Annotated in this window: 210 protein-coding genes, 1 tRNA gene and 1 pseudogene (2 of these 212 cut by a window edge); 97 read left to right on the forward strand and 115 right to left on the reverse strand. The window is 68.6% G+C overall.

The window, feature by feature from the left end:
- Positions 1–305, forward strand: the end of a protein-coding gene (locus ICG51_RS06865; protein ID WP_190282236.1) for a hypothetical protein. The gene continues 379 nt to the left of window position 1, outside the view; the window shows 305 of its 684 coding nt (coding positions 380–684); its start codon lies beyond the left edge, outside the window; its stop codon occupies positions 303–305.
- 237 nt (positions 306–542) lie between these two features.
- Positions 543–1,808, forward strand: a complete 1,266-nt coding sequence (gene cls, locus ICG51_RS06870) for a cardiolipin synthase (protein ID WP_190282237.1) — start codon at positions 543–545, stop codon at positions 1,806–1,808.
- A gap of 46 nt (positions 1,809–1,854) precedes the next feature.
- Here cls (ICG51_RS06870) and ICG51_RS06875 read toward each other — a convergent pair whose 3' ends face one another.
- Positions 1,855–2,409 carry a DUF2058 domain-containing protein gene (locus ICG51_RS06875; protein WP_190282238.1) on the reverse strand — a complete coding sequence of 185 codons (555 nt, stop codon included), beginning with the start codon at positions 2,407–2,409 and terminating at the stop codon, positions 1,855–1,857.
- A gap of 169 nt (positions 2,410–2,578) precedes the next feature.
- On the opposite strand from ICG51_RS06875, the gene ICG51_RS06880 reads away from it, so the two are divergent.
- The 5 genes from ICG51_RS06880 (at position 2,579) to ICG51_RS06900 (ending at position 7,857) form a co-directional block, all read left to right on the forward strand.
- The gene (locus ICG51_RS06880) at positions 2,579–4,006 is read left to right on the forward strand and encodes an MATE family efflux transporter (RefSeq protein ID WP_190282239.1); all 1,428 of its coding nucleotides are present in this window, start codon (positions 2,579–2,581) and stop codon (positions 4,004–4,006) included.
- 88 nt (positions 4,007–4,094) lie between these two features.
- Complete coding sequence (locus ICG51_RS06885) at positions 4,095–4,355, forward strand: DUF2789 domain-containing protein (RefSeq protein ID WP_190282240.1); 261 nt, start codon at positions 4,095–4,097, stop codon at positions 4,353–4,355.
- 5 nt (positions 4,356–4,360) lie between these two features.
- A complete protein-coding gene (locus ICG51_RS06890) occupies positions 4,361–4,912 on the forward strand; it encodes a YdeI/OmpD-associated family protein (protein WP_190282241.1) in 552 nt (183 codons plus the stop codon).
- A gap of 124 nt (positions 4,913–5,036) precedes the next feature.
- A complete protein-coding gene (gene chrA, locus ICG51_RS06895) occupies positions 5,037–6,200 on the forward strand; it encodes a chromate efflux transporter (protein WP_255428745.1) in 1,164 nt (387 codons plus the stop codon).
- A gap of 34 nt (positions 6,201–6,234) precedes the next feature.
- A complete protein-coding gene (locus ICG51_RS06900; protein WP_190282243.1) occupies positions 6,235–7,857 on the forward strand; it encodes an acyl-CoA dehydrogenase family protein in 1,623 nt (540 codons plus the stop codon).
- A gap of 10 nt (positions 7,858–7,867) precedes the next feature.
- Here the strand turns inward: ICG51_RS06900 and ICG51_RS06905 are convergent, their stop codons facing one another.
- Positions 7,868–9,385, reverse strand: a complete 1,518-nt coding sequence (locus ICG51_RS06905; RefSeq protein WP_190282244.1) for an acetyl-CoA hydrolase/transferase family protein — start codon at positions 9,383–9,385, stop codon at positions 7,868–7,870.
- Positions 9,386–9,519: 134 nt separating this feature from the next.
- Here ICG51_RS06905 and ICG51_RS06910 point away from each other — a divergent pair, with 134 nt between their 5' ends.
- The 6 genes from ICG51_RS06910 (at position 9,520) to ICG51_RS06935 (ending at position 14,208) form a co-directional block, all read left to right on the forward strand.
- The gene (locus ICG51_RS06910) at positions 9,520–10,542 is read left to right on the forward strand and encodes a TIGR00266 family protein (RefSeq protein WP_190282245.1); all 1,023 of its coding nucleotides are present in this window, start codon (positions 9,520–9,522) and stop codon (positions 10,540–10,542) included.
- Positions 10,543–10,738: 196 nt separating this feature from the next.
- Positions 10,739–11,197: a hypothetical protein gene (locus tag ICG51_RS06915; RefSeq protein WP_190282246.1), complete on the forward strand. Its 459-nt coding sequence runs from the start codon at positions 10,739–10,741 to the stop codon at positions 11,195–11,197.
- Between the two features lie 95 nt (positions 11,198–11,292).
- Positions 11,293–11,901: a GTP cyclohydrolase I FolE gene (gene folE, locus ICG51_RS06920; protein WP_190282247.1), complete on the forward strand. Its 609-nt coding sequence runs from the start codon at positions 11,293–11,295 to the stop codon at positions 11,899–11,901.
- A gap of 64 nt (positions 11,902–11,965) precedes the next feature.
- Positions 11,966–12,559, forward strand: a complete 594-nt coding sequence (locus ICG51_RS06925) for a DUF2239 family protein (protein WP_223809550.1) — start codon at positions 11,966–11,968, stop codon at positions 12,557–12,559.
- A gap of 52 nt (positions 12,560–12,611) precedes the next feature.
- Positions 12,612–13,886 carry a TCR/Tet family MFS transporter gene (locus ICG51_RS06930; protein ID WP_223809551.1) on the forward strand — a complete coding sequence of 425 codons (1,275 nt, stop codon included), beginning with the start codon at positions 12,612–12,614 and terminating at the stop codon, positions 13,884–13,886.
- A gap of 85 nt (positions 13,887–13,971) precedes the next feature.
- A complete protein-coding gene (locus ICG51_RS06935) occupies positions 13,972–14,208 on the forward strand; it encodes a hypothetical protein (RefSeq protein ID WP_190282250.1) in 237 nt (78 codons plus the stop codon).
- Between the two features lie 21 nt (positions 14,209–14,229).
- On the opposite strand, the gene ICG51_RS06940 is transcribed toward ICG51_RS06935, so the two are convergent.
- Positions 14,230–14,526 (reverse strand): I78 family peptidase inhibitor, encoded by a 297-nt coding sequence (locus tag ICG51_RS06940; RefSeq protein WP_190282251.1) that lies wholly within the window; start codon positions 14,524–14,526, stop codon positions 14,230–14,232.
- A 133-nt stretch (positions 14,527–14,659) separates the two neighbouring features.
- Between ICG51_RS06940 and ICG51_RS06945 the strand changes: the two genes are divergently transcribed.
- The gene (locus tag ICG51_RS06945) at positions 14,660–16,555 is read left to right on the forward strand and encodes a M61 family metallopeptidase (RefSeq protein ID WP_190282252.1); all 1,896 of its coding nucleotides are present in this window, start codon (positions 14,660–14,662) and stop codon (positions 16,553–16,555) included.
- 85 nt (positions 16,556–16,640) lie between these two features.
- On the opposite strand, the gene ICG51_RS06950 is transcribed toward ICG51_RS06945, so the two are convergent.
- Both ICG51_RS06950 and ICG51_RS06955 read right to left on the reverse strand, forming a co-directional pair.
- Complete coding sequence (locus ICG51_RS06950; protein ID WP_190282253.1) at positions 16,641–17,570, reverse strand: hypothetical protein; 930 nt, start codon at positions 17,568–17,570, stop codon at positions 16,641–16,643.
- Positions 17,571–17,714: 144 nt separating this feature from the next.
- Positions 17,715–21,419: an indolepyruvate ferredoxin oxidoreductase family protein gene (locus ICG51_RS06955; RefSeq protein ID WP_190282254.1), complete on the reverse strand. Its 3,705-nt coding sequence runs from the start codon at positions 21,417–21,419 to the stop codon at positions 17,715–17,717.
- A gap of 198 nt (positions 21,420–21,617) precedes the next feature.
- Between ICG51_RS06955 and ICG51_RS06960 the strand changes: the two genes are divergently transcribed.
- Together ICG51_RS06960 and ICG51_RS06965 are read left to right on the forward strand one after the other, a co-directional pair.
- The gene (locus tag ICG51_RS06960) at positions 21,618–22,778 is read left to right on the forward strand and encodes a hypothetical protein (RefSeq protein WP_190282255.1); all 1,161 of its coding nucleotides are present in this window, start codon (positions 21,618–21,620) and stop codon (positions 22,776–22,778) included.
- A gap of 83 nt (positions 22,779–22,861) precedes the next feature.
- Entirely contained in the window at positions 22,862–24,805 is a 1,944-nt protein-coding gene (locus ICG51_RS06965) for a cytochrome c/FTR1 family iron permease (RefSeq protein ID WP_190282256.1), read from the forward strand.
- A 3-nt stretch (positions 24,806–24,808) separates the two neighbouring features.
- On the opposite strand, the gene nagA is transcribed toward ICG51_RS06965, so the two are convergent.
- From nagA to ICG51_RS07015, 10 genes are all read right to left on the reverse strand, one after another.
- A complete protein-coding gene (nagA, locus tag ICG51_RS06970; RefSeq protein ID WP_190282257.1) occupies positions 24,809–25,942 on the reverse strand; it encodes an N-acetylglucosamine-6-phosphate deacetylase in 1,134 nt (377 codons plus the stop codon).
- 20 nt (positions 25,943–25,962) lie between these two features.
- On the reverse strand, positions 25,963–26,640 hold the full coding sequence (locus ICG51_RS06975; RefSeq protein WP_190282258.1) for a DUF484 family protein: 678 nt from the start codon (positions 26,638–26,640) through the stop codon (positions 25,963–25,965).
- A gap of 2 nt (positions 26,641–26,642) precedes the next feature.
- Positions 26,643–27,491, reverse strand: coding sequence for a diaminopimelate epimerase (gene dapF, locus ICG51_RS06980; protein ID WP_190282259.1), 849 nt, complete (start codon positions 27,489–27,491; stop codon positions 26,643–26,645).
- Positions 27,492–27,498: 7 nt separating this feature from the next.
- Entirely contained in the window at positions 27,499–27,690 is a 192-nt protein-coding gene (locus ICG51_RS06985; RefSeq protein ID WP_190282260.1) for a lipoprotein, read from the reverse strand.
- Positions 27,691–27,716: 26 nt separating this feature from the next.
- The gene (locus tag ICG51_RS06990) at positions 27,717–28,079 is read right to left on the reverse strand and encodes a YbaN family protein (RefSeq protein WP_190282261.1); all 363 of its coding nucleotides are present in this window, start codon (positions 28,077–28,079) and stop codon (positions 27,717–27,719) included.
- A gap of 117 nt (positions 28,080–28,196) precedes the next feature.
- Positions 28,197–30,314 (reverse strand): S9 family peptidase, encoded by a 2,118-nt coding sequence (locus tag ICG51_RS06995; protein ID WP_223809572.1) that lies wholly within the window; start codon positions 30,312–30,314, stop codon positions 28,197–28,199.
- Between the two features lie 250 nt (positions 30,315–30,564).
- Entirely contained in the window at positions 30,565–32,670 is a 2,106-nt protein-coding gene (locus ICG51_RS07000) for a prolyl oligopeptidase family serine peptidase (RefSeq protein ID WP_190282263.1), read from the reverse strand.
- Between the two features lie 83 nt (positions 32,671–32,753).
- Entirely contained in the window at positions 32,754–33,026 is a 273-nt protein-coding gene (locus ICG51_RS07005; RefSeq protein ID WP_190282264.1) for a hypothetical protein, read from the reverse strand.
- 96 nt (positions 33,027–33,122) lie between these two features.
- Positions 33,123–34,022 carry a patatin-like phospholipase family protein gene (locus tag ICG51_RS07010; RefSeq protein WP_190282265.1) on the reverse strand — a complete coding sequence of 300 codons (900 nt, stop codon included), beginning with the start codon at positions 34,020–34,022 and terminating at the stop codon, positions 33,123–33,125.
- Positions 34,022–34,993, reverse strand: coding sequence for a YafY family protein (locus ICG51_RS07015; RefSeq protein WP_190282266.1), 972 nt, complete (start codon positions 34,991–34,993; stop codon positions 34,022–34,024). The genes ICG51_RS07010 and ICG51_RS07015 overlap by 1 nt, the downstream gene beginning before the upstream one ends.
- An 81-nt stretch (positions 34,994–35,074) precedes the next feature.
- Here ICG51_RS07015 and ICG51_RS07020 point away from each other — a divergent pair, with 81 nt between their 5' ends.
- Complete coding sequence (locus ICG51_RS07020; RefSeq protein WP_190282267.1) at positions 35,075–35,707, forward strand: DUF481 domain-containing protein; 633 nt, start codon at positions 35,075–35,077, stop codon at positions 35,705–35,707.
- 119 nt (positions 35,708–35,826) lie between these two features.
- On the opposite strand, the gene hemC is transcribed toward ICG51_RS07020, so the two are convergent.
- From hemC to ICG51_RS07075, 11 genes are all read right to left on the reverse strand, one after another.
- Positions 35,827–36,738 carry a hydroxymethylbilane synthase gene (hemC, locus tag ICG51_RS07025; RefSeq protein ID WP_190282268.1) on the reverse strand — a complete coding sequence of 304 codons (912 nt, stop codon included), beginning with the start codon at positions 36,736–36,738 and terminating at the stop codon, positions 35,827–35,829.
- 46 nt (positions 36,739–36,784) lie between these two features.
- Positions 36,785–38,143 carry a DNA recombination protein RmuC gene (gene rmuC / locus ICG51_RS07030; protein WP_190282269.1) on the reverse strand — a complete coding sequence of 453 codons (1,359 nt, stop codon included), beginning with the start codon at positions 38,141–38,143 and terminating at the stop codon, positions 36,785–36,787.
- Between the two features lie 43 nt (positions 38,144–38,186).
- The gene (locus ICG51_RS07035) at positions 38,187–38,894 is read right to left on the reverse strand and encodes a VIT family protein (protein WP_190282270.1); all 708 of its coding nucleotides are present in this window, start codon (positions 38,892–38,894) and stop codon (positions 38,187–38,189) included.
- 49 nt (positions 38,895–38,943) lie between these two features.
- Positions 38,944–40,173, reverse strand: a complete 1,230-nt coding sequence (locus tag ICG51_RS07040) for a TolC family protein (protein WP_190282271.1) — start codon at positions 40,171–40,173, stop codon at positions 38,944–38,946.
- Positions 40,170–40,475, reverse strand: a complete 306-nt coding sequence (locus ICG51_RS07045; protein ID WP_190282272.1) for a DUF3240 family protein — start codon at positions 40,473–40,475, stop codon at positions 40,170–40,172. The genes ICG51_RS07040 and ICG51_RS07045 overlap by 4 nt, the downstream gene beginning before the upstream one ends.
- Positions 40,472–43,549 (reverse strand): CusA/CzcA family heavy metal efflux RND transporter, encoded by a 3,078-nt coding sequence (locus ICG51_RS07050; protein WP_190282273.1) that lies wholly within the window; start codon positions 43,547–43,549, stop codon positions 40,472–40,474. Before ICG51_RS07050 ends, ICG51_RS07045 begins: the two co-directional genes overlap by 4 nt.
- Before the next feature lie 4 nt (positions 43,550–43,553).
- Positions 43,554–44,654 (reverse strand): efflux RND transporter periplasmic adaptor subunit, encoded by a 1,101-nt coding sequence (locus ICG51_RS07055; protein WP_190282274.1) that lies wholly within the window; start codon positions 44,652–44,654, stop codon positions 43,554–43,556.
- 98 nt (positions 44,655–44,752) lie between these two features.
- The gene (locus ICG51_RS07060; RefSeq protein WP_190282275.1) at positions 44,753–46,060 is read right to left on the reverse strand and encodes a histidine kinase dimerization/phospho-acceptor domain-containing protein; all 1,308 of its coding nucleotides are present in this window, start codon (positions 46,058–46,060) and stop codon (positions 44,753–44,755) included.
- 16 nt (positions 46,061–46,076) lie between these two features.
- Positions 46,077–46,742 (reverse strand): response regulator transcription factor, encoded by a 666-nt coding sequence (locus tag ICG51_RS07065; protein ID WP_190282276.1) that lies wholly within the window; start codon positions 46,740–46,742, stop codon positions 46,077–46,079.
- Positions 46,743–46,830: 88 nt separating this feature from the next.
- Positions 46,831–47,901 carry a DUF5694 domain-containing protein gene (locus ICG51_RS07070; RefSeq protein WP_190282277.1) on the reverse strand — a complete coding sequence of 357 codons (1,071 nt, stop codon included), beginning with the start codon at positions 47,899–47,901 and terminating at the stop codon, positions 46,831–46,833.
- Between the two features lie 65 nt (positions 47,902–47,966).
- On the reverse strand, positions 47,967–49,136 hold the full coding sequence (locus ICG51_RS07075) for a class I SAM-dependent rRNA methyltransferase (RefSeq protein WP_190282278.1): 1,170 nt from the start codon (positions 49,134–49,136) through the stop codon (positions 47,967–47,969).
- A 227-nt stretch (positions 49,137–49,363) separates the two neighbouring features.
- Between ICG51_RS07075 and ICG51_RS07080 the strand changes: the two genes are divergently transcribed.
- Together ICG51_RS07080 and ICG51_RS07085 are read left to right on the forward strand one after the other, a co-directional pair.
- Entirely contained in the window at positions 49,364–50,317 is a 954-nt protein-coding gene (locus ICG51_RS07080; RefSeq protein WP_190282279.1) for a TerC family protein, read from the forward strand.
- Between the two features lie 80 nt (positions 50,318–50,397).
- Positions 50,398–51,165 carry a rhomboid family intramembrane serine protease gene (locus tag ICG51_RS07085; RefSeq protein WP_190282280.1) on the forward strand — a complete coding sequence of 256 codons (768 nt, stop codon included), beginning with the start codon at positions 50,398–50,400 and terminating at the stop codon, positions 51,163–51,165.
- Between the two features lie 22 nt (positions 51,166–51,187).
- Here ICG51_RS07085 and ICG51_RS07090 read toward each other — a convergent pair whose 3' ends face one another.
- The gene (locus tag ICG51_RS07090) at positions 51,188–51,832 is read right to left on the reverse strand and encodes a DUF2238 domain-containing protein (protein ID WP_190282281.1); all 645 of its coding nucleotides are present in this window, start codon (positions 51,830–51,832) and stop codon (positions 51,188–51,190) included.
- A gap of 142 nt (positions 51,833–51,974) precedes the next feature.
- Between ICG51_RS07090 and ICG51_RS07095 the strand changes: the two genes are divergently transcribed.
- Complete coding sequence (locus tag ICG51_RS07095; protein ID WP_190282282.1) at positions 51,975–52,985, forward strand: patatin-like phospholipase family protein; 1,011 nt, start codon at positions 51,975–51,977, stop codon at positions 52,983–52,985.
- A 12-nt stretch (positions 52,986–52,997) separates the two neighbouring features.
- Here the strand turns inward: ICG51_RS07095 and ICG51_RS07100 are convergent, their stop codons facing one another.
- From ICG51_RS07100 to folE (ICG51_RS07115), 4 genes are read right to left on the reverse strand one after another with little or no spacing between them, the layout of a single operon-like run.
- Complete coding sequence (locus ICG51_RS07100; protein WP_190282283.1) at positions 52,998–53,426, reverse strand: DUF2231 domain-containing protein; 429 nt, start codon at positions 53,424–53,426, stop codon at positions 52,998–53,000.
- Positions 53,423–53,749 (reverse strand): hypothetical protein, encoded by a 327-nt coding sequence (locus ICG51_RS07105; RefSeq protein ID WP_223809552.1) that lies wholly within the window; start codon positions 53,747–53,749, stop codon positions 53,423–53,425. Before ICG51_RS07105 ends, ICG51_RS07100 begins: the two co-directional genes overlap by 4 nt.
- Positions 53,750–53,804: 55 nt before the next feature.
- Positions 53,805–54,515: an RNA polymerase sigma factor gene (locus ICG51_RS07110; RefSeq protein WP_190282284.1), complete on the reverse strand. Its 711-nt coding sequence runs from the start codon at positions 54,513–54,515 to the stop codon at positions 53,805–53,807.
- Between the two features lie 13 nt (positions 54,516–54,528).
- Positions 54,529–55,152, reverse strand: a complete 624-nt coding sequence (gene folE, locus ICG51_RS07115; RefSeq protein ID WP_190282285.1) for a GTP cyclohydrolase I FolE — start codon at positions 55,150–55,152, stop codon at positions 54,529–54,531.
- 128 nt (positions 55,153–55,280) lie between these two features.
- Between folE (ICG51_RS07115) and ICG51_RS07120 the strand changes: the two genes are divergently transcribed.
- The gene (locus tag ICG51_RS07120; protein ID WP_190282286.1) at positions 55,281–56,783 is read left to right on the forward strand and encodes an FAD-dependent oxidoreductase; all 1,503 of its coding nucleotides are present in this window, start codon (positions 55,281–55,283) and stop codon (positions 56,781–56,783) included.
- Positions 56,784–56,795: 12 nt separating this feature from the next.
- Here the strand turns inward: ICG51_RS07120 and ICG51_RS07125 are convergent, their stop codons facing one another.
- Positions 56,796–57,278 carry an Lrp/AsnC family transcriptional regulator gene (locus ICG51_RS07125; protein WP_190282287.1) on the reverse strand — a complete coding sequence of 161 codons (483 nt, stop codon included), beginning with the start codon at positions 57,276–57,278 and terminating at the stop codon, positions 56,796–56,798.
- 103 nt (positions 57,279–57,381) lie between these two features.
- Between ICG51_RS07125 and phhA the strand changes: the two genes are divergently transcribed.
- The 6 genes from phhA (at position 57,382) to ICG51_RS07155 (ending at position 62,938) form a co-directional block, all read left to right on the forward strand.
- Positions 57,382–58,278: a phenylalanine 4-monooxygenase gene (phhA, locus tag ICG51_RS07130; RefSeq protein WP_223809387.1), complete on the forward strand. Its 897-nt coding sequence runs from the start codon at positions 57,382–57,384 to the stop codon at positions 58,276–58,278.
- A 68-nt stretch (positions 58,279–58,346) separates the two neighbouring features.
- Complete coding sequence (locus ICG51_RS07135) at positions 58,347–58,520, forward strand: DUF1328 family protein (RefSeq protein WP_190279726.1); 174 nt, start codon at positions 58,347–58,349, stop codon at positions 58,518–58,520.
- A gap of 100 nt (positions 58,521–58,620) precedes the next feature.
- On the forward strand, positions 58,621–59,643 hold the full coding sequence (locus tag ICG51_RS07140) for a class 1 fructose-bisphosphatase (RefSeq protein ID WP_190279727.1): 1,023 nt from the start codon (positions 58,621–58,623) through the stop codon (positions 59,641–59,643).
- A gap of 98 nt (positions 59,644–59,741) precedes the next feature.
- Entirely contained in the window at positions 59,742–61,556 is a 1,815-nt protein-coding gene (locus ICG51_RS07145) for an SLC13 family permease (RefSeq protein ID WP_190279728.1), read from the forward strand.
- 25 nt (positions 61,557–61,581) lie between these two features.
- Positions 61,582–62,445 (forward strand): pirin family protein, encoded by an 864-nt coding sequence (locus ICG51_RS07150; RefSeq protein WP_190279729.1) that lies wholly within the window; start codon positions 61,582–61,584, stop codon positions 62,443–62,445.
- A gap of 88 nt (positions 62,446–62,533) precedes the next feature.
- Complete coding sequence (locus ICG51_RS07155; protein ID WP_190279730.1) at positions 62,534–62,938, forward strand: hypothetical protein; 405 nt, start codon at positions 62,534–62,536, stop codon at positions 62,936–62,938.
- A 1-nt stretch (position 62,939) separates the two neighbouring features.
- On the opposite strand, the gene ICG51_RS07160 is transcribed toward ICG51_RS07155, so the two are convergent.
- Positions 62,940–64,058 (reverse strand): PA0069 family radical SAM protein, encoded by a 1,119-nt coding sequence (locus ICG51_RS07160; RefSeq protein WP_190279731.1) that lies wholly within the window; start codon positions 64,056–64,058, stop codon positions 62,940–62,942.
- 64 nt (positions 64,059–64,122) lie between these two features.
- Between ICG51_RS07160 and cls (ICG51_RS07165) the strand changes: the two genes are divergently transcribed.
- From cls (ICG51_RS07165) to ICG51_RS07175, 3 genes are read left to right on the forward strand one after another with little or no spacing between them, the layout of a single operon-like run.
- Complete coding sequence (gene cls, locus ICG51_RS07165) at positions 64,123–65,550, forward strand: cardiolipin synthase (protein ID WP_223809573.1); 1,428 nt, start codon at positions 64,123–64,125, stop codon at positions 65,548–65,550.
- A 48-nt stretch (positions 65,551–65,598) separates the two neighbouring features.
- Entirely contained in the window at positions 65,599–65,856 is a 258-nt protein-coding gene (locus ICG51_RS07170) for a hypothetical protein (protein WP_190279733.1), read from the forward strand.
- The gene (locus tag ICG51_RS07175; protein WP_190279734.1) at positions 65,853–66,611 is read left to right on the forward strand and encodes a pyridoxine 5'-phosphate synthase; all 759 of its coding nucleotides are present in this window, start codon (positions 65,853–65,855) and stop codon (positions 66,609–66,611) included. The genes ICG51_RS07170 and ICG51_RS07175 overlap by 4 nt, the downstream gene beginning before the upstream one ends.
- Positions 66,612–66,757: 146 nt before the next feature.
- Here the strand turns inward: ICG51_RS07175 and ICG51_RS07180 are convergent, their stop codons facing one another.
- The 10 genes from ICG51_RS07180 to dnaA all read right to left on the reverse strand — a co-directional run bounded on the left by ICG51_RS07180 (position 66,758) and on the right by dnaA (position 77,951).
- Complete coding sequence (locus ICG51_RS07180; protein ID WP_190279735.1) at positions 66,758–67,168, reverse strand: biopolymer transporter ExbD; 411 nt, start codon at positions 67,166–67,168, stop codon at positions 66,758–66,760.
- Positions 67,169–67,180: 12 nt separating this feature from the next.
- The gene (locus tag ICG51_RS07185) at positions 67,181–67,612 is read right to left on the reverse strand and encodes a biopolymer transporter ExbD (protein WP_223809388.1); all 432 of its coding nucleotides are present in this window, start codon (positions 67,610–67,612) and stop codon (positions 67,181–67,183) included.
- A 36-nt stretch (positions 67,613–67,648) separates the two neighbouring features.
- Positions 67,649–68,407 (reverse strand): MotA/TolQ/ExbB proton channel family protein, encoded by a 759-nt coding sequence (locus tag ICG51_RS07190; protein WP_190279736.1) that lies wholly within the window; start codon positions 68,405–68,407, stop codon positions 67,649–67,651.
- A gap of 83 nt (positions 68,408–68,490) precedes the next feature.
- On the reverse strand, positions 68,491–69,162 hold the full coding sequence (locus ICG51_RS07195) for an energy transducer TonB (RefSeq protein WP_190279737.1): 672 nt from the start codon (positions 69,160–69,162) through the stop codon (positions 68,491–68,493).
- Between the two features lie 153 nt (positions 69,163–69,315).
- Positions 69,316–70,440 carry a hypothetical protein gene (locus tag ICG51_RS07200; protein ID WP_190279738.1) on the reverse strand — a complete coding sequence of 375 codons (1,125 nt, stop codon included), beginning with the start codon at positions 70,438–70,440 and terminating at the stop codon, positions 69,316–69,318.
- Between the two features lie 98 nt (positions 70,441–70,538).
- Entirely contained in the window at positions 70,539–71,351 is an 813-nt protein-coding gene (locus ICG51_RS07205) for a M48 family metallopeptidase (RefSeq protein WP_190279739.1), read from the reverse strand.
- Between the two features lie 72 nt (positions 71,352–71,423).
- The gene (gene gyrB / locus ICG51_RS07210; protein WP_190279740.1) at positions 71,424–73,886 is read right to left on the reverse strand and encodes a DNA topoisomerase (ATP-hydrolyzing) subunit B; all 2,463 of its coding nucleotides are present in this window, start codon (positions 73,884–73,886) and stop codon (positions 71,424–71,426) included.
- Positions 73,887–74,042: 156 nt separating this feature from the next.
- Positions 74,043–75,128 (reverse strand): DNA replication/repair protein RecF, encoded by a 1,086-nt coding sequence (recF, locus tag ICG51_RS07215; protein WP_190282398.1) that lies wholly within the window; start codon positions 75,126–75,128, stop codon positions 74,043–74,045.
- Positions 75,129–75,265: 137 nt separating this feature from the next.
- Positions 75,266–76,366, reverse strand: coding sequence for a DNA polymerase III subunit beta (gene dnaN, locus ICG51_RS07220; RefSeq protein ID WP_190279741.1), 1,101 nt, complete (start codon positions 76,364–76,366; stop codon positions 75,266–75,268).
- 256 nt (positions 76,367–76,622) lie between these two features.
- Entirely contained in the window at positions 76,623–77,951 is a 1,329-nt protein-coding gene (dnaA, locus tag ICG51_RS07225; RefSeq protein WP_190279742.1) for a chromosomal replication initiator protein DnaA, read from the reverse strand.
- A gap of 207 nt (positions 77,952–78,158) precedes the next feature.
- Here dnaA and rpmH point away from each other — a divergent pair, with 207 nt between their 5' ends.
- From rpmH to ICG51_RS07250, 5 genes are all read left to right on the forward strand, one after another.
- Positions 78,159–78,299, forward strand: coding sequence for a 50S ribosomal protein L34 (rpmH, locus tag ICG51_RS07230; protein WP_028840469.1), 141 nt, complete (start codon positions 78,159–78,161; stop codon positions 78,297–78,299).
- 58 nt (positions 78,300–78,357) lie between these two features.
- On the forward strand, positions 78,358–78,852 hold the full coding sequence (rnpA, locus tag ICG51_RS07235; protein ID WP_190279743.1) for a ribonuclease P protein component: 495 nt from the start codon (positions 78,358–78,360) through the stop codon (positions 78,850–78,852).
- Positions 78,849–80,486, forward strand: a complete 1,638-nt coding sequence (gene yidC / locus ICG51_RS07240; protein ID WP_190279744.1) for a membrane protein insertase YidC — start codon at positions 78,849–78,851, stop codon at positions 80,484–80,486. Before rnpA ends, yidC begins: the two co-directional genes overlap by 4 nt.
- A gap of 167 nt (positions 80,487–80,653) precedes the next feature.
- Positions 80,654–81,982: a tRNA uridine-5-carboxymethylaminomethyl(34) synthesis GTPase MnmE gene (gene mnmE, locus ICG51_RS07245; protein ID WP_190279745.1), complete on the forward strand. Its 1,329-nt coding sequence runs from the start codon at positions 80,654–80,656 to the stop codon at positions 81,980–81,982.
- Positions 81,983–82,060: 78 nt separating this feature from the next.
- Positions 82,061–83,089, forward strand: a complete 1,029-nt coding sequence (locus tag ICG51_RS07250; protein ID WP_190279746.1) for an energy transducer TonB — start codon at positions 82,061–82,063, stop codon at positions 83,087–83,089.
- 73 nt (positions 83,090–83,162) lie between these two features.
- Here the strand turns inward: ICG51_RS07250 and ICG51_RS07255 are convergent, their stop codons facing one another.
- The 7 genes from ICG51_RS07255 to ICG51_RS07285 are packed head-to-tail and all read right to left on the reverse strand — an operon-like array spanning position 83,163 to position 88,123.
- The gene (locus tag ICG51_RS07255) at positions 83,163–84,356 is read right to left on the reverse strand and encodes an ABC transporter permease (RefSeq protein WP_190279747.1); all 1,194 of its coding nucleotides are present in this window, start codon (positions 84,354–84,356) and stop codon (positions 83,163–83,165) included.
- The gene (locus ICG51_RS07260; protein ID WP_190279748.1) at positions 84,353–85,108 is read right to left on the reverse strand and encodes an ATP-binding cassette domain-containing protein; all 756 of its coding nucleotides are present in this window, start codon (positions 85,106–85,108) and stop codon (positions 84,353–84,355) included. The genes ICG51_RS07255 and ICG51_RS07260 overlap by 4 nt, the downstream gene beginning before the upstream one ends.
- A gap of 24 nt (positions 85,109–85,132) precedes the next feature.
- On the reverse strand, positions 85,133–86,695 hold the full coding sequence (locus tag ICG51_RS07265) for an alpha/beta fold hydrolase (RefSeq protein ID WP_190279749.1): 1,563 nt from the start codon (positions 86,693–86,695) through the stop codon (positions 85,133–85,135).
- A gap of 45 nt (positions 86,696–86,740) precedes the next feature.
- Positions 86,741–86,938 carry a helix-turn-helix transcriptional regulator gene (locus tag ICG51_RS07270; protein ID WP_190279750.1) on the reverse strand — a complete coding sequence of 66 codons (198 nt, stop codon included), beginning with the start codon at positions 86,936–86,938 and terminating at the stop codon, positions 86,741–86,743.
- Positions 86,935–87,360 carry a hypothetical protein gene (locus ICG51_RS07275; protein ID WP_190279751.1) on the reverse strand — a complete coding sequence of 142 codons (426 nt, stop codon included), beginning with the start codon at positions 87,358–87,360 and terminating at the stop codon, positions 86,935–86,937. The genes ICG51_RS07270 and ICG51_RS07275 overlap by 4 nt, the downstream gene beginning before the upstream one ends.
- Positions 87,357–87,953, reverse strand: coding sequence for a hypothetical protein (locus tag ICG51_RS07280; RefSeq protein WP_190279752.1), 597 nt, complete (start codon positions 87,951–87,953; stop codon positions 87,357–87,359). Before ICG51_RS07280 ends, ICG51_RS07275 begins: the two co-directional genes overlap by 4 nt.
- A complete protein-coding gene (locus ICG51_RS07285; protein WP_190279753.1) occupies positions 87,950–88,123 on the reverse strand; it encodes a hypothetical protein in 174 nt (57 codons plus the stop codon). The genes ICG51_RS07280 and ICG51_RS07285 overlap by 4 nt, the downstream gene beginning before the upstream one ends.
- A gap of 329 nt (positions 88,124–88,452) precedes the next feature.
- Between ICG51_RS07285 and ICG51_RS07290 the strand changes: the two genes are divergently transcribed.
- Positions 88,453–89,217: a hypothetical protein gene (locus ICG51_RS07290; protein WP_190279754.1), complete on the forward strand. Its 765-nt coding sequence runs from the start codon at positions 88,453–88,455 to the stop codon at positions 89,215–89,217.
- A gap of 153 nt (positions 89,218–89,370) precedes the next feature.
- Here the strand turns inward: ICG51_RS07290 and ICG51_RS07295 are convergent, their stop codons facing one another.
- Positions 89,371–90,522 carry a GGDEF domain-containing protein gene (locus ICG51_RS07295; protein ID WP_223809389.1) on the reverse strand — a complete coding sequence of 384 codons (1,152 nt, stop codon included), beginning with the start codon at positions 90,520–90,522 and terminating at the stop codon, positions 89,371–89,373.
- Positions 90,523–90,671: 149 nt separating this feature from the next.
- Positions 90,672–91,442 carry a ferredoxin--NADP reductase gene (locus ICG51_RS07300; protein ID WP_255428751.1) on the reverse strand — a complete coding sequence of 257 codons (771 nt, stop codon included), beginning with the start codon at positions 91,440–91,442 and terminating at the stop codon, positions 90,672–90,674.
- 83 nt (positions 91,443–91,525) lie between these two features.
- Here ICG51_RS07300 and ICG51_RS07305 point away from each other — a divergent pair, with 83 nt between their 5' ends.
- From ICG51_RS07305 to ICG51_RS07320, 4 genes are all read left to right on the forward strand, one after another.
- Complete coding sequence (locus ICG51_RS07305; RefSeq protein ID WP_190279755.1) at positions 91,526–92,482, forward strand: ABC transporter ATP-binding protein; 957 nt, start codon at positions 91,526–91,528, stop codon at positions 92,480–92,482.
- Entirely contained in the window at positions 92,479–93,249 is a 771-nt protein-coding gene (locus ICG51_RS07310) for an ABC transporter permease (RefSeq protein WP_190279756.1), read from the forward strand. The genes ICG51_RS07305 and ICG51_RS07310 overlap by 4 nt, the downstream gene beginning before the upstream one ends.
- Before the next feature lie 77 nt (positions 93,250–93,326).
- Positions 93,327–94,019 (forward strand): hypothetical protein, encoded by a 693-nt coding sequence (locus ICG51_RS07315; RefSeq protein WP_190279757.1) that lies wholly within the window; start codon positions 93,327–93,329, stop codon positions 94,017–94,019.
- A 116-nt stretch (positions 94,020–94,135) separates the two neighbouring features.
- Positions 94,136–94,624: a hypothetical protein gene (locus ICG51_RS07320; protein WP_190279758.1), complete on the forward strand. Its 489-nt coding sequence runs from the start codon at positions 94,136–94,138 to the stop codon at positions 94,622–94,624.
- 62 nt (positions 94,625–94,686) lie between these two features.
- Here ICG51_RS07320 and ICG51_RS07325 read toward each other — a convergent pair whose 3' ends face one another.
- A complete protein-coding gene (locus ICG51_RS07325) occupies positions 94,687–95,493 on the reverse strand; it encodes a TatD family hydrolase (RefSeq protein WP_190279759.1) in 807 nt (268 codons plus the stop codon).
- A gap of 96 nt (positions 95,494–95,589) precedes the next feature.
- Between ICG51_RS07325 and hrpB the strand changes: the two genes are divergently transcribed.
- Positions 95,590–98,076 carry an ATP-dependent helicase HrpB gene (gene hrpB, locus ICG51_RS07330; protein WP_190279760.1) on the forward strand — a complete coding sequence of 829 codons (2,487 nt, stop codon included), beginning with the start codon at positions 95,590–95,592 and terminating at the stop codon, positions 98,074–98,076.
- A 61-nt stretch (positions 98,077–98,137) separates the two neighbouring features.
- Positions 98,138–98,461, forward strand: a complete 324-nt coding sequence (locus ICG51_RS07335) for a hypothetical protein (protein ID WP_190279761.1) — start codon at positions 98,138–98,140, stop codon at positions 98,459–98,461.
- Here the strand turns inward: ICG51_RS07335 and ICG51_RS07340 are convergent.
- From ICG51_RS07340 to ICG51_RS07385, 10 genes are all read right to left on the reverse strand, one after another.
- Positions 98,449–99,582: a hybrid sensor histidine kinase/response regulator gene (locus tag ICG51_RS07340; RefSeq protein WP_190279762.1), complete on the reverse strand. Its 1,134-nt coding sequence runs from the start codon at positions 99,580–99,582 to the stop codon at positions 98,449–98,451. The genes ICG51_RS07335 and ICG51_RS07340 overlap by 13 nt on opposite strands.
- Positions 99,583–99,659: 77 nt before the next feature.
- Positions 99,660–100,202 (reverse strand): pseudouridine synthase, encoded by a 543-nt coding sequence (locus ICG51_RS07345; RefSeq protein ID WP_190282401.1) that lies wholly within the window; start codon positions 100,200–100,202, stop codon positions 99,660–99,662.
- Positions 100,203–100,331: 129 nt separating this feature from the next.
- Positions 100,332–101,147, reverse strand: a complete 816-nt coding sequence (locus tag ICG51_RS07350) for a class I SAM-dependent methyltransferase (RefSeq protein ID WP_190279763.1) — start codon at positions 101,145–101,147, stop codon at positions 100,332–100,334.
- 102 nt (positions 101,148–101,249) lie between these two features.
- On the reverse strand, positions 101,250–103,463 hold the full coding sequence (locus tag ICG51_RS07355) for an NADP-dependent isocitrate dehydrogenase (RefSeq protein ID WP_190279764.1): 2,214 nt from the start codon (positions 103,461–103,463) through the stop codon (positions 101,250–101,252).
- A 146-nt stretch (positions 103,464–103,609) separates the two neighbouring features.
- Positions 103,610–104,104, reverse strand: a complete 495-nt coding sequence (locus ICG51_RS07360) for a hypothetical protein (protein WP_223809391.1) — start codon at positions 104,102–104,104, stop codon at positions 103,610–103,612.
- Between the two features lie 38 nt (positions 104,105–104,142).
- The gene (locus ICG51_RS07365; RefSeq protein WP_190279765.1) at positions 104,143–104,445 is read right to left on the reverse strand and encodes a LysM peptidoglycan-binding domain-containing protein; all 303 of its coding nucleotides are present in this window, start codon (positions 104,443–104,445) and stop codon (positions 104,143–104,145) included.
- A gap of 83 nt (positions 104,446–104,528) precedes the next feature.
- Positions 104,529–105,350, reverse strand: coding sequence for an NADPH-dependent 7-cyano-7-deazaguanine reductase QueF (queF, locus tag ICG51_RS07370; RefSeq protein ID WP_190279766.1), 822 nt, complete (start codon positions 105,348–105,350; stop codon positions 104,529–104,531).
- Positions 105,347–106,450: a cell division protein ZapE gene (gene zapE / locus ICG51_RS07375; protein WP_190279767.1), complete on the reverse strand. Its 1,104-nt coding sequence runs from the start codon at positions 106,448–106,450 to the stop codon at positions 105,347–105,349. Before zapE ends, queF begins: the two co-directional genes overlap by 4 nt.
- A complete protein-coding gene (locus ICG51_RS07380) occupies positions 106,447–107,121 on the reverse strand; it encodes an alpha/beta fold hydrolase (protein ID WP_190279768.1) in 675 nt (224 codons plus the stop codon). Before ICG51_RS07380 ends, zapE begins: the two co-directional genes overlap by 4 nt.
- A gap of 100 nt (positions 107,122–107,221) precedes the next feature.
- Positions 107,222–107,743: a c-type cytochrome gene (locus tag ICG51_RS07385; RefSeq protein ID WP_190279769.1), complete on the reverse strand. Its 522-nt coding sequence runs from the start codon at positions 107,741–107,743 to the stop codon at positions 107,222–107,224.
- 288 nt (positions 107,744–108,031) lie between these two features.
- On the opposite strand from ICG51_RS07385, the gene ICG51_RS07390 reads away from it, so the two are divergent.
- The 7 genes from ICG51_RS07390 (at position 108,032) to ubiA (ending at position 118,494) form a co-directional block, all read left to right on the forward strand.
- Positions 108,032–113,320: a hypothetical protein gene (locus tag ICG51_RS07390; protein WP_190279770.1), complete on the forward strand. Its 5,289-nt coding sequence runs from the start codon at positions 108,032–108,034 to the stop codon at positions 113,318–113,320.
- 59 nt (positions 113,321–113,379) lie between these two features.
- The gene (locus tag ICG51_RS07395; protein WP_223809392.1) at positions 113,380–114,594 is read left to right on the forward strand and encodes a TIGR03032 family protein; all 1,215 of its coding nucleotides are present in this window, start codon (positions 113,380–113,382) and stop codon (positions 114,592–114,594) included.
- Complete coding sequence (locus tag ICG51_RS07400; protein ID WP_190279771.1) at positions 114,591–115,028, forward strand: EF-hand domain-containing protein; 438 nt, start codon at positions 114,591–114,593, stop codon at positions 115,026–115,028. Before ICG51_RS07395 ends, ICG51_RS07400 begins: the two co-directional genes overlap by 4 nt.
- A complete protein-coding gene (locus ICG51_RS07405; protein WP_190279772.1) occupies positions 115,025–115,564 on the forward strand; it encodes a hypothetical protein in 540 nt (179 codons plus the stop codon). The genes ICG51_RS07400 and ICG51_RS07405 overlap by 4 nt, the downstream gene beginning before the upstream one ends.
- 62 nt (positions 115,565–115,626) lie before the next feature.
- Entirely contained in the window at positions 115,627–117,276 is a 1,650-nt protein-coding gene (locus ICG51_RS07410; RefSeq protein WP_190279773.1) for a M4 family metallopeptidase, read from the forward strand.
- 121 nt (positions 117,277–117,397) lie between these two features.
- Positions 117,398–117,474 (forward strand) — tRNA-Arg (locus ICG51_RS07415).
- A 96-nt stretch (positions 117,475–117,570) separates the two neighbouring features.
- Positions 117,571–118,494 (forward strand): 4-hydroxybenzoate octaprenyltransferase, encoded by a 924-nt coding sequence (gene ubiA, locus ICG51_RS07420; protein WP_190279774.1) that lies wholly within the window; start codon positions 117,571–117,573, stop codon positions 118,492–118,494.
- Between the two features lie 16 nt (positions 118,495–118,510).
- Here the strand turns inward: ubiA and ICG51_RS07425 are convergent, their stop codons facing one another.
- Positions 118,511–119,233 (reverse strand): ComF family protein, encoded by a 723-nt coding sequence (locus ICG51_RS07425; RefSeq protein ID WP_190282404.1) that lies wholly within the window; start codon positions 119,231–119,233, stop codon positions 118,511–118,513.
- Between the two features lie 49 nt (positions 119,234–119,282).
- Between ICG51_RS07425 and bioB the strand changes: the two genes are divergently transcribed.
- Both bioB and bioF read left to right on the forward strand, forming a co-directional pair.
- A complete protein-coding gene (gene bioB, locus ICG51_RS07430; RefSeq protein ID WP_190279775.1) occupies positions 119,283–120,317 on the forward strand; it encodes a biotin synthase BioB in 1,035 nt (344 codons plus the stop codon).
- A gap of 1 nt (position 120,318) precedes the next feature.
- Positions 120,319–121,539 (forward strand): 8-amino-7-oxononanoate synthase, encoded by a 1,221-nt coding sequence (bioF, locus tag ICG51_RS07435; protein ID WP_190279776.1) that lies wholly within the window; start codon positions 120,319–120,321, stop codon positions 121,537–121,539.
- 39 nt (positions 121,540–121,578) lie between these two features.
- Here bioF and ICG51_RS07440 read toward each other — a convergent pair whose 3' ends face one another.
- Positions 121,579–123,051, reverse strand: coding sequence for an NAD-dependent succinate-semialdehyde dehydrogenase (locus ICG51_RS07440; protein ID WP_190279777.1), 1,473 nt, complete (start codon positions 123,049–123,051; stop codon positions 121,579–121,581).
- A 117-nt stretch (positions 123,052–123,168) separates the two neighbouring features.
- Between ICG51_RS07440 and bioH the strand changes: the two genes are divergently transcribed.
- From bioH to ICG51_RS07475, 7 genes are read left to right on the forward strand one after another with little or no spacing between them, the layout of a single operon-like run.
- A complete protein-coding gene (bioH, locus tag ICG51_RS07445; protein WP_190282405.1) occupies positions 123,169–123,936 on the forward strand; it encodes a pimeloyl-ACP methyl ester esterase BioH in 768 nt (255 codons plus the stop codon).
- Positions 123,933–124,853 carry a malonyl-ACP O-methyltransferase BioC gene (gene bioC, locus ICG51_RS07450; protein ID WP_190279778.1) on the forward strand — a complete coding sequence of 307 codons (921 nt, stop codon included), beginning with the start codon at positions 123,933–123,935 and terminating at the stop codon, positions 124,851–124,853. The genes bioH and bioC overlap by 4 nt, the downstream gene beginning before the upstream one ends.
- Positions 124,850–125,842 carry a multidrug resistance efflux transporter family protein gene (locus tag ICG51_RS07455; RefSeq protein ID WP_190279779.1) on the forward strand — a complete coding sequence of 331 codons (993 nt, stop codon included), beginning with the start codon at positions 124,850–124,852 and terminating at the stop codon, positions 125,840–125,842. The genes bioC and ICG51_RS07455 overlap by 4 nt, the downstream gene beginning before the upstream one ends.
- Before the next feature lie 54 nt (positions 125,843–125,896).
- A complete protein-coding gene (locus tag ICG51_RS07460) occupies positions 125,897–128,995 on the forward strand; it encodes a response regulator (protein WP_190279780.1) in 3,099 nt (1,032 codons plus the stop codon).
- Positions 128,968–129,816, forward strand: a complete 849-nt coding sequence (locus ICG51_RS07465) for a CheR family methyltransferase (protein ID WP_223809575.1) — start codon at positions 128,968–128,970, stop codon at positions 129,814–129,816. Before ICG51_RS07460 ends, ICG51_RS07465 begins: the two co-directional genes overlap by 28 nt.
- On the forward strand, positions 129,813–130,391 hold the full coding sequence (locus ICG51_RS07470) for a chemotaxis protein CheB (protein ID WP_190279781.1): 579 nt from the start codon (positions 129,813–129,815) through the stop codon (positions 130,389–130,391). Before ICG51_RS07465 ends, ICG51_RS07470 begins: the two co-directional genes overlap by 4 nt.
- Positions 130,388–131,548 (forward strand): hybrid sensor histidine kinase/response regulator, encoded by a 1,161-nt coding sequence (locus ICG51_RS07475; protein ID WP_190279782.1) that lies wholly within the window; start codon positions 130,388–130,390, stop codon positions 131,546–131,548. The genes ICG51_RS07470 and ICG51_RS07475 overlap by 4 nt, the downstream gene beginning before the upstream one ends.
- A 3-nt stretch (positions 131,549–131,551) precedes the next feature.
- Here ICG51_RS07475 and ICG51_RS07480 read toward each other — a convergent pair whose 3' ends face one another.
- The gene (locus tag ICG51_RS07480; RefSeq protein WP_190279783.1) at positions 131,552–132,529 is read right to left on the reverse strand and encodes a pyridoxal-phosphate dependent enzyme; all 978 of its coding nucleotides are present in this window, start codon (positions 132,527–132,529) and stop codon (positions 131,552–131,554) included.
- Between the two features lie 457 nt (positions 132,530–132,986).
- On the opposite strand from ICG51_RS07480, the gene mnmG reads away from it, so the two are divergent.
- Positions 132,987–134,876 carry a tRNA uridine-5-carboxymethylaminomethyl(34) synthesis enzyme MnmG gene (gene mnmG / locus ICG51_RS07485; RefSeq protein WP_190279784.1) on the forward strand — a complete coding sequence of 630 codons (1,890 nt, stop codon included), beginning with the start codon at positions 132,987–132,989 and terminating at the stop codon, positions 134,874–134,876.
- Positions 134,877–134,927: 51 nt separating this feature from the next.
- Positions 134,928–136,205, forward strand: a complete 1,278-nt coding sequence (locus tag ICG51_RS07490) for a sialidase family protein (protein ID WP_190279785.1) — start codon at positions 134,928–134,930, stop codon at positions 136,203–136,205.
- A 63-nt stretch (positions 136,206–136,268) separates the two neighbouring features.
- Here the strand turns inward: ICG51_RS07490 and ICG51_RS07495 are convergent, their stop codons facing one another.
- The 5 genes from ICG51_RS07495 to glyQ all read right to left on the reverse strand — a co-directional run bounded on the left by ICG51_RS07495 (position 136,269) and on the right by glyQ (position 145,806).
- Complete coding sequence (locus ICG51_RS07495; protein WP_223809393.1) at positions 136,269–140,183, reverse strand: translocation/assembly module TamB domain-containing protein; 3,915 nt, start codon at positions 140,181–140,183, stop codon at positions 136,269–136,271.
- Between the two features lie 22 nt (positions 140,184–140,205).
- Complete coding sequence (locus ICG51_RS07500; protein ID WP_190279786.1) at positions 140,206–142,068, reverse strand: autotransporter assembly complex family protein; 1,863 nt, start codon at positions 142,066–142,068, stop codon at positions 140,206–140,208.
- 67 nt (positions 142,069–142,135) lie between these two features.
- Complete coding sequence (locus ICG51_RS07505; protein ID WP_190279787.1) at positions 142,136–142,597, reverse strand: bacteriohemerythrin; 462 nt, start codon at positions 142,595–142,597, stop codon at positions 142,136–142,138.
- 77 nt (positions 142,598–142,674) lie between these two features.
- Positions 142,675–144,798 carry a glycine--tRNA ligase subunit beta gene (gene glyS, locus ICG51_RS07510; RefSeq protein ID WP_190279788.1) on the reverse strand — a complete coding sequence of 708 codons (2,124 nt, stop codon included), beginning with the start codon at positions 144,796–144,798 and terminating at the stop codon, positions 142,675–142,677.
- 111 nt (positions 144,799–144,909) lie between these two features.
- Positions 144,910–145,806: a glycine--tRNA ligase subunit alpha gene (gene glyQ, locus ICG51_RS07515; RefSeq protein ID WP_190279789.1), complete on the reverse strand. Its 897-nt coding sequence runs from the start codon at positions 145,804–145,806 to the stop codon at positions 144,910–144,912.
- Positions 145,807–145,888: 82 nt separating this feature from the next.
- Here glyQ and ICG51_RS07520 point away from each other — a divergent pair, with 82 nt between their 5' ends.
- Positions 145,889–146,602, forward strand: a complete 714-nt coding sequence (locus tag ICG51_RS07520) for a glutamine amidotransferase (protein ID WP_190279790.1) — start codon at positions 145,889–145,891, stop codon at positions 146,600–146,602.
- A 42-nt stretch (positions 146,603–146,644) separates the two neighbouring features.
- The gene (locus tag ICG51_RS07525; protein WP_190279791.1) at positions 146,645–147,574 is read left to right on the forward strand and encodes a DUF2189 domain-containing protein; all 930 of its coding nucleotides are present in this window, start codon (positions 146,645–146,647) and stop codon (positions 147,572–147,574) included.
- A 15-nt stretch (positions 147,575–147,589) separates the two neighbouring features.
- Here ICG51_RS07525 and tatC read toward each other — a convergent pair whose 3' ends face one another.
- The 4 genes and pseudogenes from tatC to ICG51_RS07545 form a co-directional block, all read right to left on the reverse strand.
- Positions 147,590–148,339 carry a twin-arginine translocase subunit TatC gene (gene tatC, locus ICG51_RS07530; protein WP_190279792.1) on the reverse strand — a complete coding sequence of 250 codons (750 nt, stop codon included), beginning with the start codon at positions 148,337–148,339 and terminating at the stop codon, positions 147,590–147,592.
- Positions 148,326–148,640: a Sec-independent protein translocase protein TatB gene (tatB, locus tag ICG51_RS07535; protein ID WP_190279793.1), complete on the reverse strand. Its 315-nt coding sequence runs from the start codon at positions 148,638–148,640 to the stop codon at positions 148,326–148,328. The genes tatC and tatB overlap by 14 nt, the downstream gene beginning before the upstream one ends.
- Positions 148,641–148,664: 24 nt before the next feature.
- Positions 148,665–148,898, reverse strand: a complete 234-nt coding sequence (gene tatA, locus ICG51_RS07540; RefSeq protein ID WP_190279794.1) for a twin-arginine translocase TatA/TatE family subunit — start codon at positions 148,896–148,898, stop codon at positions 148,665–148,667.
- Between the two features lie 169 nt (positions 148,899–149,067).
- Positions 149,068–149,757, reverse strand: a pseudogene (locus ICG51_RS07545) (lipid-binding SYLF domain-containing protein); the annotation flags it as partial.
- 121 nt (positions 149,758–149,878) lie between these two features.
- Between ICG51_RS07545 and hemH the strand changes: the two are divergent.
- Together hemH and ICG51_RS07555 are read left to right on the forward strand one after the other, a co-directional pair.
- Positions 149,879–150,847, forward strand: a complete 969-nt coding sequence (gene hemH / locus ICG51_RS07550; protein WP_190279796.1) for a ferrochelatase — start codon at positions 149,879–149,881, stop codon at positions 150,845–150,847.
- Positions 150,847–151,704, forward strand: a complete 858-nt coding sequence (locus tag ICG51_RS07555; RefSeq protein ID WP_190279797.1) for an alpha/beta hydrolase — start codon at positions 150,847–150,849, stop codon at positions 151,702–151,704. The genes hemH and ICG51_RS07555 overlap by 1 nt, the downstream gene beginning before the upstream one ends.
- 115 nt (positions 151,705–151,819) lie before the next feature.
- Here the strand turns inward: ICG51_RS07555 and ICG51_RS07560 are convergent, their stop codons facing one another.
- From ICG51_RS07560 to ttcA, 4 genes are all read right to left on the reverse strand, one after another.
- Positions 151,820–152,335: a hypothetical protein gene (locus ICG51_RS07560; RefSeq protein WP_190279798.1), complete on the reverse strand. Its 516-nt coding sequence runs from the start codon at positions 152,333–152,335 to the stop codon at positions 151,820–151,822.
- 46 nt (positions 152,336–152,381) lie between these two features.
- Entirely contained in the window at positions 152,382–153,167 is a 786-nt protein-coding gene (locus ICG51_RS07565) for a SprT family zinc-dependent metalloprotease (RefSeq protein ID WP_223809576.1), read from the reverse strand.
- A gap of 49 nt (positions 153,168–153,216) precedes the next feature.
- Complete coding sequence (locus tag ICG51_RS07570) at positions 153,217–154,119, reverse strand: recombination-associated protein RdgC (protein ID WP_190279800.1); 903 nt, start codon at positions 154,117–154,119, stop codon at positions 153,217–153,219.
- A 75-nt stretch (positions 154,120–154,194) separates the two neighbouring features.
- On the reverse strand, positions 154,195–155,136 hold the full coding sequence (gene ttcA / locus ICG51_RS07575; RefSeq protein WP_190279801.1) for a tRNA 2-thiocytidine(32) synthetase TtcA: 942 nt from the start codon (positions 155,134–155,136) through the stop codon (positions 154,195–154,197).
- Positions 155,137–155,192: 56 nt separating this feature from the next.
- On the opposite strand from ttcA, the gene ICG51_RS07580 reads away from it, so the two are divergent.
- The gene (locus ICG51_RS07580) at positions 155,193–155,411 is read left to right on the forward strand and encodes a DUF465 domain-containing protein (RefSeq protein ID WP_028840415.1); all 219 of its coding nucleotides are present in this window, start codon (positions 155,193–155,195) and stop codon (positions 155,409–155,411) included.
- 21 nt (positions 155,412–155,432) lie between these two features.
- Here ICG51_RS07580 and plsB read toward each other — a convergent pair whose 3' ends face one another.
- The 5 genes from plsB to ICG51_RS07605 all read right to left on the reverse strand — a co-directional run bounded on the left by plsB (position 155,433) and on the right by ICG51_RS07605 (position 165,328).
- The gene (gene plsB / locus ICG51_RS07585) at positions 155,433–158,066 is read right to left on the reverse strand and encodes a glycerol-3-phosphate 1-O-acyltransferase PlsB (protein ID WP_223809577.1); all 2,634 of its coding nucleotides are present in this window, start codon (positions 158,064–158,066) and stop codon (positions 155,433–155,435) included.
- A gap of 174 nt (positions 158,067–158,240) precedes the next feature.
- Entirely contained in the window at positions 158,241–161,198 is a 2,958-nt protein-coding gene (locus tag ICG51_RS07590) for a GGDEF and EAL domain-containing protein (protein ID WP_190279803.1), read from the reverse strand.
- Positions 161,199–161,311: 113 nt separating this feature from the next.
- Positions 161,312–162,226: a hypothetical protein gene (locus ICG51_RS07595; protein WP_190279804.1), complete on the reverse strand. Its 915-nt coding sequence runs from the start codon at positions 162,224–162,226 to the stop codon at positions 161,312–161,314.
- Between the two features lie 216 nt (positions 162,227–162,442).
- The gene (locus ICG51_RS07600; RefSeq protein ID WP_190279805.1) at positions 162,443–163,276 is read right to left on the reverse strand and encodes a DUF2608 domain-containing protein; all 834 of its coding nucleotides are present in this window, start codon (positions 163,274–163,276) and stop codon (positions 162,443–162,445) included.
- Positions 163,277–163,333: 57 nt separating this feature from the next.
- Positions 163,334–165,328, reverse strand: a complete 1,995-nt coding sequence (locus ICG51_RS07605; protein ID WP_190279806.1) for a UvrD-helicase domain-containing protein — start codon at positions 165,326–165,328, stop codon at positions 163,334–163,336.
- A gap of 108 nt (positions 165,329–165,436) precedes the next feature.
- On the opposite strand from ICG51_RS07605, the gene ICG51_RS07610 reads away from it, so the two are divergent.
- On the forward strand, positions 165,437–166,057 hold the full coding sequence (locus ICG51_RS07610; RefSeq protein WP_190279807.1) for a thymidine kinase: 621 nt from the start codon (positions 165,437–165,439) through the stop codon (positions 166,055–166,057).
- A gap of 22 nt (positions 166,058–166,079) precedes the next feature.
- On the opposite strand, the gene hslU is transcribed toward ICG51_RS07610, so the two are convergent.
- Both hslU and hslV read right to left on the reverse strand, forming a co-directional pair.
- On the reverse strand, positions 166,080–167,453 hold the full coding sequence (hslU, locus tag ICG51_RS07615) for an ATP-dependent protease ATPase subunit HslU (protein ID WP_223809394.1): 1,374 nt from the start codon (positions 167,451–167,453) through the stop codon (positions 166,080–166,082).
- Between the two features lie 115 nt (positions 167,454–167,568).
- A complete protein-coding gene (hslV, locus tag ICG51_RS07620) occupies positions 167,569–168,120 on the reverse strand; it encodes an ATP-dependent protease subunit HslV (protein WP_190279808.1) in 552 nt (183 codons plus the stop codon).
- 64 nt (positions 168,121–168,184) lie between these two features.
- On the opposite strand from hslV, the gene ICG51_RS07625 reads away from it, so the two are divergent.
- Together ICG51_RS07625 and ICG51_RS07630 are read left to right on the forward strand one after the other, a co-directional pair.
- A complete protein-coding gene (locus ICG51_RS07625) occupies positions 168,185–168,967 on the forward strand; it encodes a glycosyltransferase (RefSeq protein WP_190279809.1) in 783 nt (260 codons plus the stop codon).
- Entirely contained in the window at positions 168,964–169,719 is a 756-nt protein-coding gene (locus ICG51_RS07630) for a hypothetical protein (RefSeq protein ID WP_190279810.1), read from the forward strand. The genes ICG51_RS07625 and ICG51_RS07630 overlap by 4 nt, the downstream gene beginning before the upstream one ends.
- On the opposite strand, the gene ICG51_RS07635 is transcribed toward ICG51_RS07630, so the two are convergent.
- Both ICG51_RS07635 and xerC read right to left on the reverse strand, forming a co-directional pair.
- Positions 169,713–169,979 carry a hypothetical protein gene (locus ICG51_RS07635; protein WP_190279811.1) on the reverse strand — a complete coding sequence of 89 codons (267 nt, stop codon included), beginning with the start codon at positions 169,977–169,979 and terminating at the stop codon, positions 169,713–169,715. The two genes, ICG51_RS07630 and ICG51_RS07635, sit on opposite strands and share 7 nt — an antisense overlap.
- A gap of 56 nt (positions 169,980–170,035) precedes the next feature.
- A complete protein-coding gene (gene xerC / locus ICG51_RS07640) occupies positions 170,036–170,902 on the reverse strand; it encodes a tyrosine recombinase XerC (RefSeq protein ID WP_223809395.1) in 867 nt (288 codons plus the stop codon).
- 101 nt (positions 170,903–171,003) lie between these two features.
- On the opposite strand from xerC, the gene ICG51_RS07645 reads away from it, so the two are divergent.
- The 9 genes from ICG51_RS07645 (at position 171,004) to ICG51_RS07685 (ending at position 181,377) form a co-directional block, all read left to right on the forward strand.
- Entirely contained in the window at positions 171,004–172,200 is a 1,197-nt protein-coding gene (locus ICG51_RS07645) for an EAL domain-containing response regulator (RefSeq protein WP_190279813.1), read from the forward strand.
- A gap of 45 nt (positions 172,201–172,245) precedes the next feature.
- Entirely contained in the window at positions 172,246–175,152 is a 2,907-nt protein-coding gene (locus ICG51_RS07650) for an ATP-binding protein (RefSeq protein WP_190279814.1), read from the forward strand.
- 72 nt (positions 175,153–175,224) lie between these two features.
- Positions 175,225–175,698 carry a histidine phosphatase family protein gene (locus ICG51_RS07655; protein ID WP_190279815.1) on the forward strand — a complete coding sequence of 158 codons (474 nt, stop codon included), beginning with the start codon at positions 175,225–175,227 and terminating at the stop codon, positions 175,696–175,698.
- Positions 175,699–175,725: 27 nt separating this feature from the next.
- A complete protein-coding gene (locus tag ICG51_RS07660) occupies positions 175,726–177,696 on the forward strand; it encodes a phospholipase D family protein (protein WP_190279816.1) in 1,971 nt (656 codons plus the stop codon).
- 95 nt (positions 177,697–177,791) lie between these two features.
- Positions 177,792–178,400 carry a YkvA family protein gene (locus ICG51_RS07665; RefSeq protein WP_190279817.1) on the forward strand — a complete coding sequence of 203 codons (609 nt, stop codon included), beginning with the start codon at positions 177,792–177,794 and terminating at the stop codon, positions 178,398–178,400.
- Between the two features lie 5 nt (positions 178,401–178,405).
- Entirely contained in the window at positions 178,406–178,849 is a 444-nt protein-coding gene (locus ICG51_RS07670; protein WP_190279818.1) for a hotdog fold thioesterase, read from the forward strand.
- Between the two features lie 94 nt (positions 178,850–178,943).
- On the forward strand, positions 178,944–179,681 hold the full coding sequence (locus ICG51_RS07675) for a lysophospholipid acyltransferase family protein (protein WP_190279819.1): 738 nt from the start codon (positions 178,944–178,946) through the stop codon (positions 179,679–179,681).
- A gap of 15 nt (positions 179,682–179,696) precedes the next feature.
- Positions 179,697–180,692 carry an alpha/beta fold hydrolase gene (locus ICG51_RS07680; protein WP_190282409.1) on the forward strand — a complete coding sequence of 332 codons (996 nt, stop codon included), beginning with the start codon at positions 179,697–179,699 and terminating at the stop codon, positions 180,690–180,692.
- 73 nt (positions 180,693–180,765) lie between these two features.
- Positions 180,766–181,377 (forward strand): YbhB/YbcL family Raf kinase inhibitor-like protein, encoded by a 612-nt coding sequence (locus ICG51_RS07685; RefSeq protein ID WP_190279820.1) that lies wholly within the window; start codon positions 180,766–180,768, stop codon positions 181,375–181,377.
- A gap of 21 nt (positions 181,378–181,398) precedes the next feature.
- On the opposite strand, the gene ICG51_RS07690 is transcribed toward ICG51_RS07685, so the two are convergent.
- Genes ICG51_RS07690 through mutM form a run of 3 tightly spaced genes read right to left on the reverse strand, consistent with a single transcriptional unit; the run spans position 181,399 to position 185,715 of the window.
- Complete coding sequence (locus ICG51_RS07690) at positions 181,399–184,227, reverse strand: serine/threonine-protein kinase (RefSeq protein ID WP_190279821.1); 2,829 nt, start codon at positions 184,225–184,227, stop codon at positions 181,399–181,401.
- A 31-nt stretch (positions 184,228–184,258) separates the two neighbouring features.
- Positions 184,259–184,837, reverse strand: coding sequence for an ECF-type sigma factor (locus tag ICG51_RS07695; RefSeq protein WP_190279822.1), 579 nt, complete (start codon positions 184,835–184,837; stop codon positions 184,259–184,261).
- Between the two features lie 50 nt (positions 184,838–184,887).
- Entirely contained in the window at positions 184,888–185,715 is an 828-nt protein-coding gene (mutM, locus tag ICG51_RS07700) for a bifunctional DNA-formamidopyrimidine glycosylase/DNA-(apurinic or apyrimidinic site) lyase (protein WP_190279823.1), read from the reverse strand.
- Between the two features lie 94 nt (positions 185,716–185,809).
- On the opposite strand from mutM, the gene ICG51_RS07705 reads away from it, so the two are divergent.
- From ICG51_RS07705 to ICG51_RS07715, 3 genes are all read left to right on the forward strand, one after another.
- Positions 185,810–187,012: a fatty acid desaturase gene (locus ICG51_RS07705; RefSeq protein WP_190279824.1), complete on the forward strand. Its 1,203-nt coding sequence runs from the start codon at positions 185,810–185,812 to the stop codon at positions 187,010–187,012.
- A 55-nt stretch (positions 187,013–187,067) separates the two neighbouring features.
- The gene (locus ICG51_RS07710; RefSeq protein WP_190279825.1) at positions 187,068–187,379 is read left to right on the forward strand and encodes a hypothetical protein; all 312 of its coding nucleotides are present in this window, start codon (positions 187,068–187,070) and stop codon (positions 187,377–187,379) included.
- Positions 187,380–187,607: 228 nt separating this feature from the next.
- Complete coding sequence (locus ICG51_RS07715) at positions 187,608–187,820, forward strand: cold-shock protein (RefSeq protein ID WP_028840395.1); 213 nt, start codon at positions 187,608–187,610, stop codon at positions 187,818–187,820.
- Between the two features lie 140 nt (positions 187,821–187,960).
- Here ICG51_RS07715 and ICG51_RS07720 read toward each other — a convergent pair whose 3' ends face one another.
- Positions 187,961–190,078: a M13 family metallopeptidase gene (locus ICG51_RS07720; protein WP_190279826.1), complete on the reverse strand. Its 2,118-nt coding sequence runs from the start codon at positions 190,076–190,078 to the stop codon at positions 187,961–187,963.
- 154 nt (positions 190,079–190,232) lie between these two features.
- Here ICG51_RS07720 and ICG51_RS07725 point away from each other — a divergent pair, with 154 nt between their 5' ends.
- The gene (locus ICG51_RS07725; RefSeq protein WP_190279827.1) at positions 190,233–192,050 is read left to right on the forward strand and encodes a putative nucleotidyltransferase substrate binding domain-containing protein; all 1,818 of its coding nucleotides are present in this window, start codon (positions 190,233–190,235) and stop codon (positions 192,048–192,050) included.
- Between the two features lies 1 nt (position 192,051).
- A complete protein-coding gene (locus ICG51_RS07730; RefSeq protein ID WP_190279828.1) occupies positions 192,052–192,666 on the forward strand; it encodes an exonuclease domain-containing protein in 615 nt (204 codons plus the stop codon).
- Positions 192,667–192,810: 144 nt separating this feature from the next.
- Here ICG51_RS07730 and ICG51_RS07735 read toward each other — a convergent pair whose 3' ends face one another.
- From ICG51_RS07735 to chrA (ICG51_RS07785), 11 genes are all read right to left on the reverse strand, one after another.
- The gene (locus ICG51_RS07735; RefSeq protein WP_190279829.1) at positions 192,811–193,182 is read right to left on the reverse strand and encodes a hypothetical protein; all 372 of its coding nucleotides are present in this window, start codon (positions 193,180–193,182) and stop codon (positions 192,811–192,813) included.
- 222 nt (positions 193,183–193,404) lie between these two features.
- Positions 193,405–193,836, reverse strand: coding sequence for a YqaA family protein (locus ICG51_RS07740; protein ID WP_190279830.1), 432 nt, complete (start codon positions 193,834–193,836; stop codon positions 193,405–193,407).
- Between the two features lie 44 nt (positions 193,837–193,880).
- A complete protein-coding gene (locus tag ICG51_RS07745) occupies positions 193,881–195,215 on the reverse strand; it encodes an MFS transporter (RefSeq protein ID WP_190279831.1) in 1,335 nt (444 codons plus the stop codon).
- A gap of 61 nt (positions 195,216–195,276) precedes the next feature.
- On the reverse strand, positions 195,277–195,519 hold the full coding sequence (locus ICG51_RS07750) for a hypothetical protein (protein ID WP_190279832.1): 243 nt from the start codon (positions 195,517–195,519) through the stop codon (positions 195,277–195,279).
- Positions 195,520–195,597: 78 nt separating this feature from the next.
- Positions 195,598–196,239: a transmembrane anchor protein gene (locus tag ICG51_RS07755; RefSeq protein WP_190279833.1), complete on the reverse strand. Its 642-nt coding sequence runs from the start codon at positions 196,237–196,239 to the stop codon at positions 195,598–195,600.
- Positions 196,240–196,257: 18 nt separating this feature from the next.
- A complete protein-coding gene (locus ICG51_RS07760; protein ID WP_223809578.1) occupies positions 196,258–196,896 on the reverse strand; it encodes a HupE/UreJ family protein in 639 nt (212 codons plus the stop codon).
- Positions 196,897–197,021: 125 nt separating this feature from the next.
- The gene (locus ICG51_RS07765; RefSeq protein ID WP_190279835.1) at positions 197,022–200,231 is read right to left on the reverse strand and encodes a CusA/CzcA family heavy metal efflux RND transporter; all 3,210 of its coding nucleotides are present in this window, start codon (positions 200,229–200,231) and stop codon (positions 197,022–197,024) included.
- Positions 200,232–200,241: 10 nt separating this feature from the next.
- Positions 200,242–201,480 (reverse strand): efflux RND transporter periplasmic adaptor subunit, encoded by a 1,239-nt coding sequence (locus ICG51_RS07770; RefSeq protein WP_190279836.1) that lies wholly within the window; start codon positions 201,478–201,480, stop codon positions 200,242–200,244.
- Positions 201,477–202,700, reverse strand: coding sequence for a TolC family protein (locus tag ICG51_RS07775; RefSeq protein WP_190279837.1), 1,224 nt, complete (start codon positions 202,698–202,700; stop codon positions 201,477–201,479). The genes ICG51_RS07770 and ICG51_RS07775 overlap by 4 nt, the downstream gene beginning before the upstream one ends.
- Positions 202,701–202,796: 96 nt before the next feature.
- Positions 202,797–203,177 carry a hypothetical protein gene (locus tag ICG51_RS07780; protein ID WP_190279838.1) on the reverse strand — a complete coding sequence of 127 codons (381 nt, stop codon included), beginning with the start codon at positions 203,175–203,177 and terminating at the stop codon, positions 202,797–202,799.
- Positions 203,178–203,220: 43 nt separating this feature from the next.
- Entirely contained in the window at positions 203,221–204,453 is a 1,233-nt protein-coding gene (chrA, locus tag ICG51_RS07785) for a chromate efflux transporter (protein ID WP_190279839.1), read from the reverse strand.
- Between the two features lie 238 nt (positions 204,454–204,691).
- Between chrA (ICG51_RS07785) and ICG51_RS07790 the strand changes: the two genes are divergently transcribed.
- Positions 204,692–205,791 (forward strand): IS3 family transposase gene (locus tag ICG51_RS07790; RefSeq protein WP_152907487.1). Its coding sequence is split into 2 segments (ribosomal slippage): positions 204,692–204,950 and positions 204,950–205,791, totalling 1,101 coding nucleotides; the frame shifts between segments, so codons are not numbered across the junction.
- Here ICG51_RS07790 and ICG51_RS07795 read toward each other — a convergent pair.
- The 5 genes from ICG51_RS07795 to ICG51_RS07815 all read right to left on the reverse strand — a co-directional run bounded on the left by ICG51_RS07795 (position 205,769) and on the right by ICG51_RS07815 (position 210,489).
- Entirely contained in the window at positions 205,769–206,380 is a 612-nt protein-coding gene (locus ICG51_RS07795; RefSeq protein WP_190279840.1) for a tyrosine-type recombinase/integrase, read from the reverse strand. The two genes, ICG51_RS07790 and ICG51_RS07795, sit on opposite strands and share 23 nt — an antisense overlap.
- A gap of 187 nt (positions 206,381–206,567) precedes the next feature.
- Positions 206,568–207,083: a DUF305 domain-containing protein gene (locus tag ICG51_RS07800; RefSeq protein WP_223809396.1), complete on the reverse strand. Its 516-nt coding sequence runs from the start codon at positions 207,081–207,083 to the stop codon at positions 206,568–206,570.
- Between the two features lie 57 nt (positions 207,084–207,140).
- Positions 207,141–207,647, reverse strand: coding sequence for a hypothetical protein (locus ICG51_RS07805; protein ID WP_112927454.1), 507 nt, complete (start codon positions 207,645–207,647; stop codon positions 207,141–207,143).
- A complete protein-coding gene (locus tag ICG51_RS07810) occupies positions 207,644–210,094 on the reverse strand; it encodes a heavy metal translocating P-type ATPase (RefSeq protein WP_190282411.1) in 2,451 nt (816 codons plus the stop codon). Before ICG51_RS07810 ends, ICG51_RS07805 begins: the two co-directional genes overlap by 4 nt.
- Entirely contained in the window at positions 210,091–210,489 is a 399-nt protein-coding gene (locus tag ICG51_RS07815) for a heavy metal-responsive transcriptional regulator (protein ID WP_112927452.1), read from the reverse strand. The genes ICG51_RS07810 and ICG51_RS07815 overlap by 4 nt, the downstream gene beginning before the upstream one ends.
- A 193-nt stretch (positions 210,490–210,682) precedes the next feature.
- Between ICG51_RS07815 and ICG51_RS07820 the strand changes: the two genes are divergently transcribed.
- Positions 210,683–211,081 (forward strand): DUF305 domain-containing protein, encoded by a 399-nt coding sequence (locus ICG51_RS07820; protein ID WP_223809579.1) that lies wholly within the window; start codon positions 210,683–210,685, stop codon positions 211,079–211,081.
- Between the two features lie 97 nt (positions 211,082–211,178).
- Here the strand turns inward: ICG51_RS07820 and ICG51_RS07825 are convergent, their stop codons facing one another.
- From ICG51_RS07825 to ICG51_RS07860, 7 genes are all read right to left on the reverse strand, one after another.
- On the reverse strand, positions 211,179–211,700 hold the full coding sequence (locus ICG51_RS07825) for a DUF411 domain-containing protein (RefSeq protein ID WP_190282412.1): 522 nt from the start codon (positions 211,698–211,700) through the stop codon (positions 211,179–211,181).
- A 64-nt stretch (positions 211,701–211,764) separates the two neighbouring features.
- The gene (locus ICG51_RS07830; protein ID WP_223809397.1) at positions 211,765–212,292 is read right to left on the reverse strand and encodes a nuclear transport factor 2 family protein; all 528 of its coding nucleotides are present in this window, start codon (positions 212,290–212,292) and stop codon (positions 211,765–211,767) included.
- A gap of 19 nt (positions 212,293–212,311) precedes the next feature.
- Positions 212,312–213,094, reverse strand: a complete 783-nt coding sequence (locus ICG51_RS07835) for a cytochrome c (RefSeq protein WP_190279842.1) — start codon at positions 213,092–213,094, stop codon at positions 212,312–212,314.
- Between the two features lie 12 nt (positions 213,095–213,106).
- Positions 213,107–214,306 carry a copper resistance protein B gene (locus tag ICG51_RS07840; protein WP_223809398.1) on the reverse strand — a complete coding sequence of 400 codons (1,200 nt, stop codon included), beginning with the start codon at positions 214,304–214,306 and terminating at the stop codon, positions 213,107–213,109.
- Entirely contained in the window at positions 214,303–216,204 is a 1,902-nt protein-coding gene (locus ICG51_RS07845) for a copper resistance system multicopper oxidase (protein ID WP_190279843.1), read from the reverse strand. Before ICG51_RS07845 ends, ICG51_RS07840 begins: the two co-directional genes overlap by 4 nt.
- Positions 216,205–216,870: 666 nt before the next feature.
- Positions 216,871–217,491, reverse strand: coding sequence for a tyrosine-type recombinase/integrase (locus tag ICG51_RS07855; RefSeq protein WP_190279845.1), 621 nt, complete (start codon positions 217,489–217,491; stop codon positions 216,871–216,873).
- A 99-nt stretch (positions 217,492–217,590) separates the two neighbouring features.
- Entirely contained in the window at positions 217,591–218,541 is a 951-nt protein-coding gene (locus ICG51_RS07860) for an integron integrase (protein ID WP_190279846.1), read from the reverse strand.
- 327 nt (positions 218,542–218,868) lie between these two features.
- Between ICG51_RS07860 and ICG51_RS07865 the strand changes: the two genes are divergently transcribed.
- The 13 genes from ICG51_RS07865 to ICG51_RS07930 form a co-directional block, all read left to right on the forward strand.
- Positions 218,869–219,444: a hypothetical protein gene (locus ICG51_RS07865; protein ID WP_190279847.1), complete on the forward strand. Its 576-nt coding sequence runs from the start codon at positions 218,869–218,871 to the stop codon at positions 219,442–219,444.
- A 57-nt stretch (positions 219,445–219,501) separates the two neighbouring features.
- Positions 219,502–220,023 (forward strand): hypothetical protein, encoded by a 522-nt coding sequence (locus tag ICG51_RS07870; RefSeq protein WP_190279848.1) that lies wholly within the window; start codon positions 219,502–219,504, stop codon positions 220,021–220,023.
- A 59-nt stretch (positions 220,024–220,082) separates the two neighbouring features.
- Positions 220,083–220,439: a PDZ domain-containing protein gene (locus tag ICG51_RS07875; RefSeq protein WP_190279849.1), complete on the forward strand. Its 357-nt coding sequence runs from the start codon at positions 220,083–220,085 to the stop codon at positions 220,437–220,439.
- 905 nt (positions 220,440–221,344) lie between these two features.
- The gene (locus ICG51_RS07880; RefSeq protein ID WP_190279850.1) at positions 221,345–221,776 is read left to right on the forward strand and encodes a hypothetical protein; all 432 of its coding nucleotides are present in this window, start codon (positions 221,345–221,347) and stop codon (positions 221,774–221,776) included.
- An 84-nt stretch (positions 221,777–221,860) separates the two neighbouring features.
- On the forward strand, positions 221,861–222,205 hold the full coding sequence (locus tag ICG51_RS14445; RefSeq protein WP_190279851.1) for an excalibur calcium-binding domain-containing protein: 345 nt from the start codon (positions 221,861–221,863) through the stop codon (positions 222,203–222,205).
- A 71-nt stretch (positions 222,206–222,276) separates the two neighbouring features.
- On the forward strand, positions 222,277–222,687 hold the full coding sequence (locus ICG51_RS07890) for a hypothetical protein (protein WP_190279852.1): 411 nt from the start codon (positions 222,277–222,279) through the stop codon (positions 222,685–222,687).
- Between the two features lie 84 nt (positions 222,688–222,771).
- Positions 222,772–223,317, forward strand: a complete 546-nt coding sequence (locus tag ICG51_RS07895) for a hypothetical protein (protein ID WP_190279853.1) — start codon at positions 222,772–222,774, stop codon at positions 223,315–223,317.
- Between the two features lie 91 nt (positions 223,318–223,408).
- Positions 223,409–224,179 carry a hypothetical protein gene (locus ICG51_RS07900; RefSeq protein ID WP_190279854.1) on the forward strand — a complete coding sequence of 257 codons (771 nt, stop codon included), beginning with the start codon at positions 223,409–223,411 and terminating at the stop codon, positions 224,177–224,179.
- A 105-nt stretch (positions 224,180–224,284) separates the two neighbouring features.
- The gene (locus tag ICG51_RS07910; protein WP_190282510.1) at positions 224,285–224,731 is read left to right on the forward strand and encodes a hypothetical protein; all 447 of its coding nucleotides are present in this window, start codon (positions 224,285–224,287) and stop codon (positions 224,729–224,731) included.
- 90 nt (positions 224,732–224,821) lie between these two features.
- Entirely contained in the window at positions 224,822–225,418 is a 597-nt protein-coding gene (locus tag ICG51_RS07915; RefSeq protein WP_190279855.1) for a hypothetical protein, read from the forward strand.
- A 59-nt stretch (positions 225,419–225,477) separates the two neighbouring features.
- Complete coding sequence (locus tag ICG51_RS07920) at positions 225,478–225,984, forward strand: DUF2199 domain-containing protein (protein WP_190279856.1); 507 nt, start codon at positions 225,478–225,480, stop codon at positions 225,982–225,984.
- A 76-nt stretch (positions 225,985–226,060) separates the two neighbouring features.
- Entirely contained in the window at positions 226,061–226,540 is a 480-nt protein-coding gene (locus ICG51_RS07925) for a hypothetical protein (protein ID WP_190279857.1), read from the forward strand.
- 79 nt (positions 226,541–226,619) lie between these two features.
- On the forward strand, positions 226,620–226,811 hold the 5' portion of the coding sequence (locus tag ICG51_RS07930; RefSeq protein WP_190279858.1) for a hypothetical protein. The gene runs 282 nt beyond the window's last position; the window shows 192 of its 474 coding nt (coding positions 1–192); its start codon is at positions 226,620–226,622; its stop codon lies beyond the right edge, outside the window.

Below are 226,811 nucleotides of genomic sequence, written 5' to 3' on the forward strand. Positions count from 1 at the left end.
AGCGGCGCGGGCGGTCCGATTGGCACAAGCGGCTGATCTTCATCGGCACCTTCTTCATGCTGGGCCCGGTGGTGGACCGCGTGTACGACCCGCTGGTCATGTCGTGGGCCAAGCCGCTGTTTTCCACGCTCTACACCAGGCAGGTAGACGAGGCCGCCTACCTCGTGTTCCGGTGGGGCAGCTGGATCGGCTTCTTCCTGTCCCTGTGGCTTTACGACCGGAAACAGATCGGGCGCATCCATCCCGTGACACGCACGGGATGCACATGGTTCGCACTGGTGGTGCTGATCAGCGAATTCTCCTGAGCGCACAAACGGCAAGCAACGGGTCAAGTTCACCCAATCGTGCATCGCGCAGGAAACAGGCGCGCCGCTCAAGCGTTTTTTGAACTCGATCCACAAGGCCCGGCGCGGGGCGTAGCCGGCGACCGAAGACTGGCCAGGGTGGCGTTCACACGATCCTGAACCGGGCCCCGCGATGCTGTGCGCCGCATTCGTGCAAAGCGAATCGAGCCAATGCCACGACGCTGGAGCCGCAAGTCCATGATCTGGGCCGTCATCACCACCGTGTTGCTGACCGCGCTGGCGATCGTCCTGGCCGCCAACTTCAAGACCCCGGAGAAGGCGCTGGAACGCAAGCTGGAACACCGCTATGCGGTGGCCGACCCGCAGTTCCGCCGCGAGATGGGGGTGATGCTGGGGCCGGGCATCGTCCCGGGCAACCACGTCGACGACCTGCAGAACGGCGACGAGATCTTCCCGGCGATGCTGGCGGCCATCCGCGCCGCGCAGCACACCATCACCCTGGAAACCTACATCTACTGGTCGGGCGAGGTGGGCCGCCAGTTCGCCGAGGCGCTGTCGGAGCGCGCCCGCAGCGGCGTGGCGGTGAAGGTGATGGTGGACTGGGCCGGCAGCATCAAGATGGAGGATGCGCTGATCCAGACCATGCGCGATGCCGGGGTGGAGCTGCACCAGTACCGCCCGCTGCACTGGTACAACATCACCCGCCTCAACAACCGCACCCACCGCAAGCTGCTGGTGGTGGACGGCAGGATCGGGTTCACCGGCGGGGTGGGCATCGCCGACCTGTGGTCCGGCCACGCGCAGGATCCGAAGCACTGGCGGGACCTGCATTTCCGCATCGAGGGCCCGGTGGTGGCGCAGATGCAGGCGGCGTTCAACGACAACTGGATCAAGACCACCGGCGTGGTGCTGAACGGCGAGGCCTATTTCCCGCCGCTGCAGCGGGTGGGCGACACCGATGCGCACGTGTTCGTGGCCTCGCCCGCCGGCGGCAGCGAATCCATGCATCTGATGTATCTGATGTCGATCGCGGCGGCGGAGCGCAGCATCGACCTGCAGGCCGCCTACTTCGTACCTGACCCGCTGATCATGAAGGCGCTGCTGGCGGCGCGGCAGCGCGGCGTGCGCGTGCGGGTGGTGGTTCCGGGTAAGTTCATCGACTCCGACACCGTGCGGCTGGCCTCGCGCGCGCAGTGGGGCGACTTGCTGCAGGCGGGCGTGGAGATCCACGAGTACCAGCCCACGATGATGCACAACAAGCTGCTGATCGTGGACGGGCTGATGGTGTCGGTGGGCTCCACCAATTTCGACGTGCGCAGCTTCCGCTTGAACGACGAGGCCAGCCTCAATGTCTACGACGCCGGCTTCGCCGCGCGCATGACCGAAGTGTTCGAGGACGACCTGAAGCACACCGTCCGCTACACCCACGAGATATGGGCCCGCCGGCCGCTGAAGGAAAAGCTGGTGGAGAAATTCATCCGGCCGCTGCGCTCGCAGCTGTAAGGGCCGCGCGCGTCGGCCCCCACAGGCGGCGGTGTGCCGCGGCGAACTACCAGACCAGGTCGTCCGGCACCTGGAACTGCGCGTAGTAGGCATCGTCCTCGGAGCTGGCGGCGGCGGGCTCGGCGTCCGCGGACAGGCCGTGGTCCAGCACGATCATGCCGGCGTCGCGTTCGCGCACCTTGTCGGCGGCGGCGCGCGGCAGCAGGCCGAAGCCCTCGCCCACGCGGACGATCACCAGCGAACCTGCGGCCAGCTTCCTGCGCTGGTCGTCGTTGACCAGGATGGTGCGGATGGCGGCATCGACGGTGAAGCGGTATTCGATGTCGCCGGCCGCGGCCAGCTTGCGGTCCTGGATGATCTGCCGCGCCTGCGCGCGCAGCTCGGCCACCTGCGCCTGCGCCTTGCGCTCGCGTTCCAGCGCGCGGTCGCGCTCCGCCTTTTCGGCGCGCGCGCGCTCGGCTTCCAGCGTGGCCTCGCTGGGCGCGGCCTGCGCCTTGGCGTGCTTGGCCACGTGTTGCTCGCGCGCCACCGCGGCCACCTTGGATTTCTTCACCAGCCCTGCCTTGAGCAGCTGTTCCTGCAGGGGATTTGCCTTGGCCATCGCGCGGCTTCTTCTGTGGGTGGATGCGCGACCATGATACGGCGCCCGGCAACCGCCATTCCGTGCGGACGCTGCGGCGACCCACCCACATGGGCACGAATCGACGCCGTGTCGATTGCGCGCCCCGTCATCCGTCGCAGGTAGGATCGCCACACCACGGGAGCCCGCCATGCAGCCCACGCCTTCGCCCGACAGCCCCGCCGACGCGCCGCCCGAATCGCTGTGGGGCGGCCTGCGCGATGCCATCCGCGGCACCAGCGCGGACTACACGCGCATTCCGCTGCGGCGCGCGGTGTTCCTGCTGGCGGTGCCGATGGTGCTGGAGCTGGTGCTGGAATCCACCTTCGCGGTGGTGGACATCTTCTTCGTGGCGAAGCTGGGGCCGTCGGCGGTGGCCACCGTGGGCCTAACCGAGAGCTACCTGTTCCTGCTGTATTCCATCGCGATGGGGCTGGCGATGGCGGTCACCGCGCTGGTGGCGCGACGGGTGGGCGAGGGCGCCTCGGAGGAAGCCTCGGTCACCGCCGCGCAGGCCCTGTGGGTCGCGGTGCTGGCGTCGGTGCCGTTCGCCATCGCCGGCATCGTGTGGGCGCGCGAGCTGCTGGCGCTGATGGGCGCGGATGCGTGGACGCTGCAGCACGGTGTGGGCTACATGCAGTGGATGCTGGGCGGCAACGTGGTGATCCTGCTGCTGTTCGTGATCAACGCGATCTTCCGCGGCGCCGGCGACGCCGCCATCGCCATGCGCGTGCTGTGGGTGGCCAACGGGTTGAACATCCTGCTGGACCCGCTGCTGATCTTCGGCTGGGGCCCGGTGCCTGCGTTCGGCGTGGAGGGCGCAGCCATCGCCACCACCATCGGACGCGGCACGGGCGTGCTGCTGCAGCTGTGGATCCTGTTCCACGGCGGCAAGCACATCCGCCTGCAGGCGGCGCAGCTGGCGTGGCGCGCCGGCGTGGTCTGGCAGATCGTGCGCACCTCGCTGGGCGGCGTGGGCCAGATGCTCGTGTCGATGACCTCGTGGATCTTCCTGATGCGCATCCTCGCCAGCATCGGCAGCGAGGCGGTGGCCGGCGCCACGATTGCCATCCGGGTGATGATGTTCACCATGATGCCGGCCTGGGGCATGTCCAACGCCGCCGCCACGCTGGTGGGACAGAACCTCGGTGCGCGGCAGCCGGAGCGCGCCGAGGCGTCCGTATGGCAGATCGGCCGCTACAACATGGGCTACCTGCTGTGCATCGCGCTGCTGTTCTTCCTGCTGCCGCGCGAGCTGGTCGGCTTCTTCAGCAGCGATGCACAGGTGGTGGACATCGGCGGCGAGTGGCTGCGCATCCTGTCGTACTCGCTGTTCGTGTACGGCTGGTGGATGGTCAGCGTGCAGGCCTTCAACGGCGCCGGCGACACCGCCACGCCCACCTGGATCAACGTGGTGTTCTTCTGGCTGATCCAGATCCCGCTGGCCTGGCTGCTGGCGCTGCACCTGAAGCTGGGGCATTCGGGCGTGTTCTGGGCGGTATTCGTCTCCGAGACGGCGGTGGGCCTGTTCACCCTGTGGCTGTTCAGCCGCGGGCGCTGGAAGACAGTGCAGGTGTAGGCGCGCCCGCGCCCGTGCCTGTCGATCCGGCGTTTACATGCTTGCGGCCACACTTTGCCCACACATCCGCAGCGCAAGGAGTCGCTCGATGGACACCACCGAATCCTGCATGACCAACCTGTTCCTGCAGCTGGGCCTGCCCGCGGGCAAGGACGACATCGCCCGCTTCATCCGCGAGCACCAGCTGCCGGAAGCCCTGCTGATCTCCGAGGCGCCGTTCTGGAACGACGGCCAGCGCCAGTTCATCCGCGAGGAATGGCGGGAGGACGCCGACTGGGCGATCGTGGTGGACGAATTGAACGAGGCGCTGCACGCCGATGCGGTGGCCGCGCGCGTGGCACAAGGCTGACGGCGATGCCCGCGCCCGGCTTCGCCATCCGCTGCAAGGCCACGCTGCTGCGCCCGGCCAAGCCGAGGAACGCGAGCTGGCGGTTCCTGCGCCTGCCGCAGGCCGCCAGCGACTTGCTGCCGTCGCGCGGGATGGTGGCGGTGGACGGCACGCTGGAAGGCCAGGCCTTCACCGCGACCCTGGAACCGGATGGCGAAGGCGGCCACTGGCTGAAGCTGCCGCGCGCGCTGCATGAAGCCGCCGGCGTGGCGGTGGGCGACAGCGTGGCGCTGTCGTTGGCTCCCACGGAGAAGGCGCCGGAGCCGCGGGTGCCGGCCGATCTGCGCGGCGCGCTGGCGGACGCGCCGGAGGCGCTGGCGCAATGGAAAACCCTGACCCCGGCCGCGCGCCGCGATTTCATCCAGTGGCTGGGCACCGCCAAGCAGGCCGAAACCCGCGAACGCCGGATCGGCAATGCCTGCGACATGCTGGCGGCGGGCAAGCGGCGGATCTGCTGCTTCGACCGTTCCGGGATCTACGGCAAGGGCATGGCCGCACCGCAGGCGGCCGGGGCCTGAGGGTCGCGGCAAACGCAACATCCGCCGGGTATCGTGGCCGCCGCCGAACCGCCGCGCCCTCCCTGCCTTGATGCCTACTGCCGTCCCGCCAACCCGATCGAATCCGCCCGGCAACACGGGCGAGGTGTTCGTCGCCTTCCTGCGGCTGGGGCTGACCGCGTTCGGTGGCCCCATCGCCCACATTGGCTACATGCGCGAGGCCTTCGTGCGTCGCCGCGGCTGGCTGGACGATGCCCACTTCGCCCAGCTGCTGGCGGTCTGCCAGTTCCTGCCCGGGCCGGCTAGCAGCCAGATGGGGTTTGGCATCGGCCTGGCGCGCGCCGGCTGGCGCGGCGCGCTGGCGGCATTCGCCGGGTTCACCCTGCCGTCGGCGCTGCTGATGCTGGGGTTCGCCGCGCTGGCACCGCGGCTGGGCGCGGGCGCGGCGGCACTGCACGGGTTGAAGCTGGTGGCGGTGTCGGTAGTGGCGCATGGGTTGCTGGGCATGGCGCGGCAACTGGCGCCGGACCTGCCGCGGCTGCTGGTCGCAGCCGGCGCGGCAGCGCTGGTGCTGGCCACCGGCAATGCGTGGCTGCAGCTGGCGGCGATCGCGCTGGGCGCAGTGCTGGGAACGTGGTGGCGCCGGCAGGCTGCGGCGCCGGCGGCGGCGCTGTTCCCGTTCGGCGGTGGCCGGCGGATCGCCGCCGTCTGCCTGGCGCTGTTCCTGCTGGGGCTGCTGGCCGCGCTGCTGCTGCCGGCCAGCGCCACGCCCTCGCTGGCCGGGGTGGCGGCGGCGTTCTATCGCGCCGGTGCGCTGGTCTTCGGCGGTGGCCACGTGGTGCTGCCGCTGCTGCAGCAGTCGCTGGTGGCGCCCGGCTGGCTGCCCGCGGACAGCTTCCTGGCCGGCTACGGCGCGGCGCAGGCGGTGCCGGGGCCGATGTTCTCGCTGGCGGCGTTCCTCGGCGCGGAAATCCCGCTGGGCGGCCTGCCGCCGGCAGTGGGCGCGCTGGTGGCGCTGCTGGCGATGTTCCTGCCCGGCTTCCTGCTGCTGGCCGGGATGCTGCCGCTGTGGGCCGGGCTGGTGCGGCACCGCCGCGCGGCCAGCGCAATGGCCGGCATCAACGCCGCCGTGGTCGGCCTGCTGGCGGCGGCGTTCATCGACCCGGTCTGGAGCGGCGGCGTGCGCGCGCCGGTGGACGCGGCGATTGCCGTGGTCGGCTTCGCGCTGCTGGCCGGGCTGCGCTGGCCGGCATGGACCGCGGTGCTGTGGTGCGTGGCCGCGGCGGTCGGGATCGGCGCATTGGCTTGAGCGCAGAATGGGCCGACCCGGCAGGAGCAAGGCGATGACCCACGCAGGCGCAAGCGACGTCCTCAACCAGCCGCCCGCGCCCGGGCCGTTCGACCTGTGGGGCGACGATCCCGGCCTGCGCGAAGCGGTGCTGCGCGAGAGCGGCGCCAGCTTCGTGGCCCGGCTGGCCGGCTACGGCGCACTGGCCGGCGACACCCTGCTGCGGCTGGCCGACGAAGCCCACCGCGATCGTCCGCGCCTGCAGACGCACGATGCCTACGGCCGCCGCGTCGACCGCGTCGCCTTCAACCCCGCCTGGCACGAGGTGATGGGCACCGCGATCGCGCACGGCGTGGCTGGGCTGTCCTGGGCGCAGCCGCAGCCGGGCGCGCAGGTGGCGCGCGCGGCGCTGAGCTACCTGCACTACCAGGCCGAGCCGGGCAGCAGCTGCCCGCTGACGATGACCCACGCCGCGGTGCCGGTGCTGCGACAGGCGCCGGCGCTGCGCGAATGGGCGGATAAGGCGTGCATGTTCGACTACGACGGCCGCGACGTGCCGCTGGCGCACAAGCGCGGCGTCACCCTCGGCATGGGCATGACCGAGAAGCAGGGCGGCAGCGACGTGCGCGCCAACACCACCCGCGCGATGCCTCTGGGCGCGGACGGCGAATACGCGCTGGCCGGGCATAAATGGTTCTTCTCGGCGCCGATGTCGGACGCCTTCCTGGTGCTGGCGCAGGCACCCGGCGGGCTGAGCTGTTTCCTGCTGCCGCGCTGGTGCCCGGACGGGACGAAGAACGCGCTGCGGCTGATGCGCCTGAAGGACAAGCTGGGCGACTGGTCGAACGCGTCCAGCGAAGTGGAGTTCGACGATGCCTGGGCGTTCCGCGTCGGTGACGAAGGCCGCGGCGTGGCCACCATCCTCGAGATGGTGATGCTGACCCGGCTGGACTGCATGCTGGGCTCGGCCGGGCTGATGCGGATGGCGCTGCGGCAGGCGCTGCACCATGCGCGTCATCGCCACGCATTCGGCAGGCGCCTGCTCGACCAGCCGCTGATGCGCAACGTGCTGGCCGACCTGGTGCTGGAGTCGGAAGCCGCCACCGCCCTGGCGCTGCGGGTGGCCGGCGCGGTCGACCGCGCGCCGCAGGACCCACGGGAGGCGGCGCTGGCGCGGATCGCCACAGCCATCGGCAAGTACTGGATCTGCAAGCGCGCGCCGGTCTTCGCCAACGAGGCGCAGGAATGCCTGGGCGGGCTCGGCTACATCGAGGAGACGCTGCTGCCGCGGCTGGCCCGGCAGGCGCCGCTGAATTCGATCTGGGAAGGTTGCGGCAACATCCAGTGCCTGGACGTGCTGCGCGCGCTGGCGCGCGACCCCGACACCGGCGCCGCGTTGCGCAGCGAATGGCAGGCGGCGGCGGGCCTCGACGTGCATTTCGATGCGGCGCTGGAAGCCGGCCTCGCCCTGCTGGATGCAGGCTGCGACGAAACCGGCGCACGCGGCTTCGTCGAACGGCTGGCGCTGCTGCTGCAGGGCGCCACCCTGCTGCGCGCCAACCACCCGCTGGCGCAGGCCTGGTGCGCCAGCCGGTTGGGCGCGCCGCACGCGGCGACATTCGGCACCCTGCGCGAGGCCGCGCATATCGACGCCGCGCTGGCCCGCTGCGAGGCCTGACGCCGCCGGCTCAGCCGGCCTGCATCGTCCCGCTGTCCAGCCAGCGCTGGTGCCAGGACAGCGCCTCGGGCAGCAGGTGCGGCGTGTGCTTGCCGAAGCTGTCGCGGCAGGCGCGGTCGAAATAGTCCTGCAGCGCGTCGCGGTAATCCGGGTGCGCGCAATGGGCAATCACTTCGCGCGCGCGCTGCTTGGGCGAGAGCCCGCGCAGATCGGCCAGACCCTGCTCGGTGACGATCACCGCCACGTCGTGCTCGGTGTGGTCGACGTGGCTGACCATCGGCACGATCGAGGAGATCGTGCCGTTCTTGGCGGTGGAGGCGCTGAGGAAGATCGACAGGAAGCCGTTGCGGGCGAAATCGCCGGAGCCGCCGATCCCGTTCATGATGCTGCTGCCCATGACGTGGGTGGAATTGATGTTGCCGTACAGGTCGGTCTCGATCATCCCGTTCATGCCGATGCAGCCCAGCCGCCGCACCATCTCCGGATGGTTGGAGATTTCCTGCGTGCGCATCACGATGCGGCTGCGGTAGAAGTCGAGGTGGCGGCGGAACTCCTCGTTCGCCGCGGGGCTCAGCGCGAAGCCGGTGCACGAGGCGTAGCGCAGCACGCCCGATTTCAACAGATCCAGCATGCCGTCCTGGATCACCTCGGTGTAGGCCTCCAGGTCGCGGAAGCCGCTGCTGGCCAGCCCTGCCAGCACCGCGTTGGGGATGTTGCCCACGCCCGACTGCAGCGGCAGCAGGTTGGCCGGCAGGCGGCCGCGCGCCACTTCGTGCTTGAGGAACTCGATCAGGTGGCCGGCGATGCGCTGGCTGTCGGCGTCGATGGGGCTGAACGGGCTGTTGCGGTCGGGCGCGTCGGTCAGCACCACCGCGGCGATCTTGTCCGGGTCGCAGCGCAACGTGGTCTGGCCGATGCGCTCGTCGCCGCGGGTCATCGGGATGGGCTTGCGGTGCGGCGGCAGCGCGGTGCCGTAGTAGATGTCGTGCATGCCCAGCAGCTCCACCGGCTGCCACTGGTTGACCTCGATGATGACCCGCTGCGCCAGGTCCAGCCAGGTCTTGTTGTTGCCCACCGAGGTGGTGGGCACCAGCGAGCCGTCTTCGAGGATCGCCGCCACTTCCACCACCGCGGTGTCGATCTGGTTGTAGAAGCCGAACCAGACGTGCTGGGCCACGTGCGAGAGGTGGAGGTCCAGGTAGTCCAGCTTGCCGGCGTTGATCTGCTTGCGTGCGTTGGGGTCGCTCTGGAACGGCATCCGCATCGCCAGCCCGTCCACCTGCGCCAGCGCGCCGTCCAGTTCGGGCGCGGTGGAGGCGCCGGTGAGCAGGTTGATGCGGAACGCCTCGCCGCGCGCATGCGCCGCCTCGATGTGGCTGGCCAGCGCCTGCGGCACCGCCTTGGGGTAGCCGGAGCCGGTGAAGCCGCTCATCGCGACGGTTTCGCCGGGCCGGATCAGCGCCGCGGCCTGGGCGGCACTGGTCACGCGTTCGCGCAGGCCGACGTGGAGGATGCGTTGTTCGGGCATGTCGTTGTACGCGGAAACGGGTGTCCATTATCCGCCGTGGCGACCCCGCCGGGCGCGGCCCGGACCGTGACGGTGTGTCCCGCAAACGGCCGCGATTACACTGGCGCCTCACCCCCACCGCCAAGGAAAGCGCCATGAGCCAGTGGTTCCTGCACGACCCGTCCGCCAACCGCCGCCTCGGCCCGATGGACGCCGACGCCGCGCGCGCCGAGGCCGCCCGCAATCCCTCGCTGCTGGCGTGGAAGGAAGGCATGGGCGACTGGCTGCCGGTGCGCAACATCGCCGAGCTGTACGACGCTGCCCCCGGCGGCGTGGCCGGCGCGCCGCCGCCGCCGCCGCGCAATGGCGGCAAGGGCCGCAGCGACGAGATCGATTTCAAGATCCACGGCCAGGAAATGCAGTTCGTCGAGATCGAACTGGATCCGGGCGAAAGCGCGATCGCCGAAGCCGGCGCACTGATGTTCAAGGACAGCGCGGTGCAGATGGACACCGTGTTCGGCGACGGCTCGGCCTCCGGCCAGGCCGGCGGCTTCATGGACAAGCTGCTGTCGGCCGGCAAGCGCGTCATCACCGGCGAAAGCCTGTTCACCACGCTGTACACCCACGCCGGCAGCGGCAAGGCCAAGGTCGCGTTCGCCGCGCCATATCCGGGCACGGTGATGGCGATGAAGCTGGACGAGCACGGCGGCCGCATCATCTGCCAGAAGGACAGCTTCCTGGCCGGCGCGCGCGGCGTGCAGGTGGGCGTGCACTTCCAGAAGAAGATCCTCACCGGCCTGTTCGGCGGCGAAGGTTTCATCATGCAGAAACTCGAAGGCGACGGCTGGGTGTTCATCCATGCCGGCGGCTGCGTGGTGGAGCGCGAGCTGGCCGCAGGCGAGCGCATCGACGTCGACACCGGCTGCGTGGTCGGCTTCCATGCCAGCGTCAACATGGACGTGCGCCCGGTCGCCGGCCTGAAGTCGATGTTCTTCGGCGGCGAAGGCGTGTTCCTGGCCACCCTCACCGGCCCCGGCAAGGTGTGGCTGCAGTCGCTGCCGTTCTCGCGCCTGGCCGGCCGCATGCTGGCGGCGGCACCGCAGAACGGCGGCAGCCGTGGCGAGGGCTCGGTACTGGGCGGACTCGGCCGCATCCTCGACGGCGACAATTCCTTCTGACCCTGATCGCGGCCGCCGCGTGCGATAGCGGCGGCCGCGCATTGCGGTTCGTGCAGTCGCCTTCACCACCATGAGCGGTTCATGAGCCTCCACATGGGGCTAACGGAAAGTTCATCGCCTGAAGACAGCGCCGGGTGCAACTTGGCCCGGTCGGCAACAGCCGGCTCCCCCAACGGAAACATCCAAGGAGCGCGACATGACTGTCAAGAAGGATCACAGCATCGGTGAAGGTACGGGCGCGGTTGCGGGCGCGATCACGGGCGCGGCCGTCGGTTCGGCTGCCGGCCCGGTCGGCACCGTGGTCGGTGCTATCGCCGGCGGTGCACTGGGCGCCAAGGGCGGCGGCGCGGTGGCGGAGGCCATCAACCCGACCGAATACTCCCGTCACTTCGAGAGCAACTACAAGAGCGCTCCGTACTACGTGAGCGGTAGCGAATGGCGCGACTACGAGCCGGCCTACAAGTACGGCTACGACACCTACGGCCAGTACCGCGGCCGCAAGTTCGAGGACGTGGAAACCGACCTCGAGCGCAACTGGGAGGCCACCAAGGCGAACTCGCGCCTGGCCTGGTCCGAGGCCAAGGGTGCGGTGCGCGACGGTTGGCACCACATCGAGCGCGCCATGCCGGGCGATGCGGACCGCGACGGCCGCTGAGTCCTGCCACGAGCGATGACAAGGCCGCCTCCGGGCGGCCTTTTTGCTGGACGCGTTAACATGCGCGGCCGTCCACGCCCGATCCTGGAGCCACGATGTCCGACGCCCCCCGCGAGGATTCCCGCCACGACGTCACCCGCCAGCAGGCCGAGGATGCCGTACGCACGCTGCTGCGCTGGGCCGGCGACGACCCGACGCGCGAAGGCCTGCTGGACACGCCGCGACGGGTGGCCAAGGCCTACGAGGACTGGTTCAGCGGCTATGCGCTGGATCCGGACGACTACATGGCCCGCACCTTCGAGGAAGTGGGCGGCTACGACGAGATGATCGTGCTGCGCGACATCGAGTACGAAAGCCACTGCGAACACCACATGGCGCCGATCATCGGCAAGGTCCACGTGGGCTACCTGCCGGACGGCAAGGTGGTGGGCATCAGCAAGCTGGCGCGCGTGGTCGAGGCGTATGCGCGCCGCTTCCAGGTGCAGGAGAAGATGACCGCGCAGATCGCCGGCTGCATCCAGCGCGCGCTGCAGCCGCGCGGGGTGGGCGTGGTGGTGGTGGGCGCGCACGAATGCATGACCACGCGCGGCATCCACAAGCGCGGCGTCAGCATGGTGACGTCGAAAATGCTGGGCAGTTTCCGCGACGATGCGCGCACCCGCGCGGAGTTCCTGCGCTTCATCGAGGTCGGCCCGGGCCGCTGAACACAACGCTTGTTTGAGCTCATTTAATCCGGGTAATATTGACCTTCCCGCCCGGAGATCCGCCGTGGTCAGCCCGTCCCTGCGTTGCACTGCCTTTTCCGGCAACTACCGGATCGCCAGCGGCGAACTGCGCCACGTCGCGCTGAAGGCCAAGCAGGCCTTCGACGCGCATCCGGAACGGCCGGTGCTGGTGTTCGACGACGCCGACGCGCGCACCCTGGAGCTGCCACTGGAACTGCCGCCGGCCGACCTGCTGGCCTGGCTGTCCCGCCCGCAACGCCTGGGCGAGGCCACGGCCGAGCCGGAGCGGCCGCGCCGGCCCGGGCGCCCGAAGCTGGGGGTGGTACCGCGCGAGGTGACCCTGCTGCCGCGCCACTGGGAATGGCTGGCGGCCCAGCCCGGCGGCGCCTCGGTGGCATTGCGCCGGCTGGTGGATGCGGCCCGCAAGGTGTCCGCCGGCGACGACCGTCGCCGCGCCGCGCAGGAGGCCACCTACCGCTTCATGCAGGCGATGGCCGGCAACGAGGCGGGTTTCGAGGACGCCGCGCGCGCGTTGTACGCCGGCGATGACGGCCGCTTCCAGGCCTGCATCGCGCGCTGGCCGGATGACCTGCGCGAACACGTGGAATGGCTGGCGACGGACGCCTTCGTCGCCTGATGCACCGCCCGCCGCGCGCGGCGCGGCAACAACAGGACCCAGGGATTCCCGCTTGAACGCCACCCATGCTCCCGGCGCGCGCAAGGCCGCGCTCGCCTTCATCTTCGTCACCGTGCTGATCGACGTGATCGCGTTCGGGGTGATCATCCCGGTGCTGCCGCACCTGGTCGAACAGATGGTCGGCGGCGATCTGTCCACTGCCGCCTACTGGACCGGCGTGTTCGCGTTCGCGTTCTCGATCGTGCAGTTCTTCTGCACGCCGATCCAGGGCGCGCTGTCCGACCGCTTCGGCCGCCGCCCGGTGATCCTGCTGTCCTGCTTCGGGCTGGCCGCGGACTTCGTGTTCATGGCGCTGGCGCCCACGCTGGCGTGGCTGTTCGTGGGCCGACTGCTGTCGGCGGCGACTTCGGCCAGCTTCTCCACCGCCAATGCCTACATCGCCGACGTGGTGCCGGCGGAACAGCGCGCGAAAAGCTTCGGCATGATCGGGGCGGCGTTCGGGCTGGGCTTCATCGTCGGCCCGCTGATCGGGGGCGTGCTGGGCGACATCAACCACCGGCTGCCGTTCTGGTTCGCCGCCGGGTTGGCCCTGCTGAACTTCCTGTACGGCCTGTTCGTGCTGCCGGAATCGCTGCCGCGGGAACGCCGCACCGCGCGCTTCGACTGGAAGCACGCGCGCCCCATGGGCGGCGTGCGCATGCTGCTGGAGCACCCGCGCATCTGGGCGCTGGTGGCGGTGGTGTTCATCGCCAACTTCGCCCACTACGTCTATCCCAGCACCTTCGTGCTGTTCGCCGACGCCGCGTTCGGCTGGAAGGAGAAACAGGCCGGCTACGTGCTGGCGGCGGTGGGCGTGTGCAGCGTGATCGTCAACGTGGCGCTGGTGGGGCGGCTGGTGAAGGCGCTGGGCGAACGCCGCGCGATGCTGCTGGGGCTGGCCTGCGGCACCGCCGGCTTCGTGCTGTACGGGCTGGCCGGGGCGGGCTGGGTGTTCCTCATCGGCCTGCCGATCAGCGCGCTGTGGGCGGTGGCGGGGCCGGCGACGATGGCACTGATCACCCGCCAGGTGCCGGCCAACGAACAGGGCCGCATCCAGGGCTCGCTGGGCAGCCTGGTGTCGCTGGCCGGAATCGTGGCGCCGGCGCTGTTCGCCAGCTCGTTCGGGTTCTTCATCGGCCCGCGCACGCCGGTACACCTGCCCGGCGTGGCCTTCCTGATCGCCGCGCTGCTGCTGGCGACCGCCGCGTTCGTGGCGTGGCGTTTCGCCGACCGCGCGCAGCGCGCGCCCGGCACTGACCAGGACGCGACCGCGGCAGGGTCCCCCTGAGCCGCGCGCGGATAACGCACGCTTCACCCATCACTCACCGCACCGCGCGCAAGACTGGCGGGACATCCACGACAGGAGTCCCGCGATGGCGAAGTGCGCGATGTGCGGCAACGACTACGACAAGGCCTTCACCCTGACCACCGCCGACGGCCGGCAGCAGGTGTTCGATTCCTTCGAATGCGCGATCCACGCGGTGGCGCCGACCTGTGCGCACTGCGGCTGCCGGGTGATCGGCCACGGCGCCGAACACGCCGGGAAGTTCTACTGCTGCGCGCACTGTGCGCAGGCATCCGGCGTGCAGGGCATCGAAGACCGCGTGTAAGCGGCGCCCCGGTACGGACGGTCAGCCGCAGCTGATGCGTTCAATGACGCCGGCGCTGTCCTGCAGCACGTTCACCCGGTCACCGCGGTATTCCAGCGTCACCATCTGGTCGGGTTTGAGCACGCGGATCACGACCGCGCCGGTGGCCTTGCGCACCGCCTCGATATTGGCCGCGGTCGCCGGCTCCCCGACCCAGCGCCTGGCCGCATCGGCATTGCAGGCCATCGGCGCTTCCGCGGCCGGCGGCGGCGTGGCGGGCGGGCTGGCGCAGGCGGCCAGCAACAGCAGCGGGGACAGCAGGGACAGGCGCATGGACATGGTCAGGCTCGCGGAAATGTGACGCGCCCATCATGTCGCCGCGCCGATGAATCCTCCGTGCATGCCTTTCGGCAGGGGGGCCTGCCCGGTGCGGCCAGTAGCATGCGGGTTTGACCGTCCTAACGGAGTTGCCATGACCCGCCGCCGCCTGCTGCCCCTTGCCCTCTCCCTCGTGCTTGCCGGTGGCGCACATGCGCAGGCCTCGGTCCCGCAGCCGCAGGACGTGCCGTATGCGCCGGGCATGATGAAGGTCGAGGTGGACGCCACCAATCTTTCGCAGCGCATCTTCAGGATCAAGCAGACCATCCCGGTGCAGGCCGGCCCGCTGACCCTGCTGTACCCGCGCTGGGTGCCGGGCGGCCATTCGCCGCGCAACGGGCTGGACGACATCGCCGGCCTGACCTTCAAGGCCAACGGCCTGAAGCTGGACTGGAAGCGCGACACGCTCGAAGTGGGCGCGTTCCATCTGGTGGTGCCGGACGGCGTCACCGAGATCACCGCCGAGTTCGACCTGCTCACCGCCACCGGTCCCGGCCAGGGCCGCGTGGTGATGACGCCGAACATGCTCAACATCCAGTTCATCTCGACCTCGCTGTACCCGGCCGGCCACTACATGAGCCGGATCATGGTCGACCCGCGCGTCACCTATCCGGCCGGCTGGACCGCGTTCACCGCCCTGCACGAGGACGGCCGCAGCGGCGATACCGTCGATTACGAGAACGTGCCCTACGACATCTTCGTCGACTCGCCGGTGTACGCCGGCCGCCACGCTAAGAACATCGACCTGACCCCGGCCGGCAAGCCGCAGGTGAAGCTGGGCGTGGTTGCGGATGCGCCGAAGTACCTGGAAGCCAAGCCGGAACAGGTGGCGATCCACAAGAAGATGGTCGATCAGGCGATGAAGCTGTTCGGCGCGCAGCACTACGACCACTACCAGTTCCTGTTCTCGTTGTCCGACCAGATGGGCGGCAACGGCCTGGAGCACCAGCGCAGCAGCGAGAACGGCGTCGGCACCGACTACTTCACCGGCTGGAAGGAGAAGCAGGGCTTCACCGACCTGCTGGCGCACGAGTTCGTGCATTCCTGGAACGGCAAGTACCGCCGCGGCAAGGATCTGTGGGTGCCCAACCTCAACACGCCCATGCAGAACAGCCTGCTGTGGGTGTACGAGGGCCAGACCCAGTACTGGGGCAACGTGCTGGCCGCGCGCAGCGGCATGCGCCCGCTGCCGGCGTCGATCGACGCGCTGGCGCTGGTCGCCGCCGCCTATGCCGACAATCGCCCGGGCCTGTCCTGGCGCGGCATCCAGGACACCACCAACGACCCGATCGTGGTCGGCCGCGCGCCGCGCGCCTACCTCAACTACCAGATGAGCGAGGACTACTACCGCGGCGGCCAGATGATCTGGCTGGAAGCCGACGCGCTGATCCGCGCCGGCAGCAACGGCAAGCGCTCGCTGGATGATTTCGCCAGGGCGTTCTTCGGCGTCAACGACGGCGAATGGAAGGTGCAGAACACCTACACCTTCGAGGACGTGGTGGCCACGCTCAACGGCGTGCATCCGCACGACTGGGCGACCTTCCTGCGCGATCGCCTGGACGGCAAGACCGGCCTGGCCGGCGGCATCGAGGCCAGCGGCTGGAAGCTGGTCTACAAGGACGAACCCAACGCCTATGCCAAGGGCGCGGGCAACCGCGGCGGCGCCGACTTCACCTATTCGATCGGCCTGTCGCTCGGTAAGGATGGCGCCATCGGCGACGTGCGCTGGGACGGCCCGGCCTTCAACGCCGGCATTGGCAGCGGCACCCAGGTGGTCGCGGTCAACGGCATGGCCTACGACGCGGACGTGCTGGAAGATGCGATCAAGGCGGCAACCAACAGCAAGGCGCCGATCGAACTGCTGGTCAAGGAGTTCGACCGCTACCGCACGGTGAAGCTGGATTACCACGGCGGCCTGCGCCATCCGCACCTGGTGCGCATCGAAGGCAAGCCGGATTACCTGACGCCGATCCTCAGCGCGCGCAAGTAAGCGCGACGTGGCGGGAACGCGCGGGCGGCCATCCGCCTGCGCGCGGGCCGCGCTGGGCCAGCGCTGCCCGGCCCAGCCGGGGGGCCTACTGCGCGGCGAGCCACTCCACGTAGGATTCGAAGTGGTGCACCGCGAAACCGCCGAAGCCAGCGTGCCCGGCATAGGCGCTGGCGGTCTGCGCTAGCGCCAGTTCCAGCTGCGCGTCGGTGTTGTCGAAGAAGGTCACCTTGGCGATCTCGTTGTCGGCGGTCTCCACCCCGATCACCACGCGCTTGCCGCGCAGCGCCGCCGCGTCGATCTCCGCGCGGGCGTGGGCGATGATGCCGTCGCTGCCATCGGCGTGGTCGCGGTAGTCCATCAGCACCGCGTGGTCGAACACGTCCAGCACGTGTTCGTGCATGTACTGGGTGCGCCGGTTCCACTTCACGCGCAGGCCGTCGTACCAGAACGGAATCGCCGGACCGACCTGCAGTGCCGATTGCCCGGAGCGCCGCTTCATGTCCATCAGGCTGCGGCCGAGGTCGAGGAACTGCACCAACAGCGTGGCCTGCTTGTTCGACCAAGCCTTGAGCAGGTGAGGCTCGATATCCAGGCTCACGCCCTCGAAACGCTCCGCGGGCAGCGCGCTCGCGTTGTAGTCCAGCACGCCCTGGAACTGCGCCTCCGCGATCGCGCGCCGCTGCGCGGCGGTGTAGGCGTCGCTGTTGAGGTGGCCCGACCCCAGCAGCGCGTGCGGGTGGATGCCGTTGGCCCGCAGGCGCGACAACAGCACGCGGTACGCGGCCGGGTCGTTCGCCAGCCGGTTGCTGGCCGGGTAGGGCTCCACGTAGAGGTAGACGGTGGAAATGCCACGCCCGCGCAGGAAGGCGATGGCGTCGCCGGCGTATGCGGGGTCATCCAGCCAGCCGGTGCTGGCATCTTCCCAGACCCAGACCGCGCGCTCGGCGGCGTGCAACGCCGGGGCGGACAACAGGGCAAGCAACGCAAGCAGCAGGGCGCGAACATGGGTGCGCATCGTCGTGTCCCGGGAGTTGACCCGGGATCACGCTAGCACCGCGAATCCTTGCACCGTCGTGACGCCCTCCACGTTTCGGCACGGTGGGCCGCCGCCCGTCGGCAAAGCGACGCTGCCCGGGTTTCCGGCCCAGCCTCCGCGAGCTTACGCCGCCTGCACGATCCGCAGCGGGTTGTCCCACTCCTTGAGCAGCCGCGCCAACTGGGCACGCGCCTGGTGCAGGTGTGCTTCCTTGACGTGGCCGAAGCCGCGGATGTGTTCCGGCACGCTGGCGATCTGCGCGGCCAGGTCGACGTTGCCGGCATCCAGCTTGTCCAGCAGCGCAGTCACGGTCTGCGCGTACTCGCCGATCAGCGCGCGCTCGCCGCGGCGCTCGGCGGTGTAGCCGAACACGTCCAGCGGGGTGCCGCGCAGGCCCTTCAACTTGGCCAGCACGCGGAACGCGGTGAACACCCACGGCCCGTATTCCTTCTTCACCAGCTGGCCCTGCGCGTTCTTCTTCGCCAGCAGCGGCGGGGCGAGGTGGAACTTCAGCTTGAAGTCGCCTTCGAACTGCGCCTCCAGCTGCTTGCGGAAATCGCCGCTGGTGTACAGGCGCGCCACTTCGTATTCGTCCTTGTAGGCCATCAGCTTGAAGAAGTAGCGGGCCACGGCTTCCGACAGGTCGCTGCTGCCCGGCGCCTTCGCGGTTTCCGCGGCGCGCACCTTGGCCACGAAGTCGCTGTAGCGGCGCGCATAGCCGGCGCTCTGGTAGCTGGTGAGGAAAGCGACGCGGCGCGCGATCACCTCGTCCAGCGAACGCGACAGCCGCGCGTCGTCCAGCGGCGCGAAGACGCTGCCGGCATCGCCGCTGGCCGGTACGTGGCGCAGCGCATCCTCGTCGCGCAGGTCGGCGGCCTGCGGCATCAGGCCGGACTCGGCCGCCTCGTTGGCGGTGGCGCCAAGCATCGGCAGCGCATGCGCGGTGGCCTCGCTGCGGGTGGGCAGGTTGCGCACGATGCCGGCAGCCTCGACCACCGCGGCCAGGTCCACCACCGCCAGGCGGCCCCAGGCGAACGCGGTCTTGTTCATCTCGATGGCGGCGCCGTTGAGCTCGATGGCGCGCATCAGCGCCTCGAACGAAATCGGCACCAGCCCCTGCTGCCACGCATAGCCGAGGATGAACAGGTTGGCGGCGATGGCGTCGCCGATCAGCGCGGTGGCAATCTGGGTGGCATCGATCTGCAGCGGTGCCTGTCCGCCCAGCGCGGTGCCGATCGCCTTGACGATGTCGGCGGCCGGGAACTGCATGTCCGGTCGGGTGGTGAAGGTGCCCGGCATCGCCTCGTTGGTGTTGACCACCACCGTGCTGCGCTCGGGGCGGATCTTCGACAGCACCCAGTAGTCGTTGACCACCACCATGTCGCAGCCCAGCACCAGATCGGCCTCGCCGGCGGCGATGCGCACGGCGTGGATGTCGGCGGGGGTTTTCGCAATGCGGATGTGGGTGGTGACGGCGCCGCCCTTCTGCGCCAGCCCGGTCTGGTCGAGCACCGTCGCGCCCTTGCCCTCCAGATGGCCGGCCATGCCCAGCAATGCGCCGATGGTCACCACGCCGGTACCGCCGACGCCGGTGATCAGGATGTTCCATGGCTGGGACAGGTCGGTGCGGGCGGCGGGCGCGGGCAGGTTGGCCAGCAGGCTGGCGGCATCGACCTTCTTGCCCTTGCGCACCTTGCCGCCGTGCACGGTCACGAAGCTGGGGCAGAAGCCCTCGACGCAGCTGAAGTCCTTGTTGCAGTCGCTCTGGTTGATCGCGCGCTTGCGGCCGTATTCGGTTTCCTTCGGCGTGACCGACACGCAGAAACTCTTGGCACCGCAGTCGCCGCAACCCTCGCAGACCAGCGAATTGACCATCACCCGCTTCTGCGGATCGACCAGCTTGCCGCGCTTGCGGCGGCGGCGCTTCTCGGTGGCGCAGGTCTGGTCATAGATCAGGATGGACGTGCCCTTCACCTCGCGCAGCATCTTCTGCACCGCGTCCAGGTCGCGGCGGTCGTGGAAGCTGGTGCCGGCCGGGAAGATCGACGGATCGGTCCACTTGTCGATGTCGTCGGACACCAGCGCAATGGTCTGCACGCCCTCGGCGCGCATCTGGTGGGCGATCTGCGGCACGGTCAGGGTGCCGTCCACCGGCTGGCCGCCGGTCATCGCCACCGCGTCGTTGTAGAGGATCTTGTAGGTGATGTTGACGCCGGCGGCGATGGCCTGGCGGATCGCCAGCGAACCGCTGTGGAAATAGGTGCCGTCGCCGAGGTTCTGGAAGATGTGCTGCGTGTCGGTGAACGGTGCCTGCCCCGCCCACGTCACGCCTTCGCCCCCCATGTGGGTGAAGGTGTCGGTGCTGCGGTCCATCCACGTCACCATGTAGTGGCAGCCGATGCCGCCCTGCGCGCGCGAGCCCTCCGGCACCTTGGTGGAGGTGTTGTGCGGGCAGCCGCTGCAGTAATGCGGCACGCGCGGGAAGTTGGCGCGCGGCAGCGCCAGCTCGCCCTCCTTCTGCGCCATCCACGCCAGCACCGCGTCGATCTTCTCGCTGCGGTGGAAGCGCTGCAGACGGCGGCCGATCACCCCGGCAATCGTGGCCGGGGTGAGCTCGCCGGTGGACGGCAGGATCCAGTTGCCGGCCTCGTCGTACTTGCCGACGATCGACGGCCGGGCGCCCCAGCTGTCCGGCCAGTTGTAGAACTGTTCCTTGAGCTGGCGCTCGATGAAGGCCTTCTTCTCCTCGACCACCAGGATGTCTTCCAGCCCGCGCGCGAAGCGTTCGATCCCGACCGGCTCCAGCGGCCAGGTCATCGCCACCTTGTACACGCGGATGCCGAGGTCGGCGCAGGCGGCCTCATCGAGTCCCAGGTATTCCAGCGCCTGCAGCACGTCGAGGTAGGACTTGCCGGTGGTGACGATGCCCAGCCGCGCCTTCGGTGAATCGATCACCACCCGGTCGAGCTTGTTGGCGCGCGCGAACGCCTGCGCCGCCTTCACCGCGTAGCGGTGCAGGCGCATCTCCTGCTCCATCGGCGGATCCGGCCAGCGGATGCCGAGGCCACCGGTGGGCATTTCGAAATCGTCGTCGCCCGGCAGCACGATTTGCAGCGCATGCGGATCGACATCGACCGAGGCGGAGGATTCCACCGTCTCGGCGATCGTCTTGAAGCCCACCCAGCGCCCGGTGTAGCGGCTCATCGCCCAGCCCAGCACGCCCATGTCGAGGATGTCCTGCACGCCGGCCGGGTTGAGCACCGGCATCATCGCGCTGACGAATTCATCCTCGCTGCCGTGCGGCAGGGTGGAGCTGCGGCAGGCGTGGTCGTCGGCGGCCAGCGCCAGCACGCCGCCGTAGGCGGAGGTGCCGGCGGCGTTGGCGTGCTTGAACACGTCGCCGCAGCGGTCCACGCCGGGGCCCTTGCCGTACCACATGGCGAATACGCCATCGTGCTTCGCCCCCGGGAACAGGCCCGGCTGCTGGGTGCCCCAGACCATGGTGGCGCCGAGGTCCTCGTTGAGGCCCGGGGTGAACTTCACCGACGCGCCTTCCAGGTACTTCTTGGCCCGCCACAGCTCGAGGTCGAAGCCGCCCAGCGGGCTGCCGCGATAGCCGGAAACGAAGCCGGCGGTGTTCAGCCCGGCGCGCTCGTCGCGCAGCTTCTGCACCAGCGGCAGCCGCACCAGCGCCTGCACGCCCGACAGGTAGATCCGGCCCTGGGTGCGGCGGTATTTGTCCTCCAGCGTGTAGTCGGTGTCCAGCACGTCGTGCGTCAGCAGCGACTTGGCGGATTCGGGCGAGGACAGTTCGGCGGTGCTGGTCATGGCGGACTCCGGAAACGACAGAACGCCGCGGCTTGGGCGGCGTTCGAGCAAAGACTCGGTATTTTAGCAGCCCAACCGCCCCGCCCCGGGCGACGGTCGGAGGCGGCCATCCATCGCTGCGCGTCCCGCACGCCACAGCCCCATCGCCGCATGTCAGTGATGGCGCGCCGACGCGGCCACACCGGATAGCATCTGTCCATGCACCCTTCGCCGCGCCTTGCCGCCAGCATCGTCCTTGTCGTGTTGCTGCTTGCCTGCGCGATGGGCGGATGGTGGCAATGGGGTCGTTCCCCGACCAACCAGCAAGCGGCGGTCGCCGCGCGGGCTGTCCCTACTGCCGTCCCCGCACGCGACAGGGGGGCGCCGGCCAGTCCGCCGACGATGGCAGGAGCATCGGCCGCGGAAGATGCCTGCGCGAAGGAGGTATATGCGATGCACAGGCGGCGCTTCGAGGAGCTGGCCGGGATCGGTTCTCCAGACGCGGTGATCGGCCGATCCATGCTGGAGCCTATGCTGCTGACCCTCCCCGTGGGAGCGGTCACCCCGCCACTGCTGGAAACGGACGCGGAGCTGGCGGCGGCGGTGCGGGCGTATCCGCAGGATCCCGATCTCGCCTGGTATCACGCCAATCGCTGCCTTAACGATCCAGCGTGCGATGCCGGGCCGGCCGTCGACCACCTGCTGGCGGTCGAGCCGGACAATCTGGCGGGTTGGTTGCTGGCCGTCCGTGAAGCCGCGCGCGCTCGTGATGAGGCCGTCATCCAGGCAACGTTGGAGGCCGCGGCAAATGCGACCGACTACCAGCCCCGCATCGTCGATGGATTCCAACGCATGCGCGACGTACTGAAGGACGTGCCGCTGCCCGCGTCGTGCGACACGCCCAAACTTCGACGGGAGTGGGCGGCGACCCAGCGATCCACTGCACCCCCGACCCCGTCCGATCTGGCGGCTGTCGTTGCCATCGCGGTGTCCGCGGCTCAGGTGCCAGCCTACGTGGAGGCGCGCGGCGCCTGCGTTGACCAACCGGCCGGGACTCGGTCACAGGCGCGGCTGATGGCGTGCCGCCAGGTTTTTTCAAAGATCGCCGACGGCAACGCGCTCATCGATCACAGCATCGGCACCTCGGTGATGGCGGAACTGACGGCCGGCACCGCGGAACACGCGCGCTGGCAGGAACAGAAGCGCCGGGTCGCGTGGCTGTTCACCAACCAACCGGCGCTCGACAGAAGCGTTGCAGCCGCCGTGCAGCGCTGGAACGAAGGGGAAGTCTCCGCCATGCAGCGGGAGCTTGCCGCCAAGGGCCTGTGGCCACCGCCTTCGTCGTGGTCCTCGGAAGCCGGCGGTGCCCGCCCCCGATGATCCGGACGATCACGTTTAAATAATATTGATTCTTATTTGCGACTGGACTAGAGTGGACGGGCTCCCTTCCGGCTGTCCGCGCCATGGTCCCCGCCTTCCTCCGTCGCCTGCTACTGGCCACCCTGCTGGTCGCCGCCGGGCTGTCCCCGGTTGCGGCGCAGGACGGCAGCGACGTGCGCCAGGCCTGGCAGCTGCTGGACTACATCGCGGTGGACTACGGCGGCGCGGTGGCCGATGGCAAGGTGGTGAGCGACGGCGAATACGCGGAAATGCGCGAGTTCTCCGCCACCGCGCGCGAACGCATCGGCGCGCTGCCGGACAATCCTCGGCGTGGTGTGCTGCTGGCGCAGGCGGATGGGCTGATCGCGCTGGTGCAGCGCCGGGCCGATGCGGCTCAGGTCGCGCAGGCTGCGCATGCGCTGGCTGACGGGCTGCTGGCGGCCTACGGGGACGGCAGCGCGGCGATGCCGACGCCGGATCCGGCCGGCGCGGCCGGCCTGTATGCCGCGCAGTGCGCCGGCTGCCACGGAGCCACCGGACGCGGCGACGGCCCGGCGGCCGCGGGCATGGTGCCGGCGCCGATCGATTTCACCGACCTCACGCGCGCGACCCAGCGCAGCCCGCTGGCGCTGTATGAGGCGATCAGCCGTGGCGTGGCCGGCACCGCCATGCCGGCGTATGCGCAGCTGGACGAAGCGCAGCGGTGGGCGCTGGCGTTCCACGTCGGCGGCATGGCCTTCGATGCCGCCAGCCGCCGCGAGGGCGAAGCGCTGTGGGCACGGGACGATGGCCGGCTGCACGCCGCGCTGCCCTCCCTGCAGGCGCTGGTGCGCAGCAGCCCGGCGCAGCTGGCGCAGGTACTGGACGCCCGCCAGGCCGCCGCCATCACCGCGTTCCTGCGCGCACAGCCGCAGGCGCTGCGGCAGGCAGGCGAGGCCAAGCCGGCGACGCTGGCGCTCGCGCGCAGCCAGCTGCAGGCCGCCCTGCGGGCGTATGCCGACGGTGATCGCAAGCGGGCGTCGGCACTGGCGCTGTCGGCCTACCTCGATGGGGTGGAGCCGGTGGAGCCGCTGCTGGCCGCACGCGATACCCCGCTGCTGCGCGGGATCGAAACCGCGATGGGCAAGCTGCGCTCGGACATCGCCGCGGGCGCCGGCATCGACGCGATCCGCCAGGACGCGGCGCAGGCAGTGCTGCTGTTCGACCGCGCCGACCGAGTGCTGCAGGAAGGCCGCGGCGACGTTACCGCCGCCTTCCTCGGCAGCTTCGCCATCCTGCTGCGCGAAGGACTGGAGGCGATGCTGGTGGTGATCGGCATGATCGCCTTCCTGCGCAAGAGCGGCCGCTCCGAAGCACTGCCGTGGGTGCACGCGGGCTGGACGCTGGCACTGGCAGCGGGCGGCATCACCTGGGCGCTGGCCACCTGGCTGGTCGACATCAGCGGCGCCAGCCGCGAGTTGACCGAAGGCCTGTCGTCGCTGTTCGCCGCGCTGGTGCTGCTGGGCGTGGGCATCTGGATGCACCAGAAGAGCCTGGCCGGCCGCTGGCAGCACTACCTGCGCGAGCGGGTCTCGGCCGCGCTGGGGCGGCGCTCGATGGTGTTTCTGTTCGTGCTGGCCTTCGTGGCGGTATACCGCGAGGTGTTCGAAACCATCCTCTTCTATGCCGCGATGTGGTCGCCGGACACCGCGCGCGCGATCCTCGCCGGCATGGCCACCGGCGTGGCGCTGCTGGCACTGGTGGCATGGGCGCTGCTGCGGCTGGGCATGCACCTGCCGATCGGCAAGTTCTTCGCCTGGAGCTCGGCGCTGATCGCGGTGCTGGCGGTGGTGCTGGCCGGCAAGGGCGTGGCCGCACTGCAGGAGGCGGGCTGGATCGGGCTGGGCGCGGTGGCCGCGCCGCGGGTCGACTGGCTGGGCGTGTTCCCGACCTGGCAGACGCTGCTGGCACAGCTGCTGGTGCTGCTGGTCGCCGCATTGGGCTTCTGGATCAACCAGCGCGGCGGGCGTCCCGCAGCCGCGGCGTAGCACTCATTCGTCGCCGCCGATCCAGCAGCGCCGCACGTTCACCCCGGCATCCAGCAATACCAGGTCGGCGCGATAGCCGGGCGCGATCCGCCCCCGTTCGCCGCCCAGGCCAAGGAACTCGGCCGGGTACTGCGACGCCATCCGGCAGGCTTCATCCAGCGACAGGCCGAGCAGGCGCACGGTGTTGCGGACGGCGCTGGTCATGTCCAGCGCGGAGCCCGCCAGCGCGCCGGCGGCATTGCGCACCACGCCGTCGACGGCGGTGATGGTTTCGCCATAGAGGTCGAAGCTGGGCGTGGCGCCGCCGACCATCGGCATCGCGTCGGTCACCAGCAGCACCTTGCCCTGCGGCTTGGCGGCAATGGCCACCTTCAGGCTGGCCGGATGCACGTGCACGCCGTCGACGATCACCCCGACCCAGCTGTCGGCATCCTCCAGCGCCGCACCGACCACGCCGGGCTCGCGGCCCTGCAGTGGGGTCATCGCGTTGTAGAGGTGGGTGAAGCCGGTGATGCCCGCAGCGAGGCCGCCCCGGACTTCCTCGTAGCTGGCGGCGCTGTGGCCGGCGCAGACGATCGCGCCGCGCGCCACCAGCGCGCGGATCGTTCCCGCCGGCACGCATTCCGGCGCCAGCGTGATGACGGTGATGCCGCTGTCCAGCGACGTCGCCATCGCGATTTCCGCCGCATCCGGTACGCGGAACTTGCCGGCATCGTGGGTGCCCCTGCGCGCCGGCGCGAGGTACGGCCCTTCCAGATGGATGCCGAGCACACCGGGCACACCCTGCGCGATGGCGCTGCGGGTGGCATCGATCGCGCGCTGCATCACCGCGGCGTCATCGCTGATCAGGGTGGGCAGGAAACCGGTGGTGCCGAAGCCGCGATGCGCGCGGCCGATGGCGGCAATCGCCTCGACGCTGGGGTCGTTGTTGAACAGGAAGCCACCGCCGCCGTTGACCTGCACGTCGATGAAGCCGGGCACCAGCCAGCCGCCCTGCAGGTTGATGCGTTCGCCGCGCGCCGGCGGCTCGCCGTGCAGCAGCGCGACGACGTGGCCGTCCTCGACCACCACGCAGGCATCGCGCTCGAAGCCGCGCGCGGTGAGGACGTGGCCGTTGTGGAAGATGCGGGTGGTCATGCGCAGCGCCCGCAGGCGTCTCAGCCGAAGCGCCGCAGTCCCGCCGCCAGCGCCTCGCCCATCATGCGCAGGAACAGCGTGCCCATGCCGGGGAAGAACCGGTTGGCGTCACGGCTGCCCACCGCCACCAGGCCCACGCCCGGCAACGCCAGCAGCGCGGAACTCTGCACTTCGTCGGCACGCACGCCGTACAGCAGCGCGTTCTTGTCCGGGTGCAGGCGGCCGCAGACCGGCTCGCCGGCGGCGAGGATGTCGCGGAAACCTTCCACCCGCGGATGATCCTCGGCGATGTGCTGGAACCAGTCCGCATCCTCCAGCCCGTCAACGGCGCGGAAGCCGATGATGCGCACCAGATCGCCGTGGAAGTCCTCGGCCAGCGCCGCCGCCATCGCGCGCAGGGTGCTGGCCGCGCTGTCCTGCTTCAGCAGCGCCAAGGTGAGCTGGTGCGTGCGCACCGCCAGCCGCTCGTTTTCCTGCGCGTTGGCGAACAGCTCGTGCAGGCGCTTGGTCAGCTCGCGGTTCTTCTCGCGCAGGATGTCCAGCTGGTAGCTGGCCAGCGAGGCGGTGGGACCGTTCTCGCGCGGCACCACCAGGGTCAGCGCCAGGTCCGGGAACTGCTGCAGGAAGGCCGGGTGTCGGCGCAGCCAGGCCGCCACTTCGTGCGCGCCGAGCTTCTCGGTGGCGTCGTTGAAATCCATCGTCACGGTTGCTCCTGGAAAAGCAGGTTGCCTTCGAACACGAATGCGGCCGGGCCGGCCATGAACACGCTGTTGGCGGCGGTATCGTTGCGGATGCGCAGGGTGCCGCCGGGCAGGTCCACCGCCACCTCGGCATCCGCCTGCACGCGGCCGCGCCGCGCCAACACCGCCACCGCCGCGCAGGCGCCGCTGCCACAGGCCAGCGTCTCGCCGACGCCACGCTCGAACACGCGCAGGCGGATGCGGTCCGGCGCCAGCACCTGGGCGAAACCGACGTTGGCCGACGCCGGGAACATCGCGCTGGCCTGTACGGCCTGGCCGATGCGGGCGACATCCGCGGCGTCGACGTCGGCGACCTCGATGACCGCATGCGGGTTCCCCATGGACACCGCGCCGAAGCACAGGGTTTCGCCGTCGATGGCGAGCGTGTATTCGGCGTGTTCGCCGTCGACGCCGGCCAGCGGGATATCGGCCGGTGCGAAGCGCGGCGCGCCCATGTCGATGATGAAGCCGCCCACGCCGTCATGCCGCACCGGATGCACGCCGGCCGGGCTTTCGATGGCGAAGCCGGCATCCGCGGGCGCAGCGCCATCGCGCACCAGCCAGGCGGCGACGCAGCGCGCGCCGTTGCCGCACTGGCCGGAGGCCGAACCATCGGCGTTCCAGATGCGATAGGCGGCGATGCTGCCGGCATTGCGCGGCGGCTCGATGGTCAGGATCTGGTCGCAGCCGACGCCGAAATGGCGGTCGCCCAGGCGCGCGCACAGCGCGGGCGTGGGCACAGGCAGGCCGCCGCGCAGGTCCAGCACGACGAAGTCGTTGCCGGCACCGTGCATCTTGGTGAAACGCATGGCCGGCTCAGGGCTGGCTGGTAGGCGTGCCGGCGTCCCCGTTGGCCGGCGGTTCCGCCGCGGGCGCTGGCGGGGTTTCGGCCGGGGTTTGCTCTGCCGGCGCAGCGGCGGGCTGTTCCGGCAATACCAGCGGCCCCTTGTTGCCGCAGGCGGCCAGCAGGCAGGAAAGGAGCGAGAGCAGGACGAGGCGCTTGGTCATCGCCGCAGTGTACCCGCGCGCCCGCATCACTGTCGCGGCTCGGGGCGCCGCCACAGCCATACCGATACCAGCGCCATCACGCCGATGCCGATCGCAGCCATCCACCAGCGCGGCGCAAAGATCGCCATCGATATCGACGACACGCACATCATGCCGATCGCGAAACGCTTGGCCTGCCGCGACACCGTGCCGTTCTGCTCCCAGTCGAGGATGGCGCGGCCGAACTTCGGGTGCTCCACCAGCCAGCGCCGCAGGCGATCGGAGCCGCGGGTGGCGGCGAACGCCGACAGCAGCACGAACGGCACCGTTGGCATCACCGGCAGGAACGCGCCGATGATGCCCAGCGTCAGGCTGGTCCAGGCCAACGCGGCCCATAACCAGCGGGTCATGGGGTCACTGCCATTGCTGTCGTAGGAGCGCGCCGCAGGGGCGCGATCGTGCTGTACGGAATCATGCAGAAAGCATCGCGCCCTTTCAGTGCGCTCCTACAGGTGTGTGTGCGGAGGTTATTCCACGCCCAACCGATCCAGCATGAAGGCGTACATTTCCGCCTGCTCGCGATAGCGGCGGAAGCGGCCGGACTTGCCGCCGTGGCCAGCTTCCATGTTGGTGCGGAAGATGACCGGTTCGGCCGAGGTATTGAGGTCGCGCAGCCGCGCCACGTACTTGGCCGGTTCCCAGTACTGCACCTGCGAATCCCACAGCCCGGTACCGACGAACATCGCCGGATAGGCCTTGGCTTCCAGGTTGTCGTAGGGCGAGTAGGTGACGATGTAGTCGTAGAACGCCTTCTGTTCCGGGTTGCCCCACTCGTCGTATTCGTTGGTGGTCAGCGGAATCGTGGGGTCCAGCATGGTGGTGACCACGTCCACGAACGGCACCTGCGACAGGATCACGCGGTACCTGTCGGGCGCCATGTTGGCGATCGCGCCCATCAGCAGGCCGCCGGCGCTGCCGCCGTGCGCGGCCACGCGATCAGGTGCGGCATAGCCTTCCTTGACCAGGAAATCGGTGACGTCGATGAAGTCGGTGAAGGTGTTCTTCTTGTGCAGCAGCTTGCCGTCCTCGTACCACTTGCGGCCCATTTCCTGGCCGCCGCGGATATGCGCGATGGCGTAGGCCATGCCGCGGTCCAGCAGGCTCACCGTGGTGACCGAGAAGCCCGGATCCATCGACATGCCGTAACTGCCGTAGGCGTACTGCAACAGCGCGGCCTTGCCGTTCTTCTCGAAGCCTTTCCGGTAGACGATGGAGACGGGAATCTTCGTGCCGTCGCGGGCGGTGGCCCACAGCCGCTCGGTGACGTAGTTGGCCGGGTCATAGCCGCCCAGCACCGGCTGGCGCTTGAGCAGGCGGCGCTCGCCGGTCTTCACGTTCAGCTCGTACACGGTGGCCGGGGTGGTCATCGAGGTATAGCTGTAGCGCACCCAGTCGGTATCCGGCTCGCTGTTGACGTCCAGGCCCATCGAGTAGGCGGACTCGTCGGCCTTGATGTATTCCTCGCCGTTCGGCTTGAGCAGGCGCACGCGTTCCAGCCCGCCGCTGCGTTCGGCGATGGCGGTGAAACCGTCGAACAGCTCGAAGCCTTCGACCAGCACGTCGTCGCGGTGCGCGATCCAGTCCTGCCAGTCCTTGCACGAGGTTGCGCCGTCGGTGGCGGTGACCAGCTTGAAGTTGGTCGCCTTGCCATCGTTGGTGCGGATCACCCAGCGCCCGCCGAAGTGGTCGGCGTCGTACTCAACGTCGCGCGCGCGCGGCGCCAGCACCTTGAATTCGCGCGGGTCGGCTGCCGGCGCGTAGCGCAGTTCGTCGGACACCGTGCTGCTCACGCCGATGACGATGTACTGCTCGTCGCGGGTGCGGTCGATGCCCATGTAGAAACTGTCGTCCTTCTCCTCGTAGACGACCGGATCCAGCTTCGGGTCGGTGCCCAGCACATGCTTCTTCACCCGCACGGTGAGCAGCGTTTCCGGGTCGTTCTCGACGTAGAACAGGGTCCTGTTGTCATCGGCCCAGACCAGGTTGGCCGACACCCCGGCGATGGTTTCGGGATAGGCCTGCCCAGTGACGAGGTTGCGGAAACGGATGGTGTACTGGCGGCGGCCGTTGTTGTCGTCGGCATAGGCCAGTACGGCGTTGTCCGGCGTCACCTCGTAATCGCCGACGCTGTAGTAGTCCTTGCCGGCGGCAAGCGCATTGACGTCCAGCAGCACTTCTTCACCGGCGAAATCACCGGCCGCGTTGGCCTGCTGGATCGACAGCGCATCGATCCCGGGCGCGTCCTTGCGGCGCGCATGCACCGGGTAGTCCTTGCCGGTCTCGAAGCGCGAGTAGTACCACCAGCCGCGGTCGCGGTACGGCACGCTGGCGTCGTCCTGCTTGATGCGCGCGACGATTTCTTTGTAGAGCTTGTCCTGCACCGGCCTGGTCGGCGCCAGCACGGCGTCGGCGTAGGCGTTCTCGGCGTTGAGGTAGCCGAGCATCGCGGCGTCCTTGCGGCTGTCGTCGCGCAGCCAGTAGTACTCGTCCTGCCGCTCGGCACCGAACGGCGCCTTCACCACGTGCGGCTTCTTCTCCGCATCGGGCGGGGTGGGGGGCGTCTGGGCGGAGGCAAGGCTGCTCATGAGGACAAGACCGGCGATCAGTGCGTGGGACTTCATGCATGGGGCTCCATGGTGCGGTTTGCAATCGGGCCGTTCACCGAGTGCGGCGGATAGGCTTTGACCCCCTCCTTTCGCGCAGCGCAAGGGAGGGTTGGGGGGGCGCTCTTGCGGGCATCGCGCGAACAGCACCCCCTCCCAACCTTCCCCTTGCGCTACGCGCAAAGGGGAGGAGAACAGCGTCCACCCGCTTCCGCAGGGGAGGGGACAAACGTCACTTCGCCAGCTGGTCCCACAGGAAGGTGTAGGCCAGCGCGGTCATGTGCGCGGCCTGGGCGTTGTTGGCCGCGCCGCCATGGCCGCCCTCGATGTTCTCGTAATAGCGCACGTCCTTACCGGCCGCTTCCATCAGCGCCATCATCTTGCGCGCATGTCCCGGATGCACGCGGTCATCCTTGGTCGAGGTGGTGAACAGGGTCGCCGGATAGGTCTTGGCCGGGTCGAACAGGTGGTAGGGCGAAAAGCCCTTGATGAACTCCCAGTCCGCCGTGTCGGGGTTGCCGTATTCGGCCATCCACGAGGCGCCGGCCAGCAGGTGGCTGTAGCGCTTCATGTCCAGCAGCGGCACCTGCACCACGATGGCGCCGAACTTCTCCGGGTACTGGGTCAGCATGTTGCCCATCAGCAGGCCGCCGTTGCTGCCGCCCATGGCGCCGAGGTGCTGCTTTGATGTGACCTTGCGCGCCACCAGGTCGTCGGCGATCGCGGCGAAGTCCTCGTACGCCTTGTGGCGATTGGCCTTGAGCGCGGCCTGGTGCCAGCGCGGGCCGTACTCGCCGCCGCCGCGGATGTTGGCCAGCGCGTACACGCCACCCTTCTCCAGCCAGCCCTTGCCGATGCCGCCGGAATAGGCCGGCGTCATCGACACCTCGAAGCCGCCGTAGCCGTACAGCAGGGTCGGCGCCTTGCCGTCGAACGCCAGCGCCTTCGGCCTGACGAGGAAGTAGGGCACCTTGGTGCCGTCCTTGCTGGTGGCGAAGTGCTGCTCGATCACGTCCTTCGATCCGTCGAAGAACACCGGGTTGGACTTCAGCACCTCGGGCTGCTGGCCGCCGCTCTTATCGGTAACGGTGGCGATGGACAGCGTGGTCGGGGTCAGGAAGTCGGTGGCGGTCAGCCACACCGCATTGCTGTCATCCGCGTCCACCGCGCCGACGCCCAGCGTGCCGATGGTGGGCGCGCCAACGAAGTCCGACTTCGCCCAGCCGTCCTTGCCCGGGGTGAGCACCGACAACCGGTTTTTCACATCCTGCATCACGTTGAGGACGAGGTGGTCGCGGGTCCAGGTGTAGCCGGCCAGCGAGGAGTGTTCATCCGGCTCGAACAGCGCGGTGAATTCGCGCTTGCCGGCCATGAAGTCGTCGAAGCGGGTGGCGACCAGCGCACCCGGCGCATAGGTCTTGCCGCCAGCGGAGTAGGGCTCGCGCAGCTCCAGCAGCAGCCATTCCTTGTGCACGTTCTTCTGCGCGCTGTTCGGCGCGTCGATCTTGACCAGCGTGCCGTCCTTGCCGCGCAGGTACAGCTCGTCGTTGTAGAAGGCCAGCGTGCGGCTGACGAAGTCACGCTGCCAGCCGGGCGTGTGGTCGCGCATCGCGGCGATGTACATGTCGCCCGGCTTGCCTTCGTACACGGTCTTCGCCGCCGACAGCGGGGTGCCGCGCTTCCATTCCTTGACGATGTTCGGATAACCCGAGGTGGTCAGCGTGCCCGGGCCGAAATCGGTGAACACATAGACCGTGTCCTCGTCGATCCAGGCCAGCCCGCCCTTGGCTTCCGGGCGGAAGAAGCCGTCCTGCACGAACTGCTTGGTGGTCAGGTCGAACTCGCGGGTCACGTCGGCATCGGAGCCGCCCGGCGACAGCGCGATCAGGCAGCGCTCGTACTTCGGCTTGAGGCAGTCGGCGCCATGCCAGACCCACTTGGCGTTCTCCGCCTTGTTCAGCGCATCCAGGTCGAGCACCGTTTCCCACTTCGGCTCCGGCTTGCGGTACTCGTCCAGCGTGGTGCGGCGCCAGACGCCGCGCTCGTGCTGCTTGTCCTTCCAGAAGTTGTAGTAGTACCCGCCGATCTTCTCGACGCCGGGGATCTTGGCGTCGGAATCGAGGATCGCGCGGATCTGCGCTTCCAGCGTCTTGAACGCGGGCGTGCCGGCGATCTCCGCCTCGGCCTTGGCGTTGCGTGCCTTGACCCAGTCCAGCGCCTTCTCGCCCTGCACGTCTTCCAGCCAGGCATGCGGATCGGAAGGCGGCGCGGTCTGGGCGGACGCGCTGCCGGCGATGGCGAGGCCGGCGATCAGGCAGGCGCTGGAAAACTGGGACATGGCGGGCTCCGGGGGGCTTTCTGGAAAGCCCCGAAAGCTAGCACAGCGCCGGCTACGCCAGCATGGCCCGCACGTCGCCGTGTTCAGGCGCGCCGGGTGACCCGCAGCGCCGCCGCCACGCGATGCCCACGCCGCCGCCGTGCCTGCGCCCGCCGGCGCCTCGGCAGGCGCAGCGCCAGCGTCGGCAGCGGAAAGCGGCGCAGGCTCCACCAAGCGGCCAGCGGCATACCCAACAGCCACAGCGGCAGCCAGCCGAACAACGCGCTGCTGCCGCGCGCGGCGGGCACCAGCAGCACCGCCAGCGCGCCCAGGATCACCAGTTGGCGCAGCAGGGAATCAAGGTCGCGATGGGTCATGGCGGCAACTCCGTGGTAGGTGCCGCCAGCTTGCAAGGCGCACATCTCACCGGCTGCGACGGCGCGCAGGCGAGGGCCAACGGGGCTTCCGGACGATCAGTACCCCGCCGCGTCCAGCGCTTTTTCCGCCTCGCGCCGGCCGATGTCTATCAACTCGGACGCGCGCCAGAATTCGTAGAACTGGCAGGCATCGCGGGGGATGCGGATCAGCAGCTCCGGCGGCTCCAGCGCCAGCTGCACGCGGGCGATGCGCTCCTGCATGGTGTCCAGTGCCCGCGACATCACTTCCATCAGCCCGAAACGATGGGTGGGTTTGGCCGCTTCCTCGCCCAGCCGGTCGATCCAGCGTCCCAGCAGGCCCACGGCAGGTTCGTCCGGCTGGGTGTCGACCACGCGCACCGGCTCGTCCCTGCGCTGCGACGTGCTGCCGTGGATGTCCACCGCCACCACCCGGTGCGCGCCGGCCAGGCGGGTGGCGGTGATCGGCAGCGGTGCCAGCAGGCCTCCGTCCACCAGTTCCATGCCGCCGATATTCAGCGGGGTGAAGATGCCTGGGATCGCGAACGAGGCGCGCAGCGCGTCCCACAGGTCGCCGCGGCGCAGCCAGACTTCGCGCTGGCGCAGCAGGTCCACCGCCACCGCGGTGAAGTCGATCGGCAGGTCCTCGATGCGGGGCTCGCCGACCACTTCGCGCAGCGCGCGCACCAGCCGGGTGCCGGTGAACATGGCCGGACGGCCGAGGCCGGGGTCGAGCAGGCGCAGCATCTCGTTGCGGCTGGTGCGCAGCATCCAGTCGCGCAGCTCATCCAGCTTGCCGGCCGCGAACGCCCCACCCACCAATGCGCCGCAGGAGGTGCCGGCCACCGCCTCGATGTCCATGCCGCGTGCCAGCAGCACCTCGATCACACCGATCTGGGCCAGCCCGCGCGCGCCGCCGCCACCCAGCGCCAGCACGATCGTGCCCGGCGGCGAATCCTCGCGGGCGGGCGCTGCCATCAGTCCTGCCCGTAGTTGGACAGCGCCAGCTGCAGGTGCGCGCGCAGCTGTTCGCGCAGCGCCTTCGGCTCCACGATTTCGGCGTCGGCGCCGTAGTGCAGCACGTCCATCAGCAGCTCGCGCGGCACCGAATACGGCAGCTTCAGCTCGTAGCGGCCGTCCGACAAAAAGCGGCCCTGCTGCTGCGAATGCCAGTGCTCGTCGGCCACCCAGCGCGCGGCCTTGGCCGAGAAGCGGATCGTGGCCCAGCCCTTGGGCGCGCCGGAAAAAATGCCATAGCTGCCGGCGAGATGGGCGTTGAGTTCTTCCTCGGCCACGTCGCGGGCGCTGCCATCGGCCAGCCGGGCACCAGCGATGCGGTCGATGGAGAAGCTGCGCAGACCCTCGCGGTCCTCGTCCCAAGCGTCCAGGTACCAGTTGTCGCGGTAGTGGGTCAGCCGCTGCGGGCTGACCGTGCGGCGGGTCTTTTCGTCGGTGGATCGGGCGCGATAGTCGAACGCCAGCCGGCGCCGCTCCAGCACCGCCGAGGCGACGATGCGGAACGCGTGCTCGTCCATCCGGCGGATGCGGTGCGGGATGACCCGCACCCGCTCCACCGGCCAGCGCTTGCCGCCGGAGTGCGCGTCCAGCAGCTTCTCCACCCGCTGCTGCAACGGCGCCAGCGCCGCCGAGAGCATCCCGCCGCTGCTGCGCGCCAGCAGCTGCTGGGCGGCCAGCAGCGCGTGCAGCTCCTCGGAGTTCAGCCACAGGCCGGGCAGCTCGAAGCGCTCGGCCTCGGCCTTGTCGTAGTGGAAGCCGGCCTCGCCGTCGCCGATCACTGGCGCCATCAGCGCATCGCGCAGGAAGGCGATGTCGCGGTAGACGGTGGCGCGCGAGCAGCCCAGCTCGTCCTGCAGGTGGGCCACGGTCACCGGGCGGCGCGCGGCCTGCAGGCTGCGGTGCAGGGCGATGATGCGTTCATAGCGGTCCATGCGCCGATTATGCGACAGGCGTTCACCGTGGGTGCCTGCGGGCGTGGTTAGAATGCGGCCGAGCCCCCGAGCAAGACGACCATGCTGCCGCTGCTGTGGCTGGCGTTCTCCGCGCCGCCGACCGCCCTCCACCCGCCGCTGTTGCCGGTGCTGCCACCCGAGGTGGCGGAGCGCTTGGTGGCGCCGCCGCGCTGCCTGAAGGCGCGCTGCGTGAATGGCGAATGGTCGGTGGACGCGATGGCGGCGATTCCCTCCGGGCAGCGCCGGGTGGATGCCGACGACCTGCCTGGCGGCGGTGGCCGCCTGCGCCTTCCGAACGAACGCCGAGACTGGGTCAAGGCACAGGGCAGCAACGCGCGTGTCGGCATGCAGTACGGATTGCAGGCGGTGAAGAGGCCGGGCACCAGCGTGCGCGTGTCGGTGGATACCGGCTACCGCCTGCAGGGCTATGCCGACGACGGCACCGCCGGCACCGGGCCGATCCTGCGCGGCCAGGTGGAATGGAACCAGGCGCTGGGCAAGCGCGCGCGACTGTCGCAGGTCACCCGGGTGGAAACCGGCCAGCACGGCGCCTACCTGCGCAACAGCCTGCTGCTGAACGTGCAGCTCCAGCCCACCCTGACCCTGAGCTCCGGCGTGGAAATGCGCCGCGACAGCGACCTGGCCGGGCGCAACCAGACCGACGCGACGCTGAAGCTGAAATACGCGTTCTAGGCGCCGTGGCCGACGGATTCCTGTAGGAGCGCACCGCAGGGGCGCGATGCTCTTTGCGTGATCTGGCAAAAAGCGCTCGCGCCCCTGCGGTGCGCTCCTACGGAAGCTGCATGATGGCCTCAGCCGTCGATTAAGGCGCGCGCGCCCTGCGCCAGTAGCGCCTGCGCGACCCCGATGCCCAACGCCTCCGGCGCATCCGCCGGGCCTTCGGCCTGCGCGCGGATGCAGCGGCCGTCGGCGGTCGCGCCCACCAGCCCCTGCAGCAGCAGGCGTTCGCCGTGCAGGGTGGCCAGCCCCGCCACCGGCACATGGCAGCTGCCGTCCAGCGCGCGGTTCATGGCGCGCTCGGCGGCCACGCAGGTGCGGGTGGCGGCATCGTCCAGCGCCGCGCACAGCGCCGCGATGCGCGGATCGTCGTCGCGGGTTTCGATGGCGATGGCGCCCTGCGCCGGTGCCGGCAGCCACGCCGGAGCGTCCAGCCGCGCGCGGATGCGGGCGTCGAAGCCCAGCCGCTGCAGGCCGGCGCAGGCCAGCACGATGGCGTCGTAGTCGCCGGCGTCGAGCTTGGCCAGGCGCGTGTTGACGTTGCCGCGCAGGTCGCGCAACTGCAGGTCCGGGCGCAGCGCGCGCAGCTGCGCCTGCCGGCGTAGCGAAGAAGTGCCCACGCACGCGCCCTGCGGCAAGTCGTCGAGGCCGTTGAACCGGTTGCTGACGAAGGCGTCGGCATGGTCGGCGCGGGGCAGGATGGCAGCCAGCGCGAAGCCGGGTTCCAGCGTCATCGGCACGTCCTTGAGCGAGTGCACCGCGCAGTCGGCTTCGCCGCGCTGCATGGCGATCTCAAGCTCCTTCAGGAACAGGCCCTTGCCGCCGATCGCCGCCAGCGAGCGGTCGAGGATCTCGTCGCCGCGGGTGGACAGCGGCACCAGTTCGACCTGCAGGCCGGGATGGGCGTCACGCAGCCGCTGGGCGACGTGTTCGGTCTGCCACAGGGCGAGCGGGCTCTTGCGGGTGGCGATGCGCAGCGTAGTCATGCGCGCATTATCGCCGCTGCCAGGCGCGCGTGCCCGCCGCGGGGGATCAATCCGCCGCCGGTGGCTCCAGCGCGATGGGCACGTCGCCCGGCAGTGTGTCCACCTCGCGCAGGCTGCGCTCGATGGCGCGGGTGCGCACGCCGGTGTGCTCGATCTGCTTGCTGGCCTGGTCGAGCTTGTTCTTGACGTTGTCGAGCACGTCGCCGAACTTGCCGAATTCGGTCTTGGCCTTCTCGAGGATGCGCCAGACCTCGGCCGAACGCCTCTCGATGGCCACGGTGCGGAAGCCGATCTGCAGGCTGGTCAGTAGTGCCAGCAGGGTGGTCGGGCCGGCGATGGTGATGCGCTGCTCGCGCTGCAGGCCTTCGAACAGCCCCGGGCGGCGCAACACCTCCGCATACAGCCCTTCGGTAGGCAGGAACAGCACCGCGAATTCGGTGGTGTGCGGCGCGGCCACGTATTTGCCGCGGATGCGCTTGGCTTCCTCGCGCACGCGCCGTTCCAGCGCGTCGCCGGCGACACGCGCGGCGTCGACGTCGGCGCGTTCCTGCGCGTCCAGCAGGCGCTCGTAGTCCTCGCGCGGGAACTTGGCGTCGATCGGCAGCCACACCACCGCGTCGGCACCCGAACCCGGGAAGCGCACCGCGAATTCCACCCGCTCACTGCTGCCGGGGATGGTGGCGACGTTGGCGGCGTACTGGTCGGGCGCGAACACCTGTTCCAGCAGCCCGGCCAGCTGCACCTCGCCAAAGATGCCGCGCGACTTCACGTTGGTCAGCACGCGCTGCAGCCCGCCCACGTCGGCGGCCAGCTTGCTCATGTCGCCAAGGCCCTGGTGGACCTGCGCCAGCATGCGGGTGACGTTGCCGAAGCTCTCGGTCAGGCGTGTTTCCAGCGTGGCGTGCAGTTTCTCGTCGACGGTGGCGCGCATCGCTTCCAGCTTGGCCGCGTTGTCGGCCTGCAGCGACTGCAGCTGCTGCTCCAGGGTGGCGCGCAGCTCGCCCAGCCGCAGTTCATTGCGCTCGCCCATCTCGCGCAGCTGCTGGCCCTGCGACTCGGCGTGGCGCTGCTGGCTGGCGGCCGCCTCCAACCGCGCCTTGCGGGCGTCCTCGGTCAGCGCCGCGCGCAGTTCGTCCAGCCGCGCATCGGTGCGCTGGGTCAGCTCGTCCAGGCGCTGGTCGGTGCGCGCGGCCACCGCCTGCAGCTGCGCGCCGAAACCGTCGATGCGCTGGCCCTGCTGCAGGGCGAAGCTGTCCAGCTGGCCGCGCAGCTCGTCGCGACCGCCGCGCTGTTCGTCGCGCAGCAGCGCGGCGATGCGGTCCTCAGGCCGACGCAGCAGCAACAGCGCGACGAGGGCCAAGACGGCGAGCAGCAGCAGCGACAGCAGGAGCGTGTTGGTATCCATCCCGCCAGTGTAGCGGCGGGCGTCGCAGCGCCTGCGACCGCGATCAGCCGACGCTGACCCCGAACACCCAGCCGATCGCCGCGGTTGCCGCCTGCGCCAGGCTGCCCCACAGCAGCACCCGCCAAGCGCCCTTGATGCCGCCGCCGCCGGCCACGCGCTCGGCGACGTAGCCCAGCACCGCCAGCAGCACGGTGGTGCTGGCGACGATGGCGATGGCCAGGCTTCCGCTGCGCCACAGCCAGGCCAGCAGCACCGGTGGCAGGGCGCCGACGGTGAACGAAGCCGCCGAGGCCAGCGCGGCCTGTACCGGCCGCGCGCGCTGCAGGTCGTGGATGCCGACCTCGTCGCGCAGGTGCGCGGCCAGGTCGTCGTGGGCGGTCAGCTGCTCGGCCACCTGCCGCGCCAGCTCCGGTTCCAGCCCACGGTGCACATAGATCTGGGTGAGTTCGCGCAGCTCCGCTTCCGGATGCAGGTCCAGCGCCGCGCGCTCGATGCGGATGTCGGCGTGCTCGGCATCGGCCTGCGAGCTGACCGAGACGTATTCGCCCGCCGCCATCGACAGCGCACCGGCGGCCAGGCCGGCCATGCCGGTCAGCAGGATGGTGGCCGGCTCCGCCTGCGCGGTGGCCATGCCCAGCACCAGGCTGCTGGTGGAAATCAGGCCATCGTTGGCGCCGAGTACCGAAGCACGCAGCCAGCCGCTGTGCTGGCTGCGGTGCGGCTCGTGGTAGTGATGGGTTTCGATCTGCATGGACGCGGGCCTGGCAGGGGCTTGGGTGCGCGCATTGTAGGCGCGCCCGCTACTCGTCATGCCAGAGGTCGTGCGCGTCCACCAGCACCCGCAGCCGCGCCCGCTCGGCATCGGCCCGGGCATCGGCCTCGGCGGCGGCGATCTGGGTGTGCTGACGCTGCACGAGCAGCCATTCGGCCACCGCCACCTCGCCCAGTTCCCAGCCTCGCTTGACGCGTTTCAGCGCCGCCTCGCTGGCGTCGAGTGCATCGCGCTGGGCCTGCCACTGCGCCGCCAGCGTGGCGGCCGCGGTCACCGTCACTACCGCTTCGCGGCTGATGTCGCGGCGCATGCTGGCGACGTCGCCGTGCACGGCGGCGGCCTGGGCGGACTCCGCCTGCGCATTGGCCGCGCGGTAGCGACCGCCCAGCGGAATGCTCAGGACCAGGCCGTTGACCTGCTCGGCGCCGCCGCGCTCGTCCAGGCGGCGGAACCCGAGGACGGGATCGGCGATGCGTTCGGCGCGGGCGCGCGCGGCGCGCGCGTCGGCCTGTTCGGCATCGGCGGCCAGCGCGCCGATCTCATGGCTGCGCGCGATGATCCGGTCGATCCACGCCTGCGGCGTCTCCGGCAGCGCCAGCGGCGGGTCCACTGCAGGCGCGCTGGCGGGGATCGGCAGGCCCGGGAAATCGCTGTGCATGGCCTCGCGGGTCGAATGCAGCGCCGCCTGCGCGGCCAGCAGGCGCGCCTGCGCCTGGGCGCGCTCGACGTCGATCAGATCCAGGTCCTTGCGCGAGGATTCACCCAGTTCCACCCGCCGCGCCAACCCGCTGCGCTCCCGCTCCAGCAGGGCGGAGGTCGCCTCCGCGGTGCGCAGGTGCTCCGCCGCACGCAGCCAGTCCATCCAGTCATCCAGCATGCGCCGCGCGCCCTGGTGACGGGCATCGTCCAATCGCAGTTCCGCCGCCACCACGCCGGCATCGCCGATGCGGCGGTCCAGCGCTGCCTTGCCGGGCAATCGAATGGCGCGACTGAGGGTGAATTCGGATTCCGAAAAGCGCTGCCGGCCGCCCAGCTCGTCGGTACTGCGCCGCTGCGCCACCGCATCCAGCTGGAATTCGTGCGGCCCGGCCGCGAGGGCGCCGGCGCGCGCACGCGCCGCCTCCACCCGCGCGCGCGCCGCGACCACATCCGGCTGGATGTCGATAGCCTCGTGCACCACGGCATGCGGGGGCAGCCACTGCTGCGCCTGCGCACCGAGACTGCAGGCGCCCAACAGGATCACGAACAGTCGTTTCATCCCAGTCTCCCCATCGCCAGCACCGGCTCGATCCACCAGCGCACTTCCTGCGCGTCCACCTGCCCGCGCAGCGCCGCCAGAACGGTGTCCACCTGCGCCCGCGGCAGCAGCATCCACAGCACCCGCCGTTGCACCCGGCCGTGCACCTGCTCCGCGGCCGAGGCGGTGCTGAAGTCGCTGGAATGGCCTTCGGCCTGCAGCAGGGTGAAGCCGGGCAGGCCGGCCCCGGCCACCAAGGCTTCGGTCAGCGCGGTTTCCAGCCGCGGCGGGAACACCAGGCTCAATCGCACCAGATCGTTCATGCGCGCTCCTTCGAGGGTTCGATGCCATAGCGCTGGTACAGGATCGGCAGCAACAGCAGGGTCAGCGCGGTGGAGGTCACCAGTCCGCCGATCACCACGATGGCGAGCGGGCGCTGGATCTCGGAACCAGGCCCGCTGGCCAGCAGCAGCGGCACCAGTCCCAGTGCGGTGATGCTGGCGGTCATCAGCACCGGTCGCACCCGCTGCAGCGCGCCGCGCCGCACCACCTCGGCGATCTCCAGCCCGGCGTCGTGCAGCTGGTTGAAGCAAGTCACCAGCACCAGCCCGTTGAGGACGGCGATGCCGAGCAGGGCGATGAAGCCGACCGAGGCCGGCACCGACAGGTACTCGCCCGACAGCCACAGCGCCATCAGCCCGCCGACCAGCGCGAACGGGATGTTGCCGAGGATCAGCAGCGCCTGCCGCAGAGAGCCGAAGCTCAGGAACAGCACCACGAAGATCGCCGCCAGCGCGATCGGCACCACCAGGCCCAGCCTTGCGGCGGCGCGCTGCTGGTTCTCGAACTGGCCGCCCCATTCCATCCGGTAGCCGGGCGGCAGCTTGACCGCGGTGGCCAGCGCCGCCTTCGCTTCCTCGACGAAGCCGACCAGGTCGCGGCCGTCCACGTTCGACTGCACCAGCGCATAGCGCGACCCCTGTTCGCGGCCCACCTTGACCGGGCCGTTGCCGGCCTTGAGGGTGGCGATCGCGGACAGCGGGATGTCGCCGCCGCTGGGCAGGGCAACGCGCAGGGTGCGGAAGCGCTGCGCCGACATCCGCACCTCGTCGCCGCCGCGCACCAGGATCGGCGTGCGCCGTCCGGGTTCGATCACGGTGCCGGCTGGCATGCCGTCGATCTGCGCGCGCAGCTCGTCCTGCACGTCGGCCACCGCCAGTCCGTTGCGGCCGGCCGCCACCGGGTCGACCACCACCTGCAGGTAGTCCACACCCTCGGTGGTCTGGGTGAGGATGTCCTGCGCGCCGGGCACCTTCTCCAGCGCGACCGCGGTCTGGTGCGCCAGCGTGCCGAGGGTGGCAAGGTCGGGGCCGAAGATCTTGATGGCGAGGTCGCCGCGGCTGCCGGTGAGCATTTCCGAGACGCGCATCTCGATCGGCTGGGTGAAGCCGATGTCCATGCCGGGGAAGCCGTGCAGCACCTTGCGGATCTCCTCCGCCAGCCAGGCCTTGTCCGGGTTGCGCCACTGCGCCTTGGGCTTGAGCTTGAGGAACATGTCGGTTTCGTTCAGGCCCATCGGGTCCAGGCCCAGTTCGTCCGAACCCACCCGCGCCACCACGTGGTCGACTTCCGGCACCTTCGCCTTGATCGCACGTCCGACCGCCAGGTCCAGCTCGGCGGAACGCTGCAGCGAGATCGCCGGTGACTTGGCGATCTGCACCAGGATGTCTCCTTCGTCCATGGTCGGCATGAAGCTCTTGCCGACCCCGAGGTAGGCCGCCACGCCCAGCACCAGCGCCACCACCGCCGGCAGCAGGGCGCGCCTGGGCCGCGCCAGCACGGCGTCCAGCAGCGGCCGGTAGATGCGGTCCACCTGGCGCATCAGCCACGGCGTGTGTTCCACGTGCGAACGCAGCAGGAACGAGGCCAGCACCGGGATCAGGGTCAGCGACAGCAGCAGCGAGGCGCCCAGCGCAAACACGATCGTCAATGCCACCGGCCCGAACAGCTTGCCCTCCAGCCCTTCCAGGGTCAGCAGCGGCAGGAAGGTCAGGGCGATGATCAGCATGCCCGCGGCCACCGGCGTGGCCACCTCGCGGGTGGCGTCGAACACCCGGTGCAGCCGCGGCAGGTGCGCGCCGCGTGCATCCGGCTGCAGGCGGGTCACGGTGTTCTCCACCACCACCACCGCCGCGTCCACCAGCATGCCGATGGCGATCGCCAGTCCGCCCAGGCTCATCAGGTTGGCGCTCTGGCCGGTCAGCTGCATCAGCAGGAAGGTGAACAGCGCCGCCAGCGGCAGCATCAGCGACACCACCAGCGCCGCGCGCAGTTCGCCCAGGAACAGCAGCAGCAGCACCACCACCAGCACGGTGGCTTCCAGCAGCGCGTTGCGCACCGTGGCCACCGCGCGCTCGATCAGCTCGCTGCGGTTGTAGAAGGGGACGATCTTGACTCCCGGCGGCAGGCTGGAGGCCAGCGACTGCAGCCGCGCCTCGGCCGCATGCACCAGCTTGGAAGCGTCCACGCCGCGCAGCGCCACGACAATGCCCTGCACCGCCTCGCCCTTGCCGTCGCGGGTCACCGCGCCATAGCGGGTCATCGCCTCGGTGCGCACGCGCGCCACGTCGCGCACCCGCACCGGCGGCATGCCGGGCTTGAGCACCACGTTGCCGATGTCGTCGGCATTCGCCAGCGCGCCTTCCACGCGCACGATCAGCGCGTTCTCGCCGGCCTGCAGGCGACCGGCGCCGTCGTTGCGGTTGTTGCGCTCCAGCGCCTGCACCAGGTCGTCCAGTTGCAGGCCGTTGGCCAGCAGGCGGGCACGGTCCGGCACCACCACGAAGGCGCGCGCGTGGCCGCCCAGCACGTTGACGTCGGCCACCCCGGGCACCGTGCGCAGGGCCGGACGGATGGTCCAGTCGAGCAGGGTGCGCTTTTCCTGCAGGTCCAGGCCGCCGCCCTCGATGGTGAACATCAGCACGTCCGACAGCGGCGTGGCGATCGGCGCCAACCCGCCGCCGACGCCTGCCGGCAGCACGTCGACGACGTTGCCGTAGCGCTCCGCCACCTGCTGGCGCGCCCAGTAGATGTCGGTGCCTTCCTTGAAGTCCAGGGTGATGTCGGCGATCGCGTACTTTGCGGTCGAACGCAGCATCACCGCGTCGGGCACGCCCAGCAGCTCCATCTCCAGCGGCGCCACCACCCGGCTTTCCACTTCCTCCGGGGTCATGCCCGGCGCCTTCAGGATCAGCTTGACCTGGGTGGGCGAAATGTCGGGGTAGGCATCGATGGGCAGCTGCAGGTAGGCGCGCAGGCCGAAGCCGGCCAGCACCAGCACCGCCAGCAGCACCATCAGGCGCTGGCGCAGGGAAAACGCGATCAGCCGTTGCAGCATGGGCCTACTCCGCCGCCGTCAGGGTCTTGAGCAGGTTGGCGCCGGCGCTCGCCACCGGCAGCCCGGCGCTCAGCCCTTCGCCGGTGACGATGGCGTGGCGCCCGTCGCCGCCCAGCAGGCGCACCGGCAGGCCGCGCCAGGCATCGCCTTCGAGCACGAACAGCAGGTGGCCATCGCCGTCCTGCAGCAGCGCGCCCACGGGCACCGCCACCGCGCCGGCGGGGGCCGGCAGCTGCAGGGTCACGTCCAGCTGCTGGCCCGGCAGCAACCCGCTGCCGGCAGCCAACTGCGCGCGCACGCGCAGGCTCTGGGCGCCGGCGTCGGCGTCGCCACCCACCGCCGCCACGCTTGCCGTGGCGCCGCCGGGCAGCGCCACCGGCTGGCCGACGCGCAGCTGCGTCGCCAGTTCCACCGGCACCGCGAATTCCAGGTCCAGGCGGTCGTCGCTGGCGAGGGTGAAGGCCGCGGCCAACGCTTCCAGCGCCTGTCCCGGCGCCACCTGCCTGTGCACCACACGGCCGGCCTGCGGGGCCAGCAGTTCGAACTCGCCGGCCGCGCCGCCGCTGGGCCGCAGCTGCGCCAGCGAAGCACCGGCCTGCTGCAGGCTGGCGCTGGCCACCTGTGCCCGCGCCCGGCTTTCCTGCGCGCGCGCGGCCGGTATCAGCCCTTCGCGTTGCAGCAGCGCGTCGCGCTGGGCCTGCTGCGCCGCCAGCCCGGATTCGGCGCGGGCCCTGGCGTAGTCGGCCTGCACCGCCACCAGCTCGCGACTCTGCACCCGCAGCATCGGCTGGCCGCGGCGCACGGTCTCGCCTTCGTCCACCAGCACCCGCGTCACCACCCCGGCGTACGGCATGGTCACCTGCGCACTGGAGGCCAGCGGCACCGTGACCTCGGCCGGCAGGCCGGTGACCGGCACGCTGTCGGCAGCCACCGCCGGGGTGCGCTGGATGCCGAGGTTGGCGGTCTGCGCGGCGCTCAGGCGGATCCGGCCCTGGGCGTCGGCCTGCGGGGCGGCTTCCGTTGGCGCGGCGTCGTTGGAGGAGCCGCAGGCGGTGAGCGCCAGCAGCGCGGAGGTCAGGAGAAGAACGGCGGGGAGACGGCGCATGGCGATGACGGAGTCAGGCGGATGACCGAAGTCTGAATACGCAAGCTTTCGCCACGCTTAAGGAGCGCCGGAACGCCCACCGGCTGGCCGAACCGCTTCTACAGCGCCGGGATCGGCCCCAGCGCGGCCTGCAGCTCGCCGCCTTCGAGGGTGAACCGCAGCTGCAGGCCCAGCGCAGTGGCCATCGCCCGCGCCAGCGCCAGCCCCAGGCCGGCGTGGCGCGGGTCGGTGTCGCGGCCGCCGCGCCAGTGACGTTCGCCGAAGCGGACCAGATCACCTTCGGCCAGCCGGGAGGCACGGTTGCGCAGCTGCAGCCACCAGCCCTGCGGCGTCCGCGCCAGCGCCAGTTGCACCGGCACGTCGGGATCTCCGTATTCCAGCGCGTTCTGCAGCAGGTTGCTGGCCACCCGCTCCAGCATCCCCGCATCGCAGACCACCCAGGCCTCTACCGGCAGCTGCAGGCGCAGCCGGTCGGCCGGCCAGCCATTGCCGGCCAGCTGCCGCAGCAGCGCCGCCAGATCCAGCGGATCGGCCTGCGGCGCTTCCTGCCCGGATTCGAAGCGGGCCAGCGCCAGCAACGCCTCGATGCCGCGCTGCATGCGCGCATTGGTGTCGCGCACGCTGGCCAAGGCCTGGCGCAGCGTGGCCGGATCATCGTGGCGCTGCGCCAGTTCGGTGACCGCGGCGATTTCCGCCACTGGCGTGCGCAGCTCGTGGGCCACGCTGCGGGAGAAGCTGCGCTCGCGCCCGGCCATTTCCCAGGACTGGCGCAGTGCCTCGTGGGCGGCCTCGACGAACGGCTGCAGTTCGCGTGGGCTGCTCGCCAGCAGGCCGGGTTCCGGCGGACCGTCGTGCGGCAACCGCCGCGCCTCGCGCGCCATGTGCACGAAAGCCTGACGCACCAGCAGCAGGCACAGCAGCACCGCCGCGGCGATCGCCGCCAGCGTGCCGGCCAGCAGCACGCCGTGCATGCGCTGTTCGGTGCGGTCCCAGCTCTCGCGCTCGGTGGCCATCACCAGCCGGCCACCGGCAAACCGGCCAGCGGCCAGCGGCAGCACCCGGTAGCGCCCGGCATGGCCGTCCGGCAGCAGGGTGTCGCCACGCACGCTGGCCGGCAGGCGCAGCGCGCCCTCGCCGCTGTTCATCGAGGCGGCGCGCAGCCGCCCACCGGCGTCGTAGATGGCGAAGAAATCGGTGTGGCCGGCGATGTCCCAGGCCGGCAGGATGTGCGCACGCGGGTCGTCGTCCACCTGCAGCTGCTGCGCCAGCGCGGACGCACGCGCTTCCAGGAACTGGTCCAGCTGGCGGAACATCGCCCGGTCCACCAGCACGTCCAGCACCAGGAACAGACCGCCCAGCAGCAGGCCGATCGCCAGCACCAGCTGCCACAGCAGGCGGGTGCGCAACGACCATCCGCGCGGCCTATTCGATGACATAGCCGAAGCCGCGGCGGGTGTGGATGGGATCGGGCGCGCCGGCCCTGGCCAGCTTGCCGCGCAGGGTACTCAGGATCACTTCCACCACCTTGTCCGAGGATTCGCTGGCGCTGTCGTACAGGCGGTCGAAGATCGCCGGCCGCGACAGCACCTTGCCGCGCTCGCGCAGCAGCAGTTCCAGCAGCGCGTATTCCTTCGGTGACAACTGCAGGTCGACGCCCCGCCAACGCGCGCGGCGGGCGCCGGTGTCCACCTGCAGGCCATCCAGCTCCAGCACGGTGTCACCGCCGTCGCGCGCGCGCCGCGCCAGTGCGCGCACGCGCGCCTGCAGTTCGTCCAGTGCAAAGGGTTTCACCAGGTAGTCGTCGGCGCCGGCGTCCAGCGCCGCCACCCGGTCGGCGACGGTGTCGCGCGCCGACAGCATCAGCACCCGCGCGCGCGCGCCGGAACCACGCAGCGCCCTCAGCACCTGCAGGCCGTCGCGCCGCGGCAGCATCCAGTCCAGCACCAGCAGGTCGTAGTCATGGCCGGCGAGGAAGGCGATGGCCTGCTCGCCATCACCGGCGTGGTCGCAGGCATGACCATCCTGCTCCAGCGTGGTCTGCAGGCTGGCGGCCAGGGTCGGCGAATCCTCGACGATCAGCAGGCGCATCGCCGCCGCATCCGGGGGAATTGGTGCATGGGGCTCCTTCGCATGCCGCCGGTCCTGCCGCGCATGCTAACGCCCCGACCACCCCCGGTCAGCGCAACACCTGCTCCGCGTCGACCATTTCCACGCCCTGCGTCATGCCCAGCAGGGCATCGAACCACGGCTTGTGCGAGGCGCCGACCACCGCCAGCACGCGCGCACCCGGGCGCTCGCGGAAGGCCGCGACCAGGTGGCCGAGCATGTGCAGGTTGCGCGCGTCCCAGCCGGCCACGTACTGGCGGCCGAAACGCTGCGGCGACGGATCGCGCAGTGCCTGGCCGAAGTCCGCCTCCACGGTGGGCTGCAGGTAGTCCGGTGCGTTGATCGCCCGATAGGTGCCGAGCAGGTCGCCGCGCGCGCGCAGCCCGGCGATGCGTTCCTGCGCCTGTTTCGCTGTCTCGCTGGCACCCGCCCACGCCTGCCGGATCGCCTTCTCGAAACCTCCTTCGTCGCGGATGTCCAGGTTGTCGCCGACGTGGTCATCCACCGCATGCAGGCGCTGCAGGCCGAGGCGCGCGGCAAGTCGCGCCGCGAGCTGGTAGTTCTCGTTGGGGTTGGCCTCGCGCTTGCGCAGGTCCTGCACCAGCGCCTCGCCGAGGCCGTCGCCGGTCCGGCGCTCGACCTCCGGCAGCTGCCACCACTGCACCACTGCCGATGCCGGTTCACCGACCGCCAGGAAGACCGATGCCAGGCGCCTGCGCTGCGCGGGCGTCGGCTGCGCCGGCCAGTCCCGCAGCGCCGCATCCATCGCGTCCAGCGCAGCCGGGCCGTCCAGCCCGGTGGCGGCACGGGCGGCCGCCACGTCCGGGCAGTAGTCCATGACCTGCCGGTAGATCGCGCGCCGGCGCAGCAGCTCGCAGGTTTCGCCGGACAGGGCCTCGATGGTGATGATCCCGGGCCGGTAGGCGGCCAGCCGCTGCAGCACCGGTTCCAAGGTCGCGGGATCGAACGCGGCCGCCCCGCCCTGCGAAAGATGCACCGACCCCAGCACCAACACCCGGGTCGGCGGGCCGGGCATCGCCGCATCCAGCGCCGACAGGTCCACCCGCTGCGCCGCCGCCGGCGCGCTACCCACGCCAGCCAATGCCAGCGCCAGCAGCGCCGCCGTGATCCGTCCCGTCATCTGTCGCCCCGCGTGGTTGGAGATGCGGGGTGCGATGCGCGTAACGCCGCCAGGGTTGAAAGGCGTCAGTCCAGCACGCGGCAGAACACCGCCTTCAGGTAGCGCGATTCCGGCACCTGCGCCAGCCAGGGGTGGTCCGGGCCGGCGCCGGCCACCTTGAGCACCTGCACCGTGCGCCCGGCGTAGAACGCGGCGCGGCGCAGCATATCGAGGAACTGATCCTCGCTGACCAGGCCGGTGCAGCTGAAGGTGGCGAACAGCCCGCCGGGCTTGACCACGCCCAGCGCCAGCTTGTTCATGTCGAGGTACTTCTTCAGCGCGTTGATGACCTGCTCGCGGTCGCGGGTCATCTTGGCCGGGTCGAGGATGACCACGTCGAACTGTTCGCCGGCCGCCGCCGCATCGCGCAGCCACGGGAAGATGTCGGCCTGCACGAAGCGCGGCTTGACGTGGTTGAGGTAGGCGTTCTGCCGGGCCAGCTCGATCACTGCCGGGTCGATGTCGATCCCCACCACTTCACTGGCGCCGCGCGCCGCCGCGTACACGCCGAAACCGCCGGTGTTGCAGCACAGGTCGAGCACGCGCTTGCCTGCCACCTGCTGGCTCAGCCAATCGCGGTTCTCGCGCTGGTCGGCGAAGAAGCCGGTCTTGTGCGCACCGGCCGGATCGGCGCGGAACTTGATGCCGTGTTCGGTGACGATGGCCGGCTCGGTGCCCTGGGTGTCCTTGTAGTCGAAGCTTTCCTGCTTCTGCACGTGCTCGTCGGCGAAGCTGTGGAAGCGGCAGCCGGGGAAGTGCTCGCGCAGCGCATCGAAGATGATGCTGCGGTGGCGCCACGCGCCGGCGCTGAAGAACTCGACCACGATCAGGTCGTCGTAGCGGTCCACCACCAGCCCGCTGATGCCGTCGCCCTCGCTGTGGACCACGCGCCAGGCATTGGAGATCTCGTCCAGCCTGAGGATCTCGCGGCGCAGCTGGATCGCCTCGCCGATCTTGCGCACGAACCAGGCGGCGTCCACCGCCACGTCGGGGTCGCGCTCCAGCATGCGCAGGGCGATCCGCGAGTGGCCGTTGTAGAAGCCGCGGCCGATCCAGGTGCCGTCCACCCCGACCACATCCACAATACTGCCGGGCTTGGGCCGCTGCGCGGGCTTCTCCACCAGCCGCTGGAAGATCCACGGGTGGGTGGAATTCCAGGCGTTCTTGAGCTGGACGACGGGCAGGGGTTCGGCCATGGTGGCATTCACGCGGTTTTACGGGGGTCTGCTATTGTCTCCCAAGAAGGGGAGTAACTCCGCGTGCGGTCGTCGTCATTACGGATCGGTTGGCCTCCAACCCTGATCCCGGCGCCGCAGCTGGCCAGCCGCCAGTGAGTGAGACCTTCGCCATCCGGCGAAGCGCGCTCCCTTTCCATGCGTCCCTGCATGGACGCCTCCGCCGGTCGCAAGGCGCGGAGCTCTCAATGGAAACGATCGGAACCCCTCTTTTGTGGCTGGCATTCGGCGGCGTGGTGATCATCGCCCTGCTGGCCGACCTGGTGCTGATGCGGCATGGCGGACCGCACAAGGTCAGCTTCAAGGAAGCCGCCTGGTGGAGCATCGGCTGGGTGGCGCTGGCGCTGGCCTTCAACGGCTGGCTGTGGTGGTACACCGGGCAGCGCTTCGGCGCGCAGGCCGGAACCGACATCGGCATGGAATTCCTGACCGGCTATCTGGTCGAGAAGGCGCTGGCGGTCGATAACATCTTCGTGTTCCTGATGCTGTTCAACTATTTCGCGGTGCCGGAGATGCAGCGCCAGCGCGCGCTGGTGATCGGCATCATCGGCGCCATCGTGCTGCGCGCGATCCTGATCTTCGCCGGCGCGCTGCTGCTGTCGAAGTTCCACTGGGTGCTCTACGTGTTCGGCGCCTTCCTGCTGTTCACCGGCATCAAAATGTGGCGCGCCGCCGGCCAGGAGCCCGACCTGGAATCCAACCCGGTGCTGCGCTGGCTGACCGGGCACATCCCGTTCCTGCGCCGCTACCACGGCAGCGCGCTTTGGGTAGGCCAAGGCCGCCGCCGCAAGTTCACCCCGCTGTTCATCGTCATCGTGATGCTGGGCATCACCGACGTGATCTTCGCGGTGGATTCGATCCCGGCGATCTTCGCCATCACCACCGACCCGTTCATCGTGCTGACCTCCAACGTGTTCGCCGTGCTGGGGCTGCGCGCGATGTTCTTCCTGCTGCAGGGCATGGCCGACCGCTTCCACCTGCTGCCCTACGGGCTGGCGCTGGTGCTGGTGTTCATCGGCATGAAGATGCTGCTGATCGATGTCTACAAGCTGCCGATCCTGCTGTCGCTGGGCACGGTGGCGGTGATCATCGGCAGCACCATCGCCCTCAGCCTGCTGCGGCCGGCGAAGCCGCACGCCTGACGGCGGCAGGGCGGGCGCGCGCCGGGGAAGCCCGGACGCGCCCGGGTTGCAATCGGCCGTCGCCCCCCCACCTCGGTGTGATGTCCACCATCACCGACCACCAGCACCAGAGCGACCGCGGCCGGGTGCGTCGCGCGCTGAATGCCAGCCTCGCCGGGGCGCTGCTGCTGTGGCTGTGCTTCGCCGCGCAGCAGGGCTTCGACTGGCGCTTCCTGGCGGTGGTGCCGCAGTCGGCCGCGGGGCTTGCGGGCCTGCTGACCGCGCCGCTGCTGCATGGCTCGGTGGCGCACGTGCTGGCCAATACCACCGCGCTGCTGCTGCTCGGCACGCTGGCCGGCACCGTCTATCCGAAGGCCAGCCTGCGCGCGCTGCCGCTGCTGTGGCTGGGCGCAGGACTGGGCGCGTGGCTGCTGGGCCAGCCCGGTTCGCATCACCTCGGCGCCAGCGGCATCACCCATGGGCTGGGTTTCCTGGTGTTCGTGCTGGGCCTGCTGCGGCGCGACCGTGCGGCGATCGCCGCCGGCATGATCGCGTTCCTGTTCTACGGCGGCATGCTGATGAGCGTGCTGCCGCGCGAAGCCGGCGTGTCATGGGAATCGCACCTGGGCGGCGCGCTGGCCGGCATCGTCTCCGCCTTCCTGTTCCGCCGCAGCGACCCGCAGCCGGCGCGGCAGAAATACAGCTGGGAGCTGGAGGAAGAGTTCGAGGCCGAACAAGCCCGCCGCAAGGCCGAAGACGGTTTCGGCACCTTCGAGACCCGCGCGCCCGACGACGTGCCGGTGCTGTGGCAGCGCGAGACGCCGACGGAAGCACGCGGCCAGGTGTTGCCGTTCCGGCGTCGCGAGTGACGGCGCGGATGCAGCGCCGGCGCTATTTGCCGGCCAGCACCGCCGAGCCCAGTTGGCGGTCGTGCCAGCGCGACAACAGCAGCAGCGACGTGGCCGCACCGCACAGGCACAGGAACATGTCCCACTGGGTGTCCCACTGGTCGCCCTGGGTGGCGAGGAAGGCGTCGGCATCGGCGCCGTAGATCAGCGCGGCCCACCATTCAATCAACTCGAAGAACGCCGAGAAGCTCAGGCAGGCGGCGAGCACCAGATAGACCAGCCAACCGCCGCGGCGCAGCGGCGTCAACCGCAGCAACAGTTCGCGGGCGAGGATGGCCGGCACAAAGCCCTGCATCCAGTGGCCCAGCCGATCCCAGGGATTGCGCTCGGTGCCCAGCAACTCCTGCAGCCAGAACCCGCCCGGGGTCAGCGAATAGGTGTAGGCACCGCCGTGGATCAGCACTAGCGCGTGCAGCGCCAGCAACCAGCACAGCAGCCGGGTCAACGGGAAACGCTGCCAGCGCCAGGCCACCAGTGCCAGCCCGACCATGGCCCAGATCACCTCCAGCAACCAGGTCAGGCGGTCGCTGGTGATGGCGAACGAGATCGCCAGTGCAGCCAGTACGCCGCCGGCCAGCAGCCAGCGTTCGATGCGTGAGGGCGGGACGGCGATGGGCTGGTGGGACATCGTGGTTTCCGAAGGCGACGACGGCGGGATTATGGCGGTCAGCCCCGCCTGCGCGGGGATGACGCGCAGGAATGGCCGCGGTTCGGCTGGCGTTGCGGCATTCGCCGCTAAGCTGCGCGCTTCCCGGTTATCCAATGATCCGATGCGCGTCTTTACTGCCGTCCTTGCCTGCACGCTCCTTGCCGCTTGCGCCAGCGCACCGCCTGCACCTGCGGTCGCGCCGTCCAGCGCACCGGTCGCCGTCGCGCCGATCAGGGTGGGGCTGGCGCTGGGCGGCGGCGCTGCCAAGGGCTTTGCCCACATCGGTGTGATCAAGATGCTGGAAGCCAATGGCATCAAGCCGGTGGTGGTGTCGGGCACCAGCGCCGGCAGCGTGGTCGGCGCGCTGTACGCCAGCGGCATGGATGCCTACGCGCTGCAGCAGAAGGCGGTGGCGCTGGACGAAGCCAGCATCCGCGACGTCAGCCTGTTCTCGGGCGGCGTGGTGAAGGGCCAGAAGCTGCAGGACTATGTCAACGCGCAGCTGGGCGAACGCACCTTCGAGAAGCTGAAGAAGCCGCTGGCGGTGGTTGCCACCCGGCTGGAAGACGGCCAGCGCACGGTGTTCGTGCGCGGCAACGTCGGCCAGGCGGTGCGCGCGTCCAGCTCGATCCCCGGCGTGTTCGAGGCGGTCGGCATCGGCAAGCACCACTACGTCGATGGCGGCGTGGTCAGCCCGGTGCCGGTGGACGCCGCGCGCGACCTCGGGGCCGACTTCGTGGTGGCGGTGGACATCAGCAGCAAGGCCAGCGGCGCGGCGGATCCGTCCAGCATGCTCGGCAACGTCAACCGCAGCATCGCGATCATGGGCCAGAAGCTGGGCGCGGCCGAACTGGCACGCGCGGACGTGGTGATCCGCCCCAGCGTCAACGACATCGGCGCTACCGATTTCGCGCAGAAGAACCGCGCCATCCTCGAGGGCGAGCGCGCCGCGCAGGCGGCGCTGCCGCAGATCCGCGCCAGGATCGCCGCGCTGCAGGCGCAGCGACTGGCACAGGCCCGCCAGGCCGTGGAAACGAAGGCGGCGCAGCAGCGCGAAGCCGAACGCAAGGCGCGCTGCGCGCAGCAGACCGGCCTGCTGGACAGGCTCCGCCGCGACGCGGACTGCAAATGATCGTGCCGGGGGTTACGCCCCCCGCGTGGTGACGCCTACGCCGTAGCCGTACACCAGCTTGCCGCCCAGCCAGCCGGTGGCCAGCAGCGAAAGCAAGCCAGCGCCGCCAAGCGCCAGCGCCCAGGTGCCGGGCGGTACCGGCTGCTGGTCGTGCAGGCGCAGGAACGCGCTGCCGGCGTACAGGCACCAGGTGGCCAGCGCCAGGCCCATATGCGCATTGGCGGTACGGCCGGCCGGGTGCTCGGGCGGCAGCTTGAGCAGCTCCAGGAACCCTGCCAGCGCCGCCAGCAATCCGGATACGCAGCCCAGCACAGTCAGCACGAACGCCAGTGGCCACAGCCACGGCGGCGCCCAGAGCAGGCCGACGACATCCGCCACCGTAGCCAGCGACCAGCAGGCCACCGGGAAATGCACCACGGCGGGATGGATGGGATGGCTCATTGCATCACCACCGCCGCGATCAGCAGCAGCGCCCCGGTCACCGCGAAACCGGCATGGGTCAGCACCACCCGCTTGAGCGCCACCCGCTTGCCGTAGTGGATCGACGCCAGATGGAAACCGAACAGGGCGGCCACCAGGAAGCTGCACAACGCCACCACCGGCAAAGTACCGATGCCATCGCCGGTCAGGATGGCGGCCACCAGCAGGATCAGGCCACTGGCACCCAGCAAGGCGTGCAGCAGCGACACGGCCCACGGCGCCAGCTTCCCGCGCAGCACGTACGAGGCCAGCACCAGGCCGCCACAGGCGCCCACCAGGAACACGATCTAGGCATACAGCAACATTCCACACCCCATTGTTGATTGGACATCAAAGACATCAAGCCTGCGTGCGGGGCAGTGCCGCGATCCGCGCCATCACCACGTCGGTCATGCGCGCGCAGCGCGCGCCCATGAACTGGAACGCGTCCACCCGTGCCGCCGAGACGCGGCTGGCCAGCACCTCGCGCAGCTGGCGACGGGCGCGATGCAGGCGGGTTTTCACGGTTTCCTGGCGGATCTCCAGGGCGCTTGCGGTTTCTTCCACCGAGCAGCCTTCCACGTCGCGCAGCACGTACACCAGCCGGAACGCTTCCGGCAGTTCATCCACCGCCTGTTCCAGCAGCCGGCGCAGCTGCGCGCGCGCCGCTTCCTCGGCGGGGTCCTCGCCCAGCACGTGCCCAGGAAACGCAATCAGCTGCGCCGCCACCGGCGCGCCCCTGTTGATATCGTCGATGTCCACGCTGTCGCGCCTCCGGCGCAGGCGACCATAGGCTTCATTGAGGGCGATGCGGGTCAGCCAGGTCGCCAGCGACGCTTCGCCCCGGAAGCTGCCCAGCTTTTCGTAGCCGTGCACGTAGGCTTCCTGCACCACGTCCTCGGCCTCGGCCTCGTTGCGGATGACCCCGCGCACCACCCGGAACATGCGCTGATTGCAGCGCTGCATGATCTGCCGGAACGCATCGCGCTCGCCGCCGAGCACGCAGGCCACCAGCGCGGCATCGTCCAGTGCGGCGTAGTCGCGCGCGGCGCCTGCTGCAATCGTGTTCATTGCGCCTCTCCCATCACGCCGACAGCGAAGCGAGGATATCGCTGCGCCACGGCTCCCGTTCGAACGCGCCCAGCAACCGCCGCGTCACCATCGCGCTGCCGTGCACGTGCACCCCGCGGCTGGTCATGCAGCCGTGGCTGGCGCGGATCACCACCGCCACCCCGCGCGGCTGCAGTTCGCGCTGCAGGGCGTCGGCGATTTCCACCGTCAGCCGCTCCTGGATCTGCAGCCGCCGCGCATACGCATCCACCAGCCGCGCCAGCTTGGACAGGCCCACCACGTGTTCGCCCGGCAGGTAGGCGAGATGCGCCACGCCGGTGATCGGCGCCATGTGGTGTTCGCAGGTGCTGTGCAGCGGGATGTCGCGCAGCAACACGACGTCGTCGTAGCCCGAACGCTCGAAGCGGCGGCCGAGGATCCTCGCCGGGTCCTTGGCATAGCCACCGAACCATTCCTCGTAGGCGCGCACCACCCGTGCCGGGGTGTCGTGCAGGCCCGCACGCAGCGGGTCGTCGCCGGCCCAGCGGATCAGCGTGCGCACCGCCGCTTCGGCCTCCGCACGACTGGGGCTGGGCGTTCCGGCAGCAGTGTCGTTTGCATCGAAAACCAGCGGCACGGTGGCAAGCGGGTTCAGCATGGCGGGGCATTCCAGGGGGGTCTTGCCTCGGCAGATGCAGCGGCGCGAATAAGGTTCCCGGGAACCTGGCGGCTCCTGCTGCATCAGTGGAGCAGGATTCCCCCGTCGACAGGACAACGGAGCGCGACATGGCACAGGCTGCAGTTCTTTCCGGTCCGGACTTCACCGCCGGCGTGGCGCTGGCGTCCATCCCCGCAGATGGCGTGCTGCTGGGCCACGTCGGCGCAACCGCGGTGCTGCTGGCGCTGGTGGATCGCAGGCCACACGCGGTCTCCGCCAGCTGCACCCACTACGGCGGGCCGCTGGGCGAAGGGCTGCGGGTGGGCGATGAAATCCGCTGCCCCTGGCACCACGCCTGCTTCAGCCTGCGCAGCGGCAAGGCGGTGCGGGCACCGGCATTCGCACCGCTGGACTGCTGGAAAGTGAAAGTGGAGGGCGACCGCGTGTTCGTGCGCGGCGAGCAGGTCGCGGCCGAGGCCGAAGCCGGGCCCGTGGCGTCTGCGCTGCAGGACGTCCTCATCGTCGGCGGCGGCGCGGCCGGTTTCGCCTGCGCCCAACGCCTGCGCGAGCGCGGCTTCGCCGGCCGCATCACCCTGCTCAGCGAAGACAGCGCACCGCCGGTGGACCGGCCCAACCTGTCCAAGGACTATCTGGCAGGCAGCGCACCGGCCGAGTGGATTCCGCTGCAGCCGCCCGCCTACTACCGCGAGCACGGCATCGACCTGCATCTGGATTGCGCGGTGACGGCGCTCGACCTTCGGGAGCGCCGCGTGACCACCCGCGCCGGCCAGCGCTTCGGCTACGACGCACTGCTGCTGGCCACCGGCGCCGAGGCCGCGCGCATCCCGCTGCCGCGCTTCGACCTACCCAACGTGTTCACCCTGCGCAGCCTGGCCGATGCCGACGCGCTGATCCGCGGCATCGCCGATGCCGGCACCATCGCCGTGATCGGCTCCGGCTTCATCGGCATGGAAGCCGCCTCCGCGCTGCGCGCACGCGGGCTGGCGGTGCACGTGGTGACGCCGGAAGCGCTGCCGCTGGAACGCAGCCTCGGCGCCCGGCTGGCGCAGCACCTGCTCGATTTGCACCGCAGCCACGGCGTGCGGTTCCACCTGCAGACCCAGGCCGAGCATTTCGACGGCCACAACCTGCGGTTGGCCAACGGCGACACCCTGGCCGTGGACGCGCTGCTGGTGGGCATCGGCGTGCGCCCGCGGATCCAGCTGGCCGATGCCGCCGGGCTGCGGATCGAAAACGGCATCGTGGTCGACGACCGCCTGCGCACCGCGGCCGCCGGGGTGTATGCCGCGGGCGATGTGGCCCGCTATCCGCACGCCGGCGGGATGGCGCGGGTCGAGCACTGGGTGCACGCGCAGCGGCAGGGCCAGTGCGTGGCCGACAACATGCTGGGTGACGACCGCGCGTTCGATGACCCCCCGTTCTTCTGGACCCACCACTACGGCACCGACCTGCGCTACCTCGGCCACGGCAGCGGTTGGAACCGGATCGAAGTGGACGGCGATCCCGCCGCCCATGACTGCTTGGCGCGCTACTACCGCGACGATGTGCTGGTGGCGGCAGCAGCCATTGGCCGCGACCGCGACCTGCTGGCGCTGCAGGCGCAGCTGTAGCGCCGCGCCAACTCAGCCGGCGTCCGCCTCCAGCGGCAGCGCCTGCGCGCGCTTGACCGTGCGCAGCACGAAGCTGGAGTTGACGTCGTCCACCTCCGCCTGCGCCAGCAGCTTGTCCAGCAGGAAGCGCGAGAAATGCTCCAGGTTGCGCACCACCACGTGCAGCAGGTAGTCCATGTCGCCGGTCAAGGCATGGCAGGCCACCACTTCCGGCCAGGCGTTGACCTGGCGGGCGAAGCTGTCGATGCGCTCGGCGTCGTGGCTCTTCAACTGCACCCGCACGAACGCCTGCAGGCCCAACCCCAGCCGCTCGGGATCGACCTCGGCGCGGTAGCCGACGATCACCCCCTCACGCTCAAGCCGCTGCACCCGCCGCAGGCAGGCCGAGGCCGACAGGTGCACCCGTTCGGCCAGCTCCGCGTTGGTCTGGCGTCCCGCCCGCTGCAGCTCGGCGAGCAGGGTCAGATCGATCCGATCCAGGGTGATACCGGTCATTTCTTCCAATCATGCGAGTCATGACGCTGGAATATTGCGCTACTGTCCGCATGCGATGCAATTTTGCATACATCTTGCGTAGCGTTGCACCTACCCTTGGGGGATGACCACAGCCGCCCCCGCCATGTCCGCACAGCCGCAGCCACGCCGCCTCGAAAGCATCCAGACCGACCGCGGTTCGGTGCCGGTCTATGCCACCGGCACGGTGGAACAGCCGTGGGACAGCTATAGCGACGACGACCACGACGTCTGGCGCCAGTTGTATGCGCGCCAGCAGGCCCTGCTGCCCGGTCGCGCCTGCGACGCCTTCCTGCAGGCGCAGGCGCGGATGCGGATGCCGCCGGACCGGATTCCGAAGTTCTCCGACCTCAACGCGATCCTCGGCGCCGCCACCGGCTGGCAGATCGTGGCGGTAGAAGGACTGCTGCCGGAACACGACTTCTTCACCCATCTCGCCAACCGCCGCTTCCCGGTCAGCTGGTGGATCCGCCGCGCCGACCAGATCGACTACATCGAAGAACCCGACCTGTTCCACGACCTGTTCGGCCACGTGCCGCTGCTGATGGACCCGATGTTCGCCGACTACCTGCAGGCCTACGGCGAGGGCGGGGTGAAGGCGCACGGCTTCGGTCCCGAGGCGCTGATGCAGCTGGCGCGGCTGTACTGGTACACGGTGGAATTCGGCCTGATCCGGCAGCAGGACGGGCTGCGCATCTACGGCGCCGGCATCGTCAGCTCGAAGGGCGAATCGATCCACTGCCTGGAATCGGCGTCGCCGAACCGGATCGGCTTCGATCTGGAGCGGGTGATGCGCACCCGCTACCGCATCGACAGCTACCAGAAGACCTATTTCGTCATCGACAGCTTCGAGCAGCTGATGGACGCCACCCGGCCGGATTTCGCGCCGCTCTACGCACGCCTGGCCGGGGAGGCCGAGTATCCGCCGGAAGCGGTGCTGGTTTCCGATCGCGTCCTGCACGCGGGCACCCAGGCCGACTGACTGTTCACGGTGGCTGCACGCCACCGTCGCCATGGTGACGGCGTGTTCACTGTTGCGGAGTCGACGCCATGCTGAAGTGGGCCCTGATTTTCGCCGTGATCGGCCTGATCGCCGGTGCGCTCGGTTTCGGCGGCATCGCCGGCGGCGCGTTCGGGATCGCCAAGTTTCTGTTCTGGGCCGCGATCATCATCGCGGTGGTGCTGTTCCTCTTGGGCGTGACGATCTTCAGGAAGGTGACCTGACTTCCGGCGTCCCGCGCGCCACGGGTCATCCCGCGGCCATGCCGCCCACCCGCCGACTTCGGCGACAATATGTCCCCCGTCTCCGCACAAGGGCGTCGCCGTGTCGCATCCGCACATCTCCCTGACCCGCTTCCTGATCGAAGAACAGCGGGCCGGCCGCGTCAATGCGGAGCTGCGCCTGCTGGTCGAAGTGGTGGCGCGCGCCTGCAAGACCATCTCCATCGCCGTGGGCAAGGGCGCGCTGGGCGGCGTGCTGGGCGAGGCCGGCACCGGCAACATCCAGGGCGAGGCGCAGAAGAAGCTCGACGTGATCGCCAACGACGTGCTGCTGGAAGCCAACGCCTGGGGCGGCCATCTGGCTGGGCTGGCGTCCGAGGAAATGGACCACAGCATGCCGATCCCGGATGTGTACCCGCGTGGCAATTTTCTGCTGCTGTTCGATCCGCTGGACGGCAGCTCCAACATCGACGTCAACGTCTCGGTGGGCACCATCTTCTCGGTGCTGCGCTGCCCGGAGGGCGTGACCACCCCCGCCGATGAAGACTTCCTGCAGCCGGGCACCGAGCAGGTCGCGGCCGGCTACTGCGTGTACGGCCCGCAGACCACGCTGGTACTGACCGTCGGCCACGGCACCCATGCCTTCACCCTCGACCGCGAGGTCGGCAGCTTCCTCCTGACCACCCGCGGCATGCGCATCCCGGAGGAGACGAAGGAATTCGCCGTCAACGCCTCCAACCAGCGCTTCTGGGAAGCGCCGATGCAGGCCTACGTCGGCGACCTGCTGGCCGGCAAGGACGGCCCGCGCGGCAAGGACTTCAACATGCGCTGGATCGCCTCGATGGTGGCCGACGTGCACCGCATCCTGACCCGCGGCGGCATCTTCAGCTACCCGCTGGACAGCAAGTGCGCGCCCAAGGGCGGCAAGCTGCGGCTGATGTACGAGGCCAACCCGATGAGTTTCCTGGTAGAGCAGGCCGGCGGTGCCGCCAGCACCGGCCGGGCGCGCATGCTGGAAGTGCAGCCCACCGGCCTGCACATGCGGGTACCGGTGTTCCTGGGCTCGAAGGCGGAAGTGGAGGCTGCGGTGTCCTACCACCGCAGCCACGACGCCGGCGCGGCCTGACCGGGCAGGGCGGGCAGTGGCCCGCCCAGAATGCTTTCTGCGCTCGCCATTCCCCGGCGTGATGCGGCACTTCCCCGCGACTTCGGCAGAATGCGCCCATGCACCTTGATCCCCACCTGTGGTCCCAGCTCGCCTTCGGCCTGATCCTGGCCGGCGGGCTGTACCTGTTCATCAGCGAGCGGCTGCGGGTCGACGTGACCGCCATGCTGATCCTGCTGGCGCTGGTGCTGACCGGGGTGCTGGACGGCAAGCAGGCGCTGTCGGGCTTTTCCAGCGAGCCGGCGATCATCGTCGCCGCGGTATTCGTGATCTCGGGCGCACTTGGCGCCACCGGCATCAGCGAGCGCCTCGGCAGCTGGGTGGAGCGTGCCTCCGGCGAGCACGAGTGGCGCACCATCGCGGTGGTGATGCCGCTGGTGGCGCTGCTGGCCTCCTTCACCCACCACGTGATGGTCACCGCGATGATGTTGCCGCTGCTGCTGCGGCACGCGCGCAACCGCCGCCTGCCGGCTTCGCGACTGCTGATGCCGATGTCGCTGGCGGCTTCGCTGGGCACCACCCTGACGCTGTTCAGCGCGCCCGCCTTCCTGCTGGCCAACGACATGCTGGAGCGTGCGGGCAACGAAGGCCTGGGGATCTTCTCGATCACCCCGATCGGTATTGCGCTGGTGCTGGTGGGCACCGCGTACATGCTGCTGACCCGCTGGCTGCTGCCCAAGCGCAGCGGCGAGCAGAACGACGACGACTACCTGCGCCTGGACCGCTACCGCACCGAGCTGGTGGTGGTGAAGGACGGCCACTGGTGCACACGGCCTCTGGCGGAACTGCAGAAGGCGCTGGGCGAGCGCTTCCGCCTGCTCGGCTGGCTGCGCGACGGCGAGCGCCGCGACGACCTCGGCGCCAGCAGCCCGCTGCTGGCTGGCGACGTGCTGCTGGTGGAGGCCGCCGCCGACGAGCTGATGTCGCTGCACGACGACAGCGGCCTGGACATGAACGCGATCGCCCGCTTCGGCAGCTTCGCCGCCGGCGAAGGCCGGCCGCAGCTGGTGCAGGCGGTGGTGGCGCCCGGCTCGGAGTTCATCGGCCGCAGCATCCGCGAGCTGGATTTCGCCCGCCAGTTCCACACCGTGATCGCCGGACTGTGGCGACGCGGCGAGCAGATGGCCGACCGTCTGTCCGATGCGCGCCTGCGCGAAGGCGACCTGCTGGTGCTGTGGGGCCAGCCGGCCCGTTTCAACGAGCTGGCCGCCCACCACGGCTTCCTCATGCTGGTGCCGTTCGCGGGCGAGGCCAAGCGCCGCCTGCGCGCGCCCCTGGCGCTGGCGATCCTCGGCCTGACCGTGCTGGCCGCGGCCACCGAGTGGCTGTCGCCGCCGCTGGCCTTCCTGGCCGGTGCGGTGGCGATGGTGGCCACCCGCTGCGTCGACGTGGAACAGGCCTACCGCGGCATCGACGTGCGCATCTTCGTGATGATCGCCGGCGTCATCCCGCTCGGCATCGCGATGGAGCAGACCGGCACCGCCGCGCTGCTCGCGCAGTGGCTGTCGCATTTCATCGCGCACTGGCCACCGCTGGCGATCCTGCTGGTGATGTTCTCGCTGGCCGCGCTGCTGACCCAGGTGATGAGCGATGCCGCCACCACCGCGCTGCTCGGGCCGATCTCGATCGCCACCGCGCAGGTGCTGGACCTGCCGCCGGCACCGTTCGTGGTGTGCACCGCGCTCGGCGCGGTGGTGGCCTTCCTCACCCCCATCGGCCACCACGGCAACCTGCTGATCCTGCGCCCCGGCCAGTACCGCTTCGGCGACTTCCTGCGCGTGGGCCTGCCGCTGACCGTGCTGATCGCGCTGGTCAGCGCGTGGATGGCGCGTTGGCTGTGGATGGGCGGGCCGCTGCTGCCGGACTTCGGTTGATCGCTTCGCCAACAGGGAGGACGCCATGACCACCTTGATCGCACCGCGCAGCCACGACATCGGCGGGCTGGAAGTCCGCCGCGCCGTGCCCAGCCTGCAGGCACGCAGCGTCGGCCCGTTCGTGTTCGTCGACCACATGGGGCCGGCACTGTTCGAACCCGGCCGCGGCATCGACGTGCGCCCGCATCCGCACATCGGCCTGGCCACCGTGACCTACCTGTGGGCCGGCGCGCTGCGCCATCGCGACACCCTCGGCAGCCTGCAGGACATCCTCCCCGGGGACGTCAACTGGATGACCGCGGGCCGCGGCATCGCCCACTCCGAACGCACTCCGCCGGGTCCGCGCGCGGCGGGCCATGGCCTACACGGCATGCAGACCTGGGTGGCGCTGCCGAAATCGCACGAAGAGACCGCGCCGTCGTTCCACCACCACGAAGCCGCCACCCTGCCGTGGCGCGACCACGCCGGCGCGCGGCTGCGGGTGATCGCCGGGCGTGGCTTCGGGATGGAATCACCGGTGCGGGTGTTCGCCGATACGTTCAACGTCGCCCTCGACCTGGCGGTGGATACCGAGCTGGCAGTCGAAGCGGAAGCGCCGGAACGCGCGCTCTACGTGCTGGAAGGACAGGCCCAATTGGACGGCACCGACATCCCGGAGAAGCACCTGGTGGTGCTCGATCCCGGCGTGCGCCATGTGCTGCGCGCGAAAACCCCGCTGAAGGCGATGCTGTTCGGCGGCGAACCGCTGGATGGCCCGCGCCACATGTGGTGGAACTTCGTCTCCAGTTCGAAGGAGCGCATCGAACAGGCCAAGCAAGACTGGGACAGCGGCGCATTCGGCCTGATCCCCGGCGACGCGCACGACCGGATTCCCCTGCCGGCGCGCTGACTTCCCGGGCGGGCAGCCGCGCCCCGCCGGCCACGCCCCCCGGGCTGCGCCGCCACGTCCACCCCACCACCCAAGCAGGCCAGCCGCGGTGCAATTCCCGACGCTCCGACGCAAACCCTTCGTCCTGTCGCTCGCGGTGGTGGTCGCGGCGCTGCATGTCCTGATCGGACCGGACTACCACGGCCCCGCCCGGCCGTTCGTCTCGGGCTATCTCATGGATCTGGTGCTGCCGTTCTTCCTGGTGCTGCTGCTGGGAGCCGACGAGCGCCTGGCCAGGCTGCCCCATTCCCCGGGTGTTCGCGCGTTGCTGACGTTCCTGGTCGGGGTTGTGACCGAAGTGGCCCAGGCGGCAGGCCTCCCGTTGTTCGGCCGCACGTTCGACCCGATGGACCTGCTGATGTATGCCATCGGCGCGATCGCGGCAATGGCTGTCGAAGGCCTTCTGCTCACACCTCCCGGTCCCGCGACGGCGGATGACGCCCCGGCGCGGTAGCTCAGAACAACTCGCCTTGGGGCGAGGCCGGACGCGGCCGCTGGAACAGGTCGGTGCGCAGCGGCGGCAACGCGGCAAACCCCAGCCGGCGGCTGGCCTTCGCGAAGCGCATCGCGACCAGGTCGGCAAAGGGCCCCTGTCCACGCATGCGCGTGCCGAACGCGCTGTCGTAGTCCTTGCCGCCGCGCATCTGCCGGACCAGGCTCATCACGTGCGTGGCACGGTCCGGATAGTGCAGCTGCAGCCATTCGCGCCAGAGCTCTTTCAACTCATGCGGCAACCGCAGCAGCACATAGCCGGCGGACTGCGCACCGGCATCGCGCGCGGCTTCAAGGATGCGCTCCAGGTATTCATCGGTGATCGCCGGGATCACCGGCGCCACCAGCACGCCCACCGGCACGCCAGCCTCGCGCAGCGCGGCGACCAGCTTCAGCCGCGTGTGCGGCGCTGCGGCGCGCGGTTCGAGCTTCGCCGACAGCGCGTTGTCGAGGGTGGTGATCGAGACATGCACGTTGGCCAGTCCGTGCGCGGCCAGTTCCGCCAGCAGGTCGAGGTCGCGCAGCAGCGCGCTGCCCTTGGTGACGATGCTGAGCGGATGGCGCGCCTGCAGCAGCACGTCAAGGCAGGCGCGGCTGATGCCATGGGCGCGCTCCACCGGCTGCCAGCCGTCGGTATTGATGCCCAGCGCGATGGGCACCGGCACGTAGCCGGGCTTGGCAAGTTCGGTGCGCAGCAGTTCCGCGGCATTGGCCTTGGCAAACAGCCTGGTCTCGAAATCCAACCCCGGGGACAGGTCGAGATAGGCGTGCGAGGGCCGTGCGAAGCAATACACGCAGCCGTGCTCGCACCCGCGATACGGATTGACCGACTGCGAGAAACCGACGTCGGGCGACTGGTTGCGACTGATGATGCTGCGTGCGCGTTCACTGGTGACCCGCGTGCGCAGTGCGGGCGCCTCCTCCAGCGCTTCGTACACGGACCCCCAGCCATCGTCGTCGAAGTGCAGCACGCGCTTCTCGAAGCGGCCAGTCGGGTGCGACGCCGCGCCGCGACCCTTGACCGGCGCCATCGCGCGGCGCGCGTCGTCGTCGGGATGGGGCGGGGCGGATGAAATCTCCATCCGCGCAGCCTACCCTGTGGTGGTCGCAGGACCCGCGACGCAGGAGAACGCCGTGGCCGCACTGATCGATGTCTGGGACGCCCTGTGGGCGATCCCCCACATCCGCGCCTGGCTGACCGCAGGCTGGGCGCTGTACCTGGTCTGGCTGGGCGGCTGGATCGTGCTGCAGAAGCGCGAGCCGGTGGCAACCCTGAGCTGGCTGATCAGCCTGGCGGCGCTGCCCTACATCGGCTTCGCGATCTACTACATCCTCGGCCCGCAGCGGATCATCCGCCACCGCGCACGGCGGCGGCGCCACCACGCGCACCTGCCACTCGATGGTGACGGCCCCGGCGACGAGAGCCTGGAACTGCGCGCCCTTGCCCATGCCACCAGCGGGCTCGCGCCGAGCACTGCGCACGACGTGCGCCTGCTGGTCGATGGCGGCAGCAAGTATCCGGCCCTGCTGGACGCCATCGCGCAGGCGCGCGACCACGTCCATCTGGAGTACTACATCTACAACCCGGACCGCACCGGCACGGCGCTGCGCGATGCGCTGGTGGAGCGCGCCCGTGCGGGGGTCAAGGTGCGGTTGCTGCTCGACGCGATGGGCTCTTCGCAATGCGGCAAACGGTTTTTCGAAGCGTTGCTCGAGGCCGGCGGCGAGCTTGCCTGGTTCCACCCGGCGCGGCTGTGGCTGCCGTGGAAGCGGCCTTGGCTCAACCTGCGCACCCACCGCAAGATCGTGGTGGTGGACGGCCGGGTCGGTTTCCTTGGCGGCATCAACATCACCGACGAGGAAGACGAGCGCCTGCGCGAGGACGCCTACCGCGACCTGCACCTGCGCGTCGAGGGCGACATCGTGCGTTCGCTGCAGGAAGTCTTCGTCGAGGACTGGGCCTATGCCACCGAGCGCAAGGACTTCATCGGCGACGTGGTGCGCGCGATGCCTGCGCCGCAGCCCGGTCCGGTCCATGCGCAGCTGCTGACCTCCGGGCCGGATTCGCCGTGGGAGGCGATCCATCGCACCTACGTCGGCGCCATCCATTCGGCCACGCGACGGATCTGGCTGACCACGCCGTACTTCGTTCCCGGCGAGGCTGCGATGATGGCGTTGACCTCCGCCGCGTTAGGCGGCCTGGACGTGCGCCTGCTGGTGCCGAAGATGAGCGACAGCCGCCTGGTGACCTGGTGCGTGCGCTCCTACTACGACGACCTGCTGGCGGCCGGGGTGAAGGTCTACGAGTACGGCCCACGCATGCTGCACAGCAAGTCGCTGCTGGTCGACGACCGGCTGGTGATCATCGGCAGCGCCAACTTCGACCATCGCAGCTTCCGCCTCAACTTCGAATCGTCGCTGCTGATCGATGATGCTGGCGTCGCCGGTGTGCTCGCCCAGCTGATCGAACGCGAGTTCGCCTGCGCGCCGCGGGTGCGCCCGGACCGCCCGCGTCCCCTGCTCACCGCACGCCTGCCGGAGGCGCTGGCGCGGCTGACTGCGCCGCTGTTGTAGGCGACTGGGCGGCGTAAACTTGCGCGCAACCCACCCGGAGCCGCACGCATGCACTGGCTGTTCCTGCTCCTCGCCGTCGCGGCGATGGCACTGGCGTTCCTCACCACGTCAATGGCGGTGCTGGCGGGCTGCATGCTCGCCGCGCTGATCCTGTTCATTGCCTGGGTCCTCGGCCTGTACCAGGCCCGCGTGGCCGGCAGCGACCGTGATGCCACCATGATGGTCGACCCGGCCGAGTTGCGCCGGTTGCGCGAACTGGCGGAGGCGCGCAGGCAGGAGCGCGATGCCGCTGGCGGCGCGCCATGACCGCGCTCAGCGTCAACCTCAACAAGATCGCGGTGCTGCGCAATTCGCGCGGCGGCGCTGAGCCAGACGTGGTCACGGCCGGCGTGGCCTGCCTTGATGCCGGCGCCCACGGCCTCACCGTGCATCCGCGTCCCGACGCGCGCCACATCCGCAGCGACGACGTGTACGCGCTGGGTGCGCTGTGCACTGCGCGCGGGGTGGAATTCAACGTCGAGGGCAATCCGTTCGCACCGCCACGCGCCGGTTATCCGGGCCTGCTGGCATTGTGCGAGGCGGTCCGGCCGGCGCAGGTCACCCTGGTACCCGATGGCGATGGCCAGCTGACATCCGACCACGGCTTTGACTTCGCCCGCGACGGCGAATCGCTGCGCCCGCTCATCGCCGCGTTCAAGGTCCTCGGCTGCCGGGTCAGTGTGTTTGTCGACGTCGGCGATCCCGGCGTGGCGCAAGCCGCCGCCGTTGGCGCGGATCGGGTCGAGCTGTATACCGGTCCCTATGCCGAGGCCTTCGCCGCCGGCGATGCCGATGCAGCACTGCGTTCGGCCGCCACAACGGCCCGGCTCGCCCAGTCGGCCGGCCTGCAGGTCAATGCCGGGCACGACCTCAGCCAGGCAAACCTTGGCCGCTTCCTCGCGGAAGTGCCGGATGTGCGGGAGGTGTCGATCGGCCACGCGCTGATCGGCGAAGCCCTTTACGCCGGCCTGGACGCCACCGTACGCGCCTACCGACGGATCGTGGACGCCGCGTCCGCCTGACCTGCGAATCCGGTCGAAGACCGGGCAATCAGCAGCGCTAGCAGCCGCTCGCAGCCGTTTCACTGCCGGCCGGGCACAAAAAAACGCCGCCCCAAGGGCGGCGTTTCGTCATCCACGACGCGCTCCGGAAGCCGGAGCCTGAATGTTTACTTCTGGACGAACCCGATCTTGATCATGTCGGCATTCTTCGCCGCCGCCAGCACCTGGGCCAGCACGCCGTATTCCGCCGACTCATTGGTATCGATCTGCAATTCCGGCTGGTTGGTCGGATCGCGGGCGACTTCCTCGTCCATCATCCGCTCCAGCGCCGAAACGGCGACCGGCGAGTTGTTCCAGTAGATCTGGCCCGAGGCATCGATCCGGAGTTCGATCGGATCCGGCGGTTCCTTCGGGTTTTCCGGTGGCTTGTCCGTCTTCTGCGGCAGATCAACGTCCACCGGCACCGACTGGATCGGCATGGTCACCATGAAGATGATCAGCAGCACGAGCATCACGTCGATCAACGGGGTGACGTTGATGTCCGCCATGGCACCTGCGCTGGCTTTGGCAAAGGCCATCGTGCGTTCTCCTTACTGCCCTTTCTTCGGCGGCGTGGTGACGAAGCCGACCTTGGCCATGCCCTGCGCCTGCGCGATCTTCACGACTTCGTTGATCAGCCGGTACGGGGTGGTTTTGTCGCCACGGATCTGCACCGGCGGCTGCGGGGTCTTCTGGGCCTCGACCGACAGGCGGCTTTCGATCGCCTGCCGGGTCGCCGGCTCATCGTTGAGGAAGAGCTCGCCCGCCTCGGTCACCGAGATGGTCACCGGCGGGATCTGCTGTTTCTTCTCTTCCTTCTTCTCGACCACCGCCTGCGGCAGCTGCACCTTGACCTTGTGGTTCATCAGCGGCGTCGTGATCATGAAGATGATCAGCAGCACCAACATCACGTCCACCAGGGGCGTGACGTTGATTTCGGCCATCGGCGCGCCGTCTTCCTTGTTACCGACACTTGCTCCCATGGTCAGGGGCCTCCGTCAGGTTCCATTCGCCAACGATCAGCGCTTGCCGGCCGCGTCGCCGACGCGAGCGCCGGTGGCGAAGAAGTCGTGCAGGTCGTGTGCGAAGGTGTCGAACTGGTTGTTGGTGATGCGGTTCGAGCGCACGAAGGCGTTGTACGCCAGCAGCGCGGGAATCGCGACGAACAGACCCAGAGCGGTCATGATCAGCGCCTCGCCCACCGGGCCGGCCACCGCCGAGATCGAGGCGTCGCCCGACGAACCGATCTTGATCAGCGCGTGGTAGATGCCCCACACGGTGCCGAGCAGGCCGACGAACGGAGCCGACGAACCGGTGGTGGCAAGCACGGTCAGGCCGGCTTCCAGGCTCAGCGACTCACGGGTCACGGCCTGGCGCAGGGCGCGGTCAACGAACTCGGAGCGGTTCAGCGACTCGGCCAGCTTGGAGCCGTCGTGGCGCTGGTGGTGGGCGGCGGCCTGAGCGGCGTCAAGCGCGATCTTGGAGAACGGCTCCGACTTCGGCTGCTCTTCCATGTAGCGGATCGCGTCCTGGGCGTTGGTGGTTTCCCAGAACGTGCTGACCACACGGTCCGCGCGGCCACGCAGGCGCATGTTCTTGATGAAGTTGATGATGATCCAGTACCAGGACATCACCGACATGATGCTCAAGGTCAGGAACACGATCCAGCCGACAACGTCGAAGTTCTGGATGAGGTGGTCAAAGCCCATCGCCTGCAGAGCGGCGGCGTTGTTGCCTCCGGCGGCGGCAGGTGCGGCGGCAGCAGTTTCTTGCAACATACGCTTACCCTTGGATGTCGTGGATGAAGTTGTTCAAAAGAGGTGACGCATTACGGTTTGGAGCGGGTGGTGCGGAACAGCGGTTACATCTTGAATTCGACCGGGACCCGGACGCGGCTGGCGACCTTCTGCCCGTTCTTCACTTCCGGGTTGAAGCGCCAGCGCTTGGCCGCGGTGATCGCGGCGCGATCGAGATTGCGGTTGCCACTGGAACGTTCGACCTCGACGTCAAGCACGCCGCCACTGGCGTCGATGCTGACGATCAGGACGGTGGTGCCCTGGATGCCGCGGCGCTGCTCTTCCGGCGGATACTTCGGCGGATTCATCGCACGCGAGGACGCGTCCACGCTGGAGCCGATGTCCGGCACCGAAGCCGGCGGCGACGGCGGCGACGGCGGCGGCGCGGCCACGTCGACGGCACGCGATTCGCTCAACACCACCGGCGGATCTTCCGGCGGCGGCGGGACCGGACTCGGACGCGGCGGCGACAGCGTCTTCGGCGGCGTGGTCAGCGGCTTGGGCTGTTCCGGCGGCGGCGGCGGCGGCGGCGGCGGCGGCGGCGGCGGCTCGATGAAGGTGACGCTCACCACATCATCCTTGTCCACTTCCTGGGCAGGCGGGGACAGCGGCGCCAGCAGCAGCAGCAGGGCCGCAGCATGCAGAGCGATGGCGAAGCTGAAGCCGGCGATGCGCGGCCAGCTCACGCCGCCATCGCGGTTGTCATTCTTCTCGATGTGGGCGAGATCTTCCGTCATGCGCACGGCTCTGGTGTGGAGGGCCCCGGTCGTTTCGGCCGGGACGGATTACGGTGCGACCTGATGGCCGCAGGAATCCCGTAGTTTATACCAGTAGACCCGGCTTGTTCCAAGCCTTGTCTGTGGTGTAGGTCAAAAACTGCGCGGTGCGTCTCAACGCGCGAGGATGCGGTTGGCTTCTTCCGGCTTCTTGACGCCCTTCTCCAGCGCCTGCTTGGCAGCGGCTTTCGCCTCGGCCTTGCGGTCCGCGTAGTCCAGCACCTTGGCGAGGTTGAGGTAGGCCTCACCGTCCGCCGCGAGCGGGGCGGCCAGCTTGTACAACTCGATCGCCTGCGGGATCTTGTCGTCCATGTAGGCGTTCTGCGCGAGGATCTGGTAGTCGCGCGCCAGATCGGCATCCTTCTGCAGGATGCCCTTGGCCACGCCGTCGTCGATGACCTTCTTGGCGTCGTCCCAGCGCTGGGCGTTCATGTAGCCGATGTACAGCGCGCGCAGTTCGCGCTTCTCGGTGAGCATGCCGCGCTTGTAGGCGCTCTCGAGCAGGACGTTGGCCTCATCGAACTTGTCGCCATTCTGCAGGGCGGCGACAGCGTTCATCAGCAGGCGCTTGTCATCCGGGTTCTTGGCGACCAGATCCTTGTAGATCGCAGCGGCTTCGTCGTGGCGGTCGAGGTTGGCCAGCACGCCGGCACGGAATGCCAGGTGCTCGGGCTTGTCGGACTTGCTCTCCGCCAGGAAGCGATCCATGGTCTTCAGCGAGTCGGCGTACTTCTCGTTGCCGAACTGGATGATCGCGAGGTTGTACATGGTCGAGAAATGGCCATCGTTTTCCATGCCATTGGCATCGACCGCCTTGGCGAAGAACTCGCCCGCCTTGGCCTGGTCGTCCATGTTGGCGGCGGCGTTGCCTGCCATTGAGTAGGCGAAGGACTTCTCGTACGCGTTCGCGGCAGGCATTGCCGCCAGTTCCTCGGCCTTGCTGATCACCCCAGCCCAGTCGTCCTTCTCGTAGCGGGCCTGCAACTCCTGCAAGTGCTTCATCAGCTTCGGCGAGGCCTTGGCCTCCGGCGACTGCCGGGTGGCATTGGGATACAGCGCGGGCTTGGCCTCTGCCGCCTTCTGCGGATCCTTTCCAAGCTCGGCGCGACGACGTGCGCGTTCCTCCTGCTTGCTCATCGTCTGCGACTGCGGCCCGGCGTGGACGATCGGCGCAAGCACCAGCATGCCGAGGGCAGCGGTGAGGGCGACGGTGAGCGGGCGGCGATAGGGCTTCGACATGGGGGCATTCCTCGATGGCAATTTGCCGCGGCAGGCGCGGCCAGGTGCGGAAACTTAGCAGAAAGTGGGTTCGCCGACCTGTGCCGGAATGCACCAGGTCAACGGCAGCTGGGAGTGTGCCCGCTGCTGCGCGCGGCCTGCATGACCGGCATCAACCCGGCTGCGCGTGCCTGCAGTTCACGCAGGCGGGAAGCGGGGTCGGGGTGGGTGGAAAGCCATTGTGGCGGTCGCGAAGCGCCGGCCGAGCCCATGTTGCGCCACAACTGCACGGCGGCCTCGGGATCGAAGCCGGCCTTGGCCATCAGCTCCTGGCCGACGACGTCGGCCTCGGACTCCTGCACCCGCGAATTCGGCAGCAGGAAGGCACCCTGCAGGAGTGCGCCGCCCAGCTGGCCGGTGGTCTGCTGGGCTCCCTCGCCGTAGCGCGAGCCGGCCAGTGCCCCAGCCACGCCCAGTCCGGTCTGGGCATAGACCTGGCGGGTGATGCGCTCGTCATGGTGGCGCGCGGTCACGTGCCCGATTTCGTGGGCGATCACTGCCGCCAGCTGGTCCTGGCTGGTGGCGACCTTGAAGATCCCGGTGTAGACGCCGATCTTGCCGCCGGGCAGCGCCCAGGCATTGGCTTCGTTGTTGTCGAACAGCGCGTATTCCCAGCGCACGCCGTTCCACGGCGCCGGCAGCTGGGCGGTGATCGCACGTACGACGCAACCCACGTACGCGTTCTGGGACGCGTCGCGGCTCAGCGGCGTGGATGCCTTGGCCTGAGCGAAGGCCTGCAGGCCAAGCTGGTCCAACTGCGCCTGCGAGACGGCACCCACGTACTGGGTGCGCCCGGTCGGCGACGTGGTGGTGGCGCAGGCTGCCACCGCCAGCGCGGTGGCGACACCCAGTGCTAGGGCCTTGGCGTTCATGTCGGTCTCCGATCCTTACGCGGTACGCCGTTGTAGGCTGGGGGGCCTGAACGCGGCGTCAATCCGGCCGGATCAGACGTCCAGATTGGCGACCTTCAGCGCGTTGTCCTCGATGAATTCCCGGCGCGGCTCCACCACGTCGCCCATCAGGGTGCTGAAGATGGTGTCAGCGGCCACCGCGTCCTCCAGCCTCACCTGCAGCAGGCGGCGGGTATCCGGGTTCACGGTGGTGTCCCACAGCTGTTCCGGGTTCATCTCGCCGAGACCCTTGAAGCGCTGGATCTGGCGGCCCTTCTTCGCCTCCTCCAGCAGCCAGGCCTGCGCCTGCGCGAAGCGCTCGATCGGCTGCGACTTGCTGCCGCGCACGATCCGCGCGCCATCGCGCACCAGTCCGTGCAGCTTGGCGGCGGCTTCGCGCAGCGGCCGCAGTTCACCATGCTCGAACAGCGACTGCGGCAGTACCTGCGTCAGCTCCTCGCCCATGTGGCTGCGGGTGGCCAGCAGCGCTGCCGGTCGACCTTCTTCCGCGGTCTGCCAGCGCAGCGTGTAGCGGGGCTTGCCGAGGCCGCTCTGGTTGAGGCGGCCTGCGAGCGACGCCAGCGCGGCCGACAGGTCGTCATGCGCGGCGACCGAGGCGGCATCCAGCGGCACGAAGTCGATCAGGGCCTCCAGCACGCCCGGGTCGAACCGGTGGGCGTTGCGGGCGATTGCCTCCCTGGCCCGCGCGTAGGCCAGCAACAGGCCTTCCAGCGCCGCGCCTTCGATCGCCGGCTCGGCTTCCGCCGGCACCAGCCCGGCGCCTTCCACCGCGCTGCCCGCGAGGTATGCGTCGAGAGCGGCATCATCCTTCAGGTACAGCTCGTTCTTGCCCTGCTTGATCTTGTACAGCGGCGGCAGGCCGATGTAGATGTGGCCGCGATCGATCAGTTCCGGCATCTGCCGGTAGAAGAAGGTCAGCAGCAGGGTGCGGATGTGGCTGCCGTCCACGTCGGCGTCGGTCATGATGATGACGCGGTGGTAGCGCAGCTTGTCCGGGTTGTATTCGTCCTTGCCGATGCCGGTGCCGAGCGCGGTGATCAGCGTGCCGACCTCGGCGCTGGCCAGCATGCGGTCGAAGCGCGCGCGTTCGACGTTGAGGATCTTGCCGCGCAATGGCAACACCGCCTGGGTCTTGCGGTTGCGACCCTGCTTGGCCGAACCACCGGCCGAGTCACCCTCGACGATGAACAGTTCCGACAGCGCCGGATCCTTTTCCGAGCAATCGGCCAGCTTGCCCGGCAGGCCGGCGATGTCCAGGGCGCCCTTGCGGCGGGTGAGGTCACGCGCCTTGCGCGCGGCCTCGCGGGCACGGGCGGCATCGACGATCTTGCCGGCGATCGCCTTGGCTTCGTTCGGATGCTCCTGCAGGAACTCCTCCAGACGCGCCGCGAACGTGCTGTCCACGACCGGTCTCACATCGGATGAGACCAGCTTTTCCTTGGTCTGGCTGGAGAAGCTGGGGTCGGGCACCTTCACCGACAGCACCGCGATCATGCCCTCGCGCATGTCATCGCCCGACAGCGCCACCTTGGCCTGCTTGGCGATGCCGCTCTGTTCGATGTAATTGGTCAGGGTACGGGTCAGCGCCGAGCGGAAACCCTGCAGGTGGGTGCCACCATCCTTCTGCGGGATGTTGTTGGTGAAGCAGAACATCGTCTCCTGGTAGGCGTCGGTCCACTGCAGGGCGACCTCCACCGTGATGCCGTTCTGCTCGCCGCTCACCGAGATCACGTTGGGATGCAGCGGGGTCTTCAGCTGGGCCAGGTGTTCGACGAAGCTCTTGATGCCGCCTTCGTACTGGAACACGTCACGACGGCCTTCCTCGCGCTCGTCGGTCAAGGTGATCTTGACCCCGGAATTGAGGAAGCTCAGCTCGCGCAGGCGCCGCGCCAGAATCTCGTAGTGGAACTCGGTGTCGCTGAAGGTTGCCTCCGACGGCCAGAACCGCAGCACGGTGCCGCGGCGGTCGCCTTGATCGCCGACCCGCTTGAGCGGATAGACCGGCTCGCCGTGCGCGTATTCCTGCTGGTGATGGCCGCCATCGCGCCAGATGTCGAGGGTCAGCTTGCTGGACAACGCGTTGACCACCGACACACCCACGCCGTGCAGGCCACCGGACACCTTGTAGCTGTTGTCGTCGAACTTGCCACCCGCATGCAGCACCGTGAGGATGACCTCCGCCGCCGACACGCCTTCTTCCTTGTGGATGTCCACCGGGATACCGCGGCCGTTGTCGGACACGCTGACCGAGCCGTCGGCATGGATGGTCACGATGATGTCGTCGGCGTGGCCTGCCAGCGCCTCGTCCACCGAGTTGTCGACCACCTCGAACACCATGTGGTGCAGGCCGGTGCCGTCATGGACATCGCCGATGTACATGCCGGGGCGCTTGCGCACCGCTTCCAGCCCGCGCAGGACGGTGATCTTGCTGGAATCGTAGGTGGTGTTCGGGGTGGATTCGGGCTGCTGGCCCGGGGTCTGTTCGTTTTGCGACATCGACGCGTTCGACTCCCGTGACGCGCCCAAGGGCACGCCAAGACACATTAGCTATAGGAATGCGCAGTATAGCCGACGCGGACCGGCAGCCCCGCAGCCCGCAGTGGACGGGTCATCCGGCAGTGAACCTTTCCGCTCAGTGGCGCGGCGGAGCGGTCATTGCCCGAGCTCGCGGATACGGCCATGTTCCACGTGGAACATCGCAGCTTCGATGCCGACCTCGGCCAATCCCGGCGGCATCTCCGTACCGGTCACCAATACCTGCGCCGCACTGTTGACGAGCACCTGAAGCAGGCGGCGCTGGTGGTGCCGATCCAGTTCCGAGCCCAGATCGTCCAACTGCAGGACCGGCCAGTACCCGAGCAGATCCGCAAGATGCCCGGCTTGGCCGAGCAGCAACGCGAGCGCGAGTTGCTTTGTCTGCCCACGCGACAGTCCATCCCGGCTCGGCAGATCACGCAGGCTGATCCGGAGGTCGGCCCGGTGCGGTCCCATGGACGTATGGCCCAGCGCAAGATCGCGCTCCCGCGACAGCAGCAATGCATCCGCGAGAGCGAGTTCCTGCCGCTTCCAGCCGGGATGCAATGTCAGTTCAACATCCCCGGCAGCAGGCAGGAGTTCGGGCAGCAATCGTGACAGCCGGGGTTGCAGCCCGGCCACGTACGCTTCGCGCAGCTGGGTCAGCTGCTCCCCCGACTGCGCGAGTTCGTGCTCCCAGGCATCCAGCTGGGCGTGTCCGCCGGGCTGCCGCAGCAAAGCGTTGCGCTGCTTGAGCGCGCGGGCATACCGTCGCCACTGCGGCATGAAGCCATGTTCCACGTGGAACAGCCCCCAGTCCAAGTAGCGGCGACGACCCTCGTTGCTGCCATCAACCAGTGCGTGGCTACCGGGTTCGAAGGTGATCACGGCCAAGGCTTCGCACAACTGCCCGAGCTGGCGCACATCCTCCCCATCCAGCCGCGCTTCCCAACTGCCGCCAGCGTGGCGGAGGCCGGCACGATGCGTCGCCCCGGCCACCTCCCACTCCGCATAGGCGCTCAGCGCGGGTTCTCCCTGCCGGATCAAGCCGTCGCGTACCCGCCCCCGGAAGCTGCGGCCATGCGCCAGCAGATGTAGTGCTTCCAGCACGCTGGTCTTGCCGCTGCCGTTGTCTCCGGTCAGCAGGTTGAAACCTTGCCGCAGGTCTATCTCCACCGAATCGAAGCGGCGGAACGACTGCAACTGGAGTCTGCGGATCAGCATGGGGACGGGAATGCCGAGCGCGGCCGGGAACGACAACGCCCGGACCAGGCCGGGCGTTGCAGGAAATGTTCCACGTGGAACATCACGTCAACCAGCTCGACCAGTGGCGGCCGGAGACGAAATGCGGACATGACTGGTCACAGGCGCAACGGCATCACCACGTGGCGGGCGTGGTGGCTGCCAGCGCCACGCACCAGCGCGGACGAGTTGGCATCCCGCAACTGCATGACAACGAATTCGTCGCGCAGCGCACCCAATGCTTCCAGCAGATAGGTGACGTTGAAGCCGATCGCCAGCGTATCGACGTGGGTTTCCGCCTCGACCTCTTCCTGCGCCTCTTCCTGCTCTGGGTTGTGCGCGCTGATCTTGAGCAGGTTGGGCGACACCTCGACGCGTACCCCGCGGTACTTTTCGTTGGACAGGATCGAGGCACGCTGCAGCGCGGCGCGCAGGGCTTCCCGGTCGATCTTGACCTCGCGGTCGGCGCCAATCGGGATCACCGCCTCGTAATCGGGGAACTTGCCGTCGATCAGCTTGCTGGTGAAGGTCACGTCGTCGCGCTTGACGCGAATGTGGCCCTTGCCCAGTTCCAGCTCGATCTGGCGGTCGCCACCTTCAAGCAGGCGCTGCAGTTCCTGCACGCCCTTGCGCGGCACGATGATCTGCCGCTTGCCGCCGTGGCCCTGGCCCAGGCTGGTTTCGCACAGCGCCAGGCGATGGCCATCGGTAGCCACGCAGCGCAGCGTGTCGTCACGCAGGTCGAACAGCAGGCCATTGAGGTAGTAGCGCACGTCCTGCTGCGCCATCGCGAACGCGGTGCGCTCAAGCAGCTCCTTCAGGGCGGCCTCGGGCACGCTGACCTGCTCGGTGGCGTCGACTTCGTCCAGCGAGGGAAAGTCGTTGGCTGGCAGGGTTGCCAGGCTGAAACGGCTGCGGCCGGCCTGCACGGTCACCTTGTCGCCACTCTGGCTGATCGTGACCCGGCTGCCGTCCGGCAGGGCGCGGACGATGTCGAACAACTTGCGCGCCGGAATGGTGATCTCTCCGTCCTGCGCCTCCTCGACTGCCGTGCGCGCGACCATTTCGACTTCGAGGTCGGTACCCGTCAGCGCCAGCTGCCCGCCGCTGACGCGGACCAGCAGGTTCGCCAGGACCGGCAGGGTATGCCGGCGCTCAACCACATTGACGACCTGCGCCAACGGCTTCAGCAGGACTTCGCGTTGCAGGGAAAACCGCATGTAGACCCCTCACCCTTTTGGCTGATTCGAAGGGCTGCCGGCTGGCATGCCCTTGCTTCTTGAATATGGATAAATCTTTAAAGTCGGTGGTGCTGGAGCAACGAAAAACCCGGGATATCTATCGCAAGCCTTTGTTTCAAAACAAATTAATGGGCGAGCAAAGCAGGGGTAAAACCGCCCGGCAAACCGGGGATAACCTGTGGATGGTTTTCGGCCGGAAGAATCATCCCCCGGTTATCCACAGCTCGTCCCGACTTCATTCACTGAGTTTGCGGATCAACTTGTCCCAGTCCTCGTGGAGCTTCCCGTCGCTTTCCATCAGCGTGCGGATCTGCCGGCAGGCGTGCAGCACGGTGGTGTGGTCGCGGCCATCGAACGCCATGCCGATCTCCGGCAGGCTGTGTTCGGTCAGTTCCTTGGCCAACGCCATCGCCACCTGTCGCGGTCGCGCCAGCGACCGGGTGCGCTTCTTGCCCAGCATCTCCCGCAGCTGCAGACCGTAGTAGTCTGCCACGGCCTTCTGGATGTTGGCGATGCTGATGGCCTGCTGTTGCGCGCGCCACAGGTCACGCAGGGTTTCCTGGGCGAACTCCATGGTCACCGGTCGCCCCAGCAGGCCGGCCTGGGCGGTCAGCTTGTTGATCGCGCCTTCCAGCTCGCGCACGTTGCTGCGCATCTTCTTGGCGATCAGCTGCGCCACTTCGTCGGGGATCACCGCCCCGCGCTCGCGCGCCTTGGAGAGCACGATCTGGGCGCGGGTCTCGAAGTCCGGCGGGTCGATCGCCACTGACAGGCCCCAGCCGAGCCGCGACTTCAGCCGCGGTTCCAGGCCGTCCACCTCGCGCGGGTAGCGGTCGCAGGTCATGATGATCTGCTGGCGGCCCTCGAACAGCGCGTTGAAGGTGTGGAAGAACTCCTCCTGGGTGCGGTCCTTGCCGGCGAAGAACTGGATGTCGTCGATCAGCAATGCGTCGATTTTCTGGAACTGGCGCTTGAACTGGTCGGTGGTCTTTTCCTGCAGCGAGCGGAAGAACGCGTCATAGAACGTGTTCGAGCGCAGGTACAGCACCCGCGCGGCCGGGTTGAGCCGGCGCATCTCGTTGCCCGCCGCGAACATCAGGTGGGTCTTGCCGAGGCCGGTGCCGCCGTACAGCAGCAGCGGGTTGTGGGTGCGTTCGCCGGGCTTCTGCGCCGCGTGCCAGGCGGCGGCACGGGCCAGCTGGTTGCTGCGGCCCTCGACGAAGTTGTCGAAGCTGTAATGCGGATCGACGTTGCCGTGGAAGGGCTCGACCACGGCGGTGGGCGCGGCCTTGGCCGGCGTTGGCGGGTTCACCGGCGCTGCCGGCGCGCGCTTCGGGGCGCCGATGTCGACCACCACGTCGCCACTACCGTCGAAATGGCGGACCAGCTCGCGGATACGCTCGAGGAACCGGCTCTGGACTTCGTCACGGACGAAGGCATTGGGGGCATACAGGACCAGCCCGCCATCGCGCCGGTCCGCCTGGAGCGGTTTGAGCCACATGCTCACCTCATCCTGCGGGAGTTCTGTTTCGAGGCGTTGCAGGCAGGCGGGCCAGACGTGCATGGGTCGAGGGATCCGGAAAAAAGCGCGGGCGGCCGAACCGGGATGCCCGGCGGCTGTGGATAAGATGGGAACTGGGCAGGTTACCACTGCGTCCGGGTGCCGCCAAACCGGCAGCAGGCCCGTTAACAGCAGGCGGACTTGCGTGGGCCCCGTTGGCCCGCTATCATTCCGCGTCTTATTCTCTGAAACAAAGCAAGCAGGCCCGCCATGGCGACCAAGCGCACCTACCAGCCCAGCAACCTCAAGCGCAAGCGTGATCACGGCTTCCGCGCCCGTATGGCCACCGCCGACGGCCGCAAGGTGCTGGCGCGCCGCCGCGCCAAGGGCCGTCGTCGCCTGACCGTCTGACCTTCGGGTCGGATCGCGCGTCCGGCGCCCGCGCCGGAACCGAATGACGTTGCCAGCGATGCCCCAGACGCCGGCGTCCAAGCAGGATGCCGGCGTTGTCGCGTTTGCGCGACGCAAGGCCGCCGGGTTCCCGCCTGCCGCGCGGGTCCGCGCCAAGGCCGAGTTTACCCGTGTGTTCGATGGCGGCCGGCGCACTGCCGAGCCGCGCCTGGCCCTGCACTGGCTGGCCGATGGCGCACCGCCGCGGCTGGGCCTGGCGGTCTCGCGCAAGGTCGATCCCAATGCGGTCGGACGCAACCGCATCAAGCGCGCCCTGCGCGAATGCTTCCGCCGGCTGCGACCGCAGCTGCAGGGCGGAGCCTATGTCGTGGTTGCCCGCAGCGGCGCCGCCCGAGCCGATAACCCGGCGCTGCAGGCGGCGTTGCAACAGCTGCTGACGCGCGCCGGCGCGTTGCCCCTGCCGGCTGCGGCCGGCACAATGCCGCCCGCCGATTCCCCGGCTTCTCCCGATGTGGCCGCGCCACAAGCGCGCCCCGAGACCCCTGCCCAATGAACCAGATCCGTACGTTCCTGCTGATTGCCTGGCTGATGGTGGCGTTCCTGCTGTGGCAGGAATGGGGCAAGGAGAAGGTCGCCGCGGCGCAGCCTGCACCGGCGGTTCCGGCAGCCATGCAGGGCGAGGTGCCGGCCGCTGCCGCGCACCCGGCGGCAGCGCCCGCCACGGGTGCCGTTGCCCAGGCCAGTGCGGTCGCCGCGGCGCCGACCCTGCGTCTGCGCAATGACGTACTGGCGCTGGAGCTGAACGGCCGTGACGTGACCCGCGCGGAACTCGTCCGCTACCCGCAGACCCGCGCCGCTGGGAGCCCGCCGGTGGTGCTGTTCGATACCGATCCGGCCCGCTTCTTCGCCGCGGAAGCCTTCTGGCGCGGCATCGACGGGGTGGAGCTGGCGCTGCAGCCGCAGGGCGAGGCGCGCGAGATCGTGCTGGCCGATGGTGCCGCCGAGGTGCAGGCACGTTTCGTCGCCACCGCCGCCAACGGCATGCAGCTGCAGCGGACCTACACGCTGGCGCGCGGCAGCTATGCGCTGCGGGTGCGTGATGAGCTGGTCAACGCCGGCGCTACCGCCTGGACCGGCGACATCGAGCGCCGGCTCGAGCGCGTGCCGCCGGCGGTCAAGACCGGTTTCACCAACCCGGAATCGTTCAGTCTCAACGGTGCTGCCTGGTACAGCCCGGAAGAGAAGTACGAGAAGCGCAAGTATCCGAATTTCGTCGAGGACGGCCCGCTCAACCAGCAGGTCACCGGCGGCTGGGTGGCGCTGTCGCAGCATTATTTCCTCGGCGCCTGGGTGCCGCAGAAGGACCAGGCGGCGTTGTACTCGCTGGCCCAGAAGGGCCACCTCTACAGCATCGCCGCGCGCGGCCCGCGGGTCACCCTGGCCCCCGGCCAGCGCTTCCAGAGCGATGCCACCCTGTGGGTCGGTCCCAAACTGGCCGACAAGCTGGATGCCACTGCGCCCGGCCTGGGCCTGGCGATGGATTACGGCATCTTCACCGTGTTGTCCAAGCCGATCCACTGGGTCATGACCCAGCTGCACAAGCTCACCCACAACTGGGGCTGGGCGATCGTGCTGCTGGTGGTGCTGATCAAGCTGATCCTGTATCCGCTGTCGGCCGCGCAGTACAAGTCGATGGCGAAGATGCGCCGGTTCCAGCCGCGCATCGCCCAGCTGAAGGAGCGCTACGGCGAGGACAAGCAGAAGTTCCAGATGGCGATGCTGGATCTGTACAAGAAGGAGAAGATCAATCCGGCCGGCGGCTGCCTGCCGATCTTCATCCAGATGCCGGTGTTCCTGGCGCTGTACTACGTGCTGCTGGAGGCGGTCGAGCTGCGCCAGGCCCCCTGGATCATCGGCTGGGTCAGCGACCTGACCGCGCGTGACCCGTTCTTCATCCTGCCGATCCTCAATGGCGTGGTGATGTGGCTGACCCAGAAGATGTCGCCGATGGTCGGCGTGGATCCCATGCAGCAGAAGATGATGCAGATGATGCCGCTGGTGATGGCGGTGATGTTCGCCTTCTTCCCGGCCGGCCTGGTCCTGTACTGGGTGACCAACGGCGCGCTGGGCATGGCCCAGCAGTGGTGGAACATGAAGCGCTTCGCCGAGGAACCGGCGAAGGCCTGATGCGCGTTCCCGCCCGCGATGCCGCCTGATGGCGGCACGCGGCATGCCATGGGCGATACGCCCGGCATACGCACGCTGCCGGGAAGCGCCATGGAAGATTCCAGGCAGGGCCCGGCCTTGGCGACGCCAGGCCGGAATGCCGGATCCGATCTGACATGATTCACCCCATGCCTGACACCGACACCATCGTTGCCATCGCCACCGCGCCCGGCGCCGGCGGCGTGGGCATCGTGCGGCTGTCGGGCGTGGACGCCCGCGCCATCGGCGAACGCATCTGCGGCCGTCCGCTGCGGGTGCGCGTGGCGCAATACGCGCGCTTCACCGACGCCGACGGCGCCACCCTCGACGATGGCATCGCCCTGTACTTCGCCGCCCCCGCCAGCTTCACCGGCGAGGACGTGGTGGAGCTGCAGGCGCATGGCGGCCCGGTGCTGCTGCGCGAACTGGTGGCGCGCTGCGTGGCGCTGGGTGCGCGCCAGGCCGGGCCCGGCGAATTCAGCCAGCGCGCCTTCCTTAACGGCAAGCTCGACCTGGTGCAGGCAGAAGCCATCGCCGACCTCATCGCGGCCGGCGATGCGCGCGCGGCGCGTGCGGCGCGGCGGTCGCTGGATGGCGCCTTCTCGCAGCGCGTCGACGCGTTGATGGCGCAGTTGCTGGCGATCCGCGTGCATGTCGAGGCGGCGATCGACTTCGCCGACGAATCACTGGACACGCTCGGCGGCACCGCGCTGCGCGAGCGGTTGCAGCAGGCACGCGCCACCCTGGCGCAGCTGCGGGTGGACGCGGAGCGCGGCCGCAAACTGCGCGATGGCCTGCACGTGGTACTGGTCGGCCCGCCCAACGCGGGCAAGAGCTCCCTGCTCAACGCGCTGGCCGGCAGCGAACGCGCCATCGTCACCGACATCGCCGGCACCACCCGCGACGTGCTGCAGGAAACCATCCGCATCGACGGGGTCGAGCTGACCCTGGTCGATACCGCCGGCTTGCGCCGTGCCGACGACGCCATCGAAGCCGAGGGCATCCGCCGCGCCCGCGGCGAGCTGGCGCGCGCCGACCTCGCGCTGGCGGTGCTGGATGCCCGCGATCCCGATGCAGGGCGCGCCGCCCTCGCGGGGGACCTGGCCGACGTCGCGCAGGTGCTGTGGCTGCACAACAAGGCCGACCTGCTGCCGGCGCCGCCCGCGCTGGGCGACGACGCGCTGGCGGTGTCGGCGCATACGGGCCAGGGCCTTCCACAGCTGCACCAGCGCCTGTTCGGGCTGGCTGGCGGCGGTGTGGGCGAAGGCGCGTTCTCGGCGCGTGCGCGCCACGTGCAGGCGCTGGCGCAGGCCGGCGACTGGCTGGCACAAGCCGCGGCGGAACTGTCCGCCGAGCGCCTGGAACTGGCCGCCGAAGCGTTGCTGCGCGCACACGATGCGCTGGGCGGAATCGGCGGCCGGGTCGACGCAGACGGATTACTAGGTCACATTTTCGCGTCGTTCTGCATCGGTAAATGAGCGGTTCCCCTTGACAGCGGAGGGTCGGATACCGCGTGCTATCCTGAAAAACGCTGTGCATCAACAGGGGAAAACGTGATGACTGCAAGCAACAAGACCCGCAAGGGCTGGGTGCCGGTTGCATTGACCGTGGCCGTGGCGTGCGCGCTGACGGCATGCAAGAAGGACGAACAGGCGGCGACGGGCCCGCAAGCGGCGCAACAGGCCGCGCCCGCGCCCACGCCGGAAACGGTGGTGGCGGCGTCGGTGTCGGCGATGGGGGTCGACCAGCTGCGCGATGCGGCCAACACCGCGTACAACGACAACCGCTTGTATGCGCCGGCCGGCAACAACGCGATGGAGTACTACCTGGCGTTGCGCGACAAGCAGCCGGGTGATGCCGGTGCGTCCAGTGCCCTCAGCGATCTGCTGCCGATGGCCGTGATCGCCACCGAGCAGAGCATCGCCCGCGAGGACTTCGAAGAAGCCTCGCGACTGCTGGCGCTGATCGGCAAAGCGGATCCCAGCCATCCGGCGCTGGAGCGCCTGAAGACCAGCGTCACCAGTGGCGAGGCGAAGCTCAAGCAGCAGGCCGAAACCCAGAAGCTGACTGCCGAGGAAGAGGCCAAGCGCAAGGCTGACCAGCTCAAGCAACGCGAGGAAGACCAGCGCAAGCAGCAGGAGCAGCAGCGACAGCAGGTGGCACAGCAGGAGCAGAGCCAGCGCGAAGCGGCGCAGCGCGAGGCCGCGCAACGCGAGGCCGCACAGCGCGAAGCCGCCCAGCGTGAGGAGGCCCAGCGCGAGGCCGCGCAGCGCCAGCAGGCGGCGGCACCGCCGCCGGCCGCCGCGCGTCCCGCCGCGGCGTCGACCGAACTGCGGGCGATCAGCCAGCCCGGGCCGAAGTACCCGCCGGCGGCGCAGCGCGCAGGCGCTACCGGCTCGGTGCAAGTGGAATTCACCGTCGGCACGGACGGCAACATCGCCAGCGCCCGGGTGGTGTCTTCCGAGGGTACCCGCCAGTTCCAGCGCGAGTTCGAGCGCGAGGCGCTGAACGCGGTCAAGCGCTGGCGCTTCCAGCCCATTGGCCAGGCCACCACCAGCCGCCGCACGATTGCGTTCGAGCAGTAAGCGCGCGGCGAGCGGCAACAAAAAGCCCGGCGGAAGCCGGGCTTTTTGTTTGCACGGGAAGCGACCGGGTCGATCAGGCCGAGATCGCGAGCTTCTCCTGCCGGTAGCGCCACACCGCCAGCGCCCACAGCAGCGCCGCCAGCGCCAGCGAGCTGGCCAGATACAGGCCCCACTGCTCCATCGAGGCGACCTCGCCACGCGAGATCTTCTGGATCAGCTGGTTCTGCGACAGGAACGGCACCGCGTACTGCCACACCGCAGTGTCCTTCAGCGGGTAGGCCATCAGGCCATAGGCAGGCAGCATCGGCAGCATCATCAGCCACATCATGTGGCTCTGCGCTTCCTTCATGCTCTTGGCGCCGGCGGCAAGGGCGGTGATCAGCGCAGTGCCGATCAGCACCAGCGGGGCCAGCGTCAGCAGCAGCTTGCCCATCGCCAGGAAACTCACGTCCATCTGCTTGGCCATGCCGCTGGCCAGGGTGGCCGTGAGCTTGAAGGCGACCAGGATCAGCAGCATCGAGATCATCCCCAGCAGTGCCGCCGCCAGCATCTTGCCGCCCACCAGCGCCGCGCGCGAAGCCGGCGTGGCCAGCAGCGGTTCCAGCGACTGGCGTTCGCGTTCGCCGGCGGTGGTGTCCATCGCCAGGTGCGCGCCGCCGATGAAGGCGAAGATGGTCAGGATCATCGGCAGCAGGATCGACATGAACTGGCTGTTCTTGGCTTCCGGCGTGGCCATGTCGCGGGTGCCGACGTGCAACGGAGTGGCGACGCCGGGGTTGATGCCGCGGATCAGCAACCGCATCGCGCCGACGCCGTTGCCGTAGCTCTCCAGCACCTTGCTCACCCGCGCCACTTTGACGTCGCCGTTGCGGCGGGTGGTGTCGGTGATGATGTCGATCTTGGCGGGCTTGCCGGCGTGCCAGTCCTTGGCGAAGTCGGCATCGACGGCCAGCGCGAGGTCTTCCTGCTGGGCACGCACGCGCGCCTCGATGTCGGCTGGCGCCGGCTTCGCCTCGATGCCGTAGCTGGCCAGGAACTTCATCAGGTTCGGTGCCCGCTCGATGCCGACCACCGGCACCTGCAGGGTCTTCTCCAGCTGGGTTTCGGCGCGCATCTGGGTGAGCTTGCCGATGCCGAGGAAGATCAGCGGATACAGCAGCGGCGCCATCAGCAACGACAGCAGGAAGGTGCGGCGGTCGCGGAAGAAGTCCAGCCATTCCTTGCGCATCACCGTCAACATCGCGGTGGTGAACGACGTCTTGTTCATGCGTGCAGGCCCTCTTCGCTGCCGATCAGTTTCACGAATGCATCTTCCAGGTTGGCTTCGCCGGTGAGGGCGCGCAGCTCGTCCGGGGTGCCCTGGGCGGTAACCCTGCCGCTGGCGATGATCACGATGCGGTCACACAGCGCCGCCACCTCCTGCATGATGTGGCTGGAGAAGATCACGCAGCGGCCCTCGCCACGCAGCTCCTGCAGGAACCCGCGCAGTCCGCGCGTGGTCATCACGTCGAGGCCATTGGTGGGTTCATCGAGGATCACGTTCTTCGGATCGTGGATGAGCGCGCGGGCGATCGCGGTCTTGGTGCGCTGGCCCTGCGAGAAGCCCTCGGTGGCGCGGTCGAGGAAGTCCTCCATCTGCAGCGCCTGCGCGAGCCTGCCGGTGCGTGCGGCGATTTCCGCCGCCGACATGCCGTGCAGCTTGCCGAAGTAGTCGATGTTCTCGCGCGCGGTCAGGCGCTTGTACACGCCGCGCGCGTCGGGCAGCACGCCGAGGTTGCGACGCACGCGCTCGGCGTCGCTGGCCACGTCGATGCCGTCCACCAGCACGCGGCCGGATTCCGGCGACATCAGGGTGTACAGCATGCGCAGCGTGGTGGTCTTGCCGGCGCCGTTGGGGCCGAGCAGGCCGGTGATCTCGCCGTCGCGGGCGGTGAAGCCCACGTCATCCACGGCGATGACCGGCGTCTTGTCCTTGCCCCGTCCGGGGAAGGTCTTGCGGAGGTGTTCTGCAACGATCATTGCAAGCGTCCTGTTGGAGGGGGCTTACGGCTGCGCGCCGTTGAAGCTGATGAAGGGCGAGGGATAGGCCAGCGTGTCCAGGCATTTGCCATCCAGCGCCTTGGCATCTGCCTTCTCGATGAACTGAGTGAACAGCTTGGGCATGCAGCCGGCGCCGATCACGCTGTGGCCCTGGCCGCGCAGCACGAACAGGCGGCCGTTCGCCAGCGACTTCACGATCTCCTCGCCGTAGCGCGGCGGGGTCACCGGGTCGAACTCGCCCGCCAGCACCAGCGCAGGCACCTTGGTGGCCAGCGGCTGGTTGAAGTCGGCCGGGACGTCGCCCTTCGGCCAGACCTTGCACATTGCCGCCATGCCGGCAGGCAGCAGGTTGCCGAGCACGGTTTTGGCGTCTTCCTCGCGCACCACCATGCTGTCGGCGTCCTCGCTGCAGACCACCGACAGCTGCATGCCCATCGCCATCGCGTCCTTCAGGTCGCCGGTCATCATCCGCGCCAGCGCCATCAGGTTGCCGTAGCGGCCGGCGTTGGCTTCGTGGATCAGCTTGGGCAGCAACCCGCTGGCCAGCGGCATGTAGGCATACATGCGCACCAGGCCGGCCACGGTTTCCGCGCGCAGCGTGCCCTGCTTCATCTCGCCGGTGGTGGCGTCGCGGTACTCCACCTGCACCGGGTTGTCGCGCAGCCGGTTCAGCAGCACGTCCAGTTCGGCGCGCGGATCACCCAGCTTGTCCTTGCAGGCCGGATCCTTGCTGCATAGAGCGAACTGCAGCGCCAGTGCGTCGTCGAGGTTGCGGGCGAAAATGTTGCCCAGACCCAGCTTGTTGGGCACCGGCGAGTCCAGCACGATGCTGCGGGTGGCAGCGGGGTGGCGCATCGCGTACTGCTGGGCAACCCGCGTGCCGTAGCTCACGCCGACCAGGTTGAGCTGCTGGGCGCCGATCGCCTGGCGCACCGCATCGAGGTCGGCGACCGCATCGGTGGTGGTGTAGTGGCGCAGGTCGGCCTTCTTCGAGAGTGCCGTGGCGCAGGCGGTCGCCTCGGCCTGCATCGCCTCTGAAGAATTGTCGAAGCCGTCCTCGTCCTCCTTCGGCGGCTCGCACGACAGCAGGTTGGACTTGCCGGTGCCGCGCTGGTCGACGAGGATCACGTCGCGCTGCTTGCGCACTTCCTTGAACACCGGATCCATGCCGGGGAAGGTGTCCACCGCCGACTGGCCGGGACCGCCGGCGAGGAAGAACACCGGGTCGGGCATCCTTTCGCCCTTGCCGGTGGTCTGCAGCCAGGCGATGTTGAGCGCGATCTTGCGGCCTTCCGGCTTGGCGCGGTCTTCCGGCACCGCATAGGTGGCGCACATCGCCTCCAGGCTGTCCTTGGCCATCGGCGAGCTCAGGCTGCACGGGGTGAAGGCGATCTGGCCCAGCATCACCGGCTGCACCGGCTGCACCGGCGCGACCGGGCCGGCCGCGGAATCACTCGCCGTCGCCGGATCGCCCGCGCTGCCGGGCTTCGGGTTCAGTGCCTTGTAGCCGAAGATCGCGGCGGCAACCGCAACGGCAAGGATCAGTCTGGTCTTGCGGGAGTTCATCGGGACAACCCCTTTGGGTGCTTGCAGGTGGAAAAGCGGGAGGATTCAGGTTTCATCGGGCAGGAAGATGTCTTCGATGCGGCAGGCGAACAGGCGGGCGATGCGGAAGGCCAGCGGCAGCGACGGGTCGTACTTGCCGGTCTCCAGCGCGTTGACGGTCTGCCTGGAAACATCCAGCCGCAGCGCCAGCTCGCCCTGCGACAGGCCTTCGCGTTCCCGCAGTTCGCGCAGTCTGTTGTTCATGCGTACCTGCGGTGCAGGCCGCCGCGGACGAGTGCATAGCTGGCCAGCAACAGCAGTCCCATGGCGGCCGCGAGCCGTTTCTCCGGCCATGCCAGCAGGCCCGCATCAAGCAGGAACAGCACGGTCATCAGCCCCTGCAGGGTGATCCCCGCAGCCCAAGCCAGCGCCTTCAGCTCGATGCCGCGCTCCAGCTCGTCGCAGTCGCGCAGGAAGCGCAGGTAACAGGTGAACAGCCAGGCCATCGCCACGGCCGGTGCCAGGGCCGCAGCCAGCCGCAGTGCTGGCGCAGCCGCGGGTTGCCGGACCAGCCATTCGTGCGCGAAAGCCAGCGCCAGGAACAGCAGGGAGGGCAGCACCGAGGCGCGGTAATAATCCCGCAGCGCCGGGCTCAGGCCGTGCCAGTAGCGCGCCAGCACGCTCACAGGTAGCGCCTCGTCAGCACGATCTTGATGATGCCGTAGCTGGCGCACAGCAGCGGGAACACCCAGATCATCGCGGCGGCGGCATCGACGTCGATGACCTTGGCCTTCTGCAGCAGGCCGGCGGCGAAATACAGCAACGACACCAGCAGGCTGGCGGCGCCGATCGATTCGGTTTCGATGCGCCGCTGCAGCTCGTCGATCTCGCGCAGGTAGCGCAGAGCGGCGCGCATCAGCAGGGCGATGGCCAGCGCGGGCAATACCGCCACCACCGCTCGCAGCGGCACCGACTCGATCCCGCGCTTGACCAGCCAGATCGATACGAACAGGGTCAGCGAATAGCCGACCATGATCGGCCAAAGCGCGCGCAGGTAACGGCGGCCGGCGGGCAGCGCGTACATCTCGTCGCAATGCTGGCGCCACCAGCGCGGCAGCACCAGGAACAGCGCCGCGCCCACCAGGTAACCGGCGCCGATGCCCACCCACATGCCCACCATCTCGTCCGGCCAGCGCAGCAGCCACTGCCCGGCAGCAGCCAGCAGCAGCGCTGCCAGCCCGATGCCGACGAAGATCCACATCCAGCGACGCATGCTCATTCGTCGCTCCCCCCGCGCGAGCGCGCCAGAAAGACGACGCCCAGGCCGATCATCGCCAGCCCGACGCCAAGGAACGCGGATTGCCCGCTGGCGGCGATGGCCAGGAAGGCCGCGCCGATGCCCAGATAGCTGATGCCGGCGCCCTTCAGGCGGTTGCGTGGCGTGACCATTGCAGGAATCCCATGTAAAGCAAGCTTGACAGGGACGATAACGGCGTCTCGGAACGCTTGTCAAGCGTGCTTGACAGGATGTGATCCGCCGGAGGGGTGCGAAGGGGCGTGGCCAGGCGCCTGCGACTACGTAGAAGGGAGTGCTTGGGACAGGCTGGCGACGTGGGTGGAGAAGCCGCAGTAATGACTGTGTCGGACGCAGGACGCAGGACAACCATCAAGGGTGGAAATACCGGGCGGCGACGTCAGTCGGATCTCGGGCATTTCAGGCAGACCTTGGCGCCCCGCTGGTACCCTGCGCACCACATCTGTGAGGGAACACGAAGGTGATGAAAACCAGTCATCCCCTGCTGTTGCTGGCTGCAATGCTGTCTGGTGCGAGCTGTGGCGCGAAGTCCGGAACAAGGCTGGACATAGCGTTGTCCCCCGCGTCAGGCGTACCGGCATCCCAAGCATTCCCGCGCCCTGAAAACGCCCCGGTGAGGGCGCTTCGGCCCGACGAGGCACCGGATGAAATGGCGGTCGCCAAGCTGCTCGGGAAAGACACCACCTGCGCATCCCTACAGCTCCGCAATCTGCCAGACGCATTGCTGGTAGACCGTGTTTTCGCAGGGTTGGAAGCGGCAGGAAGAGTGCTGACCCTGGAGGATGGAAGAACCGTTACCTGGGGCTTCAAGCACAGGGAAGCGAATCTCCAAACGGTTCTCATCACTGCCGAGGACGGAGGACTGGAGCTTGTCGCTGTCGTGGACGACGTCCTTTCCCTAACGGCAGGTGCATCGGACGCCTACCCGTCGGTGGAGGAATACGAAAGGAAAATCAGCCAACTACGCCTGGAGCCGCGGGTGGTCGGAATTGCCCGCGACCAAGCCAGCCTGATCGCGGCATATCCGCTACTGAAGCGTTGGATGCAGGCCAATCTGCTTGGCTTCAATAGCTCCTGTGAGAAGCACGCCGCTGCCTGCGCGTTGATGCCGGACATCCATCTGCCCATCGATGTCTATCTCGCGGCGAAGGGCGGCTCCGTACCGGTCAAGGTGGTGACACCGGATCTTCCGGCAGCATCGATCCCGCTCGAAGCGTTCACCCGATAAGCCGCCAACTGATCGGTGCAGCAGCCAACACCGGCACGACCTGAAAGGGGTTTCTGTCCCGCCCTGATTGTTCGATGTCGATACGGCCCAAGCATCAGAGGCGTATGGACAAGACCGGTGGCAGCGCGGCGCCCTCGACAACCCCCCGCCGGGTCAGGCGCAGTCCACGCGGTTGCGGCCGCCGGCCTTGGCCCGGTACAGCGCCGCGTCCGCGCGGCCCAGCAGCTGGTCGAGGCTTGAATCCGCCGTTGCCTCGGCCACGCCGATGCTGACGGTCAGGATGATCTCCCCTTTCGCGTGCGCCAGCGGCCGGGAAGCCAGCGTGGCCCGCAGCCGCTCGGCCAGCGCGGCCGCGGGTGCCTGCGCCACGCCCGGCAGGCACAGCACGAACTCCTCGCCGCCGTAGCGGCCGAAGAGCACGTCGTAGTTGCGCAGCGCATCGCGCAGCGTCTGGAAGGCATGGCGCAGCGCGTCGTCGCCGGCCTGGTGGCCGAGGGTGTCGTTGACGCGCTTGAAGTGATCCAGGTCCATCAACAGCGCCGAGAAGGGGCGCTGCTGGCGTTGGCACAGCGCCAGCTGTTGCTGGCCGTCGTCAAGCAGCGCGGCGCGGTTGAGGGCGCCGGTGAGCTCATCGGTGCGCGCCAGCCGGCGCAGCTCCACCAGCTGACGCTGCACCAGCAGGATGATCAGCGCAAAGCTCTGCGCCAGGATGACGAACAGGCCGCCGATGTAACCGATGTAGATCGGCAGGCCCGCGCGCATCACCTCGTTGCCGGCATCGGGCGCGGTTGGCAGCAGGCCGCGCGCCAGGAACAGCGCGGCGTCGACCAGGAACACGGTCGCCGCCAACCGGCAGCTGACGCGCAACCCGGGCGGCGCATGCCGAAGCAGCAACCAGGCTTCCCAGCCCTTGTAGGTGGTGAGCACCACACCGTAAAGCAGCAGCCGGGTGCCCAGATCAGGCGTCACCATGCTGAACCAGGCGATCCCCAGCATGTAGGCGGCACCCAGCGCGATTGCCGTGCGCCAGGGCGGGCAGCGCCCGACATGCAGCGACACGCCCGCCACCATCAGCACGGAGCTGAGCATGCCGAGTCCGTTGCGGACCAGAATCGAGACAATCTCCGGAATCGGCAGAGGCAGGCCGAACATGGCGGTGTTCAGCGCCGCGGCCCACAGACTGGCCGCCCACAGGCGGGGCACCAGCTGGTCGCGCAGCATGACGGTGACCAGCGAGAACCCGATCGCGATGCTGAAGTACAGCAACAGGCCGATGACGGCGATGGTGGGCAGATGGAGGGTCATCGGGGACGCGGATGGGAGGGCGCGGTACGGCTATCGTGCCTCATGGGCTGGCGTCCGGTGTGAGCAGCACGCCGCCGCCAGCGCTGGCTGGCGCAACTGGTGCGGTCACTGTCCCGCCGGCAGGCCGAATGGCGGCGATCCTGCCCGGGCTACTTGTTGCTGACGTACTTCTCGCGCCGGATCATCGGCACCGGCAGGCCGATTTCCTTCAGCGCCTCGAAGTTGGCATCCACCATGTCCGGGTTGCCGCACAGGTAGGCGATGTCGGTGGCCGGGTCCGGCGAGAGTTCGGGCAGCACGTTCTGCACATAGCCGTGGCGCACGTCGGCATGCGCATGGGTGGAGCCTTCCGCCGGCAGTTCGCGCGACAGGCAGGGCATGTAGCGGAAGCCCGGATGGGCCTCGGCGAAGGCGCGGAACTCGTCGCCGTACAGCAGTTCCTCCGGCGTGCGCGCACCCTGCAGCAGCACCACCTCGACGCCGCGCTGGTCCATCTGCTGCGCCAGCTGCGGCAGCATCGCCCGGTACGGGGTGATGCCGGTGCCGGTGCCGATCAGCAGGTAGCGGCGGTTGGCGTCGTTGGGATACAGGCAGAAGCGCCCGAACGGGCCGCTGGCATTGAGCGTGGCGCCGATGTCCAGCGCTTCGAACAGCGCGGTGGCGGCGCCGCCGGGCACGTAGCTGACCGCGATGTCCACCCGCCCGTCGGCCGGTGCGTCCAGCGCCCGGCCCACCGCGATGGAATAGCTGCGGCGCGCCGCGCTGCCGTCGGCGTACTCGAAATGGATCTGGATGAACTGGCCGGGGATGCAGGGCAGCGGGTGGCCGTCGTCGCGTTCGAACGACAGGTGCGCCACGGTGGGCGCGATCATGCGGCGGGCGACGAGCTTGAGCGGGAAATGGGCGATGGCCACGGCGATGCAACAGTGCGTGGCGGGAGTGGAGCCACGGGGCTGCCTATACTACCGGCTTCCCGCGCGGCGCTCCGCGCACGAGGCCATCCATGAGTCCTGATCCCGCGCTTGATCCGGCTGCGCCCGCACTGTGTGTGCGCGACCTGCGCAAGACCTACGACAACGGCGTGCAGGCGCTGAAAGGCGTCAGCCTGGACGTCGCCCCCGGCGATTTCCACGCCCTGCTGGGGCCCAACGGCGCCGGCAAGAGCACCCTGATCGGCATCGTCAGCTCGTTGGTCAACAAGACCGCCGGGTCGGTGCAGGTGTTCGGGGTGGACATCGACGCCGACCGCAGCGCCGCGATGCGCCTGATCGGGCTGGTGCCGCAGGAATTCAACTTCAACATGTTCGAGAAGCCGCTGGACATCTGCGTGAACTACGCGGGGTTCTACGGCGTGCCGCGCGCGCAGGCGCTGGAACGGGCCGAGCAGGTGCTGAAGGACGCCCAGCTGTGGGACAAGGCGGACAAGATGAGCCGCACCCTGTCCGGTGGCATGAAGCGCCGGCTGATGATCGCCCGCGCGATGATGACCGCGCCCAGGCTGCTGATCCTCGACGAGCCCACCGCCGGCGTGGACATCGAGATCCGCCGCGGCATGTGGAAGACGCTGAAGGAGATCAACGCGGCCGGCACCACCATCATCCTGACCACGCATTACCTGGAGGAAGCGGAGAGCCTGTGCCGCAACCTCGCCATCATCGACCACGGCACCATCGTCGAAAGCGGGCCGATGAAGTCGCTGCTGGCCAAACTCGATGTGGAAGGCTTCCTGTTCGACGTCGAGGACGCCCTGCCGGCGGCGCTGCCGGCGATCGAAGGCGCGATCCTGGTGGCCACCGATCCGCACACGCTGGAGCTGGACATGCCGCGGGCGATGGACCTCAACCGGGTGTTCGCCGCCTTCGACGCCGCCGGCATCCGGGTGCGCTCGATGCGCACCAAGAGCAACCGGCTGGAAGAACTGTTCGTGCGGATGACCGCGCGCGAAGGAGCGGCGGCATGAGCAACCAGAACCTGGTCGCCCTGGGCACCATCACCCGGCGCGAGGTGATGCGCATCCTGCGGATCTGGACGCAGACGCTGATCCCGCCGGCGATCACCATGACCCTGTACTTCCTGATCTTCGGCGGGCTGATCGGTTCGCGCGTGGGCAAGATGGGCGGGCTGGACTACATGGAGTTCATCGTGCCCGGCCTGGTGATGATGAGCGTGATCCAGAACAGCTACGGCAACATCAGCAGCTCGTTCTTCGGCGCCAAGTTCGGCCGCCACGTCGAGGAGCTGCTGGTCAGCCCGATGCCGCACTGGGTGATCCTGGCCGGCTACGTGGCCGGCGCGGTGCTGCGCGGGCTGATGGTCGGCGCGATCGTGCTGTGCATCGCCATGCTGTTCACCCGCGTGCACGTGCCGCATCCGCTGGTCACGATCAGCTCGGTGCTGCTGGGCGCCACGATCTTCTCGCTGGCCGGCTTCGTCAACGCGGTGTACGCGAAGAAGTTCGACGACATCGCCATCGTGCCGACCTTCATCCTGACCCCGCTGACCTACCTCGGCGGCGTGTTCTATTCAATCAGCCTGCTGCCCGGCTGGGCGCAGGCGGCCACCCACGTCAACCCGATCTTCTACATGGTCAACGCCTTCCGCTACGGCCTGCTGGGCAGCTCCGACGTGCCGCTGTGGATCGCCTACGCGCTGATGCTGGGCTTCGTGGCGGTGCTGTCGGCGCTGGGTCTATGGCTGCTGAAGCGGGGCGTGGGACTGCGCAGCTGAGCGGAAACGTGGATCGGGTCACGCTTTCCTCATTACACTCTGCGGCTCTTTCCACACACTGGAGCCATTCGATGTCGATGAAGACTGCCGTCCTGGCGTTGGCCGTGGGCCTGTCCCTGGTGGCCTGCAAGAAGCAGGACGATGCCGCCGCCGCAACCGCAGGTGCCGGAGCCGCCGCCACCGAGGCTGCCACCGCACCCGCGCAACCCGCTGCCGCCGAAGCCACGCCCGTCGCCGAGGCGGCCACCCCGGCCGTTTCCATCTTCGACATCAACACGGTCCCGGTCAGCGACAAACCGCTGCCCGCGTGGCCTTACGTTTCGCTGCCGGCCGGCTACCAGTTCTATTACACCGAAGACCTGCCCTCGCGGACCAAGGACCTGGCGCGCGTGCCGCTGTGGACCGGCGGCCAGCTGCTGTGGCTGGAAGGCAAGGTGTTCAGCGACGCGATCGACAATGTCGACGGCAAGACCTACTCCAAGTTCGAGGTCCGCAAGAACGTCCAGCAGGCGATCGAAGGGCTGGGTGGCGTGCGCCTGGCCGAGCGCAGCCTGGATGAAGCCACCTTCAAGGCGAACGAAAGCGCGCTGGATGATTTCCGCGGCGAGTTCGACCGTATCCGCGATGCCTACTGGTACGGCAACGACGCCGATACCTATCTGATCCGTCGCGCCGACAAGGCCATCTGGATCGTGTTCCATTCCAGCAACAGCCGCGGCGGCCTGATGGTGGCCGAAGGCCCGCTGCCGGAAGCCCCGGCAAAACAGTAAGCGCGTGCTGCGTGACGAAGATGCCCGGCTTTGGCCGGGCATCTTCGTTATTGCGGGGGCGATACACATCACGGCTGCCGCTAGAATCACCGCTTTCGCAAACCATGGAGCGGCAGATGCGTATGAACAAGAGCGGATTGGCAATCGGCGTGGCGTTGCTACTGCTGGCGGGCTGCAAGCAGCCTGCGGCGGACGCGGCCGCGACGGATGGGGCCGCGGCAGCGGTGGATGCGGCTGTCGGCGATGCGGCCGATGCCCCGGCGAGCGCCACGCCGCCCACGATCAGCAAGAACGATGCGATCAGCCTGGGCGTCGCGATGACCGCGGCAGTGGAGCTGTGCGGCCTCAGCAATGCGATCGAGTCGCAGGCCGCGCTGGCCAAGATGGCGGCCGAATCGGGCGCACCCTCCGCTGGCGAGATCGAGGCGATCTACCTGGCCGCCAAGGCGCAGGGCAAGGCCGCCCAGGCGCAGAACCCGGGCAAGTTCGAGCAGGAGTGCGCGGGCCTGCGCAAGATGGCCGACCCGGCCGAGGTCAAGAAGATGGAGCAGGCGGCCAAGGACCTGGAAGTCTGGGCCAAAAAGATGGAAGCCGAGGCGAAATAAGCGCCTGCCATGCGCGAACCCCGACGACGCCCGGCACCCGCCGGGCGTTTTCGTTGCGGCCGTTACGCCGGCAGCCGGAAGAACGCGGTCGCGGCCGCGCTGCTGCTGGCGGCGGTGGCGGCCACGTCCTCGCCACGGTCGCGCGCCAGCTCTTGGACGATGTGCGGCAGGAACGCCGGCTCGTTGCGGCGGTCCTTCGGCATCGGCCTGAGCGTGCGCGGCAGCAGGTAGGGTGCGTCGGTTTCCACCATCAGCCGGTGGGCGGGGATGCTCTTGACCAGTTCGCGCAGGTGCGCGCCGCGGCGCTCGTCGCAGAGCCAGCCGGTGATGCCGATGTACCAGTCGTTGTCGAGGTAGTCGAACAGTTCCTCGCGGGTGCCGGTGAAGCAGTGCACCACCGCCGGGCCGATCCGGCCGTCGAAGTTCTTCATCATCGCCATGAAGTCGGCGTGGGCGTCGCGCTGGTGCAGGAACAGCGGCTTGCCGACGCCGTCGACGGCAAGATCCACCGCGATCTGCAGCTGCTTCTCGAAGGCGCTGCGCTGCGCCGGCCGCGGCGAGAAGTCGCGGAAGTAGTCCAGCCCGCATTCGCCCACCGCCACCACTTCCGGATGCGCGTGCAGGGCGCGCATCTCGGCATCGCACTCGGCGGTGTATTCGGTCGCGTGGTGCGGATGCACGCCGGCGGTGGCGAACCACTCGCCGGGGCGGGTCAGCGCCAGTTCCAGCGCCTTCGGCGAATGCTCGCGCGAGGCGCCGGTGAGGATGGCCTGGCGCACGCCGGCATCGCGGGCGCGCTGCCACACCGCGTCGCGGTCGCGGTCGAAGCTGTCGTGGGTGAGGTTGAGGCCGATGTCGATGAGATTCATCTGCCCATTGTAGGAGCGCACTGCAAGGGCGCGATGCTCGTTGCGTGATCTGGCGAACGCGTTCGCGCCCGTTCCGTGCGCTCCTACAATGGCCGCATGCAATTCCCCATCACCGCGCTGCTGCCCGACATCCTCGCGTCACTGGACGCGCAGCCGCGGCTGGTGCTGGAAGCGCCGCCGGGTGCGGGCAAGACCACGCAGGTGCCGCTGGCGCTGCTGGCCGCGCCGTGGCTTGCGGGCCGCAGGATCGTGATGCTGGAGCCGCGCCGGGTCGCTGCGCGCGCGGCCGCCGGCTTCATGGCCCAGCAGCTGGGGGAAGCGGTCGGCGAGACCGTGGGTTATCGCATCCGCTTCGAAAACAGGGTCGGGCCGAACACCCGCATCGAGGTCGTCACCGAGGGCATCCTCACCCGCATGCTGCAGGACGACCCGCTGCTGGAGGGCGTGGGCGCCATCCTGTTCGACGAGTTCCACGAGCGCCACCTGGCCGGCGACCTCGGGCTGGCGCTGGCGCTGGACGTGCAGGCAGGGTTGCGCGAGGACCTGCGGATCGTGGTGATGTCGGCGACGCTGGACGGCGAGCGGCTGGCGTCGTTCCTCGATGCGCCGCGGCTGTCGAGTGCGGGGCGCAGCTTTCCGGTCGAGATCGCGCATTTCCCGGCGCGCCGCGACGAGGCGCTGGAACAGCAGGCGCGGCGCGCCATCGAACACGCGCTGGCCGCGCATCGGGGCGACGTGCTGGTGTTCCTGCCGGGGCGGCGCGAGATCGCCAGGATGGAGGCGCTGCTGGCCAATGCCGGCGTTGCCGCCGACGTGTTGCCGCTGCACGGCGACCTGCCCGTCGAACAGCAATCACGCGTGCTGCAACCCGCGCCCGATGGCCGTCGACGCGTGGTGCTGGCCACCAATGTCGCGGAATCGTCGGTCACGCTGCCCGGCGTGCGGGTGGTGATCGACAGCGGGTTGGCGCGCGAGCCGCGTTTCGATCCAAACAGCGGCTTCTCGCGGCTGGACAGCGTGACGATCTCGCAGGCCAGCGCCGACCAGCGCGCCGGCCGCGCCGGCCGCGTGGCGGACGGCTTCGCCTATCGGCTGTGGCCGCAGTCGCAGCGGCTGGAGCCGCAGCGCAAGCCGGAGATCGCGCAGGTGGAGCTGGCCGCGCTGGCGCTGGAGCTGGCGGCCTGGGGCAGCAGCGAACTGCGCTTCGTCGATCCGCCGCCCTCGGGCGCGCTGGCCGCAGGCAGGGACCTGTTGCAGCGGCTGGATGCATTGCGCGACGGCAAGCTCACCGCGCGCGGCAGGCGCATGCTGGCGCTGGGCACGCATCCGCGACTTGCCGCGATGCTGCTGGCAACCGATGCCCCCGCACGAATCGCTCTGGCCTGCGATCTGGCGGCGCTGGTGGAGGCGCGCGATCCGCTGCGCAGCCGCTCCGATGCACTGGCTGAGCGCTGGCAGGCATTGGCCGCGTTCCGCAATGGGCGCGTGCCTGCCGACGCCAACCGTTCCGCGCTGGCCGCCATCGACGCCGCAGCGAAACAGTGGCGTCGTCGCCTGCGCTGCGATGCATCGCCGCCGGCCGCGGTGCCGGCGCATGCGCTGGGCGACCTGCTCGCGCATGCCTTTCCCGATCGCATCGCGAAGCAGCATCCGCAGGACCCGCGCCGCTACCAGCTGGCGAACGGGCGGATGGCGCGGTTGTTCGATGATTCCGCGCTGTATGGCGAGCCGTGGCTGGTGGCCAGCGAACTGCGCTTCGAGGCCAAGGACGCGCTGCTGCTGCGCGCCGCGCCGGTGGACGAGGCGCTGCTGCGCGCGGAGTTCGCGACGCATTTTTCCGACGCCGACGAAGTGCGTTGGGATGCGGAGAAGCGCGCGCTGCGCAGCGAACGGGTCGAGCGCTTCGACGGCATCGTGCTGGCGGTGAAATCCGCCGGCCGGGTCGATCCGGCGCAGGCCGCGCGTGCGCTGACGGCGGCCGTTCGCGAGCTGGGCCTGACGGTGTTGCCATGGAGCGATGGCCTGTCGCAATGGCGCATCCGCGTGGCCTGCCTGCGCAGCTGGATGCCGGAACTGGGCCTGCCGGACCTATCCGACGCCGCGCTGCTGGGTACGCTGGAGCGCTGGCTGCAGCCCGGGTTCGCCGGCAAGACCCGGCTGGATGCGCTGGACAGCGCCGAGCTGGCCGAAGCGCTGAAGTCCGGCATCGACTGGAACCTGCGCCAGCGCATCGACCAGCTGGCGCCGACCCGGATCGCGGTGCCGTCGGGGCTGGAGCGCGGCATCGAATACCGGCTGGACGACCACGGCGAGCCGGCGCCGCCGGTGCTGGCGGTGAAGCTGCAGGAGCTGTTCGGGCTGGCGCAGACCCCGCGCATCGCCGACGGCCGGGTGTCCCTGCTGCTGCACCTGCTCTCGCCCGGCGGCAAGCCATTGCAGGTGACCGCCGACCTGCATAACTTCTGGGCAAGCACCTATGCCGAGGTCAGGAAGGAAATGAAGGGCCGCTACCCACGCCATCCGTGGCCTGACGACCCGTGGAACGCGGTGGCCACCCACCGGGCGAAACCACGCGGCACGTAACGCACCCCTCACGCGGAAGCGCCATACTGCCGGCGTGACGATAGAAGCCGAGGAGCAGCACATGGGCAAGTTGGAACGCACCCAGGATCGGACCCTGGAACTGTTGGCCGACGTGGGCGAAGGCCTGCGCAGGAAGCTGCCGGACAAGGCCGTGCAGTGGGTCGAAACCGGCGCGGCGCTGGGTGCGCTGCGGGTCGGCACCAAGGTGGCGGGCAAGTTCGTGCGCCGCAACCCGGTGCTGGTCGGGGCCGCGGTGGTCGGCGCCGGCCTGCTGTGGCTGGCGGCCCGGCAGCGCTCCAAGCGCAAGGAAGTGATCGAAGGGGATGCCAAACAGGTGCGGGCGTTGCGCCGCGGCGAATACGAGCGCGACGACTACGGCGTCTGAGGCCGGGCGCAGCGTTCATTGCAGTCGGCGCGCGGCAGCTCGAGCAGGAAGCGCGCGCCGCCGCCCTCGCGGTCCTCGTACCAGAGCCGGCCGCCGGCGTTGGCGACGGTCTGCCGGGCCAGCGCCAGCCCCAGTCCACTGGAAGCCGGTGCCGCCGGATCGTCGCCGTTAACGCGCTGGAACGGTTTGAATAGGCGCTGCCGGAAGTCCTCAGGGATGCCGGGGCCGCGGTCTTCCACCACCAACCGCCACGCGCCATCCGCACCCGGCACGGCGTACAGGCGCAATTCGCCACCGTCGCGGGCGTATTTCAGCGCGTTGCTTACCAGGTTTTCGCAGATCTGGCGCAGTACGTCCGCGCCCACGGCCACGCAGGCGTCGGCGGGCGCCTCCACGTCCAGCTGCATGCCGTTCGCCTCCAGCTGCGCCTCATAGCGCGCGGCCAGCCACCGCAGAGTGTCGTCCAGATATGCGCAGGCATCGGCGGGCGGTGCCTCGCCGTCGGCTGGCCGTGACTGGCCTTCCAGGTAGCTGCGGATGTGGCCCAGCGCCTCGCGCGCGCTGTCCTCGATGATCCGCAGGTAGCGCGGCACGCGCTCCGGCGCGGCGTCCGGCAGCGCCAGCATCTCGCAGGCGAACAGCACGCTGGCCAGCGGATTCTTGAGATCGTGCGCCACCAGATCGACCAGTTGCTGGCGTTCCCGGGCCACCTGTGCCAGCCGATCGCGGGTCAGCTTCAGGCGCAGGTGCACCTGCGTTCGCGCCAGCAGCTCCTCGGGCGGGCAGCTGCCGTCGATGTAGTCCATCGCGCCGGCGGCGAAGGCGCGCAGCAGGCGCTGCTGGTCGGGCGTGGACGTCACCACGATGGCCGGAATCTGCCGCAGCTGCGGCTGCGCGTGCAGGGCCGCCAGCAGGTCGGCCCCGCCCGTCCCCGGAATCGGCAGGTTCAGCAGGATCAGGTCCGGCGCCTCGCTGGCTGCGAGTTCCAGTGCCTGCGCGCCACTGGTGGCTACCAGCAGGGTGTGGCCGTGCCGGCGCAGCTGGGTGATCAGCGGAATCTCCGCGTCCGCCGGGGCGGTGATCAGGAGGATTCGACCGGTGTGTGCGATCAGGTTCGGCATCGTGAGGTTACCGGGCCGGGCAACGCGGCCAAAGGTAGCAAACGCGAAATGACGCGCATCAGCACCCGGGAAGGGACTCAGGGGCCTCCGGCATGCCGCCATTGGCCGGGTTGCAGGCCATCGAGCCGGTGCGGCCCCACCGCCACCCGCACCAGCCGCAGCGTGGGTAGCCCGACCGCGGCGGTCATCCGCCGCACCTGGCGGTTGCGGCCTTCATGGATCACCAGCTCCAGCCAGGCATCAGGTACGGTCTTGCGGAACCGCACCGGCGGATCGCGCGGCCACAGCGCCGGCGCGTCCAGCCGCCGTGCCTGCGCCGGACGGGTGGGGCCGTCGCTGAGCGTCACGCCCTCGCGCAGCTGCTGCAGCTGCGCATCGTCGGGCGTGCCTTCCACCTGTACCCAGTAGGTCTTCGGCTGCTTGTGGGCGGGATCGGTCAGACGGTGGGCCAGGCGACCGTCGTCGGTGAGCAGCAGCAGGCCTTCTGAATCGAAATCCAGCCGCCCCGCCGGATACACCCCCGCCGGCAGGCCGAATCCTGCCAGCGTCGGGCGCAGCGGCTGGCTGCGGTCGGTGAATTGGCAGAGCACGCCATAGGGCTTGTTGAAGGCGATCAGCATCGACGCGTGGACGATCAACCTGTCCCGGGATGCGCAGGCGTCCGCCGCCGGGACGCGCAGCACCCGGCGCGTACTTGCGAATGCCATCGCCTCACGCCGGTGGGCTGTTGCATGGCGCGGGCCAACGGATCAGGGCTTGCGGAAGCGCAGGGTCATGCGGTCGCTTTCGCCGATGGCGGCGTACTTCGCCTTGTCTGCCTCGTCGTGGCGGTTGGTGGGCGGCAGCGTCCACACGCCGTTGGGATGGTCGGCGCTGTCGGCCGGATTGGCGTTCACCTCGCTGCGCGCCTCCAGCACGAAGCCCGCGCGGGTGGCCAGATCGACCACCAGCGCCTCGGTCAGGTAGCCGGACTTCTTCATCGTGTCGAGGTCGGTGCCCGGCCTGGCGCGATGGTCCACCACGCCCAGCGTGCCACCCGGCTTGAGCGCGGCGAAGAAGGCCTGGAAGTAGGCGTCGGCGCTGCCTGCGGCCACCCAGTTGTGCACGTTGCGGAAGGTCAGTACCGCATCGGCGCTGGCCGGCGCGCCCAGCGACGGCGCCTTGCTGTCGTACTCGACCAGGGTGGCGCGGCCGTAGCGCGCCGGATCCGCCGCGAACACCGCGCGCAGCGCGTTGCTGCGGCCCGGCGCGGGCGTCGCGCTGGCGGCGACGTAGCGGCCCGCATCGCGCAGGTACGGTGCCAGGATCGCGCTGTACCAGCCGCTGCCCGGGCTGATCTCGATGACGGTGTCGGTGGGCGTGAGGCCGAAGAACGCCAGCGTTTCGGCCGGGTGGCGGTAGCGGTCGCGGGCGCGCTGGGCGGCGTCGCGGCCGGGATCGGCCACTGCGGCCAGCAGCGCGGCGTCCGTCGCCGGCATGACCGCCCGCTCCTCGCTCGAAGACGTGGGCGTGCCGGCGCAGGCGGCCAGCAGCAGGGCAAGCGCGGGGATCGACAGGCGGGTCATGCGGCGGCTCCGGGTACGACGGGCCTGCAGGGTAAACCGGCTTGCCGCAAACGCGAAGCCCGGCGCGCGGCCGGGCTTCGCGTGTATGCCGCCTGGCGGGCGTTACAGCATCGCCAGTGCCGCGTTCAGCGTGGCCGACGGCCGCATCGCCGCCGACAGCTTGCCCATGTCCGGCTGGTAGTAGCCGCCGATGTCCACCGGCTTGCCCTGTACGGCGATGAGTTCCTCGACGATCTTCGCTTCGTTGTCCGCCAGCGCCTGGGCGACCGCCGCGAACTTCGCCGCCAGCTCCGCGTCCGCACTCTGCTCGGCCAGCGCCTGCGCCCAGTACAGCGCCACGTAGAAATGGCTGCCGCGGTTGTCAATCGTGCCCAGCTTCCGGCCCGGCGAGCGGTCGTTGTCGAGGAACTTCGCGTTGGCGGCGTCCAGCGCGTCCGCCAGCACCTGCGCACGCGCATTGCCGGTGGTGTTGGCCAGGTGCTCGAACGAGGCGGCCAGCGCCAGGAACTCGCCCAGCGAATCCCAGCGCAGGTAGTCCTCCTCCACGAACTGCTGCACGTGCTTGGGCGCGCTGCCGCCGGCGCCGGTCTCGAACAGGCCGCCGCCGTTCATCAGCGGCACGATCGACAGCATCTTCGCGCTGGTGCCCAGCTCCATGATCGGGAACAGGTCGGTCAGGTAGTCGCGGAGCACGTTGCCGGTGGCGCTGATGGTGTCCAGGCCTTCGCGGATGCGCTTGAGCGAGTACTTCATCGCCTCCACCGGCGAGAGGATGCGGATGTCCAGGCCGGCGGTGTCGTGGTCGTTGAGATAGGCGGCGACCTTGGCGATCAGGCCGCGGTCGTGGTCGCGCTGCGGGTCCAGCCAGAACACCACCGGGGTGTTCGACAGGCGCGCGCGGCTGACCGCCAGCTTCACCCAGTCGCGGATCGGCGCGTCCTTGGTCTGGCACATGCGCCAGATGTCGCCGGCCTTGACCGGGTGCTGCAGCAGCACGGTGCCGTGCTCGTCGATCACCCGCACCACGCCATCGCCGGCGATCTTGAAGGTCTTGTCGTGGCTGCCGTATTCCTCGGCCGCCTGCGCCATCAGCCCGACGTTGGGCACGCTGCCCATGGTCGCCGGGTCGAACGCGCCGTGTTCCCTGCAGTCGTCGATCACCACCTGGTAGATGCCGGCGTAGTTGCGGTCCGGGATCACCGCCTTGGTGTCCTGCAGCTCGCCCTTGGCGTTCCACATGCGGCCGCTGTCGCGGATCATCGCCGGCATCGAGGCGTCCACGATCACGTCGGACGGCACGTGCAGGTTGGTGATGCCCTTGTCGGAATTGACCATCGCCAGGCCCGGGCGCTGCGCGTACAGCGCCTTGATCTCGGCTTCGATCGCACTGCGCTCGGATTCGGCCAGCTGGCCCAGCTTGGCGTACAGGTCGCCGATGCCGTTGTTGGGGTCAAAACCGATTTCGGCCAGCGTGCGCGGATGCTTTTCCAGTACCGGCGCGTAGAAGCGCGACACCGCGATGCCGAACATGATCGGGTCGCTGACCTTCATCATGGTCGCCTTCAGGTGCAGCGAGAACAGCACGTCCTTGGCCTTGGCATCGGCGATCTGCGCATCGATGAAATCGGCCAGCGCGCCGGCGCTCATCACCGCCGCGTCGATCATCTCGCCGGCCTGCAGCATGACCGGGCCGCGCAGCGGGAAGCTGCTGCCGGTCACGCTGGTGTATTCGATCCGCACCGGGCCGGCGTTGACCATGGTGTAGCTCTGCTCGCTGCCGTAGAAATCGCCGGCCGCCATGTGCGCCACGTGCGACTTCGAGGAGGCCTCCCACTTGCCCATCCGGTGCGGATGCTTCTTGGCATAGGCCTTCACCGCCTTCGGCGCGCGGCGGTCGGAATTGCCCTCGCGCAGCACCGGGTTCACCGCGCTGCCCTTGACCCGGTCGTAGCGCGCCTTGACATCCTTCTCGCTTTCGCCCTGCGGCGAGTCCGGGTAGTCCGGCAGCGGGTAGCCGCGGTCCTGCAACTCCTTGATCGCGGCCTTCAGCTGCGGGATCGAGGCGCTGATGTTGGGCAGCTTGATGATGTTGGCTTCCGGCGTCTTGGCCAGCTCGCCCAGCTCGCGCAGGTCGTCCGCCACCGCGCGCTCGCCCAGCAGCTCCGGGAACTGCGCCAGGATCCGCGCCGCCAGCGAGATGTCGCGCGTCTCCACGTCCACGCCCGCGGTCTTCGCATACGCCTGCACGATCGGCAGGAACGACGCGGTGGCGAGGAACGGCGCTTCGTCGGTCAGGGTGTAGAGGATCTTGGACATGGCGGCTCGGGTTCGCGGAGGAAGCCGTCATTGTCGCGCCTTGCCGCCCCGGCGGGCAAAACCCGCGCGCATGCCGGCATGCCCGGCCACGGAAAAGGGCGCGGCCGAAGCCGCGCCCTCCAGGCATCGAAGCGGATTGCGCGCGCTCAGCGCACCTCGAACTCGCGGGTCTGCACCACGTTGCCGTCCAGCGAGATCTCCACCTTGTACTTGCCGGTCGGCCAGCCGCTGGGCTTGCTGATCTGGAAGTCGGTGACGCCGTCGCCGGTGAAGGTGACGTCCTTGCTCTCTTCGTTGACGGTCTGGTTGCTGTCCACGTGGGTCCACTTCGCGCCCAGCTTGGCCGGCACCGAGGCCATCGGGTCGGACGTGGCGGTGGCGACCGCGGCGTGGATGGTGTCCTTCGGGCTGAAGGTGGTCATCGGCGCGGTGACGCGCATGTCGGCGCCCACCGCGTTGCCGAGGTCGACGCTGGTGACCGAAGCAGTGGCCGGCATCGGTGCGGGCGGTTCCGCCATCGGTGCGGGTTCGCTGGCCACCGGCGGCGGCGCCGGTTCTTCCTTCTTCTTGCAGCCGACCAGTGCCACGCTGCCCAGCAGGACGGCGAGCACGCTCATGTGCAGGCGATTGCGCTTGTTCATATCGGATTTCCTCGTCGTTCGTCGAAAGGGGGCTGTACTCAGTCTTCCCGCGCGGGGATCTTCAGCACCTGGCCGGGCTGGATGCGGTCCGGGTCCGAGAGCTGGTCGCGGTTGGCGTCGAAGATGCGCTTCCAGTCCTGCTTGCCGTAGAAGTGCTTGGCGATCTTCGAGAGGTTGTCGCCCCTCTCCACGGTGTAGGTCTGCTCACCGGCGGCGGCGCCGGCGATGGTTTCGGTCGACGTTACCTTCGACTGGACATCGGAGAAGTCGGGCTTGACCTGCTCCGTACTCTGCACGGCGCTTTGCACGTCGGAGAAGTCGGGTTTCTTGTCGTTGCTCATGGGAACTCCTTGCCCGGTATTCGGACAAGGGCAACGCTTGCACGCGACCTGTTAAGAAAACATCGCGGCGCGTTCAGGCAGCCCTATTGCCGTTCGGTGCGGGCGGCCGCGGGCGCGGCGATGCCGGGCGTGGCGCGCCAGGGATTGATGTCGAGGCCGCCGCGGCGGGTGTAGCGGGCCTCCACCGACAGCTGCTGCGGCGCACAGCGCGCCAGCAGGTCGACGAAGATCTGCTCCACGCACTGTTCGTGGAAGCCGGCGTGGTCACGGAAGCTGACCAGGTAGCGCAACAGGCCGGCGCGGTCGAGGCGCGGGCCGCGGTAGGCGATGGTGACGTCGGCCCAGTCGGGCTGGCCGGTGACCGGGCAGTTGGACTTCAGCAGCGCGCTGTGCAGTCTTTCTTCGACGATCTCCCCGGCATCGGCCTGCAGCAGCGAGGCGTCCGGGGGGCCGTAGCTGTCGATGGCGATGTCGAGGCCATCGATGTCGTCGGCATCCGCCGCCGTCGCTTGTGCGGGCAGGCCGAACGCCATCGTCACCGGCGCGCCGGCAGCCTGCGACAGGTCCACCTCGATGCGCGCGCGTACCGCTTCGGCATCGTCGAAGCGGCTGGCGTTGAAGGAGTTCAGGTAGAGCTTGAGCGATTTGGATTCCACCAGGTTGGGCGAATCCGCCGGCACCTGCAGGGTGGCGGTGGCCACCTGCGGCTTGCCGCGCGGGTCCAGCCACGAGAGTTCGAATGCCTGCCAGCGATCGATGCCGATGAACGGCAGCGCATCCGCGGCGATGCCCAGCTGCGCGCGCGCCGGCGCGCGCGGGATCGGGTACAGCAGGCCGGGTTCGTACTGCGCGGGGTAGGCGGTCTCGCGGCCGAGCGGCGAATTGGCGGTGGTGTTGGCGTTCATTCGCAGCGGTGCTCGTGGGCAAGGTAGTCGGCGGACTGCATTTCGATCAGCCGCGAAGCGGTGCGTTCGAACGCGGCGGCCAGGCGTTCGCCCGAATACAGCGCCATCGGCGGGGCGGCGGCGGTGCATACCAGGTTGACGTGGCGGTCGTACAGCTCATCCACAAGGTGCACGAAGCGACGCGCGGCGTCGTCGCGCAGCCCATCGAAATGCGGAATGCCGCCCACCAGCACGGTATGGAATTCGCGTGCGATCTCGATGTAATCGGCGTTGCCGCGCGGGCCCTCGCACAGCGCGGCGAAGTCGAACCAGCACAGCCCCTTGCTGCGCGCGCGCACCGGGATGCGGCGGCCATCGATGACGATGCCGGCATCGCGGTGGCCATCGTCGCCGCCCAGCTCGTGCCAGCGCCGCTGCAGCCAGGCATCGCCGTCGGCGTCCAGCGGGGCGCGGTACACCGGCGACTGGGTCAGCGCGCGCAGCCGGTAGTCGGTGTCGCTGACCAGCTCCACTACTTCGCAGTGGCCCTGCAGCAGGGCGATCGCGGGCAGGAAGCGCGCGCGCTGCAGGCCGTCCTTGTACAGCGCGGCGGGCGCGGCGTTGGAGGTGGTCACCAGCACCACGCCTTCGGCGAACAGGCGCTCCAGCAGCCGTGCCAGCAGCATCGCGTCGCCGATGTCGGAGACGAAGAATTCATCGAGCACCAGCACGCGCAGGTTGCGGCGCCATTCGCGCGCGATCGCCGCCAGCGGATCGCGTTCGCCGGCATGCGCGCGCAGGCGCTCGTGCACCTCGCGCATGAAGCGGTGGAAATGGGTGCGGCGCTTCTCGCGGATCGGCAGGCTGGCGTAGAACAGGTCGATCAGGAAGGTCTTGCCGCGGCCGACCCCGCCCCACAGGTACAGCCCGTGTACCGGCGGCGCCTCCGCCGGGCCGCCAAGCAGCCGCTGCAGCAGGCCGCGCGCGGGTGCCGGCTGCAGCAGTTCGGCATGGACGCGGTCGAGCGCGCGCAGCGCCGCCTGCTGGGCCGGATCGGCAAGCCAGTCGCCGCGCGCCACGCCCTCGGCATAGCGCTGCGAAGGAAGCGACGCCTCGCTCATGCCGCGGGAGGCTGCGGCAGCCAGCCGCGGATGCCGTTTTTCACCGCGCCGCGCAGGTCCATCAGCTTTCGATGGAAGAAGTGGCTGGTGTCGGGCATCTCCACCAGCTCGGGCGGCGAAGGCAGCGAGGTCACCCAGTCACTCACGGCGGTGGCATCGACGATCTCGTCGGCATCGCCCTGGATCACCAGCCACGGCATGGTCGGCAGGGCGATGTCCGTAAACTCCCAGCTGCGGCCCACCGGCGGGGCGATGCTGATCAGCGCGGCCGCGCCAAGCTCCACCGCGCCGCGAAGCGACACCCAGGCACCGAAGCTGAAGCCGGCCAGCCACAGCGCCTTGTCCGGATGGCGCGCGCGCGCCCACGCGGCGACCGCGCGCAGGTCGTCCAGTTCGCCATCGCCGTTGTCGAACTTGCCTTCGGAGCCACCCACGCCGCGGAAATTGAAACGGAGGGTGGCGATGCCGGATTCGCGCAGTGCGCGCGCAGCCATCGTCACCACCTTGTTGTGCATGGTGCCGCCCTCGGTGGGCAGCGGATGGCAGACGATGGCCAGCACCGGCTGCGGCGTGGCCTCGGCCGCGTCGTACGCTGCCTCGATCCGGCCCGCGGGGCCGTCGATGACCAGCGCCGCATCGGCGCCGGCGGGCTTGGCTGTCGTCTCGTTCATGCCTGCCATGATGCCGCAGCCAGCGTGAAACCGCCGGCCGGCCCGCCACAAACGCGAACGCCGCCCGCAGGCGGCGTCCGGCTGGCGTGCGGTGCGCGGCTTACTTGCTCTGCGACACCATCCACTCGACCACGGCCTTCATCTGGTCGTCGGTCAGGGCCGGGTTGCCGCCCTTGGCCGGCATCACCCCGGCGGTGCCGGTGAAGCCTTCGGTGGCCTTCTTGATCAGCATCTCCACGCCCTGCTCAGCCGCGCGCGCGCCGATGCCGGCGGCGTCAAGCTTCGGGGCGCCGCCGACGCCGGCGGTGTGGCAGCCGGCGCAGGGGCCGTTGTTGAAGATCTCCGCGCCATCGGTGCGGCCATCGAACGGCACGTTGGCGGTCTGTGCAGCGGAAGCCGCCGCGGCGGCGGCAGCCTGCGCCGCGGCGCCCGTGGCGCCGGCATAAACCGCGCCCACCGGAGCGATGCGGTCCTGCAGGCTCTGCTTGGCCACCGCGCTTTCGGGGTACTCGACCTTGCCGTTGAGGTGGCGGGCGAACAGGATCAGGCCCAGCGCCAACAACACCAGGAAAGCGATCACCATCGAGAAACGCTTGAGGAAAGCCAGGTCGTGAGTCCGCATGTTGTTCCCGCGCAGTCGTGGCCTTTTTCGGCCGCCAAGCCCCGGATTATTCCAGAACCGGCGCTGCGGCGCGAGGTTTGCGGTGGAAACGCCCGCGCGGCGGGCGTCCCGGCAAGGCGTGCGGGCAGTCACGCTATTGACACGGCCAATCGCAAGCAGCGATAAAGGACCACTGAGCAGACGCCGGGGAGGGTGGTTTGTTCGATGTCCCTCTCCTGCCTCGGCGCTGCTGGCGGAACCATCCGGTCCCGCAGTCGCACCCTTGAATTTCTGGCTTCGGGAGATGGCATGAACGACATTCGGATCGTCGGTACGCGTGGCAAGGGCGTGCGCAACCCGCGCGCGGTCAAGCTGGCCCCCATGGCGCGCGCAGTGCGTTCGGCGCTGGCGGTTTCCGCGATGACGTTCGCGCTCGGGGTGTCCACCGGCGCGCACGCCGCGGCCGCGACGCCTGCCGTGCAGTTGCAGCCTGCCACTCGCGCCGCGATCGACCTTGCCCCGGTGTTCGACCTGACCGTGGTGGGTGCGGGTCCGGTGGCGTTGGCCATCGACGTGACCGACCCCGGCGACATCGTGATCGAAAACGCCGACCCGATTACCGAAGTCGATCCTTATGGCGCCACCGCCATCCGCGGCTACAGCGACGACGGCACGGTGGGGATTTCCAACGCGGCCACCGGCACCCTGCAGGTGTCTTCGCTGTACGGCGATGCCATCGGCATCTATGGCTACAGCGCCACGGGTGATGTGTCGATCGACAATGCGGCCGATCTCACCGCGGTGTCCGAATACGGCCTCGCCGATGGCATTTTCGCCTCCGGCGCTGACGTGGCGGTGACCAACAGCGGCGATATCGTCGCCGCCAGTGCTTACGGCAGCTGGGCCGCCGGCATCGAGGCGCAGGGCAGCGGCACGACCGCCATCGACAACAGCGGCGATGTCACCGCTTTCGCGGCTTACGGCCAGGCCTTCGGCCTGTATGCCACCGGCGCCGACGTGACCGTCGTCAATGATGGCACCGTGATCGCCCAGGGCTATCTGGCGACCGGTGTCGAAGTGCAGTCGTCCGGTGACCTGTCGGTCATCAACGGCGGCGACATCATTGCCGGGATGGCGTATTCGTCGGCTCTTGCGAGCGGCATCAATGCCGTCAGCAACGGTGAGGGCGCTGCGGTCGCGGTGTCCAGCGATGGACTGGTTGTCGCCCAGGGCTACTACGGCGCAACCGGCATCGGGGCCACCGCCAGCGGCCAGGGCGGCACGGCCAGCGTCAGCAACAGCGGTGACGTCTATGCGCTGCAGGCCAACAAGTACGGCTACGGCGCCTACGGCATCTCCGTCTCCGCGGATAGCGACGCCGGCGTCGACAACGGCGGCCTGGTGGTCGCCTACTCCGCGGGCGCGGCCACAGGCGTAGCGGCGCTGTCATTCGCCGGCGATGCCCATGTTGTCAACAGTGGTGACATCGAAGCCACCAGCATCGCGTCGGTCCAGTACGGCGCCACCGGCATCGTGGCGTTCGGCGCCAATGGCAGCGCCACGGTGGAGAACAGCGGTTCGGTCACTGCTACCGCTGCGGGCGTTCTTTATTCCCAGGCGCGCGCGATCGATGCGCAGGCGCTGGGCGACGTCACCGTGGCCAACAGCGGCTCGCTGTTTGCGGACGGCAAGTATGCGTACGGCGTGTATGCGGTCTCCGGCAGTGGGGACCTGGCCGTGAGCAACGCCGCCAGTGGCGAGATCGGCTTCTATTCCTATTACGCCAGGGGGACCGGCGTGTTCGGCGTGGCCACCCAGGGTGACGTGGCGATCGACAATGCCGGGCAGATCGCCGGCTATGCCTACGGCCAGTCGGTCGGCGTGTTCGCCGTCGCCAGCCAGGGGAGCGTCAGCGTCCACAACGGCGGCGCCATCGACGTGGCCAGCTATCAGGGCGTCGCGGCGGGCATGTTCGCGCGCGCCGACTACGGCGTGGCGACGGGCCAGAACGACGGCACCCTCAACGCCTATTCCGAGTACGGCACCGCCTTCGGCATGCTGGTCCGCGGTGACCACGCCGAGGCCGGCAACAGCGGCGACATCGAAGCCAGCGGCTTCTATGCGGCGACTGGCATCGCCGCCAGTTCCTACTACGGCACCTCGGTCAACAACGCCGGCGGCAGCATCTTCGCCATCGCGGTGGGCGAGGGCATCGGCGTCGACGCGCAGTCGCTGTATGGCGACGTCATGGTGGACAACGCCAGCAGCATCGAGGCCGTGGGCGTCGTCCTGGGCGCGCGTGGCATCCAGGCTGTCAGCGGGGAAGGCGATGTCGATGTGGTGAACAGCGGCGAAATCTACGCGGGCTCGCTGTACGGCGATGCGATCGGCATCTACGGGTACAGCGTGGCCGGGGACGTGGCCATCGACAACGTCGGTGACATCACCGCGGTCTCCTATTACGGCCTGGCCGACGGCATTTTCGCCTCCGGCGCCAGCGTAGACGTTGCCAACGCCGGCGCGATCATCGCGGCGGGCTACAGCTGGGCAGCCGGCATCGAGGCGCAGGGCGCCAGCGATGCCGTGGTCCAGAACAGCGGCGACGTCTATGCGGTGGCCATGGGACCGGGCGGGCAGGCGTTCGGCCTGTACGGCACCGGCGGCGACAGCCTGGACATCGGCAATAGCGGCAGTCTGGAAGCGCAGGGCTATTACGCCACCGGCATCGAGGCGAGCGCGCTGGGCGACATCACGGTCGACAACGGTGGCAGCATCATCGCCGGCTATGCCAATGCAGACGGTGGCTTCTACAGTGCGCTTGCGACCGGCATCAATGCCAACAGCAATGGCGAGGGCGCTTCGGTGGAGATCGCCAGCAGCGGAGACATTGCTGCGGTGGGTTTCTTCGGCGCCAGCGGCATCTCCGCCACCTCGAGCGGCCAAGGCGGGATCGTCCACGTGGGCAACGACGGCAACATCGAGGTCCTGCAGGGCAACAAGTACGGCTACGGCGCCTATGGCATCTTCGCTTCGGGCGACGGCGATACCGGAATTTCCAACCACGGCACCGTCAGCGCCTACTCGGCCGGTGCGGCAACCGGCGTAGCCGCGCTGTCGTTCGCGGGTGACGCCCATGTGGTCAACAGCGGCGACATCGAGGCCACCAGCACGGCCTCGGGGTACTACGGCGCCACCGGCATCCTGGCGTTCGGCGCCAACGGCTCCGCGAGCGTGCAGAACAGCGGTTCGGTCACCGCCACTGCGGCCGGTCTCCTTTATTCCGAAGCCCGCGCGGTGGATGCGCAGGCGCTCGGCGACGTGGCCGTGGCCAACAGCGGCTCGCTGTATGCGAATGGCGAGAAGTACGCGTTCGGCGTCTATGCCATCTCCGGCAGTGGCGACCTGGCGGTCAGCAATACCCCCAGCGGCGAGATCGGCTTCTATTCGTACATCGGCCGCGGTTGGGGCGTGTTCGGCGTAGCCACCCAGGGCGATGTGGCGATCGGCAATGCCGGCGATATCTCCGGCTACGCCTACGGCCAGTCGGCCGGCGTGTTCGCCGTCGCCAACCAGGGCGATGCCAAGGTCACCAGCAGCGGCGACATCGCGGTGGCAAGCGGCAGCGACGTGGCGGTGGGCGCATTCGCGCGCGCCAACAACGGCACCGCCAGCGTGACCAACAGCGGCGACATCGAGGCGATGAGCGGCTACGCCGCCTACGGCGTGATGGTCCGCGGCAAGAACGCTGTGGTCACCAACAGCGGCAGCATTTCCGCGGAAGGCTACCTGGCCTCCATCGGCGTGTTCGCAGGTGGCACCACCAGCACCACCGTCAACAACAGCGGCTCGATCCATGCTGGCGCGGCGGGCTTCAACGCCGGCGTGATGTTCGGCAATGCCGCCGGCAACGTGCTCAACAACACCGGTTCCGGCGTCATCTCCGCCAGTGGCGACGAGGGCTACGCGTTCGCGGTGGTGGGTGGCAGCGCTGGCGACACCATCAACAACAGCGCGCGCATCCTTGGCGCGGTGTCGATGTACGGCGGGGCCGACGTGTTCAACAACAAGGCCGGCGGCGTCTGGGACATCGGCGGCAGCTACAGCACCGATTTCGGCAGCGGCGACGATGCGATCAACAACCTGGCCGGCGGCACCATCCGCCTCGCCGGCGGCGCGCTCAGCCTGGGCAGCAGCGTGGCGGGCAACAGCTTCGCGAACGCCGGGACCATCAAGGTGGTGGGCGATGGGAACCTGATCGACATGGGCACGGCCGGCGCCGGAGCGAACCCGCTGCCGCTGGCCAACAACGGCGTCATCGACTTCGTGGACAGCAGCACCGACGACGTGCTCTATATCGGCGGCCACCTGGGTGGCAGCGGTGCGATCCACCTCGACCTCGACCTGACCAACCTGGCCAGCGACCAGCTCTACGTCGGCGGCAACATGGCCGCTGGCGCTGCGCAAACCGTCAACGTGCGCATCACCGAGATGCCGACCACCGCCAGCACCACGGCGGTGGAGTTCGCGCATGTCGCCGGTTCCTCGGCGGCGGGTGCGTTCGTGGGCGGCAAGGTGCTGGGTTACGACGAATCCAATTTCCTGGACATCGGCGCCCGCACCAGCCGGCTTGCCGGCGCGGGCGGCAGCGCCAGCTTCCTGGTGGCGCTGGATGTGCTGGGCATGAACGACACCGGCGCGCTGGCCGCGACCACCGCGACCGCCGCGGCAAGCTTCCTCAACAGCCAGGTCGGCACCTTCCGCCAGCGCCTGGGCGTCAATCCCTATGGCGATGCCGACAAGGTGATGAACGCCTTCGTCCGCTTCTACTCCAGCGAGGGCGACCTGAACCCGGCGCATCATGCCGGCAACTTCGGGCAGGCGGGCGGGTTCGGCTTCGCCCAGTCCAACTGGGGCCGGGAAGTGGGCATCAATGCCAATCTGCCCGGCAATGTCCATGCCGGTGTCGTGTTCGGCAATGCCGACAGCCGCCAGCGCCTGAATGCGGGTGTCGGTGAGAACCGGATGGACGGCACCACGGTTGGCGCCTATGCCACGTGGTATGCGCCCGGCGGTTTCTACGTCGACCTGAGCGGTCGCTGGATGGCCTCGGACGTCCGCTCGACCACCATGGCCGGGGTCATGGCCGGCCGCGTCCACGCCCAGGCCACCAGTCTGGAAGCTGGCTACGAGTGGCAGTTCGGCAGCTTCAATCTGGTGCCGCAGGCCCAGTACACCCGCACCAAGGTGGATGGGCTGGATGCGCTGCATGGCGAAATGGCGAGCTTCCAGTCGCACGGTGGCACCTTCGAGCAGGGGCGCCTGGGTGTCGAGTTCAACCGCAGTTTCGATGCGGCCGGGCTGCGCTGGACGCCGTATGGCTCGATCAATGCGATCCGCGAGTTTGACGGCAAGACCACCTACACAGTCGCCGACAACTTCTTCGGCAGCACCAGCACCAAGGGCACCAGCACGATGGCAGAGCTGGGCCTGGGCGTGCAGAAGGGGCGCTTCGGTTTCGGACTGGGCTTGAACTGGACCGATGGTGGCGCGTACAAGAGCATGGTCGGCGGCCAGGCCAGCGCCCGCTTCTCCTGGTAATCCGCCACCGCCGGCCCGGTGTGTCCGGGCCGGCGATCGCACAGCAGTCTGGACGCCACGTGGTCAACGAAAATAAGCAAGACGCAACCGATATCCAGGCCAACCAGGATGGCCCCGAGCTGGAGGTCGGCCTGGACGCTGTCGCCCCTGCGGCGGCAACGCAGCCGAACGCGGCGGCGGATCCCGCCCAAGCGGCCGGCACGCCTCGCGACATCACCCGGCTGAAAGTGGAGAAGAGCTGCTCGCGCGGCCTTGCCGGGTGGCTGGCCCAGCACCGGCTGTCCCTTGCCATCACCTCGTACCAGACCGGCCGCATCTATCTGGTCGGCAGCGACCAGCAGGGCCGGGTCTCGTTCTTCGAGCGCATCTTCGAGCGCGCCATGGGCGTGGTCGGCAATGCCCAGCGCATCTACCTCGGCGGGCTGTACCAGCTGTGGCGGTTCGAGAACGTGCTGCGCCCGAACGAGATCATCCACGGCCAGTTCGACAAGTGCTACGTGCCGCGCAACGCGCAGACCATCGGTGACCTCGACATCCACGAACTGGGCATCCGCAAGGATGGCCGGGTGGTGTTCGTCAACACCAAGTATTCCTGCCTGGCCGAACTCAGCCCCACCCACAGCTTCAAGGCGATCTGGAAGCCGAAGTTCATCAGCAAGCTGGCGCCGGAAGACCGCTGCCACCTGAACGGGCTGGCGATGGTCGATGGCGAGCCGAAGTACGTCACCGCGGTGTGCAAGAGCGACAGCGTGGACGGCTGGCGCGAGCGCCGCCGCGACGGAGGCGTGGTGATCGACGTGCAGACCGACGAGATCGTCTGCGAAGGCCTGTCGATGCCGCATTCGCCGCGCTGGCACAACGGCCGGCTGTGGCTGCTCAACGCCGGCACCGGCCAGTTGGGCTGGGTGGATTTCGCCACGAAGGCATTCGTGCCGCATGCCTTCGTGCCCGGCTTCGCGCGCGGCCTGTCGATCATCGGCAACGTCGCCGCGGTGGGCCTGTCGAAGCCGCGCAACCAGCGCTTCGAAGGCCTGCAGCTGGACGACGAGCTGAAGCAGCGCGACGCCGAGCCGTGGTGCGGGGTACAGATCATTTCGCTGGCCAATGGCGACGTGCTGAACTGGATCCGCTTCGACGGCGACATGGGCGAGATCTTCGATATCGCCTTCCTTCCCAACGTGAAGCAGCCGATGATGATCGGCCTGCGCACTGCCGAGATCCGCGACCTCATCACCTTCGAATCCGCCATTCCCGCGGAGGTGCCCGCGGCATGACCTGCCATCTCGCCATCGCCGCCTTCGCGCTGCTGCTGTGCCAGTCCGCCCAGGCCCAACAAATCAAGCCGGCCACCGGTCAGCCAGTCTCCGCCAGCGCCGATCCGGCTGCCGGCACGTTCAAGGCATGGGACAGGAATGGCGACGGTCAGCTGTCGCTGGTCGAGTTCCGCGCCGGCTGGCAACGGGCGCAGGCGCTGGCGAAAACCCAGGCCGCCTTGGCCCAACAGTTCGCGGCCATCGACGCCAATCACGACCGCGGCATCGACGCCGAGGAGTACCGCAACCTGGTGCTGGTGAAGAACGCGGGCAAGGATGCACCGCCACTGGCGCGGTTCGACGCCGACGCCAGCGGCAAGCTGGGGTTCGCCGAATACGTCAGGCTGGTGGAGGCGCTGGCACCGAAGCCGGCGGGCCGGGACGCCGGCAAGTGAGCGTCACGTTCATCCCGGTCTGGAAGCAGGTGACCCCGGCGCTCGCAGGGGAGTTGGCCGCTTTCTGGCGGGAACACCGGGCCATTGGCAACCAGGCCGAGGCTGAATTGCGCGCCCAGCAGGTGGTCTGCATCGCCCGTGATGAGGCCGGTGCGCTGTGTGGCGTCGGCACCGCGATCGTGAAGGTGCTGCCGCGGCTGCGCCAACCCACCTATTACTACCGGCAGTTTTTCGCCAGGTCGCTGCGCGGCCGGCAACAGGAGCTGGCGTTTTTCCAGCGCTGCAAGCAGCTGCTGCAGGATTACAACAGCGACCTGCCGCAGCCGGAGAGCCTGGGCATGCTGCTGGAGATCGAAAACGCCAAGATCGCGTCGGCCTACCGCCGCGCGGTAGAGCCGGGATTCGATGCGGTTTTCATCGGATACTCGCCGCGGGGGCTGCCGTTGCGGGTGTCGTATTTCGCCAACGCCTGCCTGTTGTCACCGGCGCCGATCCAGGGGCGGCGAGCCGGTCGGGTTGCAGTAGCGTCAAGTTGAAGGGGTTTCCAACAATCATTCCCGACGCAACAGTCGGGTCGCACACCAGGGAGAACGCAACAATGAAAGTCCAAGCAAGTCTGCTGTGCCTCGCCATCGTCTCCGCACTTGCCACCGCGCAGGCTGCCGCCCCGACCGACAAGCAGTCGCCCGAGGAGAAGGCGGCCGCGGTGCGTGCGGCCGTGGTCGCGCGTGCGAACGCGCTGGTGAGCAGCAACCCGGGTGCGGTGCACCGCGCCAACGCCGACGTGTTCACCGTCAGCGATGTGGTGGTCGACGCCAATGGCAGCGAACATGTCCGTTACGAGCGCACCTTCGACGGGCTGCCGATGATCGGCGGCGACTTCGTGGTGCATTCGCGCGATGCCAAGCTGGGCGGATTCAGCCAGATGCTGAAGTCCAGCGCGCGCCCGGGTCTGGCCGAGCGCATTGGCGCCGACGAGGCGATCGTCGAGGCGGGCGCGGTTTTCCCGGTCAAGTTCACCGAGGCGCCGACCGCGCGCAAGGTGGTCTATGCGCGCAACGCTTCGCCGGTACTGGCGCATGAAGTCGTGTTCCACGGCTTCAAGCCGGACCAGACGCCGACCGAAATGCATTACGTGGTCGATGCCACCAGCGGCAAGATCATCGACCAGTGGGATGGCATCCACACGGCCAAGCCCGGCTCGGGCGGCGGCAGCTGCACCGCGACCGCGGCGGTCGGCACCGGCAAGACCCTGATGGCCGGCAACGTCGTGCTGAACACCAGCATGTGCGGCACCAGTTACCAGATGGTCGACGTGTCCCGCGGCAGCGGCGCCACCCACAACATGGCGATGAAGACCTCCGGCATGGGCACGCTGTTCACCGCCTCCGTCAACACCTGGGGCAACAACCTGCTCAGCAACTCGCAGACCGTTGCCGCCGACGCCCACTACGGCGTTGCCACCACCTGGGATTACTTCAAGAACGTGCACGGCCGCAACGGCATCGCCAATGATGGCAAGGGCGCGATCAGCCGCGTCCACTACGGCCGCAACTACCAGAATGCGTTCTGGAGCGATTCCTGCTTCTGCATGACCTTCGGTGACGGCGACAACGGCGCGTCCATCTATCCGCTGGTGGCGATCGACGTGGCCGGCCACGAGATGTCGCATGGCGTGACCAGCCGTTCCGCCAACCTGATCTACAGCGGCGAGTCCGGTGGCCTGAACGAGGCGACCTCCGACATCTTCGGGACCATGGTCGAGTACTACGCCAACAACGCCTCCGATCCGGCCGACTACGTGGTGGGCGAAGAACTGTTCCCCAACAACGCCAGCATGCGCAACGCGATCCGCTGGATGTTCAAGCCGAGCCTGGACGGCGCCTCGCCGGACTGCTACAGCTCGACTCTGGGCAACCTCGACGTGCACTACAGCTCCGGCGTGGCCAACCACTTCTACTACCTGCTGGCGGAAGGCGCGGTGGTGCCGAGTGGTTTCGGCGCGGGCACCTGGGCCAACCTGACCCCGGCGTCGCTGGTCTGCAACGGCAACACCTCGCTGGCCGGCATCGGCCGCGATGCCGCCGGCAAGATCTGGTACCGCGCGCTGACGGTGTACATGACCTCCAGCACCAACTACGCCGCCGCGCGTACGGCGACCATCAACGCGTCGACCGACCTGTACGGTGCAAGCTCCGCCCAGACCAATGCGGTCAAGGCGGCGTGGAGCGCGGTCAGCGTCAACTGAGCAGCCTGCACTTTGCTACACGGAACGGCCCGCGCAAGCGGGCCGTTCCGTTTCCGGGGCAGCCAAATACGCCTGAACCGTGCGAGAATGCCCGCCTTGCTGCCGCCACCGGCAGCGCGACGCGCCCGTAGCTCAGCCGGATAGAGTAGTGGCTTCCGAAGCCATTGGTCGGGGGTTCGAATCCCTCCGGGCGCGCCATTTTTTCAATGGAGGATCGTCTTGATCCTTCCGGTTCGGCGCCAACGTTCCGCTGGCGATTGCGCCTTGCGATCACATCGAATCCGCGCATCCACGATGGCCAACGACCGAAATCCCCTGCCCGCTTCCGCCACCGAGCCGCATTGGCGCGTGCGCCTGCGCCTGTACTGGGCGCTGGTTCGCGGCGATCGGCCGATCGGCTGGATGCTGCTGCTGTGGCCGACCTGGTGGGGGCTTTGGATCGCCGCCGACGGGGTGCCGCCACCATGGCCGCTGCTGGTGTTCTCGCTGGGGGTTTGGCTGACCCGTTCGGCCGGGTGCGTGATCAACGACTACGCCGACCGCTGGCTGGATGGCAGCGTGGAGCGCACCAGGCATCGGCCGCTGGCCACCGGCGCGGTATCCGGGCGCGAGGCGCTGGTGGTGTTCGCGGTGCTGATGCTGGTGGCGTTCGCGCTGGTGCTGACGCTGAACCGGCTGACCATTTACATGAGCGTGGTCGGGGTGCTGCTGGCGGCCAGCTATCCGTACCTGAAGCGTTACACCTATCTGCCGCAGGTCTACCTGGGAATGGCCTTCGGCTGGGGCATCCCGATGGGCTTTGCGGCGCTGACCGGTGCGGTGCCGCCGGTGGCGTGGGTGCTGTACGTGGCCAACATCTTCTGGGCCACCGCCTACGACACCTGGTATGCGATGGTCGATCGCGACGACGACATCCGGATGGGGTCGAAGTCCACCGCGATCCTGTTCGGCGAGATGGACCTGGCGGCGCAGGGAGTGCTGTACGCCTGCATGTTCTTCGCGCTGGCGCTGGTCGGCCGCGAGGCCGGCATGGGCGCCTGGTACTGGGGGGGCATGGGCGCCGCGTTGGTGCTGGTGGCCTGGGAGTTCGGGCTGGCGCGCGGGCGCGAGCGCGCGGCCTGCTTCCGCGCCTTCCTGCACAACAACTGGGTGGGGATGGCGCTGTTTGCAGGCATCGCGCTGGATTTCGCCCTGCGCGCGAAGGTGGTTGCGGCCTGAACGCCGGGGTGGCGGCTCAGGCCACGCGCGCACACACCCACGCATCGATACGCGCCACGCCGGCCGCACGCAGGGCTTTGGCGGCGGCGTGCAGGGTGGCGCCGGTGGTCATCACGTCGTCGACCAGCGCCACGTGCGCCGGCAATGTCGCCCGGGTATCCACGCAGAACGCGCCGCGCAGGTTGCGGCCGCGCGCGTCCGCGTCCAGCCGCGACTGCGCGCGGGTAGCCTTGCAGCGGTGCAGCAGCCGGGCGTGCAGCGGCAGGTCCAGCGCCTTGGCCAGCGGCCGCGCCAGTTCCAGCGTCTGGTCGTAGCCGCGCCGGCGCAGCCGCCCGCCGTGCAGTGGAACCGGCACCAGCGCCTGCGGGCGCGGCAGGCCGCTGAAATGCTCCGCCATGCACTGCGCCAGCACCCGCCCGGCTGCGAAATCGCGATGGAACTTCAGCCGCGGCAGCAGTCGATCGAGCGGGAATGCGTAGTCGAAGGCGGCATGCGCCGCGTCCAGCGGCGGCGACTGGGCGACGCAGGCCGGACAGGTGGCGGGTTCAGGCATCGGCAAGGCGCAGCGCGGGCAGGCGTGGCGCTGGCGCGGCAAGGTGGCGTGGCAGGCGCCGCAGAGGTCACGGTCCGGCAGGCCGGGATCGCCGCAGACCAGGCAGCGCGGCGGGAACAGCCAGCACAGCGGCGCGCGCAGTCTGTCAACTTTGCTTGATCCTGATTGGTTGACGGCAGTCGGCATGCGTTCCAGACTGCCCGCCTTCGCGCCCTGCGTCAGTCGGAAAACCCCCATGCCCGAGGTCGTCGCTTTTCCCATCCGCCATGACTGGAGCCGCAGCGAAGTGGAAGCGCTGTTCGCGCTGCCCTTCACCGAGCTGCTCCATCGCGCCGCCAGCGCCCACCGCCAGCACTTCGACCCGAGCGAGGTGCAGGTGTCCACCCTGCTGTCGGTGAAGACCGGCGGCTGCCCGGAGGATTGCGCTTACTGCCCGCAGGCGGCGCGCTACCACACCGGCGTGGACGCGACCAAGCTGATGGACCCGGCCGAGGTGGTGGAGAAGGCGCGCCAGGCCAAGGCCGCCGGCGCTTCGCGCTTCTGCATGGGCGCGGCCTGGCGTTCGCCGAAGGACCGCGACATCCCGAAGGTCGTCGAGATGATCCGCGAGGTGAAGGCGCTGGGGCTGGAGACCTGCGCCACCCTCGGCATGCTCAGCGGCGGTCAGGCGCGCGCGCTGAAGGACGCCGGGCTCGACTACTACAACCACAACATCGACACCGACCCCGAGTTCTACGGCGACGTGATCCACACCCGCCAGATGCAGGACCGCTTCGACACCCTCGCGCGGGTGCGCGATGCCGGCATGAAAACCTGCTGCGGCGGCATCGTCGGCATGGGCGAGTCGCGCCGCCAGCGCGCCGGGTTGCTGATGACGCTGGCCAACCTGCCGGCGCACCCGGATTCGGTGCCGATCAACCGGCTGGTGCAGGTGGAAGGCACGCCGCTGCACGGCACCGTCGAGCTGGATCCGTTCGAATTTGTGCGCACGGTCGCAGTGGCCCGGATCCTGATGCCGAAATCGATGGTCCGGCTGTCCGCGGGCCGTGAGACGATGTCCGACGAGCTGCAGGCGCTGTGTTTTGCCGCAGGGGCGAATTCGATCTTCCACGGGGAGAAGCTGTTGACCACCGGCAATCCGGATACCGGGCGCGACCAGGCGCTGTTCGAACGCCTCGGCCTGCGACCGATGCAGGTCGACGCAGTGCGCGACGACAGCATCGACGCCTGCACCGCCACGGTGCATGCCGGCATCACCGAAGCGGCCTGAAATGGCACGCGAGTCGCTGCCCGCCCGCATCGCCGCGCAGCGTGAACGACGCGCCGCCGAGCAGCGCATCCGCGTCCGCCGCAGCGTGCTGCATCGCGACGGCGCACGCTGCGAGGTGATGGGCGCCGACGGCGTGCCGCGCTGGCTGCTGAATTTCTGCGGCAACGACTACCTGGGCCTGTCGCAGCAGTTCGCGGTGGCCGGGGCCTTGCAGGACATGGCCTCGCGCGAGGGCGCCGGCGGCGTCGCCTCGCACCTGGTCTGCGGCCACCATGCCGCCCACGAAGCGCTGGAGCGCGAAGTCGCCGAATGGCTGGGCGTGCCGGCGGCGCTGCTGTTTGGCAGCGGCTACCTGGCCAACCTGGCGGTGCTGCAGGCGCTGCTGGGCAAGGGCGATGTCTGCGTGCAGGACCGGCTCAACCACGCCAGCCTGATCGACGGCGCGCAGCTGGCCGGCTGCGCCCTGCGCCGCTACCCGCATGCCGACGCCGAGGCCGCCCTGCGGCAGCTGCGCGCCTGGCCGGATGGCGCCGCGCTGCTGGCCACCGACGGCGTGTTCAGCATGGACGGCGACATTGCGCCGCTGAAGCAGCTTGCGCTGGTGGCGCGGGTGCAGCGCGCGACCCTGTACGTGGACGACGCCCATGGCATTGGCGTGCTGGGCGAGGAGGGCCGCGGCAGTATTGATGACGCCGGGCTGGACAGCGCCGCCGTGCCCCTGCGCCTGGTCACCCTGGGCAAGGCGCTGGGCAGCTATGGCGCTGTAGTCGCCGGCGAGGCCGACCTGGTCCGCCACCTGGCCGAAACCGCGCGTCCCTATATCTACACCACCGCGCTGCCGCCGGCGCAGGCCGCCGCCTCGCTGGCGGCGGTCAAGCTGGCGCGTCGCGAGCACTGGCGTCGCGAGAGGCTGGCTGCGCTGGTGCAGCGCTTCCGCGCCGGCGCCCGCCGCCACGAACTGGAACTGCTGCCTTCCGATACGCCGATCCAGCCGCTGCTGTGCGGCGCCGATGCGGACGCGCTGGCGATGGCAGCGGCGCTGGAGCGGCAGGGGTTCTGGGTGGCGGCGATCCGTCCGCCCACCGTGCCGGAGGGCGGTGCGCGCCTCCGCATCACCCTGTCGGCCGCGCATACCGAAGGCGACGTCGACAAGCTGCTGGACGCGTTAGCGCGCGCGCGAGACTACGCGCGGGCCGGCGTGTTCGCCGCTGCCGGCACCTGAGGCAGTGGCGCCGCGCGTTCGCCTCGGCGACGCTGCGCGCTACACGCCGCCGATGCAGACGTACTTCAGCTCGGTGTAGTCGTCGAGGCCGTGCTTCGAGCCCTCACGGCCGCTGCCGGACTGCTTCACCCCGCCGAATGGAGCCACCTCGGTGGAAATCAGCCCGGTGTTGATGCCCACCATGCCGGCCTGCAGCGCCTCCGACACCCGCCAGCTGCGGGCGAGGTCGCGGGTGTAGAAATACGCCGCCAGCCCGAACGGCGTGGCGTTGGCGCGGCGCAGTACCTCTTCTTCGCTGTCGAAGCGCAGCAGCGGCGCCACCGGGCCGAACGTTTCCTCGCGCGCCGGCAGCATGTCGTCGTTGGCATCCAGCAGCACGGTGGGTTCGAAGAAGGTGCCGCCCAGCGGGTGGCGCCGGCCGCCGATGGCGAGGCGCGCGCCCTTCGCCAGCGCATCGGCGATGTGCGCTTCGACCTTGGCCAGCGCCTTGGCGTCGATCAGCGGTCCCTGGTCGGTGTCACCCCGCAGGCCGTCACCCACCCGCAGCGCACGCACCGCCGCGACGAGTTTTTCCGCGAACGCCTCGTAGACGCCCGCCTGCACGAACAGCCGGTTGGCGCAGATGCAGGTCTGCCCGGTGTTGCGGAACTTGCTGGCGATGGCGCCTGCCACTGCGGCATCCAGGTCGGCATCGTCGAACACGATGAAGGGCGCGTTGCCGCCCAATTCCAGCGACAGCCGCTTGAGGTCGGTCGCGCACTGCGCCATCAGCTGCTTGCCCACCGCGGTGGAGCCGGTGAAGCCGAGCTTGCGGACCTTCGGGTTGGCGGTCATCTCGGCACCGATGGCGGGCGCGTCGTCGCCGGTCACGATGTTCATCACGCCCGGCGGCAGCCCGGCGCGTTCGCCGATCACGCCCAGCGCCAGCGCCGAGAACGGCGTCTGCAGCGCCGGTTTGCAGACCACCGTGCAGCCCGCTGCGAGTGCCGGTCCCAGCTTGCGGCCCAGCATCGCCGAGGGGAAATTCCACGGCGTGATCGCGGCGACCACGCCCACCGGCTGGCGCAGGGTGAGGATGCGCTTGTCGGCGGCATGGCCGGGGACGGTGTCGCCGTCCATGCGCTTGGCCTGCTCGCCGAACCATTCGAAATAGCTGGCCGAATACGCGATCTCGCCCAGCGCTTCCGCCAGCGGCTTGCCCTGTTCGGCGGTCATCAGCACGGCCAGGTCGTGCTGGTGCTGCATCATCAGGTCGTGCATCCGGCGCAGTACCTGCGCCCGCTGTTTCGCGGGCATGCCGGCCCATGCCGGAAAGGCGGCGTGGGCGGCATCGATGGCCTGGCGGGTTTCCGCCGCGCCCATGTCCGGCACCGTGCCCAGCAGCGCCCCGCTGGCGGGATTGCGCACTTCGCAGCGGCCGCCGGCGTGCGCGTCGCGCCATTGCCCGGCCACCAGCGCCTGCTCGCGCCACAGCCCGGAATCGGCGAGGGATGGCTGGCGGCTGGCATGCATGAGGGGCTCCAGTGGCTGGGTGATCCGCCCACGATACGGCGGGCGGGATCGGCTTCGCGCGATAATGCGCGGTTCCGGAACCCGCCGCGCGCTGTTGGCGCGAGATCAATGAACAAGCTGCATGTGGAAATCGCGGGCAGCGGTCCGCCGCTGGTGCTGCTGCACGGCTGGGCCATGCACGGCGGCATTTTCGCGCCGCTGGTCGAGGCGCTGCACGCGCACCGCACCCTGCACGTGGTGGACCTGCCCGGCCACGGCCACAGCCGTGACAGCGGGGTGCCGCTGCAGCTCGACGCTTGCGCGCAGGCGCTGCTGGAATCGCTGCCGGTGGCGCCGTGGTGCGGCTGGTCGCTGGGCGGGCTGGTGGCGCTGCGCGCGGCGTCGCTGCAGCCGTCGCGCGTGCCGGCGCTGGCGATGGTCTGCGCCACGCCGAAGTTCGTGGTGGCCGCGGACTGGCCGCAGGGCATGCCAGCCGAGGTATTCCACGGCTTCGCCGATGGCCTGCGGCTGGACTGGCAGGCCACCATCGACCGCTTCATCGCGCTGGAGGCGTTCGGCTCCGACCACATGCGCGAGGAGCTGCGGATGCTGCGCGACGCGGTGCTGGCGCACGGCGAACCGTCGCCGCGGGTACTGGCGGAAGGCCTGCAGGCGCTGGAAACCGGCGACCTGCGCGAGAGCCTGCCGGCGCTGGCCATGCCCAGCCTGTGGATCAGCGGGCGTCGCGACCGGCTGGTCAATCCCGCGGCGATGCAGGCCGCCGCCGCGCTGGCAGCGGATGCGCGCTACCTCCAGATCGAGCATGCCGGCCACGCGCCGTTCCTGACCCACGCAGATGCCGTGGCCGATGCGATGCTGGGCTTCCTCGCGGAGGCAGGCGCATGAGTGCACTGTTCGACGCCCGGCAGGTGCGGCGCGCGTTCTCGCGGTCGGCGGCCAGCTACGACGCGGTGGCGCAGCTGCAGCGCCTGGCCGAGGCGCGGCTGATCGAATCGCTGGACTACCTCGACGATCCCGCGCTGGCGCGCAAGCCGCCGCAACGCGTGCTCGACCTCGGCAGCGGCACCGGCCACGCCAGCGCGCTGCTGCAGCAGCGCTGGCCGAAGGCGGAGATCCTGTCGCTGGACCTGGCCCTGCCGATGCTGCGGCAGGCGCGCGCCGCGTCGAAGCCGTCCCCGCGCTGGCTGCCCAACCCGTTCGCGCGCGCGCCGGTGCAGGTCTGCGCCGATGCGCGCCAGCTGCCGCTGGCCGACGGCAGCGTGGATGTGCTGTTCTCCAACCTGTGCCTGCAGTGGGTGGAAGACCTCGACGGCGTGCTCAACGGCTTCCGCCGGGTGCTGAAACCGCAGGGCCTGCTGTTGTTCTCCACCTTTGGCCCGGAAACCCTGTGGGAACTCCGCGGCGCGTTCGCGCAGGCGGACGCCGCCCCGCACGTCAGCCCGTTCGTGGATACCGCGGGCATCGGCGATGCGCTCGTCAACGCCGGCTTCTTCCAGCCGGTGGTGGATCGCGACGAGGAGATCACCGTGTATCCGGACATGCCGGCGCTGATGCACGAGCTGCGGGCGCTGGGCGCGACCAACGCGCTGGCCGGACGCCGCGCCACCCTGACCGGGCGCGGGCGTTTTGCCGCCGCCGCCGCCGCGTATGAAGCGCATCGCCTCGATGCCGGCCTGCCGGCGACCTGGGAAATCATCAGCGCGATGGCCTGGGCGCCGGAGCCGGGCGCGCCGATCCGCGAGGGCGGCGCCGACCTCGCGGCGGTGCCGGTCTCGCGCATCCCGATCCGGCGGCGCGGATGAGCCCGTCGCGACGCGCCCTGCTGGCGGTCGGACTGTCGCTGCTCTCGGCGCTGTTCTTCACCGCCACCTACGTGCTCAATCGCGCCGCGGCGCTGGAGGGCGGGCACTGGGCCTGGACCGCGGCGCTGCGCTATCTGTTCGTGCTGCCGCTGATGCTGCCGCTGATGCCGTGGCAGGGCGGGGTGGCGCCGGTGTGGAAGGCCATCCGCGCCGCGCCCGGCGCGTGGCTGCTGTGGAGCGGGATCGGGTTCTTCCTGTTCTACGTGCTGCTCTGCCATGCCGCCGCCAGCGGTCCATCGTGGCTGGTCGCGGGCACTTTCCAGGTGACCGCGCTGGCCGGGATGCTGTGCGCGCCGCTGCTCTACGACGATGCGCGCGCGCGGATCCCGCGTGCCGGCTTCGCGGTGGCCGCGCTGATCGTGGCCGGCGTGCTGCTGATGCAGCGCGGCCATGCGCACGGCGCGCTGGATGCGCAGGCGTGGGTGGCGCTGGCCTGCGTGGCCGCCAGCGCGTTCGCCTATCCGCTGGGCAACCGTGGGCTGCTGCTGCACCTGGAGAAACGGGGTGTCGAACTCAATGCCACCCAACGGGTGTTCGGCCTGACCCTCGCCAGCCAGCCGGCATGGCTGGCGCTGTCGCTGTGGGCGTGGACGCAGGCGGGGCCGCCGCCCGCGGCGCAGGTGGGGCTGGCGTTCGGGGTGGCGCTGAGTGCCGGCGTGGTCGCCACCATCCTGTTTTTCCAAGCCACCGGCATGGTCCGAGACAACGGCACCGCACTGGGCGCGGTGGAGGCGATGCAGGCGGCGGAGGTGCTGTTCGCTGCGCTGCTGGGTGCATTGTTCCTGGGTGAGGCCTGGCCGCGCGACCAGGCCCTGCTGGGTGCGCTGGTGGTGGTGGCGGGCATCGCCCTGTTCGCCTGGGTGGTGGCCCGCGAGGCCGCCCGCGATCATCGCGAGCTGCGTGCCCTGCGCAGCGATCGCGGGAGTTGACGCGGTCTCCACGCACGAGGGGTTAGGCTAGGGCGTTTCCCAACGGGTCTGCGCATGCCCCCCCAAGACATCCGGCAGCAAGCCGCCTGGATCGCCATCGTCCTGACCCTCGTGGTCACCCTGCTGCTGGATGCGATCACCCCGCTGGGTTACGCGGAATGGTGCATGTACTTCGTGGCCGTGGCGCTGGCGTTCTTCCAGGAGCGCCCGCGTGGGCCGCTGCTGGTGGCGGCCATCGCCACGGTGCTGCTGGCCTTCGGTAGCTGGCTGTCGCCGGACGGGATCGATCCGTTCATGGCCAACCTCAATCGCGCCATCGGCGCGGCCGGTTGCTGGGTCCTGGCGTGGGTGGTGCGCGATGCGCTGCTGGCGCGCGTGCAGGTGAACGAAGCGCTCTGGCTGGAGGAAAGCCTGGCCGAGCTGATGGTGGCGCTGCGCGGCACCCAGACGCCGGAGGCGCTGGCGCGCAATGCCCTGGCGGTCCTCGCCTCGCGCCTGGAGGCGCCGATTGGCGCGCTGTACCACAGCACCGACAGCGAACTGGTGCTGGTGGGGGGGCTGGCGGTGCCGCCGACGCAGCCGCGCAGCTTGCGACCGGGCGAAGGTGCAGTCGCGGAAACCGTACGCAGCGGCCGCGCGCAGCGCATCGCGCCGGTGCACAACTCGCATCTGGTCCTGTCCACCAGCCTGGGCACCAGCAGCCCTGGCGAACTGCTGCTGGCGCCGGTGACGGTGGATGGCGAGGTTACCGGTGCCTTCGAGCTGGGCCGCATGGGCAGATCGCGGATTTCGCCCGGGTTGGAGCTGAAGCTGATCCGCGCCGCCGGCGAGCCGATCGGGGTGGCGCTGCGCGCCGCCAACGTGCGCCAGCAATTGCTGGACCTGCTGGAGGAAACCCAGCGCCAGGGCGCGGAGCTGCAGGCGCAGCAGGAAGAGCTGCAGGTGGCCAACGAGGAGCTGGAGGAACAGAGCAATTCGCTGCAGCAGTCGCAGGTGGTGCTGGAGGCCCAGCAGGCCGAGCTGGAGCAGACCAATGTGCACTTGGAGGAGCGCACCCGCGAGCTGGAGGCGCAGCGGCGCAGCCTGCTGGCCGCGCAGGCCGACCTGGAGCGCAACGCGCACGCGCTGGCCGAAGCCAGCCGCTACAAATCCGAGTTCCTGGCCAACATGTCGCACGAGCTGCGCACGCCGCTCAACAGCGCGCTGATCCTGTCCAGGCTGCTGGCCGACAACAAGCCCGGCACGCTCACCGAAGAGCAGGTGCGCTACGCCAAGGCCATCCATGCCTCCAACAACGACCTGCTGGCCCTGATCAACGACATCCTGGACCTGTCGCGGATCGAGGCCGGGCACGTAGACCTGGCGGCCGAACCGCTCGACCTGCAGTGGGTGGCCACCCGCCTGCGCGAGATCTTCCAGCCGCTGGCCGCGGACAAGGGCCTGGACCTGCGCATCGAGGGCGACTTCGATGCCAGCGGCGTGGGCGACGTGAAACGGCTCAAGCAGATCCTCAAGAACCTGCTGGCCAACGCCATCAAGTTCACGCCGCGGGGTGAGGTGTCGCTGCGGCTGCAGGCGCGTGGCGACCGGCTGGTATTCGACGTCAGCGACACCGGCATCGGCATCGCGCCGGACCAGCAGGACGTGATCTTCGAGGCGTTCCGCCAAGCCGACGGCAGCACCAGCCGGAGTTTCGGCGGCACCGGCCTGGGGCTGTCGATCTCGCGCGATCTGGCGCGGCGGATGGGCGGCACCCTGAGCGTGCGCAGCGCGCCGGGCGAGGGCAGCTGCTTCACCCTGGAGGTACCGGCCGACATGAGCGCGGCCGCGCATGCACTCGAGATCCGCGAGGCCGCGCCGGCCCCCGCGCCGGCCGTTATCACCCCGCCGGCCAAGGCAACCGCGCCAGCCGGGCAGGATCCGCACGCGCTGCCGGCGATGGGACTGGTGCCGGACGACCGCGCCTGCCCCGTGCGGCTCGGCCGGATGGTGCTGGTGGTGGAGGATGAGCCCGCATTCGCCGCGGCGATGCTGGATATCGCCCACGACCTGGACTTCGACTGCGTGGTGGCCGCAACCGCCGAGGAGGCGATCGCCCTGGCCGGCGAGCTGGCGCTGTGCGGCATCCTGCTCGATATCGGCCTGCCAGACGGCTCCGGCCTGGGCGTACTGGAGCGGCTCAAGCGCAACCCTGCCACCCGCCATATCCCGGTGCACGTCGTGTCGGCACTGGACCGTACCCAGCTGGCGCTGGAAATGGGCGCGGTGGGCTACCTGCGCAAGCCGGCCACGCGCGAGATGCTTGGCGGCGCGCTGCGCGAACTGGAGTCGCGCAGCCGGCGCGAGGGCCAGCGCCTGCTGATCGTCGAGGACGACGCCGGCCTGCGCGCCAGCCTGTGCGAACTGCTGGCGCGCGATGGCTTGGACATCGTGGCGGTGGGCAGCGTGGATGAGGCGCGGCAGGCGCTGGCGGACGCACGCTTCGACTGCGTGGTGACCGACCTGGCGTTGGACGACGGCAGCGGCGACGCGCTGCTGGAGCAGATCGCGCGGGGACACGGTGCATCCGCGCCGCCGGTCATCGTCTACACGGGGCGTGCGCTCGGGCGCGAACAGGAGCAGCGCCTGCGCCGCTTCTCCAAGAGCATCATCATCAAGGGTGCGCGTTCGCCGGAGCGGCTGCTGGACGAGGTCACCCTGTTCCTGCACAGCGTCGAGGCGCAGCTGCCGGGCGACCAGCAGCGCCTGCTGGCCGAGGCGCGTCGCCGCGATAGCGCGCTGGACGGCCGCCGCATGCTGCTGGTGGAAGACGACGTGCGCAACATCTTCGCGCTGTCCCACGTGCTGGAACCGATGGGCGTGCAGCTGGAGATCGCGCGCAACGGCCGCGAAGGGCTCGAGGCGCTCGAGCGCCAGAGCTTCGATCTGGTGCTGATGGACATCATGATGCCGGAGATGGACGGACTGGAAGCGATGCGCCGGATCCGCGCGCAACCACGCCTGGCCGACCTGCCAATCATCGCGCTGACCGCCAAGGTGATGAGTGACGACCGCCAGCGCTGCTTCGACGCCGGCGCCAGCGACTACATCGCCAAGCCCATCGACGTGGACAAGCTGGTCTCGCTCTGCAGGGTCTGGTGTTCGCGGCCGTGAACGAGGAGGCGCTGTTCGACCTGGAAGTGCGGCTGTTGCTGGAGGCGCTGTTCCAGCGCTACCACCACGATTTCCGCGACTACGCCATGGCCTCGGTGCGACGGCGGGTGCGCCAGGCCATGCAGCGGCTGGACTGCCAGCGCGTGTCCGACCTGCAGCACCGCATCCTGCACGAGCCGGATGCGTTCGCGCAGGCACTGCCGTCCTTCACCGTGCAGGTTTCGGAGATGTTCCGCGACCCCGCCTACTTCCTGGCGCTGCGCGAGCACGTGGTGCCGGTGTTGCGCACCTATCCGTCGCTGAAGCTGTGGGTGGCCGGCTGCAGCCATGGCGAGGAAGTCTGGTCGCTGGCGATCCTGCTGGCCGAGGAGGGGCTGCTGGAGCGCACCCTGATCTACGCCACCGACATCAACCCGCAGGCGCTGCGCGCGGCCGAAAGCGCGACTTACGAGACCCGGCGGATCACCGGCTTCAGCCGGAACTACCAAGCTGCCGGCGGCACCGGCTCGCTGGCCGATTACTACAGCAGTGCCTATGGCCGCGCGGTGTTCGATCGCCGCCTGCGCAAGCACGTGGTGTTTGCCGACCACAGCCTGGCCACCGACGCGGTGTTTTCGGAAGTGCACATGGTGTCCTGCCGCAACGTGCTGATCTACTTCAATGCCGGGCTGCAGGACCGCGCGATCGGCCTGTTCCGCGAGGCCCTGGTGCATCGTGGCTTCCTTGGCCTTGGCAGCCGCGAGTCGCTGCGCTTCGGCGCCAATGCCGACGCGTTCGAGCCGCTGGTGCCGGCGCAGAAGCTGTTCCGGAAGCGGACATGAGCCTCCTGCAACCGACGCCGCGGGCGATCGTGATCGGTGCTTCCGCCGGCGGCGTGCTGGCGGTGCGCGAACTGCTGTCCGGCCTGCCGGCCGACTTCCCCTGCGCGCTGCTGGTGGTGATCCACCTTCCTCGCGGGCGCCCCAGCCAGCTGGCGGAAGTGATGGATGGCGCCGTTGCCCTGCCGGTGATGGAAGCCGAGGACAAGCAGCCCATCCTGCCCGGCCAGGTGCTGCTGGCGCCGCCGGACTACCACCTGATGGTCGAGGACGACGGGCACGTGGCGCTGTCGGTGGATGCGCCACCGATGTACTCGATGCCGTCGATCGACGTGCTGTTCGAATCCGCCGCGCATGTCTGGCAGCATGAACTGCTGGCGATCGTGCTGACCGGCGCCAGCGCTGATGGTGCGCAGGGCGCGGCCGCGGTCCGTCGCGCCGGGGGGCGGGTGTGGGTGCAGGATCCCGGCGAGGCGGAAATGCCGATGATGCCGGCAGCGGCGCTGGCGGCCGCGGGCGCCGATGCCGTGCTCACGCTGAAACAGATGGTCCAGCAACTGGCGGGGGTGGGTCGATGAATCTGTCGCAGGCGGAACCGGCACCGTTGCAGGCGAACGTGCTGGTGGTGGACGACGTGCCGCAGAACCTGATGGCGATGCGCGCGATCCTGGAGGACGAGGGCCTGTCGGTGCTGACCGCCGAATCCGGAGCGCAGGCACTGGAGCTGCTGCTGACGCATCCCGTCGCGGTGGCGCTGCTCGACGTCAACATGCCGGAGATGAACGGCTTCGACCTGGCCGAGCTGATGCGCGGCTCCAGCCGCACCCGCGAGGTGCCGATCATCTTCCTGACCGCCTCCCCGCGCGACCTGCGCCGGATGTTCCGCGGCTACGACAGCGGCGCGGTCGATTTCCTGTACAAGCCGGTGGAGCCGCACGTCATCCTCAGCAAGGTGCGGGTATTCGTGGAGATGGCCCGCCAGCGCGAGCTGATGCGGCAGAACAACGAGCGCCTGGCGCGCGCGCTGTCGCTCAACGAAACCATGATCGCGGTGATGACGCACGACCTGCGCACGCCGCTGTCGGTGATCAGCCTGTGCGCCGAATCGCTGGAACTGATGCCGCCGGAAACCGACCGCAGCCGCATCGCCGGGCGCATTCTCGACAGCGCCCACCGGATGGCGCGGATGATCGCGCAGCTGCTCGACTTCTCGAAGATCCGTTCCGGCGTGCTGCGGCTGGAGCCACGCGAGGGAGACCTGCGCGCGGTCGCCGACGAAGTGGCCGAGGAATTCCGCCAGTCGGCGCCCGGCGTGGCGGTGGACGTCACCTGCGAAGGCACGCTGGGCGGACGTTTCGACGTGGACCGCATGGCCCAGGTGCTGTCCAATCTGGTGGGCAACGCGGTCCGCCATGCCGCGGACGCGCGGGTGTCGCTGCGCCTGGACGGCAGCGACTGCAGCCGCCTGCAGGTGCAGGTGCGCAACCGCGGGCACATCGACGACGAACTGCTGCCGCGCCTGTTCGAACCGTTCAAGGGTAGCTTCCAGGCCTGCAGCGGGCTGGGCCTGGGGCTGTACATCGTCGACCAGTTCGTGCGTGCGCACGGCGGCGAGGTGGCGGCCGGGAACCGCGGCGGCGAGGTGGTGTTCAGCCTGTGGATCCCGCGCCAACCTGCCGCCACGCCGCTTGCCGGCGACGTGCGCCCGCACGCCGCGCCGCTGCCGCTGGAGTAAGCCTCAGCCGGCGCGGGCCAGCAGCGCCGGCAGCGCGTCCAGGTCGACGTTGCCGCCGGACAGCACGATGCCGACCCTGCGCCGCGCGAACTGCGCCGGATGCGCCAGCACGGCGGCCAGCGCGATCGCCGACGAGGGTTCCACCAGCTGCTTGGTGCGCGTCCACAGCAGCCGCATCGCGGCGATGGTGCGCGCGTCGTCCACCGTCAGCACCTGCGCACCGGCTGTGCGCAGCAGGTCGAAGTTGATTGCGCCCAGAGTGCCGCGCAGGCCGTCGCAGACGGTATCGGGCACGAAATCGATGTCGAGCGTGCCGCGGGCGAACGAACGCGCGCCGTCGGCCGCGCCCTCGGGTTCGGCCAGGAACAGTTCGCAGGATGGCGCCAGCGCGCGCATCGCCAGCGCCGTGCCGGCCGCCAGCCCGCCACCGCCCAGCGGCACCACCAGCGCATCCAGGTCGGGCTGCGCGGTCAGCAGTTCCAGCGCGGCGGTGCCCTGGCCGGCGATCACCCGCGGATCGGTGTAGGGGTGCACGATGGTGCCGCCGGTATCGGCCTGCACCTGCGCGCAGGTCGCCTCGCGCGCGGCGATCGTGGGCGCGCAGCGATGCAGGATCGCGCCGTAGTGTTCGATCGCCGCCAGCTTGGCCTGCACCGCGCCGTCGGGCACCACCACGTGGCAGGGGATGCCGCGCAGCTTCGCCGCCAGCGCCAGCGCCGCGCCGTGGTTGCCGGAGGAGTGCGTGACCACGCCGCGTGCGGCCTGTGCCGGGTCCAGCGAGAACACCGCGTTGCAAGCGCCGCGGAACTTGAACGCCCCCACGCGCTGCAGCTGTTCGGCCTTGAAATGCAGGCTCGCGCCCGCCTCCGCGTCGAGCGCATGCGAGGTCAGTACCGGGGTGGCGTGGGCGTGCGGGGCGATGCGCGCGGCGGCATCGAAGATGTCGTCGATGGTGGGCAGTGGCAGGTCGGGGCTGGTCATCGGCGCATGCTAGCGCATGCCATTCAGGCGGCCGATTGCGCACCATAAGCACCCGCTTTGTGCGCCCCGTCACAGCCTGAACCGGAGATTGTCAAAAGATTGACCCGTGGCGTCACATCGCGCCTGTTCGCGCTAATCTAGCGCCGCCGGTGCCTTGCGGGATTCTCCGGATCCCCCCTGTTCCGCGTCTCGCGGGCACCGGCGCTTTCCTTTCCGGCCTGCCTTGCCGCCTCCGGTCCACCGGAGCGATACGCAAGTCGATGGGGCCGGAAACAAAGTGGGGGCCGGCTGTCCCCCGACAACCGGCCCCCGTAGCGTCCCCGACCTGCGCGTAATCGGCCCCTGTTCAGTCCGATCATCGCCAGCTGGCGTGCCAGGGCGGGTGCTGATCTTTCCAAAGCATGAACCGTGCCAACCCTGCCCGGCCGCACCCTGCGCGGCGCGCGATAATGCCCGCATGAGCGCCAGCTTCTACAACTTCGATGTCATCGTCATCGGCGGCGGCCATGCCGGCACCGAAGCCGCGCTGGCGTCCGCCCGCGCCGGTGCGCGCACGCTGCTGCTGACCCACAGCATCGAGACGGTGGGGGCGATGAGCTGCAACCCGGCCATCGGCGGCATCGGCAAGGGCCATCTGGTCAAGGAGATCGATGCCCTCGGCGGGATCATGGCGAAGGCCGCCGACGCCGCGGGCATCCAGTGGCGCACGCTCAACGCGTCGAAAGGCCCGGCGGTGCGCGCCACCCGCTGCCAGGCCGACCGGTCGCTGTACCGCAGCTTCATCCGCAAGGCGGTGGAGACGCAGGACAGGCTCACCGTGTTCCAGGCCGCGGTCGATGACCTGGTCATCGAGCAGGACGCGGTGCGCGGCGCGATCACCAACACCGGCCTGCGTTTCAACGCACCGGCGGTGGTGCTGACCGCAGGCACCTTCCTTGCCGGCAAGATCCATATCGGCGAAACCCAGTACGCCGCTGGGCGCATGGGCGATCCGCCGTCCATCGCGCTGGCGCACAAGCTGCGCGAAGGCCGCTTCGTGGTGGACCGGCTCAAGACCGGCACGCCGCCGCGCATCGATGGGCGCACGCTGGACTATTCGGTGATGACCGAACAGCCCGGCGACGACCCGCGCCCGGTGATGTCGTTCATGGGCCGCCACGAGGACCAGCCGGCGCAGGTCAGCTGCTGGATCACCGACACCTGCGAGCGCACCCACCAGATCATCCGCGATGCGCTCCACCGCAGCCCGCTGTATTCCGGCCAGATCGAAGGCATCGGCCCGCGCTACTGCCCGAGCATCGAGGACAAGGTGGTGCGCTTCGCCGAAAAGGCCAGCCACCAGATCTTCGTTGAGCCGGAAGGGCTCACCGTCAGCGAGATCTATCCGAACGGGATCAGCACCTCGCTGCCGTTCGACGTGCAGCTGGACCTGGTACGCAGCATCCGCGGCTTCGAGCAGGCGCACATCACCCGCCCCGGCTATGCGATCGAATACGACTTCTTCGACCCGCGCGGGCTGAAGGCGTCGCTGGAAACCAAGGCGGTGGCCGGGCTGTTCTTCGCCGGCCAGATCAACGGCACCACCGGCTACGAGGAGGCCGCCGCGCAGGGCCTGCTGGCCGGCGTCAACGCGGCGCGTTGCGTGCGCGGGCAGGAGGCGTGGAGCCTGCGCCGCGACCAGGCGTATCTCGGCGTGCTGGTCGACGACCTGATCACCCACGGCACGTCCGAGCCCTACCGCATGTTCACCAGCCGCGCCGAGTACCGGCTGCAGCTGCGCGAGGACAACGCGGACGCGCGGCTGACGCCGGTGGGCCGCGAGCTCGGGCTGGTGGACGACGCGCGCTGGGAACGCTTCAGCCGCAAGCGCGACGCGGTGGCGGCCGAGACCGCCCGCCTGGCCGCACTGTGGGCGGCGCCGAGCAACGCGCTGGGCGCGGCGCTGTCGCGCCACCTCGGCATCGAGGTCAGCCGCGAGAACAGCGCGCTGGATCTGCTGCGCCGGCCGGAACTCGATTATGCCGCGCTGATGCGGGTGCCCGAACTGGGGCCGGCGGTGGACGATGCGAAGGTGGCGGAACAGGTCGAGATCGAAACCAAGTACGCCGGTTATCTGGACCGCCAGCGCGAGGAGATCGCACGCCAGCGCCGCCACGAGGCCACCGCGATCCCCGAGGCGTTCGACTACGCCGGCGTGCGCGGGCTGTCTGCCGAGGTGCTGCAGAAACTCGAGCGCGTGCGCCCGCAGACCGTGGGCCAGGCGCAGCGCATTCCCGGCGTGACCCCGGCGGCGATCTCGCTGCTGCTGGTGCATCTGGAGCGGGCGCGGCGCGAACGCGCGGCCTAGGAGGGCGGGCGACCCGCGGCCGCTCCGGACAGGTGGGCGTATCCTGCGCCCATGAATACACGCACTGCGCTTGCCTTCGCCCTCGCCTGCTCGCTGCCGCTGATCGCGGCCTGCAAACGCGACGCCAACCAGCCCAAGCCCGCCAACGGCGACTACGCGGTCCAGACCTGGGTGCTGCCGGCCGAAGCCGGTTCGATGGCCCCCGACCTGGTGCTGGCGCCGGGTGAGCGCGTGCTGCTGAGCTGGATCAACCGCCGCGAAGGCCGCCGCACCGCGCTGCAGTTCGCCTCTTACACCGAGCAGTCCGGCTGGCAGAGCCAGCCGCGCACGATTGCCGTGGGCAATTCGCTGATCGCCAACGCCGCCGACACCCCGCATCTGCTGGCGACGCCGGATGGCGCGCTGTGGGCGCAGTGGCTGCAGCGTCAGCCGGACGATGCAGGCGGCTACGATCTGGTGCTGGCGCGTTCGCGCGACGGCGGCATGGCCTGGACCCAGATCACCCGCGTCAACGACGACGCGCAGCCGGTCGAACATGGTTTCGCCGCGCTGTGGGCGGATGGCGCGGACGCGGCGGGCATCGCCTGGCTGGACGGCCGTGCGCAGGATGGCGCGGCACCCGCGGCCGGGGGCCATGCCGGACATGCCGGGCATGCCGGCGCGACGCAACTGCGCGCCAACCGCTTCGACATGAGCCTGAACCGCGGTGCCGATGCGCAGCTCGACGCGCGCAGCTGCGACTGCTGCCAGGTGGCCGTGGCGCAGACCGCCCGCGGACCACTGCTCGCCTACCGCGATCGCGATGCGGACGAAGTGCGCGACATCGCCACCGTGCGTTTCGAGAACGGCGCCTGGAGCGCGCCCAAACCGGTCCACGCCGACGGCTGGAAGATCGACGCCTGCCCGGTCGCCGGCCCGGCGCTGGCGGCCTCCGGTGACACCGCGGTGGTGGCCTGGTACAGCGAGGCCGGCGGCACGCCGATGCTGCGGCTGGCCCGCAGCCCGAATTCCGGCGACCGCTTCTTCGATCCGGTCACGGTGGACACCGGCGCCGCCGTGCTCGGCCGCGCCGCGGTGGGCATCGACGCCGACCAGGTGTGGGTGGTGTGGCTGCGCGAGGACGCGCAGGGACAGGCGCTGATGCTGGCGCGCTACCCGCTCGACCTGTCGAAGCCGCTGCAGAAGACCCAGATCGCGAAGCTGGGCGCGCGCGGCCTGGCCAGCGGCTATCCGAAGTTGGCGGTGGATGCAGGCGGCGCTTGGCTGGTGTGGACCGACGTGGCCGCTGGCGGCGTCGCCCAGCTCAGGGGCGCGCGGATCGCGCGCTGATTGATTCCGTTCGGGCCGGAAACCGCAACCCGCGGGTGCGGCAGGAGCGCGTGCTGCGGCTGCCTACTTCTCCGTCCGCCAGTTCACCGAGGCGCGGTTCTCGATGGTGGACGATTCGATCTGGATGTCGAAGCCCTTGCGCAGCAGGTACTTCAGCGTGACGACCTGGCCGGTGCCGAGCAGCGACACGCCGTAGCTGACGTAGAGTTTCGGCGACAGGTATTTGCCGATGCCGAGTACCTCCGCGCCGAGCGCGCGCGAGGTGCTGACGCCGGCATCGTCCAGGCCGATGCGCGCGCCCAGCTGCGCGGTCAGCAGGCCCACGCCGGCATTGAGCGCCGACTTGGCGACATCGAGCTGCTGCATTTCGCGGCTGCTCAGGCTGGGCAGGGGGCGGCCGAGGGTCAGGTAGGCCAGCGCTTCGGACTGGCTCATCGCCGGGTTCGACCAGACGCTGGCCACCGGCGCGGAGGCGCGGCCGTTGACCTGCACGCCGGCGGTGACTGCGCCGATCTCGCGCTGCGCGCGGATGTCCAGCAGCGGGTCGCCGGCGCGGGTGTTCGACCACAGCAGGCGCCCGCGGGTGATGCGCAGGTCCTGGCCATAGGCGCGGTAGCGGCCACCGACGTCGAGCGCGCCGGTGGCGCGCAGCTCGCCGCCGGGCGGCTGGCGCACGCGCAGGCTGCCGGCCAGCGTGCCCGCCAATCCGTAGCCGTCCAGGCGCACCTGCTCGCCCACGGTGACCAGCACGTCCAGGTCGAGCGGGAGCGGGACGGCGGCGGCGCGCTGCGGATCGACCGGGTCCAGCACCACCACGTCGGGCGAGGGCGAGACGCCCATGTCGAGCCGCTCCAGGTGCAGGTCGGCTTCCGGCACCGCCACCGTGCCGCGCACCTGCAGCGGCGCGCCGGCGCGATAACTGACCGCGATGTCGGGCGAGGCCAGGATGCGCGCCTGGCGGGTGTCGGCCAGCAGCACGTCGCTGCCGCGCAGGTTGAGCTGCAGAGGGGTGGCGTCATCCCGCCAGCCCAGGCTGCCGTCGATGCCCAGCACGCCCTTGCCGGTGCCAAGCCGGCCGGCGATCAGCGCGCTGCCGTCCTCCAGTGCCTGCAGGCGGATCTCGCCGTCCTGCAGCGCGATGCCCAGCGCCGGCAGCTCGGCGGCGAATTCGCGCAACTGGCCGTGGCCGCCGAGCAGCGGGCGCGCGCGCGTGCCCGCCAGGCGCACGTCCAGGTCCAGCGTGCCGGTGGGCTGGACGATGTCGGGCGAGAACAGCTCCAGCCAGCCGAGTTCGCGCAGGTTGGCCTTGAGCGTCCCCGCCAGCGGTGCGTAGGCATCCCAGCCGGTGGCGACATGGGCGTCGACGCGGCCGCCTTTCGCCAGCGCGGTGGCAAGGGTGGCGTCGATGCGCTGCGGGTCGAAGCGTGCATCAAGCTTCAGCTCGCGATAGCCAAGCAGGTCGCGGCGCGCGCGCGGGCCGTTGCGCACCCCGCCGCTGGCCGAGCTGAGGCTGGCCGTAGCGCTCCAGGCACCGCCCTGCGGGCGCAGCTGCGCGACCAGGTCGAGCTTGCCGTCGAAGGCCCAGGGGCGACCGTCCTCGCGCTTGGGCAACCAGTCGGAGGCCAGCGCCAGCGGCAAGCCATTGCCGCGCAGGTCCACGCCGCGGCGCGGCCAGTCGGCGCTGGCGCACAGCGCGCCGCCGAGCGCGGACTGCAAGCAGGTAGAGGACAGTGCGCCGCTGCGGCCATCCCAGGACCAGCTGGCCGGCTGCTGCAGCGTCCACTTCGCCGCCGCAGCGGGGGTGAGCACGGCGCTCGCCAGCCCGCCCTGCCAACGCGTGCCCTGCTTCGCTGCGCTGCCGGCCAGCGCCAGTGCGACGGTGTCGTTGCCGGCGTCCACGTCGAAGCGCAGCCGTTCCACCGCACCGCGCAGCGAGGCGCGCAGGCGGGTCAGCGGGATGCCGGCCTGCACGCCATCGGCATTGACCAGCAGCGCACCGTCGCCCTGCCGCCACGGCAGCCTGCCCTTGGCCTGGAGGCGTGTGGCGCGGTAGTCGCCGAAGGCCAGCGCACTGCCAGCCAGATCTACCGCCACGTCCGGCGCATTGCGTGCGCCGCGCAGCGTCAGGCTGCCGCGCAGCACGCCCTTGCCGTCGGGCAGCAGGTCGTCGAGGTGCAGCGGCGCGAACTTCGCGTCCACGTCAAGGGTGGAGGCCATGCGGCCCTTGGCGTCGATGCGGCTGTCGCCCAGCGCGAGCGCGATGTCACCGGCATAGGCATTCCCGTCGATGTCCAGATTGCCGTGCCCGGACAGCGCGCGCCTGCGCAGCGTGCCGCCCAGCGCGCGCGCCTCGACCTGCGCCAGCAGGCCCTTGCCGTCGCGCAGCATGCCGTTGCTGCGCAGTGCGCCGTCGATCGCGCCCGGCCAGTCCGGCGCGAAGTAGCCGGGGTCGAAGCCGGCCAGCCGGGCCTGCGCCTGCCATTGCAGCGCAGGCGTCCACGTCAGCGTGCCGCTGGCGTCCAGACGGCCCTGCGGCATCGCCGCGTGCAGGGTGTCGAAGCGCATGCCGTCGCGATCGCCGCTGCCGGCCACATCGACGGTGGCGTGATCATCGCCGCGGGCCAGCCGCGCCTGTCCCTGCACCGCCCACCGCTCCAGTTTGCCGGCGACGCCAAGGTCGGCATCGGCCAGCACCGCGGTGTTGCCGGCGGCGTCCTGCCAGCGCAGCCCGCGCGCGTTCAGCGCCAGCTTCAGCGAGGTGTTGTCCGGATCGCGCAGGTCGGCCACGCCGTTGGCAACGATGCGCCCACCCAGCGTCGCTACCGTCAGCGGTTGCAACTGCAGGCGCTGGTCCTGCAGCTGCAGCGTCGAAGGCAGCACCGACAGGCTGAAATCGCCGCGCTGAAGCGCGCCCTGCAGCCGTGCGTTGCCGCCGGTGCCGCTGGCCGCCAGCTTGAAGCGCAGCGGCGTCCCGGCTTCACCGCTGCCGGCCAGCAGCGCGATATCCAGCGCCTCGCTGTTCGCATCCAGCTGCCAGCGCGGTGCGTCCGCGCTGCCCTGCAGGGTCAGGGTGGCACGCAGCGGCGCCGGTGCGCGTCCGGCCAGCGCGACCACCATCCGCGACAGGTCGCCACGCGCCACCAGCCCCAGCCGCGGCGCGGTCTGCCCGGCCGGCGCCGGCAGCACCGCGGTGGCGAGCAGGTCGCTGCGATAGTTGTCGCCGGGCGCGTAGTCGCCATGCAGGGTGAAGCGGCCGCGGTCGCTGGCCACCGCCAGCCGTTCCACGTGCAGGCGAGCGCTGCGCGCATCCAGCCCGCCGCGCGCACGCTGGATGGCGATGAGCCGCTGGCCTTCCTGCAGCACGCGCAGGCCGTCGATGCGGATGGTGTCGGCGCGCAGGTCCAGCGGTGGCTCGATGGCCGGCAGCACGTCCGGCCAGGTCGGCAGCTTGAAGGGAGTGTCGCTGCGCGGCAGGTCGAGGGTGGCGCCGGCCACGTCCAGGGCGTCCAGGCGCAGGGTGCGGCCCAGCAGCGGGCGGATCGCCGGGTCGAGCACGAGGGTGCGCGCGTTGAACACGATCGTGCCCATCGCGCAGCTGGCCTGCGGCGTCGGGACGCAGTCGGGATCGCGCTGGCGCGGCAGCGAGAAATGCACGCCGCGCAGGGTCATTGGTCCGGAGACCGGGCCCTCCGCCTGTTCCCAGGTCAGCACGGCGTCGGCCGGCAGGCGCGAGACGATCTGCCGCAGCAGGAAGTCGCGCCCGCCGATGGTGGTGACCAGCCAGTAGATGGTCGCCACTGCCAGCAGTGCCACCGCGCCGATGCCGATGCCGCTGCGGATCGCGATCCTGCGCCGGCGTTTGTGGCGCAGCACCCGCAGCTCGGCGATGCGTGCCTCGCGCTGCTCGCGGCTGGCGTCGGCCGGCAGCGGTTCGAGCCCGTAGCGGCGATAGCGGCGGTAGCGTTCGCGCCAGTTCACGGCCGTCCTTTCACGCGCGCCTTCATAGATCGGCGCCGATGTTGAGGTGCAGGGTGATCGGCGAATCGGGCGCGTTGAGCCCGCGCGCGATGTCGACGCGCACCGGCCCCACCGGCGAGCGCCAGCGCAGGCCGATGCCGACGCCGGTATGCAGATCGGCATCGCGGCCTTCGAACGCGCTGCCGGTATCCACGAACACTGCCATGCCCCACGGGCCACGGATGAAGCGTTCGTACTCCAGGCTGGCGGTGACCACGTTGGGCGCGCCGGTGAAATAGGTGCCGCCGTTGGTGCGGATGCTGGGCCCGATCTCGTGCCAGCCGTAGCCGCGCACGCTGCGGTCGCCGCCGGCGTAGTAGCGCAGGCTGGGCGGCAGTTCCAGCAGGTCGGCGGTGAAGGTGTGGCCCAGCTCGCCGCGCGCCAGCAGCCGGCTGCTGGCATCGAGCCCGTGGAACCACTGCACGCTGGCGTGCAGCTGGGTGAAGGTGGCCCTGCCGTCGGCGCCGCCCTTGCCGCCGCGCAGGGTCAGGGTGGCACCGCCGCCGCGGCGCGGCGCCATGCGTTCGTCCACGTCGATGTATTCCGCGCGCAGCGACGGGTAGACGAAGCTGGCGTACTGGAAGTCGGGCGTCGGCCGGGTCACGCTGGCGTAGGCCCAGCGCTCGCGCAGCACGTGCAGCGAAGCGACCAGGTTGAGGTGGTCGTTGTATTGGCCGCTGCGGCTGCCCACCAGCTCCAGCCGGCGGCTGTTGACGTAGTCGGTCTGCTCGTCGGCGGCCTGCAGGCTGGCGGTGTACCAGCCGTCCAGCCAGGCGAAGGCGGGGATGCGGTATTGCAGCGTCGCGGTCTTGCGCTTCTCCGCCCAGTCCACCTGCGCCAGCGCTTTGTGCCCGCGCGCATTGAGGTAGCGCCGCTCCACCCCGGCGCTGATTCCGGCGCCGCTGAGCGTGCCGTAGCTGGCGCCGAAGCTGTAGATGCTGCGCTTGGCGGGGGTCAGCTGCACCTCCACCGGCACCTGCAGATCGCCGGCCTGCCCCGGTGCGGCCTGCACGTCGACCAGTGCGAAATAGTCCAGCGCCACCAGCGATTTACGCAGGCGCTCGAGTTCGGCCTGGTCATAGGGCTGGCCCGGCGACCACGGCACCAGCTTGGCCAGCAGGTGCTGGTCGATGACGGCGTCCGGCGTCTGGGTGAAGCGCGCCTCGCCCAGCGCGTGGCGGGCGCCGCTGTTCCAGCGCAGGTCGATGTCGGCGGCCTGCTGCGCCCGCGTCACCTCGACCCGGTGGCTGGCGAGGCCGGCATCGAAATAACCATGCTCCGCCAGCGCCACCGCGATGCGCGCCTTGCCGGCTTCGTACAGGCGATGGTCGAACACCGCGCCGGCCTGCGGCTGGAACGCCGCCAGCGCTTCGCCGACGCGGCGGTCGTCGCTACCCGGCCCGGCCACGCCGAGTTCGAGCCCGCGCACCCGCACCGGCTGGCCGGGGGCGATGCGCAGGATCACCACGATCTCCCCGCCGGTGCCGCGCCCGCGCGCGGCTTCGGGGTTGTCGTTGCCGGCATCCTCGTTGGCGTCGTCGTCGCCCACCACCGCCACCGGCTCGCTGCGGTCGCTGCGATGCACGCTGATGGTGGGCGCGTAGTAGCCGAACGGCTCCAGCGCGCCGCGCGCCTCGTCCGCGGCGATCCGCAGCAGGTGATTGAGGCGGCGTGCACGCAGGTCGTCGCCCACCTCGTCCTGCAGCGACAGCGCCGACAGCACGTTCGCGCGCATCGCCTCGTCGGCCAGGCCCTGGATCTCGATCCGGGCCACCGTGGCGGCCGAAGCCGGCAGCGCCAGCGCACACAGGGCGAAGGCAAGCGGAAGGCGCAGGGTCGGAGGCATCGGCGCAGGATACCGATGCAACGTCAAAGTGTGATTAACGGATGCACCGCCGCGTTGCCGCGGCCGCCTACTGCAGCCAGGCCTTGATCCTGCGCTTGAACCAGCCGTCGTTGGCGCCGCCCTGGCCCGGGCGCTTGTAGGTGTCCAGGTAGTGGCGCACATGCCTGGCATAGGACTTGTCGTCGCCGCGGATGTGGTTGAACAGCCAGCGCGCCAGCATGCCCTTCAGTTCGCCGGTGATGTCCTCGCCCGCGTCGAAGCGCATGCGGTACTCGCTGACCCGGCGCACGAACATCTCGTGCACGCGCTTGTGTGCCGGCCCGAAGGTGTAGCCGGACTCCTCCATCAGCTCTTCTTCGAATGCGAAGTGCGAGAGGGTGTAGTCGACCAGTTCCTCCAGCACCGCCGCCTGGTCGTCGCGGGTGGTCGCCTCGGCGAGCTGGTTGATCAGCGCAACGATGCGGTGGTGTTGCTGGTCGATGACATCGATGCCGGTGTCGAGTTCGGCTTGCCACACAAGCAGGGCCATGGGGTGCTCCGGAAAAATTTTCCGGGCACCTTAGTGGCGCGCGCCCCGCAGCGTATTGACCGCGATCAAAGCGGTTCTCAGGCGGACAGGTGCTCGATCGCCGCCACGCTGCCGAGGCGGTCCGCCAACCGTTTGAGCAGGGCCAGGCGGTTGGCGCGCACGGCTGGATCCTCGGCGTTGACCATCACCGCATCGAAGAACGCGTCCACCGGCGCGCGCAGTGCCGCCAGCCGGGTCAGCACGCTGACGTAATCGCCCTGTGCCAGCGCCGGCCCGGTCTCGGCATAGGCGGCTTCCACCGCCTCGGCCAGCGCCAGCTCGGCGGGTTCGCGCAGCAGCGCCGCATCCTCCATCGCCGGGATGTCGATGTCGGCCTTCTTCAGGATGTTGCCGATGCGCTTGTTGGCAGCGGCCAGCGCGGCGGCTTCCGGCAGCTGCGCGAAGGTGCCGATGGCGTCGAGGCGGCGGTCGAAGTCGTACAGGGAGGCCGGGTTCAGTTCGGCGACGGCGTTGAAGTGCGCGGCCGGAACGCCGCGGTCGGCGTAGTAGCCGCGCAGGCGGTCGAGGATGAAGTCGTACAGTTCCTGCCGATGCGTGTACGCCTTCGCAATGCTCTTTTCGTCTGCCGAGTTTCCATCTAGGCCAGCGAAGGCCCTGTCGGGAATCGCTCCCAATGCATCGCCGAGAAGATGCTGCACGTTCAAATCCAAGCCGCTCTCGATGATCGTCCTCGCCAGCCCCAGCGCATTGCGGCGCAAGGCGAACGGGTCCTTGTTGCCGGTCGGCTTCAGGCCCGCGGAAAAACCGCCGGCCAGCGTGTCCAGGCGCTCGGCGATGGCCAGCACCTTGCCCAGCATTGATGCCGCGATGTCGTCGGCAGCGAAGCGCGGGCGGTAGGCTTCATCGATGGCCAGCGCCACCGCGTCAGTTTCGCCCGCGCGCTGCGCGTAGTAGCGGCCGGCGATGCCCTGCAGTTCGGGAAACTCGTTGACCATGCGGCTCTGCAGGTCGTTCTTCGCCAGCTCTGCCGCACGCCGTGCCTGCACCGGGTCGGCGCCGACCTGCGTGGCGATGGCCTCGGCCAGCGCCGCCACCCGCGCCACCTTGTCGGCCACGCTGCCCAGCTTGGCCTGGTAGGTGACGGTCTTCAGGCCCTCGCCCATCGACGCGAGGCCCTGTTTCAGGTCCTCGTCGAAGAAGAACTTGGCGTCGCTGAAGCGCGGGCGGATCACTCGCTCGTAGCCCTTGCGGATTTCGGACGCGTTCTTCGACTCGATGTTGGCGATGCCGATGAACTTCTCGGTGAGCTTGCCGCTGGCATCCAGCACCGGGAAGAACTTCTGGTTGGCCTCCATGGTTTCCACCAGCGCTTCCTGCGGCACCGCCAGGAACTCGCGGTCGAACGCGCAGGCCACCGCTACCGGCCATTCGTTGAGGCAGTTCACCTGCTCCAGGTTGCCTTCGTCGATGCGCGCGCTGCCGCCGGCTGCCTGCGCCGCGCGCTCGACCTCGTCGACGATGCGCGCGCGGCGCGCGTCGGCATCGACCAGCACCTTGGCATCCAGCAGCGCGGCCACGTAGTCCTGCGGCTGCGCGATGGCGATGGCCTGCGGCGCGTGGAAGCGGTGGCCGCGGGTCTGGCGGCCGGCGCGAATGCCCAGCGCCTCGACATCGGCGACCTCGTTGCCCAGCAGCGCCACCAGCCAGTGCAGCGGGCGGGCGAAACCGTAGGCATGCGCGCCCCAGCGCATCGGCTTGGGAATGGGCATGCCGGCCAGCGCCTCGTCCAACACGCCCTGCAGCAGGTCCAGGGTGCGCGCGCCGGGCTTGGTGGCGCGGTGCACGAAGCGCTCGCCCTTGGCATCGCTGGTTTTTTCCAGCGCCGTCCATTCGACGCCGGCCTTGGCGGCGAAGCCTTCCAGCGCCTTGGTCGGCGCGCCGTTGGCGTCCAGCGCGATGTTCAGGTACGGGCCCAGCACCTCGGAGGTCTGCTCCGGCTGCTCCACCGCCACGCCGGGCAGCAGCACTGCCAGCCGGCGCGGCGAATACAGCGGCTTGGCGCCGTCGCGCTCGACCGCCACGCCGCGCTTGTCCAGCGCGGCCAGCACGCCGTCGAAGAACGCCTGCGCCAGCCCGGGCAGCGCCTTGACCGGCAGCTCTTCGGTGCCGAGTTCGATCAGGAGGGGTTGCTTGATGCTCATGCGGGTCGCGCCTTCTGCGTTTTGCCAGTCATGCCCGCGAAAGCGGGCAGCCAGCGTCTTGTGCGTCTTGTTTGCCAGCCACCGGGTCCCCGTCGTCCGGGGACGGCAGCGTCAGTTCTTCAGGCCCGGGAAGCCGAGCTTCTCTCGCTGCGCGTAATAGCTTTCAGCCACCGCCTGCGCCAGCTTGCGCACGCGCAGGATGTAGCGCTGGCGCTCGGTCACGGAAATCGCGCGGCGCGCGTCCAGCAGGTTGAAGCTGTGGCTGGCCTTGGTGACCTGCTCGTAGGCGGGCAGCGGCAGGCCGGCTTCGACCAGCTTCATCGCTTCCGCCTCGCAGGCATCGAAGCGATGGAACATCTCGGCCACGTCGGCGTGTTCGAAGTTGTAGGTGCTCTGCTCCACCTCGTTCTGGTGGTAGACGTCTCCATAGGTGACCGGCTGGCCGTCGGGGCCGTAGGTCCACACCAGGTCATAGACGTTGTCGCAGTTCTGCAGGTACATGCACAGGCGTTCCAGCCCGTAGGTGATCTCGCCCAGCACCGGGCGGCACTCCAGGCCGCCGGCCTGCTGGAAGTAGGTGAACTGGGTCACCTCCATGCCGTTGAGCCAGACTTCCCAGCCCAGGCCCCAGGCGCCCAGCGTCGGGCTTTCCCAGTTGTCCTCGACCAGCCGCAGGTCGTGCACCAGCGGGTCGATGCCGAGCGCCTTCAGCGAGTCGAAGTACAGCTCGACGATGTTGTCGGGGCTGGGCTTCATCACCACCTGGAACTGGTAGTAGCGCTGCAGGCGGTTGGGGTTCTCGCCGTAGCGGCCGTCGGTGGGGCGGCGGCTGGGCTGCACGTAGGCGGCGTTCCACGGCTCCGGGCCGAGTGCGCGCAGGAAGGTGGCCGGATGGTAGGTGCCGGCGCCGACCTCGAGGTCCAGCGGCTGGATCAGGACGCAGCCCTGTTCCGCCCAGTAGGCGTTGAGGCGCGAGACGAGTTGCTGGAAGGTGATCGGGACGGCCATGTCGGGCTGGGAAGTGCGAGGTAGCGGATTAGTATAAGGGCGCCTGTTTTGCCGCCCGCCGCCACGCCGCCCGCGAACGCCGATGACCACGCCCTTCCTGATCCTCGAAACCGGCCAGCCCACCCCGTCGATGCGCCGCCACGGCAGCTTCGCCCACTGGATCCGGGTGGCCGCCGGGCTGGGACGCGATGACGCGGTGGTGGTCGACGTCCAGCGCGGCGACGAGCTGCCGCGCCGCGAGGGCTTTGCCGGGGCGATCGTGACCGGCTCGGCGGCGATGGTGACCGAGCGCCACGACTGGAGCGAACGCAGCGCGGCATGGCTGCGCGAGGCCGCGCACGCCGGCCTGCCGCTGCTGGGCATCTGCTACGGCCATCAGCTGATCGCGCACGCGCTGGGCGGCACCGTCGACGACAATCCGAATGGCCGCGAGATGGGCACGGTCCACATCGACCTGCGCCCGCAGGCGCAGGACGACCCGCTGTTCGCCGGCCTGCCGGCGCGTTTCGCCGCCCAGGCCACCCACCTGCAGAGCGTGCTGCAGCCGCCGCCGGGCGCCACCGTGCTGGCGCGCAACGACCACGACGCCTGCCATGCGTTCCGCTGGGGCGATGCGGCCTGGGGCCTGCAGTTCCATCCCGAGTTCAGCGCCGGCCACATGCGCGGCTACATCCATGCGCGTGCCGATGCGCTGGCCCGCGAGGGGCGTTGCGGCAAGCGGCTGGCGCGCGAGGTCGGCGCGGCGCCGCATGCGCGCGAGGTCCTGCGCCGGTTCGTCCGCCGCGCGCGGCGCTGACGCACGCTCCGGTATCCTGTGTGCCTCTTTCCGGGGCGCAGCATGGACATTCGCAGATTGCCGGCCAGCCAGGGGCTGGTGTGGTTCCGTCAGGCCATCGACCTGGGCGCGAGGAATCCGCGCGCGGTGTTCGGGGCGGCGGCGCTGGCGATCATCGCGCTGTACGCGGCGGTGCTGGCGCTGGCCCTGTTGATGGGCTTGCTGCTGGCCGGCAGCAAGGCCAGCGGTCAGCCGCCGGGTCTCGGCCTGGTGATGGCGGTGGCGGTGCCGCTGACCCTGGCAGTCATGCTGCTGGTGCCGGTGCTGCTGGGCGGGCTGATGCACGTGATCCGAGAGACCGAGGCCGGGCGCCCGGCGCATGCGCGCGACGTGTTCGTGCCGTTGCGCAGCGGCAAAGGCCGCCAGCTGGCGTGGCTGGGGCTGGTGCAGGTGGCGCTGGCGGTGGTCGGCGGCGTGCTGATGGTGGCCGTGGCCGGCAGCGACTACTGGCGCGACTATCTTGCGGCGATGCAGGCGGCGATGCAGGGCGCCACGCCCGCGGTGCCGCAGCCGCAGAACGGCGGCCTGCTGTTCCTGGTGCAACTGGTCTTCAACTATTTCAGCTACGCGCTGATGCTGTTCGCGATCCCGCTGATGCTGTTCTCCGGCAATGGCCTGGTCGATGCGTTGCGCAATGCCTTGCGCGCCTCGGTCAGCAACATCGGTGCCAACCTGGTGGCCGGCGTGCTGTTCGTCGGCGCGCTGCTGCTGGCGGCGGTGGTGGTGGCGCTGCTGGCCAGCCTGCTGGCGGTGCTGGGCGGCGCCATCCATCCGGCGCTGGGCGCGCTGCTGACGATGCTGACCATGCTCGGTTTTGCCGGGGTGGTGCTGGTGCTGGTGGTGGGCGCGGCCTACCTGGCCTGGCGCGACACCTTCGGCGATTCGGCCGCGTCGTCGCCGGTGCCGCCGCCGGTGCACGGTTTCGAGGCCTGAGCCGGACTTCCCGCCTCAGGCGCGCGCATCGTCCGGGCGCGGCATGGCCAGTCCCGCGGCGATGATGCCGGCTTCGTACAGCAGGTACATCGGCACCATCATCAGCAGCATCGACAGGCCGTCGCCCGGGGTGATCAACATCGCGACCACGGCGATGCCGATCACCGCATAGCCGCGGCCCTGGCGCAGCTGGGCCGGGGTGACCCAGCCGAACATGGCGCACAGGGTGATCGCCACCGGCAACTCAAAGCCAAGCCCGGACGCCAGCGCGATCACCGCCACGAAGTCCAGGTAGCGGGCGATATCGGGCATCAGCGCCACCGCTTCCGGGCGGGTGAAGGCGATGAAGCGGAACATCGCCGGCAGCAGCACGTAGTAGGCGAACGCGCAGCCGGCGTAGAACAGCAGGATCGAAGACACCAGCATCGGCGCCGCCAGCCGCCGCTCACGCCGGTACAGGCCGGGGGCGACGAACGCCCACAGCTGGTAGAGCAGCACCGGTGCGGCCGCCAGCAGGGCGACATACAGCGCCAGCCGCAGCGGCGTCGAGAAGGGGGTCAGCGGATCGGTGGCGATCAGCTGGCTGCCGGCCGGCAGGGTGGCCAGCAGCGGCTTGGACAGCAGCGCGTACAGCGGGTTGCTGAAGAACGCGGCCACCCCGAACGCCACCAGCACCGCCACCACGCCCTTCACCAGGCGGGCGCGCAGCTCCAGCAGGTGGGCGATCAGCGGGCGCTCTTCCTGCGCGGGGTCAGGTGCCGTCATGGCCTTGACGGGTCGCAGGCGGGGGCGGGGTCGAGGGCGGCGGCGCGTCCTGCATCGGCGTATCCAGCTGCACGCCCTGCTGCACTTCCTGCAGCGCCTGGCGGGTCTCCTGCAGGCTGCGCCGGAGTTCCTCGTGGGCCAGCTCCTGCTCCAGTTCGTTCTTCATCGCGAACCACTGTGCGCGCGCCTTGCGCACCCACAGCCCGACGAAACGCGCGGCCTTGGGCAGCCGCTCCGGGCCCAGCACCAGCAGGGCGATGGCGCCCAGGATCACCAACTCGGGAAAGCTGACCTCGAACATCGCTGCGAACGACTATGCAGCGCTTCAGGAGTCCTGCCGCGAAGCGTCGCGCTGGCGGTCCTGCTCGGCGGCGGCCGCGTCCTCGCGTCCATCGTTGCGCAGCTGCGGCGGCGGGGACTCGGCGTCGGGTTCCTGCACGCCCTTCTTGAACTCGCGGATGCCCTTGCCCAGTTCGCGCATGCCCGAGGTGAGGCGCTTGGTGCCGAAGATCAGCAGCACGATGACCAGCAGGATGAGGAGTTCGCGCCAACCGATCATGGCCATCACTTCGCAGGATTACAGGAACCCAAGAATACCGCAGCGTCCGGCCTCAGTCCTCAAGCGGCGTGGTGGTGGCCGGGTTGCCCGCATCCAGCGGCTGCACGGTGGCGGCGGCCGGCGACGGCTGCGCCGGCGCGGCCGGGGCGCTGGCACCGCGGCGCGCGTAGCGGGCGGCGGCGGTGGCTTCCTCCAGCGCATCGCGGAAGGCGACGATGGGGGCCGACGGCGCCTGCGGCGCGCGGCCCTCGAAGATCATCCGCGGGGTCACGCCGCTGCCGTAGGCGGTGCGGTTGGCGCCGTTGTCGATCGACAGCACCGCGCCGTCCAGCGCCACGCCCGCGAACAGCCCGCGCGCGCGCGACCACGACCAGATCTCGGCTTTCAGCGCGCCGTCGGTGGCGGCGGCGGCGTTGCGGCCGACCGGGCCGGCGGCCACGCCGGCATCGGCGCCCAGGGTGATCTTGCCGTTGACCAGGTTGTCCAGCCCGCGCTCGCTGCGGAACACCAGGATCACGTCGGCCGACTGCACGCCGGCCTGCAGGCCGAAACTGGCGCCGGCCAGCTTCACGAACACGGGATTCGACCAGGTGCCATCGGGGGTCTTGATCGACACCAGGCCGAGCCCGCGGCGACCGCCCAGCATGAAGCCGGCCTTGATGGTGTCCGGCACGACCACGATCGCCTTGGCATCTTCCAGCAGGCGGTCCGGGATCGACGCCTCGGGGATGGACTGGATCTGCCGCACCACCCGCACCGCGTCGTCGGCGCGCACGTCCTCGCGCGAACCCGCGACGACGGCGCCGGCAGCCAGCAGCACGGCAAGGGCAAGGGTCAGGCGTCGCGGCGTCGCAGTCATCGTGGTCTCCGTGGTCTGCGTGGTCTGTGTGGGAAAGCGCGGAAGCCGCATCGTGGCGCGGCGGCCATGAATCGATATTAAGTCAGGGCATGGTACGCGGGTGCCATGCGATCCTATGCCCATGTCGACGCCCCTTGACGCCGCTCCCGCCCTGGTACTGGTCAACCTCGGCACCCCCGCCGCGCCCACCGCACCCGCGGTGCGCCGGTACCTTGCGCAGTTCCTGCACGACCACCGCGTGGTCCAGCTGACCCGCTGGCTGTGGTGCCCGCTGCTGCACTTCATCATCCTGCCGCTGCGCAGCCCGAAGGTGGCGCACAAGTACGCGCAGATCTGGATGGCGGGCGGTTCGCCGCTGGCGGTGCACACCGCCGCGCTGGCCGATGCCGTGGGCGCGCGCCTGCCGGGCAGGCGGGTGGCGTACGCGATGCGCTACGGCGAGCCGTCGGTGGCATCCGTGTTCGAGGGCCTGCGCGCCGCCGGCGTGCGCCGGGTGCGGGTGCTGCCGCTGTACCCGCAGTACTCCACCACCACCACCGCCAGCGTGGCCGACGCGGTGGCCGCCGCGGCGGGCGACCTGCAGGTCGAGGTGCTGCACGACTACCACGTGGACGCCGGCTGGGCCGCGGCGGTGGCCGGGTCGATCCGCGCGCACTGGGACGCGCACGGCCGCGGCGAGCGCGTGCTGCTGTCGTTCCACGGCATCCCGCGGCGGCTGGTGGACGGCGGCGATCCCTACGCCGACCAGTGCGAGGCCAGCGCGCGCGCCATCGCGGCGGCGCTGGGGGTGCCGCGCGACGAGTTGCTGCTGACCTTCCAGTCGCGCTTCGGCCGCGAGCGCTGGTTGGAGCCCTACACCCTGCCGACGCTGGAAGCGCTGGCGCGCGACGGCGTGCGCCGGGTGGACGTGGTCTGCCCCGGCTTCGCTGTGGACTGCCTGGAAACGCTGGAAGAGATCTCGGTGGAGAACGACGCCGCCTTCCGCGCCGCCGGTGGCGAGGTGCTGCGCTACATCCCCTGCCTGAACGCGGGCGGCGCGCATGCCGACGCGCTGGCCGCATTGGCGCGCGGCGACGCGGGCTGGGCCTGATGCACGAGACCGGTTTCGACGTCGCGCTGGGGCGGCTGGCCGCGCTGCGCAACGACGGCCGTGGCCCGCGCGTGCTGGCGCTGCACGGCTGGCTGGACAACGCCGCGAGCTTCCTGCCGATGGCACCGTACCTGCGCGGGTTCGACCTGGTCGCGCTGGACCTGCCCGGCCACGGCCGCAGCGCGCATCTGGCGCCGGGTGCGGAGTATTCCTTCAGCGTCGCCATCGGCGCGGTGCTGGATGCCGCCGACGCGCTGGGCTGGGACCGCTTCCACCTGCTCGGGCATTCGATGGGCGCCGGCATCGCCAGCATGGTCGCGGCCGCCTGCCCGGAGCGCATCGAGCGGCTGGCGGTGATCGAGATGCTGGGCGCGCTGGCGGAGGCGCCGGAGCACACCGCGTCACGGATGCGCGAAGCGGTGGCCGCGCAGCGGCTGGTGGCGGGCAAGCGCCTGCGTGTGTTCCCGGACATCGACACGGCCGTGCGCGCGCGCCTGCACGCCGGCCGGGTGCCCGGCAGCGGCCTGGACGAGGCGCTGCTGCGCCTGCTGGTCGAGCGCGGCGTGACCCCGGTGGCCGGCGGCTATGCCTGGAGCAGCGACCAGCGCCTGACCCTGCCCAGTCTCAGCCGCCTGACCGAGGCGCAGATCGACGACATGCTGGCCGCCATCACCTGTCCGACCCTGGCCGTGTTTGCCGACCCCGCCCAGCCCTATTTTCCCGATGCGCAGCGCCGCCGGCGGGTCGGGCTGCTGCCGCATGGGCGCCTGCTGGCGATGCCGGGCGGCCACCACCTGCACATGCAGCAGCCGGACGCGGTGGCCGGCGCGATCCACGATTTCCTGATGGCGCGGTAGCAGTCCGAAGGACGCTGCGGCGGCACCGTCGCAGGTGCGCCCTGCTGCGTTACGATGGGCCCTGCTGGTCCCGAAGCGGCGGTCGCGGCACGCGGTGCGCCACGGCCGGCAGCGGTTACTCGTCGGTGCCGGCGCGGATCGCGAGCTGGGTGCCGCCTTCCTCGCCCTTCATCAGCTGGTAGAACACCTGCCGCTTGTCCTTGCTGTAGGCAAGGCTGCTGCTGTCGCCGGTCTGCATCGCCATCTCGCGCTTCCAGCCGCCGTCCTGCATCGCCTTGTCGGTGGCCGCATGCACGGCCGCCATGTCCGCCGCGGTGGTCAGGTTGACCATCTGCGCGCCGCCCAGCTCCATCGCGCTGGCCACCTTGTGCCCGTCCGGCAGGTAGATGTCGGAGGGGAAACCCGCGGGCAGCGGCACGCTGCCGCCATCCTCGGCGGTGGCCACCTTGAGGTCGCCCTTTTCCGTCTTGATGGTGACCGCGTTGCCGTCCTTGTCCACCTTCATGCCCGTGGCTTTTTCCATCGCCGCTTCGACCGCGGCGTCCTGGGCTTTCTTGCAGGCGGGCAGGGCCACGATCGCGGCGATCAGGGCGAGGGCCAGCAGGCGGCGATGGGTATGGATCATGGACATGGGTTCCCCGGGGTTGTCGTCACCGGAGGATACGTGAATCGCGGGCTCAGCCGGCCAGCAGCTGGCGCAGCCTGCCCTTCAGCGCACGCCCTTCGGCGCGCAGGAAATCGCGCTCGTCGCGCCACGCCGGGAACCGCGCCTCCACCTCGCCCCAGAAGCGCGGCGAGTGGTCGGCATGCAGCAGGTGGCAGAGCTCGTGCACCAGCACGTATTCGAAGGCCGGCGGCGGCGCCAGCAGCAGGGCCAGGTCCAGCGCCAGCGTCCCGTCCGGGGCCAGCGAGCCCCACAGTGACGAGGTGCGCTTGAACACAATGCGGCGCGGCGTGCGCGGCATGTCGGGCAGGTACTTCGGCAGCCAGCGCCCGGTGTCGGCGCGTCCCTGCGCTTCGTAGAAATCCTTCAGCGCGCGACGCAGCGCGGCGTCGCCGGCATTGGCCGGTGCGGTGAAGCACAGGCCGTCGTCGCCGCGCTCCAGCCGGGTGGCGCGCCCGCCCTGCCAGCGCAGCGGCAGTTCGAGGCCGCGCAGCGGCAGCGTGGCGGTGCCGTCGCGCACCAACCCGCTGCCCGCGGCATCGGCCTGACGATCCAGCTGCGCGGCGAGCCAGCCACGGTGCTCGTGCAGGAAGCGCTCGCCCTCGACGCGGCTGGCGCGCAGCGGCAGGGTGAGCCGTGCGCCGCGCTCGTCGACACTCAGCTTGATCCGCTTCGCGCGCGGGTCGTGCACGCGCAGCAGTTCGATGCTGCGCTGGGCGTCGAGCTGGAAACTGACCTGCTCGCGCCGCGGTGCACGGGTCGTCGGCGCGGTGCGCAGGGCGGGCAGCAGGCGGAACAGGGAACGCATGGCGCCAGTGTAGAACGCCGGCCGCGGCGGAACCGCGGCGTCACTCCGCCTTGCTGAGCTTGAACGCGCTTTCGAGCACGGCGAACAGGCGCTTGAACTCGCCCGTCATCAGCGCGAAGCGGGCCTGCAGTTCGGCCACGATGTCGTCATGTTCGGTGGACTCCATCTGGTCCACCGCGCCGTCCAGCAGCTTGAACTTGCGCACGATCAGGTCCTCGCCGATCACGAAGCTGACGTGGTCGTCCAGCACCAGCGCCAACCGTGTGCACTGCTTGCCGGCCTCGAGATGCTTGCTGATCTCCTCGCCGGACAGCTCCATGCGCTGGATCTTCACCACCGCGCCGGTGTCGGTGGGGTCGCGCAGCTCGCACTCGTCGCCCAGCGCCAGACCGTCGGGCAGCGCGTCGCCGGCCAGCCAGCCGGTGAGGATGGCGCGCGGCGCCACTTCGGCGTTCAGTGGCAGCGCCGGGAAGCTGCCCAGCGCGCGGCGCACTTCCGACACCACCGACTCGGCCGACTTGCGCGAGGAGGTGTCCACCGCGATCACGCCCAGCTGGCCGTCGAGCAGGGCGTCGCTGCGCACCGGGCGCACGAACGCGCGCGGCAGCAGTTCGGTGATCAGTTCGTCCTTCAGCCGCTTGCGGGTGCGGCCGCCGGGCTTGCGGCCTTCCTTCTCCTCGATCGCGGCCAGCTTCTTCTGCAGCAGGTCGTTGACCACCGCGCCGGGCAGGAGCTTGTCCTCGCCACCCACGGTCAGCCAGCGCGCGTCGTCGCACAGGTGCTGGAAGCCGTCGTGGTGCTGGCCCATCGGCGCGACGAAGCCGCGCGAGGAGAGTTCCAGCGGGCCGACCGGCTTGAGCGCGCATTCGGCCAGCTGCGGTTCGAGGTCGGACAGGTCGAGCGAGGCGGGGAAGCGGAACAGGGTCAGGTTGCGGAAGAACATCGGGAATCCTGTGGAAGGGCCTTCGCCAGCGGGTGGGCGGGGGCCGGGTGGAAACGCGGGAAGCGCGGCGCGGGATCAGGACTTGAGGATGTCCAGGCCGTCGTGGTTGCGCACGGGATGCAGCGCCATCGCGACCGGCTCCGGTTCGGCGGGGGCGCCGGCCAGCCAGGCATGCGCATCGGGCAGCGCCGCGTCGCCGCGCTTGCCGAGGGTGAGGAAGTCGAACAGCTTCGGGTCGCTGAGCTGCGACGGACGGATGTCGCCCAGCGCGCGCGCCATCGTCTCGATGCGGCCGGGCGTCTCCTTCTCCCACTGCGCCAGCATCTTCTTGACCTGCTTGCGCTGCAGGTTCTCCTGCGAGCCGCACAGGTTGCAGGGGATGATCGGGAAGCCCTTCGCCTCGGCGTAGGCTTCGATGTCGTCCTCGCGCACGTAGGCCAGCGGGCGGATCACCACGTGCTTGCCGTCGTCGCTGAGCAGCTTGGGTGGCATGCCGCTCAACTTCGCGTGGAAGAACAGGTTGAGGAAGAAGGTGTTGACCAGGTCATCGCGGTGGTGGCCCAGCGCGATCTTGGTGAAACCGTGCTGCTCGGCGTAGGTGTAGAGCGCGCCGCGGCGCAGCCGCGAACACAGCGAGCACATGGTCTTGCCTTCCGGAATCACCCGGCTGACCACCGAGTAGGTGTCCTGCTCGAGGATGTGGAAGTCCACCCCGATCGAGCGCAGGTATTCCGGCAGCACGTGCTCGGGGAAGCCCGGCTGCTTCTGGTCGAGGTTGACCGCGGTGATGCTGAAGCGCACGGGGGCCTTCTTCTGCAGCTGCAGAAGAACGTCCAGCATGGTGTAGCTGTCCTTGCCGCCGGACAGGCAGACCATGACCCGGTCGCCGTCCTCGATCATGCCGAAGTCGGCGATCGCCTTGCCTACCTGGTGGCGCAGGCGCTTGGCCAGCTTGTCGGCCTCGTGCTTGCGCCTGGGGGCCGGAAGGTCGGTGAGCGGGTGCGCGGGAATATTCATCGGACCGCCATTTTACCCGCCCGCCGGCGGCATCCGGGGCGCGCTATGCTCGGCACATGAACCAGCCGACCGATCCAGCCGAACTGTCGCGCATGGCGCGGCGCGTGGTGGACCTGCGCCAGCAGCACCGCGACATGGACGAAGCCATCGCGCGCCTGCAGGCCGACATCCAGGCCGACGAGCTGATGCTGAAGCGGCTGAAGAAACGCAAGCTGCTGCTGAAGGACCAGATCGCCTGGCTGGAGAACGCACTGATCCCGGACGAGCCGGCGTAAGCCGCCGGCCAGGACGCATCCTCAGGACGACGGGGTGCCTGCGTCCTCCGGCGGCAGCGCCGGAATCTCGCCGGTGGTGCGCGCGCTGGCCGGGCTGATCTTCTCGATGGTCGCGCGCAGCTCGCGCCCCAGCACCACCCGCGCGTCCTTGGCCCAGGCATTGAGGCGCTCGTCGAACATCAGCTTGCTGGTTTCAGGATGCGGCCAGACCAGCTTGAGCTCGCGCAGCTGCTGGATGAAGCCGCGGAACAGCGACTTGTCGAAGAATTCCGGCGCGGCCGGGGCGTACAGCAGCGACAGCCGCTGCGCGGTGAGCTGGCACAGGCTTTCCAGCTCGCCGGCGCCGAGGATGCCGGAGCCATTCTTCACCAGCACCGCGATGGCGATGTAGTAGCGCTCGAACGCCTGCTGCAGGGTGTGGCCGAGCGCGCGCAGGCGGAACACCTCGTCGCTCTGGCCGGCATAGCGTTGCAGGATGCCGCCGTCCTCGTCGCTGACCTGCTCCAGCAGGCCTTCGCGGACGAACACCTCGATGGTGCGGTCGATGCGGCTGGCGAAGGTGTCCTCGTCCCAGGGCAGGAACAGCTCGGCCTGCAGGAACGGATACAGGGTGCGGCCGATCTGCTGCAGCTGGCGGCGGCCCATGCGGCGGTTGTTCTGGAAGCACACCGCGATCCACGAGGAGGCGGTGAACAGGTGCAGCACGTTGTTGCGGAAATAGCTCAGCAACACCGCGTTGTCGCCTTCCACGCCCAGCACGTCGCCCAGCGGATGGCTGGTGCGGGTGATCAGGCCGATCTCTTCGCCGTGGGCGATGATCTGCTCCGGCGAATGCGGGGTCACCGTCACCCAGTCGGAATACGGCACCTCCACCAGCAGCGTCTTGGACAGCGCGATCTGCGCGCGCAGGTCGGCTTCGCCCATCGCGTGCTTGGGCGTGGACAGCAGCGCCAGCGCCAGCAGGTTGATCGGATTGACGTCGGCGGCGCGGTTGACGTGGACCTGGATCTTCTGCGCCAGCGCATCGATGGTGCGGGCGAACCAGGCCGGTTTTTCGTCGTCGCCGACCGGCTTGCCGTCCCATTCCGGCGCGTGCTCGGCGAGGATCTGGTCGAGCCGGATGCGTTCGCCGAAGTTCACCACCACCTGGCCGTAGTTGCTCCGCAGCACCTTGGGGATGCCGGTCAGCAGCTGCCAGATCGACTCCTTTTCCTTCGGCTTGCCGGACAGTTCGTCGAGGTAGCTGCCGCCCTCCATCAGCTTCTCGTAGCCGATGTAGACCGGCTGGAACAGCAGAGGCCGGGTCGGCTGGCGCAGGTAGGCGCGCACGGTCATCGCCAGCGAGCCGCCCTTGGGCTGCAGCAGCCGGCCGGTGCGCGAACGCCCGCCCTCGATGAAGTATTCGATGGAGTAACCGCCGGCCACCAGCTGCGCCATGTACTCGCGGAACACCGCCGAATACAGCGCGTTGCCCTTGAAGCTGCGGCGGGCGAAGAAGGCGCCGCCCTTGCGCAGCAGCGTGCCCACCACCGGCAGGTTGAGGTTGATGCCGGCGAAGATGTGCGGGGCGACGATGCCGTGGCTGTAGAGCAGGTAGCTCAGCAGCAGGTAGTCCATGTGGCTGCGGTGGCTGGGCACGTAGACCACTTCATGGCCCGGCGCTTCCTGCTTGAACTGGTCGAGGTGGTGGACCAGCACGCCGCGGTAGATGCGGTTCCACACCGAGGTCAGCAGGAAGCTCAGCGAGCGCACCACCGTATTGGAGTAGTCGGCGGCGATTTCCCAGAAGTAGGCGTTGGCCTTCTTCCACGCTTCCTCGGGCTTACTGTTGTCGCGCCGCGCCTGGTCGGCGATGGCGTCCTTGACCAGCGGCGCCGACAGCACCTGGTCGGCCAGCATGCGCCGGGTCGACAGGTCGGGCCCGATCACCACCTCGCGGACCCGGCGGAAGTGGGTGCGCAGCACGCGCGAGAGCTTGCGCACGGTGCGCTCGGGTGCCAGGCCCTCGGCCACCGTGTCGCGCACCGAGATCGGTGCCGAGAACTGCACCAGTGTGTCGCGGCCGTTCAGCAGGATGGCCAGCAGCCGGCGGAAGCGCCCGACCAGCGTCCAGTTCTCCGAGAACAGCACCGAGAACCAGCCGCTGCTGCGCTTGGGCGCCTGGCCGACGAAGATGGAGACCGGCACCAGCCGCACGTCCAGCGCGGGGTTGTCGCCGTGCGCGGCCAGCAGCCGCGCCAGCGAGCCGGAATGGGTCTTGTGCTCGGCGCCCGGCAGCAGCCCCAGCGCATTGGCATGCCGCCGCGACAGCGCCACGTAGGCGCGCTTGCGCCCCAGCGGGTCGCCGGCGATCGGTTGCAGTGGCGGCGGCAGGCCGGCCTCCCGGCAGGCCCGCGCAAGGATCAGCGCGTTGGACAGGCCGTAGTCTTCCAGCACGTAGCAGATCGGGCGGGCATCGGCGCCCAGCTGCGGATCCGCTTCGATGTCCAGCTTCAGCCACGGGTGCAGGGGGCGTCCCAGCAGGCGCGCCCACAGCGGCAGCCCGCTCCTGGCGGCCCGTGGCGACGCACCGGCGGCCTCGGCCGCCGCATCGGCCGGGGCCAGAAAGGCGGGCAGGGGCAACGGTTCGCCGGCAGCCGCGGCGTCGGAACGGATGTCCGCGTCTGCAGCGCCGGCGTCGCGTGCGGCATCGGCGGTCGGCGGGTCGAACAGGCCGGCCTGGGCGGGAGTCTGGCGATCTGGCATCGCCACCATTATGGACGCCCGTCGCCGGGCGGCGCGGCCCGGAGGGGCCAAACGCCCGTTTTCATGTGAAATGCATCACTGTTTTCAGGCGGTTGATGCTGTTCCGGCCTGCCAGTGCCCGGCCGGGTGCGGCCGTCCGAACAGGAACCCCTGCGCGCACGGACACCCCGCCGCCAGTAACGCCTGCCGCTGGGCTTCGGTTTCCACCCCTTCCGCCACCACGCTCAGGCTCAGCGAGCGGGCCAGGCCCTGCACCGCCTCGATGATCGCCAGGCTGCGGCGCGCGTCGGCCTGGCCGAGGTCGCTGATGAACGAGCGGTCGATCTTGATCGACCGCAGCGGGAAGCGGTGGACGTAGCTGAGCGAGGAGTAGCCGGTGCCGAAGTCGTCCAGCGCGGTGCCCACCTGGGCGTCCTGCAGGCGCTGCAGGATCCGCGCGGCGGCCTCCGGGTCGCCCAGCAGGGTGCCTTCGGTGACTTCGATGCGCAGCTGCGCCGGCGGGAACCCGGTTTCCCGCAGCAGGTCCAGCAGGCGCTGGTCGAAATCCTCGTACTGGAAGTGGCGCGGCGAGATGTTGATGCTGATGAAGCCGCCGCCGGCGACCAGCGGCGCGCCGGCGATGCAGGCCAGCCGGTACATGTGCCAGTCGATCGCCTCGATCAGGCCGCTCTCCTCGGCCACCGGCAGGAACTCGCCGGGACCCAGCAGGCCGCGGGCAGGGTGCTGCCAGCGGATCAGCGCCTCGTAGCCGACCGTGGTGGCGTCGTCCAGGCGGACGATGGGCTGGAAATACGGCACGAATTCGCCGGCATGCAGCGCATGGCGCAGCTGCAGCTCCAGCTCCAGCACGTTCATCGCCGCCTTCTGCTGGCTTTCGTCGAACAGCACGAAGCGCTGCCGGCCGGTGGCCTTGGCGCGGTACAGCGCCACGTCGGCGTCGTGCAGCATCTCGTCGATGGTCTGGTAGCGCGGGTGGCTGATGGCGATGCCGATGCTGACCGATGCCTGCAGGTCGCGTTCGCCCACCTGCACCGAGGCCTGCATGCGCGACTGGATGCGCTGGGCGATCTTGACCGCGGTGGCGGGTTGGGCGCCCTCCTCCAGCAGGATCGCGAATTCGTCGCCGGACAGCCGGGCCACGATGTCGGGGCCGCGCACGCAGTCCAGCAGCCGGCGCGAGACCTCGCGCAGCACCGCGTCGCCGGCCAGGTGGCCGAGGCTGTCGTTGAAGAGCTTGAAGCGGTCCACGTCCAGGTACAGCAGGGCGAAGGCGTGCTGCGGGTTGCGCTGCTGGCTGGACAGTGCGCGTTCCAGCCGGTCGCGCAGATACAGCCGGTTGGGCAGGCCGGTCAGCGGGTCATGCATGACCTGGTGCTTGAGCTGGGCCTCGACCTGCTCGCGCACAGAGATCTCGCGGCGCAGTTCGCGGGTGCGTGCCTGCACCCGCTGCTCGAGTTCGGCGTTGAGCGCGTGCAGGGCTTCGGCGTGGCGGCGGCGCTGCACGCTGTTGGCGATCTGGTGGGCGACGAAGGTCAGCAGTTCCGCGTCCTCGCTGCTGTACACCAGGTCCGGCCGGTAGCTCTGCACCACCACCATTCCCATTACCCCATCGGCGCCCATCAGTGGCGCGCCCAGCCAGCACACCGCGGACGTGCGGCTGGCGTGGTGGGTGGCGTCCATCTCGCCGCGCGCCACCAGTTCGCGCACGCCCTGGTCATCGATCAGCAAGGCGTGGCCCAGGCGCAGGGCGTATTCGGTCAGGCCCTGGCCCAACGGGCGGTCGACACGGTCGTCGCCGGCCACGTCCACCGAGTAGGGAATCTCCAGCTGGGTGCCGTCGGCGGAGAGCAGGGCGATGTAGAAGTTCTCGGCATACAGCAACTCACCCACCGAGTGGTGGATGCTGCGGTAGAAGTCCTCGTCGCGCTCCTGGCTGTTGGCCAGGGCGGCGATCTTGTACAGGGTGGCCTGCAGGTGCGCCGCGCGTTCGCGTTCGGCCACCTGCGCCTGCAGCTGCATATTGGCCTGTGCCAACTCCACGGTGCGGTCGGCGACGTGCTGTTCCAGCGCCTCCTGGCCACGCTTGCGCTCCACCGCATTGAGCACGTGCTCCGCCACGAAAGACAAAACCGCGCAGTCAGACTGGGTGTAACTGAAGCCTTCGCGATAGCTCTGCACCACCAGCGCGCCGACCACTTCGTCGTTGCGGCGCATCGGCACGCCCATGAAGTCCACCGACGGCGTGCCAAGCGCGTCTTCATGGATCAGGCCCAGCGTCTCGGCAATCTGCTCGGATGGACCGCGGACCGCGCGGCCATGGCGGATCAAGCCCAAGGTGAGGCTGCCGCCCATCTCCGAGGCCTTGAACTCCTGCTCGGGACCGTACATGCCCCCGTCCATCTCATCGGCGAAATAGATGAAGCGGATGGTTTCGCGCTGGCGGTCGTACAGGGCGATGTAGAAATTCTCGGCGTACATCAGCCGGCCGATGATCTGGTGCAGCCCGCGCAGCAGGCTCTGCATGTCGCGGTCGGAGGCGGCCATGTCGGCGATCGCGAACAGCGCGTGCTGCAGCTGCTCGGCCTGTTCCAGGTCCTTGACCGAGGTCTGCAGGCGCTGGATCGAGAACAGTTCGGACAGGCGCCTGCCGGCCAGCGCGAGCAGGCGGCTGGCGGACGCGTCCAGCGTCGCCAGCGCGCCCGGTGCGGCCAGCAGCACCGCCCCGGCTTCGGCGGCCCCCGGCGGCAACAGCTGGGTGTCCGGCCCGCTGCCGGCGGGCAGCGGCCGGCCGGCGAATGCGGCTTCGGCGGCGGCGCGGTTGTCGCCAGTGCCGGCCTCCGCGGGTTCGAACAGCAGCTCGCCGTGGTCGGTCCAGGCCACTGCCAGGGCAGCGATGCCGCCATCGCGCAGGGCCTCCAGCAGCGCGGCAGCCGCGGCGTCCACGCCGGTGGCGGCGAGGATGGACAGGCCGGAAGCGGCGAATGCGGACGCACCCGGCGTCCACGCGCCCTCCCCTGTATCCGATGTCTGGCTGTCGCTCATACCCTCGCCCTTGGCCTCACTGCCTCGGCCCGCTTCCGTCCCGCGGAGCCGGGCGCCCTGTCGCCAGTGTATCGGCCGCGCCGCTTGAATCTTGGGCCCGCCCCTTCCTGCCCCTACGGCCCGGACTGCAGCGACTGCTCAGCGCGACGCAGGTAATTGGCCAGATACCAGTGGCCGTCGACGCGCACTGCGGGCGCGAGGGCGTCGATGCGGGTGCCGGCGAGGGTGTACTGCAGGCGCAGCTCGGCGGTATCGCCAGTCTGCCTGAGCAGGCTGACGTGCAGGCTGCGCAGGGCCGCGTCGACATCCAGGCCGTACTGCAGGCGCAGTTGCGCCAGCAGGGTGGCGAAGAAGGGCGACAGCCGGTTCAGGCTCTGGGTCATGCCCAGCGCGGCGAAAGCCGCGTCGCCGGCCTTGCCTTCGATGCCGCTGCGGGTGGCGGCGGCGGCGAGGGTGGAGAAGAATGGCTGCGCGCGCTTGGGGTCGGCCAGCGGTGCGGCCAGCGCCCAGTTGCCAAGGGCATTGATGGCCTGGCTGATGTGCGCACGCTCGTCCCCGCTGTAGCTGGCGTCCTTCTGCACGTACTCGCCGCCGAACACCACCAGGGTGCGGACCGCCTGGTCGATGTCCTTGTCGGCGTTGGCGAACTGCCGGCGGTAGGTGGCCATCAGCGCCTTGTCGGCCTGCGGCGCCTGCAGTGCCATCAGCATGCGCGGGATGTGGGTGTCCAGCGGCAGCTCGTCCAGCGGCCAGCGGCTTTGCCCGCGTGACCAGGCGGCTTCCAGCTGGGCATGCAGGGCAGGCGGCACGGCGAGCCGGGCGAAGCCGGCGCCGTCGCGCGCCAGCAGCCGGTCCCGTAGCACCAGTACCGCATCGACCGGGCGCGTGGCGGCCACCGCGACCGTCGCGGCGGCATCGGGGTTGGGGCCGGGGCCGCGCTGGCAGGCCGGCAGCCACGGCAGCGCCAGCCCCAGGCACAGGGCCAGCGCGTGGCGTCGGTAGCGGGCGGAAGCATCCCCGGCAGGCATCCGCGGAGTGTCGGCGGGCGCGTTCGCCAGCGCAAGCGTGCAGGGTCGGACCCGGGCTGCGGCGGAAAAGAAAAAGGAGACCCGAAGGTCTCCCCGAAGCCGGCGATGCCGGTGTACGACAGTTGTGGCAGGGCTCCGGCATCGCCGGACGGGGTCAGCCTAACCCGGCCGCAATGTTTATGCAACGGTCAAGAATTGGCGCCTAACCAATTGATTTCAATAGGCACATCGGCCTTCGTCGAGGGCCTGCAGGCGTTGCGGATAGGTGGCGGCCAGCAGTTGTCGCCAGGCCTGCCAGCCGGCGCGGCCGGCGACGACGTCCTCGCTGCCGATGGACTTGTCGATGCGGGTGTAATGCAGGCCCAGATAGTCGATGCCGGCCTCGCGCAGCGCGGCGCGCATGTTGTCGATGTTCTTCTGGCCGTCGTCCACCAGCACCACGCGGTCGTAGCGCAGGGACCAGCGGCGCAGCAGATCCAGCAGCACCATGCCCTTGTCCTGTCCGGTGGTCATGAACAGGCCCTGGTCATAGAGCACGCGCGCCGGCTTTGCCTCGGGCGCCTTGCGGAAGTCCCAGCTGCGGCCATCGGCCTGGCCGCCCAGCATCGCCGGCAGCGTGTAACCGGCGTCGCGCAGGGTGCGCAGGGTGCCGCCCCGATACAGCGGGTTGCGCGAGGTGAGCAGCAGTTTGTCCACCGCCAGGGCATTGACCAGCGCGGGGCCGTCGGGTTGGGTCGGGCGCTGGGCGCCGGCCTCGTAGTTCAGCGAAATCACGTCGAACAGGCAGGCCACCTTGCCCGGGTCGCCGGCGGGCAGGGTCTTCTGCCATTCGTACCACTTGTCGCTGCCGAAGAAGCCGGCCGAGGTCAGCAGGGTGTCATCGATGTCCAGCACCAGCAGGGTGCGCTTGGGCGATTCCTGCAGGGCCGGGGCCACCGCGGCCAGGTCGTCGATGGTGCGGACGATGGAGGCCGCGCTGTCGCTGCGCGGGGCCGTGGTGGCGCAGGCGCCGAGCAGGGCGGCGAGGACGACGGCAAGCAGGGTGCGCATGGGCGATTCCCGGGGTGGATGCGGTGGCGGGCAAGTGTAGCCCGCGCAAATGACAGCTCAGTCCGCCAGCAGGGCCTGGATGTCGGCGAAACTGGCGCGGCGGCGCTCGGCCTTCTGCACCGCCTCGGCTTCGGGGTCGGCGCCGTCGCGCTGCACCTCGGCGGGCGGCAGCTCGTCGAGGAAGCGGCTGGGTGACAGCCGCAGCTTGTCGCCCCAGCGCTGGGCTTCCTTGGCATGCGACAGCCACAGCCGCTCCTTGGCGCGGGTGATGCCGACGTAGAACAGGCGGCGCTCCTCGTCGATCCGTCCTTCCTCGATGCTGGCCTCGTGGGGCAGGTTGCCGTCCTCCACGCCGACGATGAACACGAAGCGGAACTCCAGGCCCTTGGAGGCGTGCATCGACATCAGCCGCACCTGGTTGCCGGCATCGCCCTTGTCGGCGTGCGAGAGCAGTGCCAGCGCGGCGGCCAGCTCGCCCGGGCCGGAGGTCTTCGGACCGTCGAACCAGTCCGCCAGCTCATCCAGATTGCGCCGGCGTGCCTGGAACTGCGCCTCGTCCTTGCAGGTCGCGCGCAGCGCGGCAAGCAGGCCGGAGCGCTCGTTGAGCCTGCGCACCAGTTCCGCCGGCGGCAGCGTGCGCGCTTCGGCGCGCAGGCCCTGCACGATGGTGGAGAACCCCTGCAGCGCATTGGCGGCGCGCGCCGGCAGCTGCTGCGCCACCGCCATCGACTCGGCGGCGCGGGCCAGCGGCAGGTGCTTCTGGTTGGCCAGCTCGCCCAGCTTCGCCAGCGTGCCGGCGCCGACGCCGCGGTTGGGCGACTGCACCGCGCGCAGGAAGGCGGCGTCGTCGTCGGGATTGGCCAGCAGGCGCAGCCAGGCCAGCGCGTCCTTCACCTCGCCGCGGTCCAGGAAGGCCGTGCCGCCGCTCAGGTGGTAGGGGATGCGCAGCAGCTGCAGCGCTTTCTCCAGCGCGCGGCTCTGGTGGTTGCCGCGGAACAGGATGCAGACCTCGTTCCACGGCAGGGTGCCGTCGGGTGCCGCGTGCTGCTTGGTGATGAACTGGATCTCCGCCGCCACCTTGTCCGCCTCGTGGGCGGCATCGCGGCACTCCCAGACGCGGATGCGCTCGCCGTCGGCGGCCTCGCTCCACAGCGTCTTGGGGTGCTCGTGCGGGTTGTTGGCGATCAGCGCATTGGCGGCGCGCAGCACGCGGTTGGAACAGCGGTAGTTCTGCTCCAGCTTGATGATCTCCAACGCCGGGTAGTCGCTGCCGAGCGCCAGCAGGTTGTCCGGGTTGGCGCCGCGCCAGGCGTAGATGCTCTGGTCATCGTCGCCCACGCAGGTGAACTGGCCGGCGTCGCCGGCGATCGCCTTGAGCAGGCGGTACTGGGCGTCGTTGGTGTCCTGGCACTCGTCCACCAGCAGGTAGCCGATGCGCTCGCGCCAGCCCATCCGCGCCTCCTCGTCGGATTCCAGCAGCTGCACCGGCAGCCGGATCAGGTCGTCGAAATCCACCGCGTTGAACGCGGAGAGCCGCTGCTGGTAGCGCGCGTACAGCGCCGCGGCCTCGCGCTCGCGGCTGCTGCGCGCCGTTTCCGCCGCCTGTTCGGGCGACAGCCCGGCGTTCTTGGCGCGGCTGATCAGCTGTTTCATCGCCTCGATCTCGTCCGGCTTGCTGCCCGGCGGCAGCAGGTCCTTGATCTGCGAGGCGGAATCGTCGGCGTCGAAGATCGAGAACCCGCGCCGCAGGCCCAGCTTGGCGTGGTCGATCTGGACGATCTTCAGCCCCAGCGCGTGGAAGGTGCTGACGGTCAGTTCCTGCGCGGCATCGCCCTTGATGCGCTTGCCCACGCGCTCGCGCATCTCGCGCGCGGACTTGTTGGTGAAGGTGATGGCGGCGATGCGCCGTGCCGGGTAGCGCCCGCTCTGCACCAGGTGCGCGATCTTCTCGATGATGACGCGGGTCTTGCCGCTGCCCGCGCCGGCCAGCACCAGCAGGGGGCCTTCGGTGTGCAGGACGGCTTGGCGTTGCGGGGGGTTGAGACCGTGCATGGAGCGGAGGTGGGAGGCAGCAGGAGCGGGGGCGGTTATTCTGGCATCGCCGTCCGCGGCCTGCGCCCTTGCATTCCACCCATTCGCCGAATCCCACTGCCCCGCCTGATGGCCAAGCTCTATTTCTATTACTCGGCGATGAACGCCGGCAAGACCACCACCCTGCTGCAATCCGCGTACAACTACCGCGAGCGCGGCATGCGGGTGGCCATCCTCACCCCGAAGCTTGACTTCCGCGCCGGCAGCGGCACCGTGGCCTCGCGGATCGGGCTGCAGGCCGATGGCATCGCGTTCGACCGCGACGCGGACCTGCAGCGGATCGTGGAAGCCGACATCGCCGCCCGCGGCCCGCTGCACTGCGTGCTGGTGGACGAGGCGCAGTTCCTGACCAAGCCGCAGGTATGGCAGCTCAGCGAGGTGGTGGACGCATTGCGCATCCCGGTGCTGTGCTACGGCCTGCGCACCGATTTCCGCGGCGAGCTGTTCGAGGGCAGCCAGTACCTGCTGGCGTGGGCGGACGAGCTTTCCGAGATCAAGACCATCTGCCACAGCGGCAGCAAGGCGACCATGAACGTGCGCATCGACGCCCAAGGGCGCGCGCTGCAGGACGGCCCGCAGGTGGAGATCGGCGGCAACGAGCGCTACGTCTCGGTGTCGCGCAAGGAGTTCAAGAAGGTGATGCGCGGCGAAGGCAGCATCGAACCGCTGCAGGCGCCGCTGCCGCTCTGACGGCAGCGCGCCCGCGCCGCGATTACAGGATGTAGCGGCTCAGGTCCGGGTCCTGCGCCAGTTCCCCGAGCTGGGCGTCGACGTAGGCGCGGTCGACTGTGACGCTGCCGCCCTTGTCCGGGGCCTCGAAGCTCAGCGATTCCAGCAGTCGCTCCAGCACCGTGTGCAGGCGGCGTGCGCCGATGTTTTCCTGGCGCTCGTTGACGTGCGCGGCGATCTCGGCGAGGCGGTCGATAGCCTCGGCCTCGAAGCGCAGCGTCACGCCCTCGGTCTCCATCAGCTCGACGTACTGCCTGGTCAGCGCCGCCCTGGGTTCGGTCAGGATGCGGACGAAATCGTCCTTGCCCAGCGCCGACAGCTCCACCCGGATCGGGAAGCGGCCCTGCATTTCCGGGATCAGGTCGGACGGCTTGGCCAGGTGGAAGGCGCCGCTGGCGATGAACAGGATGTGGTCGGTCTTGACCGGGCCGTACTTGGTGCTGACCGTGCTGCCTTCCACCAGCGGCAGCAGGTCGCGCTGCACGCCTTCGCGCGACACGTCCGCGCCCATGCCCTCGCTGCGCTTGGCGACCTTGTCGATCTCGTCGATGAAGACGATGCCGTGCTGCTCGCAGGCTTCGATGGCAGCCTCGCGCACTTCGTCCTCGTTGACCAGCTTGCCGGCCTCTTCCTCGACCAGCAGCGGCCGCGCGGCCTGGATGGTCATGCGCTTCTTGTGGGTCTTGCCGCCGGAGATCTGGCTGAACATCTGCCGCAGCTGCTGGCCCATTTCCTCCATGCCCGGCGGGGCCATGATGTCCACGCCGATGTTCATGCTGAGGTCGAGTTCGATCTCGCGCGCGTCCAGCTCGCCGGCGCGCAGCTGCTTGCGCAGCTTCTGCCGGGTCGACGATTCCTGCGCCGACGGCTCCGCGCCGATGTCGATGGTGGTGGTCTGCGCCGGGTTGAAGCCGAAGCCGGGCGCGGTTTCGCGCTTGGGCAGCAGCGCATCGAGGATGCGGTCCTCGGCGCGCTCCTCGGCCTGCGTGCGCACGCGCTGCTTGGCCTGGCCGCGGTAGAGCTTGACCGCGGTGTCGGCCAGGTCGCGGATGATCTGCTCCACGTCCTTGCCGACGTAGCCGACCTCGGTGAAGCGGGTCGCCTCCACCTTCACGAACGGCGCATTGGCCAGCGTGGCCAGCCGCCGTGCGATTTCCGTCTTGCCGACGCCGGTGGGGCCGATCATCAGGATGTTCTTCGGCATCACCTCGTTGCGCAGCTCCGGCGCGAGCTGCGCGCGCCGCCAGCGGTTGCGCAGGGCGATGGCCACGGCGCGCTTGGCGCCGTGCTGGCCGACGATGTGGCGGTCGAGTTCGGCGACGATCTCGCGCGGGGTCATGGAGGAGGAATCAGTCATGGCATTGTGTTCCGTTGTAGGAGCGCACCGCAGGGGCGCGAACGCATTCGCGTGATCCCGCAGGAAGCCATCGCGCCGCTGCGGTGCGCTCCTACGGGTCTGGTCCGGCCGGAGCTCAGAGCTGCTCGACCACGATGTTGCGGTTGGTGTAAATGCAGATGTCGCCGGCGATGCCCAGTGCTTCGGTGGCGATGGCTTTCGCATCCAGTTGGGTATGCGCCAGCAGCGCGCGCGCGGCGGACAGCGCGTACATGCCGCCGGAACCGATGGCGATCAGGCCGTCTTCCGGCTCGATCACGTCGCCGGTGCCGGAAATCACCAGCGAGGTGTCGGCATCTGCCACCGCCAGCAGCGCCTCGAGCTTGCCGAAGCGGCGCTCGGTGCGCCAATCCTTGGCCATCTCCACCGCCGCACGGGTCAGCTGACCGTGCTTCTCGAGCTTGGCTTCGAACAGCTCGAACAGGGTGAACGCATCGGCGGCAGCGCCGGCGAAACCGGCCAGCACGCGGCCGTCCTTGCCGAGCCGGCGCACCTTGCGCGCGTTGGCTTTCATCACCGTGTGGCCCAGCGTCACCTGGCCGTCGCCGGCAATGACCACCTGGCCGTTACGGCGCACCGAGCAAATGGTGGTGGCATGGAACACGTTGGGGTTCTGGCTGGGATCCATCGTTTTCTCCGTTGAACCGGCTATCTGGGGGCACACGCCCCGGCTTCAAGCAGGAAGGACGGGCATGGCGCCACCGCTGGTCAGCATCGCGATGCCGATCCTGGACACCGAACGCTTCCTGCCGGCGGCGCTGGACAGCCTGCTGGCGCAGACCTGCGGCGACTGGGAAGCGCTGCTGTGGGACGACGGTTCCAGCGACGGCAGCGCCCGGATCGCCGCCGACTATGCCGCGTGCGACCCGCGCTTCCGCCTGCTCGGAGATGGGCGCAACCATGGGCAGGCGGCCGCGCTGGCGAAGACCTTGGCACAGGCGCGCGGCGCCTACTTCGGCACCCTCGACAGCGACGATGTGCTGGAGCCGCAAGCGCTGGCCGCGCTGCTGGCGTTCCTGCAGGCGCGGCCGGCGCTTGGCATGGGCTATTCGCGGTATCTGGAAATCGACGAGGCGGGCACCGTGCTGGGGCCGGGCCGCCGCAGTCTCACCCCGTATTCGCCTGCGGGCCTGCTGGTGGAATTCATGACCTTCCAGTTCCGGCTGGTGCGCGCGGACGCCTACCGCGCGGTGGGCGGCTTCGATCCGGCGGCCGCCTATGCCGAGGACTACGACCTGTGCCTGCGCCTGTCCGAGCGCTACCCGGTCGGCCACCTGCCGCAACCGCTGTACCGCTACCGCGTCCGCCGCGGTTCGATCTCGCAGTCCAGCCGTCTGCGCCAGGTGCAGGCCAGCTTCGCCGCCGCCCAGCGCGCGCTGCAGCGGCGCGGTCTTGAGCGGGAGCAGGCGCTGTCGCTGGGCATCCGCGCCCGCCACGTGCTGCGGCCGAAGGCCACCGCGGCGCCGGCACCATGACGGCGTCGATCAGCGTGCTGCTGCCGCTGCGCGGCGCAGCGCCGTTCCTCGGCCAGGCCTTGGCCAGCCTGCAGGCGCAGGCGTCCGGCGACTGGCGCGGCGTGCTGTGTCCGGTGGGCGAGGCGGCCACGGTGCTGGCGGCGAGGGTGGCCGCCACGGATCCGCGCTTTTGCGCCGGGCCGACAGCTGCGAGCGAAGCCGCCGCGCTGGCGCTGGCCGCGGACGGCATCGACACGGAATTCCTGTGCGTGCTGGATCCCGACGATGCGCTGGCGCCGCAGGCGCTGGCCGCCCTGCATGCCGCGCTGGCCGCCCGGCCCGATGCCGGGATGGCCTACAGCCGGCATGTGCTGGTGGACACCGACGGGCGCGTGCTGGGCCCGGGGCCATTGTGCGAGCTGCCGTATTCGCCGGAGGCGCTGCTGCTGGATTGGATGACCGGGCCGCTGCGGCTGCTGCGCACCGCCGCCTACCGGCGCGCCGGCGGCTATACCGATGCCCATCCCGACGCCATCGACTACGACCTGTGCCTGCGGCTGTCGGAAACCTGCGCGGTGGTGCATGTGCCACAACCGCTGTACCTGCGCCGCATCCATGCCGCGGCACCGGAAGTGGCGCGCTGGGCGGAAGCCATCGAGGCGCGCTATGCCGCCTTCGTCGCGGCGGTGCGGCGGCGCGGTCTGGATGCGCGTTACGACACCGCGCTGCAGGTGGACAGCTGGCACATCCTGCAGCGGCTACAGGTTCAGTAAAGCGGCGTGGCGTCGTCGAGCAGGCGCCTGGCGCGCACCTGCAGGGCTGCCCACGAATCGGCCAGCCGCTCCGGTTTCGGCGTGGTCCGCGCGATCAGCGCCAGCGCCTCTTCCAGTTGCTCCACGCGCAGCGCCAGCGCGGCGTAGTCCTCGGCCAGCACCAGTTCCACACGCTTGTCCGTGCACACGCCGATGCAGGGGCGCGGCGCTTCCACCTTGCCGCAGCCGATGCAGCGCCAGCCTTCGATGGTCTCGATCATGCCGCGATGCTGCGACCGTACGTCGGCGGCGGCATTGATCGACATCAAACAGAGGTTCAGGGCTTGCGCCGGGCGCGCGGATGGGCGGCGTCGTAGACCTTGGCCAGGTGCTGGAAATCCAGATGGGTGTAGATCTGGGTGGTGGCGATGTCGGCATGTCCCAGCAGTTCCTGCACGCCGCGCAGGTCGCCCGAGGACTCCAGCACGTGGCTGGCGAAACTGTGGCGCAGCAGGTGCGGATGGATGCGCTTGAACATGCCCTGCCGCAGCGCCAGCTGCTTGATCCGCAGCTGGATGGCGCGCGCGCTGATCCGGGCGCCGCCGCGGCCGGGGAACACGAAACCGGTGCTTGTGCCGGCCGTGGCCTCGCGCCAGTCCAGCAGTGCGCGGCGCGCGTGCGAACCCACCGGCACGATGCGCTGCTTGCTGCCCTTGCCCAGCACCGTGACCAGCCCGGCCTCGAAATCCAGGTCGCCCCAGCGCAGCATGCACACCTCGGACAGGCGCAGCCCGGAGGAATAGAACAGCTCCAGCAGGGCGCGGTCGCGCAGGCCCAGCGGTGCGTCGGTGGGCAGCTGGACCAGCTGCACCGCCTCGTCGACGTCCAGCACCTGCGGCAGCTTGCGGGGGGCTTTCGGCGCGCGCACGCCATCGGCCGGGCTGGCCGCAAGCCGACCCTGCTTCAGCAGCCAGCGGTACAGGCTGCGGCAGGCGGACAGCCGCCGCTGCAGCGACTTCGGCGACAGTCCGCGGCGGTGCTCGGCGGCGACGAAGGCGCGCAGGTCGTTGCCGTCCAGCGCCAGCAGGTCGCGGCCGCGCGCCCAGCCGGCCAGCGCGCCCAAGTCGCGGCGGTAGGCGTCCAGGGTGTGCGCCGAACCCTGCCGTTCGACCGTCAGGTGGGCAAGGAACTCGTCGATGACCATGCGCCGAGTGTAAGCGCACCGGGCTGGCGCGACCGCCCACTCCCAAGACCCCACATGCTGCGGTAGGCTTGCGATTCGCCGCATGCATCCGGGGAGAGGGCATGGACTGGTCGGAACTGCAGGTGATGGTGGTCGAGGATCACGGCTTCCAGCGCCGCATCGCACTGCGCCTGCTCACGGAGCTGGGCGTCGAACGCGCGCTGGAAGGCGCCGACGGGCTGGACGCGCTGGACGTGCTGCGCCGGCAGCCGACGCCGCCGGACGTGGTGCTGGTGGACCTGGACATGCCCGGCATGGACGGCATCGAATGCATCGGCCAGATCGCGCAGGAGCGGCTGGCGCGCGCGGTGGTGGTGGTGAGCGCGCTCGATCCGGCGCTGCTGCATACCGTGCAGACCATGGCCCGCGCCTACGGGCTGCGCGTGCTGGGCAGCGTGGAGAAGCCGCTGACCCGCGACAAGCTTGAAGAAGTGCTGGTGCGGTTCGGCGACCATGTCGGCGAACAGCATGACGAGAGCGAGGCGGACTTCACCGTGCCCGCGCTGCTGGAAGCGCTGGGCAACGGCGAGATCCTGCCGTGGTTCCAGCCGCAGGTGGAGTTCGGCAACGGCAAGGTGGTGGGGGTGGAGGCGCTGGCGCGCTGGGAGCGCCCCGACGGCAGCGTGGTGCGGCCGGTGCTGTTCGTGCCGCTGCTGGAGCGCGAAGGCCGGGCCGACGCGCTGACCGAGCGCATGCTGGACGAGGGGTGCCGCTGGCTGCAGCGCTGGTGCCGCGACGGCATGCGGTTGAAGCTGTCGGTCAACGTCTCGCCGCTGGCGCTGGCCGACCCGGCGGCGGCCGACCGCTACCAGGCCATCGTCGAAAGCCATGCGATCAGCCCGGAGGACGTGGTGCTGGAGATCACCGAGAGTTCGGTGATGACGGATGCCGCGCGCGGCCTGGGGGTGCTGGCACGCCTGCGGCTGAAGGGGTTCGGCCTGTCGATCGACGACTTCGGCACCGGCTATTCCTCGCTGGCGCAGCTGGCGCAGGTGCCGTTCACCGAGCTCAAGGTCGACAGGGAATTCGTGTTTTCGGCGCATTCGCAGCCGCGCAAGCGGGCGGTGGTGGAGGCCAGCCTGGACCTGGCGCGCAAGCTCAACCTGACCACGGTGGCGGAAGGCGTGGAAACCGTTGAGGACTGGCAGTTGCTGGCCGAGCTCGGCTGCAGCATCGCCCAGGGCTGGTTGATCGGGCGGCCGGTGCCGGGCAGCGAACTGCCGGCGGCGATCGCCCGCTGGCGCCGCCCGGTACTGTGACGATGGCCGTCGGTCGCCGCACCGGCCCCAACGCCTGCTGACGCCGTGCGCTTTGACCTGTCCCGCCTCGGCATCCGCCACCAGCTGCTGAGCCTGTTCGGGTTGTTCCTGCTGACCGGCGCGCTGGTGGTGGTGGTGGATGAGGTCGGCCAGCACTTCGCGCAGCGTTCGATGGAGTCGATGCGGGATGACGTGCTGGTGGGCATGCGCCGGATCCGCCGGCTGTCCGATGCCTATGGCAGCGAGATGGTGGGCGTCACCTTCCGCACCCGCAACTACCTGATCAGCTGGGAACAGGCCGGCCAGCGGATCGAGCGGGCGCAGGCGACCATGGACCGCGAATGGCGGGCGCTGCAGGCGATGCCGCTGGACGAGGAAAGCCGCGCGTTGCTGGATCAGGCGCTGCGCGCGCGCCCGCGTGCCGATGCCGCCGCCGCCAGCCTGCGCGAGATACTGCGGCAGCGCGACATCCTCGCGCTGGGCCGGTTTGCCGACCGCGAGCTGTATCCGGCAGTGGATCCGCTGGTGCAGCGGCTGGAGCGGATCGATGCGCGCGGGCAGGCGCGCGCCGCGGCGCTGGCGCAGGGCGCGCTGGAGCGCGGCATCTGGGTCAGCCGGATCCGGATCGGGCTGTCGCTGGCCTGCGTGCTGCTGGCACTGCTGTTCGGCCGGCGCATCCTGCGCGACGGCTACCGTGGGGTGGAAAGCCTGACCTGGCTGGCGCGGCGGATGACCCAGAACGACTACACCGCGCAGCCGCGTTACCTGCCGCGCGGCGAGCTCGGCGAAGTCATGGACAGCTTCCTGCGCATGCGCGACCACGTGCACCGGATCGAGGGCCAGCTGACCGAACAGCTGGATCGCATCGACCGGGTGCGGGTGGCGCTGGAGCGGCGCGAGCAGTTCCAGCGGCTGCTGCTGGAGGCGGCGCAGACGGCGATCTTCGCGGTCGACGAGGACGGCGTGTTCTCGCAGGTCAATCCGTTCGCGGAAAAGCTGCTGGGCTGGCCGGCCGGTCAGCTGCTGGGGCGCGAGAAGCTGGATGTGGTGCTGGACCCGGAGGCGCTCGGCGCGCTGGCGCGCTCGCTCAGCGAGGCCTACGGCCATACCGTGCCGCCCGACTGGACCGCGCTGCGCGAGTTGGCGCGCCATCGCGAACCGCCGCGCGAATTCGCCCTGCGCCACCAGCGTGGCCGCACCCTGCCGGTGTTGCTGGCGCTGTCGGCGATGCGCGACGACACCGGCGCGATGGTCGGGCTGCTGGCGGTGGCCACCGACCTGACCATGCAGAAGAGGCTCGAGCGCGCCCTGCGCGACAGCGAAGCGCGTGCCCGCGAGGCCAGCCAGGCCAAGAGCGCCTTCCTGGCGGCAATGAGCCACGAGATCCGCACGCCGATGATCGGCGTCACCGGAATGATCGAGATCCTCGGGCATACCGAACTGGATCCGGAGCAGCGCCGTGCGCTGGGCATCATCCAGGCCTCGGCCGAAACCCTGCTGCGGATCATCGGCGACATCCTCGACTTCTCGAAGATCGAGGCCGGCAAGATGGAGATCGAGCCGGTGCCGACTTCGCTGCCGGAGCTGGTGCGCAGCGTCGCCGCCAGCTTCTCGGGCTCGGCATCGAGCAAGGGCCTGGTGCTGGACAGCGAGGTCGATCCGCAGGTCGCGCCGGCGCACCGGGGCGACCCGGTGCGGCTGCGCCAGGTGATCGGCAACTTCCTGTCGAACGCGATCAAGTTCACCGACCACGGCAAGGTCACCGTCGCGGTGAAGCTGCTCCAGCACACGCCGGGCGAAGGTGCTTTGGGCAGGGACCTGCTGGAACTGAGCGTGGCCGACACCGGCATCGGCATCAGCGAGCAGGCGCAGGCCCGGTTGTTCAAGCCGTTCTCGCAGGCGGAAGTGGACACCACCCGCCGGTTCGGTGGCACCGGTCTCGGGCTGGCGATCAGCCGCCGCATCGCCGAGCTGATGGGTGGCCATATCGAAATGGAGTCGGCGCCCGGCAGGGGCACCACCATGCGCCTGAAGCTGGAGCTGCCTCGGGCGCCGGCGGACCAGCTGCCGGAGCTGACCCTGCCGGGCCGGCATGCGCCCGGCTTCCGGCCGCGTCCGCTGCCATCGGTGGAGGAGGCCGAGCGCGAGCGCAGCCTGGTCCTGCTGGTCGACGACCACGCCACCAATCGGCTGGTGATCCAGCGCCAGCTGGCGCTGGCCGGCTACGCCTCGGAAACCGCCGAGGACGGTATGGAGGGACTGGAACGCTGGCGCAGCGGGCGCTACGCGCTGCTGCTCAGCGACGTGCACATGCCGCGCATGGACGGCTACCAGTTGGCCCGCACGATCCGCGCCGAAGAGCTGGGAAGAGGCCTGCCGCGCACCCCGATCGTGGCGCTGACCGCCTCGGCGCTGAAGGGCGAGGCCGAGCGCTGCCTGGGCGCCGGCATGGACGACTACCTGACCAAGCCGGTGGGCATCGCCAGCCTCGGCGTCTGCCTGCAGCGCTGGCTGCCCCACACGGCCGGGGCGCCGGCCGTGGCCATGCCGGTGGCAGCCGCACCAGCCGCTGCCGTCTCTGCGCCGGTGCAGAAGGGCGCGCCGGACGCAAGCGCAACGGTGCTCGCCGGCGACGTGCTGCGCGAGCTGGCCGGAGACCGCCCGGGCGACATACGCGCGCTGCTGGAGGACTATCTGCGCTGCACCCGCGACGACATGGAGGCGCTGGAGCGCCTGCGCGCCGCCGGTGACCTGCCCGCGCTGGTGACCCAGGCGCACCGGCTGAAAGGCGCGGCGCGGCTGGTGGGTGCGGTCGAACTGGGGGAGGCGGCCGCCGCGCTCGAAAGCACGCTGCGTAGCGGCGCCCGTGAGCGGCTGCCGGCGCTGGAGGACGCATTGCACGCCGCCCACTGGCGGCTGCAGGAGTACGTGGCCCGGCAGTACCCGCATTAGGGCGCTGCGATCGGCCAGCGCCGGTGTACCCTGCTTCCAACCGGCCACTGCGGCCGCGAAGGGACTTATCCGATGCGTGAACTGATCCTGCTCCGCCATGCCCACGCCGATGCGCCCGCTTCCGGCCAGGACGACCTGCTGCGGCCGTTGTCGGCCACCGGTCTGGCCGAGGCCCGGGCCGCCGGCGACTGGCTGCGCGAGCACGCCCTGCTGCCGGATCGGGTGCTGTGCTCCAACGCCGCGCGCACTCGCCAGACCCTGGCTGCGCTGGGGGAGCTGGGCTGCACCGACGTGCGCGAGGAGGCAGCGATCTACGAAGCCAGCCCGGGCACCCTGATTGCACTGGCCGATGCCCACCGCGACGCGCGTCGGCTGCTGCTGATCGGCCACAACCCCGGTCTGGAACAGTTGGCTGCGCTGCTGCACAGCGGCCAGTCCGGCGACTACCGCGGCATGCCGCCGGCAGGGGTTGCGGTGCTGGAATTCCCGGTGGAGGCGGCGATCGAGCCCGGCGTGGCACGGCTGTCGCGCTTCTGGTGGCCGTGAGGCGCGCCGACGCCGAAGGATGAGCCGATGAGACACCCTCGCCCCGGCCGCGTGCTGGCGGGGCTGCTGGCCCTGCTGCTGGGCGGCTGCGCCACGCTGTCGCCGCAGCAGCGCAGCGCCGCCGCCGAAGTGGCGGTCAGCGCACGCAGCACGCAGGTGGACTGCATGCGTGCCGATGCCTGCGCGCTGCCCTCGCCGCTGATGGCGATGGCGCGGGACACCCTGGCCGCGTCCACCCCGGCGGCGCCGCGCCACCGTGCGCTGATCCTGGACGATGCCCCCGACGCGCTGCTGGCGCGGATCCACCTGATCCGCGCCGCCCGGCGCAGCATCGGCCTGCAGACCTATATCTTCGACGAGGACGATTCCGCCCAGCTGGTGCTGGACGAGCTGCAGGCGGCGGCGTTCCGCGGCGTCAAGGTCCGCATCCTGGTCGACCAGCTGGCGGCGCTGCGCAAGGTGGAAACGCTGGCGGCGCTGTCGTCCCTGCACGCCAACCTGGAGTTACGCGTCTACAACCCGGTGCTGGACCGCGCGCGGCTGTCGCTGCCGATGTACGCGGTGGCCGCGGCCTGCTGCTGGCGCCAGCTCAACCGGCGCATGCACAACAAGCTGCTGGTGGTGGACGATGCGGTGGGCATCGTCGGCGGTCGCAACTACCAGGACGACTATTACGACTGGGGCGGCGAGTTCAATTTCCGCGACCGCGACCTGCTGTTGGCCGGGCCGGCGGTGGCCGACATGGCGGCGAATTTCGAGGCGTTCTGGGTGTCGGGGCGCAGCGTGCCGGCGGAGCAGCTGGGCGACGTGGCCCGCTACCTGCGGGAGCACGGCCCGCCGCCGGCGCCGCACCACGTGTTCCACAACCCGGCGCGGGTGCGTGCGCTGCTGGCCGAGGTGGCCGACGATGCGGTGCTGCGCACACGCTTCGTCGCGCCGGCGTTGCCGGTGCAGGGGGTAAAGTTCCTTGCCGACCTGCCCGCCAAGCATGGCCGGGACACAGCCGCGGAACTTGTCGATGCCACCGCGGTTGCAGGCAACCCCTCACCGGATACCAGCCACGGCCTGCGCGGTCTGATCGCCGGCGCCGACCGCGAAATCCTGCTGCAGACGCCCTACCTGGTGTTGTCGAAGCCGGCGCAGGCGCTGTTCCGCGAACTGCAGCAGCGGCCGCAGCCGCCGCGCGTGCTGGTGTCCACCAACAGCCTGGCCTCCACTGACGCCTTCATCGCCTACGCCCTGTCCTACAAGTACAAGCGCCGCTACCTGCGCGATTTCGGCTTCGAGATCCACGAGTTCAAGCCGTTCCCGGCGGACGCGCCGTTCGAACTGGGCGCCACCGGCGCCGGCCTCCAGGAAGCCGAGCCGCCGGCCGCGTCCGCGCGCGCCGGTGCCGGCAGCCTGCGCGAACGCCAGCTGGCCGAGCGCGGCCTGCGCAGCGAGCCGGCCAGCGAGGCCGGGCGGCCGTCGCCGTTCGCCTCCTCCGGCGGTCTGCCGGTGCGGCTCAAGCGCGCCGGCCTGCGCATGGGCATGCATGCCAAGTCGCTGGTGATCGACGGCCGGGTCGGCGTGGTGGGCACCCACAACTTCGACCCGCGCGGCGACAGCCTGAATACCGAGAGCGCGGTGGTGATCGCCGACCCCGGCTTCGCCGCGGTGCTGGCCGCCAGCATCCGTCGCGACATGGCCCCGGCCAATGCGTGGACCATCGGCCGACGCGACGACGCGCCGATCTTCTCCGGGATCGAATACAACCTGTCGAAGTTGTCCGAGCGGATGCCGGTGTTCGACCTGTGGCCTTACAAGTACGCCACCAGCTACGACTACGTGCCGGGGCCGGGCTGCCCGCCCACGGTGGCGCCGCCGTCGCCGTTCGCGCCGGAGTTCCGCCGCTGCAACCAGCCGGTGGGCGACTTCCCGGAGGTCGACATCGGCCTGAAATGGCTGGGCGTGCGCACGTTCACCGCGTTCGGTTCGGGGCTGTCGCCGATCCTGTGAGGGGAGGCGCCGGAGGGCGTGACGGATGGCGATTGACGCGCCAGCGCGCGCGTCCTAGTCTGCCAAACTCATTTTCATTGCCTTCCGGGGCCCACATGTCGATCACCCTGAACTTCGAGCTCAACGACCACGATCTGGCCCATTTCCAGGCGGCAGCGGAACATTCCCGCAAGGCGGTCGAAGGCAAGAGCGCCGAGGAGATCGTGGCTGCCGCGGTCGCGCTGCTGGACGATGCGCAGAAGACCCAGCTGCCGGATTTCATCCGCGAGCGCCTGCTGCGCCTGGACGACATGATCGCGATGGTGCGCGACGAGGCCTGGGCGATGCCCGAGGCCGACCGCCAGCGCGTGCTGTCGGCACTGGCCTATTTCGCCGACCCGAACGACATCATCCCGGACGCTGTGCAGGTACTGGGCTTCCTCGACGACGCGGTGATGATCGAGCTGTCGGTGCGCGAACTGGCGCACGAGCTGGACGCCTACGACGACTTCTGCGACTACCGCGCCCGCGAAGCCGCCCGCCTCGGCGTCGATCCGGCCACGCTGGGCCGCACCGACTGGTTGGACAGCCGCCGCGAGGAACTGGTGGACCGCATGCACGCCCGCCGCGAGCGCGATTTCGGCGTCGGCTACGGCCGCAGCAGCGGCTATGGACGTGCTTCCTACATCCGCACCTGGCGCCCCGGCGCGTTCAAGGTGCGCTGAGCCGGATGGCCGCGCGCGATTTCACCTGGCCGGAGGGCACCACCCTCGCGGCGCTGAACGCGCGCTCCGCCGGGACGCTGATGGAGGCGCTCGGCATCGTCTTCACCGAACTCGGCGAAGGCTACCTGCGCGCCACCATGCCGGTGGACGCGCGCACCCACCAGCCCTACGGCCTGCTGCATGGCGGCGCTTCGGTGGCGCTGGCGGAAACCCTGGGCAGCAGCGCCGGCGCGCTGCTGGCCGGCGGCAACGCGGTGGTGGGACTGGAGATCAACGCCAACCACCTGCGCGCGGTGCGCGAAGGCACCGTCACCGGCACCACCCGGCCCCTCCACATCGGTCGCAGTACCCAGGTGTGGGAGATCGAGATCGAGGACGAGGCCGGCAGGCCGGTCTGCATCAGCCGGATCACCCTGGCAGTGCTGCCACAGCCCCCCGCTTCCGCCTGACGGCACCGGCGCAGCTGCGCTGGACGCGGGCGCGGGCCTTGCCGCTTCCCCCTTACACTTGCCGCCTCTCTTCCCGGCGCCCCCACCGTCGCCCATGCGCGCGTTCCGTTATCTGTATCGCCTGCCGCTGTTCGCCTGGCACGTCCTGATCCACCTGCCGCTGACCCTGCTGCTGATCGCCATCGGCAACGGCGGGCCGCTGTCGCACGGCATCGTGCGCTGGTGGGCGGGCGGGCTGCTGCGGGTGTTCGGGATGCGGGTGCAGCGCGTCGGCACGCCGCTGCCGGGTGGCACCTTGTTCGTCGCCAACCACGTCAGCTGGGTCGACATCATGGCGCTGCACTCGCAGCACATGATGGGCTTCATCGCCAAGTCGGAGATCCGCCGCTGGCCGGTGGTGGGGTGGGTCACCACCCACGCCGAGACCATCTTCCTGCAGCGCGGCAACGGCGACTCGCTGGGGCTGGTGATGGCCGAGATGGCGCAGCGCCTGCGCGATGGCCGCGCGGTGGCGGCGTTCCCCGAAGGCGGCACCCGCGACGGTCGCGAGCTCGGTGCCTTCCACGCCCGCATCTTCACCGCCGCGGTGGACGCCAATGCACCGGTGCAGCCGGTGGCGCTGTGCTACGGCGTGCATTGCGAGGCGCAGCCGATCGTCGCGTTCGCCCCGCGCGAGCATTTCATCGGCAACCTGGTGCGCCTGCTCGGCGAACCGCCGCGGCCGGTGCGGGTGTGCTTCATGCAGCCGATCCTGCCGGGCGAACACGAAGGGCGCCGCGGCATCGCCCGGGTAGCGCGCGAGCGCGTGCTGCAGGCGATGTCCGGGGCCTGAGGGAGGCGCATGCCGCTGCTGCCTTCCGCCTTCAACCCGCCGGCGTGGCTGCGCAACCCGCACCTGCAGTCGGTGGTCGCCGCCAGCCCGCTGCGGGCCGCGCGGGCGCGCAGGCGCCTGCGCGAGGTGCCGGCGCGCCACGACCCGCTGGTCCTCGATGTCGGCGGCGGCGTGCGCCTGCAGGGCGTCGCCAGCCTGCCCGAAGACAGGGCGCCACGCGCGCTAGCGCTGCTGCTGCACGGCTGGGAAGGCAGCGCCGATTCCAGCTACATGCAGCTGACCGCGGCGCGCCTGCTGCGCGACGGCTTCGCGGTGTTCCGGCTGGATTTCCGTGACCATGGCGACAGCCACCATCTCAACGAGGGCCTGTTCCACTCCAATCGCTTGGATGAGGTGATCGGTGCGGCGCGCGCCGTGTCCGGGCGCTGGCCAACGCTGCCGCTGGTCGCCGCGGGCTATTCGCTGGGCGGCAACTTCGCGCTGCGGCTGGGCCTGCACGCGCCCGCGGCCGGCCTGCCGCTGCGCCGGGTGGCGGCCGTCTGCCCGCTGCTGGACCCGGCGCGGACCATGGATGCGATGGAGGCGGGGCCGGCGTTCTACATGCGCCATTTCGAGCACAAGTGGCGGCAGTCGCTGGCGCGCAAGCGCGCGCTGTTCCCGCAGGCGCATGCCTTCGGCGATGACGTGCTGCGCCTGCCCATGCGCGCGCTGACCGCGTGGATGGTGGCGCACAACACCGGCTTCCCGCACCTGGACGCCTATTTCGACGGTTATTCCGTTGCCAGCGACCGCCTGCAGGCGCTGCCGGTGCCGGTCGACGTGCTGATGGCCGAGGACGACCCGGTAATCCCGGCCGACGAGTTCCACCGCATCGCCGGCTATCCCAACGTGACCCTGGAGCTGGCGCCGCATGGCGGCCACTGCGGCTTCATCGAGGCGATGACGCTGGACGGTTACGCCGAGCGCTGGGTGGCGGCGAAGCTGGCGGCCGCGGTGGGTGCGGGGACCTAGGCCGGGGCACCCGCGCGGCGCTGGCGCCGCCGCCGTCCTAGAATCGGCGCAACGTTTCCAGCGAGGCATCCGCATGCGCATCCACAGCGACAGTTTCCAGCACCGCCAGCCGATCCCGGCCGAATTCGCGCTGGGCGCGCGCGACTGCAAGGACGGCTTCGGCGGCAACCGCAATCCGCACCTGGCCTGGGACGACGCGCCCGCCGGCACCCGCTCGTTCGTGCTGCTGTGCATCGACACCGATGCCCCCACCGATGGCGCGCTGGTGGCCGACACCGCCAACCCGATCCCGGTGGCGCATCCGCGCGGCGACTTCGTGCATTGGGCGGTGGCGGACATCCCCGCGGATGTCCGCGAGATCGCCGCCGGCAGCTGCAGCGACGGATTCACCGCGAAGGGCAAGCCGGCCGGTCGCGACGCCGACGGCGTGCGCGGGCTGAACGACTACACCGGCTGGTTCGCCGGCGATGCCGGCATGGGCGGGCGCTACTTCGGCTACGACGGACCCTATCCGCCCGCGCACGACCTGCGCACGCACCGCTACTTCTTCCGTGTGTTCGCGCTCGACGTGCCCAGCCTGGGCCTCGCCGCCGGCTTCACGGCCGGCGATGCGCTGCGCGCCATGCAGGGACACGTGCTGGCCGAGGCGGCGCTGTACGGGACCTACAGCCTGCAGCCGGGCTGACGCCCGCAGGCGCTGCGGCGCTCAACGCCTGGCGATGGTCGCGCCGGCCGGTCGGCCGCTGCCGCAGCCAGCGCGCAGCCGCTGCACTTCGCGCGGGATCGCACCGCCTTCCGGGAGCAACGCGCGCATGTCGGCCAGCACCGCGTCCAGCGCCATCCGCGCCACCCGCGGCCGCGCACGGCACTGCAGGTCCGCGGCGTAGGCGCGTGCCAGCCAGGCCGCCTTGCGCTGCTCGAGGTCGCTGCTGCGGGTATCGCCCAGCGCGATCAGCCGCGCCAGCGCCAGTCCATCTCCCTGCTGCGCCTGCAGCCGCGCCAGCGAGATCTCGGCGCGGCGGGTATGCGAGTGGCGCGGGCCGAAGCCTGCGCGGGTCAGCCGCACCGCCTTTTCCAAAACGGCCCGCGCGGCCACCCGCTGGTCCAGCACGGCCAGGATTTCGCCATGCAGGCGCTCGTCGTCGCCCACCAGAGCGTGGCTGGCGCCGTACTGCCGGGCGCGCAACGCCGCCGCTTCGCGTGCCAGCGGCAACGCTTCGCGGTCGCGCCCGGCGTCGTGCAGGATCATCGCCAGGTTGAACACGCCGGCGGCGATCAGCCCGGCATTGCCGGACTTGCGCCAGGCCTCCACTGCCTGCTGCTGGTAGGCCACCGCGCGCTCGAGGTCGCCGCGCTCCCAGGCCACCACCGCCATGCTGTTGTAGGCGCGTGCCATGTCCGGATGGTGCGGGTCCAGGCGCGCGCCCATCCATGCGGTGGTTTCGGTGAAGATCGCTTCGGCATCCCGGAAGCGGCCCATGTCCACGTACAGCGCGGCCAGCTGGCGGTTGGCATCGACGGTGGCACGGTGGTTGTTGCCGTGCAGTTCCTGGGCCAGCTGCAGGGAGGCGTGGCAGTCGCGGCTGGCGGCTTCCAGGGTGTCGGTGGCGCGCTCCAGCGAGCACAGCGCGCGCAGCATGTTGATGGCCTGTGGGTGGTGCCCGCCCAATGTCCGGCGCAGCTGCGCCAGGCCGTCCACGAGCGTGCGGATGGCATCGGCCGGCTGGCCCATCGCCGACTCCAGGTTGGCCATGTCGAGGCGGGTTTCGGCCATCCCGGCCTCGTCCTTCTCGCGCCGGCGCAGCTCCAGCGCGCGCGCGTGCAGGCGGCGCGCGGCGTCGAAGTCGCCCAGCTCGCGCCGGCAGCGGCCGAGCTGGGCATAGAACGCGGCGGACTGCAGCGGCAGTCGCGGTTCTTCCTGCTGGGCCATGGTTTCCAGCGGCTGCATCCGCGCGGTGCAGGTGCGCGGCTCGCCCAGCTGCTGGAACACATTGCCGTTCAGGGTGGCGGACTCCAGCCGCAGGCTGGCCGGTGCATCCGGCAGCAACGGCAGCAGCCGTGACTGGCGCGCCAGCAGTTCGCGCGCCTCGCGGTAGTCGCCCAGGCCTAGGCGCAGCTGCGCCACCGCGCCATACAGCTCTGCGCGCGCCTCCGGTTGCCGGGCCAGGCTGCGCTCGCCGCGCAGGATGCCCATGTCCAGCAGGCTGCGCAGGTCGATCGGGGTATTGGAGGAGCTGCCGGCGTCCTGGAACAGCTCGGTGACGAAGCGCTGCATCGCCTGCGCGCGCGCGGCCTCGCGCAGGGCACGCTGGGCCTGCCAGCCGACCACGCCCAGCGCCGCGCTCAGCACCGCCAGGATCGCCATCGCGCTGCCGATCGCCCAGCGGTGGCGCTGCAGGTACTTGCGCGTCCGGTAGCCGAAGCTCTCGCCGCGCGCCAGCACCGGCCGGCCGCGCAGGTAGCACAGCAGGTCATGCGACAGTGCTTCCGCGGAGACGTAGCGGCGGGTGGGGCACTTGGCCAGCGCCTTCAGCGCGATGTTGTCGAGGTCGCCGGCAAGCTCGCGCGCCAGCCGCGCCGGCGAGTACGGGCGGCTGGCCTCGGGTTCGGCGCGCAGCGCCGCCTGCGAGGGCTTCTGCGGGACGCCATCGAGGATGGCCTCCTCCCATTCCGCATCCGTCTGCCGCTTGAGCCGGTAAGGCTTGCTGCCGGTCAGCAGTTCGTACAGCACCACGCCGAGCGAATACACGTCGGTCATGGTGGTGACCGGCTCGCCGCGGATCTGCTCCGGCGCGGCGTAGTGCAGGGTGAAGGCGCGCACTCCCGTGCGGGTCTGGTCCACCGGCGGCGGCTCGACGTCCAGCAGCTTGGCGATGCCGAAGTCGAGCAGGCGCACGTGCCCGGCCGGGGTCACCAGGATGTTCGATGGCTTCAGGTCGCGGTGGACGATCAGGTTGGCATGGGCGTGGCTGACCGCCTCGCAGACCTGGCGGAACAGGTCCAACCGCGCGGCGATGTCGAGCTGGCGCGACTGGCAGTAGCTGGTGATCGGTTCGCCTTCGACATACTCCAGCGCGAGGTAGGGCTGGCCGTTGTGGTCGATGCCGGCGTCCAGCAGGCGGGCGATGTGCGGGTGCGCGAAGCGCGCCAGGATCTCGCGTTCGCGATCGAAGCGCTGGCGCAGCTGCGGGTTGGCCAGGCCCGGCCGCAGCAGCTTGAGCGCGACCTTGCGCTCGTACATGCCGTCGGCGCGCTCCGCCAGCCAGACCTGGCCCATGCCGCCTTCGCCCAGCAACCGCTCCAGCCGGTAAGGGCCCAGCCGCGCCCCCGCCATGACGCCGCTGGGCAGGGCCATGGCGGGTGTATCGAGGAAGCTGGCGTCGCCCGCATCCAGGGTCAACAGCCGCTCCAGCTCCGCCGCCAGCGCCGGGTCCTCGTCGCGCAGCGTGCGCAGGTGCTCCTCGCGCTGGTCCGCGGGCAGCTCGAGCAGTGCGTCAAGCAGCGGAGACAGGCGTTGCCAGCGCTCGATGTCCATGCGGCTCCCCCCGCATCCGGCGACCCTGCGGTCAGCCGGATGGTTCCTGCAGCGAGGCCAGCAGGAACATCCGCGCCTTCTGCCAGTCGCGGCGCACGCTGCGCTCGGAGCGTTGCAGCAGGGCGGCGATTTCCAGCTCGGACAGGCCGGCGAAATAGCGCAGTTCCACCACCTGGGTCAGCCGTGGATCGACCGACGACAGCCGGTTCAGCGCGGTGTCCAGGCCCAGCATGTCTTCGTCGAGGCTGAGCCCGCCCTCCAGGTTTTCCGGCAGCTCGGTGACCCGGTGCAGGTCGCCGCCGCGCTTCTGCGCCAGCCGCTGTCGCGCGTAGTCGACGATCACCGAGCGCATCGCCGAGGCTGCATAGGCGAAGAAGTGCGCGCGGTCATCGAACTGCGCGTTGCCGCTGCCGCGCCCGACCAGCTTGAGGTAAGCCTCGTGCACCAGCGCGGTGGCGTCCAGCGTATGGCCGTACTGCTGCCCGGCCAGCTGCCGGCGCGCCATGCCGTGCAGCTCCTGGTACAGGGTGGAGAGCACGCGGTCCAGCGCGGAACGATCGCCATCGCGGGCGGCGTCCAGCAGCACGGTGATGTCGCCGGGAGCGGTCATTCGGGTCGGCAAGGGCGTCGGGGGACGCCGGGACTATAGCGAATGGCGGCTCACTTCTGGCAGTGGCCGCACCAGACCGTCGCCCGCTGGCCGATGCTGGCCTGCTTCAGCGCGCGCCCGCAGCGCGGGCAGGGCTGCCCGCCACGGCCGTAGGCCAGCAGCTCCTGCTCGAAGTAGCCGGGTGCGCCGTCCGGGCTGATGAAGTCGCGCAGGGTGGTGCCGCCGCGGGCGATCGCGTGGGCCAGGATCGCCTTCACCGCTTCCGCCAGCGCCGCATAGCGCTCGCGCGAGACCTTGCCGGCGGCGCGCAGCGGCGAGATGCCGGCGGTGAACAGCGCCTCGGCGGCGTAGATGTTGCCCACGCCCACCACCACCGACTGGTCCATCAGGAAGGTCTTCACCGGCACCTTGCGGCCGCGGCTGAGTTCGAACAGGTAGTTGCCGTCGAACGCCTCAGACAGTGGTTCCGGCCCCAGCCCCGCCAGCAGCGGATGGATTTCGCCCGGCGCCTGCCAGAGCAGGCAGCCGAACCGGCGCGGGTCGTTGAAGCGCAGCACGCGCCCGGGCTTTCCATCTTCACCGACCAGCGCGATGTCCACGTGGTCGTGGGCGCGCACCGGCGTGTCCTCGGGCAGCACCCGCAGGCTGCCGGACATGCCCAGGTGCAGCAGCGCGCTGCCGGCCGTGGTGTCCAGCAGCAGGTACTTGGCGCGCCGGCGGATGGCGTCGATGCGCTGCTCCGGGAGCAGTTCCTCCACCTCGCGCGGGATCGGCCAGCGCAGGTCGGGGCGGCGCAGCCGGACGTGGGCGACGCGCTGGCCCTCGACGTGCGGCAGCAGGCCGCGGCGGGTGGTCTCGACTTCGGGCAGTTCGGGCATGCGCCCATGATGCCGCGGCGGGGCGGCGTACAGCCATGCCGTGGCATCATTGCCCGGCGTGAATCCGCGCGCCCTTTTCTCCCAAGAGTCACCGATGTCCGCGTCCCTGCTCGATTTCCTCGCTGGTGGCCTGCTCCAGTTCGGCTGGTGGCAGATGCTGCTGTACCTGCTGGTCGTGACCCAGATCACGATCTTCACCGTCACCCTGTACCTGCACCGCAGCCAGGCGCACCGCGGCGTGGATTTCCACCCGCTGATCGCGCACTTCTTCCGCTTCTGGTCGTGGCTGACCACCTCGATGATCACCAGGGAATGGGCGGCGATCCACCGCAAGCACCACGCCAAGTGCGAGACCGCGGAGGATCCGCACAGCCCCATGCACAAGGGCATCGGCAACGTGCTGTGGAAGGGCGCGGACATGTACCGCGAAGCGCGGCTGGCGCGCGCCGACATCGAGCAGTACGGCAAGGGCTGCCCGGACGACTGGATCGAGCGCAATCTCTACACCCGCTTTTCCAATGCCGGCGTGGTGCTGCTGCTGGCCGTGAGCTTCGTGCTGTTCGGCGCCAAGGGCGTGGCCGTGTGGGCCATCCAGATGGCGTGGATCCCGTTCTGGGCCGCCGGCGTGATCAACGGGCTGGGCCACTGGTGGGGCTACCGCAACTTCGAGACCACCGACACCGCCACCAACCTCACCCCGTGGGCGGTGTGGATCGGCGGCGAGGAGCTGCACAACAACCACCATGCGTTCCCGTCCTCGGCCAAGTTCGCGCTGCGCCGCTTCGAGTTCGACATCGGCTGGGCCGCGATCAAGCTGCTGGAAAAGCTGCGCCTGGCCAAGGTGCTGCGGGTCGCGCCGTCGCTGAACCTGCGCCCGAACATCGCCATGCCCGACGCGGAAACGCTGCGGGCGCTGCTGGCGCACCGCTTCCAGGCGATGACCGACTACCAGCGCAACGTGCTGAAGCCGGCGCTGAAGGAAGAGGCCGCCGCCGCGGGCGCCAGGCTGCGCGCGCTGCTGCCGCGCCAGCTGCGCAAGGGCATGGTGGACGACGGCCGCTGGCTGAATCCCGAGGCGCGTGCGCAGCTGCAGGCGTGGATCGATGCGCGCCCGCGCATCCAGGCGCTGATCGAACATCGCAAGCGTCTGGCCGACGTGCTGGAAAGCCGCGGCCACGATGCCGCCGAGCGCCTGCGCCAGCTGCAGGCCTGGTGCGCCGAGGCCGAGGCCAGCGGCGTGCGTGCGCTGCAGGACTACGCGGTGCGCCTGCGCGGCTATGCGCTGGTGCAGGCCTGACATCGCGCCGGCGGCAGGCGCGCGCCGGCGGATAGATCCCGCTGGCGCCGTCGCCATGCTGCTGTTGGCGGCGCCGATGGCGCTGCCGGCGCAGGTGCAGCGGGCGGATGACTACCTGGCGCGGATGGACCGGGATGGCGACGGCCGCGTCGCCCTGCCGGAATACCAGGACTGGATGGGCTATGCGTTCGCGCAGATGGACCGGAATGGCGACGGCGTGCTGTCCGCCGCCGAGCAGCCCGGCGGCCGCGGCGAGGCGATCACGCGCGAGGCCCACCGCGCCCTGCTGGCCGCCCGCTTCCATCGGCAGGACGCCAATCGCGACGGATTCCTCGATGCCCGCGAGCTGTCCGCGCCGCCGCGCTGAGCCGGCAGCGCGGACAGTACGGCCAGGGTCAGCCTGAACCGTTGCCGCTTCCAGGATTGCTTTTCAGATCGAATGCGCCTACCGTGGCTTTGCTGAATGACAAGGGTCACCTTGAATCGTGGCCTGAATGTTGCAGTTACCTGCATCGTTACACCCGTTTCTCAATCTCCTTGCAGCCAGCGTTTCCGCCGCATCCGCGGCATTCCATCCGTTACAAGGAGCATTGACATGTCCCAGACCGAAACCGGTACCGTGAAGTGGTTCAACGACGCCAAGGGCTTTGGCTTCATCACCCAGGACGGCGGCGGCGACGACCTGTTCGTCCATTTCCGTTCGATTGAATCCTCGGGCTTCAAGTCCCTGCAGGAAGGCCAGAAGGTCTCCTACGTGGCCGTGAAGGGCCAGAAGGGCATGCAGGCCGAGCAGGTTCGCCCGCTCTGAGCCACGCCCACGCGTGATTCGAAAAACCCGGCCTTGCGCCGGGTTTTTTATGCGCGCGAGCCCATGGGGGGCCAACAAAAACGCCGGCATTGCCGGCGTTTCTGTTGCAAGGCGCCGTGGAGCTGCGCCGGTTCCTGCAGTTACCAGATCTTCACCCGCTCCTCCGGCTTCAGGTACAGCTTCTGGCCCTCGGCCACCTTGAAGGTGTCGTACCAGGCGTCGATGTTGCGCACCGTCAGCGCGCGCCACTGGCCGGGGGCGTGCTCGTTGCCCACCACCTGCGAGCGCAGCGCCGCGTCACGCGCCTTGCTGCGCCAGGCCTGGGCGAAGGCGAGGAAGAAGCGCTCGTCGCCGCTCAGTCCGTCGATGACCGGCGCCGGCTTGCCGTCCAGCGACTTGTGGTAGGCCTTGTAGGCCGCCTGCAGGCCGGACACGTCGGCGATGTTCTCGCCCAGCGTCTGCCGGCCGTTGATGTGCAGCCCCGGTAGCGCCTCGTAGGCGTCGTACTGCTTGACCAGCCGTTCGGCCGCGGCCTTGAAATGGGCGGCGTCCTCCGGCGTCCACCAGTTGTGCAGCCTGCCCTGCGCGTCGAACTCGGCGCCCAGGTTGTCGAAGCCGTGGCTGATCTCGTGGCCGATCACTGCGCCGATGGCGCCGTAGTTGGCGGCATCGTCGGCATTGGCGTCGAAGAACGGCGCCTCCAGGATCGCGGCCGGGAAGTTCATCGCATTCTGCAGCGGCAGGTTCACCGCGTTGACGGTCTGCGGGGTCATCCACCACTCGCCGCGGTCCGGTGCCTTGCCCAGCTTGGCCAGCTGGTGGCGGTATTCGGCCAGTTCGGCGCGCTGCGCATTGCCCAGCGCGTCGTCGGCCTTCACTTCCAGCGCGGCGTAGTCGCGCCAGCGGTCCGGATAGCCCACGCCGACCTTCATCGTCTCGGCCTTCTGCTTGGCCAGGCGCTTGGTTTCCGGGCTCATCCACGCCAGCTGGTCCACGCCGTCGCGGAACGCGGCCAGGATGTTCGACACCATCGCCTCCACCCGCGCCTTGGAGCTGGTCGGGAAGTACTGCTTCACGTACAGCTGGCCGATGGCGTCGCCCAGCGCGCCGTCGGTGGCGGCCAGCGCGCGCTTCCAGCGGTCGCGCTGCGCGGTGGTGCCGGACAGCTGGGTGCCGTAGAAGTCGAAGCGCAGTTCGGCATAGGCCTTGGGCAGCAGGGTGGCGCTGCGGTTGAGGGCGTGGAAGCGCAGGTAGTCCTTCCAGGTCTGCAGCGGCGCACTGGCCACCAGCGCCGACAGCTTCCTGATCGCGTCGGGCTGCCATGCCACCAGCGTGGACTGCCCGGACAGCTGCGCGGCGTCGAAGAACGCCGGCCAGTCGATGCCCGGCGCGCGCGTGCCGAACTCGGCCAGCGGCCACGGGTTGTTGGCCTTGTGGATGTCCTGCGTGTCCACCACGCTGGCCTGCGCGTTGGCGATCTGCATCTCGAGGTCGAACACCGCCTTCGCCTTCCTGTCGGCGTCGGCGGTGCCGGCCTGCTTGAGCAGCGCGGCGATGTAGGTCTGGTAGGCGGCGCGGTTGGCGGCCATGTCCTTGTCGGCGGACAGGTAGTACTCGCGGTCCGGCATGCCCAGGCCGCCCTGCAGCAGGTAGCCGGTGTTCCTGTCCGGCGCATCCAGCCCGGCGGCCACGAACAGGCCGAACAGGTGCTCGGTGTAGTAGTTGGTGGCGTTGATCGGATCGACGTCGGCACGCAGGCCGGCGCCCAGATAGGCGGAAAGCGCCTTGCCGTCGGCAATCGCGTCGACCTTGTCCAGCGTCGGCTGCAACGGCGCCAGGCCGCGCGCCTCGATGCCGGCCTCGTCCATCCAGGCGGCGTAGTAGTCGGCGATCCGCCGCGCGTCGGTGCCGGTGGCCGGGTTCTGCTTGCGCAGCGACTGCACCAGGTCGGCCAGGCGCTTCTCGGCCTTCTCGAACACGCTGTAGAACACGCCGGTGCTGGCCCGGTCGGCGGGGATCTCGGTGGTCTTCTGCCAGTTGCCGTTGGCATAGGCGTAGAAGTCGTCGCCCGGCGCCACCGCCTTGTCGATGCCGGCCAGGTCGATGCCCACGCCGGTGGCGGCCGGCGCGCTGGCGGCGGGCGCGGCGGCCTTCGGGGCGTCGTCGCCGGCCGGTTTGCAGGCGGTCAGGGCGGCACCGGCGAAGGCGCACAGCAGGGCCAGCGCCAGCGGCGCGCGACGGAAGGAACGGGTGTGCATGGGCAGGCCTCGGTGGAAATGCCCGCCTATCCTGCGCCGATCGGCGCGGCGGGCATGTGCAGGAAGTCAGCCGGCTGCGCCGAAGGTCGCGTTGTGGCGCCCGCGCGGCGCTGCCATGATCCCGACCGATGCCGCCGCGCGAGGAGGCGCGAGCATGGAGAGCCTGCCCGGGCTGGACCTGAGCCAGCCGCCGTTCGACCTGCTGGACGAGGCCGGCCGCCAGCGCCTGGCCGCCAGGGTGGACATGGGCTTCCACCCGCGCGGCGAGACCATCATCAGCGGCGGCACGCCGTCCGAACGGGTGGTGGTGATCCTCAAGGGGCGGGTGCAGGCCTTCGACCTGGACGCCGCCGGCCACGAGCAGCGCTTCGCCGGTTACGGCAGCGGCGATCTGTTCGGGGCCTGGGCGGTGATGGCCGGGCGCGCGCGCCACAGCTACCGCGCCGACACCGACGTGGTCAGCTACCTGATCCCGGCGCCGGTGTTCCGCCAGCTGCTGGCCGACTATCCCGCGTTCGCCGCGTGGTTCCAGGAGGGGCTGGCGGTGAAGGGCCAGCTGGCGCGGCGCGGCCGCGACTCCGAGCTGGCCGAACTGATGGTCACCCCGGTCGGTGCCGCGGAACTGGCGCCGGCGGTGCGGGTGCCGGCAACAATGAGTATCGCGGATGCCAGCGCGCGGCTGCGCGAGGAGCGGGTGGACTGCCTGCTGGTGGACGACCCCGAGCATCCCGAGCCCGGCGTGGTCACCCGCACCGACCTGCTGGATGCGCTGACCCGCGCGCGCGCGCCGCTGGATGCGCCGGTGGGGCCGCTGGCCAGCCGGCCGCTGGTGGCGCAGCAGACCACCGACGTGCTGTTCCAGGCGCTGACCACGATGGCCGAAAGCCGCATCGAACGGGTCGCGGTGCGCGAAGGCGAGGCCATCGTCGGCACGCTGGGCATGGCCGAAGTGCTGGCGCACTACGCCAGCCAATCCCACCTCATCACCCTGCGGCTGGCGCGCGCGCGCAGCGTCGGGGAAGTCGCCGAAGCCGCGCGCGGCATCCACCGGCTGGTGCGCACCCTGCACGCGCAGGGCGTACGCATGCCGGCGCTGATGGAGCTGGTCAGTGCGCTCAACAGCCGGATCATGGCGCGCCTGTACGAACTGCTGCTGCCGCCGGCGCTGCAGCGCCAGACCTGCCTGCTGGTGCTGGGCAGCGAGGGCCGCCGCGAGCAATTGCTGCGCACCGACCAGGACAATGCGCTGGTAGTGGCCGACGGCTGCGACGACACGGCGCTGGAGGCGGCGATGGCCGGCTTCAGCCGGGCGCTGGGCGAGATCGGCTACCCCCCCTGTCCCGGCGGGGTGATGGTGTCCAACCCGCACTGGCGCATGCGTGCGGCGCAATGGCGTGCGCGCCTGCAGGGCTGGCGGTCGAACTACGACGCGCAGGCGGCGATGGCGCTGTCGATCACCCTGGATGCGCGACCGGTGGCCGGGGACGCCGCGCTGTTCGCGCCGCTGGACGCGCAGCTGCAGGCACTGGGCGGCGACGAGCGCCTGCTGCACGCGATGGCGCGCGCGACGCTGCAGTTCGACAACCCGCTGTCGTTCTTCGGCCAGCTGCGGCAGGACGAGCGCGGGCTGGATATCAAGCGCGGCGGGATCTTCCCGATCGTGCACGGGCTGCGCTGCCTGGCGCTGCAGCACGGCATCGGCCAGCGCAACAGCTTCGCCCGCTGCGAGGCACTGGTGCAGGCCGGCGCGCTGGACGCACCGCTGGGGCGCGACCTCGCCCAGACCCTGTCGGTGCTGCAGCGGATGCGGCTGGACGCGCAGTTGGCCGCGCTGGACGCCGGCGAAACGCCGGGCAACCACCTGCACCCCGAAACGCTGCGCCGGCTGGACCGCGAGCTGCTGCGCGACGCGCTGCGCGTGGTCAAGGCGTTCCAGCAGCACCTGCGCATCGCCTTCCACCTGGGCGACTGAGATGGTGCCGCTGCCCCGCTGGTGGTTGCGCAGGCGCCATGCCGGCGGCGAATGGGCCGCGCTGTGGCAACCGCCGCCGGCCGGCGAATGGGTCAGCCTGGACCTGGAAACCACCGGCCTGGACCCCGCCCGCGACCACATCCTCAGCCTGGCCGCGGTGCCCGTACGCGATGGCCGGGTGTGCCTGTCGGAGCGTTTCGAACGCCGCGTTCACACCGCGCGCGCCTTCGGCATCGAATCCATCCGCCACCACCGCATCACCCCGGATGAAGCCAGCGAAGGCGAACAGGTGACGGAGGTGGTGCGCGAGTTCCTGCACTGGCTGGGCAGCCGCCGCCTGCTGGGCTACTACCTGGGCTTCGACCTCGACATGCTGCGCCCGCACGTGCGCGCGCTTACCGGCTTCGAGCTGCCCAATCCGGTGGTGGATCTCGGCGATGAAGTCGCTCGGCACCAGCGCCGCCAGCGCCCCAACGCCCCGCTGAACCTGGACTTCGCCCACATCGCCAACACCCTGGGCGTGCCGATGGTGGAGCGCCACAGTGCGCTGGGGGATGCAACCACAGTGGGGTTGTGCTGGCTGGCGTTGCAGGAACGCGGGTGGCCGGGCGATTAGCAACGGGTTGCAGGACAGCTGCTGGCCCATCGCGGCGTGCGGCCGCGACACGTGCAGCCATCAATCCGGTGATGCGAAAAATCCAGGCAGCGCGCGCTGGCACGACGAGTACCCAGCGGCGCTGCCTGGTACCCCTTACGGGGATTACTTGCCGTCGGTGTTGTTCTTGCCGTCCGCCGAAGCGTTGGCTTCTTCCGCGGCATCCTGTGCCTGCTCGGCGGCGTCTGCCGCCTTCTCGGCAGCGTCGGCCATGTCTTCGCGACGGGTCATGTCGCTGCCCGCGACATTGCCCGCGGCGGTGGCCGCTGCGTCAGCCGAAGCCGCCGCTGCATCCGCCGCCGCCTGCGCGGTCGCCGCGGCTGCGGTATCGCCGGTGGCGGCCGCGTTGTTCGCAGCTTCCTGGGCTTCCGTAGCGGAGGCCTGGGCTTCGTTGGCCGAATCGGCGGCCTGGTCGCGGTTGCACGCGGTCAGGCTGAGACCCAGCGCCACGGCCACAATTGCGAGTTTGATCGTCATAACACTCTCCGGGTTGATGCCTATCGGCGAGCTGAGGATATGACTGCGATGTCAATGGCGCGCGAAGACGACCACTCGCGACCTGAACGGCGGGATTCCGGGTGCTTGTGCCCGGATTGGTGACTTCCACGAACTGGTCGGCTCCCGACCCTAAGCGGACGGTCACTCGGCCGGCCGCGGGTGGAGGTATGTGGCACGCGATCTGGGCGCAAACGCCTCAGCTCAGGCACCCAGAAACACCGCTGCCAAGACCAGGTAGCGTCCCGCCTTGGCGACCGTCACCAGCACAAGAAAGATAGGCAGCGGTTCGCGCATTACACCGGCAACGACCGTCAGCGGATCTCCCACCACTGGAACCCAACTGAGCAGCAGCGACCATTTCCCATGACGCTGGTACCAGCGCTGCGCACGATCGATCTGCGCGTCGTTGACCGGAAACCAGCGCCGATCCTTGAACCGCTCCAGCTGCCGACCGATGGTCCAGTTCACCGTCGAGCCGAGCACATTGCCCACACTGACAATCGTGATAAGCCACACCGGCGAATAGTCCGCCAGCAGCAAGCCGGTGAGCATCGCTTCGGACTGCAGGGGCAGGATCGTCGCGGCGCCGAAGGCGACTGCGAACAACGCGGCATAGACGCCGATGTCAGGCATCGATCAACCCGCGACTGCGTAACGCATGGCGCGGGATGACTGCCTCACTGCGGCCAGCGCCCATGCAATTCGTCGATCCTGTACGCGTGCGCATGCTTTCCGTTGCCGACCTGGTGGTCCGCGAGATGTGGGTGGTCATCAGCCAACTCAGGATGGCTGTGTTCCACCACGTCCGGATCGCGGCGCGGCCAGGTCCGCCAGGCGAACAGCAACCCGACCGCGGCCACGCCACTCAAGGCGGCGAGCGCGCTGCCGAGACCGAAGCGCGCGCCGACCCATCCGGCGAGCGGGTAGCACAGCAGCCAGCACGCGTGGGACAGTGAGAACTGTGCGGCGAAGAGGAACGGCAGGTCATCGGGATCTGCGGATCTTCGCAAGAGCCGTCCACCGGGGGTAACCAGACCCGCGTAGGCCATGCCGAGCAGGATCCATGCGGGGATCAACACTTGCCAGCCAATGTGGCCTTCCATTCTTTGCCAAAGGACGGCCGTCGCGATCAGGGTAAGCGCCATCGCCGCTGCTGCCATAAGCATTACCCTGCGATCCGGGATGCGATCCAGCACTTTTGGCAGCAGCAGCGCGACGGACATCGAGCCGCCGCCGAATGCAGCCAGTGCCCAAGCCACTTCGCGATCGCCGCCGCCCAGGATCGTGCGCACGACCACGACTGTATTGACGAACACCATGGCGCCACCCGCTGCCGCGACCAGGTTCAACGCGAGCAAGCCGCGCAGGCGTGGCGTGCGCAGGTAAATCCGCATCCCGCGGATCGCCCGCGCATACGGGCTGCCTCCGTTACGCGCATCGGCCACGGCTGGGAACTGCGTGGCCAGCACCAGCAAGGCAGAGAGCACGAAGCCCAGCGACGTGCCGGCGAACAACCCGTGGAAGTTGATTACCGCCAACAGCGCGGCCGCGAGCATCGGGCTGAGCAGGCTCTCCAGATCGTACGCCAAGCGCGAGAGCGACAGGGCGCGGGTGTAGTCGCGCTCTTCGGTCAGGATTTCGGGGATCAGCGACTGGAACAGTGGCGTGAAGCACGCGGATGCCGACTGCAGGAGGGCGATGAGCAGATACACCTGCCATATCTCCGTGACGAACGGCAGGCATAGCGCCACGCCGGCGCGCACCAGATCCAGCGCGATCAGCACGGCCTTGCGGTGCATACGTGGAATGAGCGCTGCTGCCACTGGCGACAGCAAGACGTACACCGTCATCTTGATCGCCAGCGCCGTGCCGAGCACGGCACCTGCCTGGTCACCGGCCAGATCGTAGGCCAGTAACGCCAAGGCCACGGTGGCGAGGCCCGTCCCTACCAGGGCGATGACCTGAGCAAGGAAGAGCGAGCGGAAGCTGGGGTGCCGCAGGATCTCGATCATGGCGGTGTCCGATATGCAGGTGAGCAGCGCTGCGGCGTGATGCCGCAGCGCCTTCGTTCGATTACGACTTCTTGACGGGTTGCGCCTCGGGCTTGGGTGAGGCCTTCTTTTCGGCATCGCACTTAGCCTTGAGGGCCTTGATCTCCGGATAGGCCGGGTCGACGGCATAGCGCAGCGGATTTTCGAGTTGGGCGCAGGTGGTGGCCAGCGGCTTGTCTTCGTTGCCATGACCTTCTTTGTGGGCAAACGCCGACAGGGGCAGCACAGCGAGGCACGAGACCAATGCGAAGCAACGGATATTCATGGTGTAAGTCCTCTGGGTGAATCGCGGCGATCAGGGCCAATGGAAATTGCGTGGACGGGCGCCTGACCGCTGCATGGGTCAAGCAACGCGTTTGATGTCGGTGTACTGGCCGCGCACGCGGACAACAACGGTGACCGGAGCGTCGCCGCGATTGCGCCAATACCAGCCGTGGTTGCCATCGAAGGCAGCTTCGATCTCGCCATCGTCTGCGGGAACGCTGCGGCCTTTCTCGTAGCTGATGGACTGTCCGCCGCCGTCACCATGGGTATCGAAGTTCACCGCACCGCCTTGGGCGCTCCAACTGAACTGGGCACGCTGCCCCGCCTTCATTGCGAGCTTGATTTCGGCACCCTCACCAGGCTGAAGCACGACCTGCATTTGATCTCTCCAGGACGACCCTGCCGTTGGCGCAACAGCAGCGGCTGCTTCTGCGCTTGGCTCGACGGGGGTAGCCGCGCGCTTGTCTGCCGCGTCCTGGGCGGCAAGCGCTGCATCGCGCGCCGCATCCGCTGTCGCTTCTTCGGCCAATTGTCCCTTGATCTCGCCCATCTCGGTCAATCCCAGCATTCGGCCAATGCCGGTCGGGTCAATCGCGTATTCGGCCGGCAAGACGACGGTGATGAGCAGGGCAATTGCGACCGCCAAGGCGATCAGCGTCGAACGCAGCAGTTTCCGCTTCGACGGCAGATCGGCGGCGTTGGGGAGTGGTGTGTTGTACATGGGTGAATGCTCCAAATGTCAGGAAACGAAATAGCCAGTGAGCTGCATGCCGATCAGCACGAATCCGGCGCACATCATTGCGACGTTGGCGGTGTAGGCGTGGCGCCAGAAGCCCTTGGTGCGGCGCCAATAGCTCATGGCGATCAGTACCGCGCCGAGCGCCAGCAGTTGCCCGATTTCCACGCCCACGTTGAAGGCCAGCAGGTTGGGTACCAGCCCATCCGGGGAGATGTCGTAGTCGAGGATCTTGCTCGACAGGCCGAAACCGTGGAACAGGCCGAAGATCAGCGTGGCGGCCTTGGTATTGGGCTGGAAGCCGAACCAGCGCTGGAACGCTCCGATGTTGTCGAGCGCCTTGTAGACCACGGAGAGCCCGATGATGGCGTCGATCAGGTAGCTGTTGATGCCGATGTTGAAGTAGACGCCCAGCAACATCGTGGTCGAGTGCCCGATCGCGAACAGCGTGACGTAAAGCGCGATGTCCTTCATCCGGTAGAGAAAGAAGATTACGCCAAGCAGGAACAGGATGTGGTCGTAACCGGTGGCCATGTGCTTGGCACCCAGGTACATGAAGGAGATCAGGTGCACTCCTGAGATCTCCTGGATGTAGCCCTTGTCGCCCTCGGCCACGGCATGAGCGAACGCATCGCCTGACATCGCCAGGAACAGGATGGCAGTGGCCAGGAAAGTGGAGAGACGGTTCTGGATCAATGGCGCCCGGAATCCGGGCGCCGATAGTCGGAGACGATGTTGCATGTGTGTCAGCCTTGTCGTAATGGAAGTCATTGGCCCGGCACCTGTATCGGAACGGCTCGGTCAGGTGACGTGCGTGCGCTATCCGGCGCATCGGCATCTTTGCGATGGATGAGCCGGTAGAGCGCGGGTAGCACCAGCAGGGTCAGCAAGGTGGACGAGATGATGCCGCCGATCACCACGGTCGCCAGGGGGCGCTGTACCTCGGCGCCGGTGCCGACATTGACCGCCATCGGCACGAAACCCAGGCTGGCCACCAGCGCCGTCATCAGCACCGGCCGCAGACGCGTCAAGGCCCCATCGATCACCGCCTCGTGCAGCGGATCGCCCTGCTCGCGCAGGCGGCGGATGAAGGTGATCATCACCAGGCCGTTGAGCACAGCCACACCCGACAACGCGATGAAGCCGACGCCGGCCGAGATCGAGAACGGGATGCCGCGCAGCCACAGCGCCAGAACACCGCCGGTCAGGGCCAGTGGGACGCCACTGAACACGATTGCCGCATCCTTGCCCGAACCGAAGGCCATGAACAGCAGCCCGAAGATCATGACCAGGACCACGGGTACCACGACGCTCAGGCGTTGGCTTGCGGAGATCAACTGCTCGAACGTGCCGCCGTACTCGACCCAGGTGCCGGGCGGCAGCTCGATCTCGTCGTCCACCTTCGCACGCAGTTCCTCCACGAACGAACCCAAGTCGCGGCCACGCACGTTCGAGGTGATCACCACGCGGCGCTTGCCGTTCTCGCGGCTCACCTGGTTCGGCCCCAGTTCGACCTCGATCTTCGCCACCGCGCTCAACGGCACGACACCGGGGACATGGACGGACGAGGCCTCGTCGACACTGCCAGTTCCTGCCGGCAACTTGATCGGCAAGGCGGCCAAGGCCTTGGGATCCTGACGTTCGGCTTCCGGCAGCCGTACCACGATGTCGAAGCGTCGATCGCCTTCGAACAGCTGCCCGGCGTTCGCGCCGCCCATGGCGGAGGCCACGGTGTCCTGGATGTCGGCAACGGCCAGGCCGTAGCGTGCCAGCGCGGCTCGATCCGGCGTGATCACCATCAGCGGCAGGCCCGTCACCTGTTCCAGCTTGACGTCGGCGTTGCCCGGAATGGTGCTGGCGAGCGCCTCGATCTGTTTGCCAACGCCTGCCAGTTCTTCCAGATCGTCCCCGAACACCTTGATCGCCACTTCCGCACGCACACCGGCGATGAGCTCGTTCATGCGCATCTGCACCGGTTGGGTGAACTCGTAGTTGTTGCCGGGGATGGCGCGTACTGCCTTCTCGAGCTCGGCGACAAGTTCCGTTTTCGGCTTGCGCGGATCCGGCCAGTCCTTGCGGTCCTTGAGCAGAATGAAGGTATCGGCCACCGACGGTGGCATCGGGTCGGTGGCCACCTCTGCCGTGCCGAGTTTGCCGACCACCTTGTCGACCTCCGGGAACTGCTTGATCCGTGATTCAAGTTGCTCCTGCATTCCCACGGCCTGGGTCAGGCTGGTGCCCGGAATGCGCAAGGCATGCAGGGCGATGTCGCCTTCATCCAGGTTCGGGATGAACTCGGTACCCAGCCGCGTGGCCAACAGTCCGCACAGCACCACCAGCACCGCCGCGGCCGCCACGACCAATGTCCGCATCGCCAGCGCCTTTTGCAGAAGCGGCGCATAGATCCTGTTCATTGCCCGCATTACACGCGTTTCCTTTTCCTCCACCTTGCCGGTGACGAACTGCGCCACAGCCGCTGGTACGAAGGTCAGCGAGAGCATCATGGCGGCTGTCAGCGCCATGACCACCGTGATCGCCATGGGGTGGAATGTCTTGCCCTCCACGCCGGTCAGGGCAAAGATCGGCAGATACACGGCCGCGATGATGAAGAGCCCGAACAGACTGGGTTTGATGACTTCCGCACTCGCCGAAGCGGCCAGATCGAACCGTTCTTCACGGGTCAGCAGGCGCCCGAGTGTGTGCTGGCGTTCACCGAAGCGACGCAGGCAGTTCTCCACGATGATCACCGCACCATCGACGATCAGGCCGAAGTCGAGCGCGCCCAGACTCATCAGGTTGGCCGAGACCCGGTTCTGCACCATACCGGTAATCGTCATCAGCATCGCCACCGGGATGACCGCGGCCGTGATCAGGGCGGCGCGGATGTTGCCCAACAGCAGGAACAGCACGGCGATGACCAGCAGTGCACCTTCCAGCAGGTTCTTCTGGACTGTGGCGATGCTGCGATCGACCAGCCGCGTGCGGTCGTAGATCGAGCGAGCGCTCACGCCTTCGGGCAAGGTCGCGTCGATCTCCTTCAGCCGGTCAGCGGCGCGGACCGCCACCTCGCGGCTGTTCTCGCCGATCAGCATGAACACCGTGCCGAGCACGACTTCGTGCCCATCCTTGGTCGCGGCACCCGTGCGCAGTTCCGAGCCGATGTGGACTTCGGCGACGTCGCTGATCCGCAACGGCAAGCCGTCGCGCATCGCCACCGTGATCCCGCGCAGGCCCTCCTCATCACCGACCTGGCCTGGGATGCGGATCAGGTTCTGCTCGCCACCACGCTCGATGTAGCCGGCACCCGTATTGGCGTTGTTGCGCTCGATCGCACGCAACAGGTCTTCGAGCGTCAGGTTGTAGGCAATGAGCTTGGCCGGATCCGGCGTGACGTGGAACTGTTGGACATTGCCGCCAATGGTGTTGACCTCGGTCACACCCTTGAGGTTGCGCAGCTGCGGACGGATGACCCAGTCCTGCAACGTGCGCAGGTCGGTCGGTGTCCACGGCTGGCCATCTTCTTTCTTGGCGCCTTCCTCGGCCTCGACGGTGTACATGAAGATCTCGCCCAAACCCGTCGCGACGGGGCCGAGTGTCGGCTCGACGCCTTCGGGAAGCTGCGATGCGGCTGCCTGAAGGCGTTCGGCCACTTGCTGCCGGGCGAAGTAGATGTCGGTGCCGTCCTCGAAGACGACGGTTACCTGCGATAGCCCGTAGCGCGAGATCGATCGTGTGTACTGCAGTCGCGCCATGCCAGCCAATGCGGTTTCGACCGGGAAGGTCACCCGCTGTTCGGCTTCCAGTGGCGAGTAACCAGGTGCTTCAGTGTTGACCTGGACCTGGACGTTGGTGATGTCAGGCACGGCGTCGATCGGCAGGCGGCCATAGCTCCAGATCCCGAGCGCGGACACGCCCAGGACCAGCAGCAGGACCAGCCAGCGATGTGCGATCGCCGCGCGAATGATGCGTTCAAGCATGGCGGTCTCCTTAGTGGTCGTGGCTGGCGCCGGACTTGTCGACGTCGGCCTTGATCAGGAAGCTCTGTTCGGCGACGTAGCGCGTCCCTGGCTTGAGCCCGCCCAGCACTTCGGCGTACACGCCGTCGCGCTCACCCAGTTCCAGCATCCGCACCTCATAGGTCTCGCCCACTTGTGCGAAGACCACGGTGAAATCGCGAAAGCGCTGCAAACCTGATTCCTTCACCGCCAGCGGCACCTCACGCGCACCCACGACAACTTCCGCGGAGACCGTCATGCCCGGACGCCAACGGCCTTCGGTGTTGTCGATGGTGGCGCGGGCGACCACGCTTTGGCCCGAGGCCAACGGCAACAGGGTCTGGATCTTGCCGCTGGTATTGCTCTCGCCGGTGGCGGAGTTGATGTCGACTTCCTGACCGATGGCGAGCTTCTCGGCATCCGCGCCAATCGCACGCAGTTCCACCCACACCTCGGACAGATTGGCCAGTTCCACCAGCGTGTTGCTGCCAGCCACATCGCCTACGTTGGTGTTGCGCGCCAAGACGACGCCATCGAACGGGGCGGTCACCGGATAGCTGCGCATGCTGTCATTGCCTTCCACCACAGCCAGGGTCTGGCCACGGCGTACGCGCTGGCCCTGTTGCACATGCACCGAGCGGACGATGCCGGGGAAGCGTGCCTTGATCTCCGCGTGGCGGTTCTCGTCGAGTGCCACCGTGCCCATCAGGCGCACCGTATTGCGCACCACCGCCGAACCGGCAGCTTCGATCTTGACGCCAGCGGCTGTCGCTGCCTCTGCAGGGATCGTGGTTCGCCCTTCATAGGAATCGAACGCCCAGCGATGCGTCTTGCCTGCATGCTGTGCCTTGACCTCGACATCGAACGAATGCGGCTCGGTGACCTCGCCGCTGCCGGTCAGGTAGTCGTTCTCCGCCTTGAAAGTGAAGTCGTTGACCTCACCATCCAGGCGCTTGAGCTGGATCGTCGCCTGCACGCTTGCGGGTGGAAGCGGCTTGTCGTTCTGATATGCGTAGAGGCGGTATTGCGGCGGCACGTTCGTCTCGAAGATGGTGACTTCAAGCGCGAAATCGCCATCGCGCAGCATGCGACCGCGGTGCGGACCGCGTTCGTATTCGCCCGAGGCAGGTGCCGCGGCTTCGCCTGCGACAGAGGTCTCCTTGGCGCTCTCACCGCGACCGCACGCGGCCAGGAGCGTGAGCAACAACGTGGCAATTGCAAGACGAATCATGGCGTGGTGTCCTGGGCAGCGGCGGTGAGGCGCTCAACCTCGACCAGCAGGGTGTGGTAACGGGCGGCGGCTTCGGTGCTGCGCTCACGCAGCTCGAACAAGGTGCGTTGGGCCTGCGCCAGAGCGAGGAAGGAGAAGTTGCCGGCCTCGAATCCGCGGCGGGTGAAGGCCAATGCTTGCTCGGCCTTCGGGATCATGGATTTGCGCAGGGTGTCGGTTTCCAGGCGCGCGTGACCGAGTTCCTGGTAGCGCTCGAACAGTTCCTGATGTCGCTCGTAGCGTGTCGCATCGCGTCGTGCACTGAGCGCAGCCAACTGGGCATCCGCCTCGGCGACCGAAAACGCGGAGCGCTTGCGATTGCCCAATGGCATCGACGCCGACAACACCAGTCCCTGATCCCCTAGCGCCTGCAATCGGCGGACACCAAGGCTGACAGTGATGTCGGGCTTGGCCGCCGCTTGTGCGACACGACGGCGAGCAGCGATGGTCTCGGCTTCCAGCAGGTTTGCCCGTTGCTCCGGCGTTGCCGGGAGCCTCGCCACGAGGTACTCGAACGGTTCGACCGGCGGCAAAGCGTCGAACTCGCCAACCGCAGTCGAAAAATCGGGCTCGATCGACCCCCAACTTGACGCAAGCGTCATGCGCGCACTTAGCAGTTCATGCTCGGCGTGTTCGCGCTTCAGCTCGGCTTCGGCGACTGCGATCTCGGCGGCACGCAGGTCGGACTCCGGATTGCGCGCAGCGGCAACCCATGTGGCAACCTCGCGACGCGTGCGTTCGGCCTGCTTTACCCGGTCCTGGGCAAAAGCGAGTCGGCGCTGATCGGCAACGACTTCAATGAAGCGGGTGGCGGTACGACTGGCGATCTCGATGCGCGCGACTTCGGCCTGGTTCTGCTGCTGGCCGACCTCGGCGGCACCGAGGGCTTCCCGTGCCTGGCGTTTACCGCCCAGTTCCAGGACGCGCCCGATGCGCAGCGTGGTTTCAGCAGACGAGAAGCCACTCAGGGCACCGGTGCCGACGACATTTTCCAGATCGCCGCCCACGGTATAGGGCGTGGGCAAGGCTTCACGCTGCGCCTTGGCCTGGATGGCCTGCAGGTGTGCCTGTTCGGCGATGACGGTGGGACTTCCTGCCAACGCACGGGCGATGGCGTCTTGCAGGCGCAAGGGTTCGGCGGCGCGTCCCGACAACGGGACAGCGCCGAAGGCTCCGGCCATGGCCAGAACCAGCAGACAACGCAAATTCACGGGTAACCTCCGAAAGGATCGAAAGACAACGCAAGGCATGTCGCAGCCATGCGGCTGCGGGCGTCGTCAGGCGATCGGAGGTCGGAAGGGAGATGTCAGGCGGGAAGCAGGTGGTCCGGGCACGCGAGCGCGATCAGGTGGCTCACCCGTCACTGGGGCCGAGGCCAGCAGCGATGCCGGTTCCAGCAATGCCATGGAGCCGGCTGCGCCGAACTGGTGCAGCAACCCATGCAGGCCGAGCGGATCGCCGGGGGCCTCGTCGTCTACCGGGGGCTCTTCGTGCCCGTCATGGTGCGAATGACCGTGATCGGACTGCAGGGCCATGGTGTGCTCCATGTCATGTAGATCGCCCACGGAACGTAGCACCGGCTGCATCAGCACGCCCAACGCCACCAGCGCCAACAAGGCGATGCGCAGAAGGCTGCGGTGGCGGCGAATTAGGTGCATGGTGCTTAATAGCCTACAGGCAAGGCGGCGGCTGCGCCAATCGCTAGCCGCCCAGGGCGCGTATCGCCCAGCCGTACAACGCCGCGCCGAGAATCACTACCGGAACGATCCAACGCGCCTTGGACCAGAACAGCAGCCCCAGAACGACTGCGAAGATCAGCACCTCATGCATGCCCCGGATGCTGCCAAGCAACAGCGCAAGCGTGGTACCGGCGATCAAGCCCACCACCGCGGCCGTCACCCCTGCGAGGAACTCGGTGACGCGCGGACGGTGCACCCAGCGTTCCATGGTGTCATGCCCGAGCAACGTGAAGGCAAATGCAGGCAGGAATACCCCCGCCGTCATCGCGACCGCGCCCCATGGCCCACCACCGACGTAGCCGACGAAGGTGGCGAAGATCACCAGCGGTGCGGGCAACAGACCCGACAGCGCCAAGCCGTCCAGGAACTGGCCATTGCTCATCCAGGCACCCTGACTGACCGCATCACGCTGCAGGAACGGGATCACCGTGTAGGCCCCACCGAAGGTCAGCAACCCGGCTTTCAGCCCGGACCAGAACAGCGCAAGAACACCCACGGTGTCCGCAGCGAATGCCGAACTTTCATCCACGCGGCTCGCCAAAGCATGCAGGCCCGTCAGGGCTTCTTCCTTCCATACCTTCACCAGAACAAGCGCCACTGCGGCGCTCAGAAGCCATCCGGCAAGTGCCTTGCGGTGCTCGCGTGCGCACAGATAGATCAGCCCACCCGCGACCAGGACGATGGCGAAATGCACGTTGGCGAGCTGCGCCAGCATCGCCGCTGTGGCGACCATCCACAGCCAACGGTCTTCCAGCACGTGACCGCCGATACGGACAATGGCGCGGACGATCAGGGCCGCTACCGCCGCCTGCGCGGCAGTGAACACCGAAGTCCATCCTTCCAGTCGCAGACCGTGCCGGATATACAGACAGGACAACGTCAACATCAGGATGAAACCCGGCAGCATGAAGCCCAGCCCGGCGAGCAGGCCGCCCAGCCGTCCCCGCGACCGATAGCCGAAATACACGCACAGTTCGTGTGCTTCCGGGCCCGGCAGCACCTGGTACACCGCCAGCACGCGGTTGAACTGCTCCTTGCTGATCCAGCGTTCCTGCTCGACCAGCTCGTGTCGGATCATTCCGATCTGCGCGACCGGGCCGCCCCATGCCAGGGCGCCAAAACGCAGGAAGCGCAGGAACAGGCGACCCAAAGCTTCTCGCGGAACGGCATGCGTTTCGAGAGGAGTGGGTGCCATGGGAGTCAGGATACGTCAGGTTTCTCTCTAGCTAGGCCCCTGGTCGGTCGCGGCTTGCCGCCCCTCTATCCCTCGAGTCGAAAACCTAGTGCATTGGATTCAAACATCCGTCTGCTCTGCGATCTCTAGAGCGTCATCAACCTCGATGCCCAGGTAGCGAACGGTGCTCTCGACGTCCCCCCGGTTTTGAGTAGCGCGGCGATCTGGAGTCCAATTCCCCAGAGTAAGGAGATTGGACGTGAAGAAGCGCTTTTCCGAAGAGCAGATCATCGGCTTCCTGCGTGAGGCCGAGGCCGGGCTGCCGGTCAAGGAGCTGTGCCGCAAGCACGGCTTCAGCGAGGCGTCGTACTACCTGTGGCGGAGCAAGTTCGGGGGCATGAGCGTGCCCGATGCAAAGCGCTTGAAGGAGCTGGAGACCGAGAACGGGCGGCTGAAGAAGCTCCTGGCAGAGCAGGTGCTCGAGAACGAGGTCATCAAGGACGTCCTGCGAAAAAAGTGGTGAGCGCGCCGGCTCGACGCGGGCAGGTGCGCTACATGATGACCAGGGGGCTGAGCGAGCGGCGAGCCTTGGCGGTGCTGCGCATGAGTGCCAGCGCGTATCGCTACCAGCCGGCGCCCGATCGCAACGTCGATCTCCGCGAGCAGATCCTCGCACTGGCCCAGCGATACAAGCGCTACGGCGTCGGGATGATCTACCTCAAGCTCAGGCAGGCGGGAGTTCTCGTGAACTACAAGCGCGTGGAGCGGCTGTACCAGGAAGCGAAGCTGCAGGTGCGGCGCCGGAAGCGGAAGAAGGTGCCGGTCGCCGACCGGCAGCCGCTGCTGCGTCCGAGCCGTGCCAACGAGGTCTGGTCGATGGACTTCGTGTTCGACCGGACCGCGGATGGCCGGGTACTCAAGGCGCTCGTGATCGTGGATGACGCGACGCACGAGCTAGTGGCGATCGAGGTCGAGCGGGCCATTTCCGGACATGGCGTCGCTCGCATCCTGGACCGCTTGGCGGTGCAACGTGGCCTGCCGCGGGTCATCCGCACCGACAACGGCAAGGAGTTCTGCGGCAAGGCGATGCTCGAATGGGCGCATGCCCGCGGTGTTGCCATGCGCCTGATCGAGCCGGGCAAGCCCAACCAGAACGCCTATGTCGAGAGCCTCAACGGCCGCCTGCGCGACGAGTGCCTCAACGAACACTGGTTCACCAGCCTGCTGCATGCCCGAACCGTCATCGAAACCTGGCGCCGCGAGTACAACGAGGAGCGACCCAAGAAGGTGCTCGGCGGACTGACCCCGAGCGACTACGCCAGCCAGCTGGCATCCGCTACGATTGATCCCGGACTCTAAACCGCCTTGCTACTGAAGGCGGGGGGACGTCGCTCTCTAGCTTCGTATGCCCAAGCAATAGCTGGACCGCCCTGAGGTTTCGCGTCCGGCGGTAGATCAACGAAGCTTTGGTCCTGCGCATCGTGTGAGTGCCATAGGAGCCCGACTCTAGGCCAGCTTCTTCCACCCAACGATGGACGATGCGGGCGTACTGCCTCGTCGAAAGGTGAGGTGAGTCCGACACTCGGCTGGTGAAAAGGAAGTCCGAGGTCTTCAGATCGGCATGGGTGATCCAAGCCTGCACGGCCTCGCGAGTCGACTGGGTGATCTCGAACTGGACCGGTCGTCCGGTCTTCTGCTGAATCACCATGGCGCGGGACGCCATCTGACCGCCGTGTAAGACATCGGATACCCGGAGCTTCACCAAGTCGCAGGCGCGTAGCTTGGAATCGATCGCCAGGTTGAAGAGGGCGAGGTCACGGACCTTGTGGCCGATCTGAAGGCGAATGCGAATAGCCCAGATGTCTTTCAGCTTGAGCGGGGCCTTCTGGCCGATCAGCCTTCCTTTGTTCCAGGGCTCGTGGGATTGAGATGTGTTGAGGCTCGCCATGACCAACTCCTGTTGAAGGGAGTGGTCAGAGTTCTCTCGAGCCCGGTAGCAAGGCGTGACGCGACTCACATAGAACGTCCGGTTGTGGCCGATAGCGGACGCACGGTGGCAAGCGACTCTCCAAGTCCCATCGGGTTTCAATCCAATGCCGAGCGACTGCAGGCCAGCCCGCTTCAGCGGGCCAGATCTATCGGGCAAGCAATGCCCTCATGCGAGCGATCTCTTCTTCCTGTGCCTTGACTATGCCCTCGCACAGGGCCCTCACGTCAGGCTTGGTGAGCGACGCTTGTTCGCACATGAGAATGGCGCCGGCGTGGTGAGGGATCATCGATTTGAGGAACTGACGGTCTCCGACCCCAGCTTGGGCACGAATGCCAAACCAGCAAGCTGCCAGAACGACTGCACCCAACAAAACTATCGTGATGTTCTTGCGCTTATCTGGGTACATACGCCCCATCAGCGCAATCTCGAGTATGGCCATTGGTGCTGTCATCAGCCCAGCCATGTAGAACTGGTTGATGTTGGGAACCGCGTTGCCGAGTCGGTCGACCATGGCGTACATCAGCACGTACATCGCGACGAACGACAGCGCCAGCATCCATGCGAAGCGGCTGTAGTGACCATCGCCAGAGCCATGCGCCATCGGCGTGGCAGCGGCGCCATGGTCGACGTGCCCTGCATTCTTAGACGTTTGCTTTTCCATGGAGCCTCCTGATGTGAGGCGGGCGGTGCCGGGCACCGCCCGCTATGTGTGCAGACGTTACAGACCGTGGGCGGCTGCTTCCGTGGGGCTCAGGAAGCCGTTCTTGTCGGTATCCATCATGGGGAAATGGGCAGCCATTGGATGCTTGGCCATTTCCGCCTTGGAGAGCTTGCCGTCCTTGTTGCCATCCAGCTTGGCGAAGGTGACGCCCGACGATGGTGCGTGCGCTGCGTGATCCAAGGCGTGATGGTTCGCGCCCTGATGCTTCTTTCCATCCTTGTCATGGTGGTTCATGTGCATCCCACCATGCTCCATCGACATGGTCCGGTGGTGCTCGACAAATTCAGCGCGGCTGAGGCTGCCGTTCTTGTTCGCATCGATCTTGTCGAACATGGTGTTCGCCATCTTCGCCCGTGCTTCGGGCGTCGTGGGCATCTTCATGTCGGCGTGGTCCATCTTCATCTTGCTGTGATCCATCGGCTTGGTCGCGTCCTGAGGACCAGCGTGCACGTTGGATGCCAGCAACAGGGTGACCGCAAGGGCGAATGTGGTTTTGGTACTCATGTTGGAACTCCTGTGGAACGAGCCTGTGGGGGTACGGCGCTGGTCCCGGGCTCTCGGGGGGAGGCGTCTTCTGGAAGTCGGGTCTTGGCAAGCCGCAGCGCGTTGCCGACGACCGATACCGAGCTCAGGCTCATCGCCAGGGCGGCGATCATTGGGCTGAGCAACAGGCCGAACACCGGGTATAGCACTCCGGCTGCGATGGGCACGCCAATGGCGTTGTAGAGAAAGGCGAAGGCCAGGTTCTGGCGCATGTTGCGGACCGTGGCATCGGACAGCGCGCGGGCGCGGAGGATGCCGCGCAGATCGCCCTTGACCAGGGTGACCTGGGCGCTGGACATGGCGACGTCGGTGCCGGTGCCCATGGCGATGCCCACATCGGCGCTGGCCAGCGCAGGAGCATCGTTGATGCCGTCGCCAGCCATCGCGACCTTGCGTCCCTTGGCCTGCAGCCGCTTGACCAACGCGGCCTTGTCTTCCGGACGCACCTCGCCGTGGACCTCATCAATGCCGAGCGTGCGCGCCACGGCCTGCGCGGTCGTCGCGCCATCACCCGTCGCCATCACCACTCGAAGGCCGCTGGCCTGCAATGCGGCGATCGTGGGTTTGGCGGAGGACTTGATTGGATCAGCTACCGCCAGCAGCCCCAACAAGCGGCCGTCGCCCGCAAGGAACATGACGCTGGCACCATCGGCGCGCAGGCCCTCGGCCTCTGTGGCGAGGGAAGCCACGTCGATGTTATTGGCGTCCATCAAGGCCCGGTTGCCAAGCACCAGCGCGCGTCCCTCGACCGTGCCGCGCACGCCCGATCCGGTCACCGAATCGAAGTCCTGCACGGACGACAGGTCCATGGCGCGTCCGCGGGCTTCGGCAACGATGGATTCGGCCAGCGGATGTTCGCTGCCTTTGTCCAGGCTCGCCGCCAGGCGCAGCACGTCGGCAGCGGTGGTTCCGCCTGCACCGATGACTGTGCGGAAGCTCGGTTTGCCCTCGGTGAGTGTGCCGGTCTTGTCCACTACCAGGGTATCGAGGGTGCGGAAGCGTTCGATCGCCTCCGCATCGCGGAACAACACACCGGCCTGCGCGGCGCGGCCGGTGGCGACCATGATCGACATCGGTGTGGCCAGGCCCAATGCGCAGGGGCAGGCGATGATCAGCACCGACACGGCGTTGAGCACGGCCCACGTCCAAGAAGGTTGCGGCCCCCATAGGCCCCACGCGAAGAAGGTCGCCACCGACGCCGCCAGCACCGCCAGCACGAACCAATACGCAACCTTGTCGGCCATGCGCTGCATCGGCGCCCGCGAGCGCTGCGCCTGCGCCACCAGTTGCACGATGCGCGCAAGCACTGTTGCCGAGCCCACCTGCTCGGCCCTGATCAGCAGGGCGCCGGTGCCGTTCTGGGTGGCACCGATGACCGCGTCTCCCTCGCCCTTGCCGACGGGCATCGCTTCGCCGGTGAGCATCGACTCATCGACGCTGGAACGGCCCTCGACCACGATGCCGTCGACCGGCACCTTTTCGCCCGGGCGGACGCGCAGGAGGTGGCCGACATGGACGTGGTCCAGCGGGATGTCCTCCTCGCTGCCATCGTCCCTGACCCGGCGCGCGGTCTTCGGTGCCAACCCCAGCAGCGCCTTGATCGCGGCGCTGGTCTTGGATCGGGCGCGGAGCTCCAGCAACTGGCCGAGCAGGGTGAGCGAGACGATCACCGCGGCGGCCTCGAAATAGACCCCGACCCGGCCGTGGTCGCGGAATGAATCGGGAAACAGGCCCGGGGCGACCGTCGCGACCACGCTGTAGCCGAACGCCGCCGCCACGCCGATGCCGATCAGCGTCCACATGTTCGGGCTGCGGTTGCGGATGGACTGCACGCAGCGCACGAAGAACGGCCAGCCGGCCCACAGCACCACAGGCGTGGTCAGCACCAGTTCGATCCAGGTGCGGGTGGTGGTCGGCAGCGCGGGCAGGGAGTGCCCGAACATCGCAAGCAGCAGGACGACCACGCTTAGCGGCAAGGTCCACCAGAAGCGACGGCTGAAATCGCGTAGTTCCGGGTTCTCCTCCTCGTCCAGGCTGGGCATCTCCGGCTCTAGCGCCATCCCGCAGAGTGGGCAGGTGCCGGGGCCCTGCTGGCGGATCTCAGGGTGCATTGGGCAGGTGTAGATTGCGCCGGCTGGGGCAGCAGTCGCGTGCATGGATAGCGCCGCTGGGGCGGTTTGTTGCGCTGAGACCTGATCAAGGTAGTGCTGGGGGTTGGCAACGAACTTTTCGCGGCAACCGTTGCTGCAGAAGTGATATGCAAGGCCGGCATGGGTTGCCGAGCCACCCTTGGCAGTGGACGGGTCGACGGTCATGCCGCAGACCGGATCGCGCGCCGTGGTCTCAGCGAGTGACGGCTTGCCGCCTGCGCTGCAGCAGCCGCTACCAGCGTGGTCATGGGTGCTCATGCGTGGTCCTCCGACAGCGCAGCCAGGATCGGGCAGCGATTCAGTGCGCCGTGCCCCGGACATGCTGTTACAAGGCCCTGCAGCGCATCGCGCACGCGGATGAGGGACTGGATCCTGCCTTCCACGTCTTGCAGCTTGGCCTGAGCGCGTGCATTGAGCGCAGACATGTCGTCTTCGGCCAGTGCGGTCAGGCTCAGCAGGTCGCGGATCTCCTGCAGGGTGAATCCAAGCCCCTTGGCACGTCGCATGAATCGCAAGCGGTCCACGTCCGCATCCAGGTAATCGCGGTATCCAGAAGCCCGCCGCACGGGCGGCGGAATCAAGCCTTCGCGTTCGTAGTAGCGCACCGTATCGATGGGCACCTCGGCCCGCTTTGCCAATTCGCCGATCTTCATGGATTCACCTGTGGAATGGTTCGGTGAGCGGGACTCTGCACCCTGCACCATGGTCAAGAGTCAAGCGATTTGTTTGCGGCCCAGTCAACGGCGTCAGGTGCAAAGGATTCACACATCGCGCATGCGCGGCGTGCGATGACGCGTTACCGCTCAGCGCCCCGCAGGCGGATCCATGAGGAGCCCCCCGGTGAAGATGAAGAACCCCGTTGCTTTTGCGTTGCCGATGTTTCTTGGCGCAGGTTTGGCCCTCTCTGTTAGTGCTTGCGCAGAAGAGGCCAAGACCGCGCAAACGGCAGACAGCACAATGACGCAACCGGCGTCGATGCCAGCGGACCATGCGATGCCTGGACACAGCGCGGGCTCGATGGAACTGCATCGCATCATGACCGACGGCCAGAAGAAGCCCATGCCGATGTCCGGCGACGTCGACAAGGACTTCGCGGCCATGATGTCCATCCATCACCAGATGGCAATCGACATGGCCGATGTCTTGCTTGAGTCCGGCAGCAACGCCGAGCTCAAGGCAATGGCAGTCAAGATGAAGGCGGCGCAGCAAGAAGAAATCAAGCAAATGGAGCAGTACACAAAATGACTGCTGCGTAGCCGCGACGGACACTCGGCCCGAAGGGGCCGGGTGGCTCCCTCCGGTTGTCGAGGAGTCTCGCCCGTTGTGTAGCCCGGCCACTTGCTTATTGAACGCCCGCATGCTCGGCAAAAGTGGAGACAGTGCCGTCGCGCGCGACCAGTTCTACGGTATATGGCTGGATACGCCCATCCGGACTTTCCATTCCGGGCGAGCCCATCGGCATGCCCGGCAATACCAGGCCCTTGGCATCGGGCTTTTCCGCGATCAATCGCTTGACGTCCGCGGCCGGCACATGGCCCTCGACGAAATAGCCATTCACCTCGGCGGTGTGGCAGGAGCCTTTGCCGTAGGGCACTCCAACCCGTTCCTTGAGCGGATTGAGGTCGTCCGTATTGCGCACTTCCACCGCGAACCCGGCGGCGCGCATGTGATCCACCCACAGGCCGCAACACCCGCAACTCGCGCTCTTGTGGACGACCATGCGTGGCGCGTCCGTGTCGGCTTGTTGTAACGCAGGCGCGGCTGCCGGGGAGCGCGCGATTGCAGGCGGTTCTTGGGCGGTGGGGCGGGCGACGTTGTCTGTATTGCTGCCGGCAGCTTCGGGCGCGCGGGCGCACGCCGTCATGGTCGTGAGGGAGCACATCGCGGTCGCAGCAAACAGCAGGATTTTGACGTTCATCAGTTATGCCTCACTTGGCTTTCTTGGGTCGCGACGACCAGTGGATGTGGACGATGCGCCAGTCGGCGCCGGTCTTCCTGAGCACCATCGTCTCGGTGCTGAGCAGGGTCACCGGCTTGCCGTCCTTGCTGGCGTGGAGCTCGCTCTCGCTGCCAATCCAAGCCAGGTCGCCCGCGCTGCGCGCGATACGTCGCTTGAGCTGGTGATGGCTGCCCTTGAGGAACTTCGCATCGCTGATCGCGTGGTGGCTCATGTATTCGGCGCGGGTGCGCTCGGCCCCACCGGTCTCAAGGATCAACACCTCAGGGGCCAGCAAGGCTTCCACCGTTTTGAGATCGCCGGCAGCCAGTGCTGTGCCGAAACGCTCCGCTACCGCCACGGCCGGGCCGGCAGTGGCGGAAATGTCCAGCGCGGGGTCGGTTGCCGTGGGCTGTGCATGCGCGGCGTGCGCCGAGGCGGCTGGCTTGGTCTGGGCACTGGTGTCCATCACGCCGCCAAGGGCGAAGGCGGCAAGCAGGAAAGTCACGATCGATTTCATGGGTTTTACTCCGTCAGGTTCAGTGTTGGTGATCGTGGCCATCGCCTGCCTTGGCGGGTTCCGCCTGCGCTGGCGGTGCTGGATGAGATTCGATCGTGCCGTCCGCATGCCGGTGTTCGAGCATCGCCGGTGCTGCGTTTGCCACCGCCTCGGATGGCTCGGCCTTGCCAGCCTGCATGTCCATGCCGGCATGTGCGTCGACGATCTTTTCCGGATCGCTGTGATCCTGATCAGCACCCTCAGCGTGAGCGTGAGGGTTGGTCTCGCCGCCACCGTGGTCATGACCGCCGCTGCTGGCCACCAGCGCCTGGTAACGGGCTGCATCCATCCCGGGCAACTGTTGCAGGAACGCGACCATGTTCCAGATGTAGTCGTCCTGCATGCTCCGGCCCCAAGCCGGCATGCCGGAGGCCTTGATGCCGTGCTTGATGACCCAGAACGCCGAGGCCGCGTCCACGGTTTGCTTGCTCAAGTTGGGCGGGGCGGGATACAGGCCCTTGCTGAGCTCGGTTTCGGCCATGCCCGGAGCCAGGTGGCAGCTCATGCACATGGCGTTGTAGTTGCCCGCACCCTGGCGGATCAGCGCCGGGTCGTCGAGGTTGGGTGGCGGATGCAGCTTGTTCGCGCGGACCGTGATCGATCGCTCACGCATCGTATCCATCAGTGCATACACCGGGCGCGTGTGCAGGTCGTCGGCCGCGATGTTGTAAACCCCCGACCAGACGAACCCGCCCGCGGCGAGCACCGCGGCGGCGGATAGCCCGCCGAGGACGACGAGGGTCTTGCGTGTCACGAATGGCATGTCAGTTCCTCCTCAAAACCACACGCGCACGCCGGCCACCACGCGGGTCTCGCCCGCGTCATGTCCCGCGTTGCGGCGCAGGTCGGCGGTGTTGCCGAAGGCGCGGTCGTGTTCGATGCCGAAGTAGGGCGCGAACTGGCGGGTGATCTCGTAGCGCAGGCGGGCGCCGAACTCGACGGTCGACAGTCCGGAGCCGATACCCGCCTGCGGGTCTGCCTTGCCATAGGCGTTCGCCTCCGTCCGCCACTGCAGGATCAGGCGATTGGTCAACAACGTGTCGTATTCGGCCTCGGCTCGCAGTGCCGTGCGTCCGCCTTGGCTGATATAGGCAGTGGCCGCTACCTCGAACTTGTACGGCGAGAGGCCCTGCACGCCGAAGGCTCCCCATGTTCGCGATGGACCTTCGCCCACATCTTGGCGCACGCCCGCCAGAACGTCCCACCACGGCCGCACGCTGCGGCCGTATAGAACTTCCATGTCCCCGTGCTCGATGAGGCCGTCTACCGCTTCGCCCTCGCTACGCAGCCAGATCCGCTGGATGTCACCTCCCACCCACGCCATCGCCTCCCATCCCAGCGCAGTTCCGTTATCCGCATCGGAGACTTCCAGTCGATCAAGCAGCCAATAGCTCTGAACGCTTGTGCCGTGCAGGTGATGGGCATGCACGTCGGGGAACGCGGCATCGCGATCAGCTTGGGTCAAGGCCGGGACTGGGGTGACCTGCGGCGGTCCCGCGTGATCCATCGTCGAGTGGTCCATGCCCTGCATCTGGGAGTGGTCCATGGTGGAATGGTCCATCTCCTGCTTTTGCGGTTGGTCCATTTTCGAGTGGTCCATGCCCTGCATCTGCGAGTGGTCCATCGTGGAATGGTCCATCCCCTGCATCTGCGAATGATCCATCGTGGAGTGATCCTCCTCGGCAGGTGTTGCCGCGGGTGAGGCGGTTTCGCGCGTCGGCGGCTTGGGCGGCGTGGTGGCCTTAGTCGTGGGCCGCTTGGGCGCGGGCGCTTTGGTGGCTGTCTTCGCCGGTGCCTTGACCGCGGGTTTCGCGGCAGGCTTTGCCACTGCTTTCGCAGGCGGCTTCTTCTTGGCGACGGGCGCCGCAGGGGTAGGCGGCGGCATCACGTGTCCTTGGTGCTGTGCGCGCGCCGGCAATGGGACAGACAGCCCGAGCGCGATGGCAATCGGAAAAATCAGGCGCACGGCGTTCATTCCTCCACCCGCACTTCCCGGAACATGCCGGATTCCATGTGGAAGAACAGGTGGCAGTGATAGGCCCAGCGACCCAGCGCGTCGGCGCGCACGCGGTAGCTGCGCTTGCTGCCGGGCGGCATGTCCACGGTGTGCTTGCGCACCTGGAAGTTGCCGTCGGCGTCCTCCACGTCGCTCCACATCCCGTGCAGGTGGATTGGGTGGCTCATCATGGTGTCGTTGACCAGCACGATGCGCAGGCGCTCGCCGTAGGTCATCCGCAGCGGCTGCGCCTGGGCGAACTTCAGCCCGTCGAAGGACCACGCGAACTTCTCCATGTGCCCGGTCAGGTGCAGCTCAACCGTGCGTCCCGGGTCCCGTCCGTCGGGATCGGCGAACGTGCTTCTGAGATCCGCGTAGGTCAGGACGCGGCGGCCGTTGTTGCGCAGGCCGATGCCGGGATCATCCAGCTTCGGCGTGGGTGCCATGGTCTGCATGTCCACCAGCGGGTTGTTGGTTTCGCTGGCGGGGTGGGCCTGCATCCCTCCGCCTCCCATGTCCGACATCGCAGCGTTGCCATGGTCCATGCCAGCCATCGCGCCCGCATTTGCCGACATGTCGTGGCCTGCATGCGGATCGGCGCCGATCGGTGCGGACGGGTTGGTGCCGGGCATGGCGTGACCCGCATGCGGGTCCGAGGCGGTAGCGGGCTGTGGGTTCTCCATCGCACTCATGTCGTGGCCCGCGTGCATATCGCCATGCCCCATGTCCGCCATGCTGATGATCGGGCGCGGGTCCAGCGGCGGAATCGGCGCGCGCAGGCCTTCGCGCACCGCCAGGGTGCCGCTGACGTAGCCTGTGCGCGCGCTGTCCTGGGCGAAGAGGGTGTAAGCGTCCTGCCCACTTGGCTGCACGATGACATCAAAGGTTTCCGCCGCCGCGATGCGCAACTCGTCCACCGTCACCGGATGCACCGGCTGGCCATCGGCGGCCACCACGGTCAGCTTCAGCCCGGGGATGCGCACGTCGAAGTAGGTCATCGCCGAGCCGTTGATCAGGCGCAGCCGCACCTTGTCGCCGGGGGCGAACACGCCGGTCCAGTTGCCCAGCGCGGTGGTGCCGTTGAGCAGGTAGGTGTAGGTCTGCCCGTTGACGTCGGACAAGTCGGTCGGGGTCATGCGCATCTGCCCCCACATCTTGCGGTCGGCGATGGTGGCGGGCAGGCCGTTGCGCTCCGCATCGCGCATGAAATCGCCGACGGTGCGCTGGTAGACGTTGTCGTGGCTGGCCATTTTCTTGAGCCGCGCGAACAGCTTGGCGGGGTTCATATCGGTCCAGTCGGACAGCATCACCACGTAATCGCGGTCGCTGGCGATGGGGTCAGGTCCATCGGGGTCGATCACCAGCGGCCCGTACATGCCGCCCTGTTCCTGGAACCCGGAATGGCTGTGGTACCAGTAAGTGCCAGCTTGTTTGACGTCGAACCGATAGAGGTAGCTCTCCCCCGGGCGGATGCCGTCAAAGCTCATGCCGGGCACGCCGTCCATGTTCGCCGGCAGCAATATGCCGTGCCAGTGGATCGAGGTGTCAGGGCCGTGGATGGAGCCGCGTGGCAGCTCATTGCGCACGCGCAGGGTAACCGTCGTGCCCTGTTTCCAGCGCAGCAGTGGGCCGGGCACGGTTCCATTGATGGTGACCGCGGGGCGGGTGCTGCCGGTGTAGTTGACCAGGGTTTCACCGATGCTGAGGTCGAACTCCGTCCCGCGCAGGGTCGGCATCGCGTGCGCCGTTTGTGCCCAGCTTGCGCGCGGCCACAGGCCCAAGCCGGCAACAGCGCCGCCCGCGGCCAGGCCCTGAACGAAACGTCGCCGCGACGGCATGGCGATGCCTTGCGGCACGCCGGTTGATTTGAATGACATGACAGCTCCACATGGTTCGGTGACGGCCTTGCGTGCAAGGCAGATCCGGCATGGCATATCTCGCATGCACGGGAAGCGGCGCCGAAGCGCCTGAGGTCACTTAGCCGATGGGAGGTCGAATAAGATTGAGCGGGACTTGGGACGAATGGCCCAAGGCGACGAATGCCCCCATGCGGGTGCGGCTCGGTGACGCGGCGGGCATCACCACGTCAAGGATGGCGGCTTGTGCCAAGTTCACGCATGCACAAGCACACGTACCCTTTGCACAACAGTCCTTGTCACAGTCGGCTGGGTGACCTGCTGGCGGAGTGGACGTCGGGGCCTGCTCTCCCGCAGTTGCCGCGCTTTCGTCGTGCCCGCATGAAGCCGTGCCGGGCAGAGCCTCGGCATCGGTCGTTACCAGAAGTGCTTCGTGAGGCATGGCCGCCATGAACGGCATTGCGACCGCAGCCATGGCGTTGCCCATTCCGTTAAGGATCAGGCATAGGACCAAGAGCAGGCGGATAGCTAGGCGCGGCATGGGCGGATCTTAGGACAAGAATTGCGTTGGCGTGTGAAAGAATGGTTGGCTGTTCTCAGGAAGGGTTTGGTGAAATAAGAAGTGAGCCACTAGGTCCCGCGTGCCTGCTTCGTCGATTTCGGATTCCGATTGGCGAGCGCGACCAATCAGGATTCGGTTTGTTCCGATATCTCCAGGGCGTCGTCGACTTCGATCCCCAAGTACCGCACGGTGCTCTCAAGCTTGCTGTGACCCAGGAGTAGTTGCACCGCTCTAAGGTTCTTCGTTCGGCGGCAGATCAGAGCGGCCTTGGTGCGTCGCATGGTGTGAGTCCCATAGCAGGAACTATCCAAGCCGATTTCCCGCACCCAGCGGTGGACGATTCGGGCGTACTGCCGAGTGGATAGATGCGGGGAGTGGCCCGATCGACTCGGGAAGACAAAGTCAGAGCCTCGGAGACCAGCCGTCCGAGTCCATGCCTGCAGCGCGTCCCTGCTCATCTCGGTGATTTCGAACTGGACTGGTCGGCGCGTCTTTCGCTGCATCACCACCGCGCGCGAGTTGACGTGATTCTCGTGGGCGATGTCGAAGACGCGGAGGCCCAAGAGGTCGGAAGCACGGAGCTTTGAATCGATTGCCAGGTTGAATAAGGCGAGATCCCTGAGATTGCTGCGAAGCTGGAGTCGGACGCGGATCGCCCAGATCTCCCGAAGTTTGAGAGGGGCCTTTTGGCCTACGATCTTGCCCTTGTTCCACGGAACTTGGTGGTATCTGCGTTTGGTAGCCATGGGGAACTCCCAATTAGAGGGAGTAACAGCGTGCTCCTCCAACTGAGTGGCCGCTTCCGACCCAAAGCGGACATCCAACGGATGTCCGCTTTGGCGCCTTCATTCGAAGTCCAGGTAGTCCAAAGGACTCGTGGTCTTGCGCGCAGCCTGCTCGACATGCGTGTAGATCATCGTTGTCTTCAGGTTGCGGTGACCCAATAACAGCTGAATCGTTCGGATATCAGTCCCTTCAGCCAGAAGGTGAGTCGCGAACGAGTGGCGAAGTGTGTGGACTGACGCCTGCTTAATGACTCGCGCCTCCTGAAGGGCTGTCTTGAAGGCAATCTGGACGCCGGATTCGGAAGCATGCCAGCGGAGCCACCGCCCACTGCCCGGGCAGTACCGCTGGACGCGAGATGGGAATACGAACTGCCACGCCAGACTCCGGCTAGCGCTGGGGTACTTTCGTTCTAATGCATTGGGCAGCGGGGCGAAGCCTGCACCTCTTGCAACGTCTTGGCGGTGTCTACTCGCCACGCGAAGCAAATGACGCTGGAGTGGCCGCTGGAGCCGTGTGGGCAAAATTGTGGTCCTGTCCTTGCCACCTTTTCCTGCACGTACATGGATCACCCCGGCTTTCATATCGACGTCTTTGATTCGCAATGTCATGCATTCCGTAACGCGCAAGCCCGAGCCGTAGAGGATATGGGCCATGAGAGCCGTGACTCCCTCCATCCTTCGCAAGATCGCCGACACTTCATGCGGGGTCAGGACTATTGGCAAGCGTTCGCGTCTCTGGATACGTTTCAATCCACTCAAATGGCAGATCTCAACCTCGAACACATCCCGATACAGGAAGAGCAGTGCATTGAGAGCTTGTGACTGGGTCGATGCGGCGACATGTTTTACCGTTGCCAGATGGTTAACAAAGCCGATGATGCCCTCAGGTCCCACCGTGCGTGGATGTTGCGGAGTGTGGAAGTGGACGTAACGACGGATCCAGAACCGGTAAGCCTCTTCGGTCCTTCGGCTCAGGTGGCGTCGTCGACAAACAATCGACACCTGGTCCATCAGTCTCAGTGGGGGAGTAGTGGGGTGGGCGGTGTCACCCCATGAGGGTCGCTCCTTTGGTGGTCAAACGACTGGAGCATACGTCAGACAAGGCTGATGTTGGATCCGGTTATACGTCATCTTGCCAGCTGAGCCCTGAGAGCCTAAAGTCTATTGAATTCATGCGGATAGCCAGCCATGCGTTATGGCTGGTGCATGTCGTATAAACGGATCAAAAGATCCGGCTAATAGGTAGTTAGACCGCACTAGATGATTGCGACTGACAGGATTCAGCAACTCCACGATCGCTACCTCGACCTCGTTCGTCTTGAGGTAGAGGAGTTCGGCGTGAAAGCCACCGAAGTGCGCCACCTGATCGGCCGCCTGGGAGAGTTCCACTGTGCTCTCAAAGTAGGCGGCAGCTTAGCTACTAGAGCCAATCAGGCTGGCTTTGACGTTGTTTGCCCAAATGGACGGCGTATCAGCGTCAAGACAACGGCGCAATCTTCTGGCTTTGTAGCGATCTCAAAGTCGACCGAATCCCTAGTAGACGACTTGATGTTGATCCAGTACAAAAACGGCGCCCTGCGGACTGTTTACTTTGGGCCACTCACCGCCGCCACGGAGTGCGCCCGTACTTATGGGCCAACCAATTGCTATGAGCTTGATCTCAGCAGAGCGGGAAATCTCGCAAACGCCCTGTTCGACGCATCTAAGAAGGTGCTAGTTAAGATGGAGGGTGGCTTTGTACAGACAGCCACCCGCAACGGCGAGTACCTCTTACTCGTCAATCAAACTGCAGCGCTGGACTTGCTTGACGCAGAGGATCGTGACGGCATCGAGCCGGTTGCGGAGTACTCATTTCAGACCCTTGAGGCGAGGAATGAGTACATTCACAGCAGGGGCTGGCCCAGTGCGGTCTAACAATTCGTCCAAGCCGACGCCGCTTCGCGGCGCGGCTTAACTCAGGTGTTAGACCGCATGTCCACAGATCGCAGCGATCGTCTATACGACACCTGGCGAGCCTCTGCAGAGAAGTTCGACTACTTCGTCCTCGGAATTCTCGGCGCGCTTTACGCCTACATCGCCAACAACTTTGAGCCTGGCGTCCTTGGGCTAAATCCAAAGACCGTTGAGTTGTCTGCTTTAGCTACGTTGTTTGCTTCCGCAATTCTTGGCTTTCTACGCGTTGAAGCATCCGTTCTTCTCACAAGTCTCAACCATCGCTATCTAAGAGCTAATAAACAACGCGGCCTTTTTACTCAACAACTCGCTAACGGGCGCCCTTTCTTGAATTCAGCTACAGGCCAAATCTACGCGCCTCATGATGCGCAAGAGGAGGTTGCTGCAATCAATAACGCGCTACCGGGCATCAAGGAACAAATGGAACGCACTAGCCGACGCGCAGAGATCACTTACGCATGGCGCAATCGTCTAGTCCTTCTTGGCTTTCTGTGCTTGGTTGGGGCCAGAGTTTGGGGTGTGTACTACCATGCGGTCTAACAATTCGTCCAAGCCGACGCCGCTTCGCGGCGCGGCTTAACTCAGGTGTTAGGTCCCCAATGAAAGGTCTTCTCAAGAGCCTGCTCGTCTTAGCTCTTCTCATCACCTCGATGTCCGTCGCAGCTGAAAGAGTGCATCTCGGCTTCACGGTTCACTACACCCTCAAGAGCAGCGCTTTCAGCGCAAAACTCGATCGCGTCGTGGTGACCAAAGTGAACCAGAACTCCCCCGCAATGCGAGCGGGGCTATTTCCAGGCGACGTAATCGAGCTTTTGAACGGTTCGGTAGTAGCCGGCGCGTCTGCACGCAAGCTAGACGCAGAGATGGGCGCCATTCGAGCCGGAGACACCGTCAAAATGACAGTGTTGCGTTCTGGCAAGAAGGTCGCCATCAGCATGGTCGCTGGGGAGACCTAACAATTCATTCAAGCCGACGCCGCTTCGCGGCGCGGCTTAACTCAGGTGTTAGGCCATAGCGAAGGTCTGCGATACGCGGAGACAAAAATGCCTTGCTTCTCTGATTGGTTCGAAAACATTGAGCCTGGCACGCCTGAATGGACAAAGGCCGAGAGGAAAGCTCGAGCGAAGCTAAAGTCAATTAAGCACATCATTGACTACTACTACGAATCCAACTCGTATCCACTTCCTGACCTTCCGGCTGGTACCAGGATTGACATGAACCGCCAGCCCAAGAATCACAGAGAACGGCAAATCAGGAATCTCATTTGCCATCACTTTCTATGTGATGGCGTTGGGCCTCAAACCCTGCGAGATGTTGCATACCTTCTAGATGAGCGAGCGCACCAGGATCGGCCGTATCTTGCAATCATATGGCCAACATATCTGTTACTGCGCAGTGGACCAATACTGCAGGTAGTCCCCTAGAAATGGCCTAACAATTCGTTCAAGCCGAGACCGTTTCGCGGCCACGGCGCCGCAAGGTACATTGTCACGTCGCCGCGGCCGCAAAACGGTCCGGCTTAACTCAGGTGTTAGGCCCCATGTCGCGAGAGTTGTCGCTAGTCGTACTGAGTTACGCTGGTAGAGCGCTGGGTTTGGCCGCCGCTGGCTTCATCCTGTACTCGGCCCACAGGCGAGTGCGCGAAGGCGCCTTCGAGATATTTGGCACTGCTGTGCGCAAGTCGGACAACCCTGGCTCTTTCTGGTCGGTAATCGCTGTAGCCGTTGCGGGCGCCTGCTGGCTGGTGTATCTGGCCTTAAGCTAGGCTGCACTCCGGGTCCGGGTCCGGGCATGGGGCCTAACAATTCGTCCAAGCCGACGCCGCTTCGCGGCGCGGCTTAACTCAGGTGTTAGGCAACCAATGAAACATTTCCGCATCTTGTTGATAGCTCTTGTCGCAGCATCCTGCTCGACGACCGCCGGAGATTTCTCTCCCAAAGACTTCATTGGGGTTTCGTGTAGCTCAAAGGATGGCGGCAAGACCTGCTTTGGCTACGGGGAGAGATATGAAAACGGCACGGAAGATGCCTGTGGCCGCATTCCAAACGGCGGGCCTGAGTTTGCCCTAAAGCTCACTTATGAGATCTCCGGATCTACGGTATGTAGCACCGTTGTTAAAACATCAGACTCCCGCACCATGCCCGTTGGAGATAAGTTCTGCTCCGTTTATCTTCAGAAAAATGTTGACGGCATGACTTATCGCTTCACTGACGACGACTCCACTAGAATCAGGCAAGGCTATCTGGCAAAAAGGTCTGACAAGTGGTGCCAGCACTTGATCGACGCACTTTAATGCCTTGGTTGCCTAACAATTCATTCAAGCCGACGCCGCTTCGCGGCGCGGCTTAATTCAGGTGTTAGGGCGCAAAGGGGGCTTATGCGCGTCTGGAGAGAAGTCTCTCTAGCTATCTTATTGGCTCTACCGGGTTGGAGTTTCGGCCACAGCGGTGGACTCAATAAGGAGGGCTGCCATACCAACCGCAAGACGGGCGACTACCATTGCCATCGTGGTTCACGGACTCCGCCTCCGCCGGCGTCCCGCCAGGGGTTCGCGCCTTCGCAACTTGCCCCACAACAACGCGCAACTAGGGCTTTTCGCAATTGTGCGGAAGCACGCGCTGCCGGTGCCGCACCTGTGCGGCGTGGCGATCCTGGCTATGGCGCGCACCTAGATCGGGACAATGACGGGGTGGGTTGCGAGCCGTACCGTGGGCGCCCATAGTTGCGCCCTAACAATTCATTCAAGCCGACGCCGCTTCGCGGCGCGGCTTAACTCAGGTGTTAGGCCGCAAGATGCGAGATCGCAGCATTCCAACTGCAGACCTGCTGCTGGATACGTCACGCATATTGGCGCGGCTGCTTCCTGTCTGGGGCGCCATTGCGCTGGTCAAGTTCATGGCGGTTCGGTTCATGGGCGCGTCCGGGGCGCCCTTTGCGGTGCCTCTGCTGTTTGGCGCCTTCTTCTTTGCGGCGCCGTTGGCTGCGTCTGGGCTGCGCAGCCGTCGGCGCATCAGGCTCGCATCTTGGGCGTCGGCTCGAGCCTTGCTGTTTTGCTTCGTTTGGGGGGCAATAGTGGTGTCGGCGTTCGTCGCAACGCTGCAGGTATGGCAAGGTATGGCTGCCACTCCGTTCAACTACTTGGTAGCGGCGTTAGCCGCCGGGTCGTTCTGCTTGGTCATTGCCACCATCCCCAGCCGGTGGTAACCGGCTTTGCGGCCTAACAATTCGTCCAAGCCGACGCCGCTTCGCGGCGCGGCTTAACTCAGGTGTTAGGGCTCTGGAGACCTCATGTCGCTCGCTGTCGCAACGCTGATTACTTCGCTATTGAGTATGCCTACTGGCGGACCAAAGCCTGAACACAATGAGTTCGTGCAGTTGTTCGCTGCCACCTGCATGGCGAACACCTTCTCGCCCGACAAGCTTCGCAACACGCTAAACAGCGAACTCACGCCCGAGCTTCCTCCTGAACGCGCAACTCCTTTATTGCGTGGAAATTCCGGTACAGCTTGGGAAGTATTTTTTGGCAAGGGACAATATGCCGTTGCGTTGACCCAATCTGGAGTCTGTGCTGTCTTCGCTCGCCATGCCGAGATCAGCGAGGTCCAAGAGGGATTCATCAGATTCGTCTCTTCGGCACCAGAACCAATGGTGTCACGCAAGATTGATTCGCCGCACGCTGGCCCTAACTCAGAAGACCTGACCACGACCGCTTACGCTTGGTCTCGTCCAGGTGAGCGCCTAGAGATCGTTTTCACTCTGACCACTTCTAAAATCGCTCGCGATCCTGAGATTCAGGCCATGGCGTCAGTGGCACTGTCCCAGTCAGAGCCCTAACAATTCGTCCAAGCCGACGCCGCTTCGCGGCGCGGCTTAACTCAGGTGTTAGGTGTCCGTGACAGAGACTCTCCCTCCCCATGTAAAGCGGATGCTGGATGCATTTAGCAAGCCAGCCGAGAAGCTCAGGAACGAGAACCCCAAGGGGAGGTGGGAGCATACCCTTGAGAGAAATGCCTCGTTGATTTCCGCGCCTTGGGACTATGAAGGCGGCGTAGTAGACGAAACACGAGAGATCACCTTCCTACGAGACTTCTTTAATCTCTTTCATGAGTGCATGCACTCATGCCAAACAATGGATGTGATTAGCGTCCTGACTCGGCAAACGCTCTCTCAAACCCCGGACGAGCATCTAACCACCGTAATCACCTACTGGAGCGAGTCTTACCTCAACGAGGTCTACATTCTCAAGCTTAGACTCGGTGATTTCGTCACGTACGCCGAGCGAAAGTACAAGAAGGACAAAGATTTCGCAGAGCCAATTGTCGGAATCTGCAAAGACCTTCGCGAGTTTGCGGAAAAGCAGCTCGCTCCATTCATTACTACCCGAGGCGAGCATGTTCACAGCCGTCGCTACCGGAGCACAGATCCAGAGCTGGCGAGACTTGGCGTGCTCGACGTCTCAATCAATAGTCTGGGTCAAACAGAGCTAAAGCCCGTGCGAGATGAAGCCATTCAAGCTGCAACTGCCTGGCTCTTCAAACAAACCGACCGAGCCGCCGAGACCTGTTGGGCGCTGTTTGACGGAACTTGCATGGTCCTCGCTGAAGGGATCGTCACAGAGAATGACTGGATCATTGTCCCCATTCCTTTTAAGGACAATCCAGATCCATTCCTCAAAGACTTCAACGCAGACACCTAACAATTCGTTCAAGCCGAGATCGCTTCGCGGCCGCGGAGTTGTTCGGTAAATTGTCACAACGCCGCGGCCGCAAAGCGCTCCAGCTTAACTCAGGTGTTAGGTGCCATGCGAACCACCATCGCCATGCTCGTTACAGCAGCACTATTGATGACAACGCAGCGGGCCGCCGCGTGCACAATTTTCTGGGACGACCGGCCGGACACTATCTTCCAGAAAAGCGATTCTGTATTTCTGGCTTATCCGCTCAAGATCTCACCGGACCCCGATGAAATACAGCAACTCAGACCAGATGCGTTCTTTCAACAGACGGTGATCTGGCGTGTTGTTAGATCATGGAAGGGAAATTTATCGGCGGGTGACACAGTCGTTACCGTGCGCAGCATCGACAGAATGGACGCATGCTCAGGTTGGAGCGTGACTACCAGGTATGACCCACGAATTCTCTATTCATCCGGGGATGCATCTCCCGCCGTCATCCAGGGGCTATCGTTAGAAGATGCTACTCTGCAACTCAACAGATTGGTTCGCAGGCGCCAAGGAGTTGGGAAATAGAGATGGCACCTAACAATTCGTCCAAGCCGACGCCGCTTCGCGGCGCGGCTTAACTCAGGTGTTAGGTGGCTTGTGAACACTCTAGCTATCTTGCTGGCAATTCTCGGATCACCAGCAATTTCCTCCGAGCCTCAGTTCAAGATCATTACCGCAGAGCCATTACAACAATTCATGGCTTTCGGTCGCATCACTGATGGGTTCGAGGCTGAAATGCGCAAAGCAATCGCCGGAAGTCCGAACCTAAAACGTGTTTACATCGAAAGCACCGGCGGCAAGACCCTAGAGGCCAAGCGCACAGCTCAATTGTTAAATACGCACGGAATCACTATTCGCGTCGCCGGAAGATGCGCCAGTGCATGCGTCGCTCTGTGGGCTGCAACTGATCGGCGAGAGCTCACAGCAAGCGCCCGCCTTGGGTTACACGCCGGCATTCCCATCAAGAAGGCCCCTGGCGCACTTGAAGCTGTTACATCCCCCGTACGGCAGAGATTGGCAGATGACATGCTGCGCAAGGCGGGGTTCTCTGATCAGTTGATCTTAAAAGCCCGCCAAGTTCCGCCCAACTCTATCCTCTGGCTCACTCCAACAGAGCTAGCCTCAGACGGCGTCAGGTTCACGTTAACGAGCCCGCCACCTAACAATTCGTCCAAGCCGACACCGCTTCGCGGCGTCGGCAAAGGCCGCTAAGATCGTGCCTGTGCCGCCGCCGCAAATCGGTGCGGCTTAACTCAGGTGTTAGGGCCCGCATGCAGTCTTTCGTTTGTCCAAGTTGTGGTGACACCCACGAAGGCCTACCCACCGATCACGGGTGGAAATTACCGGATGTGGTCTGGGACATACCTGAAAGCGAGCGAGCCAAGCTGGCAAAGTTCAACAGTGATCTTTGCCAGTTCGGCAATCGTTTTTTCATAAGGTGCTTGCTCAAGCTGCAGTTCAACGAGCAGCCCGACTACTACGGCTGGGGCGTCTGGATTGAGGTACAAGAGCAGGACTTCTACCGGTACGTCGAGCTGTACGACAAAGACGGGAGCGGCGAACCCCCTGTGTCAGGCACCATCGCCAACTCAATGCCTGGCTATCCAGACACACTCGGCATGCCCGTAGTGGTGCAATTCCAAAGTAGTACGAGTCGTCCGGCAGTTCTCGTACCAACGAACATCGGTCACCCTCTTGCGCTGGAGCAAGTGGCGGGCATAGACAACCGTCGCTATCACGAGATACTTGTTGCAACAGGGTCACTAGGCGGGCCCTAACAATTCGTCCAAGCCGACGCCGCTTCGCGGCGCGGCTTAACTCAGGTGTTAGGCCGCTTATCTAAGGACATCGCAAGTGACGAAAATCGAAAAGCAGCACGTGATGGGCATCATCGGATCGGGTCTGGCCACGTTCGTAGCCCTAGTTCTCGCGGTTAAGTACCATCAGGCCTTGGTTCTTTCAGCCATCGAGCTTGTCGCTATGTTCGTCGCCTCAATTTTTGTGGCGCGCAAGAGCCTTCCGGCCATGTACGTCATGACTGGCTATTTTGGGATCGTCCTAGGCATACCAATGTTGCTGTCTGGCAACCCCATAACCATTGTTGTGGTTATTGGCATTTTGTTCCTGCTTATTCAAGGCGTTATTGGTATATCGGAGGCTCGGGCTGCACTTCGCCCACGTACAGAGCCAGCGCTTTCGGACGCCGACAGAGCGCTGATGCACCAACACGGTATTGAGCACAATGGCCGGTACTTCGTTGTAGGTGACATGCACTTCGACCACTTTCATGACGCCATTTCCCATGCCAGTCACCTGTCAAAGGGCGCGGCCTAACAATTCATTCAAGCCGAAGCCGCTTCGCGGCTCGGCTTAATTCAGGTGTTAGGCCGCAATCGAAAAGTTGGGGAGCCGAATGAGTACAACGACCACCGTGCATGTCGACACCATCTTCGCTGAGACTGGTGCAATTTCGATCGGCTACACACCGGAGCAAGATCGGGCTTACTTATCTGTCGCTGATCCAACTGATAAGCGTCGTGCAACACACTTCGTTTCCCTTAGCCCAGAAAACCTTATTGAGCTTAAAGCGTCATTTGAGAAGCTT

The sequence above is a fragment of the Thermomonas sp. XSG genome (assembly GCF_014678725.1).
Classification (GTDB): Bacteria; Pseudomonadota; Gammaproteobacteria; order Xanthomonadales; family Xanthomonadaceae; genus Thermomonas.

Coding starts and splice junctions, on each gene's coding strand:
- cls (WP_190282237.1), top strand. CDS start 543: ATGATCTGGGCCGTCATCACCACCGTGTTGCTGACCGCGCTGGCGATC.
- ICG51_RS06875 (WP_190282238.1), bottom strand. CDS start 2,409: ATGGCCAAGGCAAATCCCCTGCAGGAACAGCTGCTCAAGGCAGGGCTG.
- ICG51_RS06880 (WP_190282239.1), top strand. CDS start 2,579: ATGCAGCCCACGCCTTCGCCCGACAGCCCCGCCGACGCGCCGCCCGAA.
- ICG51_RS06885 (WP_190282240.1), top strand. CDS start 4,095: ATGGACACCACCGAATCCTGCATGACCAACCTGTTCCTGCAGCTGGGC.
- ICG51_RS06890 (WP_190282241.1), top strand. CDS start 4,361: ATGCCCGCGCCCGGCTTCGCCATCCGCTGCAAGGCCACGCTGCTGCGC.
- ICG51_RS06900 (WP_190282243.1), top strand. CDS start 6,235: ATGACCCACGCAGGCGCAAGCGACGTCCTCAACCAGCCGCCCGCGCCC.
- ICG51_RS06905 (WP_190282244.1), bottom strand. CDS start 9,385: ATGCCCGAACAACGCATCCTCCACGTCGGCCTGCGCGAACGCGTGACC.
- ICG51_RS06910 (WP_190282245.1), top strand. CDS start 9,520: ATGAGCCAGTGGTTCCTGCACGACCCGTCCGCCAACCGCCGCCTCGGC.
- ICG51_RS06915 (WP_190282246.1), top strand. CDS start 10,739: ATGACTGTCAAGAAGGATCACAGCATCGGTGAAGGTACGGGCGCGGTT.
- folE (WP_190282247.1), top strand. CDS start 11,293: ATGTCCGACGCCCCCCGCGAGGATTCCCGCCACGACGTCACCCGCCAG.
- ICG51_RS06935 (WP_190282250.1), top strand. CDS start 13,972: ATGGCGAAGTGCGCGATGTGCGGCAACGACTACGACAAGGCCTTCACC.
- ICG51_RS06940 (WP_190282251.1), bottom strand. CDS start 14,526: ATGTCCATGCGCCTGTCCCTGCTGTCCCCGCTGCTGTTGCTGGCCGCC.
- ICG51_RS06945 (WP_190282252.1), top strand. CDS start 14,660: ATGACCCGCCGCCGCCTGCTGCCCCTTGCCCTCTCCCTCGTGCTTGCC.
- ICG51_RS06950 (WP_190282253.1), bottom strand. CDS start 17,570: ATGCGCACCCATGTTCGCGCCCTGCTGCTTGCGTTGCTTGCCCTGTTG.
- ICG51_RS06955 (WP_190282254.1), bottom strand. CDS start 21,419: ATGACCAGCACCGCCGAACTGTCCTCGCCCGAATCCGCCAAGTCGCTG.
- ICG51_RS06960 (WP_190282255.1), top strand. CDS start 21,618: ATGCACCCTTCGCCGCGCCTTGCCGCCAGCATCGTCCTTGTCGTGTTG.
- ICG51_RS06965 (WP_190282256.1), top strand. CDS start 22,862: ATGGTCCCCGCCTTCCTCCGTCGCCTGCTACTGGCCACCCTGCTGGTC.
- nagA (WP_190282257.1), bottom strand. CDS start 25,942: ATGACCACCCGCATCTTCCACAACGGCCACGTCCTCACCGCGCGCGGC.
- ICG51_RS06975 (WP_190282258.1), bottom strand. CDS start 26,640: ATGGATTTCAACGACGCCACCGAGAAGCTCGGCGCGCACGAAGTGGCG.
- dapF (WP_190282259.1), bottom strand. CDS start 27,491: ATGCGTTTCACCAAGATGCACGGTGCCGGCAACGACTTCGTCGTGCTG.
- ICG51_RS06985 (WP_190282260.1), bottom strand. CDS start 27,690: ATGACCAAGCGCCTCGTCCTGCTCTCGCTCCTTTCCTGCCTGCTGGCC.
- ICG51_RS06990 (WP_190282261.1), bottom strand. CDS start 28,079: ATGACCCGCTGGTTATGGGCCGCGTTGGCCTGGACCAGCCTGACGCTG.
- ICG51_RS06995 (WP_223809572.1), bottom strand. CDS start 30,314: ATGAGCAGCCTTGCCTCCGCCCAGACGCCCCCCACCCCGCCCGATGCG.
- ICG51_RS07000 (WP_190282263.1), bottom strand. CDS start 32,670: ATGTCCCAGTTTTCCAGCGCCTGCCTGATCGCCGGCCTCGCCATCGCC.
- ICG51_RS07005 (WP_190282264.1), bottom strand. CDS start 33,026: ATGACCCATCGCGACCTTGATTCCCTGCTGCGCCAACTGGTGATCCTG.
- ICG51_RS07010 (WP_190282265.1), bottom strand. CDS start 34,022: ATGGCAGCGCCCGCCCGCGAGGATTCGCCGCCGGGCACGATCGTGCTG.
- ICG51_RS07015 (WP_190282266.1), bottom strand. CDS start 34,993: ATGGACCGCTATGAACGCATCATCGCCCTGCACCGCAGCCTGCAGGCC.
- ICG51_RS07020 (WP_190282267.1), top strand. CDS start 35,075: ATGCTGCCGCTGCTGTGGCTGGCGTTCTCCGCGCCGCCGACCGCCCTC.
- hemC (WP_190282268.1), bottom strand. CDS start 36,738: ATGACTACGCTGCGCATCGCCACCCGCAAGAGCCCGCTCGCCCTGTGG.
- rmuC (WP_190282269.1), bottom strand. CDS start 38,143: ATGGATACCAACACGCTCCTGCTGTCGCTGCTGCTGCTCGCCGTCTTG.
- ICG51_RS07035 (WP_190282270.1), bottom strand. CDS start 38,894: ATGCAGATCGAAACCCATCACTACCACGAGCCGCACCGCAGCCAGCAC.
- ICG51_RS07040 (WP_190282271.1), bottom strand. CDS start 40,173: ATGAAACGACTGTTCGTGATCCTGTTGGGCGCCTGCAGTCTCGGTGCG.
- ICG51_RS07045 (WP_190282272.1), bottom strand. CDS start 40,475: ATGAACGATCTGGTGCGATTGAGCCTGGTGTTCCCGCCGCGGCTGGAA.
- ICG51_RS07050 (WP_190282273.1), bottom strand. CDS start 43,549: ATGCTGCAACGGCTGATCGCGTTTTCCCTGCGCCAGCGCCTGATGGTG.
- ICG51_RS07055 (WP_190282274.1), bottom strand. CDS start 44,654: ATGCGCCGTCTCCCCGCCGTTCTTCTCCTGACCTCCGCGCTGCTGGCG.
- ICG51_RS07065 (WP_190282276.1), bottom strand. CDS start 46,742: ATGCGCCTGCTGATCGTCGAGGATTCGCCGACCCTGGCCGCCAGCCTG.
- ICG51_RS07070 (WP_190282277.1), bottom strand. CDS start 47,901: ATGACGGGACGGATCACGGCGGCGCTGCTGGCGCTGGCATTGGCTGGC.
- ICG51_RS07075 (WP_190282278.1), bottom strand. CDS start 49,136: ATGGCCGAACCCCTGCCCGTCGTCCAGCTCAAGAACGCCTGGAATTCC.
- ICG51_RS07080 (WP_190282279.1), top strand. CDS start 49,364: ATGGAAACGATCGGAACCCCTCTTTTGTGGCTGGCATTCGGCGGCGTG.
- ICG51_RS07085 (WP_190282280.1), top strand. CDS start 50,398: ATGTCCACCATCACCGACCACCAGCACCAGAGCGACCGCGGCCGGGTG.
- ICG51_RS07090 (WP_190282281.1), bottom strand. CDS start 51,832: ATGTCCCACCAGCCCATCGCCGTCCCGCCCTCACGCATCGAACGCTGG.
- ICG51_RS07095 (WP_190282282.1), top strand. CDS start 51,975: ATGCGCGTCTTTACTGCCGTCCTTGCCTGCACGCTCCTTGCCGCTTGC.
- ICG51_RS07100 (WP_190282283.1), bottom strand. CDS start 53,426: ATGAGCCATCCCATCCATCCCGCCGTGGTGCATTTCCCGGTGGCCTGC.
- ICG51_RS07110 (WP_190282284.1), bottom strand. CDS start 54,515: ATGAACACGATTGCAGCAGGCGCCGCGCGCGACTACGCCGCACTGGAC.
- folE (WP_190282285.1), bottom strand. CDS start 55,152: ATGCTGAACCCGCTTGCCACCGTGCCGCTGGTTTTCGATGCAAACGAC.
- ICG51_RS07120 (WP_190282286.1), top strand. CDS start 55,281: ATGGCACAGGCTGCAGTTCTTTCCGGTCCGGACTTCACCGCCGGCGTG.
- ICG51_RS07125 (WP_190282287.1), bottom strand. CDS start 57,278: ATGACCGGTATCACCCTGGATCGGATCGATCTGACCCTGCTCGCCGAG.
- phhA (WP_223809387.1), top strand. CDS start 57,382: ATGACCACAGCCGCCCCCGCCATGTCCGCACAGCCGCAGCCACGCCGC.
- ICG51_RS07135 (WP_190279726.1), top strand. CDS start 58,347: ATGCTGAAGTGGGCCCTGATTTTCGCCGTGATCGGCCTGATCGCCGGT.
- ICG51_RS07145 (WP_190279728.1), top strand. CDS start 59,742: ATGCACCTTGATCCCCACCTGTGGTCCCAGCTCGCCTTCGGCCTGATC.
- ICG51_RS07150 (WP_190279729.1), top strand. CDS start 61,582: ATGACCACCTTGATCGCACCGCGCAGCCACGACATCGGCGGGCTGGAA.
- ICG51_RS07160 (WP_190279731.1), bottom strand. CDS start 64,058: ATGGAGATTTCATCCGCCCCGCCCCATCCCGACGACGACGCGCGCCGC.
- ICG51_RS07170 (WP_190279733.1), top strand. CDS start 65,599: ATGCACTGGCTGTTCCTGCTCCTCGCCGTCGCGGCGATGGCACTGGCG.
- ICG51_RS07175 (WP_190279734.1), top strand. CDS start 65,853: ATGACCGCGCTCAGCGTCAACCTCAACAAGATCGCGGTGCTGCGCAAT.
- ICG51_RS07180 (WP_190279735.1), bottom strand. CDS start 67,168: ATGGCCTTTGCCAAAGCCAGCGCAGGTGCCATGGCGGACATCAACGTC.
- ICG51_RS07185 (WP_223809388.1), bottom strand. CDS start 67,612: ATGGGAGCAAGTGTCGGTAACAAGGAAGACGGCGCGCCGATGGCCGAA.
- ICG51_RS07190 (WP_190279736.1), bottom strand. CDS start 68,407: ATGTTGCAAGAAACTGCTGCCGCCGCACCTGCCGCCGCCGGAGGCAAC.
- ICG51_RS07195 (WP_190279737.1), bottom strand. CDS start 69,162: ATGACGGAAGATCTCGCCCACATCGAGAAGAATGACAACCGCGATGGC.
- ICG51_RS07200 (WP_190279738.1), bottom strand. CDS start 70,440: ATGTCGAAGCCCTATCGCCGCCCGCTCACCGTCGCCCTCACCGCTGCC.
- ICG51_RS07205 (WP_190279739.1), bottom strand. CDS start 71,351: ATGAACGCCAAGGCCCTAGCACTGGGTGTCGCCACCGCGCTGGCGGTG.
- gyrB (WP_190279740.1), bottom strand. CDS start 73,886: ATGTCGCAAAACGAACAGACCCCGGGCCAGCAGCCCGAATCCACCCCG.
- recF (WP_190282398.1), bottom strand. CDS start 75,128: ATGCTGATCCGCAGACTCCAGTTGCAGTCGTTCCGCCGCTTCGATTCG.
- dnaN (WP_190279741.1), bottom strand. CDS start 76,366: ATGCGGTTTTCCCTGCAACGCGAAGTCCTGCTGAAGCCGTTGGCGCAG.
- dnaA (WP_190279742.1), bottom strand. CDS start 77,951: ATGCACGTCTGGCCCGCCTGCCTGCAACGCCTCGAAACAGAACTCCCG.
- rpmH (WP_028840469.1), top strand. CDS start 78,159: ATGGCGACCAAGCGCACCTACCAGCCCAGCAACCTCAAGCGCAAGCGT.
- rnpA (WP_190279743.1), top strand. CDS start 78,358: ATGCCCCAGACGCCGGCGTCCAAGCAGGATGCCGGCGTTGTCGCGTTT.
- yidC (WP_190279744.1), top strand. CDS start 78,849: ATGAACCAGATCCGTACGTTCCTGCTGATTGCCTGGCTGATGGTGGCG.
- mnmE (WP_190279745.1), top strand. CDS start 80,654: ATGCCTGACACCGACACCATCGTTGCCATCGCCACCGCGCCCGGCGCC.
- ICG51_RS07250 (WP_190279746.1), top strand. CDS start 82,061: ATGACTGCAAGCAACAAGACCCGCAAGGGCTGGGTGCCGGTTGCATTG.
- ICG51_RS07255 (WP_190279747.1), bottom strand. CDS start 84,356: ATGAACAAGACGTCGTTCACCACCGCGATGTTGACGGTGATGCGCAAG.
- ICG51_RS07260 (WP_190279748.1), bottom strand. CDS start 85,108: ATGATCGTTGCAGAACACCTCCGCAAGACCTTCCCCGGACGGGGCAAG.
- ICG51_RS07265 (WP_190279749.1), bottom strand. CDS start 86,695: ATGAACTCCCGCAAGACCAGACTGATCCTTGCCGTTGCGGTTGCCGCC.
- ICG51_RS07270 (WP_190279750.1), bottom strand. CDS start 86,938: ATGAACAACAGACTGCGCGAACTGCGGGAACGCGAAGGCCTGTCGCAG.
- ICG51_RS07280 (WP_190279752.1), bottom strand. CDS start 87,953: ATGAGCATGCGTCGCTGGATGTGGATCTTCGTCGGCATCGGGCTGGCA.
- ICG51_RS07285 (WP_190279753.1), bottom strand. CDS start 88,123: ATGGTCACGCCACGCAACCGCCTGAAGGGCGCCGGCATCAGCTATCTG.
- ICG51_RS07290 (WP_190279754.1), top strand. CDS start 88,453: ATGAAAACCAGTCATCCCCTGCTGTTGCTGGCTGCAATGCTGTCTGGT.
- ICG51_RS07295 (WP_223809389.1), bottom strand. CDS start 90,522: ATGACCCTCCATCTGCCCACCATCGCCGTCATCGGCCTGTTGCTGTAC.
- ICG51_RS07305 (WP_190279755.1), top strand. CDS start 91,526: ATGAGTCCTGATCCCGCGCTTGATCCGGCTGCGCCCGCACTGTGTGTG.
- ICG51_RS07310 (WP_190279756.1), top strand. CDS start 92,479: ATGAGCAACCAGAACCTGGTCGCCCTGGGCACCATCACCCGGCGCGAG.
- ICG51_RS07315 (WP_190279757.1), top strand. CDS start 93,327: ATGAAGACTGCCGTCCTGGCGTTGGCCGTGGGCCTGTCCCTGGTGGCC.
- ICG51_RS07320 (WP_190279758.1), top strand. CDS start 94,136: ATGCGTATGAACAAGAGCGGATTGGCAATCGGCGTGGCGTTGCTACTG.
- ICG51_RS07325 (WP_190279759.1), bottom strand. CDS start 95,493: ATGAATCTCATCGACATCGGCCTCAACCTCACCCACGACAGCTTCGAC.
- hrpB (WP_190279760.1), top strand. CDS start 95,590: ATGCAATTCCCCATCACCGCGCTGCTGCCCGACATCCTCGCGTCACTG.
- ICG51_RS07335 (WP_190279761.1), top strand. CDS start 98,138: ATGGGCAAGTTGGAACGCACCCAGGATCGGACCCTGGAACTGTTGGCC.
- ICG51_RS07340 (WP_190279762.1), bottom strand. CDS start 99,582: ATGCCGAACCTGATCGCACACACCGGTCGAATCCTCCTGATCACCGCC.
- ICG51_RS07345 (WP_190282401.1), bottom strand. CDS start 100,202: ATGCTGATCGCCTTCAACAAGCCCTATGGCGTGCTCTGCCAATTCACC.
- ICG51_RS07350 (WP_190279763.1), bottom strand. CDS start 101,147: ATGACCCGCCTGTCGATCCCCGCGCTTGCCCTGCTGCTGGCCGCCTGC.
- ICG51_RS07355 (WP_190279764.1), bottom strand. CDS start 103,463: ATGTCCAAGATCCTCTACACCCTGACCGACGAAGCGCCGTTCCTCGCC.
- ICG51_RS07360 (WP_223809391.1), bottom strand. CDS start 104,104: ATGAACAAGCGCAATCGCCTGCACATGAGCGTGCTCGCCGTCCTGCTG.
- ICG51_RS07365 (WP_190279765.1), bottom strand. CDS start 104,445: ATGAGCAACGACAAGAAACCCGACTTCTCCGACGTGCAAAGCGCCGTG.
- queF (WP_190279766.1), bottom strand. CDS start 105,350: ATGAACGCCAACACCACCGCCAATTCGCCGCTCGGCCGCGAGACCGCC.
- zapE (WP_190279767.1), bottom strand. CDS start 106,450: ATGAGCGAGGCGTCGCTTCCTTCGCAGCGCTATGCCGAGGGCGTGGCG.
- ICG51_RS07380 (WP_190279768.1), bottom strand. CDS start 107,121: ATGAACGAGACGACAGCCAAGCCCGCCGGCGCCGATGCGGCGCTGGTC.
- ICG51_RS07385 (WP_190279769.1), bottom strand. CDS start 107,743: ATGCGGACTCACGACCTGGCTTTCCTCAAGCGTTTCTCGATGGTGATC.
- ICG51_RS07390 (WP_190279770.1), top strand. CDS start 108,032: ATGAACGACATTCGGATCGTCGGTACGCGTGGCAAGGGCGTGCGCAAC.
- ICG51_RS07400 (WP_190279771.1), top strand. CDS start 114,591: ATGACCTGCCATCTCGCCATCGCCGCCTTCGCGCTGCTGCTGTGCCAG.
- ICG51_RS07410 (WP_190279773.1), top strand. CDS start 115,627: ATGAAAGTCCAAGCAAGTCTGCTGTGCCTCGCCATCGTCTCCGCACTT.
- ubiA (WP_190279774.1), top strand. CDS start 117,571: ATGGCCAACGACCGAAATCCCCTGCCCGCTTCCGCCACCGAGCCGCAT.
- ICG51_RS07425 (WP_190282404.1), bottom strand. CDS start 119,233: ATGCCGACTGCCGTCAACCAATCAGGATCAAGCAAAGTTGACAGACTG.
- bioB (WP_190279775.1), top strand. CDS start 119,283: ATGCCCGAGGTCGTCGCTTTTCCCATCCGCCATGACTGGAGCCGCAGC.
- bioF (WP_190279776.1), top strand. CDS start 120,319: ATGGCACGCGAGTCGCTGCCCGCCCGCATCGCCGCGCAGCGTGAACGA.
- ICG51_RS07440 (WP_190279777.1), bottom strand. CDS start 123,051: ATGCATGCCAGCCGCCAGCCATCCCTCGCCGATTCCGGGCTGTGGCGC.
- bioC (WP_190279778.1), top strand. CDS start 123,933: ATGAGTGCACTGTTCGACGCCCGGCAGGTGCGGCGCGCGTTCTCGCGG.
- ICG51_RS07455 (WP_190279779.1), top strand. CDS start 124,850: ATGAGCCCGTCGCGACGCGCCCTGCTGGCGGTCGGACTGTCGCTGCTC.
- ICG51_RS07460 (WP_190279780.1), top strand. CDS start 125,897: ATGCCCCCCCAAGACATCCGGCAGCAAGCCGCCTGGATCGCCATCGTC.
- ICG51_RS07470 (WP_190279781.1), top strand. CDS start 129,813: ATGAGCCTCCTGCAACCGACGCCGCGGGCGATCGTGATCGGTGCTTCC.
- ICG51_RS07475 (WP_190279782.1), top strand. CDS start 130,388: ATGAATCTGTCGCAGGCGGAACCGGCACCGTTGCAGGCGAACGTGCTG.
- ICG51_RS07480 (WP_190279783.1), bottom strand. CDS start 132,529: ATGACCAGCCCCGACCTGCCACTGCCCACCATCGACGACATCTTCGAT.
- mnmG (WP_190279784.1), top strand. CDS start 132,987: ATGAGCGCCAGCTTCTACAACTTCGATGTCATCGTCATCGGCGGCGGC.
- ICG51_RS07490 (WP_190279785.1), top strand. CDS start 134,928: ATGAATACACGCACTGCGCTTGCCTTCGCCCTCGCCTGCTCGCTGCCG.
- ICG51_RS07500 (WP_190279786.1), bottom strand. CDS start 142,068: ATGCCTCCGACCCTGCGCCTTCCGCTTGCCTTCGCCCTGTGTGCGCTG.
- ICG51_RS07505 (WP_190279787.1), bottom strand. CDS start 142,597: ATGGCCCTGCTTGTGTGGCAAGCCGAACTCGACACCGGCATCGATGTC.
- glyS (WP_190279788.1), bottom strand. CDS start 144,798: ATGAGCATCAAGCAACCCCTCCTGATCGAACTCGGCACCGAAGAGCTG.
- glyQ (WP_190279789.1), bottom strand. CDS start 145,806: ATGGCCGTCCCGATCACCTTCCAGCAACTCGTCTCGCGCCTCAACGCC.
- ICG51_RS07520 (WP_190279790.1), top strand. CDS start 145,889: ATGACCACGCCCTTCCTGATCCTCGAAACCGGCCAGCCCACCCCGTCG.
- ICG51_RS07525 (WP_190279791.1), top strand. CDS start 146,645: ATGGACATTCGCAGATTGCCGGCCAGCCAGGGGCTGGTGTGGTTCCGT.
- tatC (WP_190279792.1), bottom strand. CDS start 148,339: ATGACGGCACCTGACCCCGCGCAGGAAGAGCGCCCGCTGATCGCCCAC.
- tatB (WP_190279793.1), bottom strand. CDS start 148,640: ATGTTCGAGGTCAGCTTTCCCGAGTTGGTGATCCTGGGCGCCATCGCC.
- tatA (WP_190279794.1), bottom strand. CDS start 148,898: ATGATCGGTTGGCGCGAACTCCTCATCCTGCTGGTCATCGTGCTGCTG.
- hemH (WP_190279796.1), top strand. CDS start 149,879: ATGTCGACGCCCCTTGACGCCGCTCCCGCCCTGGTACTGGTCAACCTC.
- ICG51_RS07555 (WP_190279797.1), top strand. CDS start 150,847: ATGCACGAGACCGGTTTCGACGTCGCGCTGGGGCGGCTGGCCGCGCTG.
- ICG51_RS07560 (WP_190279798.1), bottom strand. CDS start 152,335: ATGTCCATGATCCATACCCATCGCCGCCTGCTGGCCCTCGCCCTGATC.
- ICG51_RS07570 (WP_190279800.1), bottom strand. CDS start 154,119: ATGTTCTTCCGCAACCTGACCCTGTTCCGCTTCCCCGCCTCGCTCGAC.
- ttcA (WP_190279801.1), bottom strand. CDS start 155,136: ATGAATATTCCCGCGCACCCGCTCACCGACCTTCCGGCCCCCAGGCGC.
- ICG51_RS07580 (WP_028840415.1), top strand. CDS start 155,193: ATGAACCAGCCGACCGATCCAGCCGAACTGTCGCGCATGGCGCGGCGC.
- ICG51_RS07590 (WP_190279803.1), bottom strand. CDS start 161,198: ATGAGCGACAGCCAGACATCGGATACAGGGGAGGGCGCGTGGACGCCG.
- ICG51_RS07595 (WP_190279804.1), bottom strand. CDS start 162,226: ATGCCTGCCGGGGATGCTTCCGCCCGCTACCGACGCCACGCGCTGGCC.
- ICG51_RS07600 (WP_190279805.1), bottom strand. CDS start 163,276: ATGCGCACCCTGCTTGCCGTCGTCCTCGCCGCCCTGCTCGGCGCCTGC.
- ICG51_RS07605 (WP_190279806.1), bottom strand. CDS start 165,328: ATGCACGGTCTCAACCCCCCGCAACGCCAAGCCGTCCTGCACACCGAA.
- ICG51_RS07610 (WP_190279807.1), top strand. CDS start 165,437: ATGGCCAAGCTCTATTTCTATTACTCGGCGATGAACGCCGGCAAGACC.
- hslU (WP_223809394.1), bottom strand. CDS start 167,453: ATGACTGATTCCTCCTCCATGACCCCGCGCGAGATCGTCGCCGAACTC.
- hslV (WP_190279808.1), bottom strand. CDS start 168,120: ATGGATCCCAGCCAGAACCCCAACGTGTTCCATGCCACCACCATTTGC.
- ICG51_RS07625 (WP_190279809.1), top strand. CDS start 168,185: ATGGCGCCACCGCTGGTCAGCATCGCGATGCCGATCCTGGACACCGAA.
- ICG51_RS07630 (WP_190279810.1), top strand. CDS start 168,964: ATGACGGCGTCGATCAGCGTGCTGCTGCCGCTGCGCGGCGCAGCGCCG.
- ICG51_RS07635 (WP_190279811.1), bottom strand. CDS start 169,979: ATGATCGAGACCATCGAAGGCTGGCGCTGCATCGGCTGCGGCAAGGTG.
- xerC (WP_223809395.1), bottom strand. CDS start 170,902: ATGGTCATCGACGAGTTCCTTGCCCACCTGACGGTCGAACGGCAGGGT.
- ICG51_RS07645 (WP_190279813.1), top strand. CDS start 171,004: ATGGACTGGTCGGAACTGCAGGTGATGGTGGTCGAGGATCACGGCTTC.
- ICG51_RS07655 (WP_190279815.1), top strand. CDS start 175,225: ATGCGTGAACTGATCCTGCTCCGCCATGCCCACGCCGATGCGCCCGCT.
- ICG51_RS07660 (WP_190279816.1), top strand. CDS start 175,726: ATGAGACACCCTCGCCCCGGCCGCGTGCTGGCGGGGCTGCTGGCCCTG.
- ICG51_RS07665 (WP_190279817.1), top strand. CDS start 177,792: ATGTCGATCACCCTGAACTTCGAGCTCAACGACCACGATCTGGCCCAT.
- ICG51_RS07670 (WP_190279818.1), top strand. CDS start 178,406: ATGGCCGCGCGCGATTTCACCTGGCCGGAGGGCACCACCCTCGCGGCG.
- ICG51_RS07675 (WP_190279819.1), top strand. CDS start 178,944: ATGCGCGCGTTCCGTTATCTGTATCGCCTGCCGCTGTTCGCCTGGCAC.
- ICG51_RS07685 (WP_190279820.1), top strand. CDS start 180,766: ATGCGCATCCACAGCGACAGTTTCCAGCACCGCCAGCCGATCCCGGCC.
- ICG51_RS07690 (WP_190279821.1), bottom strand. CDS start 184,227: ATGGACATCGAGCGCTGGCAACGCCTGTCTCCGCTGCTTGACGCACTG.
- ICG51_RS07695 (WP_190279822.1), bottom strand. CDS start 184,837: ATGACCGCTCCCGGCGACATCACCGTGCTGCTGGACGCCGCCCGCGAT.
- mutM (WP_190279823.1), bottom strand. CDS start 185,715: ATGCCCGAACTGCCCGAAGTCGAGACCACCCGCCGCGGCCTGCTGCCG.
- ICG51_RS07705 (WP_190279824.1), top strand. CDS start 185,810: ATGTCCGCGTCCCTGCTCGATTTCCTCGCTGGTGGCCTGCTCCAGTTC.
- ICG51_RS07710 (WP_190279825.1), top strand. CDS start 187,068: ATGCTGCTGTTGGCGGCGCCGATGGCGCTGCCGGCGCAGGTGCAGCGG.
- ICG51_RS07715 (WP_028840395.1), top strand. CDS start 187,608: ATGTCCCAGACCGAAACCGGTACCGTGAAGTGGTTCAACGACGCCAAG.
- ICG51_RS07720 (WP_190279826.1), bottom strand. CDS start 190,078: ATGCACACCCGTTCCTTCCGTCGCGCGCCGCTGGCGCTGGCCCTGCTG.
- ICG51_RS07725 (WP_190279827.1), top strand. CDS start 190,233: ATGGAGAGCCTGCCCGGGCTGGACCTGAGCCAGCCGCCGTTCGACCTG.
- ICG51_RS07730 (WP_190279828.1), top strand. CDS start 192,052: ATGGTGCCGCTGCCCCGCTGGTGGTTGCGCAGGCGCCATGCCGGCGGC.
- ICG51_RS07735 (WP_190279829.1), bottom strand. CDS start 193,182: ATGACGATCAAACTCGCAATTGTGGCCGTGGCGCTGGGTCTCAGCCTG.
- ICG51_RS07740 (WP_190279830.1), bottom strand. CDS start 193,836: ATGCCTGACATCGGCGTCTATGCCGCGTTGTTCGCAGTCGCCTTCGGC.
- ICG51_RS07745 (WP_190279831.1), bottom strand. CDS start 195,215: ATGATCGAGATCCTGCGGCACCCCAGCTTCCGCTCGCTCTTCCTTGCT.
- ICG51_RS07750 (WP_190279832.1), bottom strand. CDS start 195,519: ATGAATATCCGTTGCTTCGCATTGGTCTCGTGCCTCGCTGTGCTGCCC.
- ICG51_RS07755 (WP_190279833.1), bottom strand. CDS start 196,239: ATGTACAACACACCACTCCCCAACGCCGCCGATCTGCCGTCGAAGCGG.
- ICG51_RS07760 (WP_223809578.1), bottom strand. CDS start 196,896: ATGTCAGGCGATGCGTTCGCTCATGCCGTGGCCGAGGGCGACAAGGGC.
- ICG51_RS07765 (WP_190279835.1), bottom strand. CDS start 200,231: ATGCTTGAACGCATCATTCGCGCGGCGATCGCACATCGCTGGCTGGTC.
- ICG51_RS07770 (WP_190279836.1), bottom strand. CDS start 201,480: ATGATTCGTCTTGCAATTGCCACGTTGTTGCTCACGCTCCTGGCCGCG.
- ICG51_RS07775 (WP_190279837.1), bottom strand. CDS start 202,700: ATGGCCGGAGCCTTCGGCGCTGTCCCGTTGTCGGGACGCGCCGCCGAA.
- ICG51_RS07780 (WP_190279838.1), bottom strand. CDS start 203,177: ATGCACCTAATTCGCCGCCACCGCAGCCTTCTGCGCATCGCCTTGTTG.
- chrA (WP_190279839.1), bottom strand. CDS start 204,453: ATGGCACCCACTCCTCTCGAAACGCATGCCGTTCCGCGAGAAGCTTTG.
- ICG51_RS07795 (WP_190279840.1), bottom strand. CDS start 206,380: ATGGCGAGCCTCAACACATCTCAATCCCACGAGCCCTGGAACAAAGGA.
- ICG51_RS07800 (WP_223809396.1), bottom strand. CDS start 207,083: ATGGAAAAGCAAACGTCTAAGAATGCAGGGCACGTCGACCATGGCGCC.
- ICG51_RS07805 (WP_112927454.1), bottom strand. CDS start 207,647: ATGAGTACCAAAACCACATTCGCCCTTGCGGTCACCCTGTTGCTGGCA.
- ICG51_RS07810 (WP_190282411.1), bottom strand. CDS start 210,094: ATGAGCACCCATGACCACGCTGGTAGCGGCTGCTGCAGCGCAGGCGGC.
- ICG51_RS07815 (WP_112927452.1), bottom strand. CDS start 210,489: ATGAAGATCGGCGAATTGGCAAAGCGGGCCGAGGTGCCCATCGATACG.
- ICG51_RS07820 (WP_223809579.1), top strand. CDS start 210,683: ATGAAGAACCCCGTTGCTTTTGCGTTGCCGATGTTTCTTGGCGCAGGT.
- ICG51_RS07825 (WP_190282412.1), bottom strand. CDS start 211,700: ATGACGGCGTGCGCCCGCGCGCCCGAAGCTGCCGGCAGCAATACAGAC.
- ICG51_RS07830 (WP_223809397.1), bottom strand. CDS start 212,292: ATGAAATCGATCGTGACTTTCCTGCTTGCCGCCTTCGCCCTTGGCGGC.
- ICG51_RS07835 (WP_190279842.1), bottom strand. CDS start 213,094: ATGCCATTCGTGACACGCAAGACCCTCGTCGTCCTCGGCGGGCTATCC.
- ICG51_RS07840 (WP_223809398.1), bottom strand. CDS start 214,306: ATGAACGCCGTGCGCCTGATTTTTCCGATTGCCATCGCGCTCGGGCTG.
- ICG51_RS07845 (WP_190279843.1), bottom strand. CDS start 216,204: ATGTCATTCAAATCAACCGGCGTGCCGCAAGGCATCGCCATGCCGTCG.
- ICG51_RS07855 (WP_190279845.1), bottom strand. CDS start 217,491: ATGGCTACCAAACGCAGATACCACCAAGTTCCGTGGAACAAGGGCAAG.
- ICG51_RS07860 (WP_190279846.1), bottom strand. CDS start 218,541: ATGGACCAGGTGTCGATTGTTTGTCGACGACGCCACCTGAGCCGAAGG.
- ICG51_RS07870 (WP_190279848.1), top strand. CDS start 219,502: ATGTCCACAGATCGCAGCGATCGTCTATACGACACCTGGCGAGCCTCT.
- ICG51_RS07875 (WP_190279849.1), top strand. CDS start 220,083: ATGAAAGGTCTTCTCAAGAGCCTGCTCGTCTTAGCTCTTCTCATCACC.
- ICG51_RS07880 (WP_190279850.1), top strand. CDS start 221,345: ATGAAACATTTCCGCATCTTGTTGATAGCTCTTGTCGCAGCATCCTGC.
- ICG51_RS14445 (WP_190279851.1), top strand. CDS start 221,861: ATGCGCGTCTGGAGAGAAGTCTCTCTAGCTATCTTATTGGCTCTACCG.
- ICG51_RS07890 (WP_190279852.1), top strand. CDS start 222,277: ATGCGAGATCGCAGCATTCCAACTGCAGACCTGCTGCTGGATACGTCA.
- ICG51_RS07895 (WP_190279853.1), top strand. CDS start 222,772: ATGTCGCTCGCTGTCGCAACGCTGATTACTTCGCTATTGAGTATGCCT.
- ICG51_RS07900 (WP_190279854.1), top strand. CDS start 223,409: ATGCTGGATGCATTTAGCAAGCCAGCCGAGAAGCTCAGGAACGAGAAC.
- ICG51_RS07910 (WP_190282510.1), top strand. CDS start 224,285: ATGCGAACCACCATCGCCATGCTCGTTACAGCAGCACTATTGATGACA.
- ICG51_RS07920 (WP_190279856.1), top strand. CDS start 225,478: ATGCAGTCTTTCGTTTGTCCAAGTTGTGGTGACACCCACGAAGGCCTA.